The organism is Yersinia entomophaga (assembly GCF_001656035.1).
GTDB classification, from domain to species: domain Bacteria; phylum Pseudomonadota; class Gammaproteobacteria; order Enterobacterales; family Enterobacteriaceae; genus Yersinia; species Yersinia entomophaga.
In genome coordinates, this window is sequence record NZ_CP010029.1 from 403,239 (window position 1) to 633,924 (window position 230,686).

A 230,686-nucleotide genomic window follows, 5' to 3' on the forward strand; every position below is an offset into this window, starting at 1 on the left:
GGCATTCTGATTGCTTTTCGTATCAAAGGGGAATCGGAGGAGGAAATCCTCGGTTTTTATCAGGCTATGCAACAGCAAGTGATGGCGCTACAGGCTCCTGAAGGTCGGCCAATGCCGGTGGTGATCCCCAGCTATAACGGTGCGCGTAAACAGGCTAATTTGACACCGCTTCTGGCGTTACTGTTGTCGCGTTTAGGGCTGCCGGTGGTCGTACACGGCGTGACCGAAGATAGCACTCGCGTGACCAGCGCTGAGATTTTTCAGGCGCTAGGCATGCCTTGGTCTGAGACAAAAGAAGATGCTCAAACTCGGTTGGATAACGGCCAGCCGGTATTTATTCCGGTATCTGCATTTTCCCCAGAGTTAGATTGTCAGCTACAAATGCGCTGGCGTATGGGGGTGCGTAATAGCAGCCATACCTTGGCAAAACTGGCGACGCCATTTCTGCATCAGCGAGCGCTGCGTTTGGCCAGCGTTTCGCATCCAGAATATATGCAAAAGGTCGGTCGATTCTTTCAGGCTATTGGCGCGCCGGCGTTGCTGCTACAGGGAACTGAAGGGGAAGTTTACGCTAATCCGCTGCGCTGCCCACCGCTCCACGCGATCGTTGGCGGTGAGCAAAGAGTCTTGCTGGAGCGTGCAGAAGAAAGCGGCGTGCCTGATCTACCTGTATCCAAAGATGCAGCAGAAACTGCCCGCTGGATTGAACGCTGTCTGGCTGGCGAGGTGCTGGTTCCGTTGTCGATCCTCAAGCAGTTAGCCTGCTGTCAGGTTATTGCCGGGCAGGCAATATCGGTAGAGCAGGCATTGCGGCAATTTGCTGCTAAATAATCCGGTTTTCACAGAATAAACTGCGCGGTTTCCGCCAGTCTTGGTCCTGATTGGCTTCCCGCTGGCATCAGGTCGGTGAGGGCTTTTAGCGTGATAACCCTATCAATGATGGAAGGAATCCTATGCAACAGGCTTTGAGTTATTTCAACGCGTTGAATCAAGATTATCTGGCAGTGCATCAGGCCAAAGAAGACCTGTTTTGGCAGAATTACATGGGTTTGGGGGATGCCGACGTTGGGAAGCAATTCTCGGCGGCGGAGACGGCATACAAAAGGTTTATTGCGGAAAGTCGCCGTTTAAAAGAGCTGCGTGAGCTGATTACGGCATTAGAAGCCCAGCCAAAAACGCCGGAAAATCAGGATTTGCTTCACGGGCTGCGGGGCTGGTATCGCTTTTTTGACTGTAATGCCATTGAAGATCCTCAGGCGCAGGCTTTGCTAGATGAAATTATTGCCTTCGAGTCCGATCTTTATCAGCGGCGCAAAACTCACCAGCCAATGCATTTTAATGCTAAAGGTGAAAAAGTCGCGGCTTCCCTGGGCGAGTTGCTGACCAATCAGGCTACTAATGAAAATGAAACTTACCGACAAAGTTCTCAGCAGGCGCTGCGCGAAGTAGAGCAATGGCTGTTGCACAACGGCTTGCCTGAGTTGATTATCTTGCGTAACCGATTTGCTCGCCAGATGGGGTATCGTAACTATTTTGACTATAAAGTTAATAAAACCGAACAGATGATGCCGGAACAACTGTTTGCCATTCTGGATACTTTTGAACAGCAAACTCGTGAAGCGAACCGCCGTAGCCTGCAACAACTGGCGGAAAAACAAGGGGAGTCTGCATTAGAAGCTTGGAATATCCGTTTTGCCAGCGCTGGAGACGTCACTCGTCAGCTCGATCCTTATTTTCCTTTTGCCGAATCATTAGATCGCTGGATCAACAGTTTTAAGCGCCTGCACATTGGTTTTCGCGGCGCGGAGATGAATTTGGATTTACTGGTTCGCGCTGGAAAATATGAAAATGGTTTTATGCATGGCCCGGTGCCGCCATTTGTTCAGCAGGGTAAATGGATACCGGCGCGGATCAATTTTACCAGTTTGGCGAAACCCGATCAGGTGGGAAGTGGAGCTTCAGGTTTGAATACGCTGTTCCATGAAGGCGGCCACGCGGCGCATTTTGCTAATATTGTGCAAAATGCGCCTTGTTTCTCGCAGGAATTTCCACCGACCTCAATGGCTTATGCAGAAACTCAGTCGATGTTCTGCGATAGCCTGCTGGACGATGCGGATTGGTTAAAACGTTACGCTAAAAATGCTGCCGGTGAACCGCTGCCAGATGAATTGATTCGCGACAATATTGAATCCAAGCAACCGATGCGCGCATTCAATGAGCGTCATATTTTACTGGTGCCTTACTTTGAGTGGGCTTTGTATCAATGGGATGACGTGCAGCTAACGCCGCAGGCAATTACCCAGCTGGCGCGAGATATTGAGCAAAAGATTCTGGGTATTAACGCCAGCCCAAGGCCAACGCTGGCGATTCCTCATTTATTATCAATGGAATCGGCCTGCTCCTATCAGGGTTATCTATTGGCGTTGATGGCGGTAGAGCAAACGCGTGCCTTCTTCCTGCAACGTGACGGCTATTTAACCGATAACCCGGCAATTGGCTCGGATCTGGCGGAACATTACTGGCGTCCCGGTAATAGCGTTAGCCATGATGAAACCTTACGGAGTTTGACTGGCGAAGGATTTAATCCTGCTTATCTGGCGGCGGCCTGCAATCAAACGGTTGAGCAAGCGTGGGCAGCCGCGCAGGACGCTATTGCCAGCGCGGCGCAGCGGCCACAGCCAGCGGCTGATTTTGATCTGAATGTCAGTATTCGAGTGGTCGATGGTGAACGTGTGCTGGCTGATAATCAGCATGGGGACGAAGCGATGTGTCGCGCTTTCGCCAATGCTATTAATGCCTTGTAATCAACAGAATAGATCGAAAAATGCCCATCAGGGGGTGCTGATGGACATTTTCGAACGGCTGAGGAATATTAGTGATAAATCACTGCGGTGCCGTGCATCAGGTTGTTACCGGTTGCAGAAGTAATGGTGAAGGCTTTAGCGCCAGCAGCATCAGCTTTTTCAGCTAACTGTGCTTTCAGGCTGCTCAGGTCAGTTGCGCCGCTAACGGAAATGACGCCTGCTTTCTGGTACTGAGCCGCGTCCTGTCTATTAACGTGTTCAGCGGCAACGCTGGCAAATGAAAGGGTAGTTAGAGCGAGAACTGCAACAAAGTTTTTGATGTTTTTCATGATGTAATCCTATCCGATTTCGTTAGAGTGAAAGGGCGTTTCCTTTCGATAGAAGCTATGTTACGCCTCTGTGATATTTATGAAACCGGATAGAATTGAGAATCTAATTCAATTTTTATGAACAAAAACTAACGTGCGGCGACCCCCTGCGGACGCAGCATATCAAAGCGCTGCTCTTCGGTGACGCCATAATAAGCACTCGGCCCGCCTCCTCGCAGAATAGGCTGCGCCGCCGTGGTCAGATAGGTGCCGTTACTGTCTAGCAATTGACGATTAATATGCACCGCAATCACTTCTCCTAGCACCAGCCAGCTATTGGTATTGCTGCCGTCGGCGGCCTTTAACTGAATGCATTGCGTGAGTTTACATTCAAAGTTCACCGGACTTTCCGCGACGCGATCTACGGCGATTAACCGGCTGGGTTGCGGCGTTAAACCGGCAAACTGGAATTCATCCTGCTCCCGCGAGAGCGGGGCGGAGCTGTTATTCATCGCCTCTGCTAACTGGCGGGTGGCCAGATTCCAGACGAACTCGCCGGTTTCCACAATATTAGCCACGCTGTCTTTCCAACCGTTGCTGGAAAAACCGATGATAGGTGGCGTATAGCTAAAGCAGTTAAAAAAGCTGTAAGGAGCCAGATTACGCTGGCCTTTGGCGCTAACAGAGGAAATCCAGCCGATAGGTCGTGGGCCGATAATGGCGTTTAATGGGTCGTGGGGCAGGCCGTGGCCGCTGGCGGGCTCATAATAGTAATCGTCTTCGGTACTCATAACATCCCTACATCAGGTTTATCATAAGAAGTCAGCTTAGTGGCTAAACGGAATTTCGCGCACTCTCGCTGGAAAATTAACAGGTTATTGGCGGCCTGTTTTGTCACTCGCCCGTTTTAAGGCGATTTATGCTATCTTACGCGCCAGAAAATGCCTATCAGAGACTGAAGACGATGGAAAACAAAAAAAATCTTTCCCAAAGAAAAAAGCGGATTACATCCCCGAAATCGCCATCGTTCCCGCTACGATTTTGATGCGCTTTCAGCCAGTTGCCCTGAATTAAGCGCATTTTTGGCTCCGAACGCTTACGGTGATATTTCCGTGGATTTTGCCGATCCCGCGGCGGTAAAAATGTTAAACCGGGCGCTGTTAAAACATTTCTACGGCATTGAATTCTGGGATATTCCTGCAGATTATCTTTGCCCACCGATTCCAGGGCGTGCAGATTATCTGCATCATTTGGCCGATTTGTTGGCTAGCTGCAATGGCGGCGTGATTCCTCAGGGGAAAAGCGTGGCGGTATTAGATGTCGGCGTGGGGGCCAACTGTATTTATCCAATTATCGGTCAGCGTGAGTACGGCTGGCGCTTTACCGGTACGGAAATCGATCCGCATGCGCTGAACGCGGCGAAAATGGTGGTATCGATGAACCCGACCCTGAGAAATACGCTACGTCTGAAATTGCAAAAGCAGCCTCAAGCTATCTTCGAAGGCGTTTGGGCAGTTAACGAACGTTATGACGTCACCCTGTGTAACCCTCCGTTCCACGGTTCTGCGGAAGAAGCTGCGGCGACAACTCGCCGTAAATTGCACAAATTGGGCAAAGGTGAAGTGGCGGCTAAGCCGGTGCAGAACTTTGGCGGCAAGAATAGCGAACTGTGGTGCGAGGGCGGCGAAGAGGGTTTTGTCACTCGCATGGTGCAAGAAAGCGTCGCGAGGGGCAATAATTGCCTGTGGTTCACTTCATTGGTATCGAAAAAAACCAGCCTACCAGCGATTTATCACGCTTTACGCTACGCTAAGGCGGTAGAGGTTCGCACTATTGATATGGCGCAAGGGCAAAAAGTCAGCCGTTTTGTGGCCTGGACATTTCAGACTGAAGAGCAACAGGCGGCCTGGGTGGCTGAACGCTGGTAACGTAGCCTGCTATTCGGTTGAATATAATTGGTTGAAAGTATTGATTAAAAGTATTAAATCAACTCTTGGCTCGGCGGCAACGGTAGCGTTATCTGCCAAATGTTGTCGGGCCCTATTTTATTTCTGCGATCTCCCACTTTTTGCTTTATTCACCCGCCTTTCCAGCCATTTCATCAAAAGTAATCACAGTCTTTATCCGGTTATTGTGTCGAGCAGTTAACAATATCATTACTTTGTTCTACGCTTAGAGGATAAATACCCGACGGGCAATATAGCCTGCTAATAATCATACAAATTACAAAATTTTTCGTTGTGACTTTCTCTGATTTTACAGCAATGTCTCATTCTCCCAGGGTGAAGACTAAAGCCTGCGGAGGACATTTTTAATGTTCTTCGGGCTTTGGCATGTTTTTTGTAAAAAGGCATGTTGATAAAGATAAGGCCTCGGCTTATTCATTATTCGCCATAAGGACTCTCAGCTATGTTCTTAAATTTACGATCTTCTCATGCGCCCTGGCGTTCCGAATTAACCTCGATAGATAGCGCAGTACCGATGATTATATTTAAGCCAGATGGGACGGTAATACAGGCAAATCAGTTATTTCTACAGGCAATGGGATATCAGCGTGAAGAGATAATAGGCAAGCATCATCGAATATTTTGCGATCCCAATTATGTCGCAAGCGAAGCCTATCAACGCCACTGGCAGATATTAAATCAGGGAAAGCCGATCACCGATAATATTAAACGTATTCGCAAAGATGGCTCGGTGGTCTGGTTGCAGGGGACTTACACGCCAGTGCTGGATAGGCTGGGGAAAGTGGTGGAGATAATCAAGATTGCCAGCGATGTCACCGAGCGAATTTTACAGTCTCAAGAGCACCAAAGTCTGCTAAAAGCCCTAAATCGTTCAATGGGCATGATAACTTTCACGCCCGCAGGCATTATTCTGGATGCCAACGATAATCTATTAAATATCATCGGTTACTCTCTTCGGGATATTCAGCATAAACCCCATCAGATTCTCTGTAAGCCTGAGTTTGCCCATAGCGACGAATATCGCCAGCATTGGCAGCGTTTGGCGCGTGGCGAATTTATTGTCGGCCGCTTTGAACGTATGAATAGCCGTGGAGAAGATGTCTGGCTGGAGGCCAGCTATAACCCGATTATGGATCACGATGGGCAGGTGATAAAGGTGGTTAAAATTGCTCAGGATATTACTCAACTGATTCAACAGCAGCAGCATGAAGAAGCGCTGATGCGCAACGTACATCATCTTTCAGTCAATACCGATAAGTCAGCGTCCGAAGGGGCAAATATTGTCCAGCAGGCGGTAAAAGGCATGCTGGAAGTGGAATCCATTGCCCGCGAAACTTCGGACGTAGTCAGCGACTTAGGGCGCTGTTCCAAGGAGATCGGCACCATTGTAGAGTCCATTCGTAAGATATCCTCTCAAACTAATTTGCTGGCGATTAATGCTTCCATTGAGGCTGCCCATGCGGGAGAGCATGGCAAAGGATTTTCCGTGGTGGCCAGTGAGGTGCGTTTGCTAGCGGATCAATCTCGTCAAGCTGCCACTGAAATCGAACATATGACCAAAACGATTCAGAACGGAGTGACCGCGGCGATTAAAGGTATGGGAACCTGCGTGGAACAAGCTGGCGGCGGCGTGGCGCTCACTCAGGATGCGGGGGAAGTGATTAATCAGGTCAATATTGGTATGCAGGATGTGGTGAAGCTGATGGCGGCGTTCGCGCAGATAAAAAACCGGCAAAGTTATAGCGGTAGTTAATTGAGAAAAATTAATAGCGTAAACGTTAATGCGATAAACGGGGATAAGAAATCGTGAAATACCCAGCGGGAGCCAGTAGCCGCCCGCTGGGTAGGGTTATCAGGAAACGTGCTGCAAGAACTCACGTAGCCTGTCGCTTGGCGGATTGGAGATCAACGTATCAGGATCGCCATCCTCAGCCACGCGGCCTTTATCAATAAAGATCAGGCGTGAGGCCACTTTCTGTGCAAAGCCCACTTCGTGGGTGACGATGACCATGGTCATGCCTTCTTCGGCCAAATCTTTCATTACGGTCAACACTTCATGACGTAATTCCGGATCCAGTGCCGAGGTTGGCTCATCAAACAGCATCAGTTTGGGCTTAACCGCCAGCGCGCGGGCGATAGCCACACGCTGTTGCTGGCCGCCAGACAGTTCGGCTGGGTAATGGTGCGCCCTCTCGGACAACCCTACTTTTGCCAACAGGGCTCGCGCCTGTTTTTCTGCTTCAGCCTTACTGGCTCCACGCACCCGAATCGGGCCAAAAGCCACGTTTTCCAGCGCGGTTAAGTGAGGGAACAGATAAAACTGCTGGAACACCATTCCGGCTTCCTGACGAATCAGACGCTCATCGACTTTGGGGTCGTTAACATCCAAACCATCGACAATCAGTTGGCCTTTTGTGATGACTTCCAGCTTGTTGATGCAGCGCAGCAACGTGGATTTACCTGAGCCTGATGGCCCGATAATCACCACCACTTCTCCCTTGGTGATATTCAAATTGATATCGTGCAGCACCTGGGTTTGGCCAAAGTGTTTGGAGACATTCTTGAATTCAATCATATTATTTTCAGTTTTCTTTCTAACCGACGCAGGACGAAGCTCAGCGCCAGCGTGATAATCAGGTAAATCACCGCAACAGCCGTCCAGATTTCCATGGCGCGGAAGTTACCGGCGATAATCTCCTGACCCTGGCGAGTCAGTTCGGCTACACCGATCACGATAAACAGTGAGGTGTCCTTGATGCTAACAATCCATTGGTTGCCCAGCGGTGGCAACATGCGACGCAATGCCAGAGGGGCAATAACGTAACGCAGGGTATCGCGTTTGGATAAACCCAGAGCCAAACCGGCTTCACGGAAACCATTGTGGATTGACAGCACTGCACCGCGGGTAATTTCCGCGATATAGGCGCCGGAGTTGATAATGATGGTGACTACCGCCGCCGAGAAAGGATCGATGCGTACCGGCATCATCATTGGCAAAGCAAAATAGATAAACATCACCTGTACAACGATAGGTGTACCGCGAATCAACTCAATAAAAACTAATGCAATATTTCTACTTAACCAACCACCGTAAGCACGGGCAAAACCGGCTACAACCCCAATTATCAGGCCGCCAAGTAAACCCAGGACCGAGATCCATAGGGTTAACTTAGCGCCTTCAAGCAGGATTGGTATGGCGGGCCAAATAGCGCTCCATTCAAACTGCATGGATATTCTCCTGGTCTAAAAACGGCAAAAATTAATTACTTAGGTTCAACACCAAACCATTTTTTATAGATTTCGTTGTAAGTGCCGTTCTCTTTCAATGTTTTCAGTGCAGCATTTACCTTCACGCGCAATTCGCTGCCCTGTGGGAAGGCGATACCGTATTGCTGAGCTTTGATGGAATCACCCACCGCTTTAAACTGGCCATTGCCGGCAGTTTTAATGAAATAAAGGATGTTTGGCGTGTCATGCAAAACTGCATCCGCGCGGCCAGTACCTAATTCCAGGTAGGCGTTGTCAATGTTAGGGAACTGACGCAGATCTTTGGTTTTGATGTTGGCTTTCGCGTAATCAACAGAGCCGGTGCCGCTTTTCACTGCAACAACTTTGCCTTTCAGGTCGGCTTCGCCTTTGATGTCATTATTGGTGGTTTTTACCATGACCAGCAGGCCACTGTTGTAATAACCATCAGAGAAATCAACGGCTTTTTTGCGCTCGTCCGTAATGGTGATACCGGCTAGTGCCAAATCAACGTTCTTGGTTTGCAAAGCAGGAATGATGCCGCTGAAATCCATGGGTTTCAGCTCATAATCCAGATTCAGCTCTTTGGCAATGGCGGCCCAAAGGTCAACATCAAAACCAACGTATTTATCCCCTTGTTTAAATTCGAAAGGAACGAAAGCGGTATCCGTGGCAACAATCAGTTTGTCCGCTGCGTGAGAACTTATTGCAAAGGCCAGAGTGATTGCGGCCAATGAAACTTTTACAAGTGACTTCATATGTGGGAGTTCCTTTGTACTTTGAGTGGAGGAGATCCGTTTTTTTATAATTCAGGGAGCAATATGAAAAGATCGTGCCAAAATTGCAAGTCTTTTAAAAATAAAGCAATTAATCTAAATAATTAGGTTGCAACTACTTAGTTACTGTATTTTGCACTGCTATGGGTCACCACAATGGTGCGTTTTTACCATTTTGGTGCAATCTCTCCATGAGTAACCCATCAGTAACTAATTAGTCAATAATTAATGATTATAGTTTAACAGTTAAATAACAAAATGCGGGTGAGTTCAGGTTTTTTATACGCAAAAAATAATGATCGACATTTATTGATGATAGAAATAACGAAGGGTTAAACAGTCGGTATAAGCGAGTGAGTATGAGAGAGTATAAGAGAAGAAAGAGAAGTTAGCGTAACTGGCTGTCTTTACTGCCCCGGCGGTTATAGCCAGCGTGATCAGCCTGTTGTTTATCGAGGATTTTTTGACAATTGATACAATATCGAACGCCGGTTAGCGCTTTTCTACGCGCCTCAGGAATTTTTTCACCACATTCCAGGCAGTAACAAGCACTCTCGCCCTTACCCAGCGCCTGACGTGCCCGCTGAACCGCATCGTCAACGGTGGAATCAATCTGGTCTTGCACTGCGCCGTCTCCGGCCCATCCGCTTGCCATCGTCAGTGTCCTCCGAAAAGCATAAGGGCCAGCTAAGCCGACCCTCCATAGTATTTCATCTAACAATTATTAATTAAATTATTCGATATTGGCTTCGATAAACCACAGGAACTGATCCAGATCGCGAGAGGCGGCGGTAAACATATCCGCAGTGTCTTCGTCTTCGACCTGAGTAATCGCCTTACGAATATCATTCGCTACCACCGCATAGCGGTCGGCCAGCGCTTTCAGATGCTCTTGCACGCTATGAATATTAGTCGGATAGCTTTTCAACGGTGATTTATCGTTGACGACTTGGACGGTTCCCAGCGCTACGCCACCGAGTTGCACCGCGCGCTCTGCAAAGGTATCCAGGTGCCCGGTAATGGCGGTACGGAAGCCATCCAGCATTTCATGAACGGCAATAAAATTGGCGCCGCGCATGTTCCAGTGAGCCTGTTTGGTGATCAATGACAGATCGATAAATTGAATCAGCATGTGGTTCAGCGCTTTGATTGCGCCAATTTTTACGCTTTCATCCAAATCATTACGGGTGTAAAGCAGGTCAGAAGATTTCGTTTTTACCAGTTTAGCGGTACTCATAATAGGTATCCTCATGCTGTATTGGTTATTAATTTCTTTACCGGATCAAGTATAGCAGGGTTATATAATTTCGTTGCTCCAATACGGCCTATCAATTAAATTGGTTATAACGTCAGATAATTAGTCATAGACCATGATTGAATAAGTTTTTGGTAACGTTATGATTTAAAATAAATTAGCTGAAGCATTTATTCATCTGTGCTCACGGGCCTATTTGTTTTTGGATAAATTCAGTTATTTAACCTGCGCGAAACAATAAGATGTCCATATTTACATGACTGCGGCCTTTAATTCCTGCTCACTAAGATAAAGATAATTATTTATGAAATAAAGCTATTGTAATAATAGGCTCAAACAAGGGGTAATTGAGAGGTTTTCTGGGTTATAAATCAGAGCAATATACGGGCTGATATTCATCGGGAGTAAGCAAATGAATACCTCGCTGATAGCGGCAGGGTTATTCTATCTGCAAGGAAGAAAAACACTTCAGGCCGTTTGAGCGATGATAAACAGGCGAGGGAAAGCCAGCAGCAGGTTGCCATTGCTGTGTACCGGATAGGCCGCCGTGATTTTTAGCAGATAAGCTTGCAAGAAATCTTGCCGATCGGTTTCATTCAAAGGGTCAATAAAAGGACGTAAGCCGGTGGATCGTACCCAGTCAACGATCGCCTGAGCCGAAGGCATCGGGTGGAAATAGCGAGTTCGCCAGATATCCACGCGTTGAGCAAGAGGAGCCAGCAGATCGTAATATTCGCTGGCAGACAAAATTTTAACGCGTTCAGCGTTACTTGCCGCTAATTGTTGTTGCCAGCGGCCTTCAGCGGCGACTTCTCGCATGGCACAGTGGCTGTGTTCGTCACGGTTATCGGGCATTTGGATTGCCAGAATACCCTGCGGGGCCAAATGGCTCATCAATTGAGGAATCAAAAGGCGATGATTTTCTAACCATTGCAGGGAGGCGTTGGCGTAAATCACATTTTGCGGCTGAGGAGGTTGCCAATGCTGAATGTCCGCAGGTTGAAATTTACAGTCTGGCAGCCGCTTTTGCGCGCTTTCCAGCATTGCTTGAGAATTATCGATTCCCACCAGATGGGCGTGAGGAAAACGCTGGCGCAGTAATTCGGTGGAATTACCCGGCCCACAGCCTAAATCGCTGACAAAATCGGGCGTATTGATTGCCACGCGAGCCAGTAAATCTGTCGCCGGTCGGGTGCGCTCCGCTTCAAACTGGCGGTACAAATCAGGATTCCAGTCTTTCATCCTAAAACCTCATTGTTGCTGGCTGAAGAGCTAAGCGCCGACATTAAATATTTTGTAATGGCCCGCTGTACAGTACCGCTCCGGTAGGTTGCCCGGTTGGAGAACCGCCGTGAGGTTCCAGACTGATTGCCATCACGTTGCCTTTGGTTAACGCAACTTTATTGAAAGCGACCTGTGTCGGCCCGCTAGCATTTAACAAGCCGAGAGAGTGAGGTTTTTCGCCTGCCGCAATACTCCACAGTTCAAGGCTATGCTGCTCGCCGATCGGTACTGTGCTTAATGGAGTTAACGTCAGGCTGCGGGTAGATTTATCCATGCTGACAATCCATTGGCCGCTTTGCTCGCTGCTGGCCAGAACCGCCACCGGAATGGGGGCCTCAGGCTGCACCAGCAGGCGGGGGACCAGCAAGAGTGCAGCTAAACAGACTGCGATCGCCCAGCCGAGATATGCGCCACTTGCGCGGCGTATTGAGGAAGTCTCTGCTTTTTCGGGGGGAGGCAATTGGAGCTGGAGTTTTTTCCAAATCCAGGCCGGCGGTGTCACGGGCTGTAAGCTATTGTCCATTTGGCTAAACAGGTTTTGCCAGCGAGACACTTCTTCTGCCAGTTCGGGATTCCGTAGGATTTGTCGCTCAAATTGAATTCGAGCCAGCCCGCGCAGAGTGCCCAGCGCATATTCTGCGGCCAGTGCTGATTGATATTCGCGTCTGTTTTTCATATTCCTACGCAGCTCTTTAAGTGCTCCAGCGCGCGGCGGATCCAGCTTTTCACCGTGCCAAGAGGCTGTTGTAAGTGTTCTGAGACCTCGCTGTGAGAAAGTCCCTGATAATAAGCCAGCATAATACTTTGCCGCTGTTCAGCGGGGAGATATGCCATGCAATGCTCCAACCGCTTGGCTTCGGAACTTTGCTGTAGCTGAGAGACCGGCGAGGGCGCGTCATCAGCTAGGTTATCGGCCTCGTCTTCATCCCATCCCTGCAAACGGTTATCATTACCGCGCATCAAATCTATTGCCCGATTACGGACAATATGTGTGAGCCAGGTAAGGGGAGAACTGAGGCTGGGATTGTAATTAATCGCCTGACTGAGCACGGTAATAAAGCAATCGTGCAATACCTCTTCGGCTCGGGCATGGTTACGTAACATACGTAAGGCAACGGCGAAAAGACGTGGGGAAGTTAACCGGTATAATCGTTCAAATGCCGCTTGGTCGCCTTTGCCAATCGCTTCCAGCAGTTCAATTTGTTCAGCCAAAGACGCTTCATTCATTTGTAATCCCTAAAAGCAAGGTGCAGTGAGACACTGCACCCAGTATAGACCGCTTTTATTTAGGCATTAGAACTGTGTCAATGACATCTATCACACCATTTTTCTGATTCACATCATAAGTGCTGATATTGGCCAGATTGCCTTTGGCATCTTTAATCTGGATATTATGAGGCCCATTATTCATAAACCACAGAGGCTGACCGTTGACGGTTTTCAGCTCGGCGGTACCGCCACCCTCTTTAATTTTTTTCTCAAGCTGTTTCATATCATATTTGCCGGCTACCACGTGATAAGTCAGAATTTGGGTCAGCACGGCTTTATTTTCCGGTTTGACCAGATTCTCAACGGTTCCGGCTGGTAATTTAGCAAACGCAGCATCGGTTGGCGCAAACACGGTAAAGGGTCCTGTACCTTGTAGGGTATCCACCAGACCGGCAGCTTTAACGGCGGCCACCAAAGTTGTGTGATCTTTAGAATTCACGGCATTCTCAATAATGTTTTTACTCGGGAGCATTGCGGCTCCCCCCACCATCACGGTGTCGGACATCGCTGCTGCCATAGATACACTGCTGAATACTAAAGAGGCACAGATCGCGGTACGGATAAGCGTTTTCATAATGTTAATCCTTATTAGTATGGAAGAGGTGAGTCTTGCCTCACATCTACCTATACGAATCAGCCTGCCGTTTTGGATGCCAAAAGAAGTGAATATAATTAATAAAAAACGCTAGTCCTTATAAAACAAGGCATAGCGTGATGAATAAGTCTTGCCTAAACGGTGTTAAATCTGAGCGGTTGGCACCGGATGCAGAAAACGGTGCATGATGTAAGCATCTACGTAACCCTGTTTCGGGTGTTTAAACGCCTGCGGCAGGGTTGCAATAATGCCGAAGCCCAGTTTTTGCCAAAGGCTGACCGCCAGAGTATTGGTGCTGACGACAAAATTGAACTGAATTGCCCGGTAACCTAGGCGCTGAGCTTGTTCAATGCAGTGCAGCCCCAGCTGTTTGCCAATGCCTAAACCTCTGACGCTGGCATCGACCATAAAAGAGGCGTTGGCAACGTGACAACCTAATCCTCGTTGGTTATCAATCAGCTTATACATCCCGACGATTTTATCTTCATGCAGCGCGACCCAGCAGCGCACGCCGTCACCAAACCAATATTCGTAAGCGACCCGTTCTGGCGTGTCTGCGGTGAAAACGTAGGTGTCTTCACTGGCGATAACCGCCTGAAAAAGTGGCCAGATTGCGGTGAAATCTTCAGGTGTTGCCGGTCTTATTTCCATGCCATCGCTCTCATATTGATTAAGTCAGTTCTTCAATCTTGGGTTTGGCTTTAATCGTTAAAGTTGCACCAATAGAGGCGGCAATAATACAGCCCAGCGCTGACCATTGTATCAATGTCAGATATTCATTCAGGAAAATTAGGCCAGAAACGGCTGCCAAAGCTGGTTCCAGACTCATTAATGTGCCGAAGGTACGGGCCGGAAGTCGGGTTAACGCCACCATTTCCAGTGAGTAAGGCAAGGCGGTAGAGAGAATGGCGACGGCCAGAGCAATAGGCAAAATAGCGGGAGAAAACAGCGCCATACCGTTATAGGCTACGCCAATCGGGCAGAAAACCAGCGCGGCGATCAGGGAACCAATAGCTACGGTACCCGGCCCGTGGTTGCCCCCAGCTTTTTGGCCGGAAATAATATAAATCGCCCAGCAGGCACCGGCGCCCAAGGCGCAGGCGGCACCGAACAGATCGATACTGTCTACGCTTTTGCCCAGCGGCAGTAAGAAGGCTAAACCTATTACGGCCAACCCAACCCACAGAAAATCGATGGGGCGGCGGGAAGAAAACATGGCAACGGCCAGCGGGCCGGTGAATTCAAGAGCCACGGCAATACCCAACGGAACAGTTTTCAAAGACAGGTAGAACAGAAAATTCATTCCGCCGAGCGCCAGGCCGTAAACCAGCAACGGCATGCGGCTACCGGCTGTAAAGCGCATCCGCCAGGGCTTAAAAATCACAAATAGAATAAGCGTACCAATCCCCAGCCGTAGGGAGGTAATGCCCTGCGCGCCGACTAGCGGGAATAGACTTTTTGCCAATGAAGCGCCGCTCTGGATCGAGATCATGGCTATAACCAGCAGGAAAACGGGCAGCAGGGGGAGCGATAATTTGGACTGAGAGGACAGCGACATCCGTTAGAGCCTCGGAAAAAGAGTGAATAATCAGATTTTTGCCAGTGTAAATGAAATGCTGCCGATGTATCTAATAATTCGCAAAAGTAGCGGATCAGAGACGGGAAAAAAGAGAAATAATTTAATCTTGAGTGTTTTTTATGCGTTTTGCGGCTATCTTTTAGACGGCAAACTAAGAATTGTCTGGAATAGCGTTAAGTGAGGAACTTCACAATTTCGACAAAAATTCGGGAAAAGGCGTATACTTTTAGCGAGTTACACTGTTCTTGAAATGATTTGTTACACCATATAAAAGTTTAGACAACGATTCAGGTGCAGAGTTTCTACCTAAGTTTTGTTATATTTTAATGGTGTTTTTGTTTAATTGAAAATAATTTGCGTCTTGAGGTGGTTATGAAAAAAATTGCATGTCTTTCAGCAGTAGCAGCTTGTGTATTGGCAGTGAGCGCAGGTAGTGCATTTGCAGGCCAGAGTACCGTTACTGGCGGTTACGCTCAGAGCGATTACCAAGGTGTTGCTAACAAGGCTTCAGGTTTCAACCTGAAATACCGCTACGAGTGGTCCGATTCCCAACTGGGCGCTATCGGTTCTTTCACTCACACTGAAAAAAGTTCTTTCGGTGACAGCAGCAGCGTTTACAACAAAGCACAGTACAACGCAATCACTGCGGGTCCTGCTTACCGTATCAACGATTGGGCTAGCGTTTATGGCGTAGTTGGTGTGGGCTATGGTCGTTTCACTGCAAACGGCGCGGGTAACCCAGAAGCTAAATCGGGTTCAAGCGATTACGGCGTAGCATACGGTGCTGGTGTTCAATTGAACCCAATGCAGAACGTAGCGCTGGACTTCTCTTACGAGCAGAGCCGCATCCGTAGCGTTGACGTTGGTACCTGGATCGCTGGCGTTGGTTACACTTTCTAAGAGTAATCAGCCGGTTTAGTATTGGTTCTTACGAACTAAATGCGAAATCCAATAAAAATCCGCCTTTGGGCGGATTTTTTATGCTCCGAGTATTATCAGATACAAAATTATGCAGATAGCAGCCTTTATGGAAGCGCATTTTCCAATTTATAGCTAGATAATTATTTTTTTGGTAAATATTAAAATTTATTTATACTGTTTAATTCTTGTAAAGAAAGAATTAACCATTTTTATTCAACGGATATATTCCCTCGCCCTAAGTAAAAGTATTTAATTATATTAATTACAAAAAGTTGACTGATATTAATTGTTGGAACGCAGACGTTCTGGTCTGACAAGGTTATTCATTATTGATGTGAATAAATAATTACATTATCATTTTCCATGTCATTTAATTAATCACATGGAATCGTTAATGAAAGGAATCGGAGCGTTATTACTCAGCTTATTATTAACCGGATGTGGCGGGACTTGGTTCCCGGAAGGCCATTATAGTGAATCTCGTGAACCGAAATTTCGACTTCACGGTGATGAGCGCACAGGTGCAGAACGTATGGCGGATTGTCATCGCACTAAGAGCTGTCGCGGTGATGAGTGGCGCCAACCTAACCCGGATTATGTCGGCCTTAGCGTGACTTACTGATAAACCTGCGTCATCTAGTCTCATTGAATATCATTAATGATGGATAATATTTTAGTCACCGTTATTGATATTCAACGTTAACCATCCCGCGTTCTTGCCGTGCTTAAATAAGACTGACTACGCTGTGTTATATGGAAATTTTCAAATTAATTTACGATGTGGAATGCGTAAATCGACCGCACCAATTCAACAGATTTTGCGATATTCAATATAGCGAAGCTGTTCGCGCTTCTGCCAGTGGGTTTATATTCTAGCCGTTTACCCTGGCATTTCTCTCAATTAAAACCACCTTCGCCGAGTGACATTATCCGGAGCCAGTGACGCTGACTCCGGGAGATTGAATAACTTAATAATTGCTGGCAGCTTCTTCTATTAGTGCGATGATTTCATTGGGATGAGAGGCTAGAGACGCATGGCTGGAGTCCAGCCGAATGGTTTTTTTCGGTTTCATGCGTTCGGTAAACCATTGTTGGGTTTCCGGCGGAATCATATGGTCCTGATTGGATATTTGATACCAGCTTGGCTTAGTCTTCCACGCGGGTTCCGTTGAAGTGTCGGAGAAGCATTTTCCTGAGGTCGGCTTTTGTGCAGCAGCCATGACAACGGCTTCGGTTTTGTCCAAATCCTGACAGAAACTTTCATGGAACTTATCGTATTTTATCCATAAAAAGTCGTCCTGATCCGGAAACAGATTAGCGGCTCCGGAAGGTAAATCGCGCAGTTGGAAAATACTGCCGAGACTTTCGCCTTTATCCGGTGCAAAAGCGGCGACGTAAACCAGTCCTACTAGATTAGGTAAATGTCCAAGCTGAGAAATAACCATGCCACCGTAGGAGTGACCGACCAGAATGGTCGGGCCCTGGAGCGAGGTGGCCAATTTTTCGGTGCGTTCCACATCGTCGGCCAGAGAGGTCAGCGGGTTTTGTACCGCGTACACCGGATAGCCTTTATTATGTAAAGTCGGAATAATATGACGCCAGTGCGAACCATCGCCCCAGGCACCGTGTACCAACAAGATATTCGGTTTTGTCGTCATGTTGTGTCCCATTATCAGAGTGCACTATAAAGTATGATAATCCGCGGCCCCTTGCCGCAATACCACACATCCATCAAAAGTATAGTTTAGATATGTGACTAATTGATGAGGCAGGGCAAACTCGCGCATCGGTTTTAGCAATCTCATAACTCAATAAATTCGACTTACGAGCATTTAAAATCAAACGACTAGCATTGAAAACCCAGTCGAAAGATAAATAATAATAATTATAAAACAATAATTTAACCTGTGGGTTAATTCTTAATTTAATTATCTTATTGATTTGTAATTATTCAATGTTGTGACAAACTATAAGATATAAATTATTAAAAACTTTATTAATTGTGCTGGTTTCCTGACTATTCATTAATATAAAACAATAGGTTGAGCCACCATGACTGCGCTAGCACACCCCGTTATCCCTCAGACCCAGGATACCCGACTCGAGCAGCAGATACTTCGACGCTCTATTTTCTGCACTTTGATTATTGCGGGGATGGGAATTGGTTTTGGTATTTTATGTGGGTCGATCTCGATTATTTTTGACGGCATGTTTTCGGCGTTAGATGCCGGTATGTGCAGTTTATCTCTACTGGTGTCACGTTTATTAGGACAGCCGAATAGCCGCCGTTTTCAATACGGCTTCTGGCATGTTGAACCCTTGGTACTGGCATTTAACGGCAGCCTATTGGCCTTTCTATGTCTTTACGCCTTTGTAAATGCTATCAAAGGCATTACAGAGGGGGGCAGGGAGCTGGAATTAGGCTGGGCCATTGCGTATGCGTTAGCGGTCAGTATTTTCTGTTTTACCATTTTCCTGAAGCAGCGCCGGTTAAATAAACAGGTGAAATCAGAGCTGATTGCGTTGGATACCAAAAGCTGGCTGATGTCTGCCTGCATCAGTTCTGCGCTACTGGTGGCTTTTCTGCTGTCCTGGAGTTTGGAAGGCACCGCCTATGAGTATCTGATTGTTTATACCGATCCGGCGGTGTTGGCATTGTTAACTTTGATTTTGATTCCGGTGCCAATTAAAACTGTCATATCCGCCGTGCGCGAAGTACTACAAATGACGCCGGATACGCTTGATGCTTCTATCGAACGTATTATGGAACGCTTAATTCTGGAATACGGTTTCCTGGATTATTCCCATTATGCAACACGGGTCGGCCGAGGTTTATTTATTGAAATTCATGTGGTTATTCCGGAATCTATGGAAAATGATGGCGTACGGCGTTTTGATAAAATCCGCGATGAGATAGCTTTGGCGATTGGAGACCCCGGACCGCATCGCTGGCTGACAATTTCATTTACCCGCGATTCTAAATGGCTGTAATTATTGTTTAGCCTTCAGGCGTTCTCCCCAAAATATCAACGAATGAAGAGGCTTTATTCTGTCGCACTATCTACGGGGGAATGGTTCTGCCAGATTCTATTATTATCCCGCCATTGGATATACATCGGTGAATTACGCTCGATTCCCGCAATCAATTTATATTAAAGATTATCTGATGGCGCTGTATTGCTGTTTTTTTCTAAATATTTCTTAAACAACTGGCGAAAGCTGAGAACTTTTCAAAAAAGGCGTGCTTTAATCCCTGCGCAATAAAAATGCAGTATCTCGTTTGGCGAGGCTCCTATACAAACACAGGTTACTGATCTGACGACATCGAGAGATGCCCAAGGTTAAGACAGGCTTTATCGGATTAAGGTTTAGCCCAAAGTAACTTCTGATGACTCTATCAGATACGTTGTATAGTGCTAAAACCTGGACGCGGAGATAGGCAGTCTGCACTCCCTCTTTGGTTACCGCCCCTATGCGATCACTGTTGAAGTCTTAACAGATATAGGGACAATCATGATTAACTCACTATCACACAATAATGCTCAGCTCAACACCAACGCCGATGTCTGCGAAGATGCATCCGTCGCGGCTTATATGAGCGATAATTTTATTACTATTTCTGAAAAACTGACCGCTAAGGAAGCCTGTGACTATTTGCTTTCTCAGCTTCAGACGGATGAAATTCCTTCTCAATTATTTGTCACCAGCGATGATTATCACCTGTGCGGCGTGCTGTCGGTAAAGAAGTTACTGCAATCCATCGAGCCGAACAGCCCGGTCGGCACCATGATGAACCAAACCTTTTTCCATGTTTCCCCTGACGATGAGCGTAATGATGTCGCGCATCTATTAAATAAAGGCGGCGTAGATGTGGTGCCGGTTTTGGTTAATCGGAATTTGGTTGGAGTATTGGGCGAAAAAGAAATTGCTCGTCTGATCGAAGATGAAAATACCGAAGATGCCCAGCGCCAGGGTGCCAGTTTGCCTTTGGATAAGCCTTATTTAAGTACCAGCCCGTGGGAATTATGGAAAAAGCGCTGTCCGTGGTTGCTGATGTTATTTGTGGCCGAAGCTTATACTGGTACGGTAATTAAAGCGTTTGAAGAACAGCTGGAAGCAGTTATTGCATTAGCATTCTTTATTCCATTGCTGATTGGTACCGGTGGTAACAGTGGAACGCAAATTACGTCTACTCTGATTCGCGCTATGGCATTAGGGGAAGTCAGTCTGCGTAATATCGGTAATGTGATCAAAAAAGAGGTCACGACCTCATTAATGATTGCTGTCACCATCGGTGGTGCTGCCTGGATTCGCGCGTGGATTATGGGCGTGGGAATGGACGTTACGTTAGTCGTTAGTCTGGCATTGGTCGCTATTACTATTTGGAGCGCCTTTGTTTCATCCATTATTCCGATGCTGCTCAAAAAAGCCGGAATAGATCCTGCGGTAGTTTCAGCGCCCTTTATCGCCACTTTTATTGATGGTACGGGGCTGATTATCTACTTCAAGATCGCGCAAGTTGTTTTGAATATATAACCAAAGAGTGGGTATGACGACGGAACGCTGCGCTTGTATATGAGTACAGAAATGGTCAATTTTCTGAGTACCAGTGCAGCGTTTTTAATAAAGATGTAGCCGCGGATAAATCAATTATTCGCGGCTAACGTAAAAAGGGATTGAGGAGGTGGTCATCGCAACATATTGTTTGGTAAAAATATTAAGGGGATTATTATAGATTAGATCAAACAAAGGTTTGTTATGAATAACATGACGGTATTTATGTGGTTTCTTGGAATTATCAGCGTATTGGGTTTTGTGGCCATTTATATGAGTGCGAAATGGGATGAATAACAGCAAAGGGTATGATTTTGCCTAGAAGCATCCTTCCTGCAAAAAATGTAGGATGTGCAGGAAGGATGAGCATGCTTAATGATTATCATTGTCAATGAAGTAAGTGAATAAGTATTTTATAAAATAAAGCAGGTAAAGCTCGGATTTATTTTATAAAATATACAAGGAAGGTGGTTATGGTCTTTTATATTATCGGCATTCTTTATGCCACCTTTATGATTTCTGTCGGTATTTACGAGATTAATCTGGATACGGGAGAAAGCCAGGAAACTTTTTATCGGATATTACTGGTGTTCTCAGGTAGCATAATAGTCGTTGCCTTTATATGGAGCCTGTTACATCGGCTGAAAGGCTCGAAAAAATAAAGAGAAGAGGCTGCGCAAAAGTTAATCATTCGCATTTCTCTTATTAACTGAATTACTAAAGTTAAAGCATCCGGCCTAGGGCGGGAGATTTTTTTATGCCCAAAATCGGTCGATGTAAATCCAGCCGTCGCTAAGTGAGTACGACATGCAAAATGAAAAACAAGACGTTGCCTTGAAGTCTATGGTGGCCAGCGGGTTACTTTCGGTTGGTAAATTTGTCGTGGGCATATTTACCGGTAGTATTGGTTTGATTTCTGAGGGAATTCATTCTCTGACGGACTTTATTGCTACAACTATTACCTGGTGTGCGGTGCGCGTGAGCGATAAACCTGCCGATGAAGATCACCATTTTGGTCACGGAAAGGTCGAGAATATGGCGGCTCTGTTTGAGATTCTACTGTTGGTAATGGCGGCGGGCTGGATCGCCGTCGAGGCATGGAAACATTTCTGGGGGGAAACTCAGCCCATTATCGCTGCGCCAGCGGTTATTGCGACGTTGCTTATTGCAATGGTGATTGATTTCTACCGGGTTCGCGCGTTAAGACGAGTTGCAGCGGAAACAAATAGCGCTGCGCTAGAAGCCGGAGCGTTGCATTTTCTCTCCGATATGATGTCATCCGGAGTGGTGTTGCTGGGCATGGTATTTGTTTTATTAGGCTATCCAAAAGCCGATGCGGTAGCGGCTATGGTAGTCGCGCTGTTTATTCTGGTGACGGCAATCAAATTAGGAAAACGCTCGTTTAATACCTTAATTGATACCGCGCCCGAAGGAATACAGCACGAAATTACCGGTTCATTGACGCGTTTCCCGGAAGTGCTTGGCGTAGCTAAATGCCGGGTGCGCGATGCCGGAGCTATGCTATTTATCGAAGTGACTATCGTAGTATGCAGAACGTTATCTTTGGAACGTATCGATCGGTTAAAAAGGCATATTTCCGAACAATTGGTGGCGGATTATAGCGAGGCTGAAATAACCCTATTGGCTACGCCGAAGAAAAGAAGCGATGAAAATATGGCGACTCATTTACGGGTTATCGCCGCCAATAATGACGTAGCCATTCATAATTTAACTTTGCAGCAGTTAACTAGCCATACCTGTATTAGCCTGGATTTAGAAGTGCCAGCGCATTTCAGCGTGACTCAGGCCGACGTGGTGGCTAAAGCGATGAAATCGGCTATCCGTAACGATTTGGGCAGAGAAACTGAAGTCGATATTCATATTGAACCGCAGATAAACTACTTGCTCAGCACGGAAGATGTAGCGGAAGAAGAACTGACGATGATTAGCGAGGCTTTACAGCGTTTAACGCAGCAGGACAGCATTTTGCGAGGGATTCAGGATGTCAAAGCGCGAAATACCGACGTTGGTATCGTAGTCAGTTTCAATTGTATCGTGCTGCCTTTTATTTCTGTGATCAAGGCTCACACCGCCATCGATAATATCGAAATGAAGCTGCGCGCACTTTATCCCACCATTTCCCGCGTTGTGGGTTACGTTGAGCCGACACCGGTTAATCCTGCTCCGGCAATAATGGCCACCCCGATCCCCGTCGCTCCCGTGCCTACGACATAAAGTTCAGCAATTATTGCTGTGCATGGCTGTGTGCCGATGGCGCGTTTTACGCGATTAACCGTCAGACAGCCGATATTATTCATGACGGTTTCTGGACAGGAAAGCGGTGACTAAAAGCGTCATTCTCGGCGGGCGATGGGAAATTGTGCAAACGAAGGGCGATACTGCGGCCATATTGTGGCATAATGCGCGCCGAATCACATATTTCTAATATTGATCTCCCCCTATTCAGTAATCCAATCGAGAGCAAGCTCTGTGCTAAGTACTAACAATATCACCATGCAATTCGGCAGTAAGCCGCTGTTTGAAAACATCTCTGTAAAATTTGGCGGCGGCAACCGCTATGGTTTGATCGGCGCTAACGGCTGCGGCAAGTCAACCTTTATGAAAATCCTCGGTGGCGATTTAGTACCGAGCGCAGGCAACGTATTCCTCGATCCAAACGAGCGTTTGGGTAAATTGCGTCAGGATCAGTTCGCCTTTGAAAACAATACCGTACTCGACACCGTGATCATGGGTCATGGCGAGCTGTGGGAAGTGAAAGAAGAACGCGACCGCATTTACGGTCTGGCCGAAATGAGCGAAGAGGACGGCTATAAAGTCGCCGATCTGGAAGTTGCCTACGGTGAAATGGACGGTTACAGCGCAGAAGCCCGAGCAGGTGAATTATTACTTGGCGTAGGTATTCCGGTAGAACAGCATTATGGCCTGATGAGCGAAATCGCACCGGGCTTTAAACTGCGTGTGCTATTGGCGCAGGCGCTGTTCTCCAACCCGGAAATTCTGCTGCTCGATGAGCCAACCAACAACCTGGATATCGATACTATCCGTTGGTTAGAGCAGGTGCTGAACGAACGTAGCAGTACCATGATCATTATTTCCCATGACCGTCACTTCCTGAACATGGTGTGTACCCACATGGCGGATTTGGACTACGGCGAACTGCGGGTTTATCCAGGTAACTACGACGAATATATGACTGCGGCCACTCAGGCTCGTGAACGTCTGTTGTCTGATAATGCTAAGAAAAAAGCGCAGATTTCCGAGTTGCAGTCTTTCGTTAGCCGCTTTAGTGCCAACGCCTCCAAATCTAAACAGGCGACTTCCCGTGCCCGTCAGATTGATAAAATTCAGTTGGATGAAGTTAAGGCCTCAAGCCGTCAGAACCCGTTCATTCGCTTCGATCAGGAAAAGAAACTGTTCCGTAACGCGCTGGAAGTGGAATCTATTACTAAAGGTTTCGACAACGGCCCGTTGTTTAAAAATCTGAAGCTGATGGTGGAAGTTGGCGAGAAGGTCGCGATTCTGGGCCAGAATGGTATTGGTAAAACCACTTTGCTGAAATGTCTGGTTGGCGAGACTGAACTGGATTCCGGCAGCGTTAAGTGGTCTGAAAATAGCAAAATCGGTTATTACGCGCAGGATCATGCCAGCGATTTCGACATTGACCTAACGGTCTTCGACTGGATGAGTCAGTGGAAACAGGAAAAAGACGACGAGCAGGCGGTTCGCAGTGTTCTGGGTCGTTTACTGTTTAGCCAGGACGATATCAAGAAGAAAGTTAAGGTGCTGTCTGGTGGTGAGAAGGGCAGAATGCTCTTTGGTAAGCTGATGATGGAGCGTCCAAATATTCTGATTATGGATGAACCAACTAACCACCTGGATATGGAATCCATTGAAGCGTTGAATATGGCGCTGGAAATGTATGAAGGTACTTTGATCTTCGTTTCCCATGACCGCGAATTCGTTAGCTCACTGGCGACTCGTGTGATTGAAATGACTCCAGGCAAAATCCACGACTTTACCGGTAACTACGAAGACTATCTGCGTAGCCAAGGTATTCAGTCTTAATTAATATCGATTAGCGCTGAAATTAAAAAAGGCTGGTGCAAATGCATCAGCCTTTTTGTTTTCTGGCGTAGCCTAACGCTTAGTTTTTACCGCAGACTTCGCAGTGAGGTGCTTTCGCCAGCTTCATGGTGCGGAATTCCAGCGTCATGGCGTCCAGCATTAGAAGCCTACCACGGCGTACCTCGCCGTAACCGCTAAGCAGCTTAATGGTTTCCATTGCCTGTAAACTTCCTATAGTGCCGACCAATGGGGCCATGACGCCGGTTTCCACACAGGTGAGGGGGGTATCACCGAACAAACGACTCAGGCAGCGATAGCACGGCTCATCGTCCTGATAGGTAAATACGCTGATTTGCCCCTCCATTCGAATCGCCGCGCCGGAAACCAGTGGCTTTTTCTGAACAAAGCACAGGCGGTTTAGTTGTTCGCGAATTGCCAGGTTATCCGTGCAATCCAGGACTAAATGATGATCGGCGATAGCGGCTGAGAGCTGCGAATCATCCAGTTGGCGATCCAACGTAGCCACGCTCAAATGCGGATTGATTTCTTCTAAAGTCAGGCGCGCAGACGCGACTTTGCTCATGCCGATCCGGTCATCCCGATGCAGAATCTGGCGCTGTAAATTTGATAAAGACACGGTATCAAAATCCAGCAGCGTTAAATGCCCAACGCCCGCCGCCGCCAGATATTGCGCGGCGGCGCAGCCTAAACCGCCTAGCCCGACGACCAAGACGCGTGAGGCTTTAAGCTTTTCCTGACCGTCGAAATCGAAACCGCGCAGGACAATTTGCCGGTTGTAGCGCAGCATTTCAGCATCTGAAAGTTCCGGCAGCATATCAGCCTCCCAGCAAGCCGTTAAATAGCTCTATGTCTACGCTTTCTCCAACGGCGACCGAACCTCGATCCCGTTCTAAAACGATAAAGCAGTTGCCTTGGCTGAAGGCGCTGAAAACATGCGAGCCTTGATGCCCGGTGGAGCTGACCTCCAGCTTACCGTCGGCACCGCGGGAGAAAATCCCACGCTGGAAATCCAGTCGTCCCGGCGATTTTTTCAATGGCGTAATCGCCGTTGCAGTCAGGCGTAGCGGCGGTTGCCATGAAGTCTGTCCGGCCAGTTTAGCCAGCAGCGGTTGCACCAGTTGATAGAAAGTCACAACGGCAGAAACCGGGTTACCTGGCAGGCCGCAGAACCAGGCGTTCTTCAGTTTGCCGAAAGCGAAAGGTTTACCCGGTTTGATTGCCAGTTTCCAGAAGCCGATGTCGCCCAGTTCTTCTAGCATTTGTTTGGTGTAATCCGCTTCACCTACGGAAACACCGCCGCTGCTGATTACCAAATCAGCCGCTTCATCAGCCTGGCGGAAGGCGTGGCGCAAAGCTTCCTGATCGTCTGGGATCACACCTAAATCGATAACCTGACAACCCAGTTGTTGTAGCATTAAATGTACGGCAAAACGGTTGGTATCGTAAATCTGGCCTTCTGCCAGCGGTTGGCCTACGGCCTGTAGCTCGTCACCGGTAGAAAATATGGCGACTTTCAACTGGCGCATGACCTGCAATTTGGCAATGCCGAGGGAAGCTAACAGGGGCAGTTCGGCTACGCCCAGTTTGACTCCTGCGGGGAACACGCTGGCACCTTGCTGGATATCTTCCCCCGCCAGGCGAATATTTTGCCCAGCTTTTACCGGGGCGGTGAATAACACGCCTTGTTCACTTACGCTGGCCTGCTCTTGCATAATGACCGCGTCGGCACCGCTCGGAACCGGCGCACCGGTCATAATACGAATGCAGCTGTTGGCGGGCCATTCACCGTGGAATGGCGACCCGGCAAAGGCTTTCCCAGCGACGGACAACGCAGTTTGGGCATTCACCTCATGACTGCGTACGGCGTAACCGTCCATTGCCGAATTGGCGAAAGGAGGAACGTTAATGGGGGAAGTCACTGGGCTGGCGGTAATCCGGCCTGCGGCATCTGTCAGCGGAATATTTTCCGTCTCTGTGAGCGGAGTAACCTGCGACAGCATTTTTTTCAGCGCCTGTTCCAGAGAAATTAAATCCGAGGTGTTACAGTGATCCATGCTGGACTCCGTGGTCAGGACATTCCGGCGGGTAAGTCAGTCACCGGCGGTAAAATATCCAATCAAAAAGGGTGAGGGCGGCTATTATGGCAGAGATCGACAAGAGGGTGAATGAATTGACCGGCAAAGGGACCGGCGACGTCACACTCGGAGCAGCGCATCAGGGGATAAACGGGAGCACATATGAATAGCCAACAGATTCTGGATTTCTGGTTTAATGAAATAGACCCGGCATTCTGGTTTACAAAAAGCGATGATTTCGATGCTTTGCTACACAAACGTTTTGGCGCGGTCTGGCAGGCGGCGTCCAAGGGCGAACTGGCGGAATGGCGACAAACTATCGACGGGCGACTGGCAGAAATTATCGTTTTGGATCAATTTAGCCGAAATTTATTCCGCGATACGCCCGCTTCTTTCTCCTGCGATGGTATGGCCCTGGTGCTGGCGCAAGAAGCCATTCATACTGGCTTAACCGGGCAATTAACGCCGGAACAGCGCGGGTTCCTCTATTTGCCGTTTATGCATTCGGAATCACAGAAGATACATCAGCAGGCTTTAGTGTTGTATACCGAGCTTAATAATGGCGACCAGTTGGAGTATGAGCTGCGGCATAAAGCAATTATCGACCGCTTTGGGCGTTATCCACACCGTAACCATATTCTCGGGCGAGTTTCCAGCGCGGAAGAACAGGCGTTTCTTCTGCAGCCAGGGTCTGGCTTCTAAAAATGCCACATCAGAACCTGGCTATTACGAATATAAGATGGCTAGGTTCTTATTTATTTTAGTGATGCTTAAAAAGCAATTTCCGCAGCCATCCTTTATTCTCCTGTTCTATCAGGAATTTTTTAATAGAAAACACATTGGCGTCGGAGTGCCAAATTTGGCCGCGATCGCTACTTCAGTATTACAGCGTTTCTTAAAACATACCGCTTCGTATTCACCATGTTCATTGATGGCATGATCAAGTGCGAAGAAAATAAATGGTGATAAAAATAACGTTCGTCATGTTAGTTAGGTGTTTATGAAGGAATATTTATTGCGATTGAAAATAATGAGGCGTAATTCAATAAAACCAATAAACCCGAGGGGCTATAAGCAGGATTGGCCAATAAAATGGCAAAAATAAATTAATATTTATCGCCTAGGGGAAGGGCATTGAAACGAAATATAATGACAGAGGAGGAATGATTAGTTGGGGAATAAAAATTATTCCCCAATGGAGCGACTTAGTTATGCAGATACTCAGCGTGGAAGCGCAGATGATCTTCAATAAATGTCGCTATGGTGAAATAGCTGTGATCATAACCAGGCTGAATGCGTAGCGTGAGCGGCCAGTCTTTTTGGCGCGCGAGTTCCGCCAGTTTGGCTGGTTGTAGCTGATCGGCCAGGAATTGATCGCCATCGCCCTGATCGACCAGAATCGGCAGCGGCTGGTCACTGTTAAACAGTAAATGACAACTATCATATTGCAGCCATTTTGTTTCATGTTCACCAAGATATTCTGTGAATGCTTTACGCCCCCACGGAACCTGACAAGGATTAACAATAGGAGCAAAGGCAGATACTGACTGATATTGCTGTGGATTACGCAATGCCAGCATTAAGGCGCCGTGGCCGCCCATTGAATGTCCGCTGATAGATTGCCGTTCGCTAACGCTAAAGTGTTGGCGAATTAACGCCGGTAACTCTTCGCTGACATAATCGTACATACGAAAATTCGCTGACCAGGGTTTCTGAGTGGCATTCAGGTAGAAACCTGCTCCCTGACCCAAATCGTAGTTTTCGTCATTCGGTACGTCTTCGCCGCGAGGACTGGTATCCGGCATCACCAGTACCAATCCCAGCTCGGCTGCAATACGCTGCGCGCCGGCTTTCAGAGTAAAGTTTTCGTCGTTGCAAGTCAGGCCAGACAGCCAGTACAGCACCGGCGGCGGATTATCATCACGCGGTGGTGGCAGATAGATGCTGAATGTCATGTTGCAATTCAGGCTGCGGGATATATGGCGATAACGCTGCTGCCAGCCGCCAAACATCCGATGCTCTTCGAGAAGTTCAATTGACGTATGCATGTCTGCTCTGCCTCCTGGCTTTATTTATTAAAGTGAATCACGCTGCGAATAGATTTACCTTCATGCATTAAATCAAAGGCTTCGTTGATTTGCTCCAGACCCATAGTATGAGTAATAAAGTCGTTCAGCTGGAATTTACCGTCTAAATATTGCTGCACAATGCCCGGCAACTGGGAGCGTCCTTTTACGCCGCCAAACGCAGAGCCACGCCATACGCGGCCGGTAACCAGCTGGAATGGACGGGTGGAAATTTCTTCACCGGCACCGGCTACGCCGATAATCACCGATTCGCCCCAGCCTTTGTGGCAGCATTCCAGCGCCGAGCGCATAACATTAACGTTGCCAATACATTCGAAGGAGAAATCTACGCCGCCGTCGGTCAGCTCCACGATCACGTCTTGAATCGGTTTGTCATAATCTTTTGGATTAATCAAATCCGTGGCGCCCAGTTTGCGGGCCAGATCGAATTTACTGGTGTTGAGATCGATACCAATAATACGACCTGCGCCAGCCATCTGTGCGCCGATAATGGCGGACAGACCGATGCCGCCCAGGCCAAATATTGCCACCGTATCGCCCGGTTGTACTTTAGCGGTGTTCATTACCGCACCCATGCCGGTGGTGACTCCACAGCCTAGCAGGCAGACTTCTTCCAGCGGCGCTTCTTTATTAATCTTCGCCAGCGAAATTTCCGGTACGACGGTTAATTCGGAGAAAGTCGATGTGCCCATGTAATGGAAAATAGGCTGACCATTTTTAGAGAAGCGGGTAGTACCGTCTGGCATCAAACCCTTGCCCTGAGTAGCGCGAATCGCCTGACACAGGTTGGTTTTGCCGGAGCGACAGAATTTGCATTCCCCACATTCTGGGGTGTACAGCGGAATGACGTGATCGCCCACGGCGACGCTGGTGACGCCTTCGCCCACGGCCTCAACAATACCGCCGCCTTCGTGGCCTAAAATCGCCGGGAAGACGCCTTCGGGATCTTTGCCAGACAGGGTGTAAGCGTCGGTATGGCAAACGCCAGTGGCGACGATACGCACCAGCACTTCGCCTTTTTGCGGTGGCATCAGGTCCACTTCTTCAATGGATAGCGGCTGGTTCGGCCCCCATGCGACGGCGGCGCGGGTTTTGATCATCTCCATGGTGTTGCTCCTCGGTTTTTCACGATAGTGTTATGTAAATTGACTTTTTATGTATACTATTTGTTGCGTTAACGTTTTAAGTTACGGGTTTTGCAGTGGTTTCAATTTGCTCAATAATCAGCTCTTTCAGTGCGCGAACGTTCGGGCTGAAGGCATCTTTTCGCCAGATAAGCCAGGTGGCGGTATCGGCAAATTCAGGGGGTAACGGGTGTACCCGAACCCGTTCGTGGCCGGGTAGTAATGCCAGTACTGAATGGGGTATGAGCGCCAGACCGGCACCGCTGGCAACGCAGGCCAGCATGGCGTGATATGACTGGATTTCCAGAATAGTGCCAGGCAGCACGCCAGCCTGTCGAAACCATGACTCCAGCCTTAAACGGTAGGAGCAACTGGGGCGGAAGGCAAATAGGGTTTCATCCACAGCGTCTTTGGCCTGACTGATCGGCGGGTGATCCAGGCATGAGATGATCACTAATTGTTCTTCGAAAGATCGGCAGCCATGTAGTTCTTCATGGTGAACTGGACCATCGACCAATGCCGCAGCCAGCGTACCGGCGCGTACCTGTTCGATAATTTCGCCGGAAGTGCCGGTGTTCAGCGATAGTGAAACCTGAGAATAGCGTTGATGATAAGCGGCCAGTAAGTTGGGTAAACGCGTGGCTGCGGTGCTTTCCATCGATCCCAATGGAAAATTGCCCGCAGGCTCACCGGCATGGGTAATACGCATGGCTTCTTCACTCAACGCCAGAATACGGTTGGCGTAACAGAGAAAATTATGGCCCATCGGCGACAGGCGCAGACGCTGCTTTTCACGGATAAACAGATCGGTACCCAGCTCAACCTCAAGCTGGCGCAGGCGGGTGGTTAGATTCGACGGCACGCGATGCATCTGTTCCGCCGCTCTGGCTACCGAACCGGTTTCCGCTACGCAGCAAAACATGCGGAGTTGGGTTAAATCCATTACTGTTCTCTTTTTGTGATGAACTTCATGAGTATTATTCATTTTTTGTGATTCTAATGCTGAGGCATGATATTAGCAACTTTCTTTTAACCGGCAGTTTGGGAACAGGCAGAACAGAGTCATGGCGTTAAGAATCGCTTTAAGTGGGTTTCTGGCATTAGTGGTAGCAATGGGGATTGGCCGATTTGCTTTTACGCCGCAGGTTCCTCTCATGATAGCTGAACATCAGTTCAGCCTGACCGGCGCGGGGCTGGTGGCGGCATTCAACTATCTGGGTTACCTGTGTGGTGCCTACGATGCGATGCGAGCCAATCGTTACGTTGAGCGTCGCCTGTGGCTGGGCGTATGGGGCGCAGTGACGCTGACATTGCTCTCCGCCGTAATAGAAGGCCCGTGGTGGCACGGTGTGGTGCGTTTCGCTATCGGTTGGGCCAGCGGCTGGTCAATGGTGTTGGTGGCAGCATGGACTAATGAGCGACTGGCGCACTATGGTCGCCCGGCTTTTAGCGCTGCGGTGTTTGCCGGGCCGGGAGCGGGTATTTTTATTAGCGGTATACTGGCCGTTGTGATTCATAGCTACGGGTTAACGGCATCGCAGGCTTGGCTGGTTTACGGTGTGTTGGCGCTGGTGCTGATTGGCGCGATCAGTATCAACTTACCCAGAGCAGGGGAGTTACATCGCCCGCAGGTAGCGGCGGAACCGTTGATTTTGACGCCTGCGCTGAAGCGTTTGGTCTGGAGCTACAGTCTGGCCGGTTTCGGTTATATTTTGCCGGCGACGTTTCTCTCACAAATGGCGGCCGCGCGTTTTCCAGACAGCCTGTTCGCTCAGTTTGTCTGGCCGGTTTTTGGTGGTGCAGCCGTGGTTGGTATTGGCTTAGGCATTTTGACGCGTCGTTGTCTGACGACTCAAACTCGTCTGGCATTGACGCTGTGGGTGCAGGCATTAGGGGTTCTGTGCGCTGAATTAGTGCCGGGCGTGAGCGGTTTGGCTCTCGGCGCGATGTTGACCGGCGGCGGTTTTCTCTGTGTGGTGCAGCTATCTTTGCAGCACGGGCGAGAGCTGGCACCGAATCACACGCGCTACATGGCCGGTTTGCTCACCACGGGCTATGCCGTTGGGCAATTAGTCGGGCCAATGCTGTCTGCGACCTCCACGGCGTTAACTCACCGGCTAGAGCCTGCGCTGTATGTGGCGGTCGTCGCCCTGATTGTGGCCGGGGCTTTGGTGTTCAATACGGCGGCGCGCGCCGGAGAAAAAACGACGGGATAATTCGGGGAGATAAAGCATCTGAAACCGCTGTGGATAAGGGCATATTGCCCTTATTTCATCATGATATGAAACACAATCACTGGATAATCTGCACGCTCTCATCTAGAGTGGGGCACAAAATCCGGACGTGATCTGCATCAATGTTTATTCCCGCCGGGTGCGTAAGCCTGTTGGAGAGAAGAATGTCATCGCTAAGTAAAGAAGCAATATTGGTCCATGCTGCATTGGAAGCCCGTGGTCTCGAAACCCCGTTACGAGGACAAGTGTTAGATTCTGAAACGCGCAAACAGCGCATTCAGGAGCATATGACAGAAATTATGCAGCTACTGAATCTCGATCTGTCCGATGACAGTCTGGCCGATACCCCAAGACGCATTGCCAAAATGTATGTGGATGAGATTTTCTCTGGTCTGGATTACGCCAATTTCCCTAAAATCACCGTCATTGAAAACAAAATGAAAGTGGATGAGATGGTCACGGTTCGGGATATCACTCTGACCAGCACTTGTGAACATCATTTTGTCACTATCGATGGTAAAGCCACCGTTGCCTATATTCCGAAAGACAGCGTGATCGGTTTGTCGAAAATCAATCGTATTGTGCAATTCTTTGCCCAACGTCCGCAGGTACAAGAACGTTTGACTCAGCAAATTTTGCTGGCGTTGCAAACTCTGTTAGGCACCAATAATGTGGCTGTGTCCATTGATGCGGTGCATTATTGTGTTAAAGCACGCGGTATTCGTGATGCAACCAGCGCGACCACCACCACCTCTTTGGGCGGGCTATTTAAATCCAGCCAGAACACCCGGCAGGAATTCCTGCGCGCGGTGCGCCATAGCAGCTAATTCCTTTATTGAACGAGACGGCACGCTAAAGTGCCGCTAAACAGGATGTCGAGTATGCGTCAACGGATCGCAACTTTGGACAGCGCGAGAGGGTTGGCCATTTTTGGCATTCTTCTCCTCAATATCAGCGCGTTTGGTCTGCCTAAGGCCGCCTATCTCAATCCCGCTTATCTGGGAATGCCTTCGCTGTCTGATGCCTGGACGTGGGCAATTCTGGATATTTTTGCTCAAGCCAAATTCTTATCGATGTTCGCTATTCTATTCGGCGCAGGTATTGAATTGCTGTTGCATCGGGGGAAAGGGTGGATACAGGCGCGGCTGTCTATTTTGCTACTGCTAGGATTAATTCACGGAATTTTTTTCTGGGACGGCGATATTCTGCTGGCCTATAGTCTGATCGGTTTAGTTTGCTGGCGAATGATTCGTGATGCTAAAAGTGCTGAAAGCTTATTAAGAACCGGCGGAGTGTTGTATCTGATTGGCGTCGGCGTTTTGCTATTACTCGGTTTTATCGTCACCGGCGAGCCAGGGCAGTTTTGGATGCCGGGACCGGCGGAATTACAGTACGAACAGTTCTGGAAGCTACAGGGGGGCCGTGAGGCGTGGATAAATCGCGTTGATTTATTGTCTTCCAATTTGATAGCAATCGGCGCGCAATACGGCTGGGAACTGGCCGGCTTTATGCTCTTTGGCGCAGGATTAATGCGCAGCGGCTGGCTGCGTGGGCAGTTTAGTTTGCTGCACTATCGCCTACAGGCCGCGTGGATGATACCGCTTTCACTGGTCATTCAAATCCCGGCTATCGCTCTGCAATGGCATCTACAATGGGAATATCGCTGGACCGGATTTTTGCTGCAAGTGCCGCGGGAACTGGGCGCGCCGCTGCAAACGCTGGGTTATCTGGCGTTGTGTTACGGTTTTTGGCCCAGTTTGTCCCGCCTGCGTATCAGTCACTGGTTAGCCAACGTTGGGCGTATGGCGCTGAGCAACTATCTGCTACAAACGCTGATTTGTATCACCATTTTCTACCGTTTCGGTCTGTATCAGCAATTAGATCGCTTGCAATTATTAGCGGTGGTTCCGGCTGTTTGGTTATGTAACCTATTGTTCTCTAACCTATGGTTATCCTGTTTCAAACAAGGGCCGCTCGAGTGGGCGTGGAGAAGGTTGACCGCACAGGCCTGTGGACAGGTGGCAGAGAGCACTGATAGCAAGAAGTAATCTACTTGATGAATAAACTGAAGCTGGTTAGTTAAAAATTTGTATGTAAGCGTTTTCTTTCCTGTGACGTATTTCACGTAGTCGCAACCCTAAACTGGTTAGGATAAGTGCCAATATCGGCAGTATGCAGAATGAATGCGCTGCCTTCCTCACCACAGGGCGATGTTTCTATGGCCACAGTCAATTCCATTACTATTCGTGATGTTGCCAAACTGGCTGGCGTTTCTCTCGCTACGGTATCCCGAGTGCTGAATAAAAGTGCGGCGATCCGTCCGGCCACGCAGGCCGCAGTGATTAAAGCGGTGGCCGAGCTGGGGTATCGCCCCAATGCCAATGCTCAGGCACTCGCGAACCAAAGTAGTGACACCATTGGCGTGGTGGTCATGGATGTCTCCGATCCCTTTTTTGGCGCCTTGGTCAAAACGGTCGATACCGTAGCGCAACAGCATGATAAGTATGTATTAATTGGTAATGGCTATCATCAGGCTGACAAAGAGCGCCATGCTATCGAAGTGCTGATCCGCCAGCGCTGTAATGCTTTGGTGGTTCACGCCAAAGCGTTAGATGATGCGGAACTGATCGCTTTTTTGGATCAAATTCCCGGAATGGTATTAATAAATCGAATCATTCCCGGCTACGAATCACGCTGCGTTGGGCTGGATAACGTTAGCGGTGCGCAAATGGCCAGCCGATTACTGTTGAAACACGGCCACAGACGCATTGGTTTTCTTGGTTCTAACCACCCCATTGACGATGTGATTCAGCGCCAGCACGGCTATATTCAGGCTTTGGAAGCAGCAGGGGTTTACCCGCAGGAGAGTTGGCGTACCTACGCTACGCCGGATTTGGCCGGTGGAGAAACGGCGATGATCGATTTGCTGAGTCGCAATCTCAATTTGAGCGCGGTTTTTGCCTACAACGATTCTATGGCTGCCGGGGCGCTGGCGGTTCTAAAAGAAAACGGTATCATCGTCCCGGAGCAGTTTTCCCTAGTGGGTTTTGATGATATTCCTATTGCGCGCTATACCAGTCCAAAACTCACCACGGTCCTCTATCCTATTGTTTCAATGGCAATTTTAGCTACTGAATTAGCCCTCTCCGGTGCCAGTCAATCGCGAGAGGATAATGCCAGCTATTGCTTCCAGCCGACGTTGGTTCCGCGTCACTCCGTTACTTCCTGCCAAACTGTGGCATCGCTCACTAGTTGAGTATTTATTATTGTGTAACCGTTTTCAATCTGTGAGAAAATTCACAGATTATTAACAAAGCCCCGTCTATGCTTTATTCGTTTTCTCTCTGCCTGGATCGCAATTTTACCGCTGAGGTAAGGCAAATTACCGGTAATGACCCCGCAGATAGTGTGATGTTGTTTTGCCTTCACTCGCGGTAAGCGGTGCTTTCTCGGGAAACTGACCGTTAAGCACTGATATGTTCGCTGGTGGCAGGCTACTTACACAGCTTTTTCGGAGTTGAGTGAGGTCAAGGACGATAGATATTCAGTTGTCAGCTGCTCTGACCGATGGTTTCGATTATCGCTAAGGCAACGGTGTTATCACCCTGTACTACCCTACATAAACCCGGAGATACAAATGAATAAGAAGGTTTTCACTTTAGCCACTCTGGCCGCTAGCATGCTGTTTGGCGCGGCCGCTCAAGCAGATACCCGCATTGGCGTCACCATTTATAAATACGATGACAACTTTATGTCGGTTGTGCGTAAAGCCATTGAAAAAGAAGCCAAAGGTTCGCCTGACGTCACGCTGTTGATGAATGATTCTCAGAATGACCAATCTAAACAAAATGACCAAATCGACGTATTGCTGGCGAAAGGCGTGAAAGCGCTGGCAATCAACCTGGTTGATCCTGCGGCGGCTCCGGTCGTGATTGATAAAGCCCGCGCAAACGATATCCCGATCGTGTTCTACAACAAAGAACCTTCTCGTAAGGCTTTGGATAGCTACGATAAAGCTTATTACGTGGGTACTGATTCTAAAGAATCCGGTGTGATTCAGGGCGAACTGATAGCCAAACACTGGAAAGCCTCACCGGCGTGGGACCTGAACAAAGACGGCCAGATTCAGTATGTACTGCTGAAAGGTGAGCCGGGCCATCCGGATGCAGAAGCGCGTACCACTTACGTGATTAAAACGCTGAATGATAAAGAAGGCATTAAAACTCAGCAGCTTCAATTAGATACCGCGATGTGGGATACCGCGCAGGCGAAAGACAAGATGGATGCCTGGTTGTCTGGTCCTAATGCCAACAAAATCGAAGTGGTTATCGCGAACAACGATGCAATGGCAATGGGCGCGGTTGAAGCCTTAAAGGCGCACAACAAAACCAATATTCCAGTATTTGGCGTAGATGCATTACCGGAAGCATTGGCATTGGTTAAATCCGGGCAAATGGCCGGTACAGTGTTGAACGACGCGAATAATCAGGCAAAAGCTACCTTTGATTTAGCAAAAAATCTGGCCGCAGGCAAAGACGCGACTGACGGTACTAAATGGAAAGTGGAAAATAAAGTTGTGCGAATTCCATACGTGGGCGTAGATAAAGACAATCTGGCTCAATTTACCAAATAAGTATTTATTACCTGCTGCTCCGTTTCGCTCAGGGGGGCCGGGCGGATCAGCGGGTTTTATCAGGTATCCTTATTTTAAAGCGGTTTTGATCGCCAATGATGCGAAGCCGTTTTTTAGCCAGGTGTAGCTATGGCCGATATTAATACAGCACAGCCGCGCGAGTGGTTGCTGGAAATGAGTAATATTAATAAATCATTTCCGGGCGTAAAGGCATTAGATAACGTTAATTTAAAAGTCCGACCGCATTCTATCCATGCCTTAATGGGAGAGAACGGTGCCGGTAAATCAACGCTATTAAAGTGTCTGTTTGGTATCTATAAAAAAGACTCTGGCAGCATTATCTTCCAGGGCGAAGAAATAGAATTCAAAAGCTCAAAGGAAGCTCTTGAGCATGGCGTTTCAATGGTACATCAGGAATTAAATCTGGTATTACAACGTACGGTGATGGATAACATGTGGCTGGGGCGTTATCCAACCAAAGGTATTTTTGTCGATCAAGACAAAATGTACAAAGATACCAAAGCGATTTTTGATGAATTAGATATTGATATCGACCCGCGTGATAAAGTGGCTACGCTATCGGTATCGCAAATGCAGATGGTCGAAATAGCCAAAGCTTTTTCCTACAATGCCAAAATCGTTATTATGGATGAGCCAACGTCGTCACTAACGGAAAAAGAAGTGAACCATTTGTTCACCATTATCCGTAAATTAAAAGACCGCGGCTGTGGCATTGTTTATATCTCTCACAAGATGGAAGAGATATTCCAGCTGTGCGATGAAATTACTATTTTACGCGATGGACAATGGATCGCCACCCAGCCGCTGGCCGGCCTGGATATGGATAAGATTATCTCGATGATGGTCGGGCGCTCTCTGAGCCAGCGTTTCCCCGATCGGCAAAATAAACCCGGCGAAGTTATTCTGGAAGTTAAAAATCTGACTTCACTGCGTCAGCCTTCAATTCGCGATGTGTCCTTTGATCTGCATAAAGGGGAAATTCTCGGCATTGCCGGTTTAGTGGGGGCGAAACGCACGGATATCGTCGAAACGCTCTTTGGCATTCGCGAGAAAATCAGCGGAACCATCAAACTACAAGGTAAATCCATCAATAATAACAGTGCCAACGAAGCGATTAATCATGGCTTTGCGTTGGTTACGGAAGAGCGCCGTTCTACCGGTATCTATGCGTATCTGGATATTGGTTTCAACTCTCTGATTTCTAATATTCGTAATTATAAAAATAAATTTGGTCTGCTGGATAATAGCCGGATGAAAAGCGATACCCAATGGGTGATTGATGCCATGCGGGTAAAAACTCCCGGCCATAGAACCAGTATTGGCTCACTTTCCGGCGGAAATCAGCAAAAAGTGATTATTGGCCGTTGGTTATTGACTCAACCAGAAATATTAATGTTGGATGAACCGACGCGCGGTATTGACGTTGGGGCTAAATTTGAGATTTATCAGCTCATTACCGAACTGGCGAAAAAAGGAAAAGGGATAATTATTATTTCATCCGAAATGCCAGAGCTGTTAGGGATCACCGACAGAATTCTGGTTATGAGCAACGGTCTGGTTGCGGGAATTGTCGAAACGAAGCAAACCTCGCAAAACGAAATATTGCGTCTTGCATCCTTGCACCTCTAATCTAGTTGAAGGTTCTTATTATGAATGCGTTAAATAAGAAAAGCTTGCTCACTTATCTTAAAGAGGGCGGGATTTATGTAGTTTTGCTGGTGCTGCTGGCAATTATCATTTTCCAAGACCCAACTTTTTTAAGTTTGATGAATTTAAGTAATATTTTAACTCAGTCCTCAGTACGTATTATTATCGCGTTGGGCGTTGCCGGGTTAATTGTGACTCAGGGTACGGATTTATCCGCCGGACGACAGGTCGGTTTGGCTGCGGTCGTTGCCGCGACTATGTTACAAGCGATGGATAATGTGAATAAGGTTTTCCCTGATTTACAAACCGTACCTATTCCATTCGTTATTTTAACTGTCTGTCTGATTGGCGCAATTATTGGTTTGGTTAACGGTATTATTATCGCCTATTTAAACGTCACGCCGTTTATTACCACTTTGGGCACCATGATTATCGTTTATGGAATCAACTCCCTGTATTACGATTATGTGGGCGCCTCTCCAATTGCCGGCTTCGATCCTGCGTTTTCCTCATTTGCTCAGGGATTCCTGCGATTCGGTGATTTTAAACTCTCATACATTACGTTTTACGCATTGATTGCTATTGGCTTTGTTTGGGTGCTGTGGAATAAAACTCGTTTCGGTAAAAATATCTTCGCCATCGGTGGTAATCCAGAGGCGGCAAAAGTTTCTGGGGTTAACGTTCCGCTAAACTTAATCATGATTTATGCATTGTCCGGGGTGTTTTACGCCTTCGGCGGGATGCTGGAAGCGGGACGTATCGGCAGTGCCACCAACAACCTCGGTTTTATGTATGAATTGGATGCCATCGCAGCCTGCGTGGTTGGCGGCGTATCCTTTAGCGGCGGGGTAGGTACGGTCTTCGGCGTGGTCACCGGGGTTATTATTTTCACGGTCATTAACTACGGTTTGACCTATATCGGCGTAAACCCTTACTGGCAGTACATTATTAAGGGCGGAATCATTATCTTCGCCGTGGCGCTGGATTCACTGAAATATGCCAAGAAGAAATAAAGGCTAATTGAAAGACGGTCTCGATTAAGAGAAAAGCCAGTCAGGAGTCATCCGGCTGGCTTTTGTTTTTTTATACAGTTTATGGCGACTGAGATTCTTGGTTCTGGCGCCGCGAGGGACGCTTCGGTGGCTTACGCCACTTCGATTCCCTCGCCGCATTCTCCCGTTACTACCTCGGTTGTTCAACACCCAGGTGCGGCACGCTCGCGGATCAGGTTATTTCTCTCGCTTATCAGCTGCCAGCTTATGTTCCAGTTCGACCAACTGTTCCGGTGATACCGCAGGATAACCCTGAGCATCATCAGGCACGATATGCACAGCCGGAATAGGAATCAGTGGCCCAAGAAAACGCGGCTCGCGCTTCAAAATATAGAGGTCAGTCAATGCACCCAAGCGAGCAAAAATCTCTCTGACTCGCACCGAAAGCATATTTTTCGGTGAAGGAACCGCATAGCACTGCGCCTGAATCCCCATGTGCATGGCTATAAACAGCGCGCGTTCGCAGTGGAAACGCTGCGTGACAATAATAAAATCGTTGGTGTCGAATACCTTGCGGGTGCGAACGATAGAGTCCAGCGTGCGGAAACCGGCATAGTCCAGCACGATATCCGCAGGAGCCACGCCAGCGGCAATAAGATCTCGTCGCATGGTCATCGGCTCATTATAACTTTGCTGCGCATTATCGCCGCTTAACAGCAGGTAGTTTACCTTGCCGCTGTTGTAGGCGTTAATCGCCCCTTGAATACGGTAAAGGTAAAACTGATTGATGACGCCGGTACGATAATATTTTGCCGTTCCCAGCACCACGCCGACCTGACGATGAGGTAATTGTTGAATTTCATCATAGATATAGGGGGCGGTTTTCCAACTAATCCAACGATCGAGCACAATAGCCGACGCCATCAGCAATCCTGCGATGATAAATAAGCTGAAAATCAGGCGTTTCCACATTCTCGGGCCTTGGTTGCGTCGATGCTTGGGGTTATCTGCAAGGCTACTTTACCTGATACGGCGGCGCAAGACGTGACGAGGGCAGTTAAGCTGATTTTTGTCATTAAAAAGCAAGGATTTCTCTAACTGGATAGAGATTAACCTGCCCGAGGGCAGGTTGAGGTAAAACTAGAATGAGGTACGCTTGTAGGTTCGGTACTGAGGCTGCCAATAATTATGTTCGATAGCCTGCGCCAGCGCGTTATCAGAGGTGACGGTCGCCACGCCCTGTAACTGTGCGGCTTTACCCACCTGCATCGCAATACTCTTGGAAACAGCCTGAATATCATCGATATTCGGTAGTAAAGCCCCTTCACCGTGAATAGCCAGCGGAGAACAGTCGGCCAATGCGCGGCTGGCGGCCATCAGCATGCCATCGGTAATGCGACGGGCACCGGATGCTAATACGCCCAAACCGATACCCGGGAAGATATACGAGTTGTTGCACTGAGCAATAGGGTAAATAGTCTCTTTGTAGCTGACCGGCGCGAACGGACTCCCGGTGGCGACCAAGGCTGCGCCGTTCGTCCAGTTCAGAATATCTTCCGGACGCGCTTCTACCCGTGAGGTTGGGTTCGACAGCGGCATCACGATAGGGCGCGCACAGTGGCTGTGCATCTCGCGGATCAATTCTTCAGTAAACAAGCCCGGCTGGCCGGATACGCCGATTAATACCGTTGGCTTGGCGTGACGAACCACGTCCAGCAGTGAGATAGCATCGTTTTTCAAATCCCAGTTTTGCAGATTTTCGCTTTTCTGCACCAGCTTGCTTTGGAAATCCAGCAGGTTTGGCAATTTATCTGTCAGTAAACCGAAGCGATCGACCATAAACACGCGGCTGCGAGCTTCTTCTTCACTTAAGCCTTCGGACATCATCTGCGCGATAATCTGTTCTGCGATCCCGCAGCCCGCGGAACCTGCTCCCAGGAAGGTGACGGTTTGATCCCGCAATTGACTACCGGCGGCACGGCTGGCGGCAATCAGGCTGCCCAGCGTCACGGCGGCGGTGCCTTGAATATCATCGTTAAAGCAGCAAAGCTCATCGCGGTAACGGTTTAGCAGTGGGGTCGCGTTTTTCTGGGCAAAATCTTCAAACTGCAATAATACGTTTGGCCAGCGGCGTTTGACGGCCTGAATGAATTCATCGACAAATTCGTAATATTCGTCGCCGGAAATACGCGGATGACGCCAGCCCATATACAGCGGATCATTCAGGCGTTGCGGGTTATTGGTGCCCACGTCCAGCACTACCGGCAGGGTATAAGCCGGGCTGATACCGCCACAAGCGGTGTACAGAGACAGTTTTCCGATGGGAATTCCCATGCCGCCGATGCCCTGATCGCCCAGACCTAAAATACGTTCACCATCGGTCACAACGATGACTTTAACGTTTTGTTTGGTGGCGTTTTGCAGCATATCGTCAATGCGATCGCGGTTCGGATAGGAAATAAACAGCCCGCGAGCTCGGCGATAAATATCAGAGAAATGCTCACAGGCTTCCCCGACCGTTGGTGTGTAAATAATGGGCATCATTTCGCTCAGATGCGCTTCCAACAGGCGGTAAAACAGGGTTTCGTTGGTATCTTGAATATTGCGCAGATAGATGTGTTTATCATCATCATTTTTGAAGTCTTGGTACTGGCGATACGCTCGCTCAGCCTGTTCTTCAATAGTTTCAACTGCTTCAGGTAACAGTCCATGCAGGTTAAAGTGGCTGCGCTCGTCGTCAGTAAAGGCGCTGCCTTTATTCAATAAGGGAAATTCCAACAGAATCGGCCCTGCGTAGGGAATGTACAGCGGGCGTTTACTTTCGTATTCAAGTTCCATGAGTTTTACTCTTAAGCGTTATCGGATAGCCGTTACTGACTCCGATCCTAAGAGATAGGGAAAATATGTACAGCATTTGTTAGCAATTTATAACAATTGCCAACAGAAATGAGAGTTAAAGAGCAAAAATCAGCGTGGTAGTGATTTTAATTGGCGCGAATAATGGCGCTTATTAAAGCGCCTGATTACTTTAACTGTTAATTAATTACACAACTCATATTTATTAAACATTAGCACTCATTTTGCTTATTTATATGCGTTATGGGAGTTTGTAACAGTGAGTTCTATGCGCTGGCCGTATGACACTTCCAGCGTATTGCCATCGGGATCGGCAAAATACGCCCAATAACCGACGGGTTCACCGGAATCTTGCGGTGCAGATCGCAGACAACCCTCTGCGCTAGCCAGAGCAACCAATTCATCGACTCGTGCTCGACTCGCGCAGGCAACGCCGAGGTGTCCGAAAGGCCCTAACGCTGTGTCTTTTAGCTCCGGAGATTGCACTAGAACGATAGCAAAGGGGCGACTGTGATCGGTCATCCATGCTACTTCCATACCGGGTTTGCCTCCTGCCCGACGGTGAACCAGGGTCATTCCGGCGTAGCGCTGATAGAAATCCAGACTGATATCAATATCTTGCACCACTAATGCAATGTGGCTTAGCCCTAAATCGAGCGAATGATTGGTATCGATTACAGTGGTTGTCATAAGTATTTCTCCGGTTAATAACTTGAGGTTCTCTTCACCGGTCAAATGATTCATTATTCACTCAATGATTGATAATCGATATTTTATCTAGTGAGTATTCATTACATGAATAATTTGCGTGCCATAGATCTTAACCTGCTGGTTATATTGGATGTTTTGCTCATTGAACGGCACGTATCCCGAGCGGCTACGCGGTTGCACATGAGCCAACCAGCAGTGAGCCACGCGCTGAATCGGCTACGTTATTTGCTGGATGATCCGTTGCTGGTGCGTGCGCCCGGTGGTTTTCAGCTTACCCGTCGGGCGCTTGAGTTAGTTGAACCTTTGCAGCAGGTCCTGGAGCAGGTTCGACAATTGGTAGGTTCTGCTCAATTTGTTCCAGCGCAGGCTAGCCAAAGCTTTCGCATGGCGTTATCTGATTATGGTGCAGCCATTGTGCTGCCGGGGTTGCTTCAGCGGTTACGCCAGCAGGCTCCGGGCATCGATCTGGTGGTGGTGCAGCTCAGCAGGGAGCAGATGGTTGAGCAAGTGCTTGCGGGGCAGTTAGATCTGGCGCTGGGTGTGTTTCCCCATTTGCCCGCTGGGTTAAGCAGTTGCAGGCTATTTGAAGAACATTTTGTCTGTGTTGCTGATGCGAATCATCCATTGGGGAATGAAAAGCGCCTAACGCTAGATGATTATCTGGCTCAGCCGCATTTGCTGGTTTCTATGCGTGGCGAAAGTGCGGGAGAAGTGGAGGCGGCACTGACGGAATTGGGCCTTCGACGACGGATTGCCGCAATTATGCCGCACTTTCTGGTGGCACCGCAGGCGGTGGTGGGGACGGATTTACTTTTGACGATCGCCAGCCGGGTCGTAGCGACTCAGCCAGAATCAATGAGGCTACAACGCCTTGAGCTGCCTTTTGTCGTACCGAGCTTTGATTTTGTGCAAATCTGGCATCCACGTAATAGTCACAAGGAAGATCAGCGTTGGCTGCGGCAGCAGGTGGTGGAAAGTCTCTGAAAACGAGCGCCCCGGCGAGGAAAGAAAAATCCGGGGCGGTTAAAGCGGTTAGAAAGTCGCGCGGCGAACGTCCGTGCAGCCGATAGCCGCCAGCGTGGCCTGAGTTGCATCCCACTGGCTTAATACCGGCGTTGCAGGTTCAGCCAGAACCGCGCGGCGCACAGTCAGACAATCGCTACCGGACATATTCATCAGAATCAGCGAGGCCTGAAGTGGAGGCAAGCTTGGGTTAAAAGCGGCATTTTCCGCATAGCGTCCGGCGAAAATTGCCCCCTTTGTATCTTCCAGAGCGACGCCGCTGTGCGCCTGGCTATAAGGTGCATGGCTGCGGTTAGCGGCCTCCAGAGCGGCCTGAGCCAAAGCGTCGCTATCATTAAGGTGATAACCGTGATCGACCGAATCCATCAATAATGTGCTGATTTCCAGATCGTTAGGGCCAAATGAATCAGGCAGATAGTCACCAAGCGTTGCCGCTGGACGACCTGGTAGATGGATATGTAAACCGGTGCCGCTGTTTAATTCATTCATAAACTGACGACAATGACCGCACGGAGTGTAATTTACGGTAATGGAGACTAAACCGCCTTCTCCCCGCAGCCAGGCGTGGGTAACGGCACACTGTTCGGCGTGAATGGTTTGTTGCAGCGGTGCGCCGTTGAATTCCATATTGGCACCGAAATACAGATTGCCGCTTTTACCGCGAGCGATTGCCCCTACTTTAAAATGGGATATCGGCGTGAGTGAGCAGGCGGCAGCCAGCGGTAACAGGGCGAATGCCAGTTCTGCATCATTCAGCCCACTGAGAGTTTTTACCGTTTCGACTTCTGCGGCGGTAAGCATTGCAGGGAAATGATCGTTGCTCAGCAGTGGCTCCAGGGCGGATTGCAATGCTGTTGGCAGCTCTGCCAGTGGGGCGCGAAAACGTGCTTGCATAGAAATTCTCTCCAATATTAACGGGAAACTATTTTAGGCAGCTTGCGCACTCTTAATTGTGATGTAGATCTCGTTGTATATGAAATTTATGCAATGAATATATTAAATGAGAGATTTATCTCAAATTTATATGCTTAAAATTGCTTATTTGGTGTTCATTGCGCTTATTTAGCCGATTAAACCTGTTTGACCGAATAGCCTGTTTAACCGAATAAATGCAGCAATATCGGGAACAGGAACGGAGCCAACAATGAGGTAATGATCCCGCAAATCACCAATGCCAGTGAGCTAAATGCGCCTTCTTGAAAATCGACTTCAGCGCAGCGGGCGGTACCCAATGCGTGAGAAGCGGTCCCCATAGCTAACCCGCGGGAGGCTTTAGTGACAATTCTTAGCCGATTAAACAAGGTATGGCCGAATACTGCCCCTAAAATTCCGACAAAAATCACGCAGACGGCGCTGATAGCCGGAATGCCGTTTATAGAATCTGCCACTGCCATCGCGATAGGCGTGGTGACAGACTTCGGTAATACCGATGCGGCGATCTCCGGTGTTGCTCCCATCCATAAGGCTATCGCGGTGCCGCTGACCATCGCCGTGATGCTGCCGATAAAACAAATGGTGATAATGGATTTCCAGCGTGCGCGGATCTGGTGCAATTGCTCATACAACGGAAAAGCGAGCGCCACTACTGCTGGTTGCAGCAGGTCATTCAGAATTTTGCTGCCTTTAAAATAATTGGCGTAGGGCATATGGGTCAGCAGCAGCAAGGGAATGATGATGACCATAGATACCAGCAATGGATTGAGCAGTGGCATTTTCAACCAAATCGCCAGCTTACGCGCGCCAAAGAACACCAGCAGCGTTAAAGGCAGCGACCACCAGATATGCTCCATTATTTGTCCTCCGACTGTTCATCTACCGAACCGACGATCTTGCGTTCCCGATGGACAAACTGCGAGCTGTAACCCACCACGATCATGACCACTAACGTACTGATAAAACACGACACAATAATAGGACCAAACTGTTTACTGAGCTGGTCGTAATACTGCATCACGCCGACACCAATCGGTACAAAAAGCAGTGCCATATAGCGGATCAGAATATGACAGCCGGGTTTGACCCAGCGAGACGGCAGGATTTGCGAAGACAGCAGGGCGAACAGAATCAACATGCCAATAATACTGCCCGGAATGGTCATTGGCAGCAGCGCGGACAGTGCGTTACCCGCCCATAAACACAGGTAAATAAAGATAAAGGCCCGTAGGTATTGCCAGCAAAGTGTAATCACATTGCGCATAATAAGTGTCCTAAGTAACGGAGGCATTCATCATACAATTATGCCGAGAAATGTGCTACCGATCACACCATGAATTATATCTATGCTTTTATGCCATTTGCGATGGCACACTTTCGTGACGCTGGCATGACTCGCGCCCGGTTGGGCTAGATTTTTTCTGATGATTGATTAAATACATTATCCTGCGCTTTTGCCAACTGATAACCGCGATAGAAAAAGGCCAAACCGAGTAATGCTGCCACCATCAGCATCACAAACATCATTTCCGGCGCGGCGTAGGCCAGCAAAAATCCGCACATCACCGGATTGATAGCTCCCCCCAGATTGCCTAGATTTTGTGCCCCGTAATAGCTGCCTTTCAAATTCGCAGGAGCAATGAAGTCGATGAATAAATACTCCACTGGAATCACGATAATCTCGCCAAAAGAGAAGATGGTCATCGCTAGCATCCACATCGGAATAGAACCCTGAGCGGTCATAAAGCCTAACAGACCCACAATAAAGAACAGAGTACCGAGCATCAGCCAGCGTATTAGGTTCTGCTGATTCATACGACGACTTAATAAATACTGGAACGCAATCACAATCACGGCGTTGACCGTCATGATCGACCCTATCACCTGATAGGCAAATTTCGCGTTGGAAACGGTGATCAAATATTGCGAAAGGTAGCCAGTAAATTGCCCGAAGACGACGGCGCTCAACATGCTGCCGAGCGTGAAATAGACCAAGCGTTTATCCTGACGCAGAATGCGGAACGTTTGGGCGAAATTCAGCGGCGCAACGCTTTTGAGTTCAAGACTATCTTCCCGCTCTGGCGGGATGCCGAATTTGTCTAACAGAAATATCAGTGTGATAGCGACGGCTAAAGCCAGGCCACCAGACATCAAAAAAGGCAGCATAGGGCTGAACGCCGCCATCAGCACGCCCAGCGCCGGGCCAACCGCCCAGCCAACGTTAACTAACGTATAGTTTGCAGAGAAAGCTTTGATGCGCTGAGCCACCGGTAGCCAATCGGCGAAGCAGGCTTTGACCGCAATGCTAAATACCGAATAGGCCGAATGTAGCACTGCCAGCACTAAAATAATCCACGCCGGTTGTTCAATCCACGGCAAGGCAAAGAAGGTGAGGGCAAACAGGGCAATAGCCACAAAAATCAGATGATTTTTATTAAACTTATCGACCAGAAAACCGCCGTACAGGCTGGCAATAATCCCCAGAGTCAGGCTGGCACCCAAAACTAAACCGACGCGATCCGGCGCTAGCTGGAAGTGTTCTGCCAGATAAATGGTAATAAAGGGCAACGTAATGGCACGCCCAATAGTCAACACTAATGAAGACAGCAGAAGTGTGACCACCAACGGAGGAAATCCTTTCATAGTGTTATCTTTTTATTATGTTAATTGAATGTGACAATGGCTCAGGCAGATACCATAGACGATTGTAATAATAAAAAGAGAGGGGGAACGGAAAATATTTTTAGAAACAGCAGATCAACCTGAATCGATCCGCTGGTAGCAGCGCGTTATCCTAAATATTCGATAATAGAAAGACCGCCGTTGTAATCCGTACTGTAGATAATTCCTTGCGCATCGACAAAAACATCGCAGGATTGAACTACCTGCGGGCGATCCGGTCGCTTATCCATCATTTTAGTCGGCGCAGCGGGCACCAATGCGCCGGTTTCCCTCGGCTGGTATGGATTACTGATATCGTAGGCTCGCACACCGGCATTTTGGTAGGTGGCAAAAATCAGCGACGAGCTGATAAAACTGCCGGGACGGTTTTCATGCAAATTATGTGGGCCGAAATGTGCGCCTTTTTTGACGTAATCCCGTTCATTTGGTACCGGAAAGGTGGAAATACTAATGGGGTTACTCGGCTCGCGAATATCAAAGACCCAAATGTGCTTTTCCCCGTCTTCCTGATTATCCAATACCGCTTCGTCCAATACGATCAACAGATTTCTGTCAGGCAACGGCAGTGCAGTGTGAGTGCCACCGCCAAAAGGTGGGCTCCAGTTACGATGGCAAATCAGTTTTGGCTGGTAGCGATCGCTGACGTCCAACAGCGTCAAACCGCCGTCGCGCCAGCTTCCGTAGGCGGTATCCCCGCTGATAATGGCATGGTGCAGCGCATAGCGCTGACCGTCTGGCCAGCTTGGTGTTTCTCCGCCAGCGCTATGCATGCCCGGTAGCCAATAACGGCCAGCCACCGCTGGATTGCGTGGATCGGCCATATCGATAGTCAGGAAAATATAATCGCTGTAACCATCCAATAAGGCTGAAACGTAGGCCCAACGTCCGCCAACGTAAACTATTCGGTGAATTCCAATTCCATCCAACGGTAAAAAGCCGATTTGTCGCGGCTGGTCGGGAATGGAAATATCAAAAATTCGTAAGCCCGCGCTCCAGTTTCGCTCCCCCTGCCGGGTATTGACGGTTTTGCCTACCGATTGAGTGTAATAGACTTTTTCCTCGGCAAAACTAGCGTCAGCAAACAGATCTCGGGCATTAATCACCAATAGCAGATCGTCGTGAGTTTGTAGATGCACGTTCCAAGTATTCGGCGGCGCAGGGATAAAACCGCTGGGGCGCGGATTTTTTGCATCCCGAACGTCAACGATTGATACACCTTGAGAAACCATATGGCCGATATAGGCGTAGCCGCGATGCACCATCACCTGAACGCCATCAGGCCGCCCGCCCTGATCGCTATGGCCAATCAGCCGCATATTGCGGCTGTATTCTGGCTTTGGTAGCGAGCTGTGGGTTGTCATAAGTTTGCTCCGCGGTTATTGACCATTTTTGGCCGCCAGCGTGGCGAACCAAGGGGAATTAAAATCGTCAGATTGACCCCAGCCCGGAATAATTTTGCTCAGACTGGCGACGTTAACCGGCCCCGGCTGACTGGCGAGCAGAGCCTGAGGAATGGCGGCCGCGCGGAATTCATAGGTTGGCGGAGTTGCCTCTCCGGCAATTTTTTTCGCCACCAAACGCAGGTTAACCGCCCCAATTAACTTAGGATCAACCGCTACGCTGACTTTCCATGGACTATTTGCTTCGCGCATCAATTGCAAATCTTGATTTGAAATATCAATGCTATACAGTTTGATCTCATCGCGGCCATTTTCTTTCAATGCCTTGTAAGCACCTTGAGTAAAGGCATCCCAGGTGCCCCAAATAGCATCGATTTTTCCTTTTGGATACTTCGCCAAAACCGCGCCCACTTTATTCGCCGTGTCTCCCTGTACGTCAGAGGAGACGGCACCGATAGATTCCAGCTCATGAATGCCAGGATGCTGTTTTAGCAGCGCCTGATAAGCGGCCTGGCGGCGTTCCATCGGCGGGAAACCGGCAACCCATAGCTTGATAATATTGGCGTTGCCGTTGAAATCTTTCACTAACTGGCCGAATGATTCGTTAGTTAATGAGGCGTCATCTTGCTGCGTGAGGGTAACGCCGGGAATATTGCCTGAAACCGCGGTATCAAACACGGATACCGCGATGCCACTGGCGGCAATACGTTTCACCAGTTCGGTAGAATAGGGATCGCGGCCTTGAGACAAGATAATGCCGTCGTATTTTTGGCTAATAGCCTGATTGACGAAATCCTGAAAACGCGCGTCATCCCCGTTACTGAGGAAGGTATCGACTTTAAAACCCAGTTTTTTACCTTCTTTTAATACGCCGGAAAGGAACTGAGTGGTGTTGTCATCCGAACCCAGGTTGCGGATGACCGCAATTTTAATTTGTCCCTGATGATTAGCGATAGCGTTTGGCACCGGCGCCAATGTCGTGCTTTCGGCGGCAAAAAGCGGCAGGGTGATAAGCAGGCTCAAAGCCAGCAAAGGGGGGGCAATTTTCTTCATCAGGGGCTCCGTTGTGATGTTGGTAATGTGTGCAAGCAAAGGGTAATTGATTTTGTTTTTATGGCTACCTTTACGTCTGGACGTCCAGATGGTGTTTTGCATCATAACCAATTATTTTTTGATAAGGAATTAACTTTGTTATGAATTTTTGGATTTATTTATATCTTTTAGTTTGGCAGCAGTCGTCACGCCGTTTGCAGCAATTCTGTTAGAAAAAGGCATATCGGCGGAAAGCTAAAAACCAGCTGAAAAGCGAGGTTAGTCGACTATCGGAAAAGGTGATGAATGGGTACTGCGATATCTATTAAGGATCGCAGAACAGAGAAAAACCTTGTGAATAACAATGTTGTTTTGGTTTTCCAATAAGTACCTATTGATAGCACTGCATTTTTTCTATTTTTGAATTATCTACGGTATTATTGGTCAGATATTGACGTAAAGTTTATGTGATGTTCATTAAGTGAATTAAATAAATAAAAACTAAACAGTAGTTAAACAAAATGGCTTATGCCAGCCTCCTGTTAGTCAATAAAAATAGACAGCGCTAAGGGAATAGAAGTCACCATGGGTAAAGTTAGCAAGCTATTCAATCGGTCTGGAGCCGATAACCATTCGATATTTAACTATACTGATGCAGGAAACTTCTACTCGGGTTTGAGTGATAACTTATCTTTCTACTCTATGTCGCGTGGAGAGTTTTTTATTGTTTTTATGCGCTATATATTGGTGCAACCGTTGCTGCTGATTTTGCTGGATGTGTTATGGCCAGAGCAGTTTGATGATTTAATCGTTATTTCCGTACAGTCGTGGCCAGCGCTCTTGTCTTTGGTGCTGCTGATGCCGTGCTACTACCGCCTAAGATCACAGGGTTTAAGTCCCTACCTGCTCCTGGTGCATTTGTTTCCACTGATTAGCTATCTTCCTCAAAATATGTTTACGCTGCCTTTATGCGGCGCATTTATACTTTATCTGTTATTTATCAATATTTATCCGGGTTATCATTTGGACTGTGAGCGGAAAACAGAACTGAAGAATGAGCAACCAGGAGAATATCCATTTGGATTGACGTTTGTTTGTTTTTTAGTCTTGAATTTATTACCCTTTCTTTATTTGGATATGGATGACGCCGCCATTTTGTTAATTATGGTTTCGTGGATCTCTTTCCTGTTAACCAAGTTTCACTGGCCAGTTGTGGTGATAAATATTGTTGGTTCTGTGGGTGTTTTTCTTTTCCTCAGCTCTGATTTCTCAGATTTGAAGCATCATAAGAATATTATTATTAATGCGGTGATAAAAATATCACTGTTGGATTCAGTGTTATTTCTGATGTTTTCCCTCAGCCTGTTCCTGAATATGTTGTTCTGGCTGGAAGAGTACCAGCGGGATAAAGGGAAAGTGGTGAAGCAATAGCGAGAGTAATAATACTCTTTATTTCAATAGGATAAAAAAATGCCGGTCAGGTTTCCCCTCCGGCATTTTTATTTCTTGCCAGCCACACTAACCCGGCTGGCAAACTCAGAACTTATTTAACCTGCATACCAGGCTGAGCGCCGCTGTCTGGGCTAAGCAGGAAGATATCTTTCCCACCTGGGCCTGCGGCCATCACCATACCTTCGGAAATACCGAAGCGCATTTTGCGTGGAGCCAGATTAGCTACCATGACGGTCAAGCGGCCTTCTAACGCTTTAGGATCGGGATAAGCGGAGCGAATACCAGAGAATACCTGGCGAGTTTCACCGCCAAGATCCAGAGTCAGTTTCAGCAGCTTATCGGAACCTTCAACGAAATCAGCTTGTTTGATCAGCGCGATACGCATATCAACTTTGGCAAAATCATCGAAATTAATAGTGTCCTGAATAGGATCATCTGCCAACGGGCCAGTAACGACGGCGGCGGGTGCCAGATTTTCTTTAGAATCGCCAACCATCTCGTTTACTTTATCCAGATCGATTCGGTTAAACAGCGCTTTAAACGGACTAATCTGATGATTTAGCAACGGTTGCTCAATACTATTCCAGGTCAGTTCGGTATTGAGGAAGGCCTCAGTACGTTCAGTCAGCGCGGGCAGCACGGGTTTCAGGTAAGTCATCAACACGCGGAACAGGTTAATGCCCATAGAGCAAATAGCCTGTAGATCGGCATCGCGGCCTTCCTGCTTCGCGACTACCCAAGGTGCTTGCTCATCCACATAGCGGTTAGCCACGTCAGCCAGCGCCATGATTTCGCGAATGGCTCGACCGCTTTCACGGCTGTTGTAAGCCTCGGCGATAGATGCTGCTGCATCGATAAAGGTCTGATATAGCTCAGGATCGGCCAGTTTATCGGCTAATTTACCGTCGAAACGTTTATTGATAAAACCGGCGTTACGTGAGGCCAGATTCACCACTTTATTCACGATATCGGCATTCACGCGCTGTACGAAGTCTTCCAGATTCAAATCGATATCATCGATGCGTGAAGACAGTTTCGCCGCGTAGTAATAGCGCAGGCAATCGGCATCCAGATGTTTCAGGTAGGTGCCCGCTTTAATAAAGGTGCCGCGAGACTTCGACATTTTAGCGCCGTTAACCGTGACATAACCGTGTACAAACAGGTTAGTTGGTTTGCGGAAGTTACTGCCTTCCAGCATGGCCGGCCAGAACAGGCTGTGGAAGTAAACGATGTCTTTACCGATAAAGTGGTACAGCTCGGTGGTGGAGTCTTCACGCCAGAATTCATCGAAATCCAAATCGCCGCGTTTGTCGCACAGATTCTTAAATGAACCCATATAACCGATAGGCGCATCCAGCCACACATAGAAATATTTACCCGGCGCGTCCGGTACTTCAAAACCGAAGTAAGGTGCATCGCGGGAGATATCCCATTGTTGCAGACCGGAATCGAACCATTCCTGCATTTTGTTTGCCACTTGTTCTTGCAGTGCACCGGAGCGAGTCCAGGCCTGAAGCATTTCGCTGAATGCAGGCAAATCGAAGAAGAAATGTTCGGATTCACGCATTACCGGCGTAGCGCCGGAAACGGCAGATTTCGGCTCGATAAGTTCAGTCGGGCTGTAGGTCGCGCCGCAGACTTCACAGTTATCGCCGTATTGATCCGGAGCTTTACACTTCGGACAGGTACCTTTTACAAAGCGATCCGGCAGGAACATGCCTTTCTCAGGATCGTACAGCTGAGAAATGGTGCGGTTCTTAATAAAGCCGTTTTCTTTCAAACGACGATAAATCAGGCTCGACAGCTCGCGGTTTTCATCACTGTGAGTGGAGTGATAGTTGTCGTAGCTGATGCCAAAACCGGCGAAATCCTGTTGGTGTTCCTGGCTCATCTCCGCGATCATTTGCTCAGGTTCAACGCCCAATTGCTGTGCTTTCAGCATGATTGGCGTGCCGTGGGCATCATCCGCACAAATGAAATGAACCTCATTGCCGCGCATTCGCTGGAAACGGACCCAGATATCAGCCTGGATGTGCTCGAGCATATGACCGAGATGAATAGAACCGTTAGCGTATGGTAGCGCGCACGTCACCAATAATTTTTTCGCGACTTGAGCCATAGTAGGAAATTGCTTTCTGTAATAGGAATAAGGGGTCTTTGATGTTAACCGATTCGGCCGGTTGTCGCTAGGGTCAGCGGACGACTGGCGGCGCTTAAGTCAAATCAGCGGGCTTTGACGCAGTTTTTCTTTATGAACTCCACGCGATTAGCCGAGTTCTGATATGCTAAAGCTTATTGTCTTTAGGTTAATAACGATAAATTCAAGGAGCCGGGATGAGCCCAAAATCCCCCGAGCAGACCACCCCTGACCTGCTGCAATCTCAAGTTTCCAAGGTGCTTACCACCTTCACCCATCCGACGCTGCAAAAAGACCTGATCACCCTGCGCGCTTTGCATCACTGTGCGCTGTTGGATAATGTGCTGCATATCGAACTGATTATGCCTTTCGCCTGGCAATACGGATTTGAAACGCTGAAAGAAACCGTCAGCGGTGAGCTATTACAGCTAACCGGTGCCAAGGCGATCGACTGGAAGTTATCGCACAATATTACGACGCTGCGCCGTGCCAACGATCAGCCGGGGGTAAAAGGCGTGCGTAATATCGTCGCCGTCAGTTCCGGTAAAGGCGGGGTAGGGAAGTCGAGTACCGCGGTTAATCTGGCCTTAGCGCTAATTGGGGAAGGCGCTAAAGTGGGCATTCTGGATGCGGATATTTATGGCCCGTCGATTCCAAACATGCTGGGTACGATGAATGAGCGCCCAACTTCGCCGGATGGCAAGCACATGTCGCCGATCCAGGCTCATGGGCTGGCCACTAACTCTATTGGTTATTTGGTGACAGACGAAAACGCCATGGTGTGGCGCGGGCCGATGGCCAGTAAAGCGCTGATGCAGATGTTGCAGGATACGCTGTGGCCGGATCTGGATTACCTGGTGATCGATATGCCTCCGGGCACCGGCGATATTCAACTGACGCTTTCGCAGAATATTCCGGTTACCGGCGCGCTGGTCGTAACCACGCCGCAGGATATTGCCCTGATCGATGCGATGAAAGGCATTGTGATGTTTGAAAAAGTGAATGTGCCGGTGCTGGGTATTATCGAAAACATGAGCATGCATATTTGCAGCAACTGCGGTCATCTGGAGCCAATATTCGGCACCGGTGGGGCAGAGAAACTGGCCGAAAAATATCACTGCAAGCTATTGGGGCAAATTCCACTGCATATCTCTTTGCGTGAAGATTTGGATCGCGGCGAACCGACGGTTATCAGTCAGCCTGACAGCGAGTTTACCGATATTTATCGCCAACTTGCTTCAAACGTGGCGGCAGAAATGTACTGGCAAGGTGAAGCCATCCCGACGGAAATTTCTTTCCGCGCGCTATAAGATCTTCCCTAGAGCCAAAATGGCCTGTCCGTGCCTTACGCGCAGGCCATTTATTCTTTCAGCCAGGTTTTAGCCTTAAAATTCTGCTGCCAATGGGCTTATTTCCCCATTCTGCCAAATAATTCACCTATCTGGCCTGCATTGCTACGCCTTAGCGCTGGCGTCATGCCAGTGAACTCCTTATAATTGGCGCGTTCTTAGCACCCCCGTGCTTTGCCCCCCTTCACACTACGTAATCAGGTCTTTAATTTTATGACTGACAAGGCACATCAGTGCGTCATTATCGGGATTGCCGGCGCATCTGCCTCCGGGAAGAGTCTTATTGCCAGCACGCTGTATCGCGAATTGCGTGAACAGGTTGGCGATCAACATATTGGTGTTATTCCAGAAGATAGCTACTACAAAGATCAAAGCCACCTGTCGATGGAAGAGCGTGTTAAAACCAACTATGACCATCCCAACGCTATGGATCACAATCTGCTGCTACAGCATTTGCAATCGCTGAAAGCGGGCACCGCGATTGAATTGCCGCTGTATAGCTATACTGAACATACGCGTAAAGAAGAAACCGTTCGTCTCGAACCGAAAAAAGTGATTATTCTGGAAGGCATTTTGTTGCTAACTGATATTCGCCTACGTCAGGAAATGAACTTCTCTATTTTCGTCGATACTCCGCTGGATATCTGTCTGATGCGACGAATGAAGCGTGACGTGAACGAACGCGGTCGCTCCATGGAATCGGTGATGGCGCAGTACCAGAAAACCGTGCGTCCAATGTTCTTGCAGTTTATCGAACCTTCCAAGCAGTACGCTGACATTATCGTACCGCGCGGCGGCAAAAACCGTATTGCCATTGATATTCTGAAAGCCAAACTTAGCCAGTTCTTCGAGTGATATCCGTCTGGATCTTTGCTCTTTTCTATGGCAGTTTTTGTAACATACGAATTTAAATGGAGATTTGATCGATGAGACTGTGCGATCGTGATATAGAAGCGTGGTTGGATAATGGCAAGCTGGTTATCACTCCACGTCCGCCGGTAGAACGGATCAACGGCGCTACAGTCGATGTTCGCTTGGGCAACCAATTCCGCGTATTTCGCGGTCATACGGCGGCATTTATCGATTTAAGCGGCCCGAAAGATGAAGTCAGTGAAGCGCTGGATAGAGTCATGAGCGATGAGATTATCTTGCCGGAAGGTGAGGCATTCTTCTTGCATCCAGGTGAGCTGGCGCTGGCCGTAACCCACGAATCAGTCACTATTCCCGATGATTTGGTCGGTTGGCTGGACGGGCGTTCCTCTTTGGCTCGTTTAGGGTTGATGGTTCACGTTACCGCTCACCGAATCGATCCCGGCTGGCAAGGGCGTATTGTGCTGGAGTTCTATAATTCCGGTAAGCTGCCGCTGGCACTGCGTCCGGGGATGTTGATTGGCGCACTGAGCTTCGAGCCGTTATCTGGCCCGGCAGCGCGCCCGTATAACAGCCGTCAGGATGCAAAATATCGTGGTCAGCAAGGGGCGGTTGCCAGTCGTATCGATAAAGACTAAGTCGCGTTAGCCTGTATTCCTGTTTGGACAAGAGGACGTCATGAGAAGATTACTGACAACGTTAGCCATCTTGCTGGTGGTATTAGTCGCGGGGATGAGCGCGCTGGTACTTCTGGTTAATCCGAATGACTTTCGTGCCTATATGGTCAAACAGGTCGAAAAAAATAACGGTTACCGACTGGCACTGGAAGGGGATATGCGTTGGCACGTATGGCCGCGCTTAAGCATTATTTCTGGCCGAATGTCACTCACAGCACCCGGTGCTGATGCGCCGGTTGTCAGTGCAGAAAATATGCGGCTGGATGTCAAACTCTGGCCGCTACTCTCTCATCAGCTAGCGGTAAAACAGGTGATGTTGAAAGGTGCTGTGGTTCGCCTAACGCCTGATAGCGAAGCCCGTTTACAGCCAGATGCCCCTGTGGCTCCGGCGGGAAATGCGCCGGTAACGGAAAGCACATCCTGGAAGCTGGATATTGATAAGGTGCAGGTGGCCGATAGCCTGCTGATCTGGCAGCGAGATGCTGACCAAATTAATGTTCGCGATATCAATTTATTACTCGAGCAAGGCCCGCAACGTCAGGTAAAAGTCAACCTGAGCAGCCGGGTTAACCGCAATCAGCGAGATCTGACATTCTCCCTTGACGCCGACGTGGATATGCAAAATTATCCGCAACATATGGGCGCGAAAGTCAGCCAGTTTACTTACAAACTGGATGGTGCCGACGTTCCGGTTGGCGGGATTGCTGGGCAAGGTTCGCTGGTGGCGACCTACCAGCAAAATAACCAGCAGGTCAGCATTGAGCAGCTTAACGTTAGTGCCAATAATAATGTGCTAACCGGCAGCGTTCAGGCGCGGTTGGGCTTTATTCCTCACTATGATCTGGATCTGAAAAGCGACAGTCTCAATCTGGATCAACTGTTTGGCTGGCAGGCAAAAAGCGCGGACACTTCCTCATCTGCCAGCAGCAGCAAACCTTTGGTAGCCGCAGCGCCGGTTATTGCCAGTCAGGAAACCGACGTGGGTCGGGATTTACAAGGGCTGCGTGATTTCACTGCCAAACTGGCATTAACCGCGACCAATCTGGTTTATCGCGGAATTAGCGTGAATCAATTTAACGTGCTGGCGGATAATCAGCAGGGAAAACTGTCGGTGAGCCGTCTGTCCGGTCAGGCATTAAAGGGTGAGTTTTCTTTCCCCGGCACTTTGGATGTCACCGGTAAGCGCTTACTCATTGCTGTTGAACCAACCATTAATCATGTGGATCTGGGGCCGGTGTTACAGGCTGCGGAATTGCCATTGGTCCTGACTGGGCAATTCTCGATGACTGGTCAGTTATCCGGCGAAGGGTTTGGCGTGGAGTCCTTTAGCCGCCGTTGGAACGGCGATGCGAAACTTTCAATGGCCAATGCCCAACTGCACGGCATTAATATCCAGCAGCTAATACAGCAGGCGGTCACGCGTAGCACTAGCGACGTGACCGCGGCGGAGCGTCTTGAACGCTATACCGAAGTCAGTCGTCTACAGACTCAATTGGCACTCAATAAAGGTTTATTGAAAGTCAGCGAGCTGAACGCGGATTCGGCTCTGATTTCGCTAAAAGGCAATGGTTCGCTGAACTTACCGGGGCAACAAGCCGATATGAATTTGGCGGTCCGTGTTATTCAGGGCTGGAATGGTCAGGATAAGCTGGTTAAAACGCTGCAAAATACCGATATTCCGCTGCGTATTTACGGCCCGTGGGCGAGTTTGAAATATCAGTTAGACGTAGAGCAGTTACTGCGCAAAGAATTGCAGCAACGAGCGAAAAGCGCTCTCAATGAATGGGCGGAGCGTAATAAAGATAAGCGCAACGGTCAGGATTTGAAAAAGTTGCTGGATAAACTGTAATTACATTTCGGGTTGGCAGTGGGGAATCCGGCTGCCAGCCTATTTTGGTTGATAAATTGTTATTTTATTGTTTGTACCTCTAACGTTTTTCCCCCTTAAAGCTAGACTTCTCATCACAGATTCCCTCTTCTGTATAAAATCCCTGCTTATCCTTGATAGATGTCATAAACTCGCGGACTGACTTTAGGCAGAGTGCAGAACGTATTTTTGTCCAATTCACGAAGAAAATAATACCCGGATGCGCTAAGTTCCGGCCTGTATCGGGTAAGAGAGGATTAATGTTGGATCTATTGATTGGGGTGGTTGTGGCGGTAGGCGTTGGCCGCTATATCATTAAGGGCTATTCAGCTACTGGGGTGCTGATGGTCGGTGGTTTACTGTTGCTGATAATCAGCGCACTGATGGGAAAAAGCGTGTTACCGGCCAGCGCCACGTCAACCGGCTGGCGGGCTACTGACATTGTTGAGTATGTCAAAATCCTGTTGATGAGCCGCGGTGGCGATCTCGGCATGATGATCATGATGCTGTGCGGGTTTGCTGCCTACATGACGCACATTGGTGCCAATGATGTGGTGGTGAAGATTGCCTCCAAGCCGCTGCAAATGATTAACTCGCCGTATTTGTTAATGGTCGCCGCGTATATTGTGGCTTGCCTGATGTCACTGGCGGTTTCTTCAGCTACCGGGCTGGGCGTATTACTGATGGCAACCTTGTTCCCGGTTATGGTGAACGTGGGCATTAGCCGTGGCGCCGCAGCGGCAATTTGCGCCTCGCCGGCGGCGATTATTCTGGCTCCTACTTCTGGTGACGTCGTGCTGGCGGCAAAAGCATCGGAAATGCCACTGGTTGATTTCGCTTTTAAAACGACTTTGCCAATCTCTATCGCCGCGATTGTTTGTATGGCGATAGCGCATTTCTTCTGGCAACGTTACCTGGATAATAAAAGTCAGGAAAAGCATGAAATGATGGATGTGAATGAGATCACAACCAATGCGCCGAGCTTTTATGCCATTTTACCCTTTACGCCGATTATTGGCGTGCTGATTTTTGACGGAAAATGGGGACCAGAGCTACACATTATTACCGTTCTGGTGATTTGTATGTTGTTGGCCGCGGTTATTGAATTTGTGCGCAGTTTCAGCGCTAAAACGGTATTCGCCGGTCTGGAAGTGGCCTATCGCGGAATGGCGGACGCTTTTGCCACCGTCGTAATGCTGTTGGTGGCGGCGGGCGTATTTGCTCAAGGGCTGAGTACGGTTGGTTTCATCAGTGGGCTGATTGGACTAGCTCAATCCTTTGGGACTGGCGGCATAGTGATGATGCTGGTGCTGGTCACTATTACCATGCTGGCGGCAATGACTACTGGCTCAGGTAATGCACCTTTCTATGCCTTCGTCGAGCTGATCCCGAAACTGGCGGCTCAAATGGGGATAAACCCAGCCTATCTGGTTATCCCGATGCTACAGGCGTCAAACCTGGGACGCACCTTGTCACCGGTTTCTGGCGTAGTGGTTGCGGTTGCGGGGATGGCGAAAATATCACCGTTTGAAGTGGTAAAACGTACTTCAGTACCGGTTCTGGTCGGATTGGTGGTGGTTATCGTGGCGACCGAAATTCTGGTTCCACTGCGTTAAGACTTAAATAGATTAAGCAGTTAGACAGGGTGTTAAATGGATAGCGTCAGGCATAATACGTCAGAGCCTGACGCTATCGGCAGTTTCATTTCTTATACTTCGTCGTCCGGTTCCGGCACTTTCAGCGGAGTAATTTTCACTTTTAGAATCCGGTGGCTGCTCACTTCCTGCGGCTCAAACAGATAATCCCCGATCTGCAATTGCTCACCGACCTGAGGAATACGCTGGGTGTGTTCCATCAATAATCCCGCCAGCGTGTGATATTCCCTTTTTTCATCAATAGGTAAGGGTAAATACATCACCAAATCCTCGAGCGGCATATAACCGTTGGCAATCCAGGTACCGTCATCGATTTGCTGAATATCATGACGAGCATCCGGTACTTCACCGGCTACCGGCAGATTACCAGCGATGGTTTCCATCACGTCGGTTAATGTCACTACGCCTTCAATGGATCCAAACTCATCAACCACAAACGCGAAATGGGTTTGCGCCTGACGGAACTGCTCCAAAGCCATTAGCAGTGAAACTTGCTCAGGGAAAATCAGCGGCTGACGAATCAGTGCGCGTAAATCCAGTTTCTCTTGCGAAAGCTGCTGTTTTAATAGGTCAATAACGTGTACGACCCCTAAAGGCTCGTCGGTGGTGCTATCTTCGGTCACCACAATTCGGGTATGCAGATTTTTAGTCAGCAGAGCAGTTAGTTTTTCCGGTGGATCGTTCAGATCCAGATATTCCACGTCGTGGCGTGAAGTCATGATGCTGCTGACCGTTCGCTGAGCTAGTCCCAATACGCGCTCGATCATGCGCCGTTCCTGCTGGTTAAAGACTTCCTGATTTTGGCGCCCTTGATCTGCAATCAGGCTGGCGGTGTGGTTATCCAGCCCGGCTTCTTCATGTTTACCACTCAAGATCCGCAGTACCGCTTCTGCGGTTCGTTCACGCAGAGGACGCGCCGAGGTGAGGAAACGACGGCGGTTAAACTGCGCGAACTGATTCAGTGATTCAATAATTACTGAGAAACCAATAGCTGCATACAGGTAGCCTTTCGGAATATGATAGCCAAAACCTTCTGCGACTAAGCTAAAGCCGATCATCAGCAGGAAGCTTAAACACAAAATAACAATGGTTGGATGCGCGTTAACAAAACGAGTCAATGGCTTGCTGGCCAATAGCATCATGCCGATAGCAATGATTACGGCCGCCATCATGACCGCCAAATGGTCAACCATTCCGACCGCGGTGATGACAGAATCCAATGAGAAAATGGCATCCAGCACCACGATCTGCGCCACTACCGGCCAGAATTTTGCGGTTTTACGCTGATTATTTTGCTGGTGATCTTTACCTTCCAGCCGTTCATTTAGCTCCATAGTGGCTTTGAACAGCAGGAAAATCCCCCCAATCAGCATGATCAAGTCTCTGGCGCTGAAAGGGTGCTCGGCAAGAGTCACCAGCGGTGCAGTGAGCGTCGCCAGCCAAGAGATGCAGGCCAGCAGTACCAAACGCATCGCTAAAGCGCAAAGCAGCCCGGTGACTCGTGCTTTATCCCGAAGATGACGGGGGAGTTTATCTGCCAAAATGGCTATAAAGATGAGGTTATCAATGCCTAATACAATTTCTAGCACGATTAGCGTTGCCAATCCGGCCCAAATTGTTGGATCCATGATCCATTCCATATGCCCAGTTTCACCTTCTATTTCTACGGCTTATGCCGCAGTCAGAATAATGGGCGCTGATCGGGTAAAATTCAACTCTCAATAGCCTCGGGGCCAAGAACTGCGGGGGAATTGACCGAAGTGATGAGTCATTATCCGAAAATTAGACAGGTATATCGTAATGAGGCTGAGATTATCCTAAGGTAAAGTTAATTAGTGGGTTAGCCTATTGTTTACATGATCTAGAATGAACTTAATAAGCAACATGGTTTTATCGGTGACAGATGCAAAAAAAATGACGATAGATACCTTGCTTGCTAATATATGGCGGATAAATATAGAGTGATTTTTACTCATCCATTTATCTGATTTGTAATAGATTGAGATACATTTTTGCTGTGGAACTGACCTGTTTAGGCATACATTCTCACTCTTGCTAAAAATGTGCCACCGCACTGAATTTAACTGGTTGATAGCTCGCCGCAGTAGGTTGTCTGAGAATAAGGTAGGGCAGATGAAGAAGAATTTGAAGGCTGTAATTCCTGTGGCTGGTCTTGGCACTCGAATGTTGCCAGCGACCAAGGCAATTCCGAAAGAAATGTTGCCGGTCGTGGATAAACCATTGATTCAATATATCGTGAATGAATGCGTAGCCGCCGGAATTAAAGATATCGTTCTGGTCAGTCACTCATCGAAAAATGCGATAGAAAACCATTTTGATACCTCATTTGAGCTAGAAGTTACGCTAGAGTCACGAGTAAAACGACAGTTACTTAATGAAGTGCAAAATATTTGCCCGCCGGATGTCACAATTATGCAAGTGCGTCAGGGGCAGGCCAAAGGGCTGGGGCACGCAGTGCTGTGCGCGCAGCCAATGGTCGGTGATTCGCCTTTTATTGTGCTCTTGCCGGATGTGTTACTGGATGATTCTACTGCCGACCTGTCGCGGGAAAACCTGGCCAGCATGATTAAGCGTTTTGAGGAAACCGGCCATAGCCAGATTATGGTGGAGCCTGTTCCGCAGCAAGATGTGTCTAAATACGGCATTGCAGATTGCGGTAACGTGAAACTGCAGCCGGGCGACAGTAGTCTGATGGCCGCCGTAGTCGAAAAGCCAAGCGTGGCGGAAGCGCCGTCAAATCTGGCGGTCGTTGGGCGTTATGTGTTGTCCGCGGATATCTGGCCACTGCTAAAGAAAACGCCGAGCGGAGCGGGCGGCGAAATTCAGCTGACCGATGCTATTGCTATGCTGATGGAGCAGCAACCGGTAGAAGCATTCCATATGACGGGCAAATCCCATGATTGCGGCGATAAACTTGGTTATATGAAAGCTTTTGTGGCCTACGGTGTTCGCCATGATACAGAAGGCGAAAAATTCTCTGCCTGGTTAAAACAGCAAATAGACGCATAACGCAGAATCCGCGCGTAATTTTTGAATAACAGGCTTTATTTGCATGAAAACTCGTTAGGTGAATATGACTAAATTAAAAGCAGTCATCCCGGTTGCCGGCTTAGGTATGAGAATGCTGCCAGCAACCAAAGCCATTCCAAAAGAAATGCTGCCAATCGTTGATAAGCCGCTGATTCAACACGTTGTTAACGAATGTGTTGCCGCAGGTATCACCGATATTATTTTGATCACACATTCCTCAAAAAATGCCATAGAAAACCATTTTGATACTTCCTACGAATTGGAGGCGATGCTGGAAGCTCGAGTGAAGCGCCAGCTGCTGGAGGATGTGCAATCTATCTGCCCGCCGGGTGTAACCATTATGCATATTCGTCAGGGTCACCCGGAAGGACTCGGCCACGCAGTGCTGTGTGCTAAGCCGCTGATCGACGGTCAACCTTTCGTGGTTCTGCTGCCTGACGTCCTCATTGATGACGCTAAGTCTGATTTGACCAAAGATAATCTGGCTCAGATGATAACGCGTTTTGAAGATACCGGCGCAAGTCAGGTGCTGGTTCAGCCAATGTCTGTTGAAGAGCTGCCAAACTACTCGGTCATTACCTGCGAAGCGCCGGGGCTGGCTCCGGGTGAGGCAAGCCCGATAGTGGATATGCAAGAAAAGCCAGAAAATCTGACCGGAATGAAGTCAAACCTGTCAGCGGTTGGCCGTTACGTTCTTTCCGCCGATATCTGGCCACTGTTAGAGAAAACCGAACCGGGTGCCTGGGGACGTATTCAGCTGACTGATGCTATTGCTGCGTTGAATGCTCTACAACCGGTGGATGCGGTAGCGTTGACCGGTCAGGCTTATAACTGTGGCGAAAAACTGGGTTATATGCAGGCCTATGTTGCTTACGGTTTGCGTCATCCGGTTCAGGGGGATGAGTTCAAGGCCTGGTTAAAGGATTTTGTGTCTTAATCCGCTGAAATGATCGTAAATCAGGCAACCGTTAGGTTGCCTTTTCTTTTGGGACGGCGATTATTTTGCCTCAGGCAAACGACTGCGTACAGCAACTGGCCGGTTGTGCTGTCTATCGCACCAATCACTACCCACCTGACATAATCCTGAGTTAACATGTTTCCCACTGCAAAAACCTGCGGGCTTATCGGCCAATCGCGGGTGTCATCCTTTAGACAGGAGTTTTTTTAATGTCCAAACAACAGATCGGCGTTGTCGGTATGGCGGTAATGGGCCGTAACCTGGCGCTTAACATCGAAAGCCGCGGCTATTCCGTTTCCATCTTTAACCGTTCATCAGATAAAACCGACGAAGTGGTTGCTGAAAACCCAGGAAAAAATCTGGTGCCGAGTTATACCGTTGAAGAGTTTGTGGATTCACTGGAAAAACCGCGTCGTATTTTGCTGATGGTGAAAGCAGGTGAAGCTACTGACAAAACTATCGCGTCGCTGACTCCTCACCTCGATAAAGGTGACATTTTGATCGACGGCGGTAATACCTATTACAAAGACACCATTCGTCGTAACCGCGAACTGTCTGAGCAGGGCTTTAACTTCATCGGTACCGGCGTGTCCGGCGGTGAAGAGGGTGCCCTGAAAGGCCCTTCAATTATGCCTGGCGGTCAGAAAGAAGCTTATGAACTGGTTGCTCCAATTCTGGAAAAAATTGCCGCTCGTGCTGATGACGGCGAAGCCTGCGTAGCTTATATCGGCGCTGACGGTGCTGGTCACTATGTGAAAATGGTGCACAACGGTATCGAATATGGCGATATGCAGCTGATCGCTGAAGCTTATTCTCTGCTGAAACAAGCGCTGGGTCTGAATAATGAAGAACTGGCTGCGACTTTCTCCGAATGGAATAAGGGCGAGCTGAATAGCTACCTGATTGACATCACAAAAGATATCTTCACCAAGAAAGATGAAGAAGGTAAATATCTGGTTGATGTGATTCTGGATGAAGCCGCAAACAAAGGTACCGGTAAGTGGACCAGCCAGAGTTCTCTGGATCTGGGTGAACCTTTGACTCTGATCACCGAGTCCGTCTTTGCTCGTTACCTTTCTTCCCTGAAAGATCAACGTGTTGCTGCATCTAAAGTGTTGACCGGCCCAACGGTTAAAGCTTTCGAAGGTAATAAAGCAGAGTTTATCGAAAAAGTTCGCCGCGCGCTGTATCTGGGTAAAATTGTTTCTTACGCTCAGGGCTTCTCTCAGCTGAAAGCGGCTTCCGACGAGAATAACTGGGATCTGCACTACGGTGAGATTGCTAAGATCTTCCGCGCTGGCTGTATCATTCGCGCGCAATTCCTGCAAAAAATCACCGATGCTTATGCAGATAATCCTAAGATTGCAAACCTGCTGTTGGCTCCTTACTTCAAACAGATCGCTGATGAATATCAGCAAGCGCTGCGTGACGTTGCGTCTTATGCGGTTCAGAACGGCATCCCAACGCCTACCTTCTCTGCTGCAATCAACTACTACGACAGCTATCGTTCTGCCGTACTGCCTGCCAACCTGATTCAGGCGCAGCGCGACTACTTCGGTGCGCATACTTACAAACGCACTGATAAAGAAGGCGTTTTCCACACTGAGTGGATGGAATAATTGCTTAGTTTAGCGATATAAGCGTGAATGCATGATATTTGGCAGCGCCCATCATTGTAACTGATAATCCGTTAGCCTGATGATGTGAGCTGCCCGTAATAGAACGTTTCTTGCAAACTATGCCTTAATCTGTAACAGCAATAGCCAGATTTCGCTAACGAATAGATAGTTCTAATGATGTATTGACCAGATCTGTCGTAATAAACAGCCCTCGCAGATTAAAATGTGAGGGCTTTTTTACGTCGAAATGCCATTGATAACGGGAAGGCTATTTCTCGTGGCGTTCCCGTAGGCGGCCGATCACTTTACTGAGATCCAAATTCTGATCTTGCAGCAGAACCAGCAAATGATAAATCAGATCGGACGCTTCATTCGTCAGTTCTTCTCGATCGTTTACCGTTGCCGCTAGCGCGGTTTCTACACCTTCTTCCCCAACTTTCTGGGCGATACGCTTGGTGCCGCTGGCGTAGAGGCTGGCGGTATAAGAACTTTCAGGATCGGCGTTTTTACGTTCAGCTAGCAATTGTTCGAGCTGATACAGGAAACCCCAGTCGCTAGCTGCCGGCGAAAAGCAGCTGTTATTGCCTAAATGGCAGGTTGGGCCAATCGGATTCACTAAAATCAAGAGGGTATCGTTATCGCAGTCAGGGTAGATATTGACTACGTTGAGGAAATGGCCAGAGCTTTCGCCTTTAGTCCATAGACGCTGTTTGGTGCGGGAGTAAAAGGTGACTTTGCCTGATTTCTCCGTTGCTGCCAGCGCTTCCCGATTCATGTATCCCATCATCAGAACTTCACCGGAGACGGCATGCTGAACGATAGCGGGCATCATGTTATCGACTTTTTTCCAATCTAGCTGGTTGATCTGTTGTTCAGTTAACACACTCTTATCTCCACGCCTTGTTCAGACAAATAGGTTTTTAACTCGCCAATATTAATGATCTGTTTATGGAATACCGATGCTGCTAAAGCGCCATCGACGTCCGCATCGCGGAAGGCTTGCAGGAAATGTTCCGGCGTACCCGCGCCGCCGGATGCGATCAAGGGTACACGGCAAATGGCGCGCATTTGTTTGAGCTGACGTAAGTCATAGCCGTTGCGTACTCCATCCTGATTCATCATATTCAGAACAATTTCACCGGCGCCGCGTAACTGTACTTCACGAATCCAGTCTTCGGTTTGCCAGGTGGTGGCTTTGGTGCGTTTTTCATCGCCGGTAAATTGATAAACCTGATAACTATCGCTTTCGGCGTCGTACCAGGTATCAATCCCGACGACGATGCACTGTACGCCATAGCGTTCGGCCAAACGAGTGATCAAGGTTGGATCGGCCAGAGCCGGAGAATTGATAGAGATCTTATCTGCGCCGTAAGTCAGGATCTGGCCAGCATCCTCGACGCTCTTAATACCACCAGCAACGCAAAAAGGAATATCGATCACTTCGGCAACGCGAGCTACCCAGCTTTTATCCACGACCCGACCATCGGATGATGCGGTGATATCATAAAACACCAGTTCATCTGCGCCTTCTGCGGCGTAACGCTGTGCCAGAGGAACGATATCGCCGATGATTTCATGGTTGCGAAACTGAACGCCTTTGACAACCTGCCCGTCTTTCACATCCAGACAGGGAATTATGCGTTTTGCCAGCATGCGATCGCCTCCTTCACATTAAATTTACCGTCTAGTAAGGCGCGGCCTACAATAACGCCTTGTACTCCGCTGGAGCGTAGTCTGGCAATATCGTCCAGACAGCCAATCCCACCAGAGGCTTGAAAAGCCACTTGTGGATAGCTGGCGCAGACTTCCTGATACAGTTCGACGTTAGAACCTGCCAGCGTGCCGTCGCGAGATATATCGGTGCAAAGGACGTGTTTCAGACCAAAAGGCAGGTATTGTTCGATAATTTGTTCTAGTGTGACGTTGGAGTTTTCCTGCCAGCCGCTGATAGCTACTTCTTTACGGCCGGTTTTATCAATACGCACATCCAACGCCAGGACAATCGCATCGGCTCCGTAACGTTCAAACCAGCTCTGTACCAACTCTGGCTGCCTGACCGCCGTTGAACCAATCACCACGCGGGTGGCGCCAGCCTTCAACAAGGCTGCTACATCCTGTTCATTACGAATGCCGCCGCCGACCTGCACCGGTACTTCTACGCCGGCCAGTAGCTCACGTAATAATGGGATCTGGCGGGCCGCAGGATCTTTAGCTCCGGTTAAGTCGACCAGATGTAAAACCTGCGCGCCTTGCTGCTGATAATCCTGTAAACGCGGCAATGGGTGATTGCCGTAATCGCGCTGTTGGCCGTAGTCGCCCTGATGCAAACGCACCACTTTGCCTTCGATCAAATCCAAAGCGGGAATAATCATGGTGCCTACATCTCCAAAAAGTTTTTCAGCAATTGTGCGCCTGCTGCACCCGAACGTTCCGGATGAAACTGCACGCCAAAGAAGTTGTCTTTTTCAACCGCGGCGGTAAACGGCTCGCCGTAGTTGGCCTGGGCGATGGTATTTGGACATATTGGCATCGCATATCCGTGGACAAAATAGAAGTAGGTGCCATCGGCAATGCCGCGGAACAGATGATTACCTGCCTGAGCAGAAATCTGATTCCAACCCATATGCGGTAGCGGTAAGCCAAAATCGGTCATGAGTTTTACCGGTGCATCGATGATACCCAAGGTGTCGATACCGCCGCTTTCTTCACTGTGGCTAGCCAAAAGCTGCATGCCCAGACAAATCCCCAGAACCGGCTGAGTACAGGCTTTAATCAACTCGATCAGTTCTCGCTCTTTGAGCTGTTCCATGGCGGCATGGGCGGTACCTACGCCGGGCAAAAACAGCTTATCGGCTCGTAGTGCGATGTCCGGATCGCGGCTAATGACCGGTTCATAGCCCAAACGTTGAACGGCGTAGGTCACGGAGGAGAGATTGGCGCATCCGGTGTCCAGAATGACCACGTTCATTACAGCACTCCTTTCGAGCTTGGCAGCGTATTGCCTTCGACGCGAATGGCCTGACGCAGCGTGCGGCCAAAGACCTTAAACAAACTCTCAACTCGGTGGTGATCGTTGCGACCTTTGGTTTTCAGGTGCAGGGTACAGGCCATGGCGTAAGACAGCGAACGGAAGAAGTGCTCAACCATTTCGGTGCTTAAATCCCCAACGCGCTGATAATTAAATTCGGCTTTATATTCCAGATGCGGGCGGCCTGAGATATCCAGTGCGCAGCGCGCCAGACATTCGTCCATCGGTAGTACAAAACCGAAACGGCCAATACCACGTTTGTCACCCAGCGCACTGTTAATGGCTTCACCTAGCGCTAATGCGGTGTCTTCCACGGTGTGGTGATCGTCGATATAAAGATCGCCGCTAACCTGAATATCCATACGGAATCCGCCGTGGGTGGCTATCTGATCCAACATATGATCGAAGAAACCTACGCCAGTTTTGATTTTGCTGCCACCTTCCCGATCCAGCCACACGTTCACATCAATGGCCGTTTCTTTGGTCACGCGGTTAACGTGAGCGTGGCGATCTCGCTGAGTCAACTGTTTGGCTATCTGTGACCAGTTCAGACCATCACGTTGATAGCGCAGTCCACTGATGCCCATATTTTCGGCCAGCTGTAGATCGGTTTCTCTATCGCCAATCACATAGCTATTGGCTCCGTTCATCACGCCGTCGGTCAAATAGTTTTCTACCAGTGCCGTCTTAGGCTTGCGACAGGCGCAGTTATCTGCCGGGAGGTGCGGACAAATTAAGACGTCTTCGAAGTGGATGCCTTGGGAAGTAAAAATCTGCATCATCAAACTGTGCGGCGGATCGAAGGATTCCTGAGGGAAACTGTCCGTTCCCAGTCCATCCTGATTAGTGATCATCACCAGTTTGTAACCGGCTTTTTGCAGAGCCAGCAGAGCAGGTATCACTTCCGGTTCCAGCGCCAGTTTATCCAGCCGATCAACCTGATAGTCTTCTGGCGGTTCAGCAATCAGGGTGCCGTCGCGGTCAATAAAAAGAAATTTCTGGCTCATAACGTTCCCTTCAAAGGCTGGATGATGATGTATTGGTTGCATTGGGGCTATTTATACCGGGTAAAGTGGCTAGGGCTGAAATAACCCGTTCGCATTCCTGACGAGTGCCGATAGTGATACGCAGGCACCCAGACAATCCCGGCTGTTTATTCTGGTCTCTCAGGATAATACCTTGATCCCACAAGCTTTTAAACACGCTACTGGAAGCAGAAAATCGTGCCAGAACATAGTTGGTTTCACTGGTAAACACCTGTTCTACGCAGTCGCAATTTTGCAATTCGCCGATGAACCATTCGCGAGTTGTTCGTATCTCGGCCACTCGCTGGCGCATGGTGGCGATACCTTGCGGACTCAGTGCCTGCGCTGCGATATCCGCCACCGGAGTGGAAAGCGGATAAGGAGCAATCACTTTAAGTAGCAGCTGGATAATATCGTTGTTAGCTAGCGTAAAGCCACAGCGTAAACCGGCTAAAGCAAAAGCTTTAGATAGCGTGCGCAAAATCACTAAATTCGGATAATCTTTTAACCATTCGCTGACGCTAGCCTGCGGGCAAAACTCGATATAAGCCTCATCTATCGCCACCACAGCGCGGTCTTTGGCCAACTCCAGTACCTGACGCAAGTCCTGTTGATTAATCAGGTTGCCGGTGGGATTGTTTGGGCTACAGACATAAAGGACTTTTACGCCATCTAGACTGTCGGCAATCGCCGGTAAGTCCAACTGCCAGTCTTCTTTAGCGGGTACGGTACGCCGTTCTACGCCAAAGGTTTCTGCGCTGACCGAATACATGCCATAGGTCGGTGGGCAAAATAAAATGGCATCCTGACCCGGTTCGCAAAAGGCACGAATCAACAGTTCGATACCTTCGTCTGCGCCTCGGCTGACCAAGACTTGATCGGCCGCTATGCCTGCATAATCGGCATAGCGTTCAATGACTTGCTTAGGCTGACATTCTGGGTAACGGTTAAAGGTTTGCGCCGTTAAGGTAAAGTTCGGCGCTTGCGGATATTCGTTGGCGTTTAGCCATACATCGCCGTTACCGCCCAGTCGGCGCGCAGACATATAAGGAGTCAGCTCGCGCACATTGGCGCGGGCCAGTTCGATAATAGACGCACTCATTTTGACTCCTTTTTAATGGCGTTAAGGGCGGTAACTCGCAGGGTAACGGCATTTTTATGGGCCGTTAACTGTTCAGCCTGCGCCAGAGTTTCAATGGTCGGCGCTAAATCCAGTAAACCTTGCGGTGTTAACTGTTGCACAGTCATGCGTTTTACGAAGTCTGCCAAGCCTAAACTTGAATAAGTCGAGGTATAACCGTAAGTCGGTAATACGTGATTGGTGCCGGAGGCGTAATCGCCAGCGGATTCCGGAGACCAATCGCCAAGGAATACCGAACCAGCGTTATCAATCAGAGCGACCATTTTTTCGGGTTCACGCGTTTGCAGAATCAAGTGCTCCGGACCGTATTGGTTACTGATATCAATACATTGCTGGAGATCTTTGGTGACAATCAGACGACTGCTTTCCAGCGCCTGACGGGCGATAGAAGAACGAGAAAGCTGAGCTAGCTGTTTTTCCACTTCAACGGCAACGGCCTGAGCAATGGCGGCATCCGGAGTCAGCAAAATCACCTGAGAATCAGGGCCATGCTCTGCCTGAGAAAGCAAATCTGAAGCAACAAAGGCTGGCGTAGCGCCGCTATCGGCAATCACCAGCACTTCTGACGGACCTGCGGGCATGTCAATAGCTGCGCCGTCGAGGCGTTGACTAACCTGACGTTTCGCTTCCGTGACATAGGCATTGCCCGGCCCGAAGATTTTGTCCACTTTGGGTACGGATTCGCTGCCAAAAGCCATGGCGGCAATAGCCTGTGCACCGCCAAGCTGGAACACTTCTTCAATGCCACAAAGCTGCGCGGCATAGAGAATTTCATCGGCAATCGGCGGCGGTGAACATAGCACTACGCGTTTACATCCGGCGATGCGAGCTGGGGTTCCCAACATTAATACGGTTGAAGGCAGCGGGGCAGAACCGCCTGGAATATACAGGCCGACGGAAGCGATAGGGCGCGTGATTTGCTGGCAGCGCACTCCCGGCTGGGTTTCGACGTCAACCAGCGGCGTTTTTTGTGCTTTATGGAAAATTTCAATATTGCGTACCGCCTGCGCCATTGCCTGTTTAACATCATCCTTCAGACGTGCGGAAGCGGCGGCAATATCGGCAGCGCTGATACGAATATCGGCTACCTGCACTTTGTCAAAACGCTGGCTGAAGTCGCGCAGGGCGCTATCACCCTCGCTTTTCACCCGATCCAATATCTCATTCACCGCGGCAGTAATACGCTCTGAGGCGTTGATTGCCGGGCGTGTCAGTAACGCTTTTTGCTGTTCTAAACTGCATTGCTGCCAGTCGATCAGAGTATTGAAGTTCGTCGGCTGCATGGTTTACTCCATCATCTTTTCAATAGGAAGGACCAAAATAGAGCTGGCGCCCAGTGCTTTTAGTTTCTCCATGGTTTCCCAGAACAGGGTTTCGCTACTAACCATGTGCATGGCTACGCGGCTTTTATCACCGGCCAATGGCAGAATCGTTGGGCGTTCGGCGCCTGGAAGTAGGGTAATGATTTCATCCAGACGTTCGCTCGGCGCGTGCATCATGATGTATTTCGATTCTCGAGCTTGAATAACGCCTTGAATTCGGGTCATCAGTCGGTCGATTAGCTGCTGTTTAGCTTCTGGCATTTCGCCATCTCGTTGAATCAAACAGGCTTTTGAACGATAAATTACTTCTACTTCTCGCAGCCCGTTGGCTTCCAATGTTGCACCGGTAGAGACTAAATCGCAGATGGCATCGGCCAGACCCGCGCGGGGAGCCACTTCAACGGAGCCATTCAGTAAACAGGATTTAAAACGGACGCCTTGTTTATCAAGGTATTGCTTTAGCAGGTGCGGGTAAGAGGTGGCAATTCGGCTATTTTGCAAGCATTGTGGGCCGCTATATTCCGCATCCAGCGGGGTCGCCAGAGACAGGCGGCAAGTACCAAAATCCAGGCGGCGCAGGGTAAAGTAACGAGGATCTTCCCCTTGGGCGCGGCGGTTAAGTAATTCTTCTTCCAGTACGTTTTCGCCAATAATGCCCAAATCGACTACGCCGTCCATAACCAGACCGGGGATATCGTCATCGCGAACGCGCAGGATATCGATAGGCATGTTCTCTGCGAAGGCAATCAGGCGCTGTTGTTGCAGGTTGATTTTGATACCGCAGCGTGACAGCAGTTCTTGGGAATCTTCGCTCAGGCGGCCTGATTTCTGCATTGCGATACGTAAACGTGTTTTATCTAACATGGTAAACCTCATAACTTATTCATTTAAATTCAAAAGTTTTGGGCAACAAAAAAGCCCTCGGAAGATGATCTTCCGAGGGCTTTCTTTAATGCGTTCTTACGCCACCTGGAAGATTCGTTAACCGTCTTCCAGCACACATCGGCCTGTCAGACTAGTCAGGATGATGGTGATGATGGTGATTAAATTGAACGCGATTCATAATGGTTTCTCACTTGGGGTTATGGACTCGCTGCCGATAACCAGAATTTGTAAAGTATCGTTTGCTCTGTCAATCAACCTAAACTATCTGATGATGTGAAAGCAATCTTTTTTTATTAAGATGATTTTATTTCACGCATGATAACCCATGTGGTTCGGGGCTATCCTCTTATTCAGATGAATCATTGCTGGCGTGGAATTTGTAAGCCGTATATTTAGCTTGTTACGCCTTGGTATTATCCTGATTTGAGGGTAATTTGGCATGATGAATGGAAGACGACTCGGCCGTAGCCCAATGGCTTAGGAGCCTGAGCCATGAGTTTTTACTGCACAGGCAGGAGAGCAGATTGATGAAAAAGGTCGCTATCATAGGTTTAGGCTGGTTGGGAATGCCGTTGGCCCAGTCCTTGCTGCGGCGTGGCATTCAGGTGGTAGGGAGCAAAACAACGCCTGACGGTGTAGATGCAGCCCGCATGAGCGGTATTGAGTGTTATCAGTTGGTTCTGACGCCGGAGCTGATTTGTGATCCGGAAGATTTACCACATCTTTTCGATGCTGACGCCTTGGTCGTGACCTTGCCCGCTAGCCGCACCGCAGAGGGGGGCGAAAACTATTTTCTGGCGGTGCAGCAGGTGGTTGATAGTGCTCTGGTTTATGGTATTCCACGCATTATTTTCACCAGTTCCACCTCGGTTTATGGAGATACCGTTGGAAAAGTGAAAGAAGATTCGCCGCTGAATCCGGTTTCGGTGGCGGGGAAAACGCTGGTGGAATTAGAGCAATGGCTGCATCGATTGCCCCATACTTCTGTTGATATTCTTCGGCTTGCCGGATTGGTGGGCAATGAACGTCATCCGGGGCGTTTCCTGGCGGGAAAAACGGGCGTAAAAGGCGGTTCGCAAGGAGTGAATCTGGTTCATCAGGATGACGTGATCGCTGCCATTGAACTGCTGCTGAAGTTACCCAAAGGCGGACATACTTACAATTTATGTGCGCCTAAGCATCCGGCCAAAAAAGATTTTTACCCTGAGTTTGCCCGAACATTGCAACTCGCACCACCGGAGTTTGCTGCTGAAGAGGAAGAGCAGCCCAGCCGTCTGGTTGACGGTAGCCGGATATGCAGCGAACTGGGGTTTGAGTACACTTATCCGGATCCAGAAAGAATGCCGGTAAGCTAGTCGTTAGTGTGAAACGGTGTGGGGATCGGATTTCGGTTTGCAGTCGTTTGGTTAATCTTGAACTGGATGATATCAACCGAAATCTGATCCTTTTGACAGAGTAAAATTCAGCTTAATCCAATCTCGATCACTTGCTTAAACGCCGGACGCTGGCTGATTTGCTGATACCAACGTGCCAGATGCGGATGGTGGCTGCGTTCGATCGGTAAATTGAACCAGGCATAAGCGATGCAACCCAGAGGAATGTCTCCGACACCAAAGTGTTGGCCAGATAAATAAGGCTGTTTTTCCAATTCGCCGTTTGCAATCCCCATCAGAGCATCCCATTCTTTTATGCCCTGCTGAATCTTCTGTTTATCCTGCTGTTCCGGCGGAGTTCGTACCAAACCAACAAATGCAGCTTTGAACGGAGCGGCTAAAGCCTGAGCCCAATCCATCCATTTTTCTGCGCTGGCACGCTGTTGGATGTCTGCTAGGTAAAGTGTGCTCTTTTCGCCGTATTTCAATGCAATATAGCGGACGATCGTGTTAGATTCCCACAAAATAAAGTCGCCGTCTTGCAGGCAGGGAATCAGCCCGTTAGGGTTTAGTGAACGGTAATTTGGGTCGTCCAGCTTGCCAAATTTGCCGCCGGCATCAATTTGCTGATATTCAATGCCCAATTCTTCCAGACACCACAATACTTTTTTTACGTTGGTGGAATTGTTTCTACCCCATACTGTCAACATTGATTCCTCACTTATTGACCTGAATGATTCGGTATAATCGAAGTGTTATCGTCACTATAAGCCGGTTTCATAGCCTAAAGAAGTATGATTGTGTATCAAATACTCACCGTGCCAATGAGCGATATTCCATTCGTTGAGAATGGCGAGATCTGCCAATTGGTTATTGGGATTGATAACCGTCGCGTAATCTACAAACTCCAACATTGGCCTATCGTTTATTGAGTCGCTGTAGCCATAAGTATTGGAAAAACAGAGAGGTGGCGAGTTTTTCAGCCACTCATTGATGCGCGCAACCTTACCTTCGCGAAAAGTGAGTACGCCGTAGGTATCTCCGGTAATCCGGTTATCTTCCAGCGCGACACCAATGGCCAACGCAGTATCGGCGCCTAATTGGCGAGCAATAGGTGCGACTAAATGCTCGCCGCTGGCCGAGATAATCAGAATATGATCTCCCCGCTGTCGATGCCAATCCAACTGCTCCTGCGCCTGCGGATATACTCGCGGCAAAATTTCCTGCTGAATAAAACTTTCAACCCAACCTGTCACTTCTTGTATGGAATAGCCGACTAGCGGAGCCAGCGTGGCGTGCATGTAACATTCCATGGAAAGCTGACCGCGATAATAATCCTGCATCAATTCCTGTTCTTTTTTTAGCAAAGACAGCGGAGCCCGTTTTTTCGCCACTAACCAGCGCAACCACAGGCTGGCACTGTCTTCACAAATCAAGGTTTCATCTAAATCAAATAAGGCCAGGTCCATGGACTACCTCTCAATGCAATTATGACTGTTAAAGCGTGGCACTGTCGGGGGGATGAGCCTGGGCCAGGAACAACCACAGTGACAAAGCCATTAACCGTAAAGTAATCCGGTGAATGAATACTGAGTAGCGCATTGAATACACCACCTAAGAGTAAACGAAACCGCTGTTTCCTATGGCTTAGGTAATGGGTTACGGCAAAAGATTTGCTGTCTTCAATCTGTCCTTCGGCGGAAAAAGAGACAAAGAATAAGTCAAAAATGTGACCGTTTAATGGCGAAAAGCGGCATTTCGAAGGATTTTCACGGATATTCTTTACTCTTTCCGCGCACATCATTCGCCGTGAAAGAAATAACATAGAACCTAAAGATATTGGTGGCGGGCAGATTTTGCGTGTTAATTGTATATATCGTTTGGATATAGATTGTTAAGTAGATAGACGAGAATGCTCTTAATGAGAGGCGATTTTTACTCCACAAGAACCTTGTCGTCAGTCTGTTTTCCCCACAGCTTAGGAGCAGATTATGTTTGTTATTCGTTTGTATTGTTGTCCGGTATTCATGGGTTCTGAGCAGGATAAAACGCGGAATAATCATACTATCGGAGTAAAAAATGAGTCGCCAACCAACCTCTTACCGTCTACCTCTTCTGGATCTGTCTCAGCTTAAGCGCGGAGAAACGCAGCGCCAGGCATTTTTGACCGAATTACGCCATGCTGCGCGAGATATTGGCTTTTTCTACCTGACCGGACACGGAGTCGATCCCGAGCTGTCACGGCAAATTCAGAACCTTTCCCGACGTTTCTTTAACTTACCCACCGCCGATAAACTGGCGGTGGAGATGGTGCATTCCCCTCATTTTCGCGGATATAACCGAGCCGCTTCGGAGCTGACCCGCGGGCAACCAGACTGGCGCGAACAGTTTGATATCGGCGCGGAGCGTTCACCTTTGGAACTGCGTCCGGAAACGCCCGGTTGGGCGCGTTTACAGGGGCCAAATCAGTGGCCGCCAGCTTTGCCGGAATTGAAGCCTCTATTGCTACAATGGCAAGCAGAGATGACTCAAATGGCGCTGCATTTGCTACAGGCTTTTGCGCTGGCGTTGGAACTGGACGAACACGCTTTTGATGAGCTTTATGGCGATAAACCTAATGAGCATATCAAACTGATTCGCTATCCGGGGCGGGAAACTACCCAAAGCGGGCAGGGGGTGGGCGCTCATAAGGATTCAGGCTTCCTGAGTTTCTTGCTACAGGATCACCAAAAGGGGTTGCAGGTTGAGGTGGAAGACGGCTTATGGATTGATGCCGAGCCGTTGGAAAACACTTTTGTTGTCAACATCGGTGAGTTGCTGGAGCTGGCGACCAACGGTTATCTGCGCGCCACTGTGCATCGGGTTGAAACGCCGCCGGCGGGTGTCGATCGTCTGTCTATTGCCTTTTTCCTTGGGGCGCGTCTGGATGCAGTGGTGCCCTTGTATCAGTTGCCCGAACATTTGGCGGCTGAGGCCAACGGTCCCGCTAGCGATCCGCTCAACCCGCTATTTCGGGACGTCGGCGTTAACTATTTGAAAGGGCGCTTACGTTCCCATCCTGATGTAGCTCAACGCTACTACCCGGATGTGTTAGCCGCTGCCGAACTAACGATAGCTTAACCCTATTGCTGATAACCGAATAAATTGCCTGAGGTAATAACGATGAATAATACGTTTGCAATGGGTTTCGCGCGTACCGCGCTGATCACGACGCTGGCATTTTCCCTTTCTGCTCAAGCTTATGCGGCAAATGCCTTACGGGTGGCTGCCGATCCGGTGCCTCACGCCGAGATTTTACAGTTTGTGCAGACATTGGATCCGTCGCTGAATCTGAAGGTGATTGAAATTCCGAACGGTGTGAATTCTAACGAACTGTTGGCACATGGCGATGTGGATGCCAATTATTTCCAGCATGCGCCTTATCTCCATTCACAGGAACAGGCGCTAGGGCAAAAATTTGCCATCGTCGCGACGGTTCACGTGGAGCCGCTGGGTATTTATTCCCATAAGTATAAAACTTTCGCCGACGTACCGGAAAAGGGCACGATCGCCGTACCCAATAATGTTACTAACCTGAGTCGCGCTCTATATTTATTACAAGATCAGGGTCTTATCACGCTAAAAGCAGGATTTACCGATCCGGCTAAACATCAGGCTACGCCGAAGGATATTGCCGGTAATCCCAAGCAATTGAAGGTGCTGGAAATAGAATCGCCGCAGATTCCTCGTTCGCTGGACGATGTTGATTTGGCAGTCATTAACGGAAATTACGCGTTAGAGGCGGGGTTAAATCCAGCGAAAGATGCGCTTGGGCTGGAAAAAGCCGCTGGCAATCCTTATGCCAATATTCTGGTGACGACGCCTGCCTTAGAAAATGATCAACGTATCAGACAGTTAGTTAGAGATTTACAGTCGCCGCAGGTGGCTAAGTTCATCGCCGAAAAGTATGCCGGATCAGTCATCCCTGTGGTCGCCGTGGACAGTAAATCATGATCGCCATCGAACGGCTGAGTAAAACCTATCAGCATGCTGGGCAGCCGATGGTTGCCCTACAGGATATTTCGCTGACGGTGCCTACCGGTTCGGTGTTCGGCATAGTGGGGCGCAGCGGCGCGGGGAAAAGTACCTTAATCCGTTGCTTAAATTTGTTGGAGCGGCCCAGTTCAGGCCGTATTCAGCTTGATGGCCACGAATTGACCACTCTTGGTGATAAAGCGCTGCGCGTCGAGCGTCAGAATATTGGTATGATTTTTCAAAATTTCCATCTGCTGCACTCGCGCAATGTCAGCGACAACGTAGCGGTGCCGCTGGAAATTATCGGCATAGGAAAAACCGAGCGAAAACGGCGAGTTACCGAGCTGTTGGCGTTGGTCGGATTATTGGATAAAGCCGAGGCTTTTCCCTCCCAGCTTTCCGGCGGGCAAAAACAGCGGGTAGGTATCGCTAGGGCGTTGGCGGCCAAACCGAATTATCTGCTGTCTGACGAAGCGACCAGCGCGCTTGATCCGGAAACTACCGCTTCTATTCTGGCGTTGCTTAGAAACATTAATCAGCAATTAGGTTTAACCATAGTGCTGATTACCCATGAACTGGAAGTGGTGAAATCCATCTGTCATTACGCGGCATTGATGGAGAAAGGCCGAGTGATTGAAACCGGCGCTATTGCAGATTTGCTGGCTGATCCTGCATCACGCCTTGGAAAATCACTGTTGCCGACCTGCGGCAGCGAGCTGTTGAGCGGTACGCCGGTAGCGGAATTGACCTTCTTCGATACGTTATTGGCTTCGCCGGTGTTAAGCGCATTGGCGCATCAGCATGCGGTTGGCGTCAGATTGCTGGGCGGCGGCGTAGAATCTATTGGCGGTCAACGGGTTGGGCGTTTGCAGGTGGATTTTAGTCATCCGGAAGGCGGGTTAAATCTGGCTGAAGTGCTGCAATTTCTAAACGAACGCGGCGTGAGGGCGGAATTGATATGAGTAACGGTATGGATTGGCAGGAATTAGTGGATTTGATCACAAATGCCACCGGTGAGACTTTGTATATGGTGATATTGGCCACGTTCTTCACCTTAGTAATCGGTTTACCTTTGGGTATTCTGCTGTTTATATCCCGTAAAGACGGCGTTTTTCCCCTATCGCGTATCAATGCTTTGATTGGCGCAATCGTGAATCTGGGGCGTTCCATGCCGTTTGTGGTGCTGTTGATCGCGTTGATTCCGGTTACCCGCTGGATCATCGGCACCACGCTAGGCAGTACGGCGGCAGTGGTGCCTATTACTTTAGGTGCCATTCCTTTTTTTGCCCGCGTAGTCGAAGCGGCATTGGACGAAGTGGATAAAGGGCGTATCGAAGCGATTTTATCTATGGGCGGTTCGGCGTGGCACGTCATCCAGAAGGTTTTACTGCCGGAGGCTCTACCGGCGCTGTTAGCTGGGGTGACGTTAACGGTAGTGATGCTGGTGGGATTTTCTTCCATGGCAGGCGTGATAGGCGGCGGCGGACTGGGCGATTTAGCCATTCGCTATGGTTATCAGCGATTTAATAATGAAGTGATGGTTGCCACCTTAGTGGTACTGGTGATTTTGGTTCAGGGAGTACAAAGTCTGGGCGATCGCTGGGTGAGGTCTTTAGCGCATCGACGCTAATATAACGCGTTTTAACCACTCAAACCCATACCAGCCCGCAGGCCACGCGGGCTGTTGTATTTCTCTTATGCTGACACCGCGGCGTTTTATTTCCAAAATGGTCGATTATAGTCACGCTTAATATCACTGCGGCTCATACCAATATCCCGTAGCTGGGTTTCAGTGAGTCTTTGCAGCGTATGCATTGCCAGCCGCCGTTGGTTCCAATCATACAAAGCATTCCCTATTTTTAGGCTGAAACGCAGTAAAACATTTCGCCGATTTTCTTTATCCTGTGATTGGGGTGAATGGCATTTATCCATCTGATTATTAACCATATTGCTCATAGCTCGTGACTCCTTATCGGTGGAATATCAGCATGAGGCTTTGGCTAAAAACATTACAGATGCAAATAGGGACTATTATTTCCATACAGATGTGAGATAAATGAACTGAATGGTGAGAAATTGCGCCATCTGTACTGGTTATCAATTTTCAGGTGGTGCTATTTGTGACACGTTATCAACAATTGGCTGATATTCTCAGCGAGCGTATTGAACAGGGTTTGTATTCTTGTGGTGAACGTTTACCTTCCGTCAGACTGCTAAGCGAGGAGCACGGCGTTAGCATCAGTACGGTCCAGCAGGCTTATCGTTCTTTGGAAAAGTGTCTATTGATAGAGGCCAGAGCCAAATCTGGCTATTTTGTGCGCGGGAATCCACGCCGTCCGGAACTGCCTGCGGTTTGCCGCCATGCTCAGAGGCCGGTAGAAATCTCGCAGTGGGAACACACGCTGGCATTTCTCCATGACAGTACCGAAGAAGACGTATTGCATTTAGGCTCAGGTACGCCCGATAGTTCAGGCCCCGGCTTAAAGGTGCTCAGTCGGTTGCTTAGCCGCATCAGTTTGCACCAAAGTGAAGCCATCATGGCTTATGGCAGTTTGCAGGGAAGCCTGATTTTGCGCGAGCAAATTGCCCGCCTGATGCTGGATAGCGGCAATCACCAGTCAGCGGAAAATATTATTATTACCGCCGGTTGCCACGGTGCTTTAGCGATTGCCTTGGGGGCGGTATGTCAGCCTGGGGATATAGTCGCCGTTGATTCACCCAGCTTTCATGGCGCCATGCAAAGTCTGAAAGGCATGGGGATGAAAGTGATTGAAATCCCAACGGATCCGGTGATCGGCATTAGTCTGGAAGCGTTGGAAATGGCGCTGGAACAGTGGCCGATCAAAGCCGTTCAGCTTACCCCCACCTGCAATAATCCGTTGGGTTACAATATGCCGGATGGGCGTAAAAAAGCCTTACTCACTTTGGCTCAGCGTTACGATATCGCCATTATTGAAGACGATGTTTACGGTTCGCTGGCCTACCAATATCCGCGACCGGCGACTATTGCCTCGTTTGACGACGATGGACGAGTGTTACTGTGCAGCTCATTTTCCAAGACGTTGGCTCCGGGGCTGCGCGTTGGCTGGATTGCGCCGGGGCGCTATTTAGAAAAAGCGTTACATATTAAATACATTACTGCTGGTCGAACCCCTACGTTACAGCAATTGGCGGTAGCGGAGTTTATTCGACAGGGAGATTTCACTCAGCACCTGCGACGGATGCGCCGTCAGTATCAGCAAAATCTCGATATTATGACCCATTGGGTGACCAAATATTTTCCGCCCAGCACTTGTCTGAGTCGGCCGCAGGGCGGTTTTATGCTGTGGGTAGAACTGCCGGAAGGGTTTGACTCTTTGCGCCTTAACCGCATTTTATTGCCTCACAAAGTGCAGATCGCCGCCGGTTTTATCAGCTCGGCGTCGGGGAAATACCGTAATTCTCTGAGGCTATGTTTTAGCAAACCGATGACGGACGAAATTGAGCAAGCGGTTAAATTGGTAGGAAAAACGGTCAGTGAAATACTGGCGGAAGGTTAAAAAACCGATTGATAAACGGCCCGATAGCAGGCCGTTGGTGACTGAGATCTATTCTGGCTGGGATTAACCCGCCAATGCCTGCGCTAAATCGGCGATCAGGTCTTCGGTATCTTCAATTCCGACGGAAAGACGTAATAACTGCGGCGTAATGCCGTGTTTAAGGCGAATATCCAAGGGTATCGAAGCGTGGGTCATGCTGTAAGGAAGGCTGATTAGGCTTTCAACACCGCCCAAACTTTCCGCTAACGTAAACAGATGAGAACGTTTAATCACTTCGCGGGCATACTCGGGTTCGCCTTTCAGCCGCACGGCGATCATGCCGCCAAAACCGGACATTTGCTGACGCGCCAACTGATGCTGAGGATGACTTTTCAACCCCGGATAATACACCGCTTCCACCTGCGGTTGCTGTTCCAGCCACTGAGCGATATGCAACGCGCTTTCATTGTGGCGTGCCATACGCAACGCTAGAGTCCGCAGGCCGCGCAGCGTCAGGAAACTGCTGAACGGATCGAGAATCCCGCCTACCGCATTGTGTAAAAAACCGAGTTGTTCCGCTAATTCTGAGTTATTTCCTACCGCAGCGACACCGGCTACCACGTCCGAATGGCCGTTCAGATATTTAGTGGCTGAATGCACCACAATATCAAAACCCAAATCCAGCGGGCGTTGGATGTAAGGCGAGGCAAAGGTGTTATCCGCCACGCTGATTAATTGATGTTTTTTAGCAATTGCGGCGATGGCGGCCAAATCAGCCAGTTTTAGTAACGGATTGGTGGGCGTTTCTACCCAAATCATTTTAGTATCTGGTTGAATCGCCTGTTCCAGCGCGGTGGTATCCGCTGGTGAAACGTAGGTTACGCGCAGGCCAGCGGTGCGATTGCGCACTTTTTCCAGCAGGCGATAAGTGCCGCCGTACAGATCGTCCACGGCGACAATATGGCTGCCCTGATCCAATAACTCTAACACCGTCGAACAAGCCGCCAGACCGGAGGCAAAAGCGTAGCCTCGCGTGCCGTTTTCCAGCTCAGCAATGGCCTTTTCCAACGCGCTACGGGTCGGATTGCCGCTGCGGGAATATTCGTAGCCGGTATGCTCTCCCGGTGCGGGTTGAGCGAAAGTGGAGGTCGCGTAAATCGCGGGCATCACTGCGCCAGTGCTGTCTGGGGTATAACCGGCGTGTACAGTCAGGGTGTCAAACTTTGCCATAATAAGGTCCTTGAAATATAAATTAAGCCAGTGCCTGGCGGCGGGCATTTAGCACATCGGTGCGGGTAATCAGGCCGAGAAGACGCTCCCCGTCCAGCACGATAGCCACATGTCCCTGATCGAATGTGGTGAGCAAGTCGGTGTAACTCGCTTCTTTCTGTAAGGTCTTTACCTGCCGCGTCATTGCTTCGCTGACCGCTAAATTGAAATGGCGGGCATCTTTTTGCACGCTATTAAGCAAATCCCATTCGTCAATCAAACCGACGACGCGTTCGTTTTCCAGTACCGGTAGTTGGGAAATATCGTAAAGACGCATACGAGCATGAACTACCGCCAGCGAATCTTGCGGTGAAACCGAAACGGTAGCGCCGTCCTCGTGGCTATAGGTGATGTAATCGCGCAGATCGCCGTGCTTCGGGCGAGTCAGTAAACCCTGTTCCAGCAGCCAGTAATCGTTAAACATTTTCGAAAGATATTTATTGCCACTATCGCAAACGAAGGTGACGACGCGTTTCGGCTCGGTTTGTTCCTGACAATAGCGCAGGGCAGCCGCTAGCAGAGTTCCGGTGGAGGAACCGGCCAGCACGCCTTCTTCTTGCAACAGACGGCGGGCGGTGGCAAAGGCTTCCGCATCATCGATTTGGTAGGATTTCGTAACCTGCGAGAAATTGCTAAGGGGGGGAATAAAATCTTCACCAATGCCTTCCACCAGCCAGCTACCGGCTTCTCCGATCCGATCTTTCGCGACGTAATCCGCCAAAATAGAGCCTAACGGATCGGCCAGAACAAATTGAGTATTGGGGGCCACTTCGGCGAAATACTGGCTTAAACCGCTAAGCGTTCCGCTGGAACCAACGCCAACCACGATGGCATCTACCTGACCTTCCATTTGTTCGAATAATTCTGGGCCGGTGGCGTTACGGTGAGCCGCAGGGTTGGCCGGATTATTAAACTGATCTATATAAAACGCGCCGGGTATTTCCTGTGACAGTCGTAGCGCGTAATCCTGATAATAGGCCGGATGGCCTTTACCCACGTCGGAACGAGTCAACAGCACCTGCGCGCCCAATGCTCGAAGATGGAAGATTTTTTCCTGGCTCATCTTGTCCGGCACTACCAGAATCAGTTTGTACCCTTTTAATGCCGCGACTAACGCTAATCCCAAACCGGTATTACCCGCGGTGGCTTCGATAATGGTACCGCCCGGCTGTAAATCACCGTCACGCTCTGCCTGTTCAATCATTGATAGCGCCACGCGATCTTTAATCGAGCCACCGGGGTTCTGGTTTTCCAGTTTCACAAACAGCTGACAAGGACCAGTATCAAAGTGCGTGAGTTCCAGCAGGGGAGTGTGTCCAATAAGATCGATGACTGAACGCGGGATTGCCATAACTGCTCCAGAAGCCAAAAGAACGGGTAAACGATGGCGAGAGCATAGCGCCTGTTACTTAGTCGCTAAAAATAACAAATAACCCTCTTATATTTCTTTTGGTTATATAAAGTGAGGTTTTAAGACGTTTGGGTGCTTAGATGGAAAGCCGTACAGCTATCAAGATGTTTAGCCGTGTAGCCATTGAAAACATGACCAAGCGTAAATAAGCGCAAAACATCACCCCTTTGTGGTCGTTATCGGATAGATTTAAAGAGGGTATGAAATTTTGACTAAGCTAAAGTCTCTACCCTAGTGAAAAAACGCGATTTTTTTACGTATTGAATAACGGCTTAGTTCTGGGAATACCGCTTATTTCCTATTATTTGCAAGGATACTCTGGCGACCTCATGATGAAATATACAATCTCCTCCAAGCTAAAAAACGTCACTTTCAGTGCCGGTTTACTGTTGCTGGCGTTACCTGCCGTCAGAGCGGCAGATGAGCAACCGGCTCCTCCCATTGATGCTAAAGCTTACGTATTGATGGATTACAACAGCGGCAAAATATTGGCTCAGAACAATCCGGACCAGCGTCTGGATCCGGCCAGCCTGACTAAAATCATGTCCAGCTACGTGATTGGGCAAGCGATTAAAGCGGGCAAAGTCCATCCTGATGATACGGTTACCGTGGGTAAAGACGCTTGGGCTACCGGTAATCCGGCATTGCGCGGTTCGTCGTTAATGTTTTTAAAACCGGGCGATCAGGTCAAATTGATGGATCTGAATAAAGGCATTGTTATTCAATCAGGTAACGATGCCAGTATTGCACTGGCTGATTATATTGCTGGCAGTCAGGACAGTTTTGTTGGTTTGATGAATAACTACGCCAAAGCTCTGGGGCTGGATAATACTCACTTCCTGACGGTACACGGCCTGGATGCGGAAGGGCAGTACAGTACCGCGCGGGATATGGCGGTATTGGGGCAGGCGCTGATTCGCGACGTACCGGAAGAATATGCGTTACATAAAGAGAAAGAGTTTACCTTTAACAAGATTCGTCAGATCAACCGTAATCGTCTGTTGTGGAACAGCAATCTTAACGTCGATGGTATGAAAACCGGTTATACCGCAGGCGCTGGCCATAATCTGGTTGCTTCGGCTACCGATGGTCCTATGCGTTTGATTTCCGTGGTATTAGGTGCTCCAAGTGACAGAGTACGTTTTAGCGAAAGTGAAAAACTGTTGAGCTGGGGCTTCCGCTTTTACGAAACCGTGGTGCCGATTAAAACCGACAAAGCCTTCGTGACTCAGAAAGTCTGGTTTGGCGATACCGGTCAGGTTGATTTGGGCGTAGCGCAGGATGCGGCTATCACCATTCCGAAAGGGCAAATGAAAAACCTGAAGGCCAGCTATAAATTAGATTCTACCGAGCTTCGTGCGCCTTTGGCTAAAAATCAGAAGGTTGGCGTGATCGATTTCCAGCTAAATGGTAAAAGCATCGAACAGCGTCCGCTGGTGGTGATGAACGAAGTGAAAGAAGGGGGCTTCCTTAGCCGCATCTGGGACTTTGTGATGATGAAATTTAGCCAATGGTTCGGCGGTATCTTTGGATAATCGCGACCTAGGTTAAATTCAGCGATAAAAAAACAGGGCCGCAATAAATAAATGCAGCCCTGTTTTATTTTCAGTACTAAAGCGACTATCACTATAAAACTGATTCAGTATAAAACCGGTTAGAAGCAGAAAAACCGATCAGTCGCAGGGAACGATTTTAATCGCCAGCCCGCCGCGAGAAGTTTCGCGATACTTGGCGTTCATGTCCTTCCCGGTTTCGTACATGGTTTCAATGACTTTATCCAGGCATACGCTAGGCTCGCTGGTACGGCGCAGAGCCATACGAGCAGCGTTGACGGCTTGTACCGCTGAAATAGCGTTACGTTCGATACAAGGCACCTGAACCTGCCCGGCAACCGGATCGCAGGTCAGCCCAAGGTTATGCTCCATCGCAATTTCTGCGGCGATACACACCTGCGCCGGGCTACCGCCCATCAGTTCAGCCAAACCCGCTGCTGCCATCGAACAGGCTACGCCCACCTCGCCCTGACAGCCCACTTCTGCGCCAGAAATAGAGGCGTTCATTTTATATAGCGCACCAATAACGCCGGAAACCAAGAAGAAACGGCTATATGAGTTTTCGTTAACCGGACGAATAAACTTATCGTAATACGCCAATACCGCCGGAATGATACCGCAGGCACCGTTAGTTGGTGCGGTAACGACACGCCCACCGGCCGCATTTTCTTCGTTCACCGCCAGCGCATACATGTTAATCCAGTCCACTACCATCATCGGATCGGTGTTATTTTTGTCGTTGGTCACCAGCATACGGCGCAGGGCTGCGGCGCGGCGTGGAATTCGCATTGGCCCAGGTAACAAACCTTCGGTATTGATACCACGCTCGATACCGCTTTTCATCACTTCCCAAATGGCGGAAAAGTGCGCGTTTAGCTCTTCTTTGGTATGCAATGCCAGTTCATTTTGCAGCACTAATCCAGACAGAGACAGACCGGTTTCTTTACAGTGTTTCTGTAAATCACGGGCTGAATTGAATGGATAAGGTACAGAAACTTGATTGCTGGCTGCTTTGCCAAAATTCTCTTCGTCAACGATAAAGCCGCCGCCGATGGAGTAATAGGTTTTGCTGTACAGCAGTTTGTCACCGGCAAAGGCACTGATGGACATACCATTTTCGTGCAGTGGCAAGTTGGTTTCGTGGAAATTCATTCCCCCATGTAGCGGGAAATCCACCTCATGAGCGCCCTGAGCCAGTAGCAGACGCTCACGGTGTTCAACATCACGGATAAACTCCGGAATGCTATCGATATCAACGGTATCCGGCAGATTCCCTGCCAGGCCCATAATAATAGCAATATCGGTATGGTGACCTTTACCGGTCAGGGATAATGAACCGTAAACGTCTACGGAAATTCGGGTAACGGCAGAAAGATGCCCTAGTGCGATCAAGTCATCGGTAAACAGCTTACCAGCCTTCATCGGGCCGACTGTGTGTGAGCTGGAAGGACCAATACCAATCTTAAAAATGTCAAAAACGCTGACCATATACTCGCCTCCTTCGTGTTAAAGGCGTTAATTATGAAATTGCTTACATTACCGTGGAGTGGGGAGCCGGTACGATCGCACCGGCTTTTGAAACTTTAAGTCTACTGCTAACTGTTTTACCGTCCTAAAGATGAACGGTAGCGAAAAGTGGCCAGCGCAGCGCACCGGCCGAACAGTCTTATTTGAACAGGCTGAACAGAATTGCTGAGATGGCAATCAGACCCATAATCACAACGAATACGTTGCTGATATGGCCACTGTATTTGCGCATCGCTGGAACTTTGTGAATCGCATACATTGGCATCAGGAACAGAATCATCGCGATAACCGGGCCACCCAGAGTTTCGATCATGCCCAGAATGCTTGGGTTCAGGGTTGCAACGATCCAGGTTGTGACCAGCATGAACAGCGCAGTGATGCGGTTCAGTTTGTCGCCGTTAATGGTTTTACCGCGGCTACGCAGAGATTTAACCACCATGCCGTTGAAACCTTCACGAGCACCCAGATAGTGGCCCAGGAAAGATTTGGTAATAGCAATAAAGGCAATAACCGGTGCCATGTAGGCAATCATCGGGGTATTAAAGTGGTTAGCCAGGTAAGACAGAATAGAAATGTTCTGTGCTTTGGCTTCCATCAAATCTGCTGGAGACAGGCTCAGAACGCAGCTGAATACGAAGAACATCACGGTCAAAACCATCATGATGTGGCTGTATGCCAGAATGCGAGAACATTTCTTCTCAGCGTCCTGACCGTATTCTTCACGTTTTGCTACCGCAAATGCAGAGATGATAGGGGAATGGTTAAAGGAGAACACCATGACCGGAATAACCAGCCACAGGGTCATCAGCATACCGTTGCCCACACCGTTACCGTCGATAGACAGGTTTTGGAAGATAGCGCTGCTCCAGTTTGGAATCAGGTACAGAGCCAACAGCATCAGTACCGCAACAAACGGGAATACCAGAATACTCATCGCTTTTACGATGAAGTTTTCACCAAAACGAACGATGGTCATCAGACCAACGATCAAAATCAGGGACAAAATAGCCCGTGGTGGTGAAGGCAGGTGCATCTGGTGAGTAATAAAGCTATCAACAGTGTTGGTAATCGCAACGCTATAAACCAACAAAATTGGGTAGATAGCGAAGAAGTACAGCAGAGTAATCAGTTTACCTGCGCCAACGCCGAAGTGTTCTTCAACAACTTCAGTGATGTCTTCGCCCGGGTTTTTGCCGGAAAGAACGAAGCGGCAAAGACCGCGGTGCGCGAAAAATGTCATCGGGAAGGCGATGATAGCCATCACGATTAACGGCAGTAAACCACCGATACCGGCGTTGATAGGCAGGAAAAGCACGCCCGCGCCAATTGCCGTACCGTACAGACCCAGCATCCACATGGTGTCGCTTTTACGCCAGGTGCTGGTTTTGGTGTTTCCCGTGGATGAAATGGTGCCAGTTTGAGTAGTGTCCATAAAGATCTCCGATTTGAACACGAAATTGAAATTAAGATCCGAAAGTTAAATACCTGTTAGTGCGTTATAAGTCGCATAATCAGATGAAAAATTCAGTCACAGTAATGCGTTTTAAATCTTATCAGGTCGATTTGGTTCTCTTTAAGTAGTGCAAATAACCTGAAGTCGTAAAAATAAAATTTAATCCGCGGCGAGCAGTGATGTCTCTCTATGCTGATATTTTTATGGTTCTAATTCGTACCCTGGTTTTTGCTGGCGGCAAGATAACGATTCATAGTGAAAAGTACCGTGATCATGCTCTCAAATGCTGAATAAACGCCTTTAAACCCAGTTGTTATGAATTTCCATCTAATTGTTACAATTATGTTCAGTGTTTTGTACTGCACCTGCTTGATAAATGATAAATGATAAAAAGCAAAACTGTATTTCAATTTAGATTGAGTCAGCGACTTAACCTTTGCTCTTTATATCTTGAGGCGCAATATATTTTAACCAGCGCGTCGAATCTAGCGGAAATCGAAATTTTCAGTATTTTATTGACGAAAGTCATAATGTCAAAACAACAGAAATTACATAACTTATTGATTTTAAATTTAAATTAGTGTTTATTTCCGTTGGGGGATAATGTGTTGATATTAATCAGTATCACGCAGCGCTGTTTGTTATATAAACAGTTAAATATCTGAGTAAAAGGAAAGAGTTAAATTCTATTTGTTTGACAAGTTTGCTTTAAATACTGACTTAAGGTTTATTTGTCATATGAAAGTGAGGCAAGTTACTTTTGTCTGACAATATAAAAGGCGAGTTTTAGTGCTTAAAGGTGTCTGGCAGTAATAAATGTTAAAATAATTTACTTTTCAAACCGACTGTTCGAACATTTAATAAACAACCATTAAAAGTGAAGTGCGTTTTTTATAGGCAGGAAGTCATTAACCATAATATAAAAAAGGTTATTTAATTATGCCGTCAATCGGGTGAAAATTTAATCCCTAACTGAAAAGTAAAGTACGTGATGATATTTATAATTTGCTATTTTGGCAGAATGAGGAACGGATAAAGTCAGTTAATCAAACTCAGTTCTACCGTCGGATAGAAAAGGGGGAATTCATTCGCTAAACGGTACTTTCGGCTCAAAGATCGCCAAACATCGAACATGAGAGCCGCGTTTGCTAACTATTGTCGTTTAACTGTGGATTTCTATGCTGGTTTCGTTAAAGAACGAACGGAAGGAGCCATCAGGCTGGCGGTCGGTGACCAGAGTATCAAATAGCGTCAGTGGCCCAATACTGGCAGGTTTGATTTGGCCGAATTTACTGTGATCGGCTACCAGAATCTTGCGCTGAGATTTGTTCAGTGCGCGCTGTTTCCACGGAATTTCGTCGAAGTTAAAACAGGTTGCGCCGAATTCAATGCTCACTCCGGCGGCAGAGATAAAGGCTTTGTTCGGGCAAACGTTATCCAGCTCGTTATGCTGGCCGATGGGTGAGAAAATATAGTTGTTTGGCTTGAATTCGCCGCCGCACAAGATCACTTTGCAGTTCGGTTTATCTTGAAGCGAAAGAAAGGTATTCAGCGAATAACAGAGGGCAGTGAAGGTCAACTCTTCGGGAATTTCGTCGATAATTAGTGGGATAGTGGTGCCGCAATCAAAGAAAATTGTGTCGTTTTCTTCAATGAGCTGCGCGGCCAGTTGCCCAATTTTGCGCTTTTCCTCTACCTGTTTTGCCTGCTGATCGGAAACAAAATAGTTGTTAGCGCTGTTCGACTTGGGATCCATCACCACATAACCGCCCAGTAGAATCACGGCAGAAGGTTCCGCACTAAGATCCCGACGGATTGTCATTTCTGAAACTCGGAGCAAACTGGCCGCGTCTTTCAAATGAATTTTGTCGGAACGTTTTAAAGCGTGAGTCAGTTTATTAATACGTTCGGCACGGCGAGTTTCCATTAACGCTTCCCAACAAAGTAAACCCGGCCTAAGCCGGGTTAAAGATAATTAGTAGCTGGACGCAGCCGCTTGCTGGCCAGATACGATGGCTACACCTGAACTTGTACCAATTCGCGTTGCGCCGGCCAGAATCATTTTCTCGGCAGTTGCGCGGTCACGCACGGCACCTGAAGCTTTAACACCCATATCCGAGCCTACCGCAGCACGCATCAATTTCACATGTTCTTCACGGGCGCCGCCGGTGCTGAAACCTGTAGATGTTTTCACAAAAGCAACGTCAAGTTCACGGCACATTTCGCAAACTTCAACGATTTGCTCATTGCTGAGCAGGCAGGTTTCCAATATTACCTTCAACGGAATAGCGGCGCAAATATCGCGTACGGCTTTAATATCTGCTTTAACTTCAGCGACTTTACCGCTTTTTAACCAACCTACATTAATCACCATATCAATTTCTTGTGCGCCTGCTTCGATAGCCGCCTTGGCTTCAAATACTTTGCTGGAAGTCAGACCTGCGCCCAGAGGGAAGCCAATCACCGAGCAAACTTTCACATCGCTGCCCGCAAGCTGGCTGGCTGCCACAGGAACATAGCCGGAGTTTACGCAAACGGCGTAGAAATGGTGTTGTTTGGCTTCTTCACACAGTTTGACGATCTGCGCTTCGGTGGCGTCCATGGCTAATAGGGTGTGATCGATATAATTAGCATAGTTGATAGTCATAAAAAATGTCCTTGGTTTGTGTAGGTAATATCATTTGTTGTGATAATAGTAACATTTAACGCAAATGACAACCTTTATGTTGTTAATATCACATGTAAAAGCCATATTTTGTTATTTAAATAACATTTAGTGATGGTGTTAGTTCTTGCTATGAAAGAGATAGGAGATATAACCGGCTGATTTATGATGAGTTATCTTGAGAGACAGAGATTCTTGCGAGCAAACCGGCAGAGGTTCTGCCGGTAAAATGCGAACAGTTGGCAGAAATTAATCTTTTACCCAACCTTTACTGATAGGAAAAGAGAAGCAGCGTTGATAAAGATTCGCCAATCCTTTCGCGATGTTATCGCCAAACAGATTCCACAGTAACTGTGAAAATAAGCAGCCGACGATTGCCACCAAGAAGCCACCGACCATATCTAACGGCCAGTGTACACCAAGGTAGATCCGCGACCAGGCTATGGCCAACCCGACGATCAGCAAGGCAATGCCGGACCAAATCCGATGCCAGCATAAAAAGGCCAGCGCAAAGGTAAAGATGGCGGTGCCATGGTCGCTGGGGAAGGAGCTGTCCGGTGCGTGGGGTAAAAAGTTATAGCCGAAACCATCGACAAAGGGGCGATTATGCGGGAATAACATACCGATACAGACCGATGAAAGCATTGCAAAAATCAGCGCAATGGCGGTTTTACTGATGGTCTGACGCTGTAGCGACATTTGTTCTCGCGGGCCCCACAGCCATAGGCCGATCATCAGTAATGGAATGATGCTGATCAGATCTCTGGCAATAAAAATGGCGAACTTCACCAACCACTCGGGTGAATTGGGCGTGGCGTTAATCAGAGAAAACAAAAAATGATTTAATTGTTCCATTACTCAGTACCTTAATGACGGTGGTCATAACCACTAATCAACCAAAAAAGAGCCAATTGGCTAAGCCAGACCCACCACCCAGCCCACAGGTTATGAGTCAGAAAATGTGCCCCGCGCATGACCTGACCGAATCCCATTATCATTCCCAAACATACGCCGACTATCCAGCAAAGCGTAGCAAGGCGAGGGCGTTCAGGATAAAACAGGAAGAATACGGCCATCAGCGCAAAACCGCTGGAGGCATGTCCTCCGGGGAAACAGTGACCGGGGCCTGCGCCAGCCGGAGCTGTATCCATTAATATGTAGCTGGCGGCTTTTCCACCGTATTCCACCAGATCCCAAGGACAGGAATGAGCGCTGGTAGATTTCAATATCCCAATAACCAAAGGGCCAACGCCGATCAGCATCGTGGTCACCACCAGTCGAAAATTTCGGCGATAGACTCCCCAAAATAGCGAGCAGACGGCCGCGCTGATAATCGTGATTTTTAACAGCCGGTGATTGAACAAATCTAACCAGTAGTTATGTTCCCAAGGGAAACTCTGGGTTTTTGGATCAAACCAATAGCCACTTATCAGCAAGTCGAGTTGTTCATTACGAGATAACCACAGAAACACCAATCCGCTGATTGTTAACCCAAAAACCTGCCAAAGGTAAAAGGATAACGGCAATGAGTAAAGGGGGTTTGTCCTAATTATCACTCCCGTTGAGCCTTGATTTAATGATGATGGAGTGTTTTCACTGTTCTTCACGGTTAATCCAGCAGGATATTCATAATAGTCCCACTGTAATAATTCTATATTAAGAAAGCCTTAGGGCGCTTCTGACGCAGATAGGAGCCGTTTTAGAAAAGGGAATCAGCGTGTTAGTAACGCTAAGGATTAGGGCGAGAGAAATGAGCGTGCAGCCAAGGGAAAAGGGCTGATTACTTTGAAAACCGGGCAAATTAACAGGATAATAAACGCTGAAAAACGACTAAGAAGAAGATGTGATGAGTCGATTAAACAAAACTTTCGTTCCTTTGTACGCTATCGGTATTGCCTTATTGAGCGCCAGTGCTGCTGCGGAGCGAGTTAGCATAACGAAACCTTTCGTGTGCCCTGATATTTCACCCTTGCCACAGCATGTAACAAGTGAAGGTAATCTGGTGATCGATGGGCAAACCTATTATCTTTGGAATCCTAACGCAGCTGCGGCTTCAGCGCCTTTGACCAATACCATCTGGTCATCTGCTGACGGCAAGACCGAAGTTGATATTATGCAGTATCGAGACGGACGTTTTCAGCAGGCATTTATTTCGTTCTCTACCAACATTCGGAAACTGCCGTTTGGTGAAGATCCAGAGAGATATATCAACGGAGAGAGAGATTCCTACATGGACGGTGGACAGGGTTGCCATAACTGATCGTCAGTCATTCAGCCGAATCGCAGCCGCCGCACGGCGGTTTTTTTGTGCCTGAGCAGAGGTGTTTAGCTACGCTGCCGCCAATTTGCCGCCATTAAGCTGAATCAGTATTTAATCTTGTTGTTTATAGGGTTACTTTATTTCAGGCAAGAAAAAACCCGATTAGTCTTGAACCTAAGAAGGCGGGACTATCGGGCTCCTCAATATGGGGACATCAAAGAAAAGCAGTGGCACTAATTCAGACTACGGCTAAACCATTAAGTTCTTGCCGAATGCGAAAAATATAAAATTTATTGTACCTTCACCGAAAATAGATCGGCGCTATCCCCAAATTCCCGGCCAGATAATCACAATCAGCGAACCGGCCAGGGTCAGTAATACGTTAGCAATGGCGTAAGTGCCCGCGTAACCCAACGCTGGAATGTTACTGCGGGCCGTGTCGCTGATAATGTCCATCGCAGGGGCGCAGGTTCTGGCACCCATAATTGCTCCGAATAATAGTGCGCGGTTCATTCGTAAAATATAGGCACCGAACAGGAAGCAGATAATGACTGGCACCAGACTGACTATCAGGCCGGATATCAGCATTTGCCCACCCACGGCACCCAGACTGCTATTAATACCGCCACCGGCGCTCAGACCAACGCCAGCCATAAACACCATCAGCCCAAACTCTTTCACCATATTGAGCGCACCCTGCGGGATATAGCCGAAAGTCGGGTGGTTGGCTCGCAGGAAGCCCAGCATGATGCCGGCCATCAGCAAGCCTGCTGCGTTACCGATACCGAAACTGAAATTACTGAATTGGAAGGTAATCAGACCAATCATCAGGCCAATAATAAAGAAGGCACAGAAAGCCAGCAGATCGGTGACCTGACTATGAATGGAAATAAAACCGATTTTTTCCGCAACGCTTTTGACCCGACGGGCATCGCCGCTGACCTGCAAGACATCGCCTTTATTCAATACGATGCTGTCATCTATAGGCATTTCAATCTGGCTGCGAATAACACGGTTAAGGAAACAGCCGTGATCGGTCAGTTTCAAATGACTCAGGCGTTTACCTACCGCATTACTGTTTTTGACCACGATTTCTTCGGTAACAATACGCATATCCAGAAGGTCGCGGTCGAAAACTTCTTTACCGTTACGGAAACTGGGATCGAGGCGCGAATGAGCATCCGGGTAGCCAACTAGCGATATTTCATCGCCAACCTGTAACACCGCATCGCCGTCCGGATTAGCCAGAATGCCGTTGCGGCGAATACGTTCGATGTAACAGCCGGTCTGACGATAGATTCCCAGCTCGCGTAAATTTTTGCCGTCGGCCCAGGCTACCAGTTCCGGGCCGACGCGGTAAGCGCGGATCACGGGCAAATACACTTTACGCTGGCTATCGGTATCCAGACCGCGCTCACGGGCAATTTGCTGGGCGCTGGTCGGCAAATCCTGGTGTTGCAGTTTTGGCAGATAACGCGCGCCAAAAATCAGGCTAACCAAACCGATCAGGTAAGTTAGGGCATAGCCGAGGCTCAGGTTATCCTGTGCGTGTTGCAACGTCGGGTTATTGGCAATGGTATGGCGTAGGGTGTCTCCGGCACCGACCAGCACTGGCGTCGAGGTCATAGATCCGGCGAGCATACCGGCGGTGAGGCCAATGTCCCAACCGAACAGTTTACCCAACCCAAGCGCCAGAACCATGGCGCTTCCGACCATTACCAGCGCCAGCATCAGGTAGTTTTTGCCATCACGGAAGAATATAGAGAAGAAATTTGGGCCCGCTTCGACGCCGACACAAAAAATAAATAGCATAAACCCGAGGTTCAGGGCTTCGGTATTGATAGCGAAATGCTGTTGTCCCAATAGTAGAGAAACAACCAATACGCCGATAGAGTTACCTAACTGGACCGAGCCCAGCCGTAATTTACCGAGGCACAACCCCAGCGCGAGAACTACGAATAACAGCAGAATGTAGTTGCCGTTTAACAGATTTGCGACGTTTATATTCACGGAGGATAACTTATTGTTTAACCTGAAGTAGATAACGCTAAAAAGGGTTATGTGACCCGGTAATATCTGCATTCGTTGCCAGATAAATGCCTTCAGCAAAATCTGATGCATGTAACGGCAATGGCGGTGGTTATTCTAGTCTGTCCGAGGGATTACAGCCAGTAGTAAGCGGGGAAATCGGTGTTAGCGGATAAATATGCTTTTAACGGGGAAATTAATAGCGGGATCGGCCAAAAAATCAGGCCTTATCTGTGGGATTTTCGTGATTTTATTTTGAAGTTTCATGAGAGCGTTCAAGCCAAAATACAGAGAGGGTGCCGAAGCTCCCTCTCTTTATCGCACCTAAGCCATCAATTAATGGCTTAGGTATCGCTATTATTTGAACAGATTCAGATGTTCTTTAGCGTAAGCTTCAAAATCAGTGAAACCACCGATGTGTTTTTCATCGATAAAGATTTGCGGTACGGTTTCAACCGGCTTACCGACAGTTTTTTCTAAATCGGCTTTGGTGATATTTTCCGCATGAATGTCGATATAGTTGAAATCAAAATCGTCACGCTCAGCTTTCAGTTTTTCGGCCAGCTCTTTGGCACGGACGCAGTAAGGGCAACCAGGACGTCCGAAAATTACAGTAAACATGCAAAACTCCTTGATTATATTGAGTTAATCACTTCGTCTGCCAATCAGTGTATCTTCGATTGCTGAATGACTTGTCGCGTATTACTCACTTTCATTGGGTGTTACTATGCCCGTTGATGAGACGAAAACAAAGTAGGAATTGCCTGTTAATCCGATTATCCGAACCTATTTATATCCGTCGATTCTTTGGCTTAACCGATTATTTACATTCATTGAGTGTTGTAGCATTGGCGGATTCAACACCTTTGGCTAAATCTTATAAGTAGTTGTACAGGAGGAAAAGATGCGTGCTTTAGGCGATATGCCCAAAATGGTGATTATTTTGGAAGCCTTGGGAATGTTATTACTGGTGCTGGCCTATTTAAGTATCAATCATTATGTCACGCTGCCCGCTGGATTAAGCGAGCCTATCGTCGCGATTATGATGATATTTATTGGTATTGGGCTAATGGTTCCAGCCGCAGCCTGCATAGTCTGGCGTGTGGCGCAGGGTTTTGGCCCGCTATTGGGAATGAATGGGATCGATAAAAAAGACACCGCCAAAACGGCAGATAAAGAGGAGAAAAAGCCTTAATCCCTGATAACGATAATGACAAAGACTTCTTTTTCCTGTTGTTTGCGTATCTCTTCGCATATTTCGCAGATAGTCACGGCTTTTGCTGTCAATTAGTCTGGATTGGTCATGGCGCTAACGGCGAATATTCCGTAAGCTATGCCACTTTTCTTGTTGCAAGAATCGTGAGGTAGGTTGCTATGGATTCACTCATCGTCCCGGATTTAGCCTTATTACGGCGTTGGCTGGATCAGTTAGGGATCTCGTTCTTTGAATGCGACTCATGCCAGGCACTGCATTTGCCCCACATGCAAAATTTTGAAGGCATATTTGATGCCAAAGTGGACCTGGTAGATAACGTTATTCTCTTCTCTGCGTTAGCTGAAATCCGGCCTACGGCGCTGATTCCGCTTGTTGCGGATTTAAGCCAAATCAATGCCAGCTCGTTAACGGCCAAGGCCTTTATTGATATTCAGGATGATAATCTGCCGAAGTTGATTGTTTGCCAGTCGGTGTACATCACCCAAGGTATTACGCTGGAGCAGTTTGGCCACTTTATGCAGCAGAGCGAAGAGCAGGTTTCGATGATTATTCTGGAAGCCCGAGCAAACGATCTGCTGTTCATCGGTGAAACCGAAGAGGAAGAAGGGCAGGTCGTGCCGACCTCTTTCCCGGTTATTCACTGATTTAGCTGGCCGCCATCCCCGGCGGCATGCTGTTTTTCATTTTTCCCGCCATAAGATCCTCTGCTTTTTACCCTAGTTTGCCAGATATTTAGCGCCGTTTATGCCACAAGTGGCGAATTACATAGATTAACTATGCATAAAAAGTCGATAAAAGGCGTTTTTTACGCTGGATACTGGCTCGTATAACTATCAGGGGTTATGCTTTATGCTCTGCAAAGGGCATATGATTACCCCCGCAAATTCGTGGTTATTGACGCTTAATCAATAACTCACTCCAGTGCATAGCCATGCATAACGAGTTTGTGGCAATAGCGCTCGATCAGGAAAGGTGTTGTACCCGTCGGGTACAAATTCAATTCTATGATTTACCCTGTTCTGGAGGAGTTCACGGATGTTCACCCAACGTAAAAAATGGTTATCGGGTGTTACTGCAGGCCTGCTTATGGCCGCGTCCGTCTCAGTTTCTGCTGAGGAAAAAATACTGCACGTTTATAACTGGTCTGATTATATTGCCCCAGACACGCTGGTAAATTTCCAAAAGGAAACCGGCATTAAAGTGGTTTATGACGTGTTTGACTCCAACGAGGTGTTGGAAGGGAAGTTGATGGCGGGGAGTACCGGATTCGATCTGGTGGTGCCTTCGGCCAGTTTCCTTGAGCGCCAATTATCCGCCGGCGTATTTAAGCCGCTGGATAAGAACAAACTGCCTAATTATAAAAATATGGACCCGGAATTACTCAAACTGGTGAGTCAGCACGATCCGGAAAATAAATACGCGATCCCTTATCTGTGGGCGACTACTGGCATTGGTTACAACGTTGATAAAGTGAAAGCGGCGCTGGGAACCGATGCGCCAATCAACAGTTGGGATTTGGTGCTGAAACCGGAAAATCTGGAGAAATTGAAAAGCTGCGGAGTGTCCTTCCTCGATGCTCCAAGTGAGATTTTTGCCACTGTGCTCAATTATTTGGGCAAGGACCCTAACAGCAGCGATGCCGCTGATTACACCGGCCCGGCAACAGATTTGCTGTTAAAACTGCGGCCAAATATTCGTTATTTCCATTCTTCCCAATACATTAACGATCTGGCTAATGGTGATATTTGCGTAGCCGTTGGTTGGGCTGGTGATGTTATGCAGGCCTCAAACCGAGCAAAAGAGGCGAAAAATGGCGTCAATGTGGCTTACAGCATTCCGAAAGAAGGGGCTTTGGCATTCTTCGATGTTTTTGCCATGCCTGCGGACGCTAAAAATCAGGATGAGGCTTACCTCTTCCTCAACTACCTGATGCGCCCGGAAGTGATCGCCAATATCAGCAACCATGTGTTTTACGCCAATGCCAATAAAGCCGCGACGCCTTTGGTGAATCCGGACGTTCGGGATAATCCGGGGATTTACCCGCCGGCGGACGTTCGCGCCAAAATGTTCACCCTGAAAGTTCAGTCGCCAAAAATTGATCGGGTGATGACTCGCGCCTGGACTAAATTCAAAACAGGTAAGTAATACCGTTGATTGAGCCGTTGGCTGTTTTCAGCGGCCAATCTGGTATCACCTAAAATGATGAGGGGAGAAACAGTAGGGAAACCGGCTGTTTCTGTTGCTATTTTGTGCCGCATTATGATGTGGCCTCTTCTGCTTCTACGGAGAGCACGCAGAGTGAATGATGTAATTTCCCGTCCGCCGTTGAAATCCCTGAAGGCGTTTACCCCTTTATTGGAAATTCGCAATTTAACCAAAATCTTCGACGGTCAGGCGGCCGTGGATGATGTCAATCTAACCATTTATAAAGGCGAGATTTTTGCTTTGCTCGGCGCGTCCGGCTGCGGAAAATCGACGCTATTGCGGATGTTGGCGGGTTTTGAGTTGCCGACTCAAGGGCAGATTGTATTAGATGGGCAGGATTTGTCCCATGTGCCGCCTTACCAACGGCCAATTAATATGATGTTTCAGTCTTATGCGTTATTTCCTCATATGACCGTCGAGCAGAATATTGCCTTTGGCCTAAAGCAGGACAAATTGCCGAGTGGGGAAATTAAAAGTCGGGTAGAGGAAATGCTGGCGCTGGTGCATATGCAAGAGTTTGCCAAACGTAAGCCCCATCAATTATCTGGCGGCCAGCGGCAGCGGGTGGCGTTGGCGCGTAGTCTGGCTAAGCGACCCAAGTTACTGCTGCTGGATGAACCAATGGGCGCGCTGGATAAAAAACTGCGCGACCGGATGCAGTTGGAAGTAGTGGATATTCTGGAACGGGTTGGCGCGACCTGCGTGATGGTGACTCACGATCAGGAAGAAGCCATGACCATGGCTGGACGTATCGCGATTATGAATCGCGGAAAATTTGTGCAAATCGGTGAGCCGGAAGAAATTTATGAACACCCGAACAGTAGATTTAGCGCCGAATTTATAGGTTCAGTGAATGTCTTTGAGGGCGTGCTTACGGAACGCCAGGAAGATGCGCTGGTTATTCGCAGCCCTGGCCTGCGTCATCCGTTGAAAGTGGATTCAGACGCTTCTGTAGTCGACGGGGTGCCGGTGTTGGTTGCCCTGCGGCCAGAAAAAATCATGCTGTGCGAAAGCGTGCCGGAAGCTGGTTTTAACTTTGCGGTAGGTGAAGTGGTACACATTGCCTATTTAGGGGATTTGTCGATTTACCATGTCAAACTCCATAGTGGGCAAACTATTAGCGCCCAGCTGCAAAACGGCCATCGTTATCGTAAAGGTATGCCAACCTGGGGCGATGAAGTGCGTCTGTGCTGGGAAACGGATAGCTGTGTGGTGCTGGGGAGCTAGAAGATGATACCTAATTCGGTTCAAGCAACGCCGGAGCCACCAACCCGCCAATCCGGTGTGTTAATCGCTCGCCTACAGCGTTGGCAAATGGCTCATGGCCGCAAACTGGTGATAGGTTTGCCCTACCTGTGGCTGTTTTTGCTGTTTATGCTGCCTTTCCTGATTGTATTTAAAATCAGTCTGGCTGAAATGGCCCGTGCGGTTCCTCCTTACACCGATCTCATGACATGGATGGATGGCAAGCTGGATATTTCTCTGAATCTGGGAAATTACCTGCAATTGCTCGACGATCCTCTGTATATCGACGCCTATTTACAATCTTTGCAGGTGGCCGGTATTTCCACCTTGTGTTGCCTGATCATTGGTTATCCGTTGGCCTGGGCGATTGCTCACAGCAGTCATTCGACGCGTAATATTCTGTTGTTATTGGTGATTTTACCTTCGTGGACGTCATTTTTGATTCGGGTTTACGCCTGGATGGGGATTCTGAAAAACAACGGTATTTTGAATAACGTGCTGATCTGGCTCGGCGTTATCGATCAGCCTTTGGTCATTTTACATACCAATCTGGCGGTATATATCGGCGTGGTTTATGCCTACCTGCCATTTATGGTGTTGCCGATTTATACCGCGCTAACCCGTTTAGATTATTCGCTGGTGGAAGCGGCCTCCGATCTTGGAGCCAAACCCTTTAAAACGTTCTTCAGCATTATTGTACCTTTGACCAAAGGCGGCATAATCGCCGGATCGATGCTGGTGTTTATTCCGGCGGTAGGGGAATTCGTTATTCCCGAACTGTTAGGGGGCCCAGACACCATCATGATTGGGCGCATTTTGTGGACCGAATTCTTTAGCAATCGTGACTGGCCGGTCGCTTCCGCCGTAGCAACCGTCATGCTGTTACTGTTGATCGCACCGATCCTTTGGTTCCATAAACATCAGAATAAAGAAATGGGAGGTCAAGGATGAATAACCTACCTGAGGTTCGTTCTGTCTGGCGACGGGTGATTCTGGTGGTGGGATTCACCTTTTTGTACGCGCCTATGCTGATGCTGGTGATCTATTCATTTAACAGCAATAAGTTGGTGACGGTGTGGGGCGGTTGGTCAACCCGTTGGTATACCGAATTATTCCATGATTCTACTATGTTATCGGCAGTCGGGCTGAGTCTGACCATTGCGGCGGCTTCGGCGACGATGGCGGTGATACTCGGCACTATCGCTGCTTTGGTAATGGTGCGTTTTGGTCGTTTTCGCGGCTCTACCGGTTTTGCCTTTATGTTGACTGCACCGCTGGTGATGCCGGACGTGATTACCGGGCTGTCTCTGCTGCTCCTGTTTGTTGCGATGGGGCACGCTATCGGCTGGCCGGCGGAGCGCGGCATGTTCACCATTTGGCTGGCCCACGTCACCTTCTGCACTGCTTATGTCACTGTGGTCATCAGTTCGCGACTGCGGGAGCTGGATCGTTCCATTGAAGAGGCCGCGATGGATCTGGGTGCCACGCCGCTAAAAGTGTTTTTTGTTATTACCGCTCCGATGATCGCTCCGGCGTTGATCTCAGGCTGGCTATTGGCTTTTACGCTGTCGCTGGACGATCTGGTTATTGCCAGTTTTGTTGCCGGGCCGGGGGCTTCGACGCTGCCGATGTTGGTATTCTCCAGCGTGCGTATGGGGGTGAATCCGGAAATCAACGCATTGGCAACGCTGATCCTGCTGGTGGTCGGGATTATCGGGCTGATCGCCTGGCGAATGATGGCGCGCTCGGAAAAGCAGCGATCGCGTGAATTACGCAAAGCCGCCCATGGCTGAAATTTCCCAAAGCTGCTAGGCTTTCTCTCGATCGCATGCCGTCTGCGGGCGGCGTTAATGTGAAAGATAACATCAGGTTGCGGGAGAGGGTGGATGAGTGTCAGTCTGGGAGAAGGGCAAGCCAATATGAAAGTTTCCGCAGCCACGCCAGTCGCCGTATTAGTCGGCGGCACCGCCATTATCGCGACTCGGGTTTTAGGCCTGTTGCTGCTGGTAGCCGAACTGGGCATGGGCGGAATGCAGCTTTTTATCGCGGAAAATCTGCAAAGTTGGGATTCTGGCCTGATCTTGCTGGCTAGTCTGGGGCTGGTTTTCCTCGAAATTGCCTGCGGACGAGCTGTCATCCGTCGTAAGAACTGGGGTCGTTGGTGCTATCTGCTGTGCCAGATTGTGGTGGTAGTTTATATGCTGCTGGCTTCACTGGACTGGTTGTATGTTGATGTATTCCGCATTGAGGGCGAAAACGAAGCCGAGGTGTTCCACAGTCTGTTAATACAAAAAATCCCCGACGTGGTGATTATGGGTCTGTTGTTTATTCCTTTCCATTCGAAGCGTTTTTTCCGCCAGTCAAAATGAGTGTTTCCCGACGCGGGGTGGTACAATCCGCCCCCATTGGCGGCCGAGAGCGCTGCAAATCTCAACGTAATAAATCATAACGGTCAATATTCATGCATTGCGCACAGTATACGGCGGGCAGCTGCCGTTCCTGTCAGTGGTTGGAGAAAGATTACTCCCAACAACTGGCGGATAAACAACATCATTTAGAAAATCTGCTGGCCGGGCAACCGGTAGCTCAATGGCTAACGCCGGTTTTCGGGCGTGAAAGCGCTTTTCGTAATAAAGCGAAAATGGTGGTTAGCGGCAGCGTAGAGCGTCCGTTATTCGGTATGTTGCATCGGGACGGAACGGCGGTGGATCTGAGCGATTGTCCGTTGTATCCCGCCAGTTTTGCTGCGGTATTTGCCGTTTTGAAGGTTTTTATCGCTCGTGCCGGTTTAACGCCCTATAACGTGGCGCGCAAGCGCGGCGAGTTAAAATTTCTGCTGTTAACCGAAAGCACCGTCAGCGGCGAGTTGATGCTGCGCTTTGTGCTGCGTTCGGAAACTAAGGTAGAGCAGTTGCGGAAAACCCTGCCGTGGCTACAGCAACAATTACCTCTGCTACGGGTTATTTCCGTCAATATTCAGCCGGTGCATATGGCAATACTGGAAGGGGAGCAGGAAATTCCGCTGACGGAGCAACAGGCGCTGGAAGAACGCTTTAATCAGGTGCCGCTGTATATTCGGCCGCAGAGTTTCTTCCAGACCAATCCTGATGTGGCCGCCGCACTGTACGCCACGGCCCGCGATTGGGTACGTGAGCTGAATATTGGTAGCATGTGGGATTTATTCTGCGGCGTCGGCGGTTTTGGTTTGCACTGCGCTACGGCGGAAACTCGTCTGACCGGCATTGAAATCAGCGCTGAAGCTATTGCCTGTGCGCGACAATCAGCGGAAAAACTGGGGCTGAAACAGGTCAGTTTTGCCGCATTGGATTCCACACGTTTTGCCACCGGCGAGACGGAAGTGCCGGAATTGGTACTGGTCAATCCGCCACGCCGGGGCATCGGCGCCGCGCTTTGTGGTTATCTTAGCCAAATGGCGCCGCCGTTTATTCTCTACTCCAGTTGTAATGCGGAAACCATGGCCAAAGATATCGCTGCGCTAGCGGATTACCGCATTGAGCGAGTGCAGTTGTTCGATATGTTTCCTCATACCAGCCATTATGAAGTGATTACGCTGCTGGTGCGGCGCGAGCCAACGGCTTGAGTTTCGAAAAGCTTAAGTGCTGAATCATAGAAAAAGCCGAAAATCATTGTTGAAATCCGGCTTTTTATCTCTGTAATTTCTCTGGAATATCAGGCAATTCTATTGATTGCAGGAATTATTGCGGGAACCATTTGTCATTAATGGTTTTATAAGTGCCGTCCGCCTTCACTGCATCAATCGCTTTATTCAGTTTGCCCAACAGCTCGGTATTCTCAGGGCGCACTGCAATGCCTAAACCTGTGCCGAAGTATTGTGCATCGGTAACGTGCTCTCCTACGGAAGCCAATTCAGGGTTACTCTTCAGCCATTCGTTGACCACGGCGGTGTCACCGAATACGCCGTCGATACGGCCATTTTTCAGATCTAAAATGGCATTCTGATAGCTGTCGTAAGACACGGTCTGAATTTCAGGATGCTTTTCCTGCATGTATTTCTGGTGTGTAGTACCGTTTTCCATTCCGAGACGCTTGCCTTTCAAATCGGCCAGAGAGGTGAACTTGCCTTTATGGGCAATCACAATCGCGGAGTTGGCGTAGTAAGGCTGAGTAAACGCGACCTGTTTGCTCCGCTCAGGCGTGATATCCATTCCAGAAATGACAGCGTCATAGCGACGAAATTTTAGCGCAGGAATCAGGCTGTCAAAGGCCTGATTGGTAAAGGTACAGTTGGCTTCCATTTGTTTACACAATGCTTTTGCCAAATCCATATCGAAACCTACAATCTCATTATTGGCCCCCATAGATTCAAACGGTGGATAGGTTGCCGAGGCGGCAAAACGAATGGTTTCCGCAGCGCTAGCGCTAAAGGCCACCCCGGTCAGAATTGTCGCCAGTAATATCTTTTTCATGCCTAAACTCCTGTCTGAAAGTCTTTAATAGGGTGCAACATTACTTATTGATTTTATTACCGCTAAGGAACTTTTAGCGGTGTGAAATACCATAATCAATTGGAATTACATTGCCACCTTGTGAATTAATATGCAAGAAAAGTGATTAAAAATATAATAAAAAAATCAACATAATCCTCTTCGCCAAAAGCGTGTTAAAAATGCCGCAGTGGGAAAAATGAGCTTGGCAATAATCAGGGGGGAAATTGCGTTTTTGACGTGGGATTTATTCTTGACATGAATAAAAAACCCCGGCAGATACCGGGGTTTCAAAGTGCAGTGATTTAAGGCTTAATTACGACGTTCGAAGGCCAGCGCCCGACGTTCAACCAGACGCATCAGTAGAGTCAGCAAGCCGTTAACACACAGGTAAACAATACCTGCCGCGCCAAATACCATCACGTCGTAGGTGCGGCCATACATCAACTGGCTGTAACCCATCACTTCCATCAATGTAATGGTGTATGCCAGTGAGGTACTTTTAAACACCAACACTACTTCGTTGGAATAAGACGACAGAGCGCGTTTAAAGGCGAACGGCAGTAAAATCCGCAGCGACTGGCGTTTGGACATTCCCAACGCTTCGCAAGACTGCCACTGACCGGCAGGAATTGCCCGAACCGCTCCATGGAACAGCAGTGTGGTATAGGCCGCGCTGTTCAGCGCCAGTGCGATCATGGCACACAGCCAGGGTTGCGAAAGTACATGCCACAGCCACGGATATTCGCGGATCGCCGGGAATTGGCCGGGGCCGTAGTAAATCAGAAAGATTTGTACCAGTAACGGCGTGCCGGTGAACAACGTGATGTAAATCTTCACCAACTGCGTGGCTATCGGGGTTTTCAGCGTCAGAATGATGGTGAAAATCAACGACAGTACCAACGCCACCAGCAGCGAAACAAAGGTCAGCGTCAGGCTGGTATGCAGCCCTTTTAGGATCTCAGGTAAATAATCAAACATCAGGATGGGCTCCGTTCAAAACGCGTGGTACGGAGTTCAATCAGCTTGATTACATACTGACTTAGCAGAGTCACCACCAGATAAATTGCAGCGGCGATCATATACCAGGTAAAAGGTTCCTGTGTGCGCGTCGCGATGCTTTTGGTCTGCAACATCAGGTCATTTACGCTAATCAACGACACTAACGCGGTGTCTTTCAGTAAAACCAACCACTGATTACCCAGCCCCGGTAGGGCGTGGCGCCACATTTGCGGCATAATCAGGCGGAAGAAGATCGTCGCCTGACTCATTCCCAGAGCCTGCCCGGATTCCCATTGACCGGCAGGAATCGCTTTGAGCGCGCCGCGCAGCGTTTGCGAAGCATAGGCAGAATACAGCAACGCCAGCGCAATCACGCCGCACAGGAAAGGGCTGACCTCAAATGTGTCGATATTCAGCTTCACCGGCAGTTCGAACAGATAGAAATTCAGAGTGAAGCCGTCTGACAGCATCATCAGTAATTGTGATGAACCGAAATAGATAAATAGCACGACCAGAATCTCTGGCAGGCCGCGTAGCAGCGTAACCCAGGCGGTGCCCAGATAGCTGATGACCTTCCAGCGGGAGGATTCCCAAACGGCGAACAACATTGCCAGAATGAGGCCGAGAACCAGTGCGCAAACGGCAAGGCCGACGGTCATGCCGGCGGCGCTTGCTAAAGGTTGAAATTCATTCATGGGTGCTTAAGTTACTGTTGGAACCATTTTTTGTAAATTGTCTGATAGGTGCCATCGGCTTTCACTTTCGCCAGTGCCGCATCTAACTTACCCAGTAATTCGGTATTGTTCTGACGTACCGCGATGCCCAGACCGGTACCGAAATAATCCGCATCGGAAATTTTGTCCCCGACCGGCATCAGTTCATGACTCTGCTTCAGCCACTCGTTGACCACTGCGGTATCACCGAATACTGCGTCCAGACGGCCATTTTTTAGATCCAGAATTGCATTCTGGTAGCTGTCGTAAGGCACTGCGGTGATTTCAGGGTGCTTTTCCAACAAGAATTTCTGATGCGTTGAGCCGTTTTGCATGCCGACGCGTTTACCTTTTAGCGCGGCCAGATCGGCGATTTTGCCTTTCTGAGCGATAAACAGCGCTGAGTTATCGTAATAAGGTTTGGTGAACGCAACCTGTTTTAGACGCTCAGGCGTAATATCTACGCCGGAAATCACTGCGTCGAAACGTTTGAATTTCAGGCTCGGAATCAGACTGTCAAAGGCCTGATTGGTGAAAGTGCAGTTAGCCTGCATCTCTTTGCACAACGCATTGGCCAGATCGATATCAAAACCCTGCATTTTATTATTAGCATCAATAAACTCGAACGGCGGGTAAGACGCTTCCGCCGCAAAACGAATGGTTTCAGCCGCAGAAGCAGACAGACTGATACTGGCAAGGACCGCTGCAATTAATAATTTTTTCATCGAAAATTCCCAATTAGATATCAATGTGACAGATAGCTGGCAAAAGCTTCGGTGTGAGGCTGGGCGAAATGACTGGCATCGCCTTGTTCCACTACGTGACCGTTTTCCATATAAACCACCCGACTGGCAGTTTTACGGGCAACTTCAACTTCATGTGTGACGATAACCTGAGTGATACCGGTCTCGGACAGCTCGCGAATTATGCTAACAATTTGCGCGGTAATTTCCGGATCAAGCGCCGCCGTTGGCTCATCAAACAACAGAACCTGTGGCTCCATCATTAATGCTCGCGCAATGGCCACTCGCTGCTGTTGCCCCCCGGAAAGATGCAGTGGGAAACGGTCGGCAAAGTCGGTCAGCCGTAAACGGGACAGCAATTTTTTCGCGCGCGCCATCGCCTGATCTTTAGATAGACCAAGCACCCGACAAGGCGCTTCAATCAGGTTTTGCACCACGGTCAGATGCGGCCAGAGATTATATTGCTGGAATACCATGCCTACATTCTGACGCAGTTCGCGGATCGCTTTCGCGTCAGGAGCTTGGGTAAAGTTAAAATGGTTACCCGCGATCTGTAATGTCCCAGAGCGTGGCATTTCCAAAAGGTTGAGCACGCGCAGTAAAGAACTTTTACCCGCGCCGCTAGGGCCCAGCAAAACCAGGGTTTCCCCCGCTGGACAGTTCAATGTGATGTCGAACAGCGCCTGATGTGCGCCGTAGTAACAGTTAATTCCGTTAAGTTGAATACTCATGCGCCAAATCTGAATAGCCAATGATGCGGGGAATGTTAACTTCCGCGGCATACTTATGCAATCTTTGTGCGTTAAAATTTATTAATAACCGGTTGGAACCCGCAAAGCTAGCATAACCTCTGGGTTTATTTCCCGTGGAGAGGAATTTGTCGTGTGGTGAATAAAACTGGCAGAGAATTCACTGAGGCGCATAAATGGCTGCCACCAGTGGTGCGATTCTCCGGCCAGTTTATTGTCTGAGCTAGCGCTGACCCAACAGCTGGCGCAGAGAGCTGGCTGGAGCATTGGCCCCCATAAAGCGAATATCGTCTACTACCCAGCAACTGCCTTCTCGTACCATCAAAACTTCATCCTGCCAGCGAGATTCCTTACCGTCCGGCGCGCGGTGTACCAGAGTCACTCGTAGCGGTATATTTTTGGCATCGGTGTTGGGAATGGTGGAGGCGCTGGCCACATCTGCGTCACTGACGCCGGCGTAAACGCTGGCGATGGCCTGATCGGCATGGGTGGTCGAACGGTTAGCGCTCTGCGTCTGGCGCGCCTTTTGAATATCCTGATACAGAGCCTGACTCAGGAAAGGACGCAGTTGTTCTGCGGAATAATTAGCAGACGCAGTGCCCGCAGCGCCCATTTGCTGTACGCGTAAGTTATAGAACTGTTCAGCGACTTGATCCGGGCCGCCTTCCACGCAAGGGCCGTTGCGACTGCCGATATCCTTAAACGCAGGTGTAACGGGAGTGGTACAGGCACTCAGCAGTAACGCCAAGGGTAATACCAGTGCAATATTTTTTTTGTTCATTTTATTACCTATGTGAAATGCCAGACATGCAACTCAATCATGCAGTTAATATAGTATAAATTTATTTTTACGGATGAACTTAGGGTGCGTCTTATTTACTTGGAGTTCATGTTCATGTTGTTATAAATATCTATCTGAAAATGATATGTACCGCCTATTATTTGGGCGATTTAGGGTTTTTATCTTTGGTTTAAGGAATATGCCATGCAGTTATCTACCACTCCGACGTTAGAAGGTTTTACCATCACTGAGTATTGCGGTGTGGTCACCGGTGAAGCCATTCTGGGCGCGAATATTTTTAAAGATTTCTTCGCCGGCGTGCGGGATATCGTGGGAGGCCGCTCCGGTGCCTATGAGAAAGAATTGCGGAAAGCGCGACAAATTGCCTTTAAAGAACTGCAGGAAGAGGCCGTGCAGCTCGGAGCCAATGCCATTGTAGGCATTGATATTGATTATGAAACCGTAGGAAAAGATAGCAGCATGTTAATGGTTAGCGTCAGCGGCACAGCGGTTAAAGTATCCCGTTAGTGGTTAAATTGGCTTGGTAATCCGAATTGTTTGCTGATCGTGTCGGTATAGAATAAAAAGGTAACGAATATTTTACCTTTTTATTCAACTTATTAGGTTAATTCATTTAACGCATTCCTCTTACTCATACCTATTAACGCGAAACGCGAAATTAGTTTTTATTAGGTAAAATCCGGAGGAAACCGATAAGGATATCGAGATGAAACAATGCTTCTGGATGCTGTTTATTATGCTGTTGGTACCGTTTCATGCGCTGGGGGCTGTACAGGAAGACAAGGCTTTGGTTGACCAAGGGAGTTTTATGTTGAATGACTCTCGTCAGGCAATGGGCGTCGATCGGCGGATTCGCTTTTTGGTTTTACATTATACGGCACTGAATTTTCCTGAATCCCTTAACGTGCTGACAACCGAACAGGTCAGCGCGCACTATTTGGTTCCAGCTTATCCTCCCCGAGATCACCATAGTGGTAAACCCGTCGCCTGGCAGCTGGTTCCCGAGCACCTCAGAGCCTGGCATGCCGGAGTGAGCAGTTGGCGTGGGCGAACTAATCTCAATGACACCTCTATAGGCATTGAACAGGAAAACCCGGGATTCACCAGTACCCTGTTGGGGAAGATACATTGGTACCCTTACACACCTCAACAAATTGAACTGGTCACTGCTTTGGCACATAAAATTATCGAACGTTATGAAATAGAGCCACGTAATGTTGTTGCTCACAGTGATATTGCGCCACAGCGTAAAGAAGATCCGGGGCCTTTGTTCCCTTGGGAGCATTTGGCGAAGCAAGGGATTGGGGCGTGGCCGGACGTCGCGGATGTTCAATATTATCTGGGGAAGAGGCGTGCAGATCGGGCCGTGCCAGTAATGCCGCTGTTAGCTAAACTCAGCTGTTATGGTTATGAAATCACGCCTGATATGACGCCGGAACAGCAGAGAAGAGTGATTAGCGCTTTCCAGATGCATTTTCGGCCCTCGGATATACGCGGTTTGCCTGATGCGGAAACCGAGGCGATAGCCGATGCATTATTGGTTAAATATCATAAGCCTGAGGAAAATAAGGATGTCGAGCTTCGGATGAGTGAGTCTGCGCTCAATAGCGTGAGTGCCGAGTGCGATAAACTCTAAAAGTGTCGCGAAAAAGCAGCGTAGCCCGTTGGTTTCGCTGCTTTTCAGTATTACCCTCGTAGCTTTCCGTGTTCTTTCAGCCAGCGAGCAGTGCGGTTAATGCTTTCATCCAAAGAAACCAGCGAGCGATAGCCCAATTCTTTTTCTGCCCGGCGGGTATCCAAAGTCAGATCGAAGTTGAGCTTGGCGACGCCGTAGTGGGTCAGAACCGGCTCTTTTTCGCTTTTATTCCCCATTCTTTCCATGGTACGCGCCATCACGTCCAGCATTGGATAGGGAATCGAACGAATGCGGCACGGCATATCCAGCGCGTCCAACAGCTGCTGAACGATGGTGCGCAGCGGGCGCGGCTGCTGATTGGTGATATTGTAAGCGCGGCCAGATTCGGTGGTGGTGGATTGCGTCGCCAGCCACATGGCGTGAACGGCGTTCTCCAGATAGGTCATATCCACCAACGCTTCGCCCCCGCGTGGCAATAACAAGGTGCCGTAGTGCTTAATCATGTGTAATAAGCGCGGTAGCATCACTTTGTCATGCGGACCAAACAGCCCCTGTGGGCGCAAAATGGTAAAGTGGGTTTGCGGGTTAGACAGAGCCAACTGCCGGATCACTTCTTCCCCCGCAGCTTTACTGCGGGCAAATTCGTTAGCAAAACGCGCCGGTCGGAAATCTTCCTGAATATTTCGGTGATGGTGATAATCGAAGTAAATCGCTGGGGAAGAGATATGAATAAAATTCTCTACCCCGTAAGCGGTTGCCCATTCCCCCAAACGGCGAGTCGCGCGGACGTTCGCCAGTTCAAAAGCCTGCTCGGTACCCCAAGGGGAAGTGAAGCTGGAGCAATGCCAGAGCGTATCAACATCGGCCAGCATGGCTTTGGCCTGCGATGAAACCAGATTCGTTAAATCGGCATGAATAAATTCAGCGCCCATTTTTTCCAATAGGCTACCCATGGCCTGATTACGACCGGTTGCTGTCACTTTGATACCTTGACGGCGGAGATATTCAACGGCGTTTCGGCCTAACCCACTGGTTGCGCCGGTGACCAATACCTTCATAACGAATTCGGTTCCCACCAAAAATCAGAGTGCTGGCGGCAATATCATGCGCGCAGCAAATAAGGTGCCATTCTTTCGTGAAATGATGCGCTATGCAATCAGAAAGGGCTGACTAAGGGTTGCAAACTGTGTGGTTGATCGACAAATGCGCGCTATTTGTGCGCTTCCCGATCGTATTGCTCGGCCAGTTGCGCAATTCTCTTCGCCATGCCACGAAAAATAAACAGGTGAGCGGGCATCATAACGAACCAATACAGCAGTCCGCTGAAGCCTGCCGGATGCCACCAGGCCCGAACATCAAAGCGGCGTTTATCCCCTAAATCTTTGATGGTAAAGGTCAGTCGCCCCAATCCTGGCGCTTTCATACCAAACATCATGGCCAGTTGACGCAGTGGTTTTATCGTAATCACCTTCCAGCCATCGACTAAATCACCTAATTCCAGCGTTGGTCGGTCTGGTCGGCCGTAAACGACGCCTCCGCCTGCCAGATCGTCCATCCAGGCGCGGGTTTTCCACAGCGGATTACCGTAAAAATAGCCTTCCGGGCCACCGATTTGCTGCACGACATGCCACAAAGCTTCGCTGGAAGCTGTGGTATCCAATTGGCAACCGGCCTGTTTGGGATAGAAGCCGTAACCGGGACGCCAGCGGGCGCGGGCTTCCGGATCGTAACCCCAATCGGCGGAGTCAACGACTTTGTCTTCCTGCCGCAGGGTTTCCCGCACCGCATCGTCAAAGCTGATTAAATTCTGCGGTATTAATGCCTGTAACGGAGCGCCGTCTGCGGGTAAGTCATGATTCAAGCCCTGAATCAATGCGCTGGCAATACTGGTCGGCACCGAGGTAATCATGCTGATAAAATAGACCGAAATAAAACGGGTCGGCAGCGGAATCGGGATCAGCCAGCGACGTTTACCGCTAATGGCAATAAAGCGCTCAAACAGGGTCTGATAACTGATGTATTCCGGTCCGGCGACGTCAAAAATGCGGTTTTCATCAGAGGGATAATTCAGTATTTCCGTTAGATAAACTAATAGGTTATCCAGCGCGATAGGGGATGACTTGGAGCGAACCCAGCGCGGCGGCGTCAAAATTGGCAGGTTGTACACCATATCGCGCATCACTTCAAAAGCCGCTGAACCGGGGCCGACAATAATGCTGGCACGTAACTCAGTGACAGGTACGCCGCTTTGTCGCAGTAAATCGCCAGTCAATTTTCGGGCGACCAAATGTGGGGAACTGTTTTCCTCCGGTTGCAATGCTCCGAGGAATATCACCTGTTTTACCGAGGAGTTTTTCAGCGCTAGCTGCAAGTTACTGGCGGCCTGTCGCTCCTGTTCTACCAAGTCCTCGCCGTCGCCCATGGCGTGAACCAGATAGTAGAGAACGTCAATATCCTGTAGTGCGTGACGTAGGGTCTCCGGCTGATACAGATCGGCAAAACAGCAGCGAACATTCGGCCACTGTTGTTCTTCCAGCCATTCAATTCGACGTGCAGCGGCGGTAACCTGATGCCCTTGCTGGCAAAGGCGTGGAATTAAATGCTGGCCGATGTAGCCACTGGCACCTAACACTAAGATTCGTTGTGGTGTCATGATAGTCACTCGGTAAGGTTGGCGGTAACAGAATCGATATCTTGGGCTGTTTCTGCCGAAATAGAAATGCCCTGGCGACAGAATATCACCAAGGCGACGTAGACAAAAAATATTATTAATTTCAGTTATGTAATGTCAAAAACTCATACCACAGTGCAACCACTCGTTCTAAATCACTTCGGCTAACGTCCAAATGCGTAATCATGCGGGTCACTGGCCCGGCGCTGATTAACACGCCGCGCTCACGCATCCACGGCCCCATTTGGGCCGCCAGCTCTGCCGACTGGCGAATGTACAATATATTGGTTTGAGCGCCGGGAGCGATAATCTCTACGCCGATATCCCGCAACTTTTGCTCCAGCCACACTGCGTTGTCGTGATCCTGCTGCAAGCGCTCCACGTTATGCTGCAAGGCGTAAAGTCCTGCAGCCGCCAGAATACCGGCCTGACGCATACCGCCGCCGGTTATTTTGCGCCAACGTATAGCGCGCTTAACGTATTCTTCGCTGCCGCACAGTAAGGAACCGACCGGTGCGCCCAATCCTTTGGAAAGACAGAGAGTCAGGGTATCGCAATACTGGGTGATTTCCCGTAGCGGAACCTTTAGCGCCACTGCGGCATTCATAATGCGCGCCCCATCAATATGTAAAGCCAGATTTTTTTCGCGGGTCAACGCCCATGCCTGTTGCAGATAACTGATGGGCAGCACGCGGCCGCTGTGCGTATTTTCCAGACTGAGCAGACGGGTTTGAGCAAACAGAATGTCATCAGGTTTGATGGCGGCCAGTACTTTATCCAACGGCAAACTGCCGTCGTCATTGGCATCCAGCGGTTGCGGCTGAATACTGCCTAAAACCGCTGCACCGCCCGCCTCGTACAGATAATTATGGGCTTTTTGTCCCACAATATACTCATCGCCACGCTGGCAGTGCGTTAGTAATGCTACCAGATTGGCCTGAGTCCCGCTGGGTAAGAATAATGATGCCGCTTTGCCGGAGAGCCGCGCTCCCTCGGCTTCCAACGCCTTGACTGTTGGGTCCTCGCCGTACACATCATCGCCCACTTCGGCATTGGCCATTCGCTGACGCATGGCAGGAGAAGGGCGGGTTACTGTGTCACTACGCAGATCGATATACATATCGTGAAAGCTCTTGATAAAGGAAAGTCGCGAGGGCAGGATGAGTAACCTCACAGGGTAGCCGTCGGTTATTTTCCCCTGAAATCGTTAGTATCTGGCCGGATAAAAGTTTACCCGTGCCAGACCTTGATCGCTATCATATGTCACAAGATATATGTCACAAGACAAAGTGTGGTACGGCAATATCTGACATGTGACCGACTCATTGATTAACGTAGCCAGTTGGTTTTGGCCAGCTCAACCACTTCATCCCCGCGGCCATTGATAATGGCGCGCAGCATATACAGGCTAAAGCCTTTCGCCTGCTCAAATTTGATTTGCGGTGGCATGGAAAGCTCTTGCTTGGCGGTAACGACGTCCACCAATACCGGGCCTGGATGGGCGAAAGCCGTTTCCAGCGCGCTGTTCAGCTCGGATGCTTTCTCTACCCGAATGCCTTTTATTCCTGCCGCATTGGCAATGGCGGCGAAATTAGGATTGTGCAGATCCGTGCCGTCGGTCAGGTAGCCGCCAGCCTTCATTTCCATAGCGACAAAACCCAGCACGCTGTTATTGAACACCACAATTTTCACCGGCAGTTTAAGCTGCGCCAGTGATAGAAAATCGCCCATTAACATAGTAAAACCGCCGTCGCCGCACATTGCTACCACCTGACGTTCTGGTGCCGTTGCTTGCGCCCCTATCGCCTGCGGCATGGCGTTGGCCATGGAACCGTGGTTAAACGACCCCAGTAGACGACGTTTACCGTTCATTTGCAGATAGCGGGCGGCCCAGACCGTTGGCGTTCCGACATCGCAGGTGAAAATGGCGTCGTCGGTCGCATAATGGCTGATTTGTTGCGCCAGATACTGTGGATGGATCGGCTGATCGTCATTGGCTGTCGCCAGTCCATCCAGATCTTTACGAGTGGTTCGGTAGTGTTCCAGCGCTTTATCCAGAAAACGCCGGTCGCTTTTTACCTGTAGTTGAGGCAATAGAGCGCGTAGGGTCGTTTTGATATCACCCATCAGCGCCCTATTCACCGGGCAGTGAGCGCCAATGCTTCCAGGATTAATATCGATTTGAATAATGTTAGCGTGAGTAGGATAAAAGGCCCGATAAGGGAACTGAGTGCCGAGCAAAATCAACGTATCGGCATTCATCATGGCGTGATAACCGGAGGAAAAACCAATCAGCCCGGTCATTCCGACGCTATAGGGATTATCCCACTCAATATGCTCTTTGCCGCGCAGCGCGTGTACCACCGGTGCTTGCAGCATTTCTGCCAGTTTCACCACTTCGTCATGGGCGTCGGCGCAGCCGCTACCGCACATCAACGTAATGTTTTTAGCGGAATTTAAGGTTTCAGCCAGCGCTTCCAGTTCGCTCATCGGCGGCTGAATTAGCGGGTGTTTTGGGGTATGCCAGACCATCGGCGCATCTTCCGGCGCGGCTTGCAGTGCTACATCGCCGGGAAGCACAATCACAGAAACGCCGCGATTAAGGATGGCTTTGCGCATGGCGATTTCCAATACGCGCGGTAATTGCTCAGGATTTGTGACTAATTCGCAATAATGACTGCATTCGCGGAACAGTTCCTGCGGATGCGTTTCCTGAAAATAACCGCTGCCGATTTCACTGGAGGGAATATGTGCAGCAATGGCCAAAACCGGGACATGGTTACGGTGACAATCAAAAAGTCCGTTGATTAAATGCAGGTTTCCTGGCCCGCAGGAACCGGCACAAACCGCCAGTTCGCCGGTTAACTGCGCTTCTGCTCCAGCGGCAAAGGCCGCAACTTCCTCGTGACGAGTACCTAGCCATTCGATGGTGCCCATGCGATGCAAACTGTCACTTAATCCGTTTAAAGAGTCGCCGGTGACGCCCCAAATTCGTTTCACGCCAGCGAGTTCCAGCGTTTTAGCCACCAGTGTTGCTACGGTCTGTTTCATACTTCCCCCAAGATTTAATCGCGATGCTTTTATTCCAGGAGGAGAAAGTATGGTCTGTTTAAGAGTTAATGCCCTATTAACCGGGGTTTATATTGTGTAATAGGGCATTTTTTGTTGTCGTCAGGCCAATTGGGTATCGCCCTGCAATTGACAGCTACAGGCCAACACGTAACCCTGAGCGATTTCTTCCGGCGTCAGCGTCATGGTGCTGGTGGTCGTGTAATTACCGGAAATGATTCGAGTTTTACAAGAACCGCAGACGCCAGCACGACAAGCCGCGGAGACAGGCACCTTATTTTCTTCAAGTGCGAACAGTAAAGACGCGCCGACCGGAACTCGCAGTTGGCGTAGCGGGCGATTAATGGTTAATGTCAGTTGGTTGCCTGACTGTGGTTTTTCTTCTTCGATGTGGAACTGCTCTTGCTGGAAACGTTCTGGCGGTACCTGTTGCTCACGGCAATAATTTTCCACCCACATCCTATAAGGCGCGGGGCCGCAGGTCATCACTCGGCATTGTCGAATATCTGGCGCGATTTTCTGCATGATTTCCGCAGAAATTCTGCCGCTGAAAAAACCTTCTTTAGCCCCCGATTCTGCCATCAAAGTAATATGTAACCGCAGCGGGTGGGCTTCAATCAGCGCCTGCCATTCAGCGGAAAAAATAACGTCATCTGGGGTACGAACGTTAAAAATCACCCGAATATCGGCCTGCGGTCGGTGGGCTAACAGCCAGCGACACATCGACATAATTGGCGTCACGCCGCATCCTGCGGCCAGCATTAAATAACGGTCATCCTGATTATCGGCACAGGTAAATTCCCCCTGAGCGTCGGATAGCCACAGGTAATTTCCCGGCTGTACCTCTTGAGTTAGCCAACGAGAACCCGTGCCGTCGGGCAGGCAACGGATAGTCAAACGAATAAAGCGGCTCAGGCCCGGAGAAGAGGAAAGGGTATAGGCGCGCAGGGTATCTTCACTGTTGCGAATACTCACCAACGCATATTGGCCTGGTTGATACGGATAAAAATCGTGGTTGATTAATTGCAGGCTCCAAACATCTGGCGTTTCCTGCACAATAGAGTGCACCTGCATACGATTAGGGCACATTGGTGTTGGCATCGTCATAGCAAACCCTCGTGGTTGCGCGGTAATAGAAACGGTCAGCGCCGGAGGCGAATAGCGCTGACCGCACCGTGGCTTAGGCCACCAGAATTTCGTTCAAATCTTGTTCAACCGAGGTGATCGGGCGCATACCGAATTTTTCATTCAGAATGGCCAGCAGATTATCGGTCAGGAAGCCCGGCGCCGTTGGGCCGGTATAGATATTTTTGACGCCGAGAGACAGCAGCGTCAGCAAAATGACGATAGCTTTCTGTTCGAACCACGACAGCACCAGACTTAAAGGTAAGTCGTTGACAGTACAGCCTAATTGCTCAGATAGTTTTACCGCTAGCATGATCGCGGAGTAAGCATCATTACATTGGCCCACATCCAGCAGACGCGGTAAACCTTCCAGCGTGCCGAAGTCCAGTTTGTTAAAACGATATTTACCACAGGCCAGAGTCATGATTAGGCAATCTTGCGGAATATTGCGGGCAAAATCGGTAAAATAGCTGCGTTCGTCCCGGCTGCCGTCACAGCCGCCGACCAGAAAGATATGGCGCAGTTTTTTACGAGAAACCAGATCGATAACCGTATCCGCCGAATTTAATAGAGTCTGGCGACCAAAACCCACGGTGATCATGTGTTCTAGCTCGTTGTACGGGAATCCGGCCATACTTTTCGCTTGCGTAATAACATCTGAGAAATCATCGCCTTCCAAATGATTGACGCCCGGCCAACCAACAATGCTGCGGGTCCAGATACGATCGCCGTAATTACCCACGTTGGGATCGATAATACAGTTGGAGGTCATCACTATCGGGCCGGGGAATTTGGCAAATTCGATTTGCTGATTTTGCCAGCCGCTGCCGTAGTTACCCACCAGATGCGGGAATTTTTTCAGCTCGGGATAGCCGTGTGCTGGCAGCATTTCGCCATGGGTGTACACATTGACGCCTTGTCCGGCGGTCTGCTCCAATAACATCTGCAGATCTTTCAGATCGTGCCCTGAAATCAGAATGGCTTTACCGGCGACCGGGCGCACGTTGACCGCCGTTGGCTGCGGGTGGCCGTATGCCTGAGTTTCGCCGCTGTCCAGAATCGCCATCACGTTGAAGTTCATCTGGCCGATGCCCATAGCATTATTCAACAGGGTATCCACATCGCGCGGCTGAGTGCCCAGCCATGACATAAGCTCATGATATTGCGCGTAGATATTTTCATCAGACTGACCGAGTACGTGAGCGTGTTCCATATAAGCCGCTGCGCCTTTCAAGCCATACAAACACAGCATCCGCAGACCGTGAATGTCATCGCCAACCTCGGCTTTATCACTGTTTAAAGCGAACTGTTGAGACTGTTGTTGCAGTGTTGGAATGTCGTTAGCTTCCAATTGTAATTCGGCCATCGGGTGATCTACCGAGGCGCTGGCATCCAGCAAGCGGCAGCGTGCGGCCAGAGAATCACGCAGTGCGATAGCTTCCTTGGCATAACCGACGATGCGCTCAGAATCAAAGTTAACGTTGGTCAGCGTTGAGAAAAAGGCTCTGGGTGCGAAGCTATCGATATCTGGATCGATAATACCGAGCTGTCTGGCGCGTAATGCCCAAGCGGAAAGCCCCTGTAATACGGCAACCAACAGGTCTTGCAAATCGGACGTTTCAGCGGTTTTCCCGCACATACCCTGAGCGTAAGAGCAGCCATTGCCTGCCGGGGTACGAATGGTTTGTTCACATTGCACACAGAACATGATTCTTTCCTTTTAAAAGTGCATTTGTAATGCGTGTTTAAAAGCATAGATGTGCCAAGGCATCTTAAAAAGGCTTTTGTAATGCAACTTTAACTTATCTTGATTTGGCGCAATTTTTGTCGCGAATGAGACTTTTTCGCTTTAATGGTGAAATGAATAGAATTTAGCGGGCCAATACATTAGCCCGCTGGGGACGGAGAATATCAGGAGAATAGCGCGATCAGTACTGGAGCCAGTAAGCTCAATATGAAGCCGTGCACGATCGCGGCAGGTACCATTTCCAGGCCACCGCTACGTTGCAATACCGGCAGGGTGAAATCCATTGAGGTGGCACCGCAGAGGCCTAAGGCAGTGGAACGGCTGCGGCGAACCAGCGTTGGAATCAGCATAATGGCGACTAATTCACGGGCTAAATCGTTGAAGAAGGCGGCGCTGCCGATCACCGGGCCAAATGCGTCTGTCAGTAAGATACCCGAGAGTGAGTACCAACCGTAGCCGGAGGCCATTGCCAGACCGGTTTTCAGCGGTAAACCGAGGAATAACGCGGCTAACGCGCCGCCAGCCAGCGCACTGACAGCAACCACGATGGCGACAATAGTGCCGCGGCGGTTAAGCACAATCTGGCGTAAAGTCATGCCGCTATTACGCAACTGGATGCCAACCAAAAATAGCAGGAATATCAATGCTAATTCACTACCTTGAGCGGCAAATTGCAACGGTGGCCATTCGGTCAGACCCAATAGAAAGCCGATGATAACTACGCCGCACAGTTTCAGCGATTCCAGCGCCATATGTAATCGGGAAGGCAGAGCTTCCTGGCGGTGAGTATTTTTCCACGGCCTTTTATGTTCGAGCAAAAATAGCGCCAACAGGTTAGCGGATAAAATGCAGATAAAACATACGCTGGCGTATTGGAAAATAAGCAGCAGGTTTGCGCTAAGGTTTTCCAGAAATGCCAAGCTGATGCCCATAAAAAATAAAATAACGTAAACCATCCAGCTTAATAGCCGGTTAATCGCCTGAATTAAAGATTTACGGCTAAGCGGGATCAAATAACCGATAATTAACGGCAACAGAATGATCAGTAATCCTGAATACATGTGAGTTAAAGCGTCCTTTACGCGTCAGGCTGAATTAAGCAGACGTAAGGCTATAGCCGGTTGGCTATAGCAATGAGATCGGGCATTGTTGAGTGAAGGGGATAAGCTATCTAAAAAGGCGGATAGAGTAAAGGTGGAAAGACCGGCGGATGGCGCTTGACCTGAAAGGATTTTTTGCGCCATTCTCATGAATGTTAACGCGTTAATGACATAGGCTTCGCTGGTAATGATTTAACTTCGCACGGGAGGCGTAAATATGTTCCTAGAACGCGTGGAAATAGTCGGGTTTCGTGGCATTAATCGTATTTCTTTGACGCTGGATGATAATACGGTACTCATCGGGGAGAATGCCTGGGGTAAATCCAGCCTGTTGGATGCGCTCACTCTGTTGCTGTCTCCGGAACCGCGACTCTATCATTTCACCGTGCAGGATTTTTATTATCCCCCCGGTGATGAAGCGGCAAAAGATCGGCATCTTCAGGTTATTTTAACCTTCTGCGAGAAGGATATCGGCCATTGGCGTTCCCCACGTTATCGCCATTTGGCACCGCTGTGGAGCCAATGTGAAGACAGTTTGCATCGTATTTACTACCGAGTGGAAGGCGAACTGGCCGATGACGGCACCGTTTGTACCTGGCGCACTTTTCTGGATCTGGATGGCCAGCCGTTGCCACTCCACGATATTGAAAAACTGGCTTTAGGTATTATTCGTATCCATCCAGTGCTACGCCTGCGGGATGCCCGCTTTATCCGCCGTTTACGTACCAGCGTGCCGGAAAGTATGCCTGGGCAGGATAAAGTTGCGCTGAATCAGCAGTTGGATCAGTTAGGGCGTGAATTAGTACGTAATCCACAAAAACTGACTAATACCGAGCTACGTCAGGGATTAGACGCTATGCGCCAATTGCTGGAACATTACTTTGCCGAGCAGGGTTCTCAAACGCCTCAGCGCAATCGGCCTTCGCGCCCGCAGCCGGAACGTCAGGCGTGGCAAGCGCTGGACAGCATCAACCGCATGATTGCCGAGCCGAACAGTCGAAGTATGCGGCTGATTTTACTGGGGATGTTTAATACGTTATTGCAGGCTAAAGGCTCGATTCATCTGGATCCGCACGCGCGCCCGCTGTTGCTGGTGGAGGATCCCGAAACCCGCCTGCATCCCATTATGTTATCGGTCGCCTGGGGGCTACTCAATCAGCTTCCTTTGCAACGCATCACCACCACCAACTCCGGCGAACTGGTTTCTTTGGTACCGGTAGAACGGATTTGCCGATTGGTGCGTGAGTCTGCGCGGGTGGCAACTTACCGTATTGGCCCGAAGGGGATGACGCCGGAAGACAGTCGCCGCATTGCCTTCCATATTCGTTTTAACCGCCCGTCATCACTGTTTGCCCGCTGCTGGCTATTGGTGGAGGGTGAGACAGAAATCTGGTTGCTTAACGAACTGGCTCGCCAATGTGGCTATCACTTTGAAGCTGAAGGGGTAAAAGTCATCGAGTTTGCGCAAAGTGGTTTACGTCCATTGCTAAAATTCGCCAATCGCATGGGCATTCAGTGGCATACCCTGACCGACGGCGACGATGCCGGTAAGAAGTATGCCGCTACCGTTCGGGATATTGCGGAGCGCAACGGTGATAATGAACGAGATCGCCTGACCATGTTGCCGGCGCCGGATATGGAGCAATTCCTATATCGTGCGGGATTTGGCCCGGTTTATCATCGAATATCAGCGATACCGATGAATGCCAAAATGCCGCCGCGCCGGGTGATTGAGAAAGCGATACATCGCACTTCCAAGCCCGATTTGGCTATTGAAGTTGCCACTCAGGCTGGGGTGTGGGGCGTGAGTTCGGTACCGCCAATTCTGAAAAAGATGTTTTCCCGCGTGGTGTGGCTGGCTCGGGGTCGCGCGGATTAACCGAGGTATTTTCAGCACAAGGGAAGTGGGCGCTAATCCCGCTTTCCAATTGATCCAATAACTGATAACGGCGGCGATATTCAGCGCGTTTCTTGCTAGGGATATCCTCAATGGCTTTCCGCGCTACGCGGGCAGGCAGCAGAAAATAACCTTCCTCGCTCATTTGGCCGCCCAGAGATTGCCAGAAACCATCATAATCGGCGTGTAACTTATCGCTTTTCCGTTGACGATAGCGCCAGCTTTTATAGATATGAGTATCATTACCCACCGCTATAATCTGAGTGATCCCCAACATTTCGGCCAGACTACAGGCTGCTTCCAGCAGGATACGTTTCGGGAACAGGCCGTGACAGTTTTTGGTGCTGATTTGAATTTCTTCATGAGCTACCTGCGGTGCGGCTCCTTGTAACCCACCAATAAACAACGTTTTTTTCTGTCGATAACTCATCAAACTAAAGGTCATGAGCGCCAGTGTTTCACCTTGTTGATTGGTAAACATCAGCGTGGCTTCCCCTTCTTTATTGAGCATCGGCAACGTACCGAGGTAAACGCGGTACTGGCTGTCATTGCGTCCGCTTAATTCGGCCAATTTATAAGGCTTGGATTGGAGATATCCCGTCGCCAATGCTGATGGCATCAATTCATTGACCAACCGATAGTGCTCTTTGATCGCCTGTAATCCCTGACGTTTACTGAGATTGGCGCTGAGATACGGACGGTGCAGTTTGCAAGGTAAATCCGGCTGAGATTGCAGCAGCGTACCGAGCTGCGGGTTATTCGCCAATTCACTGAGTAGCGCCAGAGTAACCTGAGGATAAATCAGCGTTCTGGCCAGAAACTTAAAGCGAAAAGCCGGTTTTCGCCACACCTCCGGCAGGTTTTCTTCCCCTTTTATCAACTGCGAAATTAACTGCCAGCGACTTAAATGATTCGGCGCTGATGGGGGTGAAGTGAATAAATACATTGGAATATCCGTTTCGTTATCAAACTTTGTCTCTATTGAAGCAAGGGGGAACTAAACAGCGACTCAATGCGTCTTATGTTGGTATTATTTATATGATTTGATGTTTATATTACGTTTAAATTCGCGCACTCTCAGAGTGATAATTTAATCAGCGCTACGGTATTTTCATTAGCATTTGTCTATTTCAAGCATAAATTTTAATAAGGTAGGTAATTAATTTGACGTGGTTTAGCGGACGTAAACGACGCTGGATTCTGGCGATTGTGATTCTGGCAATTGGCGGTTTTTGGGCGATCAAGCATGGAATGGCACCGGCTGCGACACAGTATCAAACCGTCAAAGTGGTTAATCGGGATCTGCAACAAAACATATTAGCGATAGGTAAATTGGACGCGGTGCGCAAAGTTGATGTGGGTGCGCAGGTGAGCGGGCAGCTTGAACGGCTCTATGTGGAGATCGGCGATAAGGTCAAGCAGGGGCAACTGCTGGCGATGATCGATCCGCAGCAGGCACAGAACCAGATCAAAGAGGTGGAAGCGACGCTGCAAGATCTTAACGCTCAGCTGTTGCAAGCCAAAGCCGAGCGGCAGTTGGCGGAGGTGACGCTGAGCCGCCAGCAACAATTGGCGAAGCTACAGGCGGTTTCTCTTCAGGTTCTGGATCAGGCCGCAACGGATTTGGCGGTAAAAAAAGCAAAAGTTGGCACGATCAGCGCACAAATCAGCAAAACCAAAGCCAGCCTGGATACGGCCAAAATTAATCTGGATTACACCAAAATTTCCGCCCCGATGGACGGCGATGTAGTGCAAATTACTACGTTGCAAGGCCAGACAGTGATTGCCGCACAACAGGCGCCAAACATTCTGACGTTGGCCGATATGCGTACGATGCTGGTGAATGCTCAAGTTTCCGAAGCGGATGTTATCCACCTGAAACCGGGGCTGAAAGCCTCATTCACTGTATTGGGTGATCCGTCGAAGCATTTTGACGGTGTACTCAAAGATATTCAGCCAACGCCGGAAAAAGTGAACGATGCCATTTTCTATTCGGCCCGCTTTGAAGTACCTAATCCGGATGGCCTGCTGCGCCTGCAAATGACCGCTCAGGTATCGATTCAATTATCGAAAGTGGAACAGGCTAAAGTTGTGCCACTCTCCGCTTTGGGTAACGAATTGGGCGTGAACCGTTATGAAGTCGCGGTGCTAAAAAATGGTAAGGAAGAGAAACGAGAAGTGACCATCGGCATTCGCAACAATGTGGATGCGCAGGTGCTTAGCGGTCTGGAAGTGGGTGATGAAGTGATTACCAGCCGCGGCGTAGCGGAGGCTGAATAATGGCGGCTTTGCTTGAGTTAAAAGGCATTCGCCGCAGTTATCAGTCTGGTGAACAAACGGTGGATGTGCTGCAGGACGTTTCGCTGGAAATTAATGCGGGTGAGCTGGTGGCGATTATTGGTGCTTCCGGCTCGGGTAAGTCGACCCTGATGAATATTCTTGGCTGTCTGGATAAGCCAAGCGAGGGGATTTACCGCGTGGCCGGGCAGGACGTCGATAGCATGGACAATGATGCGCTGGCGGCTTTGCGTCGTGAACACTTTGGGTTTATTTTCCAGCGTTATCATTTATTACCTCACCTAAGTGCGGCGCATAACGTAGAAGTGCCCGCGGTCTACGCAGGTTTAGGAAAGCATGAGCGGCGGGAACGCGCCAAAATGTTGCTAACCCGTTTGGGATTAGGCGAGCGCATCAGCTATCGTCCCAGCCAGCTTTCCGGTGGCCAACAGCAGCGCGTCAGTATTGCTCGCGCTTTGATGAACGGCGGGCAGGTAATATTGGCCGATGAACCCACCGGCGCGTTAGACAGCCATTCCAGCGTTGAAGTGATGGTGATTTTAAAGCAACTGCAACAGCAGGGGCACACGGTCATTATTGTTACCCACGATCCTACGGTCGCGGCTCAGGCCGAGCGAATCATTGAAATCAAAGATGGCCGTATTATGGCGGACTCCGGCAGTAAAACACCGCCAAAAACCGCAGAGCCGGATACGCAAAGTCTGACGCCGCCAGCGCCTTCATGGCAGCAATTGACCGGGCGTTTTCGTGAAGCATTGCTGATGGCATGGCGCGCGATGGCCTCTAACAAGATGCGAACTGCGCTAACTATGCTCGGTATTATCATAGGTATTGCTTCGGTGGTTTCTATTTTGGTGGTGGGCGATGCGGCCAAACAAATGGTGTTGGCAGATATTCGCGCTATCGGGACAAATACCATCGATATTTACCCCGGAAAAGACTTTGGCGATGACGACCCCAGTAATCGGCAGGCGCTGGTTTATGACGATATGGTAGCGCTGAAAGCGCAGTCTTACATTAATGCGGTGTCACCGGTGATCTCTGGCAGTATGCGGCTACGCTTCGGAAATATCGATGTGGCCGGCAGTGTATCCGGAGTGAGCGCGCAGTATTTCCGTGTTTACGGTATCAGTATCGAGCAGGGCACGGCGATTACGCAGGATCAGGTCGATCGACAGGCGCAGGCGGTGGTGATTGACCGTAATACTCAGCGCCGACTTTTCCCGCATGTGAAAGATGTGGTGGGGCAAGTGATGCTGATCGGCAATATGCCTGCGACTATCGTCGGCGTGGTGGAAGAAAAACAATCGATGTTTGGCAGCAGTAAATCACTGCGGGTGTGGATTCCCTACACCACAATGGCTAACCGGTTGATGGGTAAATCTTATTTTGATTCGATTACGGTGCGAATCAACGATGGCTATAATAGTAAGGAAGCCGAACAACAGTTAGTTCGCTTGCTAACTTTGCGTCACGGTAAGAAAGATATCTTTACCTATAATATGGACAGCTTGCTGCAAACTGCGGAAAAAATCACTCGAACCATGCAATTGTTCCTGACGCTGGTAGCGGTCATTTCGTTGGTGGTTGGCGGTATTGGTGTGATGAATATTATGCTGGTATCGGTAACGGAACGAACCCGTGAAATAGGTATTCGCATGGCCGTAGGGGCGCGTTCCAGCGATGTCATGCAGCAATTCCTGATTGAAGCGGTGCTGGTTTGTCTGGTCGGCGGCGCATTAGGGATTACGCTTTCCTTTGCTATCGGTCTGGCGGTAGAAATGGTGATGCCCAACTGGCAGGTATCTTTCCCTGCGGTTGCGCTGGTCAGCGCTTTCCTGTGTTCGACAATTATTGGCGTGGTCTTCGGTTATTTGCCCGCTCGCAGTGCCGCCAGATTAAACCCAATTGACGCTTTGGCGCGGGAATAACGTTTACGGACATAGAATTTACGGGAAATAGGATAAACGAGCAGACGCCCAGGCGGTGTTAACGTAATATTATGGCGTTAGCGGGGGCATAAAAAATGATAAAAATGCCAGTCGCAGTTCGGCTGGCATTTTGAATTGCTGTGCTGCCGTAGATAAAAGCTAACGGCCCGACGGTGTGACGTTGATGTCAGGCGAGAGCCAGCATTTCCAGAGGCACAATCAGGCTGGCATGATTGCCTTTGGGGCCCTGGTGGACATCAAAGTTAACCTGCTGACCCGCTTTTAGCGTTCGATAACCATCCATCTGGATAGTAGAGTAGTGTGCAAAGATATCTTCGCCGCCGTTCTGCGGGCAGATAAATCCAAAGCCCTTGGCGTTATTGAACCATTTAACAGTACCCGTCTCCATACTTCTACGTTCCTCGCAAGGCTATTCTAATTTTAGATGAGGTAATCGCTGGTTAAAGTGAGCGCGGATTGGTTAAAACTCCATCAGCTCACAAATTTACACTCTAGTGGAAATGCGATTAACGTCAAGAGGACGGCTTTTCTCAGGCTGAGGAGTTCGCCAAAGTTTGATGCAGATAACGCTATTGCGCTTATTTAGTTACAATTTTGTTGTTGTCTGTGCGAACGTTCTCGCATGCTTCTAAAGCGACACTTCACGGCAAGAGATGTTAAAATAACAATAGAAATCTGTACCAAATGGTCTTATAACCGGAGCTGAGTGTTGCTCCTGTATGATTCAGTGAAACGATGGGTAAGCAATGGGCAATAACAACGACTGGCTTAATTTTGAGCATTTAGTCAAAGATAAACAAATCGATGCGCTAAAACCGCCGTCTATGTATAAAGTTATACTCAACAACGACGATTACACGCCGATGGAATTTGTGATTGACGTTCTGCAAAAGTTCTTTTCTTATGATATTGAACGTGCAACCCAGTTGATGCTGAACGTTCACTACAAAGGGAAAGCGATTTGCGGCGTGTTCACTGCTGAAGTTGCAGAGACAAAAGTGGCGCACGTAAATCAATACGCCAGGGAGAACGAGCATCCATTGCTTTGTACGCTGGAAAAAGCCTGATTAAGGCAATTTATTGGGGAGGTGCCTATGCTCAATCAAGAACTTGAACTCAGTCTTAATATGGCTTTCGCCAGAGCGCGGGAGCACAGACACGAGTTTATGACCGTGGAGCACCTGTTGCTGGCATTGCTGAGCAACCCTGCCGCGCGGGAAGCGCTAGAGGCATGTACGGTGGATCTGGTGGCATTACGCCAGGAGCTGGAAGCCTTTATAGAACAAACCACGCCAACGTTACCGGCCAGCGAGGAAGAGCGTGACACCCAACCAACGCTGAGCTTCCAGCGCGTATTACAGCGCGCCGTCTTCCATGTTCAATCATCTGGTCGTAATGAAGTTTCCGGTGCCAACGTTTTGGTCGCCATCTTCAGCGAACAAGAGTCCCAGGCGGCTTATCTGCTGCGTAAACACGATGTCAGCCGTCTGGATGTGGTGAACATTATTTCCCATGGTGCACGCAAAGACGAGCCGGGTCAGGCGCCAAATGCAGAAAATCCGGTGAATGAAGAGCAGGCGGGAGGGGAAGACCGTATGGAGAACTTCACCACCAATCTTAACCAACTGGCGCGCGTCGGCGGTATCGATCCGCTGATTGGCCGCGAAAAAGAGCTGGAGCGTGCAATTCAGGTACTTTGCCGCCGTCGTAAAAACAATCCGCTGCTGGTCGGCGAATCCGGCGTCGGGAAAACCGCGATTGCCGAAGGTCTGGCATGGCGAATTGTGCAGGGCGATGTACCGGAAGTCATGGCCGAATGTACGCTGTACTCGTTGGATATCGGCTCGCTGCTGGCGGGAACTAAATACCGCGGTGACTTTGAGAAACGTTTCAAAGCGCTGCTGAAACAGCTAGAGCAGGATAAAGACAGCATTCTGTTCATCGATGAAATTCACACCATTATCGGCGCCGGTGCTGCTTCCGGTGGGCAAGTGGATGCCGCGAACCTGATCAAACCGCTGTTGTCCAGCGGCAAGATTCGGGTGATTGGCTCCACGACCTATCAGGAATTCAGCAATATCTTTGAAAAGGATCGTGCGTTAGCGCGCCGTTTCCAGAAAATTGATATTGTTGAGCCGACGCCCGAAGAAACGGTGCAAATTATCAATGGGTTGAAACCGAAATACGAAGCTCATCACGATGTACGCTACACGGCGAAAGCCATTCGGGCGGCGGTGGAATTGTCGGTGAAATACATCAACGATCGCCATTTGCCGGATAAAGCCATTGATGTCATTGATGAAGCTGGTGCGCGCAGCCGATTGATGCCGGCGAGCAAACGCAAAAAAACCGTCAACGTTTCAGATATTGAATCTGTGGTGGCGCGTATTGCTCGTATTCCGGAGAAAACTGTCTCTGCCAGCGATCGTGACGTACTGAAAAACCTGAGCGACCGTTTGAGTATGTTGGTCTTCGGGCAAGATAAAGCTATCGACGCTCTGACTGAAGCGATCAAAATGAGCCGCGCGGGTTTAGGTCATGAAAATAAACCTGTGGGTTCGTTCCTGTTTGCTGGCCCGACCGGGGTGGGTAAAACTGAAGTCACAGTGCAATTGGCCAAGGCGCTGGATATCGAACTGCTGCGCTTTGATATGTCCGAATATATGGAGCGCCATACGGTTAGCCGCCTGATTGGTGCGCCTCCGGGCTACGTTGGCTACGATCAGGGCGGTTTGCTGACCGACGCGGTTATCAAACACCCTCATGCGGTTCTGTTGCTGGATGAGATTGAAAAAGCGCATCCCGATGTCTTTAACCTGTTATTGCAGGTGATGGATAACGGTACGCTGACGGATAACAATGGTCGTAAAGCGGATTTCCGCAACGTGATTGTGGTGATGACCACCAACGCTGGCGTGCGGGAAACTCAGCGTAAATCGATTGGCTTCCAACAGCAGGATAACAGTACCGATGCGATGGAAGAGATCAAAAAGGTGTTTACGCCGGAATTCCGGAACCGTTTGGATAACATCATTTGGTTCAACCATTTGTCTCCTCATGTGATTCAGCAGGTTGTCGACAAGTTTATCGTCGAGCTTCAGGCGCAGTTGGATGCCAAAGGCGTGTCGCTGGAGGTCAGCGATGAAGCGCGTAACTGGCTATCTGAGAAGGGCTACGACAAAGCTATGGGCGCGCGGCCGATGGCGCGGGTGATTCAGGAAAATCTGAAGAAACCGCTGGCTAACGAACTGTTGTTTGGCTCTTTGGTTGATGGCGGCTCGGTGAGCGTTGGTCTGGATAAAGAGAAACAGCAACTGGCTTACGAATTCCAAAGCGCGCAAAAACGCAAAACGGAAGGCGCGGTACATTAGTCTTAGCGCAATAAGCTAGTTGAATCAGACGTGAAATAAATGGAAGGGCGATAGCGATATCGCCCTTTTTTTTGTACTCAGTCCGACTCATTCGAAATGGGAATGGTGCGGAAGGGGTAAATAACAGAAAAAGCAAAACGCCCTAGCCAATAAAATGGTAAGGGCGCCGGAGGGGGGACTACATCCTCAGAGCTCGCTAGCAACTAGCGACTGGGCAGCCGATTAACGGCTACGGAAGACAATGCGGCCTTTGCTCAGGTCGTACGGGGTCAGCTCTACAGTGACTTTGTCACCCGTCAGGATGCGGATATAGTTTTTACGCATTTTACCGGAGATATGAGCGGTTACCACGTGCCCGTTTTCCAATTCAACACGGAACATGGTGTTCGGCAGCGTATCAAGAACGGTGCCCTGCATTTCAATATTGTCTTCTTTGGCCATCGAATCCTCTAGGAGTAACTACCTTAGTTTTTAACCGGCAAGATAATGCCGAAAAACCCACATTATGTAAAGAAGTGTTGGCAGTCATCACACCATTTCTGCAAAATTAGTCTGCTGAGGAGGGGATAAAGCCTAATGTGGGGTGCTTTTGTAACATTGATCTTTACGGCATCGCGATTTCGACATCCAGCGATTGCGGTAACCAGCATTCAGCCGGTAGCGGACTAAACTGGAGTTGACTCAAGTGCTGCAAAAAGTGGCTGCGAGGGATCTCTCTCGCACCCAGCGACGCAGTGTGAGCGTTGAGGACCTGACAGTCAATCAGTTCTCCACCATGACGGGTAAAATGATGACAAAAAGCCATTAATCCGCTTTTTGAAGCGTTCTCCACCCGGCTAAACATTGATTCTCCGCAAAAAAGTGCGCCCATCCCAATACCATACAACCCGCCAACGAGTTCATTATTTAACCATACCTCCAATGAATGAGCGTGGCCCATTTCATGTAATTGGGCGTAGGCCTGCTGTACATCGTCACCAATCCAGGTTCCGTCATCGGGACGATCGGCGCAGGCGGCGACCACTTCACGGAACGCCTGGTTCAGTGTGAACCGAAATGGGCAGCGGCGCAGGAAGCGACGCATGCTACGGCTGATATGTAATTCTTCGGGGAACAGCACCGCTCGCGGGTCCGGCGACCACCATAAAATCATCTCGCCCGGGCTAAACCACGGGAAAATACCGCGCTGATAGGCCGCGAGTAACCGTGATGCCGATAAATCGCCACCTAACGCCAATAGGCCATTAGGCTCGCGCAGAGCCAGCTCAGGTGAAGGGAACGCGTAAGAATGTGATGAGAGGTGGGTAAGACGCATAAATCCCCTTAACGGCGCTTACAGGCGCTTTTGGCTGTAGAGTATTGATAATGCCGCCGTTATCCCAGCGGCATTTGATAACATTAGCCAGAAATCGTCTTAAACTCACAATAAAACTTAGCGGCGCTGACGGAACTGATAATACCGGCCTTTATTTTTCAATAAAGTCTCATGATCGCCCTGTTCAACGATCTGGCCGCCGTCCATCACGCAAATGCTATCCATTTGCTCCAGCCCATACAGGCGATGCGTCACCAGAATCAGACTCTTGTGCTGACAGTGTTGGCGCAGCAGCGCCAGTATTTGTTGCTCGGTTTCCGCATCCAGACCTTCGGTCGGTTCATCCAACAATAACAATGGAGCAGGATGGAGCAGCGCCCGCGCAATACCCAAACGGCGTTGTTCGCCACCGGAAAGTGGGCGACCGCCGTCTCCCATCCAGGCATTTAACCCTTCGTCATTATCCAGAAGATTACCCAGGCCGACTTGTTGTAACGCGGTGATTAGTTGCTCATCGCTAGCGGTTGGGCAGGCGAGCAGCAGGTTTTGTCGCAGCGTACTGCTGAAAACGTGTACTCGCTGGCTGACTACCGTCATCATCTGGCGTAGAGAAGCTTCGTCGTAGCTCGCCAGCGGCTGGCCGTTGAGCCGGATTTCACCCTGATTGGGATCCCAGGCGCGGGTGAGTAATTGTAATAGCGTTGATTTACCACAACCTGTGCGTCCCAGTAGCGCAATATGCTCTCCTGCGGCCAGTGACAGCGTTATATCCTGCAATACAGGCAAAGGCTGGTCTGGATAGGTAAAACTCACCTGTGCGACTTCCAGCGCTGCCTGTGAAGCGATCTCAGGGCCGGTTTGGGGGAAGGTGACTTCCGGCTTCTGTGCAATAAGCTGCGCCACGCGCTCAGCGGAAGTTATCACCTGCCCAAGATGCTGGAAAGCACCTGCAACCGGCAGTAGAGCCTCAAATGACGCCATCGAAGCAAAAACAAACAGGGCAATCAATGCGCCCGGTTGGCTATAATCGCCGACGCCAGCCGCGGCCAGCCACAGCATTAGCGTGACGGTCATGCCGGTCGCCAGAATCATCAATGCCTGCGCCAAACCTGCCAGCGAAGCCTGTTGCTGCTGACGAGTCAACCAACGCCGTTCGATATCTTCCAAAGTATGGCGAAAACGTCCTAACGCGCCGAAGACCAACAGTTCGGCCTGACCTTGCAGCCAGGCGGTCAGTTGTGTGCGGTAGTGGCTACGGAATACGGTGAGATCGGCACCGATAGGTTGACCGGCGCGGTAGAAAATCAGCGGCAGAATTAGCAGCAGCCCCAGTAGAATGGCACCTAGGGTCAATGCCAGCTCGACATCAAGGAAACTCAGACCGAAGGTAACGGCAGCGATGATCGCCAGCGCGGCGATTAACGGCGAAATGACCCGCAGATACAGATGATCCAACGTATCGACATCAGCCACCAAGCGGTTGAGCACTTCACTCTGACGAAAACGGGCAATCCCGGCAGGGGAGAGCGGTAAAATGCGCTGAAAGGTAAATACCCGCAAATGCGCCAGCACCCGGAAGGTAGCATCGTGGCTCACCACGCGCTCGGCGTAGCGTCCGGCGGTGCGTAAAATGGCTGAACCGCGAACGCCCGCGGCGGGAAGCAAATAGTTAAAGGTATACAAACCCGGCGGGCCAGCGAGTGCAGTACCAGCGAGGAACCAGCCGGACAGCGTCAATAGGCCAATGCTGGCCAGCAAAGTAATAATAGCCAGCAAAATGCCGAGGCTAATCAAGAACCAATGACGGCGGTAAAGCGCCAGAAATGGAAGAAGCACGCGCATGATTAAAGCTCCTCACGGCGATAAGACAGCAGGTTGGCGAAAGGCCCCTCAGACTGACTCAGTGTGGTGTAATCCCCTTGCTGAACCAGCAGCCCGCGGTCCATTACCCAGATTTGGTCATAATCTAGCGTATCTTCTAACTGGTGCGTCACCAGTAGCGTAGTCTGCATTCGCGAAGCCTCGTTTAATGCTTTCATCACTAATTGTTCGCTGTGGGCATCCAGACTGGCGGTTGGCTCATCCAACAGCAGTAGCCGGCAAGGATTTAACAAGGCGCGCGCCACGGCGACGCGCTGTGCCTGACCAACGGATAGACGAGCCGAATGATCGCCGATTTCCGTGGCTAACCCGTTGGGCAAATCCCCGAGGAACTCATTGACGTAGGCACGTTCAACCGCCTGTTGCAGCTGCTGTTCGCTGGCGTCGGGCTGATTGAGCAGAATATTGCTGGCCAAAGTCTGCTCCGGCAAATAAGGGTTTTGGCCTACCCAGCTTAGCTGGCTGCGCCATGCCTGAGGGGCAAGTTCGCGCAGTTCAATGCCGTTAACCCGCAGAGAGCCACGATAAGGCAGAAAGCCCAGTAACAGATTGAGTAATGAGCTTTTTCCTGCGCCACTCTGCCCAACAATGGCAATGCGCTGGCCGGGTTGTAGCGTGAAATTCAACGGGCCAGCCAGGCGAGTGCCGTTGGGTGCCAGTATTTCCAGTTCGGCGGCTTCCAGCGTGATTAAACCTTCGTCGGGTAGGTTTTTATCCCCCTGACCGATAGCTTCGCCTTCGCTGGCGAGGAACGTCACTAATGATTCCGCCGCGCCAACGGCCTGCGCTTTGGCGTGATAGAAGGTGCCGAGATCGCGCAGTGGTTGGTAAAACTCAGGAGCCAGAATCAGCACCAGAAAACCGGCAAACAGGGTGACGCCCAATCCGTAGCTGCCAAAATTCAATTCGCCAAGATAGGAAAAACCGAAATAAACCGCGACAACGGCAATAGAAATAGCGGCGAAAAATTCGAGAACCGCCGAGGAAAGGAAGGCCATGCGCAGCACTTCCATGGTCCGGCTGCGGAAATCTTCGGAAGAATCACGGATTTGGTCGGTTTCGGCCTTCGCCCGATGAAATAAGCGCAAGGTGTCCAAACCGCGCAAGCGATCGAGGAAATTGCCGCTCAATCGCGCCAGTGCAACAAAGTTGCGGCGGTTAGCATCTGCTGCGCCCATGCCGACTAGCGCCATGAAAATCGGGATCAGCGGAGCGGTGACGAACAAAATGAGTCCTGCGGCCCAGTTAATCGGGAAAATCGCAATCAAAATCAACAGCGGAATCAGACCGGCCAGATACATTTGTGGTAAATAGCGCGAATAGTAATCCTGCATTTCCTCAATTTGTTCAAGAATAATGGTCGCCCAACTGCCGGCTGGTTTGCCTTTTACCCAGGATGGCCCGAGTTGTTCAAGGCGATCCAGCACGATTTTACGAATCTGCAATCGCACCTTCATGCCGCAGATAAAACCTACCCGCTCCCGTAGCCAACTGACCACGGCGCGCGCTGCGAAAGTTCCAGCCAGCAGCAAGAAGTCGTTGGTCAGAGCCTCTCGCGGCATCTGATCCATAATCAGCGCCTGCAATAATCCGGCTAATAACCAGGCTTGAGCGATGATCAATAACCCGCTGAGCAAACCAAGTAGCATGGAAAGGCGGAGCCAACGTTGCGCGGGGGCGCTTTGTTTTTTCAGCCAACGAATCAACTCATATTGTCTTGTTTTATTCATCAGGCAATTATTCTGCGCAGGAAATGGGATGATAAATTTATCAATAGATGTCTGCTCCCCGAAGAGGGCAAACCGGCGAAAGGCAATGTTACCTTGTCCCTACGCCTTGTGAAAACAAATAAGGGGGAAATAGTGGTTTTAAACAAGTTTAAGAAAAATACAGGAAGAGGTTATTTTGATTTACCTCATTGATTGTAAATCAAAAAGTAGAAATGATTCGTTTTTTGGTTTTTATTTCATCGATTATTACTGAAACCAACCAATCACAATTAAATAACAAGTGATTGACATGGGGAGTGGCGAGTTAAATAGGTTTTTTGCACTGTTATTTTATATTGTTGCCAACTGTATCTTTACTTTTTAATTAAACGGATTGCAGGTAATCCATGAGGCTTGGCCGTTTTGAACGCACGAACAACTCGGCGGAGATATAAATAAAGTGAAGCCACGAATAAAAAGGCGACTCATCTTGCGATTGAGCCGCCTGTTTCTTCGAGCTAGCCTGAGTCGTTCTTCAGGCCGGGTCGATTACTTATCGTTGACCAAGCCGTCCAGATAACGCTCCGCGTCTAACGCAGCCATACAGCCGGTGCCCGCGGAGGTAATCGCCTGACGATAAATATGATCCATGACGTCGCCGGCGGCAAATACGCCAGGTACGGAAGTCTGGGTCGCGTTGCCCTGAATGCCAGACTGCACTTTGATGTAGCCGTTTTCCCGTTCCAACTGATCGCCGAAAATTGCGGTGTTTGGGCTGTGGCCGATGGCGATAAATACGCCAGCAACTGCCAGTTCTTCGGTTTCATCGGTTTGGGTTGAACGCAAACGCACGCCGGTAACGCCCATTTGATCGCCCAACACTTCATCCAAAGTGCGGTCGGTGTGCAACACGATATTGCCGTTCTTCACTTTTTCCATCAGACGGTCGATCAGGATTTTTTCCGAACGGAAAGTATCACGGCGGTGAATTAGATGTACTTCTTCCGCAATGTTTGCCAGATATAACGCTTCTTCAACCGCAGTGTTACCGCCGCCGACTACCGCGACTTTCTGGCCACGATAGAAGAAACCGTCGCAGGTTGCGCAAGCGGAAACGCCTTTGCCTTTAAAGGCTTCTTCAGATTCCATCCCCAGATAACGGGCCGATGCCCCTGTGGCGATGATCAGAGCATCACAGGTATATTCTTCGCTATCGCCGAATAGACGGAACGGACGCTGTTGCAGATCGACTTTATTGATATGGTCGAAAAGAATTTCGGTTTGGAATTTCGCTGCGTGTTCGTGCATACGTTCCATCAGCGCCGGGCCGGTTAGACCTTCTGGGTCACCGGGCCAGTTTTCAACTTCGGTGGTGGTTGTCAGCTGGCCGCCTTTTTCCATCCCGGTAATCAAAACGGGCTTCAGATTGGCGCGGGCGGCATAAACTGCCGCGGTGTAACCCGCAGGACCTGAACCAAGAATAATTAATTTGCTGTGCTTAGCCGTGCTCATGAATACCTCTTTCCCACAATGGCGGACAATGTTAGGGATTGTAGGGAAAATGTGACAGTAAAAAAAGCGAACAAAAATGTTGTTAGCGATTTGTTTGATAGGTGATGACTATTTTCTCAGCGAAATGCATTAAGAATAAGCAGTTAGGAGAGAAACCTATCGGATGGGGCTTTTTTAATCGCGGCTACATTTGCTCTCGGACATGGCTGTCCGCAAGTGGTTGGCCTTAACCCTACGAATTTTGTGCCCTCATCTGTCACTTCCACCCGAATTCAGCGGAATTTTCTCTCTGAACATGAGGTAAAAAAAGCGTAAAAACGAGGGGAAAATGAGCGAGTGAGATTTTTTATCTGGCACGTTCTACTGATTTAACTTCTTTTACTTTGACAATCGGCTGTGCATTTGCGAAAACATCATAGGAAGAAGAAATTATCTGCGCGCCATAATTTCAGAATTGGTATCACTGATATCAATCGAAAACCCTGGAACGTTTTCGATTAATGCTGGGTGGCTACGTGCAGTGATTTCTCGGTATCGTTGGAAAACATCCCATTCGGCACCGCGATGTTTTCATCTCTTTCGGGACGCTAATAATCATCGAGTACCTCGCATGCGGTTGGACAGACAGGGTGTGAGATAGGAACATGTTGATATATTTGCACAAAAACAGGCTGTGGGTCTTTGTCTGTGGCAGGCTCAGAACACCGACTTCCGGTTAGGGCATGTGGCGGATTCAAGGAAATTAAGAGAGACAATAAGATGATAGACAATAAGAAACGCCCGGGGAAGGAGCTTGACCGTATTGACCGTAACATCCTGAATGAGCTTCAGAAGGATGGTCGGATCTCAAACGTAGAGCTTTCAAAACGTGTAGGTTTATCGCCTACGCCGTGTCTGGAACGTGTTCGCCGCTTAGAGCGCCAGGATTTCATTCAGGGCTACACTGCGCTGTTAAATCCGCAATATCTGGACGCTGCACTGTTGGTTGTTGTTGAGATTACTCTGAATCGTGGTGCGCCAGATGTGTTTGAACAATTTAACACCGCAGTGCAAAAACTTGATGAAATTCAAGAGTGTCACTTGGTTTCCGGCGATTTTGACTATTTGCTGAAAACCCGCGTGCCAGACATGTCTGCCTACCGTAAATTGCTTGGTGAAACCTTGCTGCGTCTGCCGGGAGTGAACGACACCCGTACTTACGTAGTTATGGAAGAAGTAAAACAGAGCAATCGTCTTGTGATCAAGACGCGCTAAACGGGCAGGTGCAAAACCTGAGTAATTTGGTTACACTCCTGTTTATTCATACAGTTTCAGCGCCGGGAAGGTTTCTCGGCGTTGTTTCTATTACCAATTCACAGGACCTGGAGAGCCTTTCTTGAGCCAGGAATATACAGAAGATAAAGAAGTTACCCTGAAGAAACTCAGCAACGGGCGTCGTTTACTTGAAGCCGTACTGATTGTGGTAACTATTTTGGCAGCGTACCTGATGGCCGCGCTGATCAGTTTCAACCCTTCCGATCCAAGCTGGTCACAGACCGCATGGCATGAACCTATTCATAATCTGGGTGGCAGCGTTGGCGCCTGGATGGCCGATACGTTGTTCTTCACCTTTGGTGTGCTGGCTTACGCCATTCCGCCGATCATGGTGATGTTGTGCTGGGCCGCATTCCGCCAGCGTGATGACAGCGATCATATCGACTATTTCAGCCTCTCTCTCAAACTGATCGGCACGCTGGCGCTGATTTTGACATCCTGCGGGCTGGCTGCGCTGAATGTCGATGATTTGTACTACTTTGCTTCCGGCGGTGTGATTGGCAGCCTGTTCAGTAACGCGATGCTGCCGTGGTTCAACGGCGTGGGCGCGACGCTGACGCTGCTGTGTATCTGGGCGGTAGGCTTAACCCTGTTTACCGGCTGGTCATGGCTAGTTATTGCCGAAAAAATCGGTGGGGTAGTGCTGGGTTCTTTGGCCTTTCTGACCAACCGTTCCCGCAGATCTGAGCGTCAAAGAGATGAAGATGACGATTATCTGGATGCCGAAATTGCCGATGAACCCGACGCTCAACCCGGCGTAGCCGCATCGGTCGTTGCTGCGACAACAGCCAACGCGAGTGATGACGTTGATGATGTCCTGTTCTCGGCACCATCGCTGACTAAAATCCCAACGGAAAGTCCTGGTGAAAATGCCGCTGTTGCTCCGGTTATCCCTGATGCTGCGCCACAGACGGCAGCAGCGCCTTATGATGATCCGCTTCTGAGCACGATGAGGGCAACAGACGTTGATGAGACACAGACTCAGCATCAGCCGTGGGCTTCGACAGAAACGGCGCCGGCTGAAACTGCGTCAGCGCAAAATGTTAGCCACAGCGCATCGCCAATGACCGAGAATCTGGCGACACCGCCGCTATATTCCTTCGAAATTCCTGAAGAAACACCGGCACCGATCCGCCCAACCGCCGAGCCTGAGAAACGTGAGCCGCAAATGGGCACATGGGATGCCGATCCGCAGCCGTCGCCGTTTGATTTTACCGCCGCTCAGCGCCACAGCGATCGCGTGGAATCAACGCCTTATATGAATCCTGGTTTCGGTGACGAGTCGGGCGCTGAAAGCTCACCTTCGGCTGTCACCGGCTCTATTCCTGCAGTGGGTCATGGGGTGTCCACGGCCGCCGCGGCAACCTTTATGCCAGCGTTTACCGCTATAAGTGACAGTAACTCCCAGATTAAACAGGGTATTGGCCCTGAGTTGCCTCGTCCTAACCCTGTGCGTATTCCTACCCGTCGTGAAATGGCTTCTTATGGTATCAAGTTGCCGTCACAGCGCATGGCAGAGCAGGAGCAACGCGCTCGTCAGGGCGATGAGCCTCAGCCTAGCGCGCCGCAAAGTGTGGAAGCGCAGCACGACGAAGATGCGTTGCAACAGGCCATGCTGCGTAAAGCTTTCGCCGATCGGGAAAACCAGCGCTACGGTGAAAATTATGCCGCAGAGCCAGAGCCGCAGATCGAACCGGAAGATGAACAAGCGTTGCAGGACGCGGAGCTGCGTCAGGCCTTTGCTGCTCAACAGCAAAGTCGTTACGGGATATCTTCTGAATCTGAGCCAGTCGTGGTGCCAAGTCGCCCGGTTGATACGCATAATGCATTCACCTTCTCGCCGGTTGCGGATTTGGTCGACGATACGCCGCGCGAACCGCTGTTTACGCTGTCACCTTATACCGAAGAGCCCACGCAGCCGGAACCGCAGTATCAGGCTGAACCTCCAGTGCAGCAGCCAGCCGCACCCGTCTATCAGCAGCCGGTGGCTCCTCAGCCTGCGGCACCAGCGGAGTCGGCCTATTCGACAGCCCAGAATGCGCCGACTTATCCGACGGCTGCTCCGCAGGCACCGGCCGCACCTCAACCGGTACCGCAGCCTGTTCCTGCTATGGACAGCCTGATTCATCCGTTCCTGATGCGTAACGATCAGCCGCTGCAAAAACCAACGACACCACTGCCGACGCTGGATCTGCTGGCTTCTCCGCCAGAAGAGGAAGAACCGGTGGATATGTTTGCCTTGGAGCAAACTGCGCGTTTGGTTGAAGCGCGTCTTGGAGATTATCGGGTCAAAGCCGAAGTGGTGGGAATATCGCCGGGGCCGGTGATTACCCGCTTCGAGCTGGATTTGGCTCCAGGGGTGAAAGCTTCACGTATTTCTAACCTGTCGCGCGATTTGGCGCGTTCTCTCTCTGCCATTGCGGTGCGCGTGGTGGAAGTGATTCCAGGTAAGCCTTATGTCGGGTTGGAGTTACCGAATAAACGTCGCCAGACCGTCTATCTACGAGAAGTGCTGGACTGCGCTAAATTCCGTGATAACACTTCGCCGCTGGCTATTGTGCTGGGTAAAGACATTGCCGGGCAGCCGGTGGTGGCGGATCTGGGCAAAATGCCACACTTACTGGTTGCGGGTACGACGGGTTCCGGTAAATCGGTCGGTGTTAACGCCATGATCCTGAGTATCTTGTATAAAGCGACTCCGGATGAAGTTCGTTTCATCATGATCGACCCGAAAATGCTGGAACTGTCAGTGTATGAAGGTATTCCTCATTTGTTGACCGAAGTGGTTACCGATATGAAGGATGCCGCTAATGCGCTGCGCTGGTGTGTGGGCGAAATGGAACGACGTTATAAGCTGATGTCCGCGCTTGGCGTGCGTAATTTAGCGGGTTATAACGAACGCGTGGCGCAGGCTGAAGCTATGGGGCGTCCGATTCCCGATCCGTTCTGGAAACCAGGCGACGGCATGGATATCGAACCGCCAATGCTGGTGAAACTGCCATACATCGTGGTGATGGTAGATGAATTTGCCGATTTGATGATGACCGTCGGTAAGAAAGTGGAAGAGCTGATTGCCCGTTTGGCGCAGAAAGCGCGTGCCGCAGGTATTCATCTGGTGCTGGCGACTCAGCGTCCATCGGTGGATGTGATCACCGGCTTGATTAAAGCTAACATACCGACTCGGATTGCCTTTACCGTGTCCAGCAAGATCGATTCCCGTACCATTCTCGATCAGGGCGGTGCAGAATCGTTGTTGGGCATGGGTGATATGCTGTATATGGCGCCAAACTCATCGATACCGGTGCGAGTGCACGGTGCCTTTGTACGCGATCAGGAAGTGCATGCGGTGGTTAACGACTGGAAGGCTCGCGGGCGTCCGCAGTACATCGAAAGCATCCTTAACGGCAGTGATGACAGCGAAGGCGGTAGTTTAGGGCTGGATAGCGATGAAGAACTGGATCCGCTGTTCGATCAGGCTGTCAGCTTTGTGTTGGAAAAACGCCGAGCCTCTATTTCCGGGGTTCAACGCCAGTTCCGCATTGGTTATAACCGAGCTGCCCGTATTATCGAACAGATGGAAGCCCAGCAAATCGTTAGTCCGCAAGGCCATAACGGTAACCGTGAGGTGTTAGCTCCACCGCCTCATGAATAATCGTTATCAATGATCGGATCATGACGTATAAAAGGGCCGCATTGCGGCCCTTGAGCTAAAAGATAAAGCGCGTTTAAATTGATAATTAAAGCTTTTCAGCGGTCGTTCTAAGGTTTCAGGCTACGACCAGAAAGATTGGTAACATTGACGCACAATCATTCTTTTAGTGAATGCTGTGCAAAGAAGCGTAAACCATGCTGTTTATCAGATTATTGTGCTATAGCTGAATAATAGGCTTCGGCTAGAGTGCAGATAGTTAATTATTGAATAGGTCCCTATGGCAATATTTGCCGGGGTAATAGCATTTACAAGGTATTTGGAATCATGAAAAAGCTGCTCGTTGCCTGCTGTTTGCTCTCCAGTGTTATTTCCGCCTCCGCTTTGGCCGATGCAAGCCAGGATCTTCAAGGCCGCCTGAGCAAAGTGAACAGTTTCCACGCTAAGTTCTCGCAGTACGTGACCAGCGCTGACGGCGCGGCGGTACAAGAAGGTGAAGGCGACCTGTGGGTAAAACGCCCAAATCTGTTCAACTGGCATATGACTTCGCCAGACGAAAGCGTGCTTATCTCTGACGGCGAAACGCTGTGGTTCTATAATCCTTTTGTTGAACAGGCGACGGCAACCTGGTTGAAAAACTCAACCGGCAACACACCGTTTATGCTGATTACCCGCAATAATCCGGATGACTGGAAACAGTACAATGTGAAACAGAAAGGCGATGATTTTGAGCTGACGCCAAAAGCGCCGAGCGGTAATCTGAAACAGTTCGCCATCAGCGTGACGCCAGGCGGCACGATCAAAGGCTTTACCGCCGTCGAACAAGACGGCCAGCGCAGCGCCTATGTGCTGAAAGGCCAGCAAAACAGCACGTTCGATGCCAGCAAATTCAAGTTTACCCCGCCGAAGGGGGTTACGCTGGACGACCAGCGCCAGTGAGGTGTGAGTGAGTAATCTATCCCTCGATTTTTCTCAAAACGAGTTTCAGCCATTGGCCGCGCGTATGCGGCCTTTAACGTTGGCTGAATATATCGGACAGCAGCATTTATTAGCTCCGGGTAAACCATTGCCACGTGCGATTGAAGCAGGGCAACTGCATTCGATGATCCTATGGGGGCCGCCGGGAACCGGTAAAACCACGTTAGCTGAAATTATTGGCCGCTATGGGCAGGCAGATGTGGAGCGTATCTCTGCCGTGACCTCCGGGATCAAAGAGATCCGCGAAGCGATCGAGCGGGCGCGTCAAAACCGTGATGCTGGGCGGCGGACTATTCTGTTTGTTGATGAAGTACATCGCTTCAACAAAAGCCAGCAGGATGCGTTTTTGCCTCATATTGAAGACGGTACTATTACTTTTATCGGTGCCACCACCGAAAATCCCTCTTTCGAACTCAATTCGGCTTTGCTTTCTCGAGCCCGGGTCTATTTGCTGAAAGCGCTGACAGCGGCAGATATCGAGAAAGTGATCGATCAGGCGATGTCTGATAGTACCCGCGGTTTGGGCGGTCAGAATATCAAGTTACTGGATGAAACCCGCCGCATGATGTCGGAGTTGGTGGGAGGAGACGCTCGCCGGGCGCTAAATAGCCTGGAAATGATGGCGGATATGGCTGAAATTGATGCCAAAGGTGTGCGAGTACTGACTCCTGAATTATTGAAAGAAGTTTCGGGGGAGCGTAGCGCTCGCTTTGATAACAAAGGCGACCGCTATTACGATCTGATTTCGGCGCTGCATAAGTCGGTACGAGGCTCGGCGCCGGATGCCGCGCTGTATTGGTACGCCCGTATTATTACCGCCGGTGGCGATCCGCTATATGTAGCCCGGCGTTTGTTAGCCATTGCTTCGGAAGACGTCGGCAATGCCGATCCTCGCGCGATGCAAGTCGCTATTTCTGCCTGGGATTGCTTCACCCGCGTCGGCCCGGCAGAAGGTGAAAGAGCCATCGCCCAAGCCATTGTTTATCTTGCCTGTGCGCCCAAGAGTAATGCGGTTTATACCGCTTTCAAAGCGGCGATGCGTGATGCACGTGAAATGCCTGATTTTGATGTGCCAGAACATCTGCGGAACGCACCAACCAAATTAATGAAGGAAATGGGGCTGGGCGCGGAGTATCGTTATGCTCATGACGAACAAAATGCCTACGCGGCCGGTGAGAACTATTTCCCGCCGGAAATGGCGGCAACCCGCTACTATTCGCCGACTTCACGCGGTCTTGAAGGTAAAATAGGTGAAAAGCTGGCATGGTTGGCTGAGCAGGATCAAAATAGCCCGATAAAACGCTACCGCTAGCCTTGTCGTTGCGGTAAGGTTATCTTTATAACTACTTGGTAAGCGGAGAATACTTCGCTTACGTCAGTAAGATTTCTTCTAACAACCCTTTATTTTTTTAACTACAAGCACAGGACTAGCATGCTCGATCCCAATATGCTGCGCAATGAGCTAGACGCAGTCGCAGAAAAACTTGCTCGCAGAGGTTTTAAACTTGATGTTGATACGTTGCGCGCACAAGAAGCACGCCGCAAAGTTTTACAGACCGAAACAGAAAATCTGCAGGCAGAACGTAACTCTCGATCGAAAATGATCGGTGCGGCAAAAGCTCGTGGTGAAGATATCGAGCCATTACGTCTTGAAGTTAATGCGTTGGGTGACCAGCTGGATGCCGCTAAAGCGGAATTGGAAACGCTGCAAAACGAAATTCGCGATTTGGCGCTTTCTATTCCTAACCTGCCGGATGATTCTGTGCCAGTCGGTAAAGATGAGAACGACAATCTGGAAGTGAGCCGTTGGGGCGAACCGCGCCAGTATGATTTTGACGTTCGCGATCACGTTGCTCTAGGTGAAATGGCTGGCGGTCTGGATTTTGCTGCTGCGGTTAAGCTGACCGGCGCGCGTTTTGTGGTGATGAAAGGGCAAATTGCCCGTATGCATCGCGCATTAGCGCAGTTCATGCTGGATCTGCACACTGAAAAGCACGGCTATCTGGAAACTTACGTTCCGTATCTGGTTAACCACGCCACGCTTTACGGCACTGGCCAATTACCTAAATTTGGTGGCGATCTGTTCCACACCAAACCGCTGGAAGAAGAGTCTGACAGCAGCAACTACGCGCTGATTCCAACGGCAGAAGTGCCAGTAACCAACCTGGTACGCGACGAGATTCTGGAAGAAGAATCCCTGCCACTGAAAATGACTGCCCATACGCCGTGTTTCCGTTCAGAAGCCGGTTCTTATGGTCGGGATACCCGTGGTCTGATTCGTATGCATCAGTTCGATAAAGTCGAAATGGTACAGATCACTCGTCCAGAAGATTCCATGGATGCGCTGGAAGAACTGACCGGCCACGCGGAGAAAGTACTGCAATTGCTGGGTCTGCCTTATCGTAAAATGTTGCTGTGCACCGGCGACATGGGCTTCGGTTCAAGCAAAACCTACGATCTGGAAGTGTGGCTGCCCGCGCAGAACACTTACCGCGAAATCTCCTCATGTTCCAATATGTGGGATTTCCAGGCGCGTCGTATGCAAGCGCGCTGCCGTAACAAAGTTGACCGTAAACCACGTCTGGTTCATACCCTGAATGGTTCTGGTCTGGCTGTTGGCCGTACTTTAGTCGCGGTACTGGAAAACTATCAGCAAGCGGATGGTCGTATTCAGGTTCCCGAAGTATTACGTCCGTACATGGGCGGCTTGGAATACATTGGCGGCTAAGCCATAGATTTCAGCTGTTGATGTTCAAAGCCTCGCATTGCGGGGCTTTTTAATGGCCTAAATTTGGGCGTTTATTTCGGAATATCTCCTGAGATGGGGGAAGTTCCTGAAAGTAAAAGTGGAGAAACTCAACATTTTGTTTGCAGGCTTATTGTTTGATGAGATAGCATAAAAACCACGCTGGTAGCATATCGTGCTATTACCACTGTCAGAGCAATTGACTTTTTTATCACCAGTGGCATGATGCGCTCACTTTCCATCGCGCCAACGGTCCTCGTTTCACTATGTCCGCATACTCTCGCCCAGTGCTATTGTTGCTCTGTGGGCTTTTGCTATTTACAGTTTCAATCGCGGTATTAAATACATTAGTTCCCCTGTGGCTTAGCCACCAGCATTTGCCAGTGTGGCAAGTGGGTATGGTAAGTTCTTCATATTTCAGCGGTAATCTTGCGGGAACCTTGATCGCTGGCCGACTTATTCAGCGTTTGGGCTTTAATCGCAGCTATCACTACTCTTGCCTGTTATTTGCGGCGGCGACCTGCGGGCTGATGCTGTCAGTCGATTTCTGGAGCTGGTTGGGCTGGCGTTTTATGGCCGGTGTAGCCTGCGCGTTGATTTGGGTAATTGTAGAAAGCGCATTGTTACGCAGCGGCACGCCAACTAATCGTGGACAGCTATTGGCGGCGTATATGACGATATATTATCTGGGCACCGTGGGTGGCCAACTGCTCTTGGGCATGGTCTCTACCCAGTTGGCCAGCGTGATTCCTTGGGTGAGCGCGTTGGTGATTACTGCGATGTTGCCACTTCTATTTGCTCACTTCGCTAATCAGTCGGCTGAAACCACCCATGTGAAGGTTTGGCCGATGTTTAAGCGTCGTAGCGCTCGCTTGGGTATCAATGGCTGTATTATCTCAGGTATCGTGCTGGGATCGCTCTACGGGCTAATGCCGCTGTATTTATCCCATCAGGGGATGAGCGATGCCAACGTCGGATGGTGGATGGCGCTGCTGGTCAGTTCGGGGATCTTCGGACAATGGCCGGTAGGGCGCATGGCCGATCGCTATGGTCGCCTGCTGGTGCTGCGTATTCAGGTATTTGTCGTGATATTGGGCTGTATCGCGATGCTCAGTAACTATGCGATGGCGCCAGCGCTATTTATTCTGGGGGCGGCAGGTTTTACGCTCTATCCAGTCGCTATGGCCTGGGCCTGTGAAAAAGCCAGTTCCGATGAGTTAGTGGCGATGAATCAGGCTTTATTGATGAGTTACACCATCGGCAGTCTGGCTGGGCCGACCATGACATCAATGCTGATGCAGAATTTTTCTGATAATTTATTATTCGTGATGATTGCGGGAGTGGCATTGGTGTATCTGATGATGCTGCTGAAGAAACCGGATCAGCAACACACGCCTTTTGCGGCGGTGTAACGCTCTCTGCCAGCCGGTTGCGAAATCCCGGCTGGCAGAATAAACGGTAAGTCAGTAAATCACTTTGTGACCGTAACTTTCCAGGATACCTTTCACTCGATCCATAATTTCTTTGGATGGTGGCTTAACGCCGTCCAGCTTATATTCTTCGCCCATGGCTACCCATTTATGCTTGCCTAACTCATGGTAAGGTAGCAATTCGATTTTCTCGATGTTAGTCATATTTTGGGTAAACTCACCTAACATATGGGCGGATTTATCGTCATCTGACCAACCCGGAACCACAACGTAGCGAATCCAGGTTTTCTGGTTGCGTTTCGCCAGATAACGAGCGAATTCCAGAGTACGATGGTTAGACACGCCGACCAGATTTTGATGAATGGAATCATCCATTTGTTTCAGATCCAACATCACCAAATCGGTTTCATCCAGCAATTCATCAATCACCGGATCGTAACGGCGAACAAATCCGTTGGTATCCAGACAGGTATGAATGCCTTCTTTATGACAAGCGCGGAACCAGTCACGCACAAATTCAGCCTGTAAAATGGCTTCGCCGCCGGATGCGGTCACGCCGCCGCCGGATGCGTTCATAAAGTGTCGGTAGGTCACGGCTTCTTTGACCAGCTCTTCAACCGTCACTTCCTTACCGCCGTGGGTATCCCAAGTGTCGCGGTTGTGACAGTACAGGCAACGCATCAAACAGCCTTGAAAGAAAACGATAAAGCGGATGCCGGGACCATCAACGGTGCCACAGGATTCAAATGAGTGAATGCGACCAAGTACAGACATTGCAGGGGGTTCTCCAAATTGACCGTTCAATAGCAGTCGAAATCAACATAACGGCGGCAGGGCAGGAGGAAGGGGATGCCCTTGTTAGCTCGGTGATTCGGGCGATCACAACGTCTGAGCTGGCACTCCTGCTGCCGACGCTAGGTCGGATAAAACTGTTTTGCCGGGCACCCACTCAGGGTAGATGGCTGGCAAAACAGACTTTTCTGGCAAGTACATCGTGCGGTGGTTGGTGAAAATAGCTGTGCTTGATAAGTAAAGGCCCCACAGTCGTGGAGCCTTTAAGTTTATACCCTTCGGACTTGAAGCAACAGGGTTGTTAGCGGATACACGAGCCTAAATCAGCGACTTAAGTCAGTTCATCGGGCTTTGTTTTCTTGCTACCTGTCCGTCACTCCAAATTCTTTGCGTATCGGGTTATTAAATCGACTGAGTGAAAGTACGAGTAATAACATCCTGTTGCTGTTCTTTGGTCAGCGCGTTGAAGCGTACTGCGTAACCCGATACACGGATGGTCAGCTGCGGATATTTTTCCGGATTTTCCATCGCGTCTAACAGCATTTCACGGTTCATCACGTTCACGTTCAGGTGTTGACCACCTTCGATGGACGCTTCGTGATGGAAGTAACCGTCCATCAGACCCGCTAAGTTAGCTTTACGCACTTCGTCATCTTTACCCAAAGCGTTTGGTACGATGGAGAAGGTATAAGAAATACCATCTTTCGCATAGGCAAACGGCAGTTTGGCAACGGAAGTCAGAGAGGCAACAGCACCTTTCTGGTCACGACCGTGCATTGGGTTAGCACCTGGACCGAATGGGGCACCCGCGCGACGACCGTCTGGGGTGTTACCGGTTTTCTTACCATAAACCACGTTAGAGGTAATGGTCAGAACTGACTGAGTTGGTACCGCGTTACGGTAGGTACGCAGCTTCTGAATTTTCTTCATGAAGCGCTCAACCAGGTCACAGGCGATGTCATCAACGCGAGAATCGTTGTTACCGAACTGTGGATATTCGCCTTCGATGTTGAAGTCGACTGCCAGACCATCTTCATCACGAATAGTCGTTACTTTCGCGTATTTGATAGCAGACAGGGAGTCAGCAGCAACGGACAGACCTGCGATACCGCAAGCCATGGTGCGATATACATCACGGTCATGCAGAGCCATCAGCGCAGCTTCGTAGCTGTACTTGTCATGCATGTAGTGAATGATGTTCAGCGAAGTCACGTATTGTTTAGCCAGCCAATCCATGAAGTGGTCCATGCGTTCCATGACTTTGTCATAGTCCAGCACTTCGTCCATCATTGGCGCTTCTTTCGGGCCTACCTGAATTTTCAGTTTTTCGTCAACGCCGCCGTTGATTGCGTACAACATGGTTTTCGCCAGGTTGGCACGAGCGCCGAAGAACTGCATTTGTTTACCGACGATCATTGGGCTGACGCAACATGCAATGGCATAGTCATCGTTGTTGAAGTCAGGACGCATCAAATCATCGTTTTCATACTGTACAGATGAGGTGTCGATAGAAACTTTCGCTGCGAACTTCTTGAAGTTCAACGGCAGTTTCTCAGACCACAGAATGGTCATGTTCGGCTCTGGAGATGGCCCCATGGTGTACAGGGTATTCAGGAAGCGGAAGCTGGTTTTAGTTACCAGAGTACGACCGTCAACGCCCATACCAGCCAGAGACTCAGTTGCCCAGATTGGGTCACCGGAGAACAGCTCATCGTATTCAGGGGTACGCAGGAAGCGAACCATACGCAGTTTCATCACCAGATGGTCAATCAACTCTTGCGCTTCGATTTCGGTCAGTTTGCCGGCTTTCATGTCGCGTTCAATGTACACGTCCAGGAAAGTAGACACGCGGCCGAAGGACATCGCTGCACCGTTCTGGGATTTCACCGCGGCCAGGTAGCCGAAGTAAGTCCACTGTACCGCTTCACGGGCGTTAGTCGCAGGACGAGAAATATCGCAGCCGTATTTAGCTGCCATTTCTTTGATTTGACCCAGTGCACGATGCTGTTCAGCAATTTCTTCGCGCAGTTGGATGGTCATTTCCAGATCTTCGCCGTTTTCCAGACGTGACTGTAATGAATTGAACTGAGCCAGTTTGTCTTTCATCAGGAAGTCGATACCGTAAACGGCTACGCGACGATAGTCACCGATGATACGACCACGACCATAAGCATCCGGCAGACCGGTCAGGATACCGGATTTACGGCAGTTCAGGATGTCTTTGGTGTAAACATCGAATACGCCCTGGTTATGGGTTTTGCGGTATTCGGTGAACACTTTTTTCAGCTGTGGATCCAGCTCACGACCGTAAACTTTGCAGGAGTTTTCAACCATTTTGATGCCGCCGAATGGAATCAGGGCGCGTTTCAATGGTGCTTCAGTCTGCAAACCAACGATGGTTTCCAAATCTTTGCTAATGTAACCAGCGTCGTGGGAGATGATGGTTGATGCTACGTCGGTATCGAAGTCAACTGGCGCATGAGTGCGGTTTTCCAGTTTGATGCCTTCCATGACCTTGGCCCACAGCTCATCGGTTGCTTTGGTAGAGCCGGCCAGGAAGGATTCGTCACCTTCATATGGGGTGTAGTTCTTCTGGATGAAGTCACGAACGTTTACTTCGTTCTGCCAGTCACCCTCGGTAAAACCTTGCCATGCGTTGGCCAATTTTTCATTAAGTTCGGTCATAATGCATCTACCTTTTAATGTGAATTTCTTCGAAAACCAGACGTAGCGGCCACACTTTAATGTTGCTGGTCACCGCGCAGATAAATTACCCAATAAGTTAACCCTACCAATAACCCGCCACCAATGATGTTACCGATGGTAACAGGAATGAGGTTGTCGATAACAAAGTTACTTACGGTCAGATTAGCAAATTGCTCAGGTGTTGCTCCTATGGCTTGCCAGAACTCAGGCGAAGCGAAGTTTTTAATCACTATGCCCATAGGAATCATAAACATGTTGGCGATGCTATGTTCAAAGCCGCTGGCGACAAACATACCGACTGGCAGAATCATCGCGAACATTTTGTCCATAATGGTACGGCCGGAGTAACTCATCCATACCGCTAAGCACACCATCAGGTTAGCTAAAATGCCCAAACATACTGCTTGAATAAAAGTATGGTGCAATTTGTGATCTGCGGTTTGCAGCACATTCAAGCCCCATTGGCCGTTGGCAACCATGTATTGACCGGCAAACCAGATCAGGGCGACAAAAAACAGCGCTCCGGCCAGGTTTCCAACGTAAACATTCACCCAGTTAGTCCCCAACTGACGCCAGGTAATCCGGCCGCTGGCTTTCGCTACGGTGGTTAATACGGTGGAAGTAAAGAGGTCGCCGCCGCATACCACGACTAACATCAAACCCAGTGAGAAGCAGATACCGCCAACTAATTTCGCAAAGCCGAAAGGAACGCCCGCGGTGCCAGTAGTAGCTGTAATGTAAAATACAAAAGCGATTGAGATAAACACGCCCGCAGTAATTGCCAGATAGAAAGTTTTCATCGGATGCTTGGTGGCTTTGTAGACACCGGCATCTTCGGCTACTTTCGCCATGGCCGCAGGTAGTAATGCATCGAAGGGGTTGTCAGCTTTCACACTAACTCTCTCTTTAGGGTTAATAAAGCACAACGAGATACTAGCAAAGCAGTATAGCGTGAAAATTGACGTGGATCATATTGGGCCACTTTAATCAGCCATAAACACCTGCAATCTCAATGGTTAATCATGTTATTTCATTGATATTTAAAGAGAAAAAATATTTTAAGATTTACAAAAAATTTTGATTAAACGTTCAATTCGATGAAGAAAAGGTTAATAAATAGCGTAATTTGTAGATTATCGCCTTCAACCACGCTATTAAAAATTAACTATTTATTTACCTGCCCATAAGAATGCGAGCTTTAGGCGGAATTATTTGTCTAAAAGTGCCATTTTCTCCCAAAAATAATAACTGTTTTTTGATGAAAAAATAATTCTGGCGATGGGAATTTCTGCATAAATAATAATTCAGGCGCTGAGATGTCTATTTATTAAGCGCACAGTTTATATAACTCGGTGCTTTATATAACTCGGCGCTTATAGAACATACAGCGATAAAAATGAGGATAGATAAATGTAGGGTAAAAAAACGGCGAACCCATAGGATTCGCCGTCGCTTGATGAGATAGCAGTTTTCAGAACTGGAACAAAGCTATTAGTTTTTTGCCCAGTAACGACGCTTGGCCGCTTGCAACTTCTCATAGGCTCCCAACAGCGCCTGATGTGCCGGTAATGCTTTCAAATCAGGATCGATGCTAAACAGCCCGTGGAAGCGAACTTCGCCACAAAGGGCGGCAGAAGCGGCATCCACAGCATCTTGACCGTACATTTTCATGAATGCGCCATGATATTGGGCAGGATCGCGATCCGGCTCTTGAGTCAGCAGCAGCAAGGTTTGCAGGCAACGGTAATAGTTAGCCTGTTCAGGAGTAAATACGGAGGCGTTGAAATCCTGCGTCCACTCAACCCAAATCAACGCTTGCTCCAAATCACCACCGGCTAGCGCCAGCATGGATTTCAGCTCGCCAACGCGCAGGGTATACCAGCCGTTGTCTTTCCCAGAGGCGATGCCCAGCAGTTCACGAACGCGGGCAAAATCATCCAGACCTTCGTCGTCCAGCTGTTCGATCAATTGCAGATACTGCTCTGGCTTCCACTCGGTGCCTGGCAACGCCAGCAGAGTGTCACGCAGATGTACGCCCATAGTGTTATTGGCCATCAGCAAATCTTCTGCCGGATAGATGTCGGACATACCCGGTACCAGAATACGGCAGGCGTAAACGCCCAAATGCTCATAATCTGCAATGTAAACTTCAGCATCTTCCTGTTTGAAGATCGCCATCAGCGTAGCGAATTCTTCTTCGGTTGTGCCGCTGAAATTCCAGTCAACGAACGGATAGTCTGCGTCCTGCTTGAACATATCCCAGCTAATTAAACCGCTGGAATCGATAAAGTGAGTTTCCAGATTGGTGTGTTCGGCCACTTCTTCGTCATCGAAGGTTGGAGCGGTGAAAACATCCAAATCTTTCAGGCTGCGGCCTTGCAACAATTCGGTCACGGTGCGCTCCAGCGCTACGCCGAAGTCAGGATGCGCGCCGAATGAAGCAAAACAAGTTCCGTTAGAAGGGTTGAATAAGACGACGCAAATAACCGGGTAAGCGCCGCCCAAAGAGGCGTCATAAGAAAGGATTGGGAAACCTTCCTCTTCCAGTTTTGCAATGGCTTCAACTACGCCAGGGTAGCGGTTCAGCACCTCTTGCGGGATTTCGGGCAGGCTGATGGATTCCGCAATAATGCGGTTTTTCACATAGCGTTCGAAAACTTCTGACAAACCTTGGACACGTGCTTCATTGGCGGTATTACCAGCAGACATACCATTAGACACATAAAGATTTCCTATGATATTCATAGGAATATATACTGTCTCCAGGTCAGATTGACGGGTAAAGGGCAGGGAACAGATTCCGCGCTCAACGTTACCTGACTGTAAGTCCACCAGATCATTGGCATTTAGCTCTTTGTCTGGGTCATAAAAAGCGTGCAGCCGGGCATCGAGAATGCCTTGTGGCAGGGAGCCATCAGCCGGAATAGGGAACCACTTCTCATTGGGATAATGAACGAACTCACCGTTGGCGATTTCTTTACCCAAATAAAAATCAGCGAAGAAATAGTTAGTTGATAAACGCTCAAAATATTCACCCAGAGCGGAGGCCAGTGCGGCCTTTTTGCTCGCGCCTTTGCCGTTGGTAAAACACAGCGGACAGTCGCGATCGCGGATATGCACTGACCAAACATGAGGAACCGGATTGAGCCAGGAAGCTTCTTCAATATTAAAACCGAGATCGCTCAGTTTTTGCTGAAAACGGGAAATGGAGTCTTCCAGCGCAGCGTCTTTGCCGGGGATAAAAGTTTGCGTCATGTTTTTCACTTTTTGACCGTACTAAAAACGCGCAATCATACGGGGTTTTGGCCGATAGCTCCATGTATTCCTAAAGCACAATATATGTCACAGTATTTGTGTGGATTTACCGGATAATTCATTCATTTATAAAAAAGGGAGTTGGCAAGATGAAGTCTTTAAAATTAACCGTTTTGGCAGGGATTTTGGCAGGGATTAGTGGTTCGGCCTTGGCTATGCCGAATATTACGCTGTTAGCGACCGGCGGCACCATTGCTGGCGGCGGCGATTCAGCCACCAAATCCAACTACACCGCGGGGAAAATTGGTGTGGATGCCTTGGTTAATGCAGTTCCGGAAATCAAAAACATTGCCAACGTACACGGCGAGCAATTGGTCAATATCGGTTCCCAAGACATGAATGACGATGTCTGGTTGAAACTGGCTAAGAGAATCAATGCAGACTGTGCAAAAACCGATGGTTTTGTGATTACTCACGGTACCGATACTCTGGAAGAAACGGCTTACTTCCTCGATTTGACGGTAAAATGCGATAAACCTGTGGTTGTGGTTGGCGCAATGCGCCCAGCTACAGCAATGGGCGCTGATGGCCCACTGAATCTTTATAATGCAGTGGTTGTTGCCAGTGATCCGCAGTCAGCCAAGCGCGGCGTCTTGGTGGCAATGAACGATGTGGTATTGGATGGCCGCGATGTGACCAAGACCAGCACCACTTCAGTACAGACCTTCCAGTCACCAAACACCGGTACCGTCGGCTTGATCCATGACGGTAAAGTGAATTATCTGCACGCAAGCGAACACAAACAAACTCCGTTTGACGTCACCAAACTGACGACCTTGCCGAAAGTTGGCATCGTTTATAGCTATGCAAACGCGTCCGATCTTCCAGCCAAAGCCTTTATCGCCGATGGTTATCAGGGCATCGTCAGCGCCGGTGTGGGTAATGGCAACATGTACCACAGCGTCTTCGACACTCTGGCAACTGCGGCACACAATGGCGTCGCCGTGGTGCGTTCTTCTCGCGTACCAACCGGTTCTACCACGCAGGATGCTGAAGTTGACGATACCAAGTACGGTTTTGTGGCTTCTGGCCTGTTGAATCCGCAAAAAGCTCGCGTATTGCTGCAATTAGCCTTAACGCAGACCAAAAATCCGCAGGAAATTCAAAAAATGTTCCTGACTTACTAAGTCGTTCATTTTATTAATTCGGGGGCGGCTCGCTGCCCCTTTTTACCCCGAATCCTTTTTCGCACCAAAACCCGCCGCTAACGCGCACCTGACGTCATTCAAGCTCAAATTGAGTTATCTATCGCGTAGTGAGTCGCATAGTCATTAACTTTCAGCGAATAATTCTGCATGAAATGCCAATAGGCGGGCGAACCGCTATAAAACGCCGGGACGCTTTCGACCTTCTGGATGAATAAGCGTTGCAGCCGTTGAATGCGAATGATAAAACCGATGTATGGGTTAAAACGATGATTATCTCAGTGAAAGCGGTGAGGGGAAATGACACAGGTTTACAATTTTAGCGCTGGCCCAGCAATGCTGCCGGTGGAAGTTCTGCGTCGTGCACAACAAGAATTATGCAACTGGCATGGCATTGGCACCTCAGTGATGGAAATCAGCCATCGCAGTAAAGAATTCATTCAAGTGGCCGAGCAATCCGAACAGGATCTGCGGGATCTGTTGAAAATTCCTGATAATTATAAAGTGCTGTTTTGCCACGGCGGAGCCAGAGCGCAATTTGCCGCAGTGCCGCAGAATCTGCTGGGTGATAAAACCTCGGCAGATTACATCGATGGCGGCTATTGGGCACACAGCGCCATTAATGAAGCTCAGAAATATTGCGAGCCAAATGTTATTGATATTAAAGCACAAATTGATGGTCTGACCGGCGTTCTGCCTATGAGCCAATGGCAGTTAAGCGCGGATGCAGCCTATGTGCATTATTGCCCGAACGAAACCATCGACGGCGTGGCGATCCATGAAGATCCCGATTTTGGCGATAAAATCGTGGTGGCCGATTATTCCTCATCGATTCTTTCCCGTCCTATTGATATCAGCCGCTATGGCCTGATTTACGCTGGCGCACAGAAGAATATCGGGCCTGCGGGTTTGACGTTGGTGATTGTTCGTGAAGACCTGCTGGGCAAAGCGCACAAACATGTGCCGTCTATTTTGGATTATCAGGTATTGGCGAAGAATGACTCGATGTTCAACACGCCGCCAACCTTCGCCTGGTATCTTTCCGGCATGGTCTTTAAGTGGTTGAAAGAGCAGGGCGGTCTGGTGGAAATGGAAAAACGTAACCGCGCCAAAGCCGAATTACTTTATAGTGCTATTGATAGCAGCGATTTTTATCGCAATCAGGTGGCCACGGCCAACCGTTCCTGGATGAATATTCCGTTCCAACTGGCTAAACCGGAACTGGATAACGTTTTCCTCAGTGAAGCCGAAGCGTTGGGCCTGCAAGCGTTGAAAGGCCATCGGGTTGCAGGCGGTATGCGGGCGTCCATTTATAACGCTATGCCGATTGAAGGCGTTAAAGTATTAACTGATTTTATGGTTGACTTTGAACGTCGCCATGCCTGATAGCGTTTCAGGGATTTCCTGCTTTATCGGCAGTTATTTTCCCAATGTATTTAGCGGTATGTGCCGCCATTTTTTGCCTCAAAACAGCCCCGTTCATGCGGGGTTGTTGATTAATAGAAGACTGGAGAGTGTTTTTCCCATGCTGGAATCCCTGACGTTACAACCCATCGCGCTGATTGACGGCACCGTTAATCTTCCCGGCTCCAAAAGTGTGTCTAATCGCGCCCTGCTGCTGGCGGCACTGGCTGAGGGGACAACCCGGCTAAACAATCTGTTAGATAGCGATGATATTCGCCATATGCTGAATGCCCTGAAAACGTTGGGCGTTAATTATCGTCTTTCCGCCGATCGCACCCAATGTGAGATTGACGGGCTGGGGAGCCCGCTGTTGGCCGCTGAGCCGGTAGAGTTATTCCTCGGTAACGCAGGCACCGCAATGCGCCCATTGGCTGCTGCTTTGTGCCTGAGCCACGGCGACGTGATATTAACCGGCGAGCCACGTATGAAAGAACGCCCAATAGGCCATTTGGTGGACGCATTGCGTCAGGGCGGCGCGCAGATTGATTATCTGGAACAGGAAAATTATCCGCCGCTGCGTATTCGCGGTGGTTTCCGCGGCGGCGAGCTGACCGTTGACGGCAGCGTATCCAGCCAGTTCCTGACGGCGCTGTTGATGGCAGCACCTTTGGCTGCGCAGGATACGCAAATTCGTATTCAAGGCGATTTGGTTTCCAAACCTTATATCGATATTACTTTGCATTTGATGCAAAGCTTTGGCGTTGAAGTGACGCACGAAAACTATCAGATCTTCTATATTGCGGGCGGCCAAACTTATCGTTCGCCGGGTGAATATCTGGTAGAAGGCGATGCGTCCTCCGCCTCTTACTTCCTCGCTGCGGCAGCGATCAAAGGTGGCACTGTACGTGTGACCGGAATCGGTAAGAAAAGCGTGCAGGGCGATACCAAATTTGCTGACGTATTGGAAAAAATGGGTGCAATCATCCGTTGGGGTGATGATTATATCGAATGTAGCCGAGGGGAGTTACGAGGCATCGATATGGACATGAACCATATTCCCGATGCGGCGATGACCATTGCTACCACCGCGCTGTTTGCCGAAGGGCCAACAATCATTCGCAATATTTATAACTGGCGGGTAAAAGAAACCGATCGTCTGGCAGCCATGGCCACCGAACTGCGTAAAGTTGGAGCAGAAGTGGAAGAAGGCCACGACTATATTCGCGTGCTTCCACCTGCGCAGCTGATCGCGGCAGAGATCGGCACTTATAACGATCATCGTATGGCGATGTGTTTCTCGCTGGTGGCGTTATCGGATACGCCGGTCACTATTCTCGATCCGAAATGTACCGCAAAAACCTTCCCTGACTATTTCGAACAGTTGGCTCGCTTAAGCCAAACCGCATGATTCTGCTGGTTTAAGCATGGTTTGTATTAAAGTATGCTTCTTATTAATAAATGGGCGGGATAACCTTCCCATTTATACAAATTGAAAATATGTTCAGCAAAACACATCAATTTTCCCTAAACTTATTCAACGTGGTGTGGTTTTATTTTCAGCAACTACACCTCGCAGGGTAACAGTTCTCGCAGATGCGGCGTATAATGTCGCACCTGTGTTTACCCGATGGGGTAGACAAGAGGTTTTGCCTACCGAAAGGAGAGAGAAATGACGGCGATAGCCCCGGTGATAACCGTTGATGGACCGAGTGGTGCAGGCAAAGGCACGCTGTGTAAAGCACTGGCTGAAACGCTGAAATGGCGTTTACTGGATTCAGGTGCAATCTACCGCGTTTTAGCCTTGGCTGCGTTGCATCATCAGGTCGATATCAGCACCGAAGAGGCACTGGTTCCACTTGCCGCCCATCTCGACGTCCGTTTTGTCGCAGAAAACGGAGAATTACGCGTTATTCTTGAAGGTGAGGATGTCAGCAATGCTATCCGCACTGAAACAGTGGGTAATACCGCCTCTCAGGCAGCCGCTTTCCCGCGTGTTCGTGAGGCGCTGTTGCGCCGTCAGCGGGCATTTCGCGAAGCGCCGGGTCTGATTGCCGACGGCAGAGATATGGGAACCGTAGTGTTTCCCGATGCGCCAGTGAAGATATTTCTTGATGCCAGTTCGGAAGAACGAGCACACAGACGCATGCTACAGTTGCAGGAAAAGGGCTTTAATGTTAACTTTGAACGTCTTTTAGCCGAGATACAGGAGCGAGATGATCGCGATCGTAATCGGTCTATAGCGCCTTTAGTACCCGCAGCCGATGCGTTAATACTGGATTCAACCAGTATGTCCATCGAGCAGGTGATTGAACAAGCGCTGGCGTATGCCCAAAAAGTTTTAGCGTTGCCGTCGTGTTAATAACGTCAGCGTAGCAAGAACCGAGCTCTTAATAACTTGTTATTAAAGGGCAAATTAACCTTACTGCCAAGGATGGACGGCGAGGCATGTGAAACAACCCCATTAGGCAGGATGCCCGATGGACGTTAAACTTAAGAATCCTGAAGATTATTAACATGACAGAATCTTTTGCTCAACTCTTTGAAGAATCCCTGAAAACAATTGAAACACGTCCGGGCTCTATCGTCCGTGGTGTTGTTGTTTCTATCGATAAAGATATCGTACTGGTTGACGCCGGTCTGAAATCCGAATCCGCAATTCCAGCAGAACAGTTCAAGAACGCGCAAGGCGAACTGGAAATTCAGGTTGGCGACGAAGTTGACGTTGCACTGGACGCAGTTGAAGATGGCTTCGGTGAAACTCAGCTGTCCCGTGAGAAAGCTAAGCGTCACGAAGCATGGCTGACTCTGGAAAAAGCTTTCGAAGTTGCTGCAACTGTAATCGGCGTGATCAACGGTAAAGTGAAGGGCGGCTTCACAGTCGAACTGAACGGCATCCGTGCGTTCCTGCCAGGTTCACTGGTTGACGTGCGTCCAGTTCGCGATACTCTGCATCTGGAAGGCAAAGAGCTTGAGTTCAAAGTCATCAAGCTGGATCAGAAACGCAACAACGTAGTTGTTTCTCGTCGTGCCGTTATCGAATCAGAAAACAGCGCAGAACGCGATCAATTGCTGGAAAACCTGCAAGAAGGCATGGAAGTTAAAGGTATCGTTAAGAACCTGACTGACTACGGTGCATTCGTTGATCTGGGCGGCGTTGATGGCTTGCTGCACATTACTGACATGGCTTGGAAACGCGTTAAGCATCCAAGCGAAATCGTCAATGTGGGCGACGAAATCACTGTTAAAGTGCTGAAGTTCGACCGCGAACGTACTCGTGTATCCCTGGGCTTGAAACAGCTGGGCGAAGATCCATGGGTTGCTATCGCTAAACGTTACCCAGAAAGCACTAAGCTGACTGGTCGTGTAACCAACCTGACTGATTACGGCTGCTTCGTAGAAATCGAAGAAGGCGTTGAAGGTCTGGTACACGTTTCTGAAATGGATTGGACCAACAAAAACATTCACCCGTCTAAAGTTGTTAACGTAGGCGACGTAGTGGAAGTTATGGTTCTGGACATCGATGAAGAACGTCGTCGTATTTCTCTGGGCCTGAAACAGTGCAAATCTAACCCATGGCAGCTGTTTGCAGAAACTCACAACAAAAACGACCGCGTTGAAGGTAAAATCAAGTCTATCACTGACTTCGGTATCTTCATCGGCTTGGACGGCGGCATCGACGGCCTGGTTCACCTGTCTGACATCTCCTGGAACGTTGCAGGCGAAGAAGCAGTTCGTGAATACAAGAAAGGTGACGAGATCGCAGCTGTTGTTCTGCAAGTTGACGCAGAGCGCGAGCGCATCTCCCTGGGCGTGAAACAACTGGCAGAAGACCCGTTCAATAACTACCTGTCTATGAACAAGAAAGGTGCTATTGTTACTGGTAAAGTAACTGCAGTTGACGCTAAAGGTGCTACAGTTGAATTGGCAGGCGGCGTAGAAGGTTACCTGCGTGCTTCTGAAGCAACTCGTGACCGCGTTGAAGATGCAACGCTGGTACTGAACGTAGGTGATGAAGTTGAAGCCAAATATACTGGCGTTGACCGTAAAAACCGCGTAATTAGCCTGTCTGTTCGTGCGAAAGACGAAGCTGATGAGAAAGATGCAATCGCTACTGTTAACAGTAAGCCAGAAGAAAGCAACTTCTCTAACGCTATGGCTGAAGCGTTCAAAGCTGCAAAAGGCGAGTAATAACGGGGGGCGGTTTCTCCGCCCCTATACGGTAGTTTAGCTGCAAAGCTTGGAGGTAATATGACCAAGTCTGAACTTATTGAAAGACTTGCTGGCCAGCAATCTCATGTACCGGCGAAGGCCGTTGAGGATGCAGTGAAAGAAATGCTTGAACATATGGCTGGAACATTAGCCGAAGGTGAGCGCATTGAGATCCGCGGATTTGGCAGTTTTTCTCTTCACTACCGTGCTCCGCGTGTTGGTCGTAATCCGAAAACTGGCGATAAAGTAGAGTTGGAAGGTAAATACGTTCCGCACTTTAAGCCGGGTAAAGAATTACGTGATCGCGCTAATATCTACGGTTAAGTTGTTCGCAACCAGCCGGGTTATTGCTTGTGAAAATATGAAACGGTGCCTTTATGGCGCCGTTTTTCTTTTTATAATCATCGAATTCTGATAAAAACCTCTTTGCCAAATAACGCCTTTATTTCCAGCTCACTTATCCTGCACTGAATTAAAAACTCGTTTTTTAAGTTAATCCTTCCCCCTGTATTCACTTTCACTCTGAGTTAAACCAATCATCCGCTGTTTTCCTCACGTTATTTCTTTCTAACTAGTCACTATTTTTTGAAGTTTGTCGCAATTCCATTTGGGTATTTGCAACCGCTGAAACTCGCTTTCGAGGCTCCTCGGAGGATTTAGTCTTGATGCTGGTAAAGCACGCTTTAATACTGAAAATACGCTTAGCGGCAGGATGCTGTGAAAAGACCAATAGCTAATTATCAAAGGATGATTTTTTACTGTGTTATCAATCGATCGATGTGCTGGGGCGTTAATTATAGGTTTGCTACCACTGATGTTTATCCCACGCTTACCGGGTACTGTGCCAGTTTTATTATTGCTGTTTACCGCCATTATCCTGTGGCTTAGCGGTTATAAAAACGCTCGGTTTGCGGCTTTGCCAATATTGAGCTTTTTATGGGGAAACTGGCAGGCTGCCGGTCTGGTGAATCAAATAGAGTATATGGTTCAGGGAGATAAGTTGATCGTTGCTACTGTTGCCAGCATTTCTTTAATTAGCCATAGGGAGGAGAGCGCCAGAATGCTATTGAAAATCGAGCAGGCAGATGGTCGTCGAGTCTTTCCACCGGTTTCCGTTTCGGTCCATTGGCCAAAAAAATGGCCTGCATCCTGTTCTGGTCAGCGCTGGCAGCTAAAGATCCGCATGAGGCCAGTACACAGCTTGCTTAATGAAGGCGGATTCGATAGCCAACGTTGGGCAATGGCCAATCGACGGCCTCTGACCGGGCGAATTATCACTGGGCGGATGTTGGAGGGGAATTGTCATTTACGGCAGGACATCATCTCTAGAACAGATCGGCAATTGCAGTCCTATAGTCAGAGGTCCTTGCTATTAGCGCTGGCTTTTGGCGAGCGGGGGGAATTATCACTACAGCAGTGGGAGACTTTGCGAAAAACCGGCACTGCGCATCTTATGGCTATTTCGGGTCTACATATTGTTATGGCGGCGTTATTTGGCCGTTTATTAGCGAGAGCGATTCAATATTTATTTCCGACGCGCTGGATAGGCCCCTTATTGCCATTACTTTGCGGGTGGCTGCTCGCATTAACCTATGTTTGGCTAGCGGGTGCTAACCCACCGGCATTGCGGGCAGGATTGGTTTTAACGCTGTGGTTAGCTTTACGGCTGTTTGGCGTTCTATCCAGCCCTTGGCAGGTTTGGCTATGGGCGGTGGCACTGATACTGCTTAGTGAGCCTTTAACACTGCTATCAGATAGTTTTTGGTTATCCTGTATGGCAGTACTGAGTTTGCTGTTTTGGCTGCACTGGGTTCCACTACTTTCCCCATTTCTAACGAAAAATCGCTATGCCTGGCCACTCCGCCTGGCGCATTTACAATTTGGGATGATGTTGTTACTCATGCCGTTGCAAATGCTCCTATTTCATGGCATTAGCCTATCCTCGTTTCCCGCGAATTTATGGGCGATGCCAATAGTGTCATTTATCACCGTTCCCTTGGTGTTAGTAGCATTGGTATTTTCATTTTTCTCCTCATTTGCGGAAGTCTTCTGGTCGTTGGCCAATAGCTCGCTAGAGATCGCTATGCTGCCTTTAAACAACTTAAAAGCAGGCTGGCAGCACACTGGCGAAACGGCGATGGCGATTGGCTGTCTAGGCTGGCTGGGCGTAGTGATATGGCGTTTCCGGTGGTGGAGTTTATATCCTTTCGCCGTTATTGCTCTCTGCGTCAATTTGATTCTTATCGCTCAACGGCGAGATACCCACCGATGGCGAGTTGATATGCTGGATATTGGACATGGTTTAGCCATCGTTATAGAGCGGGAACGCAGGGCGGTGATATTTGATACCGGTAATCGCTGGAGGACGGGCAGCATGGCGGAAAAAGCGATTTTGCCGTATCTCAAATGGCGAGGTTTAACGGTGGATCATATTATTCTGAGTCACGATCATTTGGATCATTCCGGCGGGTTAGAGTTGATTCGCGCTGCCTTTCCTATGGCTAAAGTGAGGGCACCTTTTCCCATAAAGAATATTGAACCCAATAGGTGGTTATTACCCTGTCGGCGAGGGGATCGCTGGCAGTGGCAGCAGCTTGATTTTGAGGTGCTCTGGCCGCCACAATTGACCGAAAATGCGCAAAACGACGATTCCTGCGTCATTCGCATTTCAGAGGGCAAGCATAGTCTGCTGCTTACCGGAGATATTGAAAGGAAAAGCGAGCGACAGCTGGTTAAAACATCCCGCCATAAATTGCGGTCTACGTTGCTACAGGTTCCACATCATGGGAGCAATACCTCGTCTATCGCTCCTTTTCTCCGCGCGGTACAGCCTGAATTAGCTATGGCATCGGCATCACGTTATAACCAATGGCACTTGCCAGCGAAAAAAGTCATCAATCGTTACAAAGAAAATGGGATTATCTGGCGTGATACATCGCGCTCTGGGCAGCTCAGTATCTCTTTCTCAGACCATGATTGGCAGATTAAAGGTTATAGAGAACAATTATTTCCCCGTTGGTACCACCAGCGATTTGGTGTTGGGAGCCATAATGAGTAGAATAGGCCGCTATTTCTTCTGGTACTGGTATTTGAATGATGAATGATAAAGATCTCTCCACCTGGCAGACCTTCCGTCGCCTTTGGCCGATGATCGCTCCTTTTAAAACCGGTCTTATCGCTGCGGCGATAGCGCTAATTCTGAATGCGGCCAGCGATACCTTTATGCTGTCGTTGTTAAAACCGTTGCTGGATGATGGTTTTGGTAAGTCGAACAGTTCTATCCTGATGTGGATGCCACTGGCCATTATTGGATTGATGTTGGTTCGCGGGATCAGCGGTTTTATCTCCAGCTACTGTATTTCATGGGTTTCGGGCAAAGTGGTGATGCATATGCGCCGCCGCCTGTTTAGCCATATGATGGGCATGCCAGTATCTTTTTTCGATCAACAATCTACAGGCACATTGCTGTCGCGGATTACTTATGATTCCGAGCAGGTGGCTTCTTCTTCTTCCAGCGCGTTGATTACCGTAGTGAGAGAAGGTGCGTCGATTATCGGCCTGTTTATCATGATGTTTTATTACAGCTGGCAGTTGTCGCTGATTTTAATCGTTATTGCGCCGATCGTTTCCATCGCTATTCGCATGGTATCCAAGCGCTTCCGTAATATCAGTAAGAATATGCAAAGCACCATGGGGCAGGTGACGACCAGCGCTGAGCAGATGCTGAAAGGGCATAAAGAAGTATTGATCTTCGGCGGTCAAAAAGTAGAAACCGAACGTTTTGATACCGTGAGTAACCGGATGCGTCAGCAGGGCATGAAAATGGTTTCTGCCTCTTCTATTTCCGATCCTATTATTCAGTTGATTGCTTCATTTGCGCTGGCATTTGTGCTTTATGCTGCCAGTTTCCCAAGCGTGATGGAAACGCTGACTGCCGGTACTATTACCGTGGTTTTCTCTTCCATGATTGCCTTGATGCGTCCGTTGAAGTCTCTGACTAACGTCAACGCCCAGTTCCAACGCGGTATGGCGGCCTGTCAGACGTTATTCAGTATTCTGGATATGGAACAGGAAAAAGACGACGGCAAATTAGAAATCGATCGCGTAAAAGGGGATATCGATTTCCGTAATGTGACCTTTAAATACCCAGGCAAAGAAACGCCAGCGCTGATAGATATCAATATGCATATCGAAGCCGGTAAAACCGTAGCCTTGGTAGGGCGTTCAGGCTCGGGTAAATCAACGATTGCTAACCTGATTACTCGTTTTTATGACGTCAGCTCCGGCAGTATCCTGATGGATGGCCACGACCTGCGGGAATACAAACTTAGTTCTCTGCGTAATCAGGTGGCGCTGGTTTCGCAAAACGTACATCTATTCAACGATACCGTCGCTAATAACATTGCCTATGCCAGAGATGAACAATATACCCGCGCAGAGATAGAAAAAGCGGCGCGCATGGCCTATGCCATGGACTTTATTGAGAAAATGGATAACGGTCTGGATACGGTGATTGGTGAAAACGGCGTGATGCTTTCTGGTGGTCAGCGCCAGCGTATTGCTATTGCCCGCGCATTACTGCGTGACTGCCCGATTCTGATTTTGGATGAAGCGACTTCGGCTTTGGATACTGAATCTGAGCGAGCTATTCAGGCGGCGTTGGATGAATTGCAGAAAAACCGCACCTCGTTGGTGATTGCTCACCGTCTGTCGACGATTGAAAAAGCCGATGAAATTCTGGTTATTGAAGACGGCCGCATTATCGAACGTGGGGAACACAGCGAGCTGCTCGCTCGTCAAGGCGCCTATGCTCAGCTTAGCCGCATGCAGTTTGGCCAATGATTGAGCGTATCTGGTCAGGCGAATCGCGACTGTATTGGCTGTTATTACCGCTATCCTGGCTGTACGGTGGGATTAGCTGGTTGATAAAAAGCAGTTATCGACTGGGTTTGCGTACTAGCTGGCGTTCCCCTGTACCCGTCGTGGTGGTGGGGAATCTGACTGCTGGTGGCAACGGCAAGACGCCAGTCGTTATCTGGCTGGTGGAGCAACTGCGGCTGCGGGGTCAACGCGTTGGCGTTGTTTCTCGTGGTTACGGTGGAAAAGCCGATAGCTACCCGTTGGTGCTGAATGAAAATACACCAACGACGCAGGCTGGCGATGAGCCGGTGTTGATATTCCAACGTACCGGTGCGCCTGTAGCCGTTGCGCCGAAACGCTCGGAGGCGATTCAGGCTCTGCTAAAAAACCATGCTCTTGATGTGATTATCACCGACGATGGTTTACAGCATTATGCTTTGCAACGAGATTTTGAAATTGTGGTGGTGGACGGCGTTCGTCGATTTGGTAACGGCTGGTGGTTGCCTGCCGGGCCAATGCGTGAAAGGCCTGAGCGATTGGCATCCGTGGATGCCATTATCACGAACGGCGGAACCGCGGCTGCGGGAGAAGTGCCAATGCTGCTAAAAGCGGGGCATGCGGTGAATATTCTGACTGGTGAGCAATTGCCTGCTGAACAGCTAAAGAATATCGTTGCCATGGCTGGTATCGGGCATCCGCCACGCTTTTTCCGAACCTTACGTCAATTAGGGGTTACGATAGAGAAAGAACACGCTTTTGCTGATCATCAGGATTTTTCGCTGTCCCAGCTCCAGAGTCTGACCAGTGATAGTCAAACCCTGTTAATGACCGAGAAAGATGCGGTTAAATGCTGCAAGTTTGCTCAGCCTAATTGGTGGTATCTGCCGGTAACGGCAGAATTACCGCCAGCACAGACCGAGCAATTATTGGCTCGGATTATTTCGCTACGTAGCGCTGACGATTAGCGCATCACCTAATCCGATAAAATCTCAGGCAAACCTAGAATCTGAGCACAGGCCGCTATCGAGCGGCGCTGTGTATCTTCATACAGTGCCAGTTCATCGATAACCGGCGTGCCTAAATCTCGCTCAAACGCTTCCCGACTGGAGTGTTCGCTAAAGTGCGTGCGCGCTTTATCTCCCAGGTTCGACTGAAATATTCCTGCGGCACTGACTGGCAGAAAATCCTCATACACCAAAGGTTCAAAGTCGATATAACCGCTATTGATAAGATCGTCAAGAGAAGCACTGTTGCGGTTTTTTAGCTCGATATCTGGCATTTTCCCCGTTGGAAAATAGCGGTAGAAGGCCAGTTTCTGCGAGCGCATCGCCTCGTGATCATCAGGGAAGGCGCTAAAGTGATGAGACAGCAGTGCCATATACCTATTGGCATTTTTCTCACAGGCGGGCTGTTGCAGTTCATCCTGTGCGGCTTGTAATAAGCGATCGTATAATGCACGCCCTTTGGCGGTTAGAGCGGCGCCACGCTGTTCGATTTCGCCGAAACGTGCAGTATGCTTACCCTGAATGCTCTGTCCATTTGCTTGTGGGAAAGCAACCTGCTCTTCCAACGCTTTGAAACTGGTTTGGCGCAGCAAAATAGGGCAGCGGCGGGCTGGCGGGCCTTCGATTACCGCTTTAGGCGTAATACTATGCTCCGGCATTGCTCGTTGAACGGCGTCGATATCCAGCGTTCGTGGCGTTAAATGATTAATGTGCGGCCCTTTAAATGCGACTACGTCGGCAATCAGGCGGTGCTGGTCGTGCAGGCGTTGATATATCTCGGCGTTCACGGTCGCAGCATTGTGCCAGCGGAAAGTTTCTAAAGCCTGAGTGATAAAGTCGTCAGCTTCTTGCCGAGTCAAACCGCCAGCGATTTCATGACGTTTAATCAGCTCAAGAGCGCGTGGGGTAAAAATAGTGCGGCGCGCCAGTATTTCCGCCGCTAGCTGACGTAATTCCGGTTGTTCGATCAGTTCCAGCCGCAGCAGGGAAGTGAATACCCTAAACGGGCTGGCCTGAAGCGATGTCTCGTGGATGGCGCGAAACGCGGTGGAATGTACTGGCACTCCCGCTGGAGCCAGATCGTAATAGGCCACAGGAACCATGCCCATCACAGCAAACAGGCGGCGTAACATCGCTAGTTCGGCGGCGGTTCCGACGCGGATTGCGCCGTGCCGCTCCATATTCAGCCGCTCAATTTCGCCAGTGCGGGCTAAGTGTTTTTTCAGTTCCGGATGTTCAGCCATCGCCTGCTGATTGGTTTGGGCAACAATCTGCAATAGGGTGCTGTAAAGAGGAACTTCAGTTTGGTACATCTCGGACATGGCACGAGAGAATCCAGCGCGAATCTGATCTGGCTGAATCAGCTGTGGGGTGTTCATAATAGGGTAACTCCTTTTATCGTCTATATTTTTTACTGTTTTTCTTAGTACGAAAATGGCTTAGAAAAAATAGGGATACATCAACGCTAAGCTGCCTTTTAGTCTAGGCAGGAAACGCAGAGTCGAGGACAACCCGCAGGAGAATATTGAGGAATTATGCGCCAGCTCTCATTGATTCTTATTTCGGCAATAAAATAGAAGAGAAAATAGTTGCGCGGCTATTTATTTTATGCGTTAATAGCCGCGGCCTGTGATGCAGACCTATTTATGTGTAAGCGTGTGTAGTGAGAGTATAAAGAGTACTAGCAGTTCCTCCCAAGCCGTTATCATTTGATTCCGCTTCAAAGACGAACCTTCTAAGAATCTCCGGTAAACAACTTCCATAAGTAACGTTCCTGAATACAGTCCAGCTATTTTAGATAGCAATAAGTGCCTTATGGCGAGTTATAAATATTTTTGAAGGTAAAGTTTATGTCTAAGAAGACTGGTCAAGTTAAATGGTTCAACGAAAGCAAAGGTTTTGGTTTTATTGAACAAAACGACGGTGGCAAAGATGTATTCGTACATTTCTCTGCAATCGCCACTGACGGATTCAAAACTCTGGCTGAAGGCCAGCGTGTAGAATACACCGTTGAAGACAGCCCGCGCGGGCCGGCTGCTGCAAACGTTGTTGCTCTGTAATTCAGAGATTAATAATGTTTAAAATATTTTAGGATAAAAAATGGTAAAGCAAATGCGCTAACCGTTGACCTGAATATTTAAAAATTCTAAGACCCGCATTATGCGGGTTTTTTCATTAATTCAAGCTCATAGAGGTTTAATCAAAAAACTTTAGGATGGGCAACTGCATCTAAACAATAAATAAAAATGAGTTGTTAGGATGCCCAGTAAAAGGAAATTTATTATGACGTTAAAAATGGGTCGGGTGAAATGGTTCAACCAGCTGAAAGGCTACGGTTTTATTTCACCACTCGATGGTGGGCTGGATGTTTATGTCAGCAAAATGGCAATTGCCAACACCAAAAATAAATCACTAAGTGAAGGACAGAACGTAGAGTTCTCCACTTACAAAAGTATTCACGGGCCTTCTGCGGCCGATGTGATTGCTTTTTAAAGCGAACGGCTACCAAGGTAGCCGTTTGTATTTTACCGATACTTCGATATGCGATGGTAATACAGGTGCTCTTTATTTGGTTAATTAAAATCTGAATTTTATTCGATTCTTAATGACTAAAGTTAGCGAACATCGCGATGATTTTATGAAACAGTTTCATCTTCAATCCAAGAAATAAATTGTGTGATGTAAGTCACAAAATTCTACTCCCCGTATTTCAACATATCAATAACATTCACCGAAAAATGCCATTTTTCTTTGTTGCCGTTCTTGATGAGTTATCGCTCGCAGTAATGGAATATTGAGTTGGTTAACCTGCCTGAGTGGATATGCTATTCTCTTACGCTTTCCTGCTGTCGATAGCTCCACGTCCTCGGAGGGTGTATGGATCACCGTTTACTCGAAATCGTTGCTTGCCCAGTGTGCAATGGCAAACTGTATTTTAATAAAGAAAATCTGGAGTTGGTGTGCAAAGCCGACAATCTGGCTTACCCCGTTCGCGATGGCATTCCGGTTTTGCTGGAGAATGAAGCGCGCGCCCTTTCCGTTGATGAGAAGCACGCATGAGTTTTATCGCGATTATTCCTGCTCGTTATGCTTCAACCCGGCTGCCGGGTAAACCGCTGGCGGACATTGGCGGTAAGCCGATGGTGGTACATGTGATGGAGCGCGCACTGGAGTCTGGTGCCAGTCGGGTGATTGTCGCCACCGATCATGATGACGTGGTTCGTGCCGTGCAGGCCGCAGGCGGCGAAGTTTGTCTGACTCGCGCCGATCATCAGTCCGGTACTGAGCGGCTGGCCGAAGTGATTGAACGCTACGGTTTCGCTGATGACGATATTATTGTCAACGTACAAGGCGATGAACCGCTCATTCCTCCGGTGATTATCAGCCAGGTAGCTAGCAATCTGGCGGCTTCCAGCGCCGGTATGGCGACATTGGCAGTGCCAATTGAAAGCAGCGAAGAAGCTTTTAATCCCAACGCAGTGAAAGTGGTGATGGATGCTCAGGGCTACGCGCTGTATTTCTCCCGCGCGGCGATTCCGTGGGAAAGAGAGCGTTTTGCTCAGTCTAAAGACAGCATCGGTGACTGCTTCTTACGTCACATCGGGATTTACGCTTATCGCGCCGGTTTTATTCGCCGCTATGTTAATTGGGCGCCAAGTAAGCTGGAACAGATCGAGCTGCTCGAACAACTGCGGGTTTTATGGTACGGAGAGAAAATTCACGTTGCCGTGGCGAAAGCCGCGCCGGCGGTGGGCGTAGATACCCAGGAAGACCTGCAAAGAGTACGGGATATTCTACTCAATAAATCAAGTAGATAGAAAGTCGCGCCGAAACCCTAGGTCGATTGTAAAACCAAAATTGTAAAAAGATAGCAAAACCAAACGCCGGAGTGCTGGTCACCCGGCGTAATTATTTCCCCGCCTTTTTGTTGTTTGCCCGCTTTTGTTTGATCTGCATTCTGGAAATATCCCCAAGCTCATCTCATTATGGTGTTCTACCGCAATCGTCATTCTGCTGTCAGTCATAATGGGCAAACCTAGTATGGAACAGTTAAAGGCCGAATTAAGTATTGTATTGGGTGAATCCATTACCCGGCTTGAATGTGTCAGTGAGCAGCCTTATGCCCATTTGTTTGCAATTTATGACAAACAGGGGCACGCGATCCCGTTATTGGCGAAAAGCTATGTTTGTCAGGGCATTGCCCAGCAGGAGGCCTATAAACTGTCGATGCTGGCGCGGGACGGAGATATTCGTTTACCTACGGTCTATGGTTTGGTGATGACCCATCAGACTCCTTACAAAGAAATTCTGCTAATGGAACGACTAAGGGGCGTCTCAGTGGAAGCGCCCCCACGGACGCCAGAACGCTGGAATGTATTGATGGATCAAATCGTTGAAGGCGTACTGGCCTGGCATCGCATTGATAGCCACGGCTGCGTCGGCAATGTAGACAGTATGCAGGAAAATGATTGGTTTAGCTGGTATCAACAGCGGGTAGAGGTGTTATGGTCCAGTTTAAGCAACCTCAGCTCACCGCTAGTCACTCTGGACGACCGTGCCGTTTTATACCGTTCTAGGGCGGGATTATCTCAGCTTTTTGCCGATTTTGACGACAGTTGCGTGCTGATTCACGGTAATTTAACTCTGAGAAGTATGCTGAAAGATCCCCGTAGCGATCAGTTATTAGCGATGTTAAATCCCGGCTCGGTGCTGTGGGCTCCGCGCGAATACGATCTTTTCCGTCTGAGCGAAGAAGGGATGCCAAGCCAGCTATTGTACCGCTATTTGCAGAAAGCCCCGGTTTCTGAGGCTTTTGTCTACCGCCGCTGGCTGTACACGCTTTGGGAATTAGTCGGACGATTTATTCACACCGGCTATTTCGACCGGCCACTGTTTGATCGCGCAGCCAGCCAACTATTGCCTTGGCTTGCCTGATTTCCCTTTCCTTAGGGTTAATGACTTGGAGCGTCGGCGGGGGATTTCACCCATTGCCAGAGTTTCCCTAAGGTTTCGTACCAGGCACGTTCACTGTGATAAAGATAGCTGGCGGCGGGAATAGCGCGTTCCCAGCTGTGTAACGGGCTGGTAATGGCTAATTGATTTGCTGGGGCGGGAATAGGATGTAATCCCTTGGCAGTAAAGAAATTAATGGCGCGCGGCAGGTGATTAGCCGAAGTGACCAACAGGAAAGGTTTATCTCCCACCAGAGTGGCCACGTCTGCCGCTTCTTCTTCGGTATCTTTCGGTTTTTCCAACATCACAATATCACTGCTCGCTACGCCCAGACTTTGAGCAACCTGCGCAGCGGTTCGGGCGCTGCTTTGCGAAGCGGGGCCAAAGCCGCCGGTAAATACCAGTTTGCTGCCCGGATGCTGTAAATACAGTCGAATACCTTCAGTGACTCTTGGCAAACTATTGGGAAATAAATTCGCGCTGGGTGCCCAATTCGGATTAAAGGTATAGCCGCCACCGAGGACAACAATGTAATCTACCCGATCATTACCCTGATAAGTGGCATACTTATTTTCGATAGGTAGCAATAAACGATCGGCCACGGGTTGCAGGCTAATAAGCAATAATACTAACCAGCTTAGGGTGAGCAGCGCCTTGCCACTTTTTTGCCAGTGGGTAAACCATAATAGGATTAAAGCCAAACCTATTAATATAAGTAAAAGTGGTAGCGGCATTAATAACCCGCCGAGGAACTTTTTTAGGGTGAATAGCATGAAAAAGTGAACCTTTTGGCTGAAAAAACGGCATCCGGGCGGGATTACTGCCCAAGAAGATTTATTCTACGTCTGGCTGTGCCAAAATAGCATATTTGGGGCGAACTCTTTTTCCCCTGTCGTTATATACCCGCGAAGTTTCGTACCCTGGCTTACAGGCGATAGAGCGAAAGTGAAAAGGTATAGATTTCATTAACGGAGCAGTTGTCCATGCAGCAGGATCGCAATTTCGATGATATTGCCGAAAAATTCTCGCGTAATATCTACGGCACGACGAAGGGAATGATTCGTCAGGCCGTGGTTTGGCAAGATATCACCGAGCTGTTGACACAGTTGCCGCAGCGACCGCTAAGGATTCTCGACGCGGGCGGTGGTGAAGGACATATGGCCTGTCAGTTGGCTGCCCTTGGACATCAGGTAATGTTGTGCGACCTTTCCGGCGAGATGATTCAGCGCGCGCAGGCGGCTGCGCAGGAAAAAGGAGTGAGCCACAACATGCAATTTATACAAAGTGCGGCTCAGGATATCACCCAACATTTGGAACAGCCGGTTGATCTGGTATTGTTTCACGCGGTGTTGGAGTGGATTGCGGAACCCGAAGAGGTTTTACAGGTACTTTGTGATGCATTAACCCCCGGCGGCGCCCTGTCCCTGATGTTTTTCAATTCAAACGGCCTGGTGATGCGAAACGCCGTGTTGGGTAACTTCCAACTGGCTACGCCTGATGTGAAAAGACGCCGCCGACGTTCTCTGTCGCCGCAGTATCCTTTGGACCCGCCTAAGGTTTATGGCTGGCTTGAGCAAATGGGGATGACCATTAGCGGCAAGACGGGAGTGCGGGTGTTCCACGATTACTTAAAGAACAAACAGCAGCAGGTGGAAGAATTTGCTGAGCTACTGGCGCTGGAACAGCGCTATTGTCGGCAGGAACCCTTTATTAGTTTGGGGCGCTACGTGCATGTTATGGCGTTTAAGCCGAACCTGAAGGACCAACTATGAGTGAATTTTCCCAGACAGTACCCGAACTGGTCGCCTGGGCGCGAAAAAATGATTTCTCGATTTCGCTGCCAACGGAGCGTTTGGCATTTATTCTGGCCATTGCCACCTTAAACGGTGAGCGGTTGGACGGCGAAATGAGCGAAGGCGAGCTGATCGATGCGTTTCGTCACGTCAGTAAAGGCTTTGAACAAACCCACGAAACCGTTGCCGTACGGGCCAATAACGCCATTAATGATATGGTTCGGCAGCGTCTTCTTAACCGATTCACCAGCGAACTGGCGGATGGCAATGCCATTTACCGACTAACGCCGCTGGGCATCGGCATTACCGATTATTATATTCGTCAACGTGAATTCTCTACGCTGCGTCTTTCCATGCAGTTATCTATTGTGGCGCAAGAGTTACAGCGCGCGGCGGAAGCGGCAGAAGAGGGCGGCGACGAATTCCACTGGCATCGTAACGTCTTTGCCCCGCTGAAATATTCCGTCGCAGAAATCTTCGATAGTATCGATATGACCCAGCGCCTGATGGATGAGCAGCAAAACAGCGTGAAAGAAGATATCGCCGCTTTGCTCAATCAGGACTGGCGCGCGGCGATTGCCAGCTGTGAGCTGTTGTTGTCTGAAACTTCCGGTACCCTGCGCGAGCTGCAAGATACGCTGGAAGCCGCCGGGGATAAATTACAGGCTAATCTACTGCGTATTCAGGAAGCTACTATCGGTAATGCAGGTTTGGATCTGGTTGATAAGCTGGTGTTTGATTTGCAAAGCAAACTGGATCGCATTATTAGCTGGGGACAGCAGGCCATCGATCTGTGGATCGGTTACGATCGCCACGTGCATAAATTTATTCGTACCGCTATCGATATGGATAAAAACCGCGTATTCGCTCAGCGTTTACGTCAGTCGGTACAGAATTACTTTGATAACCCGTGGACACTGACCTACGCCAACGCCGACCGCATGCTGGATATGCGTGATGAAGAACTGGCTCTGCGTAGTGAGGAAGTGACCGGGGAACTGCCGCCGGATCTCGAATTTGAAGAGTTCAACGAAATCCGCGAACAAATTGCCGCCATGATTGAACAGGCGCTGCTGGTGTATCAACAACAGCAGATACCGCTTAATCTGGGGGAAGTGATGCGCGATTATCTTGCGCAATATCCGCGTGCTCGTCATTTTGACGTGGCTCGTATCCTGGTCGACCAGGCGGTTCGCCTCGGTGTGGCCGAAGCCGATTTTTCAGGGTTACCGGCGGAATGGCTGGCGATTAATGATTACGGAGCCAAGGTGCAGGCACATGTCATCGACAAATATTGAGTTAGTAATGCCAGTTAAACTGGCGCAGGCATTGAGCAATTCGCTGTTTCCTGCATTGGACAGTCAGCTGCGAGCTGGCCGACATATTGGCATAGATGAGTTGGACAACCACGCCTTCCTGATGGATTTTCAGGATCAGTTGGAAGAATTTTATACCCGCTATAACGTTGAGCTGATTCGTGCGCCGGAAGGTTTCTTCTATTTGCGTCCGCGTTCAACCACGCTGATCCCGCGTTCGGTCTTGTCCGAACTGGACATGATGGTGGGTAAAATTCTGTGCTATCTCTATCTCAGCCCGGAACGTCTGGCTCACGAGGGGATTTTCAGCCAGCAGGAAATGTATGAAGAGTTGCTGAGTCTGGCGGATGAGAGCAAGTTGCTGAAGTTTGTTAACCAGCGCTCTACCGGTTCCGATCTGGATAAGCAAAAGTTGCAGGAGAAAGTCCGTACTTCTCTCAACCGCTTACGTCGTTTAGGTATGCTCTACTTTATGGGCAACGACAGCAGCAAATTCCGCATTACTGAAGCGGTATTCCGTTTTGGTGCCGATGTGCGCAGCGGCGATGACCCGCGGGAAGCGCAGTTACGTATGATTCGTGATGGCGAAGCGATGGCGGTGGAAAACAGTCTGTCGCTGCAAGACGATAACGACGAGAACGAATCAACCCAGGCGAATGCCGCGGAAAGTGCAGAGGATGAACAGGAATGATTGAACGCGGTAAATTTCGCTCACTCACGCTGGTAAACTGGAACGGTTTCTTTGCCCGCACCTTCGATCTGGATGAGTTGGTTACTACGCTGTCCGGCGGTAACGGAGCCGGTAAATCCACCACCATGGCGGCTTTCGTGACGGCATTGATTCCCGATCTGACTTTGCTGCATTTCCGTAACACCACCGAAGCCGGTGCCACCAGCGGTTCCCGCGATAAAGGGTTACACGGGAAACTGCGTGCCGGGGTGTGTTATTCCACGCTGGATGTGATCAATTCCCGTCACCAGCGCGTGGTGGTCGGGGTGCGCTTGCAGCAGGTGGCCGGTCGCGATCGTAAAGTTGATATCAAACCTTTCACCATTCAGGGCTTGCCAACGGCGATTCAGCCGACGCAGATCCTCACCGAAGTGGTAGGCGAGCGTCAGGCGCGAGTGCTTTCTCTGCAAGAGCTGAAAGAGCGTGTGGAAGAAATGGAAGGGGTGCAGTTTAAGCAATTTAACTCCATCACCGATTATCACTCCCTGATGTTTGATTTGGGTGTGATTCCAAAACGCCTGCGTTCTTCTGCCGATCGCAGCAAGTTTTACCGATTGATTGAAGCCTCTCTGTATGGCGGGATTTCCAGCGCCATTACCCGCTCGCTGCGCGACTATCTGTTGCCGGAAAACAGTGGCGTGCGTAAAGCCTTCCAGGACATGGAAGCCGCGCTGCGGGAAAACCGCATGACGCTGGAAGCGATTCGCGTGACTCAATCGGATCGTGATCTGTTCAAGCATTTGATTTCCGAAGCCACTTCCTACGTGGCGGCGGATTATATGCGTCACGCCAACGAGCGCCGGATTCATCTGGACGGCGCGTTAGTGCTGCGCCGCGATTTACTTAGCAGCCGCAAGCAGTTGGTGACTGAGCAGTATCGTCACGTAGAAATGTCCCGCGAGCTGGCGGAACAAAGCGCCGCTGAATCCGATTTGGAAACCGATTATCAGGCCGCCAGCGACCACCTGAATTTGGTGCAAACGGCGATGCGTCAGCAGGAAAAAATCGAGCGTTATCAGAGCGATTTGGAAGAGTTGACTTACCGCTTGGAAGAACAGAACGAAGTGGTGGCCGAAGCCAGCGAACAGCAGGCGGAAAACGAAGCCCGTGCGGAAGCGGCCGAGCAAGAAGTGGATGAGCTGAAAAGCCAGCTGGCAGATTATCAGCAGGCGCTGGATGTGCAGCAAACTCGCGCCATTCAGTATCAGCAAGCTTTACAGGCTTTGGAGCGCGCGCGCGCGCTGTGTCAGATCCCGGATTTGACTGCTGACAACGCCGAAGATTGGCTGGACACTTTCCATGCTAAAGAGCAGGAAGCTACGGAATCGCTGCTGTTGCTGGAACAAAAGCTCAGCGTGGCTGATGCGGCGCACAGTCAGTTTGAACAGGCTTATCAGCTGGTGGTTAATATTGCCGGTCAGGTGAGCCGCAGCGAAGCCTGGCAGACCGCACGGGAATTATTGCGTGATTGGCCGTCGCAGCAACATCTGGCGGAGCGAGTACAACCGCTGCGTATGCGTTTGTCTGAGCTGGAGCAGCGCCTGCGTTCTCAGCAGGATGCCGAGCGTCTGTTGCAGGAGTTCTGTAAGCGTCAGGGCCAGGTTTATCAGCCTGAAGAGCTGGAAGAATTACAGCGTGAGCTGGAGCAAAAAGTTGAGGAATTGTCCCTCAGCGTGTCCGATGCCGGTGAACGCCGCATGGAAATGCGCCAGGAACTGGAACAGATTAAGCAGAAAATTCAGACGCTAACCAGCCGTGCGCCCATCTGGCTTGCGGCGCAGGACGCACTGAATCAACTGAGTGAGCAAAGTGGGGTATCGCTGGAAGACAGCCGTCAGGTGACGGAATACATGCAGCAACTGCTTGAGCGCGAACGTGAAACTACCGTTGAGCGCGATGAAGTCGCGGCACGTAAACGTCAGATTGAAGCGCAAATTGAGCGTCTGAGCCAGCCAAGTGGTGCGGAAGATCCGCGCATGGTGGCGTTAGCCGAGCGTTTCGGCGGCGTATTGCTGTCTGAAATCTATGACGATGTCACTATCGACGATGCGCCGTACTTCTCCGCGCTCTACGGTCCATCTCGCCACGGTATCGTGGTACCGGATCTGTCGCTGGTTCGCGATCAGTTGGTGGGGCTGGAAGACTGTCCGGAAGACTTGTATCTGATCGAAGGAGACCCGCAGTCCTTTGATGACAGCGTATTTGCCGTCGAAGAACATGAAAAAGCGGTGGTGGTGAAAATCGCCGATCGCCAATGGCGTTATTCCCGCTATCCGGAAGTGCCGCTGTTTGGCCGCGCGGCGCGGGAAAATCGTCTGGAAACCCTGCACGCCGAGCGTGACAGTCTGGCGGAACGTTATGCCACGCTTTCCTTCGACGTACAGAAAACCCAGCGCGCCCATCAGGCATTCAGCCGCTTTATTGGTTCTCATCTGGCGGTGGCTTTCGATGCGGATCCAGAAGCTGAAATTCGCCTGCTGAATACCCGTCGCGGTGAAATTGAGCGCGCTCTGAGTGCTCACGAAGATCAAAATCAGCAGCAGCGTCAGCAGTTTGAACAGGCTAAAGAAGGCATTGCGGCGCTGAATCGACTGATTCCGCTGGTGTCTTTGCTGCTTGACGACGCTTTGCAGGATCGGGTGGAAGAAATCAGCGAAGAGTTGGCTGAAGCGCAGGAAGCGGCGCGTCATATTCAGCAGCACGGTAATGCTCTGATCAAGCTGGAGCCTTTACTGGCGGTGCTGCAAAGCGATCCGCAGCAGCATGAACAGCTGAAAGAAAGCTATATTCAGGCGCAAAACAGTCAGCGTCAGGCCAAGCAGCAGGCCTTTGCCTTAACGGAAGTGGTTCAGCGCCGGGCTCACTTCAGCTATACCGATTCTGCCGGTATGCTGAATGAAAACTCCGATCTGAACGACAAACTGCGTCAACGTCTGGAGCACGCGGAAGCCGATCGTACTCGCGCTCGCGAGCAATTACGTCAATACCAGACCCAGTTCACTCAGTACAGTCAGGTACTGGCGTCACTGAAAAGTTCTTATGATGCTAAGCGGGATATGCTCAAAGAGCTGACCCAGGAATTGCAGGATATTGGCGTTCAGGCCGATGCGAATGCAGAAGCGCGTGCGCGAGCTCGTCGCGATGAATTGCATGCGGCGCTCAGCACCAACCGTTCACGTCGTAATCAGCTGGAAAAACAGTTGACCTTCTGTGAAGCGGAAATGGATAGCCTGCAAAAGAAACTGCGCAAACTGGAGCGAGATTATCACCAGATTCGCGAGCAGGTGGTGAATGCCAAATCCGGCTGGTGCGCGGTGATGCGTATGGTGAAAGATAACGGCGTCGAGCGTCGCTTACATCGTCGTGAACTGGCGTATATGGACGGCGAAGAACTGCGTTCGATGTCGGATAAAGCCCTAGGCGCACTGCGTCTGGCAGTATCTGATAACGAACATCTGCGCGATGTGCTGCGTCTGTCGGAAGATCCGAAGCGTCCGGAACGCAAAATTCAGTTCTATATCGCGGTTTACCAGCATCTGCGCGAGCGTATTCGTCAGGATATTATTCGCACCGACGATCCGGTTGAAGCCATTGAACAGATGGAAATCGAGCTGGGTCGCCTGACCGAAGAACTGACTGCCCGTGAACAAAAACTGGCAATTAGCTCCAAAAGTGTGGCGAATATCATCCGCAAAACCATTCAGCGCGAGCAGAACCGTATTCGTATGCTGAACCAAGGCTTGCAGGCGGTTTCCTTCGGACAGGTGAAAAGCGTGCGGTTGAACGTGAATGTACGAGAAGCCCATGCCACTTTACTGGATGTGCTGTCTGAGCAGCAGGAGCAGCATCAGGATCTGTTTAACAGCAACCGTCTGACCTTCTCGGAGGCGCTGGCCAAACTGTATCAACGCCTGAACCCGCAAATGGATATGGGGCAGCGTTTGCCGCAAACCATCGGTGAGGAGCTGTTAGATTACCGTAACTACCTTGAGCTGGAAGTTGAAGTTTTCCGTGGCGCAGACGGTTGGCTACGCGCGGAGAGCGGGGCGTTGTCTACCGGTGAAGCTATCGGTACCGGTATGTCTATTCTGGTGATGGTGGTGCAGAGTTGGGAAGAGGAATCTCGTCGCCTGCGCGGGAAAGATATTTCTCCTTGTCGCTTGCTGTTCCTTGATGAAGCCGCACGACTGGATGCGAAATCTATTGCGACGCTGTTCGAGCTGTGTGAACGATTGGAAATGCAATTAATTATCGCTGCGCCGGAAAATATCAGTCCGGAAAAAGGCACCACCTATAAACTAGTACGTAAAGTTTTCCAGAATCATGAGCATGTTCATGTGGTTGGATTACGCGGTTTCGCCAATGATTTACCGGCTATCGCGACAACACAGACAGAAATACCGCAATAACTTCGGAATTAACTGAGGCGTAAATAAATGAAAATGGCCGCTAACAGACGGCCATTTTTTATAGCTTAAATAAAATGAGCTTCCATTTTATCGATGTGAGAAATCTGTTAGCGTAAAGAATCGATTTACTTTGTCGTATAAATAAGTCAAATATCATTTCTGTTTGTATAATAAAACTTATTAGTAATGGTCACGACAAACTATGACGTACTTAGATGAGCATACCGGGGGCATAGAATGTCGCTAGAAAAGAGAAATTCACTACGGCCATTAGCCCTATATTGCGCACTTATCTGTAGCCAGATACCTATGTTCAGCGCTTCAGCCACTGCACCGACTTTGCCCGTCGACTCTGCGGCTTTGCCCGTGGAGACAGGAACCATGTCGGTAGCGCAGAGCCGCTCTAAACTGCTGGCCGTGCTGCCAAAAAATATCACGCCTTATTACGCTTCCAATCTGGCGGAGCTATATGCGTCTAACCAGATGCGGCCGATGTGGCAGGATCGTCTGGCGGTAAAGAGATTTCAGCAGCAATTAGCTGAACTAGCGATGTCCGGCATTCAGCCGCAGTTTATGCAATGGGTAAAATGGTTGAGCGACCCGGAAGTCAAAGGAATGGCGCGAGATGTGATTCTGTCAGACGCAATGTTGGGCTACCTGCACTTTGTGTCAGGCGTTGGCGCCAACGGCAGCGTTTGGCTCTATAGCAACGTCCCTTACAAAATGGCCATGCCGCCTGCCACGATACTGAACCGTTGGCAGCAAGCCATACGCGAAGGCAATACTGCCGCCTACCTTTCGACTTTGGTACCACAGCATCCGCAGTATGAAAAGATGCATCAGGCGCTGAAAACCATGCTGGCCGACAATCGTCCTTGGCCGCAGTTTACCGGCGCGGCGACGTTGCGCCCTGGTCAGCTTAGCGATGATATTCCTGCGCTGCGAGAAATACTGGATCGCAGTGGCATGCTAAACGCCGCTCCAGCCGCTCCGGTTAAGTCGCCGGAAGTGATTCCGATGGATAATCCTGCGGTCGCCGCAGTTAACGACGATTTATCCGTCGATGAAGAAAAAACTCGTGCGCAGGCTCATTCGCTGGTAGTTAGCCCGGCGGCGGCCCCGATCTCTGAAATGGTCACTTCTCCGCAGACTCCGGTAGCTAAACATTCCGGCAGTGCGCTGAGCGTGACCGACAATCAATACACCGAAGATCTGGTCGCGGCGGTAAAACGCTTCCAGCAATGGCAAGGTCTAACCGATGATGGCGTGATTGGTCCGAGAACCCGCGAATGGCTCAACGTTTCTCCGCAAATGCGAGCCAGTCTGCTGGCGTTGAATATTCAGCGGCTGCGTATTCTCCCGGGGCAGATCGACACGGGCATCATGGTGAATATCCCGAACTATTCGCTGAGTTACTACCAGAATGGTACTGAAGTATTGTCGTCACGCGTGATTGTCGGCCGACCTAGCCGTAAAACGCCGCTGATGAGTAGCGCGCTAAATAATGTGGTGGTCAATCCGCCGTGGAACGTGCCAACCTCACTGGTGCGTCAGGATATCGTGCCGAAAGCGCGCAATGATTCCAGTTATTTCCAGCGTCACGGCTATACGGTGTTATCTGGCTGGAGCAATGATGCGGAAGTTATCGTTCCTTCAATGATTGATTGGAGCACGATCTCGCCGAATAACTTCCCGTACCGCCTGCGTCAGGCGCCAGGAGCGTCTAACTCCCTGGGGCGTTATAAATTCAATATGCCAAGTTCTGATGCCATTTATCTGCATGACACACCGAACCACGGCCTGTTCCAGAAAGATATTCGGGCATTAAGCTCCGGCTGTGTGCGCGTGAACAAGGCCTCCGATCTGGCCAATATGCTGTTGCAGGATGCGGGTTGGAACAATGCGCGGATATCATCCACGTTAAAACAAGGGGATACCACTTACGTGAATATTCGTCAGCGTATTCCGGTGCAACTGTATTATCTGACGGCGTGGGTTGCGGACGATGGTAAACCTCAATTCCGCACAGATATTTACAATTATGATAAAACGGTGAGATCGGGTGCACAAATCACACCACAAGCAGAGCTTTTAATACAATAAATGCAGTAAAACTCAATAACTAATGGTCTGAATACTTGGTTGTCTGACAGGCGCTCATTTTTGCGAGCGCCTAGGAACCTTCGCCTCACGCGGGTTGACTGGTTTTCCGCGGGCGGTTATGGTTCGGGGCGGTGCGTTTTGCGCTTACTTTTGACATTATTGCCGGGTAGAAACGATCATGGATAAAATCGACAATCATCGCCGCAAGTGGCTAACCTTAGGCGGGACAGCGCTGGGCCTTTCGCTGTTACCAGGGCACGCATTCGCGACCCTTTCTACTCCCCGCCCACGGATCTTGACCTTAAATAACCTGAATACAGGTGAGTCTATCAAAGCCGAATTTTTTGACGGCAAAGGTTACAATAAAGAAGAATTGAGTCGCTTAAATCATATTTTCCGCGATTATCGTGCCAACAAAGTTAAGCCCATTGACCCACGCCTGTTTGATCAACTCTACCGCTTACAAGGTCTGCTTGGTACCACCAAGCCGGTACAGCTTATTTCTGGCTACCGTTCGCTAAATACCAATAATGAAATGCGTGAACATAGCCGAGGCGTCGCCAAACATAGCTTCCACACCTTGGGTAAAGCGATGGATTTCCATATCGAAGGTATTCAGCTAAGTAATATCCGTAAAGCGGCATTAAAAATGCGTGCAGGTGGTGTAGGATATTACCCACGTAGTAACTTTGTGCATATTGATACCGGGCCGGCGCGGACCTGGTGATCAGCAATATTCAGCCAGTGGGATAGCTTTATCGGTTAGGCCACTGGAGTTGGAGCCTTATGAAATATCATATTATTCCGGTAACGGCGTTCAGCCAAAATTGTACTTTGATTTGGTGTGATGCAACATTGCAGGCTGCTTTGGTCGATCCCGGTGGCGACGCCGAAAAAATCATTGCTGAAGTGCGTCGTTTGGGCGTCACGGTCACGCAGATCCTGTTAACTCACGGCCATTTAGATCACGTTGGCGCGGCGGCAGAACTGGCCGAATTCTATCAGGTGCCTATCATCGGGCCGGAAAAAGAAGATCGTTTTTGGTTGGAAGGCTTGCCAGCACAGAGCCGTATGTTCGGTCTGGGGGAGTGTCAGTCGTTTGAGCCAACGCGTTGGTTGGAAGAAGGTGATGAGATAAATGTGGGCGAAATGCGGTTATCGGTGCTTCATTGTCCGGGGCATACCCCGGGGCACATTGTCTTTATCAACCCGCAGGCGAGGTTAGCCTTAACCGGCGATGTGATTTTCAAAGGCGGCGTTGGTCGTAGTGATTTCCCACGCGGCGATCATCAGCAGTTGATCGACTCCATCAAACAGAAGCTACTGCCTTTGGGTGATGATATGGCGTTTATTCCCGGTCACGGCCCGATGTCTACCCTTGGCCATGAACGGCAGAGCAATCCGTTTATTATCGACGAACCGGCCATTTGGTAAATGGTTCTACCCTGCAGTAGATGTTCTAAAGGCGCCGATTGGCGCCTTTTTAAATGTGTTTTGATCGAATAAGGTAAACCCGAGTATTTTCCTCAAGAAACGATAAATAAATTTGTGTAATATCCGCAGCGAACAATACTAACAGTAGTATGGTCTCGAATGATGTTGGGCTAACCTCGAAGATTAATTTATTAGCCAGCTTTACCGTAGAGGAAATAAATAACAATCATTTTTTCTTATAGCAGCTTTATAGTCGTTTCATGGAATTTACTATGCCATTTCGTCGTTCCAGTTTAAGAAAGTTGTTGCCCCGATTGGGACTATCCTTTTTGGTGTTGCTGCTGTTTATCCTATTTGGTGCTGGCGTTATTTATGTGCAGACAGTTAATAATATGCACTCAGACGCCGAAACTAAGTTAAAGCATGCTCGGCAAATGATTGACCGTATTTTTGATAATGCTCATCTTGCCGCGACTCGGGTACAGGGCAGCCTAGGGCAACCTTGCTTACAGGTAGTTCAAAATTTACGCGATCAGGTGGCTACAATTCCCGACGTCCGCTCGGTAAATTTAACTCGACGGGGCAACCAGATTTATTGCACTTCCCTTTATGGCCCTTATGACGATTACGTCAATTCATCGGCTTACGTTGATGGTCAGCTATACCTGATGTCGGGAAATAAAGTGACGCCTTCACGACCGGTTGTGATATACCGACAGGTGGCCGGGGACTACAGCACCCTGGTTGGCATTGATGGTTATTACTTACATAATATTCTTAACCTGCTGAGCGGGGATATACAGCTCAGATTGATTATCGGCGATCGTTGGATGGATGCCGCGGGAAATACCCATGCAGGTAACCCATTGCATAAAAACATGCCGTTGACTCTTGCTTCGGAAAAATATGCGTATTCCATCTCAACTACCCTGACTCATGGCCAGTATCTAGCCTATGCCTGGCAATATGCCACCGGCAGCTTAATATTTTTCCCTCTGTTAGGTTTTATTTCCGCGTTTCTGGTATTCCGTTTGTGCGGAAAATCCTCTTCGCCGATGCAGATACTCAATCTTGCGTTGGAAAACGGGGAGTTCGTGCCTTACCTGCAACCGGTAGTGACTGGGAAAGGGGAGCACTGTATCGGTTGCGAAGTGCTAATGCGTTGGCATAACCCAACTCATGGCATGATTCAGCCAGACCGTTTTATTCCTCTGGCAGAAGATAGCGGATTAATTGTGCCGATGACACGCTCTATTATGCAGCAGGTCAGCAGTATGTTTGCTCCTTATGCCAGCCAGCTACCGGATGATTTCCATTTTGGTTTCAATATCAGTGCCGACCATTGTCGTGATTTAAGTCTGGTAGATGACTGCCGCGCATTTATTGCCGCCTTTGCAGAAAAGCCTATCAATATTACGCTGGAACTGACCGAGCGGAAATTGATTGTTGCCGATGAAATTACCGATCGTTTGTTCGCTGAACTGCATGCCTTAGGCGTATTTATTGCCATAGATGACTTTGGTACCGGCCACTCTAGTCTGGTGTATCTGCAAAAATTCAAAGTAGACTTCCTGAAAATTGACCAGAGCTTCGTTGGAATGATCGGTTCTGATGCGTTATCCAGCATCATCGTGGAGAATGTCATCGATCTGGCAACGAAAATGGGGTTGATGACGATAGCGGAAGGGGTGGAAAACGAAACGCAGGCGCGTTATCTGCAAGCGTGTAATGTTGACTATCTACAGGGTTATCTATTTGGCCGGCCAATGCCTATGGCTGAGTTTATCGAAAAAAATATCAATCAGGCGACCTTCGAAGAAGCGGCGTCGGAGCTAAAACCTAAAAAGGGTGCCTAAGGCACCCTTTAACCGCAATCCACTGAAAATTGAATCAGAGTACCGCGACGATGGCTTCACACAGTGGAGCCATGTTGTCTGGTGTCATGCCTGCCACGTTAACACGACCTGAATTCACCGCATACACGCCAAACTCATTACGCAGACGCAGCACCTGTTCTTTGGTCAAACCACTGAACGAGAACATGCCGTTCTGGTTAATGATGAAACTGAAGTCCTGTTTTGCCCCTTTCTCTTGCAGGGTATTAACAAACAGTTGGCGCATCCGATGGATACGTTGACGCATATCGGTCAGCTCTTGTTCCCAGATAGCACGCAGCGCGTCATTACTCAGAATGGTAGCAACGACTGAGGCGCCGTGAGCCGGTGGGTTAGAGTAGTTAGCGCGGATAACCGCTTTGACCTGGCTGAAGGATTTCTCCGCGATATCGCTGTCTGCCGCAACGATGGTGCAGGCGCCGACGCGTTCGTTGTACAGGCCAAAGTTTTTAGAGTAAGAGCTGCAAACGATCAGTTCTTTATGGCTAGCGGCGAAAATACGCAGGCCCTGAGCGTCTTCTTCCAGACCACGAGCAAAACCCTGATAGGCGAAGTCGAACAGCGGCAGCCAGCCTTTAGCCACAGACAGTTCGGCAAGTTTAGCCCACTGTTCGTCGGTTGGATCGATACCGGTCGGGTTATGGCAGCAGCCGTGAAACAGCACTATGTCACCGGCTTGGGCTTCTGACAGGCTTTTCAGCAGGCCATCAAAGTCCAGCGCGTGGTTGGCTGCGTCATAATAATTATATTCAACCACTTCCAGACCGGCAGCGGAGAATACATTCTTATGGTTTGGCCAGCTTGGGTTACTGACCCAAACGCGTTTAGCTGAAGTTTGGTGAGCAATAAAGTCGGCTGCGATACGCAATGCGCCAGTGCCGCCCGGAGTCTGCGCAGTGCGCGCACGTTTTTCCGTTACGATTGGGCTTTGTTTACCGAACAGCAATGCCTGAGTGCAGCTGGCGAAGACCGGCAGGCCGTCTATACCCAGATAGTTTTTTGTTGTTTCGTTTTCCAGCAAATACTGTTCAGCTTTTTTCACGCTGGTCAGCACCGGCGTTTTACCGGTTTCATCTTTATAAACACCAATACCCAGATTGATTTTATTTGGGCGGTCATCGGCGCGGAAAATATCGGTCAGACCCAGAATAGGATCGGCAGGTGCAGCAGTGATTTTTTCAAACATGTCAGATGCTTCCATGGCTTAGAGTTAAGCGGACAGAATCATCAGGGTAGCGCCAGTTCAGGGCTTTGCCAACCGTTTGCGAGAAAAAGAGATCAATCTTGTGAGGCGGGGTGATTACGGGTGAAAAATCGTCAGAATTACTCAGGAAGTAGCAGATTATGCACAATGTGAGTCAGGGTTTAAAAGTAAAATACAGAAAGCAAAAGGCAGAGCCGAAGCCCTGCCTTTTTTACTTACACCAACCGAGTTGGCATTAAGTCGGACAACTTAGAACTGGTAAACCAAGCCAACACCCACTACGTCATCAGTGTTGATGCCGTTAGCAACGGTGAAGTCATTTTTGTCCAGCATGTTGATTTTGTAATCAACGTAGGTAGACATGTTTTTGTTGAAGTAGAAGTAAGTAGCAACAGAAGCATATTTCAACAGGTCTTGGTCATTACCGTAAACGCTGTTCAGATCCTTACCTTTAGACTGGACGTAGGCCAGGGAAGGACGCAGACCGAAATCGAACTGGTATTGCGCAACGATTTCGATGTTCTGAGTTTTGTTAGCGATAGTGTTGCTAGCTGAACCGTATGGCGTGGTGTTCAGCGTTTCAGCATACATTGCAGCCAGGTATACGTTGTTTGCGTCGTATTTAGCACCTACGTTCCATGACTGAGCTTTGTCGCCTTCAGCAGTGGTGAAGCGTTTCTGGGTATCAGTACGATTAGAAGAAGCATAAGCTGCACCGAAGCTTACGCCGTAACCGATATCATAGGTAGAAGAGATACCGAAGCCGTCACCGTTTTCAACTTTAACGTCGTTACGGCCTTCTTCGTTTTTGCCTTGGTATTGCAGAGCGAAGTTCAGGCCATCAACCAGACCGAAGAAGTCATTGTTACGGTAAGTCGCCAGACCGGTAGAACGGGCATTCATGAAGTTGTCAGTCTTAGCGATAGAGTCGCCGCCGAATACTGGCAGCACATCGGTCGCTGAGCTCACGTCATAGAGTACGCCGTAGTTACGACCGTAGTCGAATGAACCGTAGTCACCAACTTTCAGACCAGCAAAGCCCAGACGGGTTTTGTTGCCTTTGTCGCCCTGAGATTCGGCGTGGTTAGCCTGAATGTTGTATTCCCACTGGCCGAAACCGGTCAGTTGGTCAGTAATTTGGGTTTCGCCTTTGAAGCCGAGACGAACGTAAGTTTCGTCGCCATCTTCGCCTGCGTTATCGGAGAACTGATGGCGGGCATCAACTTTACCGTACAGATCCAGTTTATTGCCGTCTTTATTGTAGATTTCTGCCGCATTTGCTGCACCAGCAGCCAACAGAGCAGGGATTACTACTGCAAGAATATTGCGCTTCATCATTATTATTACCCTCATTGGTGTTATTCGGACACCTGCCACTGCCGCCAATAATTTTTTTGGAACTATTGTTGAGAGTTTGGTGTCGTCTGTGTCTGAGACGCAGTGTTCCATTCACAGACCGGTTAATCCACACCGAAAATGCTACTAATTGACAAAAACTGTTTCATTAAAAGACAAAGTGTTACTAAATGTAAAATAAAGGGAACTTTGTGACTAATATCAAACTTTAAAAAATGACAAAAGCCAGCATAAGCTGGCTTTTTTTTAGACAACTAACAGAAATCAATTGGAAATGATTAATTTAGAAGCTGGCGTTTCTGGGGGTACGTGGGAACGGGATCACGTCACGGACGTTTTGTACGCCGGTCACATAGGCGATCAAACGCTCAAATCCAAGACCAAAACCAGAATGTGGCACGGTGCCGTAGCGACGAAGATCACGATACCACCAGTAATCTTCTTTATTCAGGCCCATTTCTTGCAAACGTTGGTCCAGAACATCCAGACGTTCTTCACGCTGTGAACCCCCGATGATTTCCCCAATACCCGGCGCTAATACGTCCATCGCGGCTACGGTTTTACCATCTTCGTTCATACGCATATAGAAAGCTTTGATGTCTTTCGGGTAGTTTTTAACCACTACCGGCGCTTTGAAGTGTTTCTCAGCCAGATAGCGTTCGTGCTCGGATGACAGATCGATACCCCACGACACTTCGTTTTCGAAGGTCTGGCCAGATGCGAGCAGGATTTCAATTGCGTCGGTGTAATCTACCTGCGCAAAGTCGGAGCTTACGAAACGTTGCAGACGATCGATCGCATCTTTATCTACACGCTGAGCAAAGAAGGCCAAATCGTCAGCTCGCTCGTCCAGAACGGCCTGGAAGACGTACTTAAGCATTTTTTCAGCCAGAGCTGCAACATCATCTAAAGAGGCGAAAGCGACTTCCGGCTCAATCATCCAGAATTCAGCCAGGTGGCGGCTGGTGTTGGAGTTTTCCGCGCGGAAAGTCGGGCCGAAGGTGTAAACCTTGGATAACGCACAGGCGTAGGTTTCACCGTTTAGCTGACCCGATACGGTCAGGAAGGCTTCTTTACCGAAGAAATCTTCGCTGAAATCGATTTTGCCTTCGTCAGTACGCGGCAGGTTTTCCAGATCCAAAGTCGATACGCGGAACATTTCGCCTGCGCCTTCGGTATCGGATGCGGTAATCAGCGGAGTAGAAACCCAGAAATAACCGTTTTCATGGAAGAAACGGTGAATCGCCTGCGCCAAAGTGTGGCGAACGCGCGCAACGGCACCAATCAGGTTGGTACGTGGGCGTAAGTGAGCGACTTCGCGCAGGTATTCGATGCTGTGGCGCTTGGCCGCCATCGGATAGGTATCCGGATCGTCCACCCAGCCGACAACCTTCACGCTGGTCGCCTGAATTTCGAAACTCTGGCCTTCACCCGGAGAGGCAACGACGGTGCCGGTCACTTCAACCGAGCAACCGGTGGTCAGATGCAGCACTTCGTCCTGATAATTCGGCAGAGTATTATTAACGACGGCCTGTAACGGATCAAAGCAGGAACCGTCATAAACGGCGACGAAGGAGATGCCAGCTTTAGAATCTCTCCGGGTACGCACCCAACCGCGTACGGTGACTTCACTGTCAACCGCAGCACGGCCTTGCAGTACGTCGACTACAGGCACTACGCTCATAGATTTCTCTCTTTATAAGTTTTGGTTCAGAAATAAATTAAAACCCAAAATATGGGGATGTTGCTATGTTACTTGCGGCAGTGCAGGACACAAGAGGAAATCATCGGATTAGTGCAAGATTTCTGCGGTTAAGATAAATAAATCGGCGGATGGCGAAGATCGTGGCTCTGTATCTGATGCTATATAAAGGAGGGAGAGTGAAATAGGCCGGATGAGGGAGACTCACCCGGCACCCTGCGGTTAGCTAGCCTTTTGTACTAAAGGCAAATCAAAGGCTTCACGCAGTTCATCAACGAAGGCTGGATCCTGGCAAATGGTTTTTCCAGGGCTGTCTGACAATTTGGCCACGGGCTTTCCATTGCATTCCACCAGCTTAATCACGATATTTAGCGGTTTGACACCCGGAATATCACAGGTCAGGCGGGTGCCAATACCAAAGACCAGATTGATCCGCTGATAGAAATGGCGATATAAATACAGCGCCTTCTCCAGATCAAGATTATCGGAAAACACCAGCGTTTTGCTCATTGGGTCAATTCCCAGCTTGATAAAGTGAGCAATGGCTTTTTCACCCCATTCTACCGGATCCCCGGAGTCATGGCGTAAACCCTGATAGCGAGAGGCAAAAGGCAGATCGAAATCGCGCAGGAAAGCATCCATGGTAATGCAATCGGTTAGAGCAATCCCCAGTTGATCCGGATATTCATCCAGCCAGGCTTGTAAGGCAACGCGCTGACTGCTCGCCAGCTCGGGGCTGATTTGCTGATGAGCCTGGAACCATTCGTGTGCTTGAGTGCCCACCGGCGTCAGAGATAATCGGCGAGCCAGATCGTAATTGCTGGTGCCAACCAAATAAGGAAACTCTGCTTGTAAGGTGCTGACAACCGCCTGCTGCACTTCACCGGAGAAACGGCGACGGGTGCCGAAATCCATCAATTTGAAACGGGAGATATCCACATCACCGCTTAATTGATTGAATTGTAACAGCTTGGCGCGGAGTTTCTCGATAGCCATCTGCGGGACGATCTGCGGCGAGCGGTGGCGATGCACCACTTCGCTGATAACCGCCAGCAATGGTACTTCCCACATAATAACTTCACACCACAGACCGGAAATTCGAATATCCAGTTTCCCCTCGCGGGCGGATACGGTGACCTGCTGCGGGTTGAACCGAAAATCTCGTAACCAATTCAGATAATCGGATTTGAAGAAGGGGAGGCCGGACAGATAGGCGAATTCGTCCTTGGTTAACGCCAGTTCACTCATAAGAGCGATCTGACGACGAATTTCATCCACATAGTCGCCCAGCAATTCGTCACCGCGGCAGCGGAATTCCGCAGCAACGGTAATATGGCGATAACGATGAAACACTGCTTGTTGCATATGAAGCTTGTAAGCATCCGTATCAAGCAATGAAGTCAAAATCGGAGAGGCGTCTTGAGTCATGGCGCGTTACAGCATCCTCGTAGGAGCATTTTCCAGATTCGGCATAATCAATAAAGTTGCAGGAGTATACCGGTATTATCCTGTGATTGAACCCTCATAACACCATAAATGGCGTAACAAGATCTAGAGTTAAACGTGCCATCAACTTTACTCGTCGGCCTTTTAGTCTATGGAAAATAAAATAAGCTAAATATTTTCGTGACTTAGATGCAGGGGTTATTTATTGGTCACCCGAAATGTAGGGTTATTATTTGTCATTTTTTATTCTTAACAGAAACAAAATACCTGGTTGATTTATCGTCAGAAACTGCGCTATTCAGATAAATTTTATTACAGTTATTTTTATAAGGAATTAATTGTGTGGGAAAACCACAATAAAAACGGCGTGGTTGTTCTGTTATTAGGCTAAATAAAACCGTTTGCGGTATAAAAACTGACCCGATCTTTGCCATTGCCTTTGCAATAATACAAGGCTTCATCCGCTTGCTTAATAGCCCTTTTCATTTCTGAGTAGTTGTTTAGCATGGCAATGCCGCAGCTGATACGGAACATAACCGTGGTGCCATCTTCTAATTTCAGCGTCAGTTGTTTCACTTTTAACCGTAGGTTATTCATGATTCGAATTGCGTCCTCCGGCGTACAGTTACTTAATACAATGGCGAACTCTTCTCCGCCGTAGCGTGAAAAGATATCGGTGGAGCGGAAATGGGATATCAGGAGCTTACTGAATTCAATCAGCACCTTATCACCTACATCATGGCCGTAGGTGTCATTAAGTGACTTGAAGTTATCGATATCGATCAAAGCGAAAGCCATCGGATAACTAGCGGCAGGCATGGCTTCACACAGGTTAAACAGTTTTCGACGATTATAAATATTGGTCAGCGGATCAATAAAGGACGCTTTTTCCAGCTCACCAATCAGGTTTTGTTTTTCAGATTCAAGAAGGACTTTATCTAACTGATAACGGCGCAGATCTTTAATTGCGTCGGTAATAGCAATAAGATCCTGACTCAGATAAACCCCCTGATTCTCAATATTCATATTTCCCTGAGAGAGCTTTTTGATATTCGTTGTAGTTTCAGATAACCATTTATTGATATTAACGCAAAATATCAGGCATGGGACGATAATAAATAGAGCTAATAACATTCCGATGGAAAGGGTACTCTCTACTCTTATGTTACTTTTTAGGATGTTACTTTTGAGTGATTTTATTTCTTTTTCAAATACTTGGCTATTAAATCTTTGGGAAATTGAGTCAATATAATTTACATACTCATAAATATCTCTGACATTGTACTTTTCGTTTTTGGTCATAGAGAGATATAAATCATTGGCGATTTTTTCGCTGTTTTGCAGCGATATCTTGCCTTGTAAATCGTTGACTACGTGACTCATCTGATTGAGTCTGTATGTTTTTTCGATAAAACCGAAACGAGGTTGCAGCGAGTAGAGCACGCCGGTAAGTTGGATCGCTTTAAGATAGGGCTCTGGTCGCTGAACTTTGGCTAAATTGATATCAACGATCTGATCGACTAAATCGGTAAGGGTCATAACCAAACGGCTATTTATTCTGATGGCTTCTAGGAAGATATATGATTCAGATTTTATCAGACGGTTGTCGATAGTATAAAGCGAGTATTTCTGTTTGACCTCAGAGATATAAAATGCATTATTCAGGTCATAGAGATAACTATTGACCAAAGGCATTCCTGAACTTGCACGCAAATCATTGGCTATTAATTTATCCATCAGTTGAACCGAAGAAATTACCAGGTATTTATAAGTGGCTCCCAGTTTTTCAACCATAATTGAATTGGCATTTTTTTTAAATATCGCTATTTTCTTAGTGGCAGTTATTACTGCCTGATTGATTTCTTCCTGGTTTATATCGGTTTTGATTAAACTGATTTTTTTTAAGCGATGCATGTGCAATACGGCCTGAAATGCCTCGGTAAATTCTTGTAATCGCTCAATTTTATACAGGTTTAATTTATTGTTTTCTGCGATGGCGCTATTGCGAGATATGTTGGTGTAAACGAATACAGAGAAAAATAGCATTAATGAAAGTGTGAAAAAATAAATAAGATATTTTACTCTCATAGCCGTATTGTTCCCGATCAGCCTTCGTTGTGCATTACACCACTTACTCCGTCATATCCATTCGAATCAGCTTGTTGGTGATGAGCTATTGCGTGAATGATACCACTCTGAGATTAAACTTAACGAGAGATATTTCTGATACTGTCAGTCGTATTTTTACACTCTATTTCTATTCTAGTTCATTTTGTCCACATACCTTGGAGCCGACACATATTCCGCAACAAAAAACACCAACGGCAACGAGTGTTATGCTGAGTAATAGCCAGACAATAAAATAAACAGAGTATTTGGTTTTCAATTACCTGACGGCTATCACCTTGACCAGTTGGGGTCATCGTAGTTATCCCTGCGATACCTGTTGTTCATAGAAATCCTTCAGGTTCTCAACTGGGTTTTTTTTACAGCTGTGATACATTTAAATTCACTCTGAGTCTGGATGGAAAGTCTCTGTAGTACAGAGATTCCGCCATCTGAGTACAAAAACACCAGACCGGGTAATCATATTCACTGATGACGTCAAAAGGGTTTTTATGACACAACAGCCGCAAGCCAAATACCGTCACGATTATCGTGCGCCGGATTACACCATTACCGATATTGATTTAAATTTCGAGTTGGACGCGCAGAAAACGACGGTAACGGCAGTCAGTAAAGTAAAACGTCAGGGAACCGCAGGTGCCCCACTGATCTTGAATGGCGAAGACCTGACGTTATTAAGCGTCAGTGTAGATGGTCAGCCGTGGCCTCACTACCGTCTACAGGACAAAACTCTGGTTATCGAAGAATTACCGGAGCAGTTTACTTTAACCATCGTTAATGACATTCACCCGGCGACCAATACGGCTCTTGAAGGGCTTTATCTTTCCGGCGAAGCGCTGTGCACTCAATGTGAAGCCGAAGGTTTCCGCCATATTACTTATTATCTGGATCGTCCAGATGTATTAGCGCGTTTTACCACGACTATTGTGGCAGATAAAGCTCGCTATCCTTATCTGTTATCCAATGGCAATCGTCTGGAACAGGGCGAATTGGCTGATGGCCGTCATTGGGTTAAATGGGAAGATCCGTTCCCGAAACCAAGCTATTTGTTTGCTCTGGTGGCAGGTGATTTTGATGTATTAAGAGACACCTTTATTACCCGTTCAGGTCGGGAAGTGGCGTTAGAATTGTTCGTCGATCGCGGCAATTTGGATCGCGCCGATTGGGCTATGATTTCCCTGAAAAATTCCATGAAATGGGACGAAACTCGTTTCGGTCTGGAATACGATCTCGATATTTATATGATCGTTGCCGTTGATTTCTTCAATATGGGCGCGATGGAGAATAAAGGGCTAAATGTCTTCAACTCCAAATACGTTCTGGCTAAAGCAGAAACGGCTACTGATAAAGATTATCTTAATATCGAAGCGGTTATTGGCCACGAATATTTCCATAACTGGACCGGCAACCGCGTGACTTGTCGCGACTGGTTCCAGCTCAGCTTGAAAGAAGGGCTGACGGTTTTCCGCGATCAGGAATTCAGCTCCGATTTGGGTTCTCGTCCAGTAAACCGTATTGATAATGTTCGTGTGATGCGAGCCGCGCAGTTTGCGGAAGATGCCAGCCCAATGGCTCATGCTATTCGTCCGGATAAAGTTATCGAGATGAATAACTTCTATACCCTGACGGTGTATGAGAAAGGATCGGAAGTGATCCGCATGATGCATACATTATTAGGCGAAGCTCAGTTCCAGGCCGGAATGCAGCTGTATTTCGAGCGCCATGACGGCAGTGCTGCCACCTGTGATGATTTTGTGCAGGCGATGGAGGATGCGTCCAATGTCGATCTTTCGCTATTCCGTCGCTGGTATAGCCAATCCGGTACGCCGTTAGTAACGGTACGCGATGACTATGATGCGGAAAAACATCAATATCACCTGCATATTAGTCAGAAAACCTTGCCGACTGCCGATCAGGCCGAGAAGTTACCTCTACATATTCCGTTCGATATTGAGCTTTACGATAGCAAAGGCGAAGTCATTCCACTTCAGCGAAACGGTTTGCCGGTTCATCATGTGCTGAATGTGACCAAATCCGAAGAAACCTTTACCTTTGATCAAGTGCCTTGCAAGCCAACGCCTTCGCTGCTGCGGGAGTTCTCTGCGCCAGTGAAACTGGATTATCCGTATAGCGATCAACAGTTAACTTTCCTGATGCAGCGTGCGCGCAATGAGTTTTCTCGTTGGGATGCGGCGCAGACCTTGCTAGCGACCTATTTCAAGCTGAACGTAGCGAAATATCAGCAAAAACAACCGCTTTCCTTGCCTCTACATGTGGCAGATGCCTTCCGCGCGGTATTGTTGGATGAGCAGCTGGATCCGGCGTTAGCTGCGCAAATTCTGACTTTGCCTTCAGAGAACGAAATTGCCGAGTTGTTGACGACTATTGACCCAGAAGCGATCGGGGCGGTTCACGAAGCGATTACTCGTTGTCTGGCGCAAGAATTAGCCGACGAACTATTGGCAGTATATCTGGCTAATCAGACGCCGGAATATCGGGTTGAGCATGCAGATATTGCTAAACGTGCGTTGAAAAATACCTGTCTGGCTTATTTAGCGTTTGCTGACGCCGAGTTTGCTAACAAGCTGGTTTCTGCCCAATATCATCAGGCTGATAATATGACTGATTCGCTGGCAGCGCTGTCTGCGGCGGTTGCGGCGCAGTTGCCGTGCCGTGATGAGCTGTTGGAAGCCTTCGATGTACACTGGAATCACGATGGTTTGGTGATGGATAAATGGTTTGCCTTGCAGGCATCCAGCCCAGCCGATGACGTTCTGGAACGGGTTCGCGCGTTGCTGAAGCATCCGTCCTTTAGCCTGAGCAACCCGAACCGCACCCGCGCGCTGATCGGGGCGTTTGCTTCAGCTAATCCGGCGGCATTCCACGCTAAAGACGGCAGCGGTTATCAGTTCCTGGTTGAGATCTTAAGCGATCTGAACACTCGTAACCCTCAAGTCGCCTCACGTTTAATCGAGCCATTAATTCGATTAAAACGTTATGACGCCGAACGTCAGGCCAAGATGCGTCAGGCGTTGGAACAGCTCAAAGGACTGGAAAATCTGTCTGGCGATTTATTCGAAAAAATCACCAAGGCGCTGGCAGCGTAATGCGATAATCAGCGATTGACGGGAGTTAAACTCCCGTCAAAGCAAGGATGTTTATTTCTTGAACCTGATGATGAATTTTGCCGATTCTACAGTGATACTACCTACTTATTTCATACACCGTTTTTATTTACAGCGCTGAGTTGATCTTGTTTTTCTTGCCTGTGCTCAATTTAATTTAAAGATAGAATATATTACTACTCATTTGAAATGCCGAAACGTGTTTAAGTTTCTGTTATTCTGATGCGGAATAGTGGCCATATTTTTAAATAATGGAATTGAATTAACCTTCATAATAGACTTAAATATGGCAAATAATATTTTCTTGACGATAAATGGAACTGCGCAGGGGTTAATATCTTCAGGTTGTTTGACGCAAGACTCCATAGAACATAAGCAACCAAATTGGTCATGAAAATGAGATATTTGTTTACTAGTTTTCGCATAGCATAAAATGAATTATTTCATCTTAAGTTTGATTTCTAACGCACATCGCCAAACGGCGCTCAAGAAAAGTAGGCTAGCATAGAGTGGAGGGATGCGATACTAACAGGCCTAAACGTTAATTATCCGAATAGCTTGAGTCATGGGCATCGCAGCCAGAAGAGCTTACATCCGTTCAATATTAAGATATTATTTGCGAATATCATGCGGCTGGCATATCAGGTCATGGCTTATGGTAAAATAAAAACCACTGATTTATAACGTATTTTCTCAATAGGAAAATGCATAAACGCCAATGCCGAGAAATGCCAGGTTTTCTCAAGGTCAGTGTACCCATTCTGTTAAGTCTTTAGCGTTTTTGACAAATATCATTGGCCTGTTTGGTCTCGATTTCCAATATGTCCCATACCCTTGAGTAGACAAAGTTGTGGTGAGGTGAAAATGAAAAATAGTCACGAGTGCAAGAAGAAATATCGTCATGTAGGCCAATAAAAGCATATGTTTTAAATTCTATGACGTTACTCTTTCCTGTCATCAATATATATGCAGATATTATCATAATACATATAAGTGAATCCGCAACCATATAGTTGGCAAGGCGATATAACGACGCGAAAACGGGGTGTGACAGATACGGGAATATTTCTTTATTTAAAACATAGAGAATCATCCATAAACCTAATAGAGCAATTCCTAACAGAACAATGAAAGAAAAAAAAGACTCACTTTATCTGTAATGGATTATTTTCTACTTATACTGTTTTTCATATTCTTTTATTCAGCAGTATTTCCGCTATAGGTAACAGCTTGGCGAATCTAATCTATCACCAGCTTCGCTAGCATGATTACCTCTAAATCGTCAGCTTAGGTGGCATTGAATCGACATTACCCTGAAGAGAGACATTGTTTTTAGGCATGAAAGGAACCCTTGGCGCGGTTGGTTTTACTCATTCCTGACCAATAAATACACCCGACATTAACAAGTGATGATCAAAATAAGCCTCCGGTAGCATTCTTTTCAGGGCTTTACTTAGCAAACGTTTACTTTGTGAAAGGATATATTTACCATTCGTGCGTTTATCCACTCGGTGGAGAGTTCGTCCCGCTTGCCGCTGGCGAACGTTGCCGATAGAAAACGTTATCGATAGAAGAATAGGCTGAAGAACTCGCGTTTTCATTCCATTTTCCTCAGTCACTTGCTTGTCACCGGGAGCATAGGAGATCACATGTTTTATCCGATCGTTAAAAAGGCACTGTTCCAGTTCAATCCAGAGCGCGCTCATGAACTCACTTTCCGTCAATTAAAACGTATTACGGGTACGCCGCTGGAGTTTTTAGTGCGTCAATCGGTGCCGACGAAGCCAGTGAGCTGTATGGGACTGTCATTTAAAAACCCAGTAGGTTTAGCGGCGGGTCTGGATAAAAACGGTGATTGCATTGATGCCTTGGGCGCAATGGGATTTGGCTTTATTGAAGTGGGGACGGTAACGCCGCTGCCGCAGCCGGGAAATGATAAACCGCGCTTATTCCGCGTCCTTGAAGCTGAAGGCCTGATCAATAGGATGGGCTTTAATAACCTTGGTGTGGATAATCTGGTCGATAACGTTAAAAAATCACATTTTGGCGGAATTCTTGGGATTAATATCGGTAAGAATAAAGGTACGCCGGTAGAGAATGGTAAAGATGATTATCTGATCTGCATGGATAAAGTTTATCCGTACGCCGGTTATATTGCGATTAATATTTCGTCACCAAATACTCCAGGGCTACGTTCATTACAGTATGGGGAAGCGCTGGACGATCTGCTGGCGGCCGTTAAAAATAAGCAGGCGGAACTGCATCAGCGTCATCATAAATATGTGCCAGTCGCCGTTAAGATCGCTCCGGATCTTACTGAAGAAGAATTGATCCAGGTTGCGGATAGTCTGGTAAAACATAATATAGATGGCGTTATTGCTACTAATACCACTTTAGATCGTTCTTTGATCCAAGGTTTAAATTATTGTGAACAAAGTGGTGGATTAAGTGGCCGCCCATTGCAATCTCGCAGCACCGAAGTGATTCGCCGTTTGTCGCAGGAATTGCAGGGACGTTTGCCTATTATTGGCGTGGGCGGAATTGATTCTCTGATGGCAGCCAGAGAAAAAATGGCAGCAGGGGCTTCACTGGTCCAAATTTATTCCGGCTTTATCTTCCGTGGGCCGGGTTTGATTAAAGATATTGTTACTCATATCTAATTATTTCTCTTGATTTTCGTCTGGGGGTTTATTTATTCCCCCAGCTCGTCTATATTTTATCCGTTAGTTTAAATAAACATCGATAAATGTAAATGAATTGAGTTTGATTAGATAACCGGACAACTCAATTATTGAGCGGTAAATGTTGGCAGTGGGATGGGAAGGAATAAAATATGCGGATTAAACCTGACGATAAATGGCGTTGGTATTTTGATGCTGAACACGATCGGCTGATGCTGGATTTAGCCAATGGTATGATATTTCGTTCTCGCTTCCCTGCTAAAATGTTAACGCCAGATGCATTTAGTGAATCCGCATTTTGTGTGGACGATGCTGCTCTTTATTTTGAATTCGAAGATCAATGTCGCCAAATTAAATTGAGCCACGAACATCGTGCCGAACTGGTATTAAATGCGCTGGTGGCATTCCGTTTCCTGAAACCTTTAATGCCGAAAAGTTGGTATTTTGTGCAACAGGCAAAAGTTTTAACGCCAGAAAATGGCAGCCTGGCGTTAGTGAAACTGATGGAAACCGGGGAAGAGGTTAGAGTATTAGTGGTTGAGTCCGGTGATTCCGCTAGCTTATGTTTATTGGCTCAGCCTCAATTACAGCTGGCGGGCAGAACCTTGATACTAGGCGATGCGATTAAAATTATGAACGATCGTTTATTGCCATTAGTGATAGAAAATACCGATATTCAGGCGTTTGACCGGGCGGTCTGATTGATAATGACTGCTTGATAAGATTAATGCCATCCGCCCAATTTCGGTTTGTTCTTTCGAGGCTATTTCCCCGTCAGTGAGATATCACCTTTTGGCACACAGCTGCACGCCAGAATAACGCCATTTTCTGCAATAGCACTTTGTTTTAACGGTGCCACTTCACCCTGCAACAATGTCACTTTGCAGCTACCGCATATTCCAGCCCGACATGAATAAGGAATGCGAATACTTTGCTGTTCCAGTTGCTCCAGTAATACCTGCTGATTATTACCAGTAAAACGAATACCGTTATATTCAATAGTGACGGCGCGAGTACTATCCTGCACCATCGGTAAAGCCTCCGCCACGACGCCAGCGCCATAAGGGCGGGGCGGTTTGGTCGCCAGAACTTCAATATTATCGCCGACGCGAATAATGCCGCTATTACGTGCAATCATATTCTGACCAAAATCCACATCGCCATTATCTGCAGTTCGGAATTTCTGTAGTGTAGTTAAAGGTTCGGCGGTAGGATGCTTTTTTCCACGCTCAACGCTGACGGTGGTCAAAATACAGCGGCTGCATGGTTTCACCAGATCGAAAATCACATCGCCGACGCGAATCACCTGCCAGCTATCTTCCGCAAAAGCGCTGGCGCCGGTGACGACTAAATTCGGCCGAAACTGTTCAATCTTAATGCTGCCGGGGCATCGTTGCTGTAATTCGGCAAAAGAGGCTTCATTAATCAGCAAATAGGGATAGCCATCGGCGAAGGAAAGCGGAATTTCTGGCTGGCGTTTCACCCGACGAGTCAGTTCCGGCCCAAGCCAGCGTAATTGAACTTCGCGTTGGAAATAGCCGCTGAGCCAGTCATTTATTTCCGCAGGGGCAATCAGAGCGGTAAAATGATTTCCCCATACTTCGGTGGGTGCCGCAGTGGGGGAAAAATCATTAAAGCGGATACTGGCGCTTTCGCCGTCTGGCGCGGTAAGAAATAAACCGTCAACCAGCAGCGCCGGAGTAAAAGTCACCATCTTCGGATTATTACGAGCTGTAATAAAAGTGCCATCCGGTTCGGTGATCATGAATACCCGGTCAAAAGCCAGGCCGCTACTGCCGACCTGAGCATGGGAAAGCTGTAATCCACGCATGGATTTTACCGGGTGAATGTAAAGTTTAGAGAGTGTGATCACCATGTGCTCCATGCGTGTATGAAATTAGAAGGGAGCAACTTTATGACAAGCGGACAGGATTAGCTATAATGCGCAACAATTTTATTTTTGGTGATAGTGCGATATGAACTCTTTGTTTGCCAGCACGGCGCGTGGACTGGAAGAACTGTTAAAAAGCGAACTCGAAGCGCTGGGTGCCCACGACTGTAAAATAGTGCAGGGTGGGGTACATTTTCAGGGTGACGATCGGCTTATGTACCAAAGTTTGCTGTGGAGTCGTTTGGCTTCTCGCATTCTGCTGCCCCTGAATGAATTTAAGGTTCACAGCGATCTGGATCTTTATCTGGGTGTGCAAGCTATCGACTGGCCGTCGATCTTTGGCGTGGACAAAACTTTTGCCGTGCATTTTAGCGGCGTGAATGAAGAAATCCGCAATAGTCAGTACGGCGCATTGAAAGTAAAAGATGCGATTGTGGATAGCTTCACTCGCAAGATCGATCAACGCCCAACGGTTGCCAAGCAACAGCCGGATATTCGGGTGAATGTGTTCCTGCAACGTGACACCGCCAGCGTGGCGTTGGATTTGAGCGGCGAAGGCCTGCATCAGCGCGGTTATCGCGATCTGACCGGGCAGGCACCGTTAAAGGAAAACTTGGCCGCAGCGATTATTCTGCGCTCTGGCTGGCAGGCAGGAACGCCAATGGTCGACCCTATGTGTGGTTCCGGCACTTTGCTGATCGAAGCGGCGATGATGGCTTCGGATCGTGCTCCGGGACTGCATCGCCACCATTGGGGCTTTACTGCCTGGAATAGTTTTAACGAAGAGTTGTGGCGCGAACTGACGGCGGAAGCACAGGTGCGTGCTCGCCGTGGCCTACAGGAAACCACGTCCCGCTTCTTTGGCTCCGATATCGATCGTCGGGTTATTGAAATGGCGCGTGCCAACGCCCGCCGCGCCGGTGTAGCGGAATTGATTACGCTGAATGCCAATGACGTCAGCAAACTGGTTAACCCGCTGCCGGAAGGTCCTGTAGGGACGGTGATCAGTAACCCGCCGTACGGGGAGCGTTTGGAAAGTGAGCCAGCGCTGATCGCCTTGCACAATATGTTCGGCCGTATCATGAAGACGGCGTTTGGCGGCTGGCGTTTATCGCTGTTCAGCGCCTCTCCAGAACTGTTGAGCTGCTTGCAATTGCGTGCCGAGCGTGAATTTAAAGCGAAAAACGGCCCGCTGGACTGTGTACAGAAAAACTATCAGCTGGCGGCTAACCCGCAGGGCGCCAGCGGCGTTCAGGTGGCAGAAGATTATGCCAACCGTCTGCGCAAGAATGTGAAAAAGCTGGATAAATGGGCGAAACAGCAGGGTATCGAATGTTACCGTCTGTATGACGCAGATTTGCCGGATTACAACGTGGCGGTAGATCGCTACGGCAGTAAAGTGGTGGTACAGGAATATGCGCCGCCCAAAACTGTCGATCCGCAAAAAGCCCGTCAGCGCCTGTTCGACGTGATCAATGCCACTCTGGCGGTGCTGAATTTACCGTCTAACCAATTGGTATTGAAAACCCGCGAACGTCAGAAAGGGAAAAGCCAGTACGAGAAACTGGCGCAGAAAGGCGAGTTCCTGCTGGTGGAAGAGTATAACGCCAAGCTATGGGTGAACCTGACTGACTATCTGGACACCGGTTTGTTCCTCGATCACCGTCTGGCGCGCCAGATGCTGGGCAAAATGAGCCAAGGTAAAGATTTCCTGAATCTGTTTGCCTATACCGGTACCGCCAGCGTGCATGCCGGCTTAGGTGGCGCGCGCAGTACGACTACGGTCGATATGTCCCGTACCTATCTGGAATGGGCGGAGAAAAACCTGCGGGTTAACGGTTTAACCGGCCAGCAACATCGATTGATTCAGGCAGATTGCCTGTCTTGGTTAAGTAATACCGACGAGCAGTTTGACGTGATTTTTATCGATCCGCCAACCTTCTCAAACTCCAAGCGTATGGAGACCACGTTTGACGTACAGCGCGATCATCTGGTGCTGATGAAAGAACTTAAACGGTTACTGCGTCGTAAGGGAACCATTATGTTCTCGAACAATAAGCGTGGTTTCCAGATGGATTTGGCCGGGATTGAAGCCCTGGGGCTGGTGGCAAAAGAAATCACCGCTCAAACGCAATCCGAAGACTTTGCCCGTAATCGTCAGATCCACAACTGTTGGCTGGTAACCCATGCCAACGAGGAAAAGTAGAAACTATGTCGTTAATTAGCATGTCAGGTGCCTGGCTGTCGTTCAGTGATGCACCTTTGTTAGACAATACCGAATTACATATTGAACCGAACGAACGCGTCTGTTTGGTCGGTCGTAATGGCGCGGGTAAATCCACACTGTTGAAAATCCTGAGCAAGGAAATTGCACTGGACGACGGGCGCATTGTGTACGAACAAGATCTGATCGTGGCGCGTCTGCAACAGGATCCGCCGCGTAATGTGGCTGGCACCGTGTTTGACTTCGTTGCGGAAGGGGTGCAGGAGCAGGCGGAGCATTTGAAAGCCTACCATGCCACTTTGCATCAGGTTGAGCTGGATCCAAGCGAGAAAAATCTGAATCGTTTGGCGGCGTTACAGGAAATTCTTGATCATCAGGGCCTGTGGCAGTTAGATAGCCGTATTCATGAAGTGCTGGAACAGTTGGGTCTGAACGCTGACGCCGAGCTGTCCTCCCTTTCCGGCGGCTGGCTGCGTAAAGCGGCGCTGGGTCGAGCGTTGGTTAGTTCGCCAAAAGTATTGTTGCTAGATGAGCCAACCAACCACTTGGATATCGAAACGATCTACTGGCTGGAAGGTTTCCTGAAAGAGTTTCAGGGTAGCATCATCTTTATTTCCCATGACCGTTCATTTATCCGTGCGATGGCAACCCGTATTGTGGATCTGGATCGCGGTAAACTGGTGTCCTGGCCGGGTAACTACGAGCTGTATCTGGCGAGCAAAGAAGAGGCGCTGCGGGTTGAAGAACTGCAAAATGCTGAATTCGATCGCAAACTGGCTCAGGAAGAAGTGTGGATCCGTCAGGGGATTAAAGCGCGCCGTACTCGTAACGAAGGCCGCGTGCGTGCCTTGAAAGCGTTGCGCCAGGAGCGTTCTGAGCGTCGTGAAGTGATGGGCACCGCCAAGATGCAGGTGGAAGAAACCGTGCGTTCGGGCAAGATTGTCTTCGATCTGGAAAATGTCAATTATCAGGTTGGCGATAAAGTGTTGGTGAAAAACTTCACCGCGCAGGTACAACGCGGCGATAAAATCGCCCTGGTTGGGCCGAACGGCTGTGGGAAAACCACTTTGCTGAAGCTGATGCTCGGCCAGTTACAGGCCGATAGCGGTAAGGTTCACTGCGGTACCAAGCTGGAAGTGGCTTACTTCGACCAGCACCGCGCTGAATTGGATCCAGAGCGCACCGTGATGGATAACCTGGCGGAAGGTAAACAGGAAGTGATGGTTAATGGCCGTTCACGTCACGTTCTGGGCTATTTGCAGGACTTCTTGTTCCATCCAAAGCGGGCAATGACGCCGGTGAAAGCCTTGTCCGGTGGAGAGCGTAACCGCCTGTTATTGGCTAAACTATTCCTGAAACCTAGCAACCTGTTGATTCTCGATGAGCCAACCAACGACTTGGACGTCGAAACGTTGGAATTGCTTGAAGAGATGGTGGATGGCTATCAGGGCACCGTATTGTTAGTCAGCCATGATCGTCAGTTCGTCGATAACTCTGTGACCGAGTGCTGGATTTTCGAAGGCAACGGCGAAATCAGCAGCTTTGTGGGCGGTTATTACGATGCTCATAAACAGCGCGCTGAAGCCAAGCCGATTCGCCAGGCTGCGCCGAAGGTAGAAACGCCTAAAGCCGCTGCCCCGGAAAAGAATACAGCGTCGGCTAAGCGTTCGACAGGTAAACTCAGTTATAACTTGCAGCGTGAACTGGATCAGTTGCCGCAGCAGCTTGAGAAACTGGAAGATGAAATTAGCGCATTACAAGCTCAGGTGAGCGATGCCAATTTCTTCTCCCGTCCTCATGAGGAAACCCAGCAGGTGCTAAAAGCGCTGGCCGCCGCAGAACAAACGTTGGAAGTGGCTTTTGCTCGTTGGGAAGAATTGGAAGCACAGAAAAACGGCTAATTAAAGCGGGGGAGCGTAGGGCTATTGCTGCACTCCACTGACTTAACGGCTGCCATACCGTTCTGTTGCCAATGCGTAAAACGAATTGTGTAGCAGAACGGTATTTTTTGGCGCTGAAATATTGCCGTGAAGGAGAGTTCTATTGTGTTCTGTTAGCCATCACGATCACGGCCATCATCATGTTGAAAGTAATGACGCGATGCTGTGCCCGCAGTGCGATATGCTGGTGGCATTGCCGAAGTTATCTTATGGCACCAAAGCCGTTTGCCCGCGCTGTAAAACAACACTGAGTATGCGGTGGGAAGAACCGCGTAAACGGCCTATAGGCTATGCGCTCAGTGCGTTATTTATGCTATTGGTTGCTAACCTGTTCCCCTTCGTTAATATGCGGGTGGCAGGGATTACCAGTGAAATTACGCTGATTCAAATTCCTCGCGTTATGCTGAACGATAATTACGCCAGCATGGCGACGCTGTTCATGGTGCTGGTGCAGTTAATCCCCGCATTTTGCATGATGGCGATTATCCTACTCTGTTCAGGTACTCGCCTACCGAAACACCTGAAAACCGTGATGGCCAAAGCGCTGTTTATGTTCAAAACCTGGTGTATGGTGGAAATTTTCCTTGCCGGTGTTTTGGTTAGCTTCGTTAAGCTGATGGCCTACGGAGATATCGGTATCGGCAGCAGTTTTGTGCCTTACTGCCTGTTTTGCCTGCTACAGGTGCGAGCTTTTCAATGTGTGGATCGCCGCTGGCTGTGGCAGGATATCGAACCGGCTCCGGCGATAAACTGCGAGCTGACCTTTGGCCGCACGGGGATCCGTCAGGGCGTGCGTTCTTGCTCTTGCTGCACCGCGATTTTGCCGGTCAATCAACGAGAATGTCCGCGTTGCCACACCCGCGGCTACGCCCGTCGCCGCCATAGCCTGCAATGGACGATGGCGCTGCTGATAACCTCTATCCTGCTGTATATTCCGGCAAATCTGATGCCAATCATGATCACCGAAGCGCTCGGTAATGAAATGACTTCGACCATTATGGCCGGTGTGATTTTGCTATGGGGAGAAGGTTCCTATCCGGTGGCAATGGTGATCTTTATCGCCAGTATTATGGTGCCTTCGCTGAAAATGCTGGCCATCGGCTGGTTGTGCTGGGACGCGAAAGGGAAGGGCAAAACTGATAGCGAACGGATGCATTTTATTTACGAAGTGGTCGAGTTTGTTGGCCGCTGGTCAATGATCGATGTTTTTGTTATTGCAGTGCTTTCGGCGTTAGTCCGCATAGGCCAGCTCATGAGTATTTATCCGGCTATAGGCGCATTACTATTCGCAATGGTGGTGATTTTAACCATGCTGGCAGCATTGACCTTTGATCCTCGGTTAACCTGGGATCGGATGAGTGAAACAACCAAGAAGGAGCCGCAAGGTGACGGACAGTAACCCAAGCCATGGTGTGGCAGAGATAGAAAAAATCAAACGCTGGTCTCCGGTGTGGATCATTCCGATAGTGACCGCCCTGATCGGCGCGTGGATATTGTTTTACCACTTTAGCCATCAAGGGCCTGAGGTGACTTTATATACGCAAAATGCCGAAGGCATCGAAGCGGGTAAAACCAAAATCAAAAGTCGCAGTGTCGATGTCGGCACGGTAGAAATGGTGACTTTGAGTAACGATCTCAATCAGGTCATCATCAAAGCGCGTTTGAATTCAGGCATGGAGAAGTTACTGCGTACCGATTCAGCGTTTTGGGTGGTTAAGCCGCAAATTGGCCGGGAAGGCGTGTCAGGTCTGGGTACTTTATTATCTGGTGCCTATATCGAGCTACAGCCGGGCCGCACGGATAAAAGCCATGATGAGTTCCATCTGCTTGATTCACCGCCGTTAGCTTCTCCGGATGCCAAGGGGTTGCGTATCGTGTTGGATAGCGATCAGGCAGGGCAATTGAACGCCGGCGATCCGGTGCTGTTCCGTGGTTATCGCGTGGGTTCGGTAGAAACCGGTTCTTTCGACCCAACGTCTCGCTTAATGCAATATCAGCTATTTATCAGCGCACCTTATGACAGTCTGGTGACTTCCAACGTCCGCTTCTGGAAAGATAGCGGCGTGGCGGTGGATTTATCCTCGCAGGGAATGCGGGTGGAAATGGCCTCGCTGGCGACCTTATTCAGCGGCGGCGTCAGTTTCGATGTGCCGGAGGGGGTCGCTTTAGGTAAGCCTGTTACTCAGGATAAAACTCAGTTTAAACTGTTTGATAATCGCAGCAGTATTCAGAATTCCTTGTTTACCGAACATGATGATTTCCTGCTGTTCTTCTCTGACTCTGTGCGCGGTTTGCAGGCTGGCGCGCCGGTTGAATTCCGTGGTATTCGCGTCGGTACCGTAGGCGATGTGCCGTTCTATGCCGAAGGCGTGAAACAGCGCCTGGATAACGATTTCCGTATTCCGGTATTAATTCGCATCGAACCGGGCCGTTTCCGTAACGATCTGGGGCCGGATGCCAACTTTGAGCAAATTCTAAAAACCGCCAAAGAGCGTGGTTTACGCGCATCACTGAAGTCTGGCAATTTGTTGACCGGCGCTTTGTTCGTCGATTTAGACTTCTATCCGGATGCTAAACCGTGGAAAGGGCCGCAGGACATAGCGGGTTATTCTCTGATACCAACGGTGAGCGGCGGGCTAGCGCAGATTCAGCAAAAAGTCATGATGACGCTGGATAAGATCAATAATCTGCCGTTAACGCCGATGTTGCATGAAGTCACGCAGACACTGGCCGAAAGCCAGAGAACCATGCGTGAAACCCAGAAAACGTTGGCGTCGCTGAACGAGATCACCTCAAGTCAGGCGATGAAAGATCTGCCGCAAGATCTTCAGAAAACGTTAACCGAGCTGAATCGCAGCATGAAAGGCTTCCAGCCGGGTTCACCTGCCTACAATAAAATGGTCGGCGATATGCAACGTTTGGATCAGGTATTACGCGAACTGCAACCGGTACTGCGTACCCTGAATGAAAAGAGTAACGCGCTGGTATTTGAAGCCGCCGGCAGCCAAGACCCTCAGCCTAAGAAGGCCAAAAAATGATGAAATGGATGATGGTATTTATGGCGCTGGTACTCAGCGCCTGTAGCAGCAGCACGTCTAAAACCTACTACCAGTTACCTGCGTTAGGTACGCCGGTTGCCGTCAGCAGCGACACACAAGGTGTGACTCGGCAACTGTGGCTGGAACATGTCAGCGTCGCGGATTATCTGGCCGCGTCCGGCGTGGTTTATCAGACGAATGATGTGCAGTATGTCATTGCTAATAACAATCTGTGGGCCAGCCCGTTGGATCAGCAATTACAGCAAACGCTGGTTACCAACCTGAGCAGCGCATTGCCGGGCTGGCTGGTTTCAGCTCAGCCACTGGACAGCGATCAGGCGGTGTTAAATGTCACGGTGACCGGTTTCCATGGCCGTTTTGACGGTAAGGCAATAGTCAAAGGGGTTTGGGTGGTGAAATATCAGGGCAAGCTGATTAAGCAGCCATTTGATCTGGAAGTGAAGCAGAGCGAAGATGGCTATGACGCGCTGATTCGTACGTTGGCACAAGGCTGGCAACAGGAAGCTCAGAACATCGCTACTCAGTTGCAACGTATTCAGTAATATTTTGTACTAATTCAGTCTAAGCCCCTTTTCCTTCTCATTATTCTGATGACATGGCAAGGGGCTTTTTATTTAAAATCATAATGTTATCTCTCCCCTTTAAATCAATCACTTAGTCAATTAAACGGGCGTAGCTCACAAATGTGACATTGGCGTGAATATTGCGCATTGATTTTCCCTGTCAAAAGGACTATTTCTTAATCGTGGTTGTACATAAAACAGCCACTGTTTTCTTTCCAGCAGACAAGAAATGAGGGATAAGAGGCATGAAGAGACAGAAAAGAGATCGTCTGGAACGGGCATTATCAAGAGGATATCAGGCAGGTATTTCAGGGCGTTCAAGGGAAATTTGTCCCTACCAATCGTTAGACGCCCGGTCTCATTGGCTAGGAGGGTGGCGACAAGCCATGGCTGACAGGGCTGTGACCGCTTAAGCGGCTCCCTGTGATTCGAGGATAACCTCCGCTTTAGGCGGAGGTTTTCATTTCAGAGACAAGACTACTCAGCATAGTCTTGCTTATCGCGACAAAAAACTAGCCCTGCCAACGTTTCAGCAAAATACTGGCGTTAACCCCGCCAAAACCAAAACCGTTAGAAAGCGCATAAGTCATCTGGTGAGGGCGAGCTTTGTCGCTGACAATATCCAATCCGGCACTGGCAGGATCTGGATGGGTCAGATTCAAGGTGGCGGGAACGATTTGGTCTCGCAATGCCAGTACGGTAAATACCGTTTCCAGGCCACCCGCGCCTCCGAGTAAGTGGCCGGTTGCTGATTTAGTGGAGGTGACGGCTAGCTGACTGTTTGTGCCAAACAGGTGCTTGATCGCGTTGATTTCCCCCAGATCGCCTACCGGCGTTGAGGTTGCATGAGCATTTAAGTGCTGAACCTGATCGGGAGTCACACCCGCCTGCCGTAATGCGATTTTCATCGCTTTGTAAGCGCCGTCACCGTCTTCCGCCCCGGAAGTCATATGGTAGGCATCAGCGCTGGTACCATAGCCCACAATCTCCGCCAGCGGCGTTGCGCCACGAGCCAGAGCGTGCTCTAACTCTTCCACCACTAGCAGGCCAGCACCTTCTCCCATTACAAAACCATCACGAGCGCTATCGAACGGCCGTGATGCCTGTTCCGGGTGTTCGTTAAAACCATGAGAAAGGGCGCGAGCCGCCGCAAAACCGGCCAGGCTGACTTTATCAATGGCCGCTTCGGCACCGCCGCACAGTGCGACGTCGGCCTCGTGGTTGCGAATCATACGTACCGCATCGCCAATGGCCTGAACACCTGCGGCACAGGCGGTAACCGGCGCGCCGATTGGCCCTTTGAAATGGTGTTTAATGGAAACGTGGCCAGCGGCCAGATTGACCAGAAACGACGGAATGGTGAAAGGAGACAGCCGTTTGGGGCCGCGACTGTCGGTGGTGCGAACCGCATGCGCAATCGCGGGGAATCCGCCAATACCTGAACCAATCACGGTCGCGGTGCGCTCTTGTTGATCTTCGGCGATTGCCTGCCAGCCTGAATGGGCAATGGCTTCATCGGCTGCAGCCATGGCAAACTCGATAAAACGGTCCATTTTCTTTTGATCTTTCGGTAAAACGGCGCGGTCGGGATCGAAACCGCCTTCTGGATCTGCTGCCAGCGTAGGAACCTGTCCACCGACTTTGGTTGCCAGCTCTCCCACGATCTCATCCGGCAACCGGCGGATACCTGATTGCCCGGCTAGCAAGCGCTGCCAGACGATTTCGAGACCTGTTCCCAATGGGCAAATCACGCCCATACCGGTAATCACCACGCGACGCATACTCATACAATTTCCTTATTCGGATTCAATGGAACGGGCAGACGCCTTTTCTTGCATCAATGCAAGGCGTCGCTTCACGATATCACTGCTTACCGGGCCTGCGGCGATGGTGACATCCTGATAAAGGATAGGCCGTTGGGTCCGTTGATCAAGCAACTGGGGCTGAATCGGCTCACCGCTGTGGCGATCGACCAGAATCACTGCGGCCCCATCCGGAGCCAGATGCTTATTACCCCAATCAAACATTGCCACCAATACCGGAAAAAAATCGATTCCGCGTTGAGTCAGGCGATATTCATAGCGAGCGGGGCGGGCGTGATACAAATGTTTGTCTAGAATGCCACTGGCGACCAGATGTTTCAGTCGGCGAGTTAGCATGGTAGGCGAAAGCTGTAAACTTTTCTGAAACTCGTCAAAGCGCGACAATCCCTGAAAAGCATCGCGGAGGATTAATATGCTCCACCACTCCCCAACGCGCTCTAGGGAACGGGCGACCGGACAGGGCATATCGTCAAAATGGGTTCGTTGCATTAGCTGCCGGTAACCTCACGAGTCGAGTAAAACTAAAATGAGAAGCAAAACGTCAGTCACTACATTTATAGTAGTAACTATGGTTCAAAAAAATGCCGTTTGACTGGCACTGTTTTCACTTTACTGGATTACGCAGGGATTGAGATGCTCTCTCCCTGCGCAGAAACGTTTAGAACGCGTTAGTGTCTTTAAACAAGCCCACTTTCAGATCGGTCGCGGTATAAATCACCTTACCGTCAACCAATACTTCGCCGTCCGCGACGCCCATAATCAGTTTACGCATAATGACGCGTTTGAAGTTAATGCGGTACGTTACTTTCTTCGCTTCAGGTAATACCTGGCCGGTAAATTTCACTTCGCCTACGCCCAGCGCACGGCCTTTACCTTCACCACCCAACCAGCCGAGGTAGAAGCCGACTAACTGCCACATAGCATCGAGGCCGAGACAACCTGGCATCACTGGATCGCCTATGAAGTGGCAACCGAAGAACCATAGGTCTGGATTGATATCCAGTTCCGCTTCCACATAACCTTTGTTATGAGTACCGCCGTCTTCGGTCATCTTCACGATACGGTCCATCATTAACATATTACCTGCTGGCAATGGTGGTCCACCGGCGCCAAACAGTTCGCCGCGGCCAGATGCCTCAAGGTCTTCTTTTGTATAGGATTCGCGTTTATCTACCATGTTCTCAGTAAGCCTTATTTTATTGAAGGTCGCAGATTAGCGTACACTTGTACGCTGAACAAGTCCGATCAGCCCTGGTTAAACCAGTTGAGCCAGCGTAATGGCCAAGGTCGGCGTCGATCCTGTGGATTCATTTGGGCAATCCTTTCCTGAATTATACCTAACAAACTGGTTTGTTGTTCATCGGCATAAGGCAGGCCGGTCAGAAGTGGTAACGCTTCAGTGACGGAATCCACGGCCCACAGATGGAATTGCCCGTTCTGTACTGCTTCAACCACTGACGGGTGCAGGCAGAGATGGCGCACATTGGCGCTCGGTAAAATCACGCCTTGGCTAGCGGTTAATCCACGACGTTGACAAACCTCGAAGAAACCTTCGATTTTTTCATTTACGCCGCCAATAGGTTGCACATTCCCAAACTGATCGACAGAACCGGTCACGGCAATTTGTTGATTAATTGGCTGTTGTGAAAGAGCACTGATCAATGCACATAACTCTGCCAAAGAGGCACTGTCGCCGTCAATTTCACCGTATGATTGCTCAAAAACGATTGATGCGGAGAATGGCATCGGCTGGTCAAGTTCCAGCTCCGCATTCAGGAATGCCTGCATAATCATCATGCCTTTAGCATGCAGATTACCGCCTAACTCGGCTTTGCGTTCAACGTCGACAAATTCGCCGTCGCCCATATGTGCCACGCAGCTGATGCGCGCGGGTTCGCCAAAGGCTCGCGGATGGCCAGGATATTCCAGTACCGAAAGACCATTGATTTGGCCAACAACCGCACCTTCGGTGTCGATCAGAATCTGGCCCAGTTCGATTTCGTCCTGCATCCGCTCGGCCAGATAATTCTGCCGCCAATCGCGATTATTTGCGGCTACATCCAGCGAGTTACCGGTAATTTCATCTTCTTCAGCATACATGGCGGCTTCGGCTAACTGGCGAGTTAACCATTGCGGGCAGAGTGGTAAACTGCCCTGATCGCCACTGTGACGAATGGCTTGTTTAAACAATACTGGCCAAGCGTCTGCGGACAAAGGCGGCAAATTATTCTGCTGTACTAACCCGTTGATATAACCGCACCACAGCGCCATGCCTTCTTCGTCCAGCAGGGGCAATTCAGCTTCAAACTCGCCGTAAATGGCCAGCTCACCCAGCTCCGGTTCCATATCATGGAAATCCCCTAGACCGAGGCGATCGCCAACCAGAACCAAACGCAGATCGAGAGGCATAGAGGGAATATGTAATGGTAAAGGCTTGGTTTCATCGGGAGAGAGCCACTCGAAACGCTGCTGAGTCACCATTTGCTTTAGGCGTAGCCACATTAACGGCTGCGCCAGCAGGGAACGTACCGACAGAATCAGCACGCCGCCGTTGGCCTGATGGACCAACCCCGGTTGCAAGCTGACCGTATCTTTATGGATTCTAACGCAACCAAATAATTGCTCTGGCTCAATCCATTCCTGACATAAACAGGTAGATTTGGCAGCAAAAGCCTCATTGCCATGCTGAGCTGGCTGCCAGCTCACTTGATGGCCATGTACCAGATAATCACCGCCCGCTAGCGTCGGCGTTTCATTTGCCAGCAACTCATTAATTGCCTGGGAGAGCAGGTTGAGATAGTCGCTACTCTCTTGCGCCTTGATCAGCATAAAGCGCGGCTTGGAAAGTGGGTGACAGAATAGCGTCAGGCCATTTTCCAACCGGGGCTGATATGCCGCAAAAGATACGGGAGCCAACTGAGTGGCGGTAGCAAACAACGCCTCATATGGCGTTGTGTTTGGCAGCAAAGACTGCCATTCAAGTCGGTTATTGGTCAAAGTGTTAGATGCAATCGTCAAAAAGGGAAAGGGCGATTATACAAGAATAACGCAGGCTGCATATACGCAGAGTGGCTGTTGTCGACAAGGAGTGTGACATCCTGATATTTAAGTACAAAAAACAGCCAAAATGAACGCGATTTGCAGGGGGAAATTTCCTATAAAGCTGTTATGCTTACTGAAGTTACGCGGTCACTGAAGAGATCACGATGAAATATCAACAATTGGAAAATCTTGAGAGCGGTTGGAAATGGGCCTATCTGGTGAAAAAACACCGTGAAGGTGAACCTATCACTCGCCACGTTGAAAAAAGCGCAGCTCAAGATGCGATTGAACAACTGCTGAAACTGGAAAGCGAGCCGGTTAAAGTCCTTGAGTGGATCGATGCGCATATGAATGCGGATTTGGCTAATCGGATGAAGCAAACCATTAGGGCTAGACGTAAACGCCATTTTAATGCCGAGCATCAGCATACGCGCAAAAAATCTATCGATCTGGAATTCCTGGTTTGGCAGCGTTTGGCGGCATTGGCGCGCAGAAGAGGACATACTTTATCCGAAACGGTAGTGATGTTGATTGAAGATGCCGAACGGAAAGAGAAATATGCCAATCAGATGTCATCGCTGAAACAAGATTTACAGGCAATTTTGGGTAAAGACGATTAGAAACTGAATGAGAAGCAGGCGTTATTTGTTGGCGTTTCTTGCGATTCTGGTTTTTGGTTTTAGATGACGAAAACGGTTAAAAAAAAACCCCGCAATGCGGGGTTTTTATTAAGAAGTAAACTTAAGCCTGTGGCTGAGTTACAACTTCTTTGATGCCTTTCACTTCGATCTCTACGCGACGATCTGGTGCCAAGCAGTTGATCAGTGCAGCACGTGGTTTCACGTTGTCACAGGTGTTGCCTGTAACTGGATCAGCTTGACCCATGCCACGAGCAGAGATCTTGTCTGCTGGGATACCTTTAGATACCAGGTACTCTACAACGCTGCGAGCGCGAGCTTCAGACAGTTTCAAGTTAGGAGCAGCTTGACCGATACGGTCAGCGAAGCCCAGAACTACAACAGAACCGTCTTTAGGATCGATAGAGCTCAGCTGAGAGTACAGTTGGTCCAGAGCTTGCTGGCCTTCTGGTTTCAGAGTTGCTTTGTTGAAAGCAAACAGCACGTCAGATTTCAGAGTGAAACGCTTAGTATCAACAACTGGAGCCGGAGCTGGAGCTGGAGCTACTGGAGCGACTGCGTCATCTTGACCGAAACGGTAAGAAACACCCAGGCTCAGCATGCCGTTGTCTGGACGAGCACCAACGGTAGCAGCATCACCAATGTTGTTAACCCATTGGTAATCCAGGCGAGTTGCCCAGTTTTTGGTTACTGCGTATTCAAGACCAACGGCTGCCAGCGGAGAAACGCCAGTGTCGTGGTTGCTAGCGTGGAAGTTTTCGCTAGGCACGTTTGCTTTAGAGTCTGCACGCCAAACCATACCACCCAGACGAGTGTACAGATCCAGATCCTGAGCAATTGGGTAGCTCAGTTTAGCGGCTAGCTGAACGCCTTGTGCTTTAAATGCGCCGTTAGTAACGTCGCCTTTGTAAGGCATACGGCCAAGCCAGTCATATCCCATTTCGAAGCCAAGGTATTGGTTCGCTTGGTAACCTACGAACGCACCTGCACCCAGTTGGTCCTTGTGAGTTGGGCCGTCGTTGCTTTCGTTGTAGATACCACTGCCGGTACCGACATCATGGTACTGAGACCAGCCCAGTTTACCACCGGTGTACCAGGTATTATCTTTCGGTGCGGCTTGCGCTACTGTAGCGAAACCAGCCAGTGCCACTGCTAATGCGATAGCTGTCTTTTTCATTTTACGCCTCGTTATCATCCAAATAGGCAATGAGCTTTTGTAAAGCCAAGCCCTTGGTTAAAATTCTTCGTTAAGGTTTTAACGCTCCCGTTGATTCACGCTGCCAGTTTAATTTGGCGTTTTAGAGCAACCTTAGCGATGTAAAGTCTACAACGTGGCGAGAAAGTTACAAGTGTGATGTGATAAACCGCCTGAAAAAAAAGCAAAAATGAGCAGGTTTTTTAACACTTTTGGCATAAAAATGGTCATTTTTAGAACAATATTTTATGCTGCAAGCCGCGTAATGACTCGCTTTGCACTGATATTCAGAGGTTCCCATGTAATTCACGTTAAATTTCATGGGATAAATCCTAAATTTACTTAATGATACAAATAAGAATGAATTTTTAGCGTTGGACACTGTCCTTGGTTCGATTTTGTGTCACTTTGCGGACGCATAATGAACCCATATGCATTTCCCTGCTCGGCAGCTAAGCGAAGCCTTAGTCGGTCTTCATCCGTTAAATCAGGCAACCAACCGAGCACCACACTGTAATTTCCTGTCTGTAGCGCTTTTTCCATAGCTTCAACGGTAGATAAAGAATCTATCTGGCTTAGCTGCACCACTTTATCTACGGGTAAACCGGATTTCTCAAGCCATAAACGGCTAAGCTTCTGCTGTGGTGTTAACCATAGCAACCAGCGGGATTGTTTGCCCAATTGTTGCAGCAGGGGAACGAGCAGTTGAACCACTGCGGACTGATTCTCACTATAAACAATTTCACTGATAAGTCCGCTACCCACAGGGGAAATGGTTCTTGTTGCTAATGTATTAGCAGCAAAAGTATGACTGTTGGAATTATGAGGTTTAAGTGAATGTGTGCGCATGTGATTTCCTGCCCGTAGTGATACTGTATGAATATACAGTAATGGGTGTTTGATGGAAGATCAACCTAATTTTTCAAACTGCTTCGCAAATTTGCGATGAAATTTAATGCAAATTAATTTTGTAATTGGATAGTCGATTTATATTGCGTATTTTTGCAATTAGTTGTTCCTCTTACACTTATTGCATCAAAATTAGGACTATAGGCTAATCATTTGCTAAAGGAGTAGCGATGAAGCATTTATCAGAAAAAAGGATTGCCCAGGCTCAGGATCGTTTTGCTTTTCTCGGCCCGATTACATTTCGTTCTCAATTTGGCGGGTATGGTTTGCTGGCTAACGGCATCATGTTTGCGTTGGTTTCTGAAGGCGAAATGTATTTACGTGCAAACGAACGTACCGAATACACATTCAAAACCTACGGGATGTGCTGTTTGGTTTATTCCAAACGGGGCATTCCCGTCACGTTGCGCTATTACTGGATTACGCCCGAGTTATGGCAGGATGAATCCAACCTTTCCGCATTTGCTCAATTGGCCTATCAAGGAGCAGAAGAAGATGTCGTTACCAAAAGCAGGGAAACCAATCGACTGAAAGATTTGCCTAATGTGACCATTGCTCTTGAGCGTTTACTGTGGAAAGTCGGTATAAAGAATGCGGATGAATTGAGGAGTGAAGGAGCAAAACGCACTTATCTTAGGCTCAGGGCCTTGAGGAAGTCCTTGGGGATCAATGTCCTGCTCTCATTAGCCGGCGCTATTACAGGCAATCATCATGCCGTTTTACCTCGTCGAATTCGCAATGAGCTGATGGAATGGTTCGATGATGTAGGAATGCCGGTCAGCGCTTGTTATAAAAACTGAAGGCGATGAACGTTCAACCAACGATGAGTAACGCGATATGCCTTTAAGTCGTAACCGAGTGAAGGGAGTCACAGGCCGCTAAAATATCAACAACCTGTGACTGGCAGGTGAGTATCACCGCATTATTTTTATGAATTACGAATTTCTCTGGCCAATTTGTTTATTTAATACGGCAAGCTCAGGTAGCAGTTCCAGTAACAATCCTACCTGCTGTAATACCAGCGGTTCTTTGCTTTCAGGATCGGGGCTGAATTGCGCGCTACGTGCCGAAAGGGCAGCCAGCGCTTTGTTCATGCGGATATCGTCCACCGGTTCTTCGCTAAGCGCCGCTTCTACATAACAGATAGCGTCATTTAGTAGCTCCAGAATGGCTGGATTGGTCAGTTTCTCGCGGTGCGCGCCTAGCGCCGAGATGTAGCTCAGCATGGTGTGATTCAGGCACAGCAGTCGGAATGCCGCCTCATGTGTTTTGCGGTCATTCTTAGGCTCTGCGGACATATTGGAAATAACCGAAGCTAACTCAGCATCGCTATTGTGCGCATCGCGGCGGGCAATCCTATAGGTCAGGCTGTTGTCCTTTCCCTGATGGTATTGCAGCAGGATGGCGTCCAGATAGCGGCAGTTGGCGTTGAAGGTCTTGTTCACCACCGCCGGCAGATGGCGGAATTTCCAATCTGGCCAGATAAAGGAAACGGCGACCCAGGCAATGCCGCAGCCGAGTAAGGTATCAATCACACGTGGCATGGCGACCTCAAAGCCTTCACCTAACAGGTTGAAGCACAGTAACACCAAAAGGGTAATAAACATGGTGGCGTGGGCGTACTGCACATTACGGAAGGCAAAGAACAGTACCCCGGTAATGACGATTAAAATCAACTGCCCTTCCAGAGAAGGCACAAAGTAAAGAATAGGTAAGCCGATCAGAATACCAGCGAGGGTTCCGATGATCCTAAGAGCTAAACGGCGGCGGGTGGCGTTGTAGTTAGGCTGGCAGACAAACAGGCTAGTCAGCAAAATCCAATAGCCGTGCTGCATGCCGGTGAATTGGATAAATGCGTAACCAATACAGAGCACTACGGACATGCGAACCGCATGGCGAAATAGGGCTGACTGCGGCGTCAGGTGGCGGCTGATTCGGAGCCAGATATCGCCCCAACCGGTAATACGGTCGTCGGCCAGACGATTTTCCGGCTTAGCTTCTTCGGCCAGTACTTGCTCTGATTCGATACCAGCAAGCTGGGCGTCAATGGCACGCAGATTTCTAAGTAAATAGGATAATGCTTTAACCTCTGGAAGGTTTTTATGTTTTTCCGACATTCGCAGAAGCGTAGCGTCCAGATGAGTAAACGCTCGCTCAAAGCGCGGGTCGTGCTGATATTTTTGACGCAAGAGGATGGATTGCGATAATTGCTGGCAGGCTCTGGCCTGCATAGTTAGCAGCCGCTGGAAGCGGAACAGCACATCGCTAAAACGAAATTTCTCCCGCAGGCTTTGGTATTGCACATGGGAGGAACTGGCGCGCTCATGAATATCCTGTGCGACGAAATAATAGTGCAGTGTACGGCGGGTGCCCCGTTGCCCGCGATCTCCTTTCAGACGGGTTACGAGGGAAACCTTGGCCTGATTCAAGGTCGAAACCAGTTCGCCGTTGGCCATGGCGACAGCGATCAGCGGCTGATTGTCATTCGCTTCGATATCAGGATCAAACAGATTGGCTTTGGCTTCCAGATAATACGAAAGCTGCTGATAACAGCGTGCCATATTGTCCTGTAGTGGGCGGATAGGGAAAATCAGATGGCCAGCTAGCGTCAGCAGGTTGTACCAAACAGCCCCCAGCAGCAAAAGCAACGGTTGTTCATACCAGATAGCGTACATCGATGTACCCAGCATGGTGTAAATCGCGATCAGTAAAGCGCCAAAGGCAATGGTGGCGTAGCGTTGTCCAAGCGCGCCCAGCAGAATGAATCCGCAGGTCGAAAAAGTCAGGCCAATAGCAAATAGCCAGGGATAGGGAAAGAGCAATTCAATGGAGGCAGAAGCGGTAAAGAAGCAAACCAATGTAATCAATAAATTGCGGATGCGTCCTACCAGCCTGTCGTCCAGATCTGCCAGAGCCGCGGCTACGACTCCCAGAGTCAGAGGAATAGTCAGTGTGGGTTGGCCAAGCCACCAAGGTAGCGCCGTTGCGCCAGTCAGGGCGATAAAAATACGAACGTAATACAGGAAGCTGCTGTTATATGCATAGCGACGTAAATCAGAAACAAAAGTGAGCACAAAAGACCCCTAAAACGAACAAAACAGCCTGACCGAATTGAGCATTACCTAGGCTAATCAACATAGCTTTTAGGCAAAAAACGAACCTTACACTCGGGCAAAACAGATTCACTCGAGCGTAAGGCATCATTCTCAATCAGCGTTGCTGAAAGCGGCGTTTAGCATTCTCGGTTCTGGCTTGTTGCGCCATTTCAACCGAAACCACCCGGCGGCCGACTGGCCATAAGGCTATCGCTGCTATTTTAAAGTTAGCGATACCGACAGGAATACCGATGATGGTTAAGCACTGGGCAATCCCAGCCAAAATATGGGAAATGCACAGCCACCAGCCAAACAGAATAAACCAGATAATGTTCAATACTGAACCTCCGGTTGTTAGCAGAGCATTACTTTTTTCCGGGTATAATTCATTGACATGGATCGCCTCATTGCCATAAGGCAGAAAGGAGAGCTTGGTAATTTCCCAGCAAGAGCGGGTTAATGGTAAGGTAACGATCAACAGGGCGCTGACCAGCGTAGCCACCAGCCAGGCGAGCGTTGTGAAGAAACCACCTAAAACAAAATTCAAAATGTTCAATGCAGTACGCATAATGATTAATCTGCCTGATAAAATTGAAGAGCCGCCATGCGGGTGAATCTAGAAGTGATCTTCCTTTTCCCATTATTACGCGTTTTTGACAATAACCCGTAAACTATCTGATAGCTGTTGTTTAAACTCAATTATTTTATTTACACTCCATTTTGATACGTAAACTCCCTCAATACTAGTTTTGGCGCAGGTATATGGAACTTAAAGCGACATCTTTCGGCAAGCATTTGGCTCAACATCCCTACAATCGGGTGCGATTATTGAATGCTGGCATCGAAGTGAGCGGTGATAAACATCAATATCTGATTCCGTTTAATCAATTGGTCAATATTCAATGTAAACGCGGCATCGTATGGGGAGAACTGGAGTTTGAACTGCCACAGCAGCAGGTTGTCCGGTTACACGGCACCGAATGGCAGGAAACTCAGCGTTTCTATCAGTATTTGTTAGGCGTCTGGCAAAAATGGAGCGAGGAAATGAGCCAGATTAGCGCAGAAGTGCTCCAGGCCCAGGTGGCTTCGATCCGTAAAATTGAACAACAAGATAAATGGTTTAAGCATTCGGATTTGGCGCAATTGCAAGAAAGCATCAAGCAAGCATTTGGCGCGTTGCCAATGCCGATAGAGCGATTAAGTGAATTTGAGCTGTGCCGCGACGATTATGCCCTGTGCCTGCGTTGGTTACAGCAGGGTGCCCGGAGCGTTGCGATGCGTAACCGACAATGGACCGACCGCGTGCTGGAACAACACCGCGACTTCTTCCAGCAGGTTGAAACCTCTCCTTTGAACGATTCCCAGTGTCGGGCAGTAGTGAATGGGGAAGATTCGGTATTGGTATTGGCTGGAGCGGGTAGTGGTAAAACGTCGGTGCTGGTGGCGCGTGCCGGTTGGCTGTTACATCGCCAGGAAGCGCTGCCGGAGCAAATCTTGCTGCTGGCTTTCGGGCGTCAGGCTGCCGATGAAATGAATGATAGAATTAAGCAACGTTTGGGGACAAAAGATATTCAGGCGAAAACCTTCCACGCGTTGGCGCTGCATATTATTCAGCAGGGCAGTCGTAAAACTCCGGTTATCAGTAAGCTGGAATCAGACAGTCAGGCGCGTCGCTCGCTATTGATCAAAAACTGGCAACAGCAGTGTGAAGAAAAGAAAGCGCAAGCCAAAGGCTGGCGGCAGTGGCTGACCGAAGAGTTGGAGTGGGACGTGCCGGAAGGCAGTTTCTGGCAAGATAAACGTCTGGCGGCGCGTTTGGGAGGGCGTCTGGAACGTTGGCTTGGCCTGATGCGGATGCACGGCGGTAGCCAGGCTGAAATGATTGAACAAGCCGATGAGGAAGTGCGCGACCTGTTCCAGAAACGCATTCGCCTGATGGCTCCGTTGCTGAAAGCGTGGAAAAGTGCGTTGAAGGACGAAGGTGCGGTTGATTTCTCCGGCTTGATTCATCAAGCGGTGAATTTATTGGAGAAAGGGCGTTTTGTCAGTCCATGGAAATACATTCTGGTGGATGAGTTTCAGGATATCTCGCCGCAGCGCGCAGTGTTACTTTCCGCTCTGCGTAAGCAAAATACCCAAACATCTTTGTTTGCCGTAGGGGATGACTGGCAGGCCATTTATCGTTTCAGCGGAGCCGAACTCTTGCTGACCACCGCCTTTAGTCATCATTTTGGTGAAGGAGCGGAATGTGCTTTGGATACCACCTATCGTTTTAACGATCGCATTGGTGAGATAGCCAATCAGTTTATCCAACAAAATCCTCATCAGTTAAAAAAACCGCTAAACAGCCTGAGTAAAGGCACGAAAAAATCCGTGGTAATCCTGCCGCATGAACAGCTTGAGGCGCTGCTGGATAAGCTGAGCGGCTATGTTAAACATGATGAGAGAATCATGATTTTGGCTCGCTATCATCATTTACGTCCGGATATTTTGCAGAAAGCCAAAACGCGCTGGCCCAAACTGAATATCGATTTTATGACCATTCACGCCAGTAAAGGGCAGCAGGCTGAGTACGTGATTATCGCTGGTTTGCATGAAGGCAGCGATGGATTCCCGGCGGAAGCCAGAGAGTCGGTGTTGGAAGACGTACTCTTGCCGCAACCGGAAGATTTTCCCGATGCGGAGGAACGGCGTTTACTGTATGTCGCCATGACGCGGGCTAAACATCAAGTGTGGTTATTACAAGACAGCGATCGCCCTTCAGTCTTTGTCAGCCAGTTACGCGATCTTGGCGTGTCAGTACAGAAGAAACCCTGACAGGAAATGGTTGCCCCCGCAGGCTTTGGCCCGCGGCGGGCGGATTATTTCAGACGATCTTGCAGGTAGCGCTGGTAATCGGGAATAGCAATCTCAATCTCCCGATCGAATAGCGGCGAGCAGACGAGAAAATCAGCGGTAGAACGGTTTGTGGCGACTGGAATATTCCACACTGTGGCCAGACGCAGCAGCGCTTTTACATCGGGATCGTGCGGCACCGCATTTAACGGATCCCAAAAGAAAATCAACATATCAATTTTCCCTTCTGAAATCAGCGCGCCTACCTGCTGATCGCCACCCATTGGCCCGCTGAGCATACTGCGTACCGGAATCCCCGTGGCACGTTGCACCAGATTTCCAGTGGTGCCTGTGGCATAAAGTTCGTGTCGCGCCAGTAGCTCTTTGTTGCCTTCAACCCAGGCAAGCAGCGATTTTTTACAGTGATCATGAGCCACGAGGGCGATATGTTTCCTCGCCGCAACGGTTCGTGTAGTCAGTTCCATGAAAATCCTTAAATAACTGAGGTTTCCCGACAGATTACTGAAACTGGAATTTGGTGCATAGAGGGAGCGCAAGAAATTGCGAGAAGGGATTGAAAAATACGATATTCACATCAGATTCTGCCGCATTCGACTTTTGGCCGCTTTCATTGGCGAGCCTGCGCGAGAGAATAGGGGGTTATCCTGACAAACACGTGAGTCAACAGCGCCTATTGTTTTGCCGCGTGTTTCCTGGCCCAAAGCAAAAACCGCTGTTGGGTTTCTTTATCTGCCTGCAAATACCAATACTGTAGCATTTGCTCAGAAACGTTCTCACCGTTCAGGCGCGTAGTTTTGTCGGCGATGCCGTTGCCTGCTGCGGGTAGCGTTGTACCGGGCACCGCGCTAACGGTTGAAGGGGGAATCGCGGCGAAAGAGGGAACCGAGGCTTTATGATTGCCTAAGTTATAGATTGCCATGATGTTTTCCAGAGAAGCGCTACTGGTTAAATCATCCGGATGCAGCATATCAGAACGTACCGGCAGAATATGAGCATTGTGATCAATCAGTTGATACAGCGGGTGATGAGAAAATTTCTGTCCTTCTTGCGTATTAGTAATCGTTGGAAGGTGGATGGCGACAGATTTCACGTTTTGGGTATTAAACACCACGATCAGCGGCGGTGAGGTGTAAAACATTTGGGCAGGTGTGCTGGACGGAAGATTTTTAGTAACTTTAAACAGTATTTGATGCTGGCCGCTGTTCAGCTCCAGACTTTCCGCGCCTTTTAGCAAAGAACCGGACATGTTTTTACCGTCAACGACCAGCAAGTCAATCTCAGGCGACAGTTTTAACGTCGTTGCCAGCGCCGAACCGCTAGCGCAGGCGATTAAAACTGCGATAACCATAAGACCGATTTTCATGTTCCACTCCTTTTGCCCAATCTTTGTATTGTCAGATAAGCAAGATAATGCGCCAAAGATTATCCCTCACATCATTATAATTACATTTCGACACTTTTTGTATTATTTGCTTATGTTTATATTTTTGAATTTAAAAGGAAAAAACAATGTAATTTAACAGAAAATACATTGATCAAGGTTAAACGAAGTCAATTGTCGGCTTTCTTTTCAGCCTCTTTGGCTGATGATATACACTGAGATAATCGACCCGATCCCGCGCTCTTTTGGGACACGAACCGGTGAAATAAGTTCTATTTATTATGCACATCAGAGGAACTGAAATATGCATGACAATGATATTGCTGAGGTACTCAAAAAAACCAAAACTATCGCATTAGTCGGAGCCAGTAATAATCCTGGTCGCCCAAGCTATGGCGTGATGGCTTACCTGCTTTCTCAGGGATATCAGGTGATTCCCGTGAGTCCGAAGCTGGCGGGGCAAACTTTATTGGGGCAAACGGCCTACGGTCAACTGGCGGATATCCCTCATCCGGTTGATATGGTGGATGTGTTTCGTAACGCCGAAGCGGCTTACGGCATCGCGCAGGAGGCCATCACCATTGGCGCCAAGGTGTTGTGGTTGCAGATTGGTGTGATTAATGAACAAGCGGCGGTGCTAGCGGCCGATGCGGGTCTTAAAGTGGTGATGGATCGTTGCCCGAAAATTGAGATTCCGCGCCTGGGTTTGGAAAAAGCCTAAAATCATTGCATGCGCTATCTCAATAAGCTGTCTTGGCGTCAGGGCAAGGAAATGGAAAGAAACGATAAAAAAACCCAACGCTGAGGTTGGGTTTTCATCAGGTTTAACGTTTAGGCGATAAGCCTTAGTTCCGTAATCTCGGTGCCTGTAACTGATCGCGAATAGAAACCGCCAATTCGTCTAATGAAGGTTGATCAGGATGAGCTTCCTGTACTTCATAGGCCAACTGAGCCTCTGCCAGATAAGTATGTATCGCCTGACCGCGATCGTCCTCCATAACAACGTGATACCAAGGCGCTAATCGCAGAGTATCGCTATTAACGACGTCTTCAGGTTGAGGTTGATCCAAGGAATATTCGGGATCTATATCGATAACAACACCCAAATAACCGAGTAGTTTATGGCGAACTTGCTGGCCAATACCGAATTTGCTGGCGATCATAGTAACCTCCTGAAAAACATTTCGCTGCCTTCTGATATGAGGGCAGCGCAGGACATTTCAAGTTACATCACCTTCACGTTACATCACTCGACAGGCAAAACCTTTCAGATACAAACCTTCCGGATAGGTTGCGATAACCGGATGGTCGGCCGCCTGACGGAACTGCTCTACAAATTGTATATCACAACCTGCATCTAGCGCGGCATCGGCCAGAATTTTTTGGAACAAATCATTTGGCATTAATCCTGAACAGGAGAAGCTCAGCAAAATGCCGCCTGGACGCAGTAACTGTAGCGCTAACATATTGATGTCTTTATAACCACGGCAAGCGCTGGCCAACTGATTTTTATTTTCGACAAACTTCGGCGGATCCATAATGATCATGTCGAATTTTTCCCCTTGCGTGCGGTAATTCCGCAGCAGTTGGAACACATCATCACGAACAAATTCGGCTTTGCTCAGATCAAGCTGGTTCAATTCCACGTTTTGTTTAGCGATATCCAGCGCCGCCTGTGAGGTATCCACGCTGATAACCTGCTCGCATCCGCCCATAAGGGCTGAAACGGCGAACGCGCCAGTGTATGAGAAACAGTTGAGTACGCGGCGGCCTTTGGCATAATTGCGAGCGGCCAAACGGCTATCGCGCTGATCCAGATAAAAACCGGTTTTATGACCCTGCTGGATATCGACCAGCAGTTTCATGCCGTGTTCCTGAATCGGTAGCAGTGCTGGTGGAATATCCCCCAAAATAGGACCTTGGGTCAGTTCCATACCTTCTTTTTTACGAACCGATACGTCGGAACGATCGTAAATGGAACACTCCGGATAGCAATGCTGTAGCGCGTTGATCAAGGCACCACGCTGGTATTCAGCACCGGCAGACAACAGTTGTAGAACAAAGAAGTTTTGGAAACGATCGATGGTGACGCCAGGCAAACCATCAGATTCACCGGCAATCAGGCGATAGCTGTCCAGACCGTCGCGCTTCGCAATCCAGTCCCGCCAGCTTTGCGCTTGCTGTAAGCGGCGGATAAAGAAATCGTTGTCAACGGCTTCGTCCTGTTGGAAAGTCCAAACGCGGGCACGCAGCTGTGACTCTGGCGAATACGCGCCACGGGCCAGCCATTTACCTCGGCTGTCCATAATATCAACGGTTTCCCCAGGAAGCGGTTTGCCTTCAACACGTTCAACGGCGCCAGAAAATACCCAAGGATGACGGCGGAGCAGGGACTTTTCGCGTCCCATAGCGAGAATTACACGGTTCATAATAATCTTTTATAATCAATTCGTTGGGATTGATAACATATTATCAATCAAAAATTAGGCCACAATCATATAGTAATATGAGATGAGTCACTACTTTGGCGGATGGGAACGCTATGAGTGTGGATGTATTAAATTTTAATATAGAAATATTAAAATGGTGAGATGAAAGCGTAATTTATCACTCAAGCCGGTGTAAAAGAAATGTATTAACAGATTTTTATTCCGGCTTAAGCCATTTATTTTTATGATAAATCACCGCAGGATTGCCTTTTTGCTTCTGATAACAATCGGTGGTTTTATCTATAGGCTTTGGGTATTAAGGAATATGTTCCCATTTGATATCCACCACAACGCCGATAATTTTACAGTTTCCGTTGATAATAGTCGGCGGATGATGCGGGTTTAATGCCTTAAGGTACTTACGTCCAGCATCGGTCATAAACTGTTTGAACGTCGCTTCGTTTTCATTTTCCAGCTTGGCCACCACCAGTTTTCCGCTGACCGGCTCCTTCTCTGGATCGACTAAAATAATCATTCCTTCGGGCACGGTAAACCCCGTTGGCGCGGTCATGGAGTCACCTTTCACCCGTAGCCAGAAAGAACCGGGGCTGGCATTTACCGTGGTGTCAGGCCAAATATCAATTTCATCTCTGCGATAGGGTTCTACCGCTTCCAGCCAGCTCCCGGCGCTCACCCAGCTAATCAGCGGGAAGGTGCCAACCGTAGATTTTTGCCCAAGATAACTCACGTTATTCGAATTGGCATTCTCTCCAAGCAGGGCGGCCTCTTTGGCTAACGTAGGACTGAAATCGGCAATAGAGACCTGAAGATGTTTGGCAAATGCCGCCGCGACCTTGGTGTTTAATGGATTCCGGCCGTTCAGGTAATGGCCAATCGCGCCTTGGCTGACGTCAAGGTCATCGGCTATCGCCTGTTGGGTGATATGCAGCGATTTTTTCTTTGCCTCATAAAGAGATTTCAAACGCATCGCGTCTTCGATCTGTTCGGGCGTGAGCGGTTTTTTCTTTTCCATTCACTCATTCTAATACCAGAGCTATTAAAATAACAATACCGCAGATATTGATTTGATAAATACTTGCGGTATTATTAATGGGTATTTATTCATACGGAGAAGACCTGTGAAGCAAACAGCGTCTGGCGATGATGCAAGTGTCGTGTGGTTTCATAGGGTCGAGCGGCGTTTAAAATGGGTAGGCGTGTTGTTCAACCAGGTTAGCGACGTGATACCGACATTGCTGGATTCCAGAGTGACGGAGCCAAATAGCTATGGACGATAGTCTGCGAGGCAAGGTGATTGGCTGAGCTAACGCGACAAGAGCGTTGCCAACACAAGGGTTTACGAGGAGTAAGGATAGGGAACCCTGACCGCTAGTAAGAACTGAGAACGTTGCGGTCCGGCGTAGGGATACGTCAAGGAGCGGCATAGATTTTTATTTACGTCTATCTACGGATGGGCGTGCAGGCGAGGAAAGCAATATGAACCTGGAATCAGCGACAAAGTATCTATTCTGTAAATCACAATCTTTCACCGATAGCCCTGGTGCGACGGGCGATATATTGACCGGCGCCGATGTGATGGGAGCTTTCGGCCTGTGTCAGTCCAAGGCTGAACTCGGGTTTAAAGCCTATTCAGGGAAGCTGGGTTTAAGTGCTGGTGATGCCAAAGATGCGATTCAGTTACTCACTCAATATGGCATGACCCAATGCGATAAGGTGGCAGCCTTACGTAAGCTGGATGGCAGGGTTAAAGTGAAAGTCGTACAGAAGCTGGCGGGTTTTGCCTATCAGGATTATTGCCGCAGCGCCTCAGGCGTTGAGGAATGTTCTTGTTGTAAGGGGAAAAGGTTCGTTATCGATAGGGTAGCAACGGCGAAAGATCGGGAAAAGAGAGCCTATAGCCAGCCTACTCAGGTTATTTGCAGCCAGTGTTGGGGAAAAGGCGTGGTTTCCGTTGCCTGCCGGGATTGCCGTGGCCGCGGTGTCGTTGTGGATCAAAAAGAGACCGAGAAACAGGGCCTTCCAGTAAAGCGCGATTGTCAGCGTTGCCGCGGTCGCGGGTACGAGCGAATTCCGGCATCAACCGCATTTCGGGCAGTGAGTTCGCTGACTAACGCCATCAGTGCCGCAACCTGGGATAAAAGCATTAAGCCATTTTACGATTCGCTGATTGGCCAGTTGGAGCAGGAAGAAGTCCGCGCCAGTAACTTATTGAGTAAAGCAATTAAATAGCTAATGAAAAAATAGTGAATTATTTTATCGTTAGCTATTTATTTTTCCGAAAATTGGGGTAAACTGCTTCTCATAGTGGGCTACTTATAAAGGCTCATCAGAGAAAGGCCTCGGGTTAACCACCGGGGCTTTTTGCATTTATAGGTACTTAGTGAATATCATTGTATCTCGCAGCTCATCTGTTTTCCTGATGCAGACTGAGGTAGATATATTAAGTAAAGCGGTGATCACCCTGATTCACCCCAAATATCAAATCCAGCATCTCCAACGGATGCCAGGATGAGTCAATCAAGGCCTCGCTTCTGCGGGGCTTTTTCGTATCTGGCTCTCCGTCAAACTCCAACGTCTACACGCCCCCGTAACGCGAGGAGCCGTGGCGGAGAGCTATTCCTGTTGACACCTGAATCTTAAAAATGCCCAGCCAGACCGGCAGGGGGAGGAGGCTATGCGAATGGATAAATATGTCAGTGAGTTGTCTTGCTGGCTTGGTGGTTTGACGGCCGCGTTGGGCGAGCTTTCGTTGAACGAATGGGCAATTATCATCGGAATTGTCTGCAAGATTGGAGCCGTTGGCGTGAACTGGCACTACAAGCGAAAAGAATTTCAGTTAAAGGAGAAATCTAATGGCTCCCGCTCTACGTAACAAACTTCTGGCGTCCTCCGCTGGCGGTGCGGCGCTGACTCTAGCTTTGGTGGGCGGTCATCACGGACTGGAGGGGCTTGAATATACGGCTTATTTTGACGTAGTTGGCGTGCTAACGCTCTGTGATGGTGATACCGGTAAGAAAATGAGCGCTACAGCGATGGGGAGTGCGATAAGCGGCGAATGCTGCGAATAAATAGGTGTTTAATTAATACCTTAGGATAACAACCGCTGGAGGCGCAGGAAGCCCTCTGTTCAGATTTGCTCATGCAAGTCTTACTCAACGGTTAGGGATGAGCTAACCAAAATCGCAGGGATGAAAACCCTTCTCAAGGAATTGAGATTTCGAACTTTATCACTCATCTCTGCTGGCTTAGACCGGTTTTTTTATAGCTAAAATTGGAGTATTACCTTGGTTTCGATTTACGAAATTGCGCAGGGATCTATTGTACTTCAACGATGGCCAACCGTTCGATAATCCCACAGGGCGTTGGATAGATCTGCGCTTGACTATGCCGGAATTGGATCTGGGAATACGTCAATAATATTAATTGTTCTGACTGTATTTGGCGTGAGACGAGCCTAAGGCCATAATGAGATGGTTGCGGTGAGATAACAGAAAAGTAGCGATAATAAGTTTGGTATCGGAATAAAGTTTGGTATCGGAATATATGCACTAAAAATAAAAATGAGGGAATAAATATGCCAAAAGTCTGTATCGCGGCCTATGTTTACGGTGTGGTTCAGGGCGTGGGGTTCCGTTTTTGTACCCAACATGAAGCGGTTAGTCGCGGTATCACCGGTTATGCGAAAAACATGGATGACGGTAGCGTTGAAGTGATTGCCTGCGGTGAGTCAGAATCAGTGGAAGAGCTGATGGCGTGGCTGCGGCAGGGCGGGCCTCGGGGGGCAAGAGTGGATCGGGTGTTGACGGAACCCAGAGCGGTTGAAGTATTTGAAGGCTTCAAGATTCGTTATTAAACCGCCGGCCATTAGGCCGGTCAGTTTATGCAGTGAGTAACAGATCTGAACGATCAAATACATTTTACCGGTTTAGGTAAACCTGCAATCTTGGTGGCCTGTTTCGCCGGGCCTTTTGGAAAAAGGCGGTAGAGGTAGCGGCTATTGCCTTTCTCCTCGCCGTATTTTTGCGCCATGGCTTTGACCAACATGCGAATTGCTGGCGAGGTATTAAACTCCTGATAAAACGCTCGGACAAAGCGAACCACTTCCCAATGCGGCTCGGTTAGGGTGATGTCTTCCTGCGCGGCTAAAATAGGAGCCAGACTTTCAGACCAGTCATCGCTATTCTTCAAATACCCCTGAGCATCGGTATCAATTATCCGACCTTCAAACTCCAACATACGGCCTCAATTATGCAAAAAACCAAATCAGCGGTTAATTTAGCAAATATTCGTCGGTATCCCAAAAATGTCTGCGATAAACAGGAAAGTGGCAGTGGACTGCAAAGATAAACCGCAATGCGCCATTTTTCATCAAGCTGACGATAAATTCGGCTTTCGTTGCCGTGGTGACGGATTTTTGTCCAATTAAACCAAATCAGGCTTTACAAGCCAGGTCGCGCTGTTTATAGTGCGCCTCATTGCGGAGGGGTGGCCGAGTGGCTGAAGGCAACGGTCTTGAAAACCGTCGACGGGAAACCGTTCGAGAGTTCGAATCTCTCCTCCTCCGCCATTCACTTCTTGGTTATCTCTTGGTTTTACTCTTTATTGACCTCTCTAAAATCCAATATTTCCTGATTGAACGTTACGATCTATTTTTACCGTAAACGCGTGTTTGCATTTCATCATTTGTTGTCGCTATGCACAAATATTCCCTTCAAACAGAAGACTGTTTTATTTGCTTAGCGGATAATCTCGCTATCAATACCTGCAATAAAACATTCACAATAACATTTTCACAATAAAAGAACGCTACTGCCTGTTTGAAGGGAAAGCGTCATGCGGCTGTTATATCTGGATAAAATCGACTGCCCCGCCGTCTAATTGGTACATGGCTCCGATAATCTTGATTTTTCCTTCTTTTTCCAGCTTATTCAAAATATCGCTGCGCTCACGAATAGTTTTTATCGTGTTCTCTACGTTAGTTTTCGCTACCGCATCCACGAAAGCGGCGTTATTGCCCGAGCGGTCGCCGCTATATTCTGTTGCCGCAATGGCCGGTTTTATTTGTGCCAGTAACCCGGTTAAATTCCCCAGCTCAACATTATCAATGGCTCCGCGGATAGCACCGCAGGCGGTATGCCCCAATACCAG

General features: G+C 49.1%; 196 protein-coding genes, 1 tRNA gene, 3 pseudogenes, 1 riboswitch and 1 other annotated feature (2 of these 202 only partly in view). Of the genes and pseudogenes, 100 read left to right on the forward strand and 100 right to left on the reverse strand.

Features of this window, described 5'->3' with window-relative positions; all coding sequences use genetic code 11:
* Positions 1-831, forward strand: partial view of a DNA-binding protein YbiB gene (gene ybiB, locus PL78_RS01965; protein WP_064512670.1) — the 3' portion only. The gene continues 129 nt to the left of window position 1, outside the view; the window shows 831 of its 960 coding nt (coding positions 130-960); its start codon lies beyond the left edge, outside the window; it ends in the stop codon at positions 829-831.
* 122 nt (positions 832-953) lie between these two features.
* Complete coding sequence (locus PL78_RS01970) at positions 954-2,804, forward strand: M3 family metallopeptidase (protein WP_064512672.1); 1,851 nt, start codon at positions 954-956, stop codon at positions 2,802-2,804.
* Positions 2,805-2,872: 68 nt separating this feature from the next.
* On the opposite strand, the gene bhsA is transcribed toward PL78_RS01970, so the two are convergent.
* Positions 2,873-3,133 carry a multiple stress resistance protein BhsA gene (gene bhsA / locus PL78_RS01975; protein ID WP_064512674.1) on the reverse strand — a complete coding sequence of 87 codons (261 nt, stop codon included), beginning with the start codon at positions 3,131-3,133 and terminating at the stop codon, positions 2,873-2,875.
* Between the two features lie 128 nt (positions 3,134-3,261).
* Positions 3,262-3,903 carry a flavin reductase family protein gene (locus PL78_RS01980; protein WP_064512675.1) on the reverse strand — a complete coding sequence of 214 codons (642 nt, stop codon included), beginning with the start codon at positions 3,901-3,903 and terminating at the stop codon, positions 3,262-3,264.
* Between the two features lie 189 nt (positions 3,904-4,092).
* Here PL78_RS01980 and rlmF point away from each other — a divergent pair, with 189 nt between their 5' ends.
* Entirely contained in the window at positions 4,093-5,040 is a 948-nt protein-coding gene (rlmF, locus tag PL78_RS01985; RefSeq protein ID WP_071889706.1) for a 23S rRNA (adenine(1618)-N(6))-methyltransferase RlmF, read from the forward strand.
* Between the two features lie 481 nt (positions 5,041-5,521).
* Positions 5,522-6,832: a methyl-accepting chemotaxis protein gene (locus PL78_RS01990; protein WP_064512677.1), complete on the forward strand. Its 1,311-nt coding sequence runs from the start codon at positions 5,522-5,524 to the stop codon at positions 6,830-6,832.
* Between the two features lie 99 nt (positions 6,833-6,931).
* On the opposite strand, the gene glnQ is transcribed toward PL78_RS01990, so the two are convergent.
* From glnQ to rhtA, 11 genes are all read right to left on the reverse strand, one after another.
* Positions 6,932-7,654, reverse strand: coding sequence for a glutamine ABC transporter ATP-binding protein GlnQ (gene glnQ, locus PL78_RS01995; protein WP_064512679.1), 723 nt, complete (start codon positions 7,652-7,654; stop codon positions 6,932-6,934).
* Positions 7,651-8,307: a glutamine ABC transporter permease GlnP gene (glnP, locus tag PL78_RS02000; RefSeq protein WP_042528064.1), complete on the reverse strand. Its 657-nt coding sequence runs from the start codon at positions 8,305-8,307 to the stop codon at positions 7,651-7,653. Before glnP ends, glnQ begins: the two co-directional genes overlap by 4 nt.
* A 35-nt stretch (positions 8,308-8,342) precedes the next feature.
* Positions 8,343-9,083: a glutamine ABC transporter substrate-binding protein GlnH gene (gene glnH / locus PL78_RS02005; protein WP_064512681.1), complete on the reverse strand. Its 741-nt coding sequence runs from the start codon at positions 9,081-9,083 to the stop codon at positions 8,343-8,345.
* Between the two features lie 406 nt (positions 9,084-9,489).
* Positions 9,490-9,756: a DksA/TraR family C4-type zinc finger protein gene (locus PL78_RS02010; protein ID WP_064512683.1), complete on the reverse strand. Its 267-nt coding sequence runs from the start codon at positions 9,754-9,756 to the stop codon at positions 9,490-9,492.
* A 78-nt stretch (positions 9,757-9,834) separates the two neighbouring features.
* A complete protein-coding gene (gene dps / locus PL78_RS02015) occupies positions 9,835-10,338 on the reverse strand; it encodes a DNA starvation/stationary phase protection protein Dps (RefSeq protein WP_049596635.1) in 504 nt (167 codons plus the stop codon).
* A gap of 486 nt (positions 10,339-10,824) precedes the next feature.
* Positions 10,825-11,598 carry a trans-aconitate 2-methyltransferase gene (tam, locus tag PL78_RS02020; RefSeq protein ID WP_064512685.1) on the reverse strand — a complete coding sequence of 258 codons (774 nt, stop codon included), beginning with the start codon at positions 11,596-11,598 and terminating at the stop codon, positions 10,825-10,827.
* A gap of 43 nt (positions 11,599-11,641) precedes the next feature.
* Positions 11,642-12,316 carry an anti-sigma factor gene (locus PL78_RS02025; RefSeq protein ID WP_064512687.1) on the reverse strand — a complete coding sequence of 225 codons (675 nt, stop codon included), beginning with the start codon at positions 12,314-12,316 and terminating at the stop codon, positions 11,642-11,644.
* Positions 12,313-12,867, reverse strand: coding sequence for a sigma-70 family RNA polymerase sigma factor (locus PL78_RS02030; protein ID WP_064512689.1), 555 nt, complete (start codon positions 12,865-12,867; stop codon positions 12,313-12,315). The genes PL78_RS02025 and PL78_RS02030 overlap by 4 nt, the downstream gene beginning before the upstream one ends.
* A 55-nt stretch (positions 12,868-12,922) precedes the next feature.
* Positions 12,923-13,483: a fasciclin domain-containing protein gene (locus PL78_RS02035; protein WP_064512690.1), complete on the reverse strand. Its 561-nt coding sequence runs from the start codon at positions 13,481-13,483 to the stop codon at positions 12,923-12,925.
* 165 nt (positions 13,484-13,648) lie between these two features.
* The gene (locus PL78_RS02040; RefSeq protein WP_064512692.1) at positions 13,649-14,155 is read right to left on the reverse strand and encodes a GNAT family N-acetyltransferase; all 507 of its coding nucleotides are present in this window, start codon (positions 14,153-14,155) and stop codon (positions 13,649-13,651) included.
* A 19-nt stretch (positions 14,156-14,174) separates the two neighbouring features.
* Entirely contained in the window at positions 14,175-15,062 is an 888-nt protein-coding gene (gene rhtA, locus PL78_RS02045) for a threonine/homoserine exporter RhtA (RefSeq protein ID WP_064512694.1), read from the reverse strand.
* A gap of 393 nt (positions 15,063-15,455) precedes the next feature.
* On the opposite strand from rhtA, the gene ompX reads away from it, so the two are divergent.
* Together ompX and PL78_RS02055 are read left to right on the forward strand one after the other, a co-directional pair.
* Positions 15,456-15,983 carry an outer membrane protein OmpX gene (ompX, locus tag PL78_RS02050; protein WP_049596628.1) on the forward strand — a complete coding sequence of 176 codons (528 nt, stop codon included), beginning with the start codon at positions 15,456-15,458 and terminating at the stop codon, positions 15,981-15,983.
* 415 nt (positions 15,984-16,398) lie between these two features.
* Complete coding sequence (locus PL78_RS02055; RefSeq protein WP_064512696.1) at positions 16,399-16,626, forward strand: hypothetical protein; 228 nt, start codon at positions 16,399-16,401, stop codon at positions 16,624-16,626.
* A 346-nt stretch (positions 16,627-16,972) separates the two neighbouring features.
* On the opposite strand, the gene PL78_RS02060 is transcribed toward PL78_RS02055, so the two are convergent.
* Positions 16,973-17,662, reverse strand: a complete 690-nt coding sequence (locus tag PL78_RS02060) for an alpha/beta hydrolase (RefSeq protein ID WP_064512698.1) — start codon at positions 17,660-17,662, stop codon at positions 16,973-16,975.
* Positions 17,663-18,056: 394 nt separating this feature from the next.
* Here PL78_RS02060 and PL78_RS02065 point away from each other — a divergent pair, with 394 nt between their 5' ends.
* From PL78_RS02065 to PL78_RS02085, 6 genes are all read left to right on the forward strand, one after another.
* A complete protein-coding gene (locus PL78_RS02065; protein ID WP_064512700.1) occupies positions 18,057-18,995 on the forward strand; it encodes a cation diffusion facilitator family transporter in 939 nt (312 codons plus the stop codon).
* Between the two features lie 277 nt (positions 18,996-19,272).
* Positions 19,273-19,446, forward strand: a riboswitch (M-box (ykoK) riboswitch).
* 71 nt (positions 19,447-19,517) lie between these two features.
* Entirely contained in the window at positions 19,518-20,540 is a 1,023-nt protein-coding gene (locus tag PL78_RS02070) for a magnesium transporter (protein ID WP_064512702.1), read from the forward strand.
* Between the two features lie 243 nt (positions 20,541-20,783).
* The gene (locus PL78_RS20100) at positions 20,784-20,855 is read left to right on the forward strand and encodes a hypothetical protein (protein WP_420822909.1); all 72 of its coding nucleotides are present in this window, start codon (positions 20,784-20,786) and stop codon (positions 20,853-20,855) included.
* 176 nt (positions 20,856-21,031) lie between these two features.
* A complete protein-coding gene (locus PL78_RS02075) occupies positions 21,032-21,220 on the forward strand; it encodes a hypothetical protein (protein WP_064512703.1) in 189 nt (62 codons plus the stop codon).
* A gap of 145 nt (positions 21,221-21,365) precedes the next feature.
* On the forward strand, positions 21,366-22,793 hold the full coding sequence (locus tag PL78_RS02080) for a cation diffusion facilitator family transporter (RefSeq protein WP_064512705.1): 1,428 nt from the start codon (positions 21,366-21,368) through the stop codon (positions 22,791-22,793).
* Positions 22,794-23,048: 255 nt separating this feature from the next.
* Entirely contained in the window at positions 23,049-24,644 is a 1,596-nt protein-coding gene (locus tag PL78_RS02085; protein WP_071889709.1) for an ABC-F family ATPase, read from the forward strand.
* A 79-nt stretch (positions 24,645-24,723) separates the two neighbouring features.
* Here the strand turns inward: PL78_RS02085 and moeB are convergent, their stop codons facing one another.
* Both moeB and moeA read right to left on the reverse strand, forming a co-directional pair.
* Positions 24,724-25,479 (reverse strand): molybdopterin-synthase adenylyltransferase MoeB, encoded by a 756-nt coding sequence (moeB, locus tag PL78_RS02090; RefSeq protein ID WP_064512709.1) that lies wholly within the window; start codon positions 25,477-25,479, stop codon positions 24,724-24,726.
* 1 nt (position 25,480) lies between these two features.
* Positions 25,481-26,719: a molybdopterin molybdotransferase MoeA gene (gene moeA / locus PL78_RS02095; RefSeq protein ID WP_064512711.1), complete on the reverse strand. Its 1,239-nt coding sequence runs from the start codon at positions 26,717-26,719 to the stop codon at positions 25,481-25,483.
* 183 nt (positions 26,720-26,902) lie between these two features.
* Between moeA and PL78_RS02100 the strand changes: the two genes are divergently transcribed.
* Positions 26,903-27,442 (forward strand): DUF924 family protein, encoded by a 540-nt coding sequence (locus PL78_RS02100; RefSeq protein WP_064512713.1) that lies wholly within the window; start codon positions 26,903-26,905, stop codon positions 27,440-27,442.
* A 503-nt stretch (positions 27,443-27,945) separates the two neighbouring features.
* Here the strand turns inward: PL78_RS02100 and fghA are convergent.
* The 3 genes from fghA to ptrR form a co-directional block, all read right to left on the reverse strand.
* Positions 27,946-28,788: an S-formylglutathione hydrolase gene (fghA, locus tag PL78_RS02105; RefSeq protein ID WP_064512714.1), complete on the reverse strand. Its 843-nt coding sequence runs from the start codon at positions 28,786-28,788 to the stop codon at positions 27,946-27,948.
* Between the two features lie 20 nt (positions 28,789-28,808).
* Positions 28,809-29,933, reverse strand: coding sequence for an S-(hydroxymethyl)glutathione dehydrogenase/class III alcohol dehydrogenase (locus PL78_RS02110; RefSeq protein WP_064512716.1), 1,125 nt, complete (start codon positions 29,931-29,933; stop codon positions 28,809-28,811).
* A gap of 76 nt (positions 29,934-30,009) precedes the next feature.
* On the reverse strand, positions 30,010-30,894 hold the full coding sequence (ptrR, locus tag PL78_RS02115; RefSeq protein WP_064512718.1) for a putrescine utilization regulator PtrR: 885 nt from the start codon (positions 30,892-30,894) through the stop codon (positions 30,010-30,012).
* Positions 30,895-31,015: 121 nt separating this feature from the next.
* On the opposite strand from ptrR, the gene PL78_RS02120 reads away from it, so the two are divergent.
* The 7 genes from PL78_RS02120 (at position 31,016) to mglC (ending at position 39,499) form a co-directional block, all read left to right on the forward strand.
* Entirely contained in the window at positions 31,016-32,167 is a 1,152-nt protein-coding gene (locus PL78_RS02120) for a YbfB/YjiJ family MFS transporter (protein WP_064512719.1), read from the forward strand.
* Positions 32,168-32,349: 182 nt separating this feature from the next.
* Positions 32,350-33,012, forward strand: coding sequence for a GTP cyclohydrolase I FolE (gene folE, locus PL78_RS02125; RefSeq protein ID WP_049596613.1), 663 nt, complete (start codon positions 32,350-32,352; stop codon positions 33,010-33,012).
* Between the two features lie 54 nt (positions 33,013-33,066).
* Complete coding sequence (gene yeiB / locus PL78_RS02130; RefSeq protein WP_064512721.1) at positions 33,067-34,233, forward strand: DUF418 domain-containing protein YeiB; 1,167 nt, start codon at positions 33,067-33,069, stop codon at positions 34,231-34,233.
* A 170-nt stretch (positions 34,234-34,403) separates the two neighbouring features.
* Positions 34,404-35,441 (forward strand): HTH-type transcriptional regulator GalS, encoded by a 1,038-nt coding sequence (gene galS / locus PL78_RS02135; protein WP_064518199.1) that lies wholly within the window; start codon positions 34,404-34,406, stop codon positions 35,439-35,441.
* A 381-nt stretch (positions 35,442-35,822) separates the two neighbouring features.
* Positions 35,823-36,818: a galactose/glucose ABC transporter substrate-binding protein MglB gene (gene mglB, locus PL78_RS02140; protein WP_064512723.1), complete on the forward strand. Its 996-nt coding sequence runs from the start codon at positions 35,823-35,825 to the stop codon at positions 36,816-36,818.
* Positions 36,819-36,947: 129 nt separating this feature from the next.
* Positions 36,948-38,468 carry a galactose/methyl galactoside ABC transporter ATP-binding protein MglA gene (gene mglA / locus PL78_RS02145; protein ID WP_064512725.1) on the forward strand — a complete coding sequence of 507 codons (1,521 nt, stop codon included), beginning with the start codon at positions 36,948-36,950 and terminating at the stop codon, positions 38,466-38,468.
* A gap of 20 nt (positions 38,469-38,488) precedes the next feature.
* Positions 38,489-39,499: a galactose/methyl galactoside ABC transporter permease MglC gene (mglC, locus tag PL78_RS02150; RefSeq protein ID WP_049596609.1), complete on the forward strand. Its 1,011-nt coding sequence runs from the start codon at positions 38,489-38,491 to the stop codon at positions 39,497-39,499.
* A gap of 216 nt (positions 39,500-39,715) precedes the next feature.
* Here the strand turns inward: mglC and sanA are convergent, their stop codons facing one another.
* The 3 genes from sanA to PL78_RS02165 form a co-directional block, all read right to left on the reverse strand.
* On the reverse strand, positions 39,716-40,450 hold the full coding sequence (gene sanA / locus PL78_RS02155; protein WP_064512726.1) for an outer membrane permeability protein SanA: 735 nt from the start codon (positions 40,448-40,450) through the stop codon (positions 39,716-39,718).
* A gap of 168 nt (positions 40,451-40,618) precedes the next feature.
* Complete coding sequence (locus tag PL78_RS02160) at positions 40,619-42,316, reverse strand: NAD-dependent malic enzyme (protein WP_064512728.1); 1,698 nt, start codon at positions 42,314-42,316, stop codon at positions 40,619-40,621.
* 246 nt (positions 42,317-42,562) lie between these two features.
* Positions 42,563-43,024, reverse strand: a complete 462-nt coding sequence (locus PL78_RS02165) for a VOC family protein (protein ID WP_064518201.1) — start codon at positions 43,022-43,024, stop codon at positions 42,563-42,565.
* A 105-nt stretch (positions 43,025-43,129) separates the two neighbouring features.
* Between PL78_RS02165 and PL78_RS02170 the strand changes: the two genes are divergently transcribed.
* Positions 43,130-44,029, forward strand: coding sequence for a LysR family transcriptional regulator (locus PL78_RS02170; protein ID WP_064512732.1), 900 nt, complete (start codon positions 43,130-43,132; stop codon positions 44,027-44,029).
* 48 nt (positions 44,030-44,077) lie between these two features.
* Here the strand turns inward: PL78_RS02170 and cdd are convergent, their stop codons facing one another.
* The 6 genes from cdd to PL78_RS02200 all read right to left on the reverse strand — a co-directional run bounded on the left by cdd (position 44,078) and on the right by PL78_RS02200 (position 50,136).
* Positions 44,078-44,962 (reverse strand): cytidine deaminase, encoded by an 885-nt coding sequence (gene cdd, locus PL78_RS02175; RefSeq protein ID WP_064512734.1) that lies wholly within the window; start codon positions 44,960-44,962, stop codon positions 44,078-44,080.
* A gap of 203 nt (positions 44,963-45,165) precedes the next feature.
* A complete protein-coding gene (locus PL78_RS02180) occupies positions 45,166-45,858 on the reverse strand; it encodes a CidB/LrgB family autolysis modulator (protein ID WP_064512736.1) in 693 nt (230 codons plus the stop codon).
* On the reverse strand, positions 45,858-46,265 hold the full coding sequence (locus tag PL78_RS02185) for a CidA/LrgA family protein (protein WP_064512737.1): 408 nt from the start codon (positions 46,263-46,265) through the stop codon (positions 45,858-45,860). Before PL78_RS02185 ends, PL78_RS02180 begins: the two co-directional genes overlap by 1 nt.
* 146 nt (positions 46,266-46,411) lie before the next feature.
* Complete coding sequence (locus tag PL78_RS02190; RefSeq protein WP_064512739.1) at positions 46,412-47,644, reverse strand: MFS transporter; 1,233 nt, start codon at positions 47,642-47,644, stop codon at positions 46,412-46,414.
* A 146-nt stretch (positions 47,645-47,790) separates the two neighbouring features.
* Complete coding sequence (locus PL78_RS02195) at positions 47,791-49,044, reverse strand: LVIVD repeat-containing protein (protein WP_064512742.1); 1,254 nt, start codon at positions 49,042-49,044, stop codon at positions 47,791-47,793.
* A gap of 15 nt (positions 49,045-49,059) precedes the next feature.
* Entirely contained in the window at positions 49,060-50,136 is a 1,077-nt protein-coding gene (locus PL78_RS02200; protein WP_064512744.1) for a sugar ABC transporter substrate-binding protein, read from the reverse strand.
* 564 nt (positions 50,137-50,700) lie between these two features.
* Between PL78_RS02200 and PL78_RS02205 the strand changes: the two genes are divergently transcribed.
* Complete coding sequence (locus tag PL78_RS02205) at positions 50,701-51,546, forward strand: hypothetical protein (RefSeq protein ID WP_084414267.1); 846 nt, start codon at positions 50,701-50,703, stop codon at positions 51,544-51,546.
* A 112-nt stretch (positions 51,547-51,658) separates the two neighbouring features.
* Here the strand turns inward: PL78_RS02205 and metG are convergent, their stop codons facing one another.
* Positions 51,659-53,686, reverse strand: a complete 2,028-nt coding sequence (gene metG, locus PL78_RS02210) for a methionine--tRNA ligase (protein ID WP_064512746.1) — start codon at positions 53,684-53,686, stop codon at positions 51,659-51,661.
* A gap of 215 nt (positions 53,687-53,901) precedes the next feature.
* Here metG and apbC point away from each other — a divergent pair, with 215 nt between their 5' ends.
* The 5 genes from apbC (at position 53,902) to dcuC (ending at position 60,083) form a co-directional block, all read left to right on the forward strand.
* Entirely contained in the window at positions 53,902-55,014 is a 1,113-nt protein-coding gene (apbC, locus tag PL78_RS02215; RefSeq protein ID WP_064512748.1) for an iron-sulfur cluster carrier protein ApbC, read from the forward strand.
* Positions 55,015-55,266: 252 nt separating this feature from the next.
* Positions 55,267-55,908, forward strand: a complete 642-nt coding sequence (udk, locus tag PL78_RS02220) for a uridine kinase (protein ID WP_064512750.1) — start codon at positions 55,267-55,269, stop codon at positions 55,906-55,908.
* A gap of 71 nt (positions 55,909-55,979) precedes the next feature.
* Positions 55,980-56,561, forward strand: coding sequence for a dCTP deaminase (gene dcd / locus PL78_RS02225; RefSeq protein WP_049596596.1), 582 nt, complete (start codon positions 55,980-55,982; stop codon positions 56,559-56,561).
* Between the two features lie 40 nt (positions 56,562-56,601).
* Positions 56,602-58,449 (forward strand): outer membrane assembly protein AsmA, encoded by a 1,848-nt coding sequence (asmA, locus tag PL78_RS02230; RefSeq protein WP_064512752.1) that lies wholly within the window; start codon positions 56,602-56,604, stop codon positions 58,447-58,449.
* A 278-nt stretch (positions 58,450-58,727) separates the two neighbouring features.
* Entirely contained in the window at positions 58,728-60,083 is a 1,356-nt protein-coding gene (dcuC, locus tag PL78_RS02235) for an anaerobic C4-dicarboxylate transporter DcuC (protein WP_049596594.1), read from the forward strand.
* 92 nt (positions 60,084-60,175) lie between these two features.
* On the opposite strand, the gene PL78_RS02240 is transcribed toward dcuC, so the two are convergent.
* A complete protein-coding gene (locus PL78_RS02240; RefSeq protein WP_064512754.1) occupies positions 60,176-61,762 on the reverse strand; it encodes a TerC family protein in 1,587 nt (528 codons plus the stop codon).
* 493 nt (positions 61,763-62,255) lie between these two features.
* Between PL78_RS02240 and galU the strand changes: the two genes are divergently transcribed.
* The 3 genes from galU to gndA all read left to right on the forward strand — a co-directional run bounded on the left by galU (position 62,256) and on the right by gndA (position 65,750).
* Entirely contained in the window at positions 62,256-63,152 is an 897-nt protein-coding gene (galU, locus tag PL78_RS02245; RefSeq protein WP_064512756.1) for a UTP--glucose-1-phosphate uridylyltransferase GalU, read from the forward strand.
* 64 nt (positions 63,153-63,216) lie between these two features.
* Positions 63,217-64,110, forward strand: a complete 894-nt coding sequence (locus tag PL78_RS02250; RefSeq protein WP_064512758.1) for a UTP--glucose-1-phosphate uridylyltransferase — start codon at positions 63,217-63,219, stop codon at positions 64,108-64,110.
* A 230-nt stretch (positions 64,111-64,340) separates the two neighbouring features.
* Complete coding sequence (gndA, locus tag PL78_RS02255) at positions 64,341-65,750, forward strand: NADP-dependent phosphogluconate dehydrogenase (protein WP_064512760.1); 1,410 nt, start codon at positions 64,341-64,343, stop codon at positions 65,748-65,750.
* Positions 65,751-66,018: 268 nt separating this feature from the next.
* Here the strand turns inward: gndA and hisIE are convergent, their stop codons facing one another.
* The 9 genes from hisIE to hisL all read right to left on the reverse strand — a co-directional run bounded on the left by hisIE (position 66,019) and on the right by hisL (position 73,329).
* A complete protein-coding gene (gene hisIE / locus PL78_RS02260) occupies positions 66,019-66,633 on the reverse strand; it encodes a bifunctional phosphoribosyl-AMP cyclohydrolase/phosphoribosyl-ATP diphosphatase HisIE (protein ID WP_064512762.1) in 615 nt (204 codons plus the stop codon).
* Positions 66,627-67,403: an imidazole glycerol phosphate synthase subunit HisF gene (gene hisF / locus PL78_RS02265; protein ID WP_064512764.1), complete on the reverse strand. Its 777-nt coding sequence runs from the start codon at positions 67,401-67,403 to the stop codon at positions 66,627-66,629. The genes hisIE and hisF overlap by 7 nt, the downstream gene beginning before the upstream one ends.
* Complete coding sequence (gene hisA, locus PL78_RS02270; protein ID WP_064512766.1) at positions 67,385-68,122, reverse strand: 1-(5-phosphoribosyl)-5-[(5-phosphoribosylamino)methylideneamino]imidazole-4-carboxamide isomerase; 738 nt, start codon at positions 68,120-68,122, stop codon at positions 67,385-67,387. Before hisA ends, hisF begins: the two co-directional genes overlap by 19 nt.
* Positions 68,123-68,127: 5 nt before the next feature.
* Positions 68,128-68,718, reverse strand: coding sequence for an imidazole glycerol phosphate synthase subunit HisH (gene hisH / locus PL78_RS02275; protein WP_064512768.1), 591 nt, complete (start codon positions 68,716-68,718; stop codon positions 68,128-68,130).
* Complete coding sequence (hisB, locus tag PL78_RS02280; protein ID WP_064512770.1) at positions 68,718-69,785, reverse strand: bifunctional histidinol-phosphatase/imidazoleglycerol-phosphate dehydratase HisB; 1,068 nt, start codon at positions 69,783-69,785, stop codon at positions 68,718-68,720. Before hisB ends, hisH begins: the two co-directional genes overlap by 1 nt.
* 10 nt (positions 69,786-69,795) lie before the next feature.
* Entirely contained in the window at positions 69,796-70,905 is a 1,110-nt protein-coding gene (gene hisC, locus PL78_RS02285) for a histidinol-phosphate transaminase (RefSeq protein WP_064512772.1), read from the reverse strand.
* Positions 70,902-72,227, reverse strand: coding sequence for a histidinol dehydrogenase (hisD, locus tag PL78_RS02290; RefSeq protein WP_064512774.1), 1,326 nt, complete (start codon positions 72,225-72,227; stop codon positions 70,902-70,904). Before hisD ends, hisC begins: the two co-directional genes overlap by 4 nt.
* 3 nt (positions 72,228-72,230) lie before the next feature.
* Positions 72,231-73,130, reverse strand: a complete 900-nt coding sequence (hisG, locus tag PL78_RS02295; protein ID WP_049596582.1) for an ATP phosphoribosyltransferase — start codon at positions 73,128-73,130, stop codon at positions 72,231-72,233.
* A gap of 45 nt (positions 73,131-73,175) precedes the next feature.
* Positions 73,176-73,306 (reverse strand) — a sequence feature (His leader region).
* Positions 73,282-73,329, reverse strand: a complete 48-nt coding sequence (hisL, locus tag PL78_RS20105; protein WP_002231208.1) for a his operon leader peptide — start codon at positions 73,327-73,329, stop codon at positions 73,282-73,284. It overlaps the preceding feature by 25 nt.
* Before the next feature lie 349 nt (positions 73,330-73,678).
* On the opposite strand from hisL, the gene PL78_RS02300 reads away from it, so the two are divergent.
* A complete protein-coding gene (locus tag PL78_RS02300) occupies positions 73,679-74,506 on the forward strand; it encodes an SDR family oxidoreductase (RefSeq protein ID WP_064512776.1) in 828 nt (275 codons plus the stop codon).
* 107 nt (positions 74,507-74,613) lie between these two features.
* On the opposite strand, the gene PL78_RS02305 is transcribed toward PL78_RS02300, so the two are convergent.
* Positions 74,614-75,234, reverse strand: a complete 621-nt coding sequence (locus tag PL78_RS02305) for a glutathione S-transferase family protein (RefSeq protein ID WP_064512778.1) — start codon at positions 75,232-75,234, stop codon at positions 74,614-74,616.
* A gap of 54 nt (positions 75,235-75,288) precedes the next feature.
* Positions 75,289-75,993 (reverse strand): HAD family hydrolase, encoded by a 705-nt coding sequence (locus tag PL78_RS02310; RefSeq protein WP_064512779.1) that lies wholly within the window; start codon positions 75,991-75,993, stop codon positions 75,289-75,291.
* 610 nt (positions 75,994-76,603) lie between these two features.
* Between PL78_RS02310 and PL78_RS02315 the strand changes: the two genes are divergently transcribed.
* Genes PL78_RS02315 through PL78_RS02330 form a run of 4 tightly spaced genes read left to right on the forward strand, consistent with a single transcriptional unit; the run spans position 76,604 to position 80,168 of the window.
* A complete protein-coding gene (locus tag PL78_RS02315; RefSeq protein WP_064512781.1) occupies positions 76,604-77,644 on the forward strand; it encodes an isopenicillin N synthase family dioxygenase in 1,041 nt (346 codons plus the stop codon).
* A gap of 60 nt (positions 77,645-77,704) precedes the next feature.
* On the forward strand, positions 77,705-78,517 hold the full coding sequence (locus tag PL78_RS02320; protein WP_371112904.1) for a MetQ/NlpA family ABC transporter substrate-binding protein: 813 nt from the start codon (positions 77,705-77,707) through the stop codon (positions 78,515-78,517).
* Positions 78,514-79,500, forward strand: a complete 987-nt coding sequence (locus PL78_RS02325) for a methionine ABC transporter ATP-binding protein (protein WP_064512785.1) — start codon at positions 78,514-78,516, stop codon at positions 79,498-79,500. The genes PL78_RS02320 and PL78_RS02325 overlap by 4 nt, the downstream gene beginning before the upstream one ends.
* A complete protein-coding gene (locus PL78_RS02330; RefSeq protein WP_064512787.1) occupies positions 79,497-80,168 on the forward strand; it encodes a methionine ABC transporter permease in 672 nt (223 codons plus the stop codon). The genes PL78_RS02325 and PL78_RS02330 overlap by 4 nt, the downstream gene beginning before the upstream one ends.
* 86 nt (positions 80,169-80,254) lie before the next feature.
* Here PL78_RS02330 and PL78_RS02335 read toward each other — a convergent pair whose 3' ends face one another.
* Positions 80,255-80,494 (reverse strand): DUF1127 domain-containing protein, encoded by a 240-nt coding sequence (locus PL78_RS02335; protein ID WP_064512789.1) that lies wholly within the window; start codon positions 80,492-80,494, stop codon positions 80,255-80,257.
* A gap of 164 nt (positions 80,495-80,658) precedes the next feature.
* Here PL78_RS02335 and PL78_RS02340 point away from each other — a divergent pair, with 164 nt between their 5' ends.
* On the forward strand, positions 80,659-82,077 hold the full coding sequence (locus tag PL78_RS02340; RefSeq protein WP_064512791.1) for an aminotransferase-like domain-containing protein: 1,419 nt from the start codon (positions 80,659-80,661) through the stop codon (positions 82,075-82,077).
* 63 nt (positions 82,078-82,140) lie between these two features.
* On the opposite strand, the gene PL78_RS02345 is transcribed toward PL78_RS02340, so the two are convergent.
* Together PL78_RS02345 and PL78_RS02350 are read right to left on the reverse strand one after the other, a co-directional pair.
* Entirely contained in the window at positions 82,141-83,286 is a 1,146-nt protein-coding gene (locus tag PL78_RS02345; protein ID WP_064512793.1) for a trans-sulfuration enzyme family protein, read from the reverse strand.
* Positions 83,287-83,308: 22 nt separating this feature from the next.
* Positions 83,309-84,676: a pyridoxal-phosphate dependent enzyme gene (locus PL78_RS02350; RefSeq protein ID WP_064512795.1), complete on the reverse strand. Its 1,368-nt coding sequence runs from the start codon at positions 84,674-84,676 to the stop codon at positions 83,309-83,311.
* Between the two features lie 389 nt (positions 84,677-85,065).
* Here PL78_RS02350 and PL78_RS02355 point away from each other — a divergent pair, with 389 nt between their 5' ends.
* On the forward strand, positions 85,066-86,271 hold the full coding sequence (locus PL78_RS02355; protein ID WP_064512796.1) for a serine hydrolase: 1,206 nt from the start codon (positions 85,066-85,068) through the stop codon (positions 86,269-86,271).
* A 138-nt stretch (positions 86,272-86,409) separates the two neighbouring features.
* Here the strand turns inward: PL78_RS02355 and PL78_RS02360 are convergent, their stop codons facing one another.
* The 6 genes from PL78_RS02360 to PL78_RS02385 all read right to left on the reverse strand — a co-directional run bounded on the left by PL78_RS02360 (position 86,410) and on the right by PL78_RS02385 (position 93,460).
* Positions 86,410-87,777 (reverse strand): L-serine ammonia-lyase, encoded by a 1,368-nt coding sequence (locus PL78_RS02360; RefSeq protein ID WP_064512798.1) that lies wholly within the window; start codon positions 87,775-87,777, stop codon positions 86,410-86,412.
* Between the two features lie 178 nt (positions 87,778-87,955).
* Entirely contained in the window at positions 87,956-89,248 is a 1,293-nt protein-coding gene (locus PL78_RS02365) for an HAAAP family serine/threonine permease (RefSeq protein WP_064512800.1), read from the reverse strand.
* 1,183 nt (positions 89,249-90,431) lie between these two features.
* Positions 90,432-91,196 (reverse strand): DNA-binding transcriptional repressor DeoR, encoded by a 765-nt coding sequence (gene deoR, locus PL78_RS02370; protein ID WP_064512802.1) that lies wholly within the window; start codon positions 91,194-91,196, stop codon positions 90,432-90,434.
* A 48-nt stretch (positions 91,197-91,244) separates the two neighbouring features.
* The gene (deoC, locus tag PL78_RS02375) at positions 91,245-91,916 is read right to left on the reverse strand and encodes a deoxyribose-phosphate aldolase (protein WP_064512803.1); all 672 of its coding nucleotides are present in this window, start codon (positions 91,914-91,916) and stop codon (positions 91,245-91,247) included.
* Positions 91,917-92,183: 267 nt separating this feature from the next.
* Positions 92,184-92,789, reverse strand: a complete 606-nt coding sequence (ybjG, locus tag PL78_RS02380; protein WP_064512805.1) for an undecaprenyl-diphosphate phosphatase — start codon at positions 92,787-92,789, stop codon at positions 92,184-92,186.
* 11 nt (positions 92,790-92,800) lie between these two features.
* The gene (locus tag PL78_RS02385) at positions 92,801-93,460 is read right to left on the reverse strand and encodes a phosphatase PAP2 family protein (protein ID WP_064512806.1); all 660 of its coding nucleotides are present in this window, start codon (positions 93,458-93,460) and stop codon (positions 92,801-92,803) included.
* Positions 93,461-93,780: 320 nt separating this feature from the next.
* Between PL78_RS02385 and PL78_RS02390 the strand changes: the two genes are divergently transcribed.
* Positions 93,781-94,194, forward strand: coding sequence for a hypothetical protein (locus PL78_RS02390; protein ID WP_064512809.1), 414 nt, complete (start codon positions 93,781-93,783; stop codon positions 94,192-94,194).
* Between the two features lie 321 nt (positions 94,195-94,515).
* Here PL78_RS02390 and PL78_RS02395 read toward each other — a convergent pair whose 3' ends face one another.
* Both PL78_RS02395 and PL78_RS02400 read right to left on the reverse strand, forming a co-directional pair.
* Positions 94,516-96,204 (reverse strand): aspartate:alanine antiporter, encoded by a 1,689-nt coding sequence (locus PL78_RS02395; RefSeq protein WP_049596833.1) that lies wholly within the window; start codon positions 96,202-96,204, stop codon positions 94,516-94,518.
* A gap of 375 nt (positions 96,205-96,579) precedes the next feature.
* Entirely contained in the window at positions 96,580-96,843 is a 264-nt protein-coding gene (locus tag PL78_RS02400; RefSeq protein WP_064512811.1) for a GrxA family glutaredoxin, read from the reverse strand.
* 283 nt (positions 96,844-97,126) lie between these two features.
* On the opposite strand from PL78_RS02400, the gene PL78_RS02405 reads away from it, so the two are divergent.
* The 8 genes from PL78_RS02405 to rlmC all read left to right on the forward strand — a co-directional run bounded on the left by PL78_RS02405 (position 97,127) and on the right by rlmC (position 104,489).
* Positions 97,127-97,417 carry a YbjC family protein gene (locus tag PL78_RS02405; protein WP_064512813.1) on the forward strand — a complete coding sequence of 97 codons (291 nt, stop codon included), beginning with the start codon at positions 97,127-97,129 and terminating at the stop codon, positions 97,415-97,417.
* A 179-nt stretch (positions 97,418-97,596) separates the two neighbouring features.
* The gene (locus PL78_RS02410; protein WP_064512815.1) at positions 97,597-98,082 is read left to right on the forward strand and encodes a type III secretion system chaperone family protein; all 486 of its coding nucleotides are present in this window, start codon (positions 97,597-97,599) and stop codon (positions 98,080-98,082) included.
* Between the two features lie 391 nt (positions 98,083-98,473).
* On the forward strand, positions 98,474-99,583 hold the full coding sequence (gene potF, locus PL78_RS02415) for a spermidine/putrescine ABC transporter substrate-binding protein PotF (protein ID WP_064512817.1): 1,110 nt from the start codon (positions 98,474-98,476) through the stop codon (positions 99,581-99,583).
* Positions 99,584-99,736: 153 nt separating this feature from the next.
* Positions 99,737-100,870 (forward strand): putrescine ABC transporter ATP-binding subunit PotG, encoded by a 1,134-nt coding sequence (gene potG / locus PL78_RS02420; protein ID WP_064512819.1) that lies wholly within the window; start codon positions 99,737-99,739, stop codon positions 100,868-100,870.
* 3 nt (positions 100,871-100,873) lie between these two features.
* Positions 100,874-101,839, forward strand: coding sequence for a putrescine ABC transporter permease PotH (potH, locus tag PL78_RS02425; RefSeq protein WP_064512820.1), 966 nt, complete (start codon positions 100,874-100,876; stop codon positions 101,837-101,839).
* Positions 101,836-102,681: a putrescine ABC transporter permease PotI gene (gene potI / locus PL78_RS02430; RefSeq protein WP_064512822.1), complete on the forward strand. Its 846-nt coding sequence runs from the start codon at positions 101,836-101,838 to the stop codon at positions 102,679-102,681. The genes potH and potI overlap by 4 nt, the downstream gene beginning before the upstream one ends.
* Before the next feature lie 93 nt (positions 102,682-102,774).
* Entirely contained in the window at positions 102,775-103,257 is a 483-nt protein-coding gene (locus tag PL78_RS02435) for a YbjO family protein (RefSeq protein ID WP_084414268.1), read from the forward strand.
* A gap of 92 nt (positions 103,258-103,349) precedes the next feature.
* The gene (gene rlmC, locus PL78_RS02440) at positions 103,350-104,489 is read left to right on the forward strand and encodes a 23S rRNA (uracil(747)-C(5))-methyltransferase RlmC (RefSeq protein ID WP_064512824.1); all 1,140 of its coding nucleotides are present in this window, start codon (positions 103,350-103,352) and stop codon (positions 104,487-104,489) included.
* 115 nt (positions 104,490-104,604) lie between these two features.
* Here the strand turns inward: rlmC and artJ (PL78_RS02445) are convergent, their stop codons facing one another.
* The 6 genes from artJ (PL78_RS02445) to PL78_RS02470 all read right to left on the reverse strand — a co-directional run bounded on the left by artJ (PL78_RS02445) (position 104,605) and on the right by PL78_RS02470 (position 109,342).
* The gene (gene artJ, locus PL78_RS02445; protein ID WP_064512826.1) at positions 104,605-105,336 is read right to left on the reverse strand and encodes an arginine ABC transporter substrate-binding protein; all 732 of its coding nucleotides are present in this window, start codon (positions 105,334-105,336) and stop codon (positions 104,605-104,607) included.
* A 330-nt stretch (positions 105,337-105,666) separates the two neighbouring features.
* On the reverse strand, positions 105,667-106,335 hold the full coding sequence (gene artM / locus PL78_RS02450; protein ID WP_064512828.1) for an arginine ABC transporter permease ArtM: 669 nt from the start codon (positions 106,333-106,335) through the stop codon (positions 105,667-105,669).
* Positions 106,335-107,051 carry an arginine ABC transporter permease ArtQ gene (gene artQ, locus PL78_RS02455; protein WP_064512830.1) on the reverse strand — a complete coding sequence of 239 codons (717 nt, stop codon included), beginning with the start codon at positions 107,049-107,051 and terminating at the stop codon, positions 106,335-106,337. Before artQ ends, artM begins: the two co-directional genes overlap by 1 nt.
* Positions 107,052-107,062: 11 nt before the next feature.
* On the reverse strand, positions 107,063-107,794 hold the full coding sequence (gene artJ, locus PL78_RS02460; RefSeq protein ID WP_064512832.1) for an arginine ABC transporter substrate-binding protein: 732 nt from the start codon (positions 107,792-107,794) through the stop codon (positions 107,063-107,065).
* A 20-nt stretch (positions 107,795-107,814) separates the two neighbouring features.
* A complete protein-coding gene (gene artP, locus PL78_RS02465) occupies positions 107,815-108,543 on the reverse strand; it encodes an arginine ABC transporter ATP-binding protein ArtP (RefSeq protein WP_120806077.1) in 729 nt (242 codons plus the stop codon).
* Between the two features lie 241 nt (positions 108,544-108,784).
* Positions 108,785-109,342: a lipoprotein gene (locus tag PL78_RS02470; RefSeq protein ID WP_064512834.1), complete on the reverse strand. Its 558-nt coding sequence runs from the start codon at positions 109,340-109,342 to the stop codon at positions 108,785-108,787.
* A gap of 204 nt (positions 109,343-109,546) precedes the next feature.
* On the opposite strand from PL78_RS02470, the gene PL78_RS02475 reads away from it, so the two are divergent.
* Together PL78_RS02475 and PL78_RS02480 are read left to right on the forward strand one after the other, a co-directional pair.
* A complete protein-coding gene (locus tag PL78_RS02475) occupies positions 109,547-109,870 on the forward strand; it encodes a heavy metal-binding domain-containing protein (protein ID WP_064512836.1) in 324 nt (107 codons plus the stop codon).
* Between the two features lie 199 nt (positions 109,871-110,069).
* Positions 110,070-110,912: pseudogene (locus PL78_RS02480) on the forward strand (N-acetylmuramoyl-L-alanine amidase); the annotation flags it as partial.
* A gap of 137 nt (positions 110,913-111,049) precedes the next feature.
* On the opposite strand, the gene PL78_RS02485 reads toward PL78_RS02480, so the two are convergent.
* The 7 genes from PL78_RS02485 to PL78_RS02515 all read right to left on the reverse strand — a co-directional run bounded on the left by PL78_RS02485 (position 111,050) and on the right by PL78_RS02515 (position 120,672).
* Positions 111,050-112,057 carry an NAD-dependent epimerase/dehydratase family protein gene (locus tag PL78_RS02485; protein ID WP_064512840.1) on the reverse strand — a complete coding sequence of 336 codons (1,008 nt, stop codon included), beginning with the start codon at positions 112,055-112,057 and terminating at the stop codon, positions 111,050-111,052.
* A 152-nt stretch (positions 112,058-112,209) separates the two neighbouring features.
* On the reverse strand, positions 112,210-113,652 hold the full coding sequence (locus PL78_RS02490) for a DUF2867 domain-containing protein (RefSeq protein WP_064512842.1): 1,443 nt from the start codon (positions 113,650-113,652) through the stop codon (positions 112,210-112,212).
* Between the two features lie 121 nt (positions 113,653-113,773).
* Complete coding sequence (gene ltaE, locus PL78_RS02495) at positions 113,774-114,790, reverse strand: low-specificity L-threonine aldolase (RefSeq protein WP_064512844.1); 1,017 nt, start codon at positions 114,788-114,790, stop codon at positions 113,774-113,776.
* A 209-nt stretch (positions 114,791-114,999) separates the two neighbouring features.
* Positions 115,000-116,721, reverse strand: a complete 1,722-nt coding sequence (poxB, locus tag PL78_RS02500; protein WP_064512846.1) for a ubiquinone-dependent pyruvate dehydrogenase — start codon at positions 116,719-116,721, stop codon at positions 115,000-115,002.
* Positions 116,722-116,841: 120 nt separating this feature from the next.
* The gene (gene hcr / locus PL78_RS02505; RefSeq protein ID WP_071889712.1) at positions 116,842-117,846 is read right to left on the reverse strand and encodes an NADH oxidoreductase; all 1,005 of its coding nucleotides are present in this window, start codon (positions 117,844-117,846) and stop codon (positions 116,842-116,844) included.
* Positions 117,847-117,919: 73 nt separating this feature from the next.
* Positions 117,920-119,572, reverse strand: coding sequence for a hydroxylamine reductase (hcp, locus tag PL78_RS02510; RefSeq protein ID WP_064512850.1), 1,653 nt, complete (start codon positions 119,570-119,572; stop codon positions 117,920-117,922).
* A 203-nt stretch (positions 119,573-119,775) separates the two neighbouring features.
* Positions 119,776-120,672 (reverse strand): LysO family transporter, encoded by an 897-nt coding sequence (locus PL78_RS02515; protein WP_064512852.1) that lies wholly within the window; start codon positions 120,670-120,672, stop codon positions 119,776-119,778.
* A gap of 256 nt (positions 120,673-120,928) precedes the next feature.
* On the opposite strand from PL78_RS02515, the gene PL78_RS02520 reads away from it, so the two are divergent.
* The gene (locus PL78_RS02520) at positions 120,929-122,590 is read left to right on the forward strand and encodes an ATP-dependent endonuclease (RefSeq protein ID WP_064512854.1); all 1,662 of its coding nucleotides are present in this window, start codon (positions 120,929-120,931) and stop codon (positions 122,588-122,590) included.
* Here the strand turns inward: PL78_RS02520 and PL78_RS02525 are convergent.
* The gene (locus PL78_RS02525) at positions 122,481-123,554 is read right to left on the reverse strand and encodes a VirK/YbjX family protein (RefSeq protein ID WP_064512856.1); all 1,074 of its coding nucleotides are present in this window, start codon (positions 123,552-123,554) and stop codon (positions 122,481-122,483) included. The genes PL78_RS02520 and PL78_RS02525 overlap by 110 nt on opposite strands.
* A gap of 218 nt (positions 123,555-123,772) precedes the next feature.
* On the opposite strand from PL78_RS02525, the gene macA reads away from it, so the two are divergent.
* On the forward strand, positions 123,773-124,888 hold the full coding sequence (gene macA / locus PL78_RS02530; RefSeq protein ID WP_064512858.1) for a macrolide transporter subunit MacA: 1,116 nt from the start codon (positions 123,773-123,775) through the stop codon (positions 124,886-124,888).
* A complete protein-coding gene (macB, locus tag PL78_RS02535; protein ID WP_064512860.1) occupies positions 124,888-126,837 on the forward strand; it encodes a macrolide ABC transporter ATP-binding protein/permease MacB in 1,950 nt (649 codons plus the stop codon). Before macA ends, macB begins: the two co-directional genes overlap by 1 nt.
* Before the next feature lie 187 nt (positions 126,838-127,024).
* Here the strand turns inward: macB and cspD are convergent, their stop codons facing one another.
* Complete coding sequence (gene cspD / locus PL78_RS02540; protein WP_049596538.1) at positions 127,025-127,246, reverse strand: cold shock-like protein CspD; 222 nt, start codon at positions 127,244-127,246, stop codon at positions 127,025-127,027.
* 358 nt (positions 127,247-127,604) lie between these two features.
* On the opposite strand from cspD, the gene clpS reads away from it, so the two are divergent.
* Together clpS and clpA are read left to right on the forward strand one after the other, a co-directional pair.
* The gene (gene clpS, locus PL78_RS02545; protein WP_004717325.1) at positions 127,605-127,925 is read left to right on the forward strand and encodes an ATP-dependent Clp protease adapter ClpS; all 321 of its coding nucleotides are present in this window, start codon (positions 127,605-127,607) and stop codon (positions 127,923-127,925) included.
* Positions 127,926-127,952: 27 nt separating this feature from the next.
* Entirely contained in the window at positions 127,953-130,229 is a 2,277-nt protein-coding gene (gene clpA, locus PL78_RS02550; protein WP_064512862.1) for an ATP-dependent Clp protease ATP-binding subunit ClpA, read from the forward strand.
* Between the two features lie 222 nt (positions 130,230-130,451).
* On the opposite strand, the gene infA is transcribed toward clpA, so the two are convergent.
* The 5 genes from infA to trxB all read right to left on the reverse strand — a co-directional run bounded on the left by infA (position 130,452) and on the right by trxB (position 136,646).
* Complete coding sequence (infA, locus tag PL78_RS02555) at positions 130,452-130,670, reverse strand: translation initiation factor IF-1 (protein WP_002211347.1); 219 nt, start codon at positions 130,668-130,670, stop codon at positions 130,452-130,454.
* A gap of 163 nt (positions 130,671-130,833) precedes the next feature.
* Complete coding sequence (gene aat / locus PL78_RS02560; protein WP_064512864.1) at positions 130,834-131,544, reverse strand: leucyl/phenylalanyl-tRNA--protein transferase; 711 nt, start codon at positions 131,542-131,544, stop codon at positions 130,834-130,836.
* Between the two features lie 117 nt (positions 131,545-131,661).
* The gene (gene cydC / locus PL78_RS02565; RefSeq protein WP_064512866.1) at positions 131,662-133,386 is read right to left on the reverse strand and encodes a heme ABC transporter ATP-binding protein/permease CydC; all 1,725 of its coding nucleotides are present in this window, start codon (positions 133,384-133,386) and stop codon (positions 131,662-131,664) included.
* A 2-nt stretch (positions 133,387-133,388) separates the two neighbouring features.
* Complete coding sequence (gene cydD / locus PL78_RS02570) at positions 133,389-135,155, reverse strand: heme ABC transporter permease/ATP-binding protein CydD (RefSeq protein ID WP_064512869.1); 1,767 nt, start codon at positions 135,153-135,155, stop codon at positions 133,389-133,391.
* 528 nt (positions 135,156-135,683) lie between these two features.
* A complete protein-coding gene (gene trxB, locus PL78_RS02575) occupies positions 135,684-136,646 on the reverse strand; it encodes a thioredoxin-disulfide reductase (protein ID WP_064512871.1) in 963 nt (320 codons plus the stop codon).
* 759 nt (positions 136,647-137,405) lie between these two features.
* Here trxB and lrp point away from each other — a divergent pair.
* The 7 genes and pseudogenes from lrp (at position 137,406) to PL78_RS02605 (ending at position 146,745) form a co-directional block, all read left to right on the forward strand.
* A complete protein-coding gene (gene lrp, locus PL78_RS02580; RefSeq protein WP_004717338.1) occupies positions 137,406-137,900 on the forward strand; it encodes a leucine-responsive transcriptional regulator Lrp in 495 nt (164 codons plus the stop codon).
* A 121-nt stretch (positions 137,901-138,021) separates the two neighbouring features.
* A pseudogene (locus tag PL78_RS21020) lies at positions 138,022-138,805 on the forward strand (DNA translocase FtsK 4TM domain-containing protein); the annotation flags it as partial.
* A 575-nt stretch (positions 138,806-139,380) separates the two neighbouring features.
* A pseudogene (locus PL78_RS21025) lies at positions 139,381-141,612 on the forward strand (DNA translocase FtsK); the annotation flags it as partial.
* A 324-nt stretch (positions 141,613-141,936) separates the two neighbouring features.
* Positions 141,937-142,548 carry an outer membrane lipoprotein periplasmic chaperone LolA gene (gene lolA / locus PL78_RS02590; RefSeq protein WP_064512875.1) on the forward strand — a complete coding sequence of 204 codons (612 nt, stop codon included), beginning with the start codon at positions 141,937-141,939 and terminating at the stop codon, positions 142,546-142,548.
* A 7-nt stretch (positions 142,549-142,555) separates the two neighbouring features.
* On the forward strand, positions 142,556-143,899 hold the full coding sequence (locus tag PL78_RS02595) for a replication-associated recombination protein A (protein WP_064512877.1): 1,344 nt from the start codon (positions 142,556-142,558) through the stop codon (positions 143,897-143,899).
* A 120-nt stretch (positions 143,900-144,019) separates the two neighbouring features.
* The gene (gene serS, locus PL78_RS02600; protein ID WP_064512879.1) at positions 144,020-145,315 is read left to right on the forward strand and encodes a serine--tRNA ligase; all 1,296 of its coding nucleotides are present in this window, start codon (positions 144,020-144,022) and stop codon (positions 145,313-145,315) included.
* 284 nt (positions 145,316-145,599) lie between these two features.
* Positions 145,600-146,745 (forward strand): MFS transporter, encoded by a 1,146-nt coding sequence (locus PL78_RS02605; RefSeq protein ID WP_064512881.1) that lies wholly within the window; start codon positions 145,600-145,602, stop codon positions 146,743-146,745.
* A 51-nt stretch (positions 146,746-146,796) separates the two neighbouring features.
* On the opposite strand, the gene pflA is transcribed toward PL78_RS02605, so the two are convergent.
* The 4 genes from pflA to ycaO form a co-directional block, all read right to left on the reverse strand.
* Positions 146,797-147,537: a pyruvate formate lyase 1-activating protein gene (pflA, locus tag PL78_RS02610; RefSeq protein ID WP_064512883.1), complete on the reverse strand. Its 741-nt coding sequence runs from the start codon at positions 147,535-147,537 to the stop codon at positions 146,797-146,799.
* A gap of 420 nt (positions 147,538-147,957) precedes the next feature.
* A complete protein-coding gene (gene pflB, locus PL78_RS02620) occupies positions 147,958-150,240 on the reverse strand; it encodes a formate C-acetyltransferase (RefSeq protein WP_064512887.1) in 2,283 nt (760 codons plus the stop codon).
* 56 nt (positions 150,241-150,296) lie between these two features.
* Entirely contained in the window at positions 150,297-151,154 is an 858-nt protein-coding gene (focA, locus tag PL78_RS02625) for a formate transporter FocA (protein ID WP_064512889.1), read from the reverse strand.
* Positions 151,155-151,752: 598 nt separating this feature from the next.
* Positions 151,753-153,516 carry a 30S ribosomal protein S12 methylthiotransferase accessory factor YcaO gene (gene ycaO, locus PL78_RS02630; protein WP_064512891.1) on the reverse strand — a complete coding sequence of 588 codons (1,764 nt, stop codon included), beginning with the start codon at positions 153,514-153,516 and terminating at the stop codon, positions 151,753-151,755.
* Positions 153,517-153,665: 149 nt separating this feature from the next.
* Here ycaO and ansB point away from each other — a divergent pair, with 149 nt between their 5' ends.
* The 9 genes from ansB (at position 153,666) to lpxK (ending at position 166,159) form a co-directional block, all read left to right on the forward strand.
* Entirely contained in the window at positions 153,666-154,703 is a 1,038-nt protein-coding gene (gene ansB, locus PL78_RS02635; RefSeq protein ID WP_064512892.1) for an L-asparaginase 2, read from the forward strand.
* Positions 154,704-155,021: 318 nt separating this feature from the next.
* Positions 155,022-156,107, forward strand: coding sequence for a 3-phosphoserine/phosphohydroxythreonine transaminase (gene serC, locus PL78_RS02640; protein WP_064512894.1), 1,086 nt, complete (start codon positions 155,022-155,024; stop codon positions 156,105-156,107).
* Between the two features lie 139 nt (positions 156,108-156,246).
* Positions 156,247-157,533 carry a 3-phosphoshikimate 1-carboxyvinyltransferase gene (gene aroA, locus PL78_RS02645; protein WP_064512896.1) on the forward strand — a complete coding sequence of 429 codons (1,287 nt, stop codon included), beginning with the start codon at positions 156,247-156,249 and terminating at the stop codon, positions 157,531-157,533.
* A gap of 261 nt (positions 157,534-157,794) precedes the next feature.
* On the forward strand, positions 157,795-158,484 hold the full coding sequence (cmk, locus tag PL78_RS02650) for a (d)CMP kinase (RefSeq protein ID WP_049596509.1): 690 nt from the start codon (positions 157,795-157,797) through the stop codon (positions 158,482-158,484).
* A 155-nt stretch (positions 158,485-158,639) separates the two neighbouring features.
* A complete protein-coding gene (gene rpsA, locus PL78_RS02655) occupies positions 158,640-160,313 on the forward strand; it encodes a 30S ribosomal protein S1 (protein ID WP_049596508.1) in 1,674 nt (557 codons plus the stop codon).
* A 60-nt stretch (positions 160,314-160,373) separates the two neighbouring features.
* Complete coding sequence (gene ihfB / locus PL78_RS02660; RefSeq protein WP_049596507.1) at positions 160,374-160,658, forward strand: integration host factor subunit beta; 285 nt, start codon at positions 160,374-160,376, stop codon at positions 160,656-160,658.
* 490 nt (positions 160,659-161,148) lie between these two features.
* Complete coding sequence (locus PL78_RS02665) at positions 161,149-163,392, forward strand: ComEC family protein (RefSeq protein WP_235600997.1); 2,244 nt, start codon at positions 161,149-161,151, stop codon at positions 163,390-163,392.
* A gap of 35 nt (positions 163,393-163,427) precedes the next feature.
* Entirely contained in the window at positions 163,428-165,176 is a 1,749-nt protein-coding gene (msbA, locus tag PL78_RS02670; RefSeq protein ID WP_064512900.1) for a lipid A ABC transporter ATP-binding protein/permease MsbA, read from the forward strand.
* The gene (gene lpxK / locus PL78_RS02675) at positions 165,173-166,159 is read left to right on the forward strand and encodes a tetraacyldisaccharide 4'-kinase (protein ID WP_064512902.1); all 987 of its coding nucleotides are present in this window, start codon (positions 165,173-165,175) and stop codon (positions 166,157-166,159) included. Before msbA ends, lpxK begins: the two co-directional genes overlap by 4 nt.
* 8 nt (positions 166,160-166,167) lie before the next feature.
* Here the strand turns inward: lpxK and hglS are convergent, their stop codons facing one another.
* Positions 166,168-167,577 carry a 2-oxoadipate dioxygenase/decarboxylase HglS gene (gene hglS, locus PL78_RS02680; RefSeq protein ID WP_064512904.1) on the reverse strand — a complete coding sequence of 470 codons (1,410 nt, stop codon included), beginning with the start codon at positions 167,575-167,577 and terminating at the stop codon, positions 166,168-166,170.
* A 471-nt stretch (positions 167,578-168,048) separates the two neighbouring features.
* Here hglS and cspE point away from each other — a divergent pair, with 471 nt between their 5' ends.
* The 5 genes from cspE (at position 168,049) to PL78_RS02705 (ending at position 171,133) form a co-directional block, all read left to right on the forward strand.
* On the forward strand, positions 168,049-168,258 hold the full coding sequence (cspE, locus tag PL78_RS02685; protein ID WP_004717375.1) for a transcription antiterminator/RNA stability regulator CspE: 210 nt from the start codon (positions 168,049-168,051) through the stop codon (positions 168,256-168,258).
* A gap of 223 nt (positions 168,259-168,481) precedes the next feature.
* Complete coding sequence (locus PL78_RS02690; RefSeq protein ID WP_064512906.1) at positions 168,482-168,691, forward strand: cold-shock protein; 210 nt, start codon at positions 168,482-168,484, stop codon at positions 168,689-168,691.
* A gap of 384 nt (positions 168,692-169,075) precedes the next feature.
* The gene (locus PL78_RS02695; protein ID WP_004717378.1) at positions 169,076-169,258 is read left to right on the forward strand and encodes a Trm112 family protein; all 183 of its coding nucleotides are present in this window, start codon (positions 169,076-169,078) and stop codon (positions 169,256-169,258) included.
* Positions 169,255-170,016 carry a 3-deoxy-manno-octulosonate cytidylyltransferase gene (gene kdsB, locus PL78_RS02700; protein WP_064512907.1) on the forward strand — a complete coding sequence of 254 codons (762 nt, stop codon included), beginning with the start codon at positions 169,255-169,257 and terminating at the stop codon, positions 170,014-170,016. Before PL78_RS02695 ends, kdsB begins: the two co-directional genes overlap by 4 nt.
* 223 nt (positions 170,017-170,239) lie before the next feature.
* Entirely contained in the window at positions 170,240-171,133 is an 894-nt protein-coding gene (locus PL78_RS02705; RefSeq protein ID WP_064518209.1) for a YcbJ family phosphotransferase, read from the forward strand.
* 17 nt (positions 171,134-171,150) lie between these two features.
* Here the strand turns inward: PL78_RS02705 and elyC are convergent, their stop codons facing one another.
* On the reverse strand, positions 171,151-171,924 hold the full coding sequence (elyC, locus tag PL78_RS02710) for an envelope biogenesis factor ElyC (protein WP_064512909.1): 774 nt from the start codon (positions 171,922-171,924) through the stop codon (positions 171,151-171,153).
* Between the two features lie 210 nt (positions 171,925-172,134).
* On the opposite strand from elyC, the gene cmoM reads away from it, so the two are divergent.
* The 8 genes from cmoM (at position 172,135) to PL78_RS02750 (ending at position 184,792) form a co-directional block, all read left to right on the forward strand.
* Positions 172,135-172,923, forward strand: coding sequence for a tRNA uridine 5-oxyacetic acid(34) methyltransferase CmoM (cmoM, locus tag PL78_RS02715; protein ID WP_049596499.1), 789 nt, complete (start codon positions 172,135-172,137; stop codon positions 172,921-172,923).
* Complete coding sequence (gene mukF / locus PL78_RS02720) at positions 172,920-174,242, forward strand: chromosome partition protein MukF (protein WP_049596498.1); 1,323 nt, start codon at positions 172,920-172,922, stop codon at positions 174,240-174,242. Before cmoM ends, mukF begins: the two co-directional genes overlap by 4 nt.
* Positions 174,223-174,951, forward strand: coding sequence for a chromosome partition protein MukE (mukE, locus tag PL78_RS02725; protein WP_064512911.1), 729 nt, complete (start codon positions 174,223-174,225; stop codon positions 174,949-174,951). The genes mukF and mukE overlap by 20 nt, the downstream gene beginning before the upstream one ends.
* The gene (mukB, locus tag PL78_RS02730) at positions 174,948-179,399 is read left to right on the forward strand and encodes a chromosome partition protein MukB (RefSeq protein WP_064512913.1); all 4,452 of its coding nucleotides are present in this window, start codon (positions 174,948-174,950) and stop codon (positions 179,397-179,399) included. Before mukE ends, mukB begins: the two co-directional genes overlap by 4 nt.
* Positions 179,400-179,636: 237 nt before the next feature.
* Entirely contained in the window at positions 179,637-181,502 is a 1,866-nt protein-coding gene (gene ldtD, locus PL78_RS02735) for a L,D-transpeptidase (protein ID WP_064512915.1), read from the forward strand.
* Between the two features lie 178 nt (positions 181,503-181,680).
* The gene (mepK, locus tag PL78_RS02740) at positions 181,681-182,229 is read left to right on the forward strand and encodes a peptidoglycan L,D-endopeptidase MepK (protein ID WP_064512917.1); all 549 of its coding nucleotides are present in this window, start codon (positions 181,681-181,683) and stop codon (positions 182,227-182,229) included.
* 59 nt (positions 182,230-182,288) lie between these two features.
* Positions 182,289-182,936: an MBL fold metallo-hydrolase gene (locus tag PL78_RS02745; RefSeq protein WP_064512919.1), complete on the forward strand. Its 648-nt coding sequence runs from the start codon at positions 182,289-182,291 to the stop codon at positions 182,934-182,936.
* Between the two features lie 272 nt (positions 182,937-183,208).
* The gene (locus PL78_RS02750) at positions 183,209-184,792 is read left to right on the forward strand and encodes an EAL domain-containing protein (RefSeq protein ID WP_084414269.1); all 1,584 of its coding nucleotides are present in this window, start codon (positions 183,209-183,211) and stop codon (positions 184,790-184,792) included.
* A gap of 34 nt (positions 184,793-184,826) precedes the next feature.
* On the opposite strand, the gene PL78_RS02755 is transcribed toward PL78_RS02750, so the two are convergent.
* The 5 genes from PL78_RS02755 to PL78_RS02775 all read right to left on the reverse strand — a co-directional run bounded on the left by PL78_RS02755 (position 184,827) and on the right by PL78_RS02775 (position 192,627).
* Entirely contained in the window at positions 184,827-186,017 is a 1,191-nt protein-coding gene (locus PL78_RS02755) for an amino acid aminotransferase (RefSeq protein WP_064512921.1), read from the reverse strand.
* A gap of 267 nt (positions 186,018-186,284) precedes the next feature.
* On the reverse strand, positions 186,285-187,370 hold the full coding sequence (gene ompF / locus PL78_RS02760; protein ID WP_162493043.1) for a porin OmpF: 1,086 nt from the start codon (positions 187,368-187,370) through the stop codon (positions 186,285-186,287).
* Positions 187,371-187,674: 304 nt separating this feature from the next.
* The gene (gene asnS / locus PL78_RS02765; RefSeq protein WP_064512925.1) at positions 187,675-189,075 is read right to left on the reverse strand and encodes an asparagine--tRNA ligase; all 1,401 of its coding nucleotides are present in this window, start codon (positions 189,073-189,075) and stop codon (positions 187,675-187,677) included.
* Between the two features lie 240 nt (positions 189,076-189,315).
* The gene (gene pncB, locus PL78_RS02770) at positions 189,316-190,521 is read right to left on the reverse strand and encodes a nicotinate phosphoribosyltransferase (protein WP_064512927.1); all 1,206 of its coding nucleotides are present in this window, start codon (positions 190,519-190,521) and stop codon (positions 189,316-189,318) included.
* A 405-nt stretch (positions 190,522-190,926) separates the two neighbouring features.
* Positions 190,927-192,627 carry a GGDEF domain-containing protein gene (locus PL78_RS02775; protein WP_064512929.1) on the reverse strand — a complete coding sequence of 567 codons (1,701 nt, stop codon included), beginning with the start codon at positions 192,625-192,627 and terminating at the stop codon, positions 190,927-190,929.
* A 530-nt stretch (positions 192,628-193,157) separates the two neighbouring features.
* On the opposite strand from PL78_RS02775, the gene pepN reads away from it, so the two are divergent.
* Positions 193,158-195,773: an aminopeptidase N gene (pepN, locus tag PL78_RS02780; protein WP_064512931.1), complete on the forward strand. Its 2,616-nt coding sequence runs from the start codon at positions 193,158-193,160 to the stop codon at positions 195,771-195,773.
* Between the two features lie 1,388 nt (positions 195,774-197,161).
* On the opposite strand, the gene PL78_RS02785 is transcribed toward pepN, so the two are convergent.
* Entirely contained in the window at positions 197,162-197,392 is a 231-nt protein-coding gene (locus PL78_RS02785; protein ID WP_128821787.1) for a hypothetical protein, read from the reverse strand.
* 48 nt (positions 197,393-197,440) lie between these two features.
* Here PL78_RS02785 and pyrD point away from each other — a divergent pair, with 48 nt between their 5' ends.
* Together pyrD and PL78_RS02795 are read left to right on the forward strand one after the other, a co-directional pair.
* Positions 197,441-198,451, forward strand: a complete 1,011-nt coding sequence (pyrD, locus tag PL78_RS02790; RefSeq protein ID WP_064512935.1) for a quinone-dependent dihydroorotate dehydrogenase — start codon at positions 197,441-197,443, stop codon at positions 198,449-198,451.
* Between the two features lie 173 nt (positions 198,452-198,624).
* Positions 198,625-199,173, forward strand: a complete 549-nt coding sequence (locus PL78_RS02795; protein ID WP_064512937.1) for a cell division protein ZapC — start codon at positions 198,625-198,627, stop codon at positions 199,171-199,173.
* Between the two features lie 62 nt (positions 199,174-199,235).
* On the opposite strand, the gene PL78_RS02800 is transcribed toward PL78_RS02795, so the two are convergent.
* Positions 199,236-200,348, reverse strand: coding sequence for a YcbX family protein (locus PL78_RS02800; RefSeq protein ID WP_120806112.1), 1,113 nt, complete (start codon positions 200,346-200,348; stop codon positions 199,236-199,238).
* A gap of 100 nt (positions 200,349-200,448) precedes the next feature.
* On the opposite strand from PL78_RS02800, the gene rlmKL reads away from it, so the two are divergent.
* From rlmKL to rmf, 6 genes are all read left to right on the forward strand, one after another.
* On the forward strand, positions 200,449-202,569 hold the full coding sequence (gene rlmKL, locus PL78_RS02805) for a bifunctional 23S rRNA (guanine(2069)-N(7))-methyltransferase RlmK/23S rRNA (guanine(2445)-N(2))-methyltransferase RlmL (protein ID WP_064512939.1): 2,121 nt from the start codon (positions 200,449-200,451) through the stop codon (positions 202,567-202,569).
* Positions 202,570-202,574: 5 nt separating this feature from the next.
* The gene (locus PL78_RS02810; RefSeq protein WP_064512941.1) at positions 202,575-204,488 is read left to right on the forward strand and encodes an ABC transporter ATP-binding protein; all 1,914 of its coding nucleotides are present in this window, start codon (positions 202,575-202,577) and stop codon (positions 204,486-204,488) included.
* Between the two features lie 199 nt (positions 204,489-204,687).
* Positions 204,688-205,926 (forward strand): membrane integrity-associated transporter subunit PqiA, encoded by a 1,239-nt coding sequence (gene pqiA / locus PL78_RS02815; RefSeq protein ID WP_235601027.1) that lies wholly within the window; start codon positions 204,688-204,690, stop codon positions 205,924-205,926.
* Entirely contained in the window at positions 205,913-207,565 is a 1,653-nt protein-coding gene (gene pqiB, locus PL78_RS02820) for an intermembrane transport protein PqiB (protein ID WP_064512943.1), read from the forward strand. The genes pqiA and pqiB overlap by 14 nt, the downstream gene beginning before the upstream one ends.
* On the forward strand, positions 207,562-208,128 hold the full coding sequence (pqiC, locus tag PL78_RS02825; protein ID WP_064512945.1) for a membrane integrity-associated transporter subunit PqiC: 567 nt from the start codon (positions 207,562-207,564) through the stop codon (positions 208,126-208,128). Before pqiB ends, pqiC begins: the two co-directional genes overlap by 4 nt.
* Positions 208,129-208,394: 266 nt before the next feature.
* Positions 208,395-208,562, forward strand: coding sequence for a ribosome modulation factor (gene rmf / locus PL78_RS19395; RefSeq protein ID WP_038402188.1), 168 nt, complete (start codon positions 208,395-208,397; stop codon positions 208,560-208,562).
* Between the two features lie 99 nt (positions 208,563-208,661).
* Here the strand turns inward: rmf and fabF are convergent, their stop codons facing one another.
* The 4 genes from fabF to PL78_RS02845 all read right to left on the reverse strand — a co-directional run bounded on the left by fabF (position 208,662) and on the right by PL78_RS02845 (position 212,969).
* Positions 208,662-209,936, reverse strand: coding sequence for a beta-ketoacyl-ACP synthase II (fabF, locus tag PL78_RS02830; protein ID WP_064512947.1), 1,275 nt, complete (start codon positions 209,934-209,936; stop codon positions 208,662-208,664).
* A 9-nt stretch (positions 209,937-209,945) separates the two neighbouring features.
* Positions 209,946-210,461: a winged helix-turn-helix transcriptional regulator gene (locus tag PL78_RS02835; RefSeq protein WP_064512949.1), complete on the reverse strand. Its 516-nt coding sequence runs from the start codon at positions 210,459-210,461 to the stop codon at positions 209,946-209,948.
* A 169-nt stretch (positions 210,462-210,630) separates the two neighbouring features.
* Complete coding sequence (gene fabA, locus PL78_RS02840; RefSeq protein WP_049596478.1) at positions 210,631-211,149, reverse strand: bifunctional 3-hydroxydecanoyl-ACP dehydratase/trans-2-decenoyl-ACP isomerase; 519 nt, start codon at positions 211,147-211,149, stop codon at positions 210,631-210,633.
* A 68-nt stretch (positions 211,150-211,217) separates the two neighbouring features.
* On the reverse strand, positions 211,218-212,969 hold the full coding sequence (locus tag PL78_RS02845) for an AAA family ATPase (protein WP_064512951.1): 1,752 nt from the start codon (positions 212,967-212,969) through the stop codon (positions 211,218-211,220).
* A gap of 209 nt (positions 212,970-213,178) precedes the next feature.
* Between PL78_RS02845 and matP the strand changes: the two genes are divergently transcribed.
* Positions 213,179-213,634: a macrodomain Ter protein MatP gene (gene matP, locus PL78_RS02850; protein ID WP_064512953.1), complete on the forward strand. Its 456-nt coding sequence runs from the start codon at positions 213,179-213,181 to the stop codon at positions 213,632-213,634.
* A 121-nt stretch (positions 213,635-213,755) separates the two neighbouring features.
* On the opposite strand, the gene ompA is transcribed toward matP, so the two are convergent.
* Positions 213,756-214,829, reverse strand: coding sequence for a porin OmpA (ompA, locus tag PL78_RS02855; protein WP_064512954.1), 1,074 nt, complete (start codon positions 214,827-214,829; stop codon positions 213,756-213,758).
* A 360-nt stretch (positions 214,830-215,189) separates the two neighbouring features.
* Positions 215,190-215,696 carry an SOS-induced cell division inhibitor SulA gene (gene sulA / locus PL78_RS02860; RefSeq protein ID WP_064512956.1) on the reverse strand — a complete coding sequence of 169 codons (507 nt, stop codon included), beginning with the start codon at positions 215,694-215,696 and terminating at the stop codon, positions 215,190-215,192.
* Between the two features lie 230 nt (positions 215,697-215,926).
* On the opposite strand from sulA, the gene PL78_RS02865 reads away from it, so the two are divergent.
* Positions 215,927-216,556: a TfoX/Sxy family DNA transformation protein gene (locus tag PL78_RS02865; RefSeq protein ID WP_064512958.1), complete on the forward strand. Its 630-nt coding sequence runs from the start codon at positions 215,927-215,929 to the stop codon at positions 216,554-216,556.
* Between the two features lie 135 nt (positions 216,557-216,691).
* Here PL78_RS02865 and yccS read toward each other — a convergent pair whose 3' ends face one another.
* Together yccS and PL78_RS02875 are read right to left on the reverse strand one after the other, a co-directional pair.
* Entirely contained in the window at positions 216,692-218,830 is a 2,139-nt protein-coding gene (gene yccS, locus PL78_RS02870; RefSeq protein ID WP_064512960.1) for a YccS family putative transporter, read from the reverse strand.
* Positions 218,831-218,966: 136 nt separating this feature from the next.
* Complete coding sequence (locus PL78_RS02875) at positions 218,967-219,419, reverse strand: YccF domain-containing protein (protein WP_064512962.1); 453 nt, start codon at positions 219,417-219,419, stop codon at positions 218,967-218,969.
* Between the two features lie 194 nt (positions 219,420-219,613).
* On the opposite strand from PL78_RS02875, the gene helD reads away from it, so the two are divergent.
* Positions 219,614-221,668: a DNA helicase IV gene (helD, locus tag PL78_RS02880; RefSeq protein ID WP_064512964.1), complete on the forward strand. Its 2,055-nt coding sequence runs from the start codon at positions 219,614-219,616 to the stop codon at positions 221,666-221,668.
* 44 nt (positions 221,669-221,712) lie between these two features.
* Here helD and PL78_RS02885 read toward each other — a convergent pair whose 3' ends face one another.
* Positions 221,713-222,171, reverse strand: a complete 459-nt coding sequence (locus PL78_RS02885; RefSeq protein WP_064512966.1) for a methylglyoxal synthase — start codon at positions 222,169-222,171, stop codon at positions 221,713-221,715.
* A gap of 206 nt (positions 222,172-222,377) precedes the next feature.
* On the reverse strand, positions 222,378-223,070 hold the full coding sequence (locus tag PL78_RS02890) for a DUF2057 family protein (protein ID WP_064512968.1): 693 nt from the start codon (positions 223,068-223,070) through the stop codon (positions 222,378-222,380).
* Between the two features lie 322 nt (positions 223,071-223,392).
* Here PL78_RS02890 and PL78_RS02895 point away from each other — a divergent pair, with 322 nt between their 5' ends.
* Positions 223,393-223,809 (forward strand): CoA-binding protein, encoded by a 417-nt coding sequence (locus PL78_RS02895; RefSeq protein ID WP_064512970.1) that lies wholly within the window; start codon positions 223,393-223,395, stop codon positions 223,807-223,809.
* A gap of 124 nt (positions 223,810-223,933) precedes the next feature.
* On the opposite strand, the gene hspQ is transcribed toward PL78_RS02895, so the two are convergent.
* From hspQ to PL78_RS02910, 3 genes are all read right to left on the reverse strand, one after another.
* Positions 223,934-224,251 (reverse strand): heat shock protein HspQ, encoded by a 318-nt coding sequence (hspQ, locus tag PL78_RS02900; RefSeq protein WP_064512972.1) that lies wholly within the window; start codon positions 224,249-224,251, stop codon positions 223,934-223,936.
* A gap of 78 nt (positions 224,252-224,329) precedes the next feature.
* A complete protein-coding gene (gene rlmI, locus PL78_RS02905; protein WP_064512974.1) occupies positions 224,330-225,517 on the reverse strand; it encodes a 23S rRNA (cytosine(1962)-C(5))-methyltransferase RlmI in 1,188 nt (395 codons plus the stop codon).
* 316 nt (positions 225,518-225,833) lie between these two features.
* Complete coding sequence (locus tag PL78_RS02910; protein WP_064512976.1) at positions 225,834-226,550, reverse strand: LexA family protein; 717 nt, start codon at positions 226,548-226,550, stop codon at positions 225,834-225,836.
* A 464-nt stretch (positions 226,551-227,014) separates the two neighbouring features.
* On the opposite strand from PL78_RS02910, the gene PL78_RS02915 reads away from it, so the two are divergent.
* The 4 genes from PL78_RS02915 (at position 227,015) to yccX (ending at position 229,391) form a co-directional block, all read left to right on the forward strand.
* Positions 227,015-227,767, forward strand: a complete 753-nt coding sequence (locus tag PL78_RS02915; RefSeq protein ID WP_064512978.1) for an antitermination protein Q — start codon at positions 227,015-227,017, stop codon at positions 227,765-227,767.
* A 445-nt stretch (positions 227,768-228,212) separates the two neighbouring features.
* Positions 228,213-228,410: a phage holin family protein gene (locus PL78_RS02920; RefSeq protein ID WP_064512980.1), complete on the forward strand. Its 198-nt coding sequence runs from the start codon at positions 228,213-228,215 to the stop codon at positions 228,408-228,410.
* A complete protein-coding gene (locus tag PL78_RS02925) occupies positions 228,391-228,606 on the forward strand; it encodes a lysozyme family protein (protein WP_064512982.1) in 216 nt (71 codons plus the stop codon). The genes PL78_RS02920 and PL78_RS02925 overlap by 20 nt, the downstream gene beginning before the upstream one ends.
* 506 nt (positions 228,607-229,112) lie before the next feature.
* Positions 229,113-229,391: an acylphosphatase gene (gene yccX, locus PL78_RS02930; RefSeq protein WP_064512985.1), complete on the forward strand. Its 279-nt coding sequence runs from the start codon at positions 229,113-229,115 to the stop codon at positions 229,389-229,391.
* 53 nt (positions 229,392-229,444) lie between these two features.
* On the opposite strand, the gene tusE is transcribed toward yccX, so the two are convergent.
* Complete coding sequence (tusE, locus tag PL78_RS02935) at positions 229,445-229,774, reverse strand: sulfurtransferase TusE (protein ID WP_049596459.1); 330 nt, start codon at positions 229,772-229,774, stop codon at positions 229,445-229,447.
* Positions 229,775-230,017: 243 nt separating this feature from the next.
* Between tusE and PL78_RS02940 the strand changes: the two genes are divergently transcribed.
* Positions 230,018-230,105, forward strand: a tRNA-Ser gene (locus PL78_RS02940).
* Between the two features lie 275 nt (positions 230,106-230,380).
* Here the strand turns inward: PL78_RS02940 and PL78_RS02945 are convergent.
* Positions 230,381-230,686, reverse strand: partial view of a carbonic anhydrase gene (locus tag PL78_RS02945; protein ID WP_064512987.1) — the end only. It continues 453 nt past the right edge of the window; the window shows 306 of its 759 coding nt (coding positions 454-759); its start codon lies off the right edge, out of view — the gene reads right to left on this strand; its stop codon occupies positions 230,381-230,383.

Excerpts from the sequence above, each read along its gene's own strand:
- mukE (WP_064512911.1), top strand. The coding sequence starts at position 174,223 with ATGTCATCGACAAATATTGAGTTAGTAATGCCAGTTAAACTGGCGCAG.
- PL78_RS02325 (WP_064512785.1), top strand. The coding sequence starts at position 78,514 with ATGATCGCCATCGAACGGCTGAGTAAAACCTATCAGCATGCTGGGCAG.
- PL78_RS02750 (WP_084414269.1), top strand. The coding sequence starts at position 183,209 with ATGCCATTTCGTCGTTCCAGTTTAAGAAAGTTGTTGCCCCGATTGGGA.
- pflB (WP_064512887.1), bottom strand. The coding sequence starts at position 150,240 with ATGACCGAACTTAATGAAAAATTGGCCAACGCATGGCAAGGTTTTACC.
- PL78_RS02070 (WP_064512702.1), top strand. The coding sequence starts at position 19,518 with ATGATTAACTCACTATCACACAATAATGCTCAGCTCAACACCAACGCC.
- PL78_RS02915 (WP_064512978.1), top strand. The coding sequence starts at position 227,015 with ATGAACCTGGAATCAGCGACAAAGTATCTATTCTGTAAATCACAATCT.
- PL78_RS02665 (WP_235600997.1), top strand. The coding sequence starts at position 161,149 with ATGTTTATCCCACGCTTACCGGGTACTGTGCCAGTTTTATTATTGCTG.
- PL78_RS02890 (WP_064512968.1), bottom strand. The coding sequence starts at position 223,070 with ATGAAAATCGGTCTTATGGTTATCGCAGTTTTAATCGCCTGCGCTAGC.
- cmk (WP_049596509.1), top strand. The coding sequence starts at position 157,795 with ATGACGGCGATAGCCCCGGTGATAACCGTTGATGGACCGAGTGGTGCA.
- rhtA (WP_064512694.1), bottom strand. The coding sequence starts at position 15,062 with ATGTCGCTGTCCTCTCAGTCCAAATTATCGCTCCCCCTGCTGCCCGTT.
- PL78_RS02525 (WP_064512856.1), bottom strand. The coding sequence starts at position 123,554 with ATGTATTTATTCACTTCACCCCCATCAGCGCCGAATCATTTAAGTCGC.
- hisC (WP_064512772.1), bottom strand. The coding sequence starts at position 70,905 with ATGAGTGCGTCTATTATCGAACTGGCCCGCGCCAATGTGCGCGAGCTG.
- yeiB (WP_064512721.1), top strand. The coding sequence starts at position 33,067 with ATGCGTCAACGGATCGCAACTTTGGACAGCGCGAGAGGGTTGGCCATT.
- PL78_RS02075 (WP_064512703.1), top strand. The coding sequence starts at position 21,032 with ATGGTCTTTTATATTATCGGCATTCTTTATGCCACCTTTATGATTTCT.
- PL78_RS02475 (WP_064512836.1), top strand. The coding sequence starts at position 109,547 with ATGCAGTTATCTACCACTCCGACGTTAGAAGGTTTTACCATCACTGAG.
- PL78_RS02120 (WP_064512719.1), top strand. The coding sequence starts at position 31,016 with ATGGCGTTAAGAATCGCTTTAAGTGGGTTTCTGGCATTAGTGGTAGCA.
- PL78_RS02875 (WP_064512962.1), bottom strand. The coding sequence starts at position 219,419 with ATGCGTACTGCATTGAACATTTTGAATTTTGTTTTAGGTGGTTTCTTC.
- PL78_RS02250 (WP_064512758.1), top strand. The coding sequence starts at position 63,217 with ATGACTAAATTAAAAGCAGTCATCCCGGTTGCCGGCTTAGGTATGAGA.
- PL78_RS02335 (WP_064512789.1), bottom strand. The coding sequence starts at position 80,494 with ATGAGCAATATGGTTAATAATCAGATGGATAAATGCCATTCACCCCAA.
- dcuC (WP_049596594.1), top strand. The coding sequence starts at position 58,728 with ATGTTGGATCTATTGATTGGGGTGGTTGTGGCGGTAGGCGTTGGCCGC.
- PL78_RS02035 (WP_064512690.1), bottom strand. The coding sequence starts at position 13,483 with ATGAAAACGCTTATCCGTACCGCGATCTGTGCCTCTTTAGTATTCAGC.
- artJ (WP_064512832.1), bottom strand. The coding sequence starts at position 107,794 with ATGAAAAAATTATTAATTGCAGCGGTCCTTGCCAGTATCAGTCTGTCT.
- PL78_RS02895 (WP_064512970.1), top strand. The coding sequence starts at position 223,393 with ATGCATGACAATGATATTGCTGAGGTACTCAAAAAAACCAAAACTATC.
- PL78_RS02705 (WP_064518209.1), top strand. The coding sequence starts at position 170,240 with ATGGAACAGTTAAAGGCCGAATTAAGTATTGTATTGGGTGAATCCATT.
- dcd (WP_049596596.1), top strand. The coding sequence starts at position 55,980 with ATGAGACTGTGCGATCGTGATATAGAAGCGTGGTTGGATAATGGCAAG.
- lrp (WP_004717338.1), top strand. The coding sequence starts at position 137,406 with ATGATAGACAATAAGAAACGCCCGGGGAAGGAGCTTGACCGTATTGAC.
- glnQ (WP_064512679.1), bottom strand. The coding sequence starts at position 7,654 with ATGATTGAATTCAAGAATGTCTCCAAACACTTTGGCCAAACCCAGGTG.
- PL78_RS02345 (WP_064512793.1), bottom strand. The coding sequence starts at position 83,286 with ATGGCAAAGTTTGACACCCTGACTGTACACGCCGGTTATACCCCAGAC.
- deoR (WP_064512802.1), bottom strand. The coding sequence starts at position 91,196 with ATGGAAACTCGCCGTGCCGAACGTATTAATAAACTGACTCACGCTTTA.
- elyC (WP_064512909.1), bottom strand. The coding sequence starts at position 171,924 with ATGCTATTCACCCTAAAAAAGTTCCTCGGCGGGTTATTAATGCCGCTA.
- pqiA (WP_235601027.1), top strand. The coding sequence starts at position 204,688 with ATGCTGTGCCCGCAGTGCGATATGCTGGTGGCATTGCCGAAGTTATCT.
- PL78_RS02925 (WP_064512982.1), top strand. The coding sequence starts at position 228,391 with ATGGCTCCCGCTCTACGTAACAAACTTCTGGCGTCCTCCGCTGGCGGT.
- moeB (WP_064512709.1), bottom strand. The coding sequence starts at position 25,479 with ATGCTGCCGGAACTTTCAGATGCTGAAATGCTGCGCTACAACCGGCAA.
- PL78_RS02520 (WP_064512854.1), top strand. The coding sequence starts at position 120,929 with ATGTTCCTAGAACGCGTGGAAATAGTCGGGTTTCGTGGCATTAATCGT.
- hisG (WP_049596582.1), bottom strand. The coding sequence starts at position 73,130 with ATGTTAGATAAAACACGTTTACGTATCGCAATGCAGAAATCAGGCCGC.
- deoC (WP_064512803.1), bottom strand. The coding sequence starts at position 91,916 with ATGACTATCAACTATGCTAATTATATCGATCACACCCTATTAGCCATG.
- PL78_RS02800 (WP_120806112.1), bottom strand. The coding sequence starts at position 200,348 with ATGGTGATCACACTCTCTAAACTTTACATTCACCCGGTAAAATCCATG.
- PL78_RS02160 (WP_064512728.1), bottom strand. The coding sequence starts at position 42,316 with ATGGAACTTGAATACGAAAGTAAACGCCCGCTGTACATTCCCTACGCA.
- tusE (WP_049596459.1), bottom strand. The coding sequence starts at position 229,774 with ATGTTGGAGTTTGAAGGTCGGATAATTGATACCGATGCTCAGGGGTAT.
- PL78_RS02310 (WP_064512779.1), bottom strand. The coding sequence starts at position 75,993 with ATGGACCTGGCCTTATTTGATTTAGATGAAACCTTGATTTGTGAAGAC.
- pepN (WP_064512931.1), top strand. The coding sequence starts at position 193,158 with ATGACACAACAGCCGCAAGCCAAATACCGTCACGATTATCGTGCGCCG.
- cydC (WP_064512866.1), bottom strand. The coding sequence starts at position 133,386 with ATGCGCGTGCTTCTTCCATTTCTGGCGCTTTACCGCCGTCATTGGTTC.
- PL78_RS02010 (WP_064512683.1), bottom strand. The coding sequence starts at position 9,756 with ATGGCAAGCGGATGGGCCGGAGACGGCGCAGTGCAAGACCAGATTGAT.
- mukF (WP_049596498.1), top strand. The coding sequence starts at position 172,920 with ATGAGTGAATTTTCCCAGACAGTACCCGAACTGGTCGCCTGGGCGCGA.
- yccX (WP_064512985.1), top strand. The coding sequence starts at position 229,113 with ATGCCAAAAGTCTGTATCGCGGCCTATGTTTACGGTGTGGTTCAGGGC.
- PL78_RS02185 (WP_064512737.1), bottom strand. The coding sequence starts at position 46,265 with ATGCGCAATGTGATTACACTTTGCTGGCAATACCTACGGGCCTTTATC.
- PL78_RS02410 (WP_064512815.1), top strand. The coding sequence starts at position 97,597 with ATGGATTCACTCATCGTCCCGGATTTAGCCTTATTACGGCGTTGGCTG.
- bhsA (WP_064512674.1), bottom strand. The coding sequence starts at position 3,133 with ATGAAAAACATCAAAAACTTTGTTGCAGTTCTCGCTCTAACTACCCTT.
- PL78_RS02165 (WP_064518201.1), bottom strand. The coding sequence starts at position 43,024 with ATGACAACCACTGTAATCGATACCAATCATTCGCTCGATTTAGGGCTA.
- ybjG (WP_064512805.1), bottom strand. The coding sequence starts at position 92,789 with ATGGAACAATTAAATCATTTTTTGTTTTCTCTGATTAACGCCACGCCC.
- PL78_RS02695 (WP_004717378.1), top strand. The coding sequence starts at position 169,076 with ATGGATCACCGTTTACTCGAAATCGTTGCTTGCCCAGTGTGCAATGGC.
- cspE (WP_004717375.1), top strand. The coding sequence starts at position 168,049 with ATGTCTAAGAAGACTGGTCAAGTTAAATGGTTCAACGAAAGCAAAGGT.
- PL78_RS02400 (WP_064512811.1), bottom strand. The coding sequence starts at position 96,843 with ATGTTTACTGTAATTTTCGGACGTCCTGGTTGCCCTTACTGCGTCCGT.
- PL78_RS02785 (WP_128821787.1), bottom strand. The coding sequence starts at position 197,392 with ATGAAAACGCGAGTTCTTCAGCCTATTCTTCTATCGATAACGTTTTCT.
- PL78_RS02025 (WP_064512687.1), bottom strand. The coding sequence starts at position 12,316 with ATGAAAAACAGACGCGAATATCAATCAGCACTGGCCGCAGAATATGCG.
- cmoM (WP_049596499.1), top strand. The coding sequence starts at position 172,135 with ATGCAGCAGGATCGCAATTTCGATGATATTGCCGAAAAATTCTCGCGT.
- clpS (WP_004717325.1), top strand. The coding sequence starts at position 127,605 with ATGGGCAATAACAACGACTGGCTTAATTTTGAGCATTTAGTCAAAGAT.
- ycaO (WP_064512891.1), bottom strand. The coding sequence starts at position 153,516 with ATGACGCAAACTTTTATCCCCGGCAAAGACGCTGCGCTGGAAGACTCC.
- gndA (WP_064512760.1), top strand. The coding sequence starts at position 64,341 with ATGTCCAAACAACAGATCGGCGTTGTCGGTATGGCGGTAATGGGCCGT.
- ompX (WP_049596628.1), top strand. The coding sequence starts at position 15,456 with ATGAAAAAAATTGCATGTCTTTCAGCAGTAGCAGCTTGTGTATTGGCA.
- PL78_RS02330 (WP_064512787.1), top strand. The coding sequence starts at position 79,497 with ATGAGTAACGGTATGGATTGGCAGGAATTAGTGGATTTGATCACAAAT.
- fabA (WP_049596478.1), bottom strand. The coding sequence starts at position 211,149 with ATGGTAGATAAACGCGAATCCTATACAAAAGAAGACCTTGAGGCATCT.
- mglC (WP_049596609.1), top strand. The coding sequence starts at position 38,489 with ATGAATGCGTTAAATAAGAAAAGCTTGCTCACTTATCTTAAAGAGGGC.
- PL78_RS02885 (WP_064512966.1), bottom strand. The coding sequence starts at position 222,171 with ATGGAACTGACTACACGAACCGTTGCGGCGAGGAAACATATCGCCCTC.
- ompA (WP_064512954.1), bottom strand. The coding sequence starts at position 214,829 with ATGAAAAAGACAGCTATCGCATTAGCAGTGGCACTGGCTGGTTTCGCT.
- metG (WP_064512746.1), bottom strand. The coding sequence starts at position 53,686 with ATGGCTCAAGTCGCGAAAAAATTATTGGTGACGTGCGCGCTACCATAC.
- cspD (WP_049596538.1), bottom strand. The coding sequence starts at position 127,246 with ATGGAGACGGGTACTGTTAAATGGTTCAATAACGCCAAGGGCTTTGGA.
- galS (WP_064518199.1), top strand. The coding sequence starts at position 34,404 with ATGGCCACAGTCAATTCCATTACTATTCGTGATGTTGCCAAACTGGCT.
- sulA (WP_064512956.1), bottom strand. The coding sequence starts at position 215,696 with ATGCGCACACATTCACTTAAACCTCATAATTCCAACAGTCATACTTTT.
- moeA (WP_064512711.1), bottom strand. The coding sequence starts at position 26,719 with ATGGATCACTGTAACACCTCGGATTTAATTTCTCTGGAACAGGCGCTG.
- PL78_RS02865 (WP_064512958.1), top strand. The coding sequence starts at position 215,927 with ATGAAGCATTTATCAGAAAAAAGGATTGCCCAGGCTCAGGATCGTTTT.
- clpA (WP_064512862.1), top strand. The coding sequence starts at position 127,953 with ATGCTCAATCAAGAACTTGAACTCAGTCTTAATATGGCTTTCGCCAGA.
- PL78_RS02755 (WP_064512921.1), bottom strand. The coding sequence starts at position 186,017 with ATGTTTGAAAAAATCACTGCTGCACCTGCCGATCCTATTCTGGGTCTG.
- fabF (WP_064512947.1), bottom strand. The coding sequence starts at position 209,936 with ATGAGTATGCGTCGCGTGGTGATTACCGGTATGGGCGTGATTTGCCCA.
- ihfB (WP_049596507.1), top strand. The coding sequence starts at position 160,374 with ATGACCAAGTCTGAACTTATTGAAAGACTTGCTGGCCAGCAATCTCAT.
- PL78_RS02205 (WP_084414267.1), top strand. The coding sequence starts at position 50,701 with ATGGGTAAAGTTAGCAAGCTATTCAATCGGTCTGGAGCCGATAACCAT.
- PL78_RS02240 (WP_064512754.1), bottom strand. The coding sequence starts at position 61,762 with ATGGAATGGATCATGGATCCAACAATTTGGGCCGGATTGGCAACGCTA.
- rmf (WP_038402188.1), top strand. The coding sequence starts at position 208,395 with ATGAAGAGACAGAAAAGAGATCGTCTGGAACGGGCATTATCAAGAGGA.
- udk (WP_064512750.1), top strand. The coding sequence starts at position 55,267 with ATGACTGACAAGGCACATCAGTGCGTCATTATCGGGATTGCCGGCGCA.
- PL78_RS02110 (WP_064512716.1), bottom strand. The coding sequence starts at position 29,933 with ATGGAGATGATCAAAACCCGCGCCGCCGTCGCATGGGGGCCGAACCAG.
- kdsB (WP_064512907.1), top strand. The coding sequence starts at position 169,255 with ATGAGTTTTATCGCGATTATTCCTGCTCGTTATGCTTCAACCCGGCTG.
- PL78_RS02360 (WP_064512798.1), bottom strand. The coding sequence starts at position 87,777 with ATGGTCAGCGTTTTTGACATTTTTAAGATTGGTATTGGTCCTTCCAGC.
- PL78_RS02365 (WP_064512800.1), bottom strand. The coding sequence starts at position 89,248 with ATGGACACTACTCAAACTGGCACCATTTCATCCACGGGAAACACCAAA.
- sanA (WP_064512726.1), bottom strand. The coding sequence starts at position 40,450 with ATGTGGAAACGCCTGATTTTCAGCTTATTTATCATCGCAGGATTGCTG.
- PL78_RS02305 (WP_064512778.1), bottom strand. The coding sequence starts at position 75,234 with ATGTTGACAGTATGGGGTAGAAACAATTCCACCAACGTAAAAAAAGTA.
- PL78_RS02065 (WP_064512700.1), top strand. The coding sequence starts at position 18,057 with ATGACTGCGCTAGCACACCCCGTTATCCCTCAGACCCAGGATACCCGA.
- PL78_RS02060 (WP_064512698.1), bottom strand. The coding sequence starts at position 17,662 with ATGACGACAAAACCGAATATCTTGTTGGTACACGGTGCCTGGGGCGAT.
- PL78_RS02315 (WP_064512781.1), top strand. The coding sequence starts at position 76,604 with ATGAGTCGCCAACCAACCTCTTACCGTCTACCTCTTCTGGATCTGTCT.
- hisF (WP_064512764.1), bottom strand. The coding sequence starts at position 67,403 with ATGCTGGCAAAACGCATAATTCCCTGTCTGGATGTGAAAGACGGGCAG.
- mukB (WP_064512913.1), top strand. The coding sequence starts at position 174,948 with ATGATTGAACGCGGTAAATTTCGCTCACTCACGCTGGTAAACTGGAAC.
- cdd (WP_064512734.1), bottom strand. The coding sequence starts at position 44,962 with ATGCAAGCACGTTTTCGCGCCCCACTGGCAGAGCTGCCAACAGCATTG.
- dps (WP_049596635.1), bottom strand. The coding sequence starts at position 10,338 with ATGAGTACCGCTAAACTGGTAAAAACGAAATCTTCTGACCTGCTTTAC.
- PL78_RS02405 (WP_064512813.1), top strand. The coding sequence starts at position 97,127 with ATGCGTGCTTTAGGCGATATGCCCAAAATGGTGATTATTTTGGAAGCC.
- PL78_RS02605 (WP_064512881.1), top strand. The coding sequence starts at position 145,600 with ATGTCCGCATACTCTCGCCCAGTGCTATTGTTGCTCTGTGGGCTTTTG.
- PL78_RS02350 (WP_064512795.1), bottom strand. The coding sequence starts at position 84,676 with ATGGCAATCCCGCGTTCAGTCATCGATCTTATTGGACACACTCCCCTG.
- hisA (WP_064512766.1), bottom strand. The coding sequence starts at position 68,122 with ATGATTATTCCCGCTTTGGATTTGATCGAAGGCAAAGTGGTGCGTTTG.
- PL78_RS01980 (WP_064512675.1), bottom strand. The coding sequence starts at position 3,903 with ATGAGTACCGAAGACGATTACTATTATGAGCCCGCCAGCGGCCACGGC.
- pncB (WP_064512927.1), bottom strand. The coding sequence starts at position 190,521 with ATGACTCAAGACGCCTCTCCGATTTTGACTTCATTGCTTGATACGGAT.
- PL78_RS02485 (WP_064512840.1), bottom strand. The coding sequence starts at position 112,057 with ATGAAGGTATTGGTCACCGGCGCAACCAGTGGGTTAGGCCGAAACGCC.
- hisD (WP_064512774.1), bottom strand. The coding sequence starts at position 72,227 with ATGCAGCCGACGAACTTCAATACTCTGATCGACTGGCAGCAATGCAGT.
- PL78_RS02055 (WP_064512696.1), top strand. The coding sequence starts at position 16,399 with ATGAAAGGAATCGGAGCGTTATTACTCAGCTTATTATTAACCGGATGT.
- galU (WP_064512756.1), top strand. The coding sequence starts at position 62,256 with ATGAAGAAGAATTTGAAGGCTGTAATTCCTGTGGCTGGTCTTGGCACT.
- fghA (WP_064512714.1), bottom strand. The coding sequence starts at position 28,788 with ATGCATACGTCAATTGAACTTCTCGAAGAGCATCGGATGTTTGGCGGC.
- mglA (WP_064512725.1), top strand. The coding sequence starts at position 36,948 with ATGGCCGATATTAATACAGCACAGCCGCGCGAGTGGTTGCTGGAAATG.
- matP (WP_064512953.1), top strand. The coding sequence starts at position 213,179 with ATGAAATATCAACAATTGGAAAATCTTGAGAGCGGTTGGAAATGGGCC.
- ompF (WP_162493043.1), bottom strand. The coding sequence starts at position 187,370 with ATGAAGCGCAATATTCTTGCAGTAGTAATCCCTGCTCTGTTGGCTGCT.
- asnS (WP_064512925.1), bottom strand. The coding sequence starts at position 189,075 with ATGAGCGTAGTGCCTGTAGTCGACGTACTGCAAGGCCGTGCTGCGGTT.
- rpsA (WP_049596508.1), top strand. The coding sequence starts at position 158,640 with ATGACAGAATCTTTTGCTCAACTCTTTGAAGAATCCCTGAAAACAATT.
- PL78_RS02835 (WP_064512949.1), bottom strand. The coding sequence starts at position 210,461 with ATGCAACGAACCCATTTTGACGATATGCCCTGTCCGGTCGCCCGTTCC.
- PL78_RS02030 (WP_064512689.1), bottom strand. The coding sequence starts at position 12,867 with ATGAATGAAGCGTCTTTGGCTGAACAAATTGAACTGCTGGAAGCGATT.
- macB (WP_064512860.1), top strand. The coding sequence starts at position 124,888 with ATGGCGGCTTTGCTTGAGTTAAAAGGCATTCGCCGCAGTTATCAGTCT.
- lolA (WP_064512875.1), top strand. The coding sequence starts at position 141,937 with ATGAAAAAGCTGCTCGTTGCCTGCTGTTTGCTCTCCAGTGTTATTTCC.
- PL78_RS02040 (WP_064512692.1), bottom strand. The coding sequence starts at position 14,155 with ATGGAAATAAGACCGGCAACACCTGAAGATTTCACCGCAATCTGGCCA.
- aat (WP_064512864.1), bottom strand. The coding sequence starts at position 131,544 with ATGCGTCTTACCCACCTCTCATCACATTCTTACGCGTTCCCTTCACCT.
- PL78_RS02810 (WP_064512941.1), top strand. The coding sequence starts at position 202,575 with ATGTCGTTAATTAGCATGTCAGGTGCCTGGCTGTCGTTCAGTGATGCA.
- PL78_RS01990 (WP_064512677.1), top strand. The coding sequence starts at position 5,522 with ATGTTCTTAAATTTACGATCTTCTCATGCGCCCTGGCGTTCCGAATTA.
- glnP (WP_042528064.1), bottom strand. The coding sequence starts at position 8,307 with ATGCAGTTTGAATGGAGCGCTATTTGGCCCGCCATACCAATCCTGCTT.
- serS (WP_064512879.1), top strand. The coding sequence starts at position 144,020 with ATGCTCGATCCCAATATGCTGCGCAATGAGCTAGACGCAGTCGCAGAA.
- rlmC (WP_064512824.1), top strand. The coding sequence starts at position 103,350 with ATGCATTGCGCACAGTATACGGCGGGCAGCTGCCGTTCCTGTCAGTGG.
- mepK (WP_064512917.1), top strand. The coding sequence starts at position 181,681 with ATGGATAAAATCGACAATCATCGCCGCAAGTGGCTAACCTTAGGCGGG.
- PL78_RS02435 (WP_084414268.1), top strand. The coding sequence starts at position 102,775 with ATGAGTGTCAGTCTGGGAGAAGGGCAAGCCAATATGAAAGTTTCCGCA.
- potH (WP_064512820.1), top strand. The coding sequence starts at position 100,874 with ATGATACCTAATTCGGTTCAAGCAACGCCGGAGCCACCAACCCGCCAA.
- apbC (WP_064512748.1), top strand. The coding sequence starts at position 53,902 with ATGAGCCCAAAATCCCCCGAGCAGACCACCCCTGACCTGCTGCAATCT.
- PL78_RS02920 (WP_064512980.1), top strand. The coding sequence starts at position 228,213 with ATGCGAATGGATAAATATGTCAGTGAGTTGTCTTGCTGGCTTGGTGGT.
- hglS (WP_064512904.1), bottom strand. The coding sequence starts at position 167,577 with ATGAACACCCCACAGCTGATTCAGCCAGATCAGATTCGCGCTGGATTC.
- rlmKL (WP_064512939.1), top strand. The coding sequence starts at position 200,449 with ATGAACTCTTTGTTTGCCAGCACGGCGCGTGGACTGGAAGAACTGTTA.
- PL78_RS02515 (WP_064512852.1), bottom strand. The coding sequence starts at position 120,672 with ATGTATTCAGGATTACTGATCATTCTGTTGCCGTTAATTATCGGTTAT.
- PL78_RS02470 (WP_064512834.1), bottom strand. The coding sequence starts at position 109,342 with ATGAACAAAAAAAATATTGCACTGGTATTACCCTTGGCGTTACTGCTG.
- PL78_RS02775 (WP_064512929.1), bottom strand. The coding sequence starts at position 192,627 with ATGAGAGTAAAATATCTTATTTATTTTTTCACACTTTCATTAATGCTA.
- PL78_RS02390 (WP_064512809.1), top strand. The coding sequence starts at position 93,781 with ATGAGTCGATTAAACAAAACTTTCGTTCCTTTGTACGCTATCGGTATT.
- PL78_RS02795 (WP_064512937.1), top strand. The coding sequence starts at position 198,625 with ATGCGGATTAAACCTGACGATAAATGGCGTTGGTATTTTGATGCTGAA.
- hcp (WP_064512850.1), bottom strand. The coding sequence starts at position 119,572 with ATGTTCTGTGTGCAATGTGAACAAACCATTCGTACCCCGGCAGGCAAT.
- infA (WP_002211347.1), bottom strand. The coding sequence starts at position 130,670 with ATGGCCAAAGAAGACAATATTGAAATGCAGGGCACCGTTCTTGATACG.
- PL78_RS02320 (WP_371112904.1), top strand. The coding sequence starts at position 77,705 with ATGGGTTTCGCGCGTACCGCGCTGATCACGACGCTGGCATTTTCCCTT.
- PL78_RS02190 (WP_064512739.1), bottom strand. The coding sequence starts at position 47,644 with ATGAAAGGATTTCCTCCGTTGGTGGTCACACTTCTGCTGTCTTCATTA.
- lpxK (WP_064512902.1), top strand. The coding sequence starts at position 165,173 with ATGATTGAGCGTATCTGGTCAGGCGAATCGCGACTGTATTGGCTGTTA.
- msbA (WP_064512900.1), top strand. The coding sequence starts at position 163,428 with ATGATGAATGATAAAGATCTCTCCACCTGGCAGACCTTCCGTCGCCTT.
- poxB (WP_064512846.1), bottom strand. The coding sequence starts at position 116,721 with ATGAAACAGACCGTAGCAACACTGGTGGCTAAAACGCTGGAACTCGCT.
- hisH (WP_064512768.1), bottom strand. The coding sequence starts at position 68,718 with ATGAACGTGGTCATTCTGGACACCGGATGCGCCAATCTCTCCTCCGTG.
- PL78_RS02170 (WP_064512732.1), top strand. The coding sequence starts at position 43,130 with ATGAATAATTTGCGTGCCATAGATCTTAACCTGCTGGTTATATTGGAT.
- hspQ (WP_064512972.1), bottom strand. The coding sequence starts at position 224,251 with ATGATCGCCAGCAAATTCGGTATTGGCCAGCAAGTTCGCCATAAACTA.
- PL78_RS01970 (WP_064512672.1), top strand. The coding sequence starts at position 954 with ATGCAACAGGCTTTGAGTTATTTCAACGCGTTGAATCAAGATTATCTG.
- aroA (WP_064512896.1), top strand. The coding sequence starts at position 156,247 with ATGCTGGAATCCCTGACGTTACAACCCATCGCGCTGATTGACGGCACC.
- PL78_RS02355 (WP_064512796.1), top strand. The coding sequence starts at position 85,066 with ATGATGAAATATACAATCTCCTCCAAGCTAAAAAACGTCACTTTCAGT.
- artP (WP_120806077.1), bottom strand. The coding sequence starts at position 108,543 with ATGAGTATTCAACTTAACGGAATTAACTGTTACTACGGCGCACATCAG.
- PL78_RS02080 (WP_064512705.1), top strand. The coding sequence starts at position 21,366 with ATGCAAAATGAAAAACAAGACGTTGCCTTGAAGTCTATGGTGGCCAGC.
- ansB (WP_064512892.1), top strand. The coding sequence starts at position 153,666 with ATGAAGTCTTTAAAATTAACCGTTTTGGCAGGGATTTTGGCAGGGATT.
- helD (WP_064512964.1), top strand. The coding sequence starts at position 219,614 with ATGGAACTTAAAGCGACATCTTTCGGCAAGCATTTGGCTCAACATCCC.
- tam (WP_064512685.1), bottom strand. The coding sequence starts at position 11,598 with ATGAAAGACTGGAATCCTGATTTGTACCGCCAGTTTGAAGCGGAGCGC.
- glnH (WP_064512681.1), bottom strand. The coding sequence starts at position 9,083 with ATGAAGTCACTTGTAAAAGTTTCATTGGCCGCAATCACTCTGGCCTTT.
- trxB (WP_064512871.1), bottom strand. The coding sequence starts at position 136,646 with ATGAGCACGGCTAAGCACAGCAAATTAATTATTCTTGGTTCAGGTCCT.
- PL78_RS02200 (WP_064512744.1), bottom strand. The coding sequence starts at position 50,136 with ATGAAGAAAATTGCCCCCCCTTTGCTGGCTTTGAGCCTGCTTATCACC.
- PL78_RS02490 (WP_064512842.1), bottom strand. The coding sequence starts at position 113,652 with ATGACACCACAACGAATCTTAGTGTTAGGTGCCAGTGGCTACATCGGC.
- folE (WP_049596613.1), top strand. The coding sequence starts at position 32,350 with ATGTCATCGCTAAGTAAAGAAGCAATATTGGTCCATGCTGCATTGGAA.
- PL78_RS02195 (WP_064512742.1), bottom strand. The coding sequence starts at position 49,044 with ATGACAACCCACAGCTCGCTACCAAAGCCAGAATACAGCCGCAATATG.
- serC (WP_064512894.1), top strand. The coding sequence starts at position 155,022 with ATGACACAGGTTTACAATTTTAGCGCTGGCCCAGCAATGCTGCCGGTG.
- hcr (WP_071889712.1), bottom strand. The coding sequence starts at position 117,846 with ATGACGATGCCAACACCAATGTGCCCTAATCGTATGCAGGTGCACTCT.
- pflA (WP_064512883.1), bottom strand. The coding sequence starts at position 147,537 with ATGTCTGTACTTGGTCGCATTCACTCATTTGAATCCTGTGGCACCGTT.
- rlmI (WP_064512974.1), bottom strand. The coding sequence starts at position 225,517 with ATGAACCGTGTAATTCTCGCTATGGGACGCGAAAAGTCCCTGCTCCGC.
- hisB (WP_064512770.1), bottom strand. The coding sequence starts at position 69,785 with ATGAGCCAGAAATTTCTTTTTATTGACCGCGACGGCACCCTGATTGCT.
- PL78_RS02690 (WP_064512906.1), top strand. The coding sequence starts at position 168,482 with ATGACGTTAAAAATGGGTCGGGTGAAATGGTTCAACCAGCTGAAAGGC.
- artJ (WP_064512826.1), bottom strand. The coding sequence starts at position 105,336 with ATGAAAAAGATATTACTGGCGACAATTCTGACCGGGGTGGCCTTTAGC.
- artQ (WP_064512830.1), bottom strand. The coding sequence starts at position 107,051 with ATGAATGAATTTCAACCTTTAGCAAGCGCCGCCGGCATGACCGTCGGC.
- potI (WP_064512822.1), top strand. The coding sequence starts at position 101,836 with ATGAATAACCTACCTGAGGTTCGTTCTGTCTGGCGACGGGTGATTCTG.
- PL78_RS02100 (WP_064512713.1), top strand. The coding sequence starts at position 26,903 with ATGAATAGCCAACAGATTCTGGATTTCTGGTTTAATGAAATAGACCCG.
- PL78_RS02180 (WP_064512736.1), bottom strand. The coding sequence starts at position 45,858 with ATGGAGCATATCTGGTGGTCGCTGCCTTTAACGCTGCTGGTGTTCTTT.
- artM (WP_064512828.1), bottom strand. The coding sequence starts at position 106,335 with ATGTTTGATTATTTACCTGAGATCCTAAAAGGGCTGCATACCAGCCTG.
- pqiC (WP_064512945.1), top strand. The coding sequence starts at position 207,562 with ATGATGAAATGGATGATGGTATTTATGGCGCTGGTACTCAGCGCCTGT.
- ltaE (WP_064512844.1), bottom strand. The coding sequence starts at position 114,790 with ATGTATATCGATCTGCGTAGTGACACAGTAACCCGCCCTTCTCCTGCC.
- PL78_RS02300 (WP_064512776.1), top strand. The coding sequence starts at position 73,679 with ATGAAAAAGGTCGCTATCATAGGTTTAGGCTGGTTGGGAATGCCGTTG.
- potF (WP_064512817.1), top strand. The coding sequence starts at position 98,474 with ATGTTCACCCAACGTAAAAAATGGTTATCGGGTGTTACTGCAGGCCTG.
- cydD (WP_064512869.1), bottom strand. The coding sequence starts at position 135,155 with ATGAATAAAACAAGACAATATGAGTTGATTCGTTGGCTGAAAAAACAA.
- PL78_RS02745 (WP_064512919.1), top strand. The coding sequence starts at position 182,289 with ATGAAATATCATATTATTCCGGTAACGGCGTTCAGCCAAAATTGTACT.
- ptrR (WP_064512718.1), bottom strand. The coding sequence starts at position 30,894 with ATGGATTTAACCCAACTCCGCATGTTTTGCTGCGTAGCGGAAACCGGT.
- ldtD (WP_064512915.1), top strand. The coding sequence starts at position 179,637 with ATGTCGCTAGAAAAGAGAAATTCACTACGGCCATTAGCCCTATATTGC.
- asmA (WP_064512752.1), top strand. The coding sequence starts at position 56,602 with ATGAGAAGATTACTGACAACGTTAGCCATCTTGCTGGTGGTATTAGTC.
- pyrD (WP_064512935.1), top strand. The coding sequence starts at position 197,441 with ATGTTTTATCCGATCGTTAAAAAGGCACTGTTCCAGTTCAATCCAGAG.
- PL78_RS02910 (WP_064512976.1), bottom strand. The coding sequence starts at position 226,550 with ATGGAAAAGAAAAAACCGCTCACGCCCGAACAGATCGAAGACGCGATG.
- mglB (WP_064512723.1), top strand. The coding sequence starts at position 35,823 with ATGAATAAGAAGGTTTTCACTTTAGCCACTCTGGCCGCTAGCATGCTG.